Source organism: Curtobacterium sp. 22159, from assembly GCF_052045775.1.
In the GTDB taxonomy this organism is placed as follows: Bacteria; Actinomycetota; Actinomycetes; order Actinomycetales; family Microbacteriaceae; genus Curtobacterium.
The window spans coordinates 1-225,440 of sequence record NZ_JBQEPN010000004.1; the positions used below are offsets into that span (position 1 = coordinate 1).

Annotated in this window: 230 protein-coding genes (1 of these 230 running past the window's edge); 155 read left to right on the plus strand and 75 right to left on the minus strand. The window is 71.3% G+C overall.

Annotation, left to right across the window (positions count from 1 at the left end; all coding sequences use genetic code 11):
* Positions 1 to 65 precede the first annotated feature (65 nt).
* Entirely contained in the window at positions 66 to 902 is an 837-nt protein-coding gene (locus tag ACTJKO_RS05690) for an alpha/beta fold hydrolase (RefSeq protein ID WP_440686584.1), read from the minus strand.
* Positions 903 to 954: 52 nt separating this feature from the next.
* Positions 955 to 1,674, minus strand: a complete 720-nt coding sequence (locus ACTJKO_RS05695) for an alpha/beta fold hydrolase (protein WP_440686586.1) — start codon at positions 1,672 to 1,674, stop codon at positions 955 to 957.
* 144 nt (positions 1,675 to 1,818) lie between these two features.
* Here ACTJKO_RS05695 and ACTJKO_RS05700 point away from each other — a divergent pair, with 144 nt between their 5' ends.
* From ACTJKO_RS05700 to ACTJKO_RS05720, 5 genes are all read left to right on the plus strand, one after another.
* Entirely contained in the window at positions 1,819 to 4,032 is a 2,214-nt protein-coding gene (locus ACTJKO_RS05700; RefSeq protein ID WP_440686588.1) for a helix-turn-helix domain-containing protein, read from the plus strand.
* 41 nt (positions 4,033 to 4,073) lie between these two features.
* On the plus strand, positions 4,074 to 4,784 hold the full coding sequence (locus ACTJKO_RS05705) for a GntR family transcriptional regulator (protein ID WP_440686590.1): 711 nt from the start codon (positions 4,074 to 4,076) through the stop codon (positions 4,782 to 4,784).
* Positions 4,781 to 5,797, plus strand: coding sequence for an ADP-ribosylglycohydrolase family protein (locus tag ACTJKO_RS05710; protein WP_440686592.1), 1,017 nt, complete (start codon positions 4,781 to 4,783; stop codon positions 5,795 to 5,797). The genes ACTJKO_RS05705 and ACTJKO_RS05710 overlap by 4 nt, the downstream gene beginning before the upstream one ends.
* A gap of 86 nt (positions 5,798 to 5,883) precedes the next feature.
* Positions 5,884 to 7,374, plus strand: a complete 1,491-nt coding sequence (locus ACTJKO_RS05715) for a purine-cytosine permease family protein (RefSeq protein WP_440686594.1) — start codon at positions 5,884 to 5,886, stop codon at positions 7,372 to 7,374.
* Positions 7,374 to 8,297, plus strand: coding sequence for a PfkB family carbohydrate kinase (locus ACTJKO_RS05720; protein ID WP_440686596.1), 924 nt, complete (start codon positions 7,374 to 7,376; stop codon positions 8,295 to 8,297). Before ACTJKO_RS05715 ends, ACTJKO_RS05720 begins: the two co-directional genes overlap by 1 nt.
* Before the next feature lie 88 nt (positions 8,298 to 8,385).
* On the opposite strand, the gene ACTJKO_RS05725 is transcribed toward ACTJKO_RS05720, so the two are convergent.
* From ACTJKO_RS05725 to ACTJKO_RS05735, 3 genes are all read right to left on the minus strand, one after another.
* The gene (locus tag ACTJKO_RS05725; RefSeq protein ID WP_440686598.1) at positions 8,386 to 8,982 is read right to left on the minus strand and encodes a GNAT family N-acetyltransferase; all 597 of its coding nucleotides are present in this window, start codon (positions 8,980 to 8,982) and stop codon (positions 8,386 to 8,388) included.
* An 87-nt stretch (positions 8,983 to 9,069) separates the two neighbouring features.
* The gene (locus ACTJKO_RS05730) at positions 9,070 to 9,558 is read right to left on the minus strand and encodes a YbaK/EbsC family protein (protein WP_440686600.1); all 489 of its coding nucleotides are present in this window, start codon (positions 9,556 to 9,558) and stop codon (positions 9,070 to 9,072) included.
* Positions 9,548 to 10,099, minus strand: a complete 552-nt coding sequence (locus tag ACTJKO_RS05735; RefSeq protein WP_440686602.1) for a helix-turn-helix domain-containing protein — start codon at positions 10,097 to 10,099, stop codon at positions 9,548 to 9,550. Before ACTJKO_RS05735 ends, ACTJKO_RS05730 begins: the two co-directional genes overlap by 11 nt.
* Before the next feature lie 125 nt (positions 10,100 to 10,224).
* Between ACTJKO_RS05735 and ACTJKO_RS05740 the strand changes: the two genes are divergently transcribed.
* The 4 genes from ACTJKO_RS05740 to ACTJKO_RS05755 all read left to right on the plus strand — a co-directional run bounded on the left by ACTJKO_RS05740 (position 10,225) and on the right by ACTJKO_RS05755 (position 13,122).
* Entirely contained in the window at positions 10,225 to 10,806 is a 582-nt protein-coding gene (locus ACTJKO_RS05740) for an RNA polymerase sigma factor (protein ID WP_440686604.1), read from the plus strand.
* Positions 10,799 to 11,869, plus strand: a complete 1,071-nt coding sequence (locus ACTJKO_RS05745; RefSeq protein WP_440686606.1) for a CU044_5270 family protein — start codon at positions 10,799 to 10,801, stop codon at positions 11,867 to 11,869. The genes ACTJKO_RS05740 and ACTJKO_RS05745 overlap by 8 nt, the downstream gene beginning before the upstream one ends.
* 60 nt (positions 11,870 to 11,929) lie before the next feature.
* Positions 11,930 to 12,280 carry a hypothetical protein gene (locus ACTJKO_RS05750; RefSeq protein ID WP_440686608.1) on the plus strand — a complete coding sequence of 117 codons (351 nt, stop codon included), beginning with the start codon at positions 11,930 to 11,932 and terminating at the stop codon, positions 12,278 to 12,280.
* Between the two features lie 242 nt (positions 12,281 to 12,522).
* Complete coding sequence (locus ACTJKO_RS05755; RefSeq protein ID WP_440686610.1) at positions 12,523 to 13,122, plus strand: hypothetical protein; 600 nt, start codon at positions 12,523 to 12,525, stop codon at positions 13,120 to 13,122.
* A gap of 56 nt (positions 13,123 to 13,178) precedes the next feature.
* On the opposite strand, the gene ACTJKO_RS05760 is transcribed toward ACTJKO_RS05755, so the two are convergent.
* Both ACTJKO_RS05760 and ACTJKO_RS05765 read right to left on the minus strand, forming a co-directional pair.
* A complete protein-coding gene (locus ACTJKO_RS05760; RefSeq protein WP_440686612.1) occupies positions 13,179 to 13,580 on the minus strand; it encodes a GNAT family N-acetyltransferase in 402 nt (133 codons plus the stop codon).
* 133 nt (positions 13,581 to 13,713) lie between these two features.
* Complete coding sequence (locus ACTJKO_RS05765) at positions 13,714 to 14,025, minus strand: putative quinol monooxygenase (RefSeq protein WP_440686614.1); 312 nt, start codon at positions 14,023 to 14,025, stop codon at positions 13,714 to 13,716.
* Positions 14,026 to 14,067: 42 nt separating this feature from the next.
* Here ACTJKO_RS05765 and ACTJKO_RS05770 point away from each other — a divergent pair, with 42 nt between their 5' ends.
* On the plus strand, positions 14,068 to 14,787 hold the full coding sequence (locus ACTJKO_RS05770) for a TetR/AcrR family transcriptional regulator (protein ID WP_440686616.1): 720 nt from the start codon (positions 14,068 to 14,070) through the stop codon (positions 14,785 to 14,787).
* 64 nt (positions 14,788 to 14,851) lie between these two features.
* On the opposite strand, the gene ACTJKO_RS05775 is transcribed toward ACTJKO_RS05770, so the two are convergent.
* Together ACTJKO_RS05775 and ACTJKO_RS05780 are read right to left on the minus strand one after the other, a co-directional pair.
* Positions 14,852 to 15,028 (minus strand): hypothetical protein, encoded by a 177-nt coding sequence (locus tag ACTJKO_RS05775; protein ID WP_440686618.1) that lies wholly within the window; start codon positions 15,026 to 15,028, stop codon positions 14,852 to 14,854.
* A 230-nt stretch (positions 15,029 to 15,258) separates the two neighbouring features.
* Entirely contained in the window at positions 15,259 to 15,750 is a 492-nt protein-coding gene (locus ACTJKO_RS05780) for a MarR family winged helix-turn-helix transcriptional regulator (protein WP_440686620.1), read from the minus strand.
* A 102-nt stretch (positions 15,751 to 15,852) separates the two neighbouring features.
* On the opposite strand from ACTJKO_RS05780, the gene ACTJKO_RS05785 reads away from it, so the two are divergent.
* Positions 15,853 to 16,755 (plus strand): NADP-dependent oxidoreductase, encoded by a 903-nt coding sequence (locus tag ACTJKO_RS05785; RefSeq protein ID WP_440686622.1) that lies wholly within the window; start codon positions 15,853 to 15,855, stop codon positions 16,753 to 16,755.
* A 49-nt stretch (positions 16,756 to 16,804) separates the two neighbouring features.
* Here the strand turns inward: ACTJKO_RS05785 and ACTJKO_RS05790 are convergent, their stop codons facing one another.
* Positions 16,805 to 17,305 (minus strand): isocitrate lyase/phosphoenolpyruvate mutase family protein, encoded by a 501-nt coding sequence (locus ACTJKO_RS05790; protein WP_440686624.1) that lies wholly within the window; start codon positions 17,303 to 17,305, stop codon positions 16,805 to 16,807.
* Between ACTJKO_RS05790 and ACTJKO_RS05795 the strand changes: the two genes are divergently transcribed.
* Positions 17,250 to 17,804: a hypothetical protein gene (locus ACTJKO_RS05795; protein ID WP_440687099.1), complete on the plus strand. Its 555-nt coding sequence runs from the start codon at positions 17,250 to 17,252 to the stop codon at positions 17,802 to 17,804. The genes ACTJKO_RS05790 and ACTJKO_RS05795 overlap by 56 nt on opposite strands.
* Before the next feature lie 107 nt (positions 17,805 to 17,911).
* Here ACTJKO_RS05795 and ACTJKO_RS05800 read toward each other — a convergent pair whose 3' ends face one another.
* The gene (locus tag ACTJKO_RS05800; protein WP_440686626.1) at positions 17,912 to 18,322 is read right to left on the minus strand and encodes a hypothetical protein; all 411 of its coding nucleotides are present in this window, start codon (positions 18,320 to 18,322) and stop codon (positions 17,912 to 17,914) included.
* Positions 18,323 to 18,559: 237 nt separating this feature from the next.
* Here ACTJKO_RS05800 and ACTJKO_RS05805 point away from each other — a divergent pair, with 237 nt between their 5' ends.
* Positions 18,560 to 20,704 (plus strand): alkaline phosphatase family protein, encoded by a 2,145-nt coding sequence (locus tag ACTJKO_RS05805; protein WP_440686628.1) that lies wholly within the window; start codon positions 18,560 to 18,562, stop codon positions 20,702 to 20,704.
* Positions 20,701 to 21,318, plus strand: coding sequence for a hypothetical protein (locus ACTJKO_RS05810; protein WP_440686630.1), 618 nt, complete (start codon positions 20,701 to 20,703; stop codon positions 21,316 to 21,318). Before ACTJKO_RS05805 ends, ACTJKO_RS05810 begins: the two co-directional genes overlap by 4 nt.
* Before the next feature lie 64 nt (positions 21,319 to 21,382).
* Here ACTJKO_RS05810 and ACTJKO_RS05815 read toward each other — a convergent pair whose 3' ends face one another.
* Together ACTJKO_RS05815 and ACTJKO_RS05820 are read right to left on the minus strand one after the other, a co-directional pair.
* Positions 21,383 to 21,523 carry a hypothetical protein gene (locus ACTJKO_RS05815; RefSeq protein ID WP_440686632.1) on the minus strand — a complete coding sequence of 47 codons (141 nt, stop codon included), beginning with the start codon at positions 21,521 to 21,523 and terminating at the stop codon, positions 21,383 to 21,385.
* Positions 21,520 to 21,969, minus strand: coding sequence for a MarR family winged helix-turn-helix transcriptional regulator (locus ACTJKO_RS05820; RefSeq protein ID WP_440686634.1), 450 nt, complete (start codon positions 21,967 to 21,969; stop codon positions 21,520 to 21,522). Before ACTJKO_RS05820 ends, ACTJKO_RS05815 begins: the two co-directional genes overlap by 4 nt.
* Positions 21,970 to 22,036: 67 nt before the next feature.
* On the opposite strand from ACTJKO_RS05820, the gene ACTJKO_RS05825 reads away from it, so the two are divergent.
* From ACTJKO_RS05825 to ACTJKO_RS05835, 3 genes are all read left to right on the plus strand, one after another.
* On the plus strand, positions 22,037 to 22,405 hold the full coding sequence (locus tag ACTJKO_RS05825; protein WP_440686636.1) for a VOC family protein: 369 nt from the start codon (positions 22,037 to 22,039) through the stop codon (positions 22,403 to 22,405).
* A gap of 107 nt (positions 22,406 to 22,512) precedes the next feature.
* Positions 22,513 to 23,067, plus strand: coding sequence for an AAA family ATPase (locus tag ACTJKO_RS05830; protein ID WP_440686638.1), 555 nt, complete (start codon positions 22,513 to 22,515; stop codon positions 23,065 to 23,067).
* Positions 23,064 to 24,011: a helix-turn-helix domain-containing protein gene (locus tag ACTJKO_RS05835; protein ID WP_440686640.1), complete on the plus strand. Its 948-nt coding sequence runs from the start codon at positions 23,064 to 23,066 to the stop codon at positions 24,009 to 24,011. Before ACTJKO_RS05830 ends, ACTJKO_RS05835 begins: the two co-directional genes overlap by 4 nt.
* Before the next feature lie 79 nt (positions 24,012 to 24,090).
* On the opposite strand, the gene ACTJKO_RS05840 is transcribed toward ACTJKO_RS05835, so the two are convergent.
* Positions 24,091 to 24,795: an alpha/beta hydrolase gene (locus ACTJKO_RS05840; RefSeq protein ID WP_440686642.1), complete on the minus strand. Its 705-nt coding sequence runs from the start codon at positions 24,793 to 24,795 to the stop codon at positions 24,091 to 24,093.
* 2 nt (positions 24,796 to 24,797) lie between these two features.
* Entirely contained in the window at positions 24,798 to 25,439 is a 642-nt protein-coding gene (locus ACTJKO_RS05845) for an NAD(P)H-binding protein (protein WP_440686644.1), read from the minus strand.
* A gap of 86 nt (positions 25,440 to 25,525) precedes the next feature.
* On the opposite strand from ACTJKO_RS05845, the gene ACTJKO_RS05850 reads away from it, so the two are divergent.
* The 4 genes from ACTJKO_RS05850 (at position 25,526) to ACTJKO_RS05865 (ending at position 28,975) form a co-directional block, all read left to right on the plus strand.
* Positions 25,526 to 26,011, plus strand: coding sequence for a DUF4126 family protein (locus ACTJKO_RS05850; RefSeq protein WP_440686646.1), 486 nt, complete (start codon positions 25,526 to 25,528; stop codon positions 26,009 to 26,011).
* Between the two features lie 40 nt (positions 26,012 to 26,051).
* A complete protein-coding gene (locus ACTJKO_RS05855) occupies positions 26,052 to 27,032 on the plus strand; it encodes an NAD-dependent epimerase/dehydratase family protein (RefSeq protein ID WP_440686648.1) in 981 nt (326 codons plus the stop codon).
* Positions 27,033 to 27,066: 34 nt separating this feature from the next.
* Entirely contained in the window at positions 27,067 to 27,732 is a 666-nt protein-coding gene (locus ACTJKO_RS05860) for an SDR family NAD(P)-dependent oxidoreductase (protein WP_440686651.1), read from the plus strand.
* A 124-nt stretch (positions 27,733 to 27,856) separates the two neighbouring features.
* The gene (locus ACTJKO_RS05865) at positions 27,857 to 28,975 is read left to right on the plus strand and encodes a hypothetical protein (protein WP_440686653.1); all 1,119 of its coding nucleotides are present in this window, start codon (positions 27,857 to 27,859) and stop codon (positions 28,973 to 28,975) included.
* A 7-nt stretch (positions 28,976 to 28,982) separates the two neighbouring features.
* Here the strand turns inward: ACTJKO_RS05865 and ACTJKO_RS05870 are convergent, their stop codons facing one another.
* The 10 genes from ACTJKO_RS05870 to ACTJKO_RS05915 form a co-directional block, all read right to left on the minus strand.
* Positions 28,983 to 29,219: a hypothetical protein gene (locus ACTJKO_RS05870; RefSeq protein ID WP_440686655.1), complete on the minus strand. Its 237-nt coding sequence runs from the start codon at positions 29,217 to 29,219 to the stop codon at positions 28,983 to 28,985.
* Positions 29,216 to 29,809, minus strand: a complete 594-nt coding sequence (locus ACTJKO_RS05875) for an ArsR/SmtB family transcription factor (RefSeq protein WP_440686657.1) — start codon at positions 29,807 to 29,809, stop codon at positions 29,216 to 29,218. Before ACTJKO_RS05875 ends, ACTJKO_RS05870 begins: the two co-directional genes overlap by 4 nt.
* A gap of 73 nt (positions 29,810 to 29,882) precedes the next feature.
* Positions 29,883 to 30,674, minus strand: a complete 792-nt coding sequence (locus ACTJKO_RS05880) for an SGNH/GDSL hydrolase family protein (RefSeq protein ID WP_440686659.1) — start codon at positions 30,672 to 30,674, stop codon at positions 29,883 to 29,885.
* 162 nt (positions 30,675 to 30,836) lie between these two features.
* Complete coding sequence (locus ACTJKO_RS05885; protein ID WP_440686661.1) at positions 30,837 to 33,719, minus strand: hypothetical protein; 2,883 nt, start codon at positions 33,717 to 33,719, stop codon at positions 30,837 to 30,839.
* Entirely contained in the window at positions 33,716 to 34,444 is a 729-nt protein-coding gene (locus tag ACTJKO_RS05890) for an ABC transporter ATP-binding protein (RefSeq protein ID WP_440686663.1), read from the minus strand. Before ACTJKO_RS05890 ends, ACTJKO_RS05885 begins: the two co-directional genes overlap by 4 nt.
* On the minus strand, positions 34,441 to 35,010 hold the full coding sequence (locus tag ACTJKO_RS05895; protein ID WP_440686665.1) for a PadR family transcriptional regulator: 570 nt from the start codon (positions 35,008 to 35,010) through the stop codon (positions 34,441 to 34,443). Before ACTJKO_RS05895 ends, ACTJKO_RS05890 begins: the two co-directional genes overlap by 4 nt.
* Positions 35,011 to 35,150: 140 nt before the next feature.
* Positions 35,151 to 36,032: an aldo/keto reductase gene (locus tag ACTJKO_RS05900; protein ID WP_440686667.1), complete on the minus strand. Its 882-nt coding sequence runs from the start codon at positions 36,030 to 36,032 to the stop codon at positions 35,151 to 35,153.
* Between the two features lie 173 nt (positions 36,033 to 36,205).
* On the minus strand, positions 36,206 to 36,790 hold the full coding sequence (locus ACTJKO_RS05905; RefSeq protein ID WP_440686669.1) for a YdeI/OmpD-associated family protein: 585 nt from the start codon (positions 36,788 to 36,790) through the stop codon (positions 36,206 to 36,208).
* A gap of 25 nt (positions 36,791 to 36,815) precedes the next feature.
* Positions 36,816 to 38,375 carry an FAD-binding oxidoreductase gene (locus ACTJKO_RS05910; RefSeq protein ID WP_440686671.1) on the minus strand — a complete coding sequence of 520 codons (1,560 nt, stop codon included), beginning with the start codon at positions 38,373 to 38,375 and terminating at the stop codon, positions 36,816 to 36,818.
* A gap of 75 nt (positions 38,376 to 38,450) precedes the next feature.
* Entirely contained in the window at positions 38,451 to 38,993 is a 543-nt protein-coding gene (locus tag ACTJKO_RS05915) for an acyl-CoA thioesterase (protein ID WP_440686673.1), read from the minus strand.
* Positions 38,994 to 39,123: 130 nt separating this feature from the next.
* Here ACTJKO_RS05915 and ACTJKO_RS05920 point away from each other — a divergent pair, with 130 nt between their 5' ends.
* Entirely contained in the window at positions 39,124 to 40,110 is a 987-nt protein-coding gene (locus ACTJKO_RS05920) for an aldo/keto reductase (RefSeq protein ID WP_440686675.1), read from the plus strand.
* 60 nt (positions 40,111 to 40,170) lie between these two features.
* On the opposite strand, the gene ACTJKO_RS05925 is transcribed toward ACTJKO_RS05920, so the two are convergent.
* The 4 genes from ACTJKO_RS05925 to ACTJKO_RS05940 form a co-directional block, all read right to left on the minus strand.
* A complete protein-coding gene (locus ACTJKO_RS05925; RefSeq protein WP_440686677.1) occupies positions 40,171 to 40,653 on the minus strand; it encodes an FBP domain-containing protein in 483 nt (160 codons plus the stop codon).
* Positions 40,654 to 40,834: 181 nt separating this feature from the next.
* A complete protein-coding gene (locus ACTJKO_RS05930; protein WP_440686679.1) occupies positions 40,835 to 41,614 on the minus strand; it encodes a class I SAM-dependent methyltransferase in 780 nt (259 codons plus the stop codon).
* Positions 41,615 to 41,653: 39 nt separating this feature from the next.
* Positions 41,654 to 42,559, minus strand: coding sequence for a helix-turn-helix transcriptional regulator (locus tag ACTJKO_RS05935; protein WP_440686681.1), 906 nt, complete (start codon positions 42,557 to 42,559; stop codon positions 41,654 to 41,656).
* A 92-nt stretch (positions 42,560 to 42,651) separates the two neighbouring features.
* Positions 42,652 to 43,551 (minus strand): M23 family metallopeptidase, encoded by a 900-nt coding sequence (locus ACTJKO_RS05940; protein WP_440686683.1) that lies wholly within the window; start codon positions 43,549 to 43,551, stop codon positions 42,652 to 42,654.
* A gap of 164 nt (positions 43,552 to 43,715) precedes the next feature.
* Between ACTJKO_RS05940 and ACTJKO_RS05945 the strand changes: the two genes are divergently transcribed.
* Positions 43,716 to 44,210, plus strand: a complete 495-nt coding sequence (locus ACTJKO_RS05945; RefSeq protein ID WP_440686685.1) for a hypothetical protein — start codon at positions 43,716 to 43,718, stop codon at positions 44,208 to 44,210.
* 54 nt (positions 44,211 to 44,264) lie between these two features.
* Here ACTJKO_RS05945 and ACTJKO_RS05950 read toward each other — a convergent pair whose 3' ends face one another.
* Entirely contained in the window at positions 44,265 to 45,956 is a 1,692-nt protein-coding gene (locus ACTJKO_RS05950; RefSeq protein WP_440686687.1) for a cation:proton antiporter, read from the minus strand.
* 27 nt (positions 45,957 to 45,983) lie between these two features.
* Positions 45,984 to 46,349, minus strand: coding sequence for a hypothetical protein (locus ACTJKO_RS05955; protein WP_440686689.1), 366 nt, complete (start codon positions 46,347 to 46,349; stop codon positions 45,984 to 45,986).
* Positions 46,350 to 46,545: 196 nt separating this feature from the next.
* Here ACTJKO_RS05955 and ACTJKO_RS05960 point away from each other — a divergent pair, with 196 nt between their 5' ends.
* From ACTJKO_RS05960 to ACTJKO_RS05970, 3 genes are all read left to right on the plus strand, one after another.
* Positions 46,546 to 48,756, plus strand: coding sequence for an NADP-dependent isocitrate dehydrogenase (locus ACTJKO_RS05960; protein WP_440686691.1), 2,211 nt, complete (start codon positions 46,546 to 46,548; stop codon positions 48,754 to 48,756).
* Positions 48,757 to 49,053: 297 nt separating this feature from the next.
* A complete protein-coding gene (locus ACTJKO_RS05965; RefSeq protein WP_440686693.1) occupies positions 49,054 to 49,830 on the plus strand; it encodes a ThuA domain-containing protein in 777 nt (258 codons plus the stop codon).
* Positions 49,827 to 50,957, plus strand: a complete 1,131-nt coding sequence (locus ACTJKO_RS05970; RefSeq protein WP_440686695.1) for a PP2C family protein-serine/threonine phosphatase — start codon at positions 49,827 to 49,829, stop codon at positions 50,955 to 50,957. The genes ACTJKO_RS05965 and ACTJKO_RS05970 overlap by 4 nt, the downstream gene beginning before the upstream one ends.
* Positions 50,958 to 50,980: 23 nt before the next feature.
* Here ACTJKO_RS05970 and ACTJKO_RS05975 read toward each other — a convergent pair whose 3' ends face one another.
* Positions 50,981 to 51,406 carry a hypothetical protein gene (locus tag ACTJKO_RS05975; protein ID WP_440686697.1) on the minus strand — a complete coding sequence of 142 codons (426 nt, stop codon included), beginning with the start codon at positions 51,404 to 51,406 and terminating at the stop codon, positions 50,981 to 50,983.
* Between the two features lie 93 nt (positions 51,407 to 51,499).
* Between ACTJKO_RS05975 and ACTJKO_RS05980 the strand changes: the two genes are divergently transcribed.
* From ACTJKO_RS05980 to ACTJKO_RS06015, 8 genes are all read left to right on the plus strand, one after another.
* Positions 51,500 to 52,162 carry a ScbR family autoregulator-binding transcription factor gene (locus ACTJKO_RS05980; protein WP_440686699.1) on the plus strand — a complete coding sequence of 221 codons (663 nt, stop codon included), beginning with the start codon at positions 51,500 to 51,502 and terminating at the stop codon, positions 52,160 to 52,162.
* Positions 52,163 to 52,298: 136 nt separating this feature from the next.
* Positions 52,299 to 53,177 carry an aminoglycoside phosphotransferase family protein gene (locus ACTJKO_RS05985; protein ID WP_440686701.1) on the plus strand — a complete coding sequence of 293 codons (879 nt, stop codon included), beginning with the start codon at positions 52,299 to 52,301 and terminating at the stop codon, positions 53,175 to 53,177.
* Positions 53,178 to 53,237: 60 nt separating this feature from the next.
* Positions 53,238 to 53,855: a DUF6197 family protein gene (locus ACTJKO_RS05990; RefSeq protein ID WP_440686703.1), complete on the plus strand. Its 618-nt coding sequence runs from the start codon at positions 53,238 to 53,240 to the stop codon at positions 53,853 to 53,855.
* Positions 53,852 to 54,547, plus strand: a complete 696-nt coding sequence (locus ACTJKO_RS05995) for a DinB family protein (protein WP_440686705.1) — start codon at positions 53,852 to 53,854, stop codon at positions 54,545 to 54,547. Before ACTJKO_RS05990 ends, ACTJKO_RS05995 begins: the two co-directional genes overlap by 4 nt.
* A gap of 206 nt (positions 54,548 to 54,753) precedes the next feature.
* On the plus strand, positions 54,754 to 55,401 hold the full coding sequence (locus ACTJKO_RS06000) for an ABC transporter permease (RefSeq protein WP_079237492.1): 648 nt from the start codon (positions 54,754 to 54,756) through the stop codon (positions 55,399 to 55,401).
* Positions 55,388 to 56,692, plus strand: a complete 1,305-nt coding sequence (locus ACTJKO_RS06005) for an ABC transporter ATP-binding protein (RefSeq protein WP_440686707.1) — start codon at positions 55,388 to 55,390, stop codon at positions 56,690 to 56,692. Before ACTJKO_RS06000 ends, ACTJKO_RS06005 begins: the two co-directional genes overlap by 14 nt.
* A complete protein-coding gene (locus tag ACTJKO_RS06010) occupies positions 56,689 to 57,450 on the plus strand; it encodes an ABC transporter permease (protein ID WP_440686709.1) in 762 nt (253 codons plus the stop codon). Before ACTJKO_RS06005 ends, ACTJKO_RS06010 begins: the two co-directional genes overlap by 4 nt.
* Entirely contained in the window at positions 57,447 to 58,466 is a 1,020-nt protein-coding gene (locus tag ACTJKO_RS06015) for a glycine betaine ABC transporter substrate-binding protein (protein WP_440686711.1), read from the plus strand. Before ACTJKO_RS06010 ends, ACTJKO_RS06015 begins: the two co-directional genes overlap by 4 nt.
* A 78-nt stretch (positions 58,467 to 58,544) precedes the next feature.
* Here the strand turns inward: ACTJKO_RS06015 and ACTJKO_RS06020 are convergent, their stop codons facing one another.
* A complete protein-coding gene (locus ACTJKO_RS06020; protein ID WP_440686713.1) occupies positions 58,545 to 59,174 on the minus strand; it encodes a TetR/AcrR family transcriptional regulator in 630 nt (209 codons plus the stop codon).
* 80 nt (positions 59,175 to 59,254) lie between these two features.
* On the opposite strand from ACTJKO_RS06020, the gene ACTJKO_RS06025 reads away from it, so the two are divergent.
* From ACTJKO_RS06025 to ACTJKO_RS06035, 3 genes are read left to right on the plus strand one after another with little or no spacing between them, the layout of a single operon-like run.
* Complete coding sequence (locus ACTJKO_RS06025; RefSeq protein ID WP_440686715.1) at positions 59,255 to 59,986, plus strand: ABC transporter ATP-binding protein; 732 nt, start codon at positions 59,255 to 59,257, stop codon at positions 59,984 to 59,986.
* Entirely contained in the window at positions 59,983 to 61,260 is a 1,278-nt protein-coding gene (locus ACTJKO_RS06030; protein ID WP_440686717.1) for an ABC transporter permease, read from the plus strand. Before ACTJKO_RS06025 ends, ACTJKO_RS06030 begins: the two co-directional genes overlap by 4 nt.
* Positions 61,261 to 61,285: 25 nt before the next feature.
* Positions 61,286 to 61,813: a GNAT family N-acetyltransferase gene (locus ACTJKO_RS06035; RefSeq protein ID WP_440686719.1), complete on the plus strand. Its 528-nt coding sequence runs from the start codon at positions 61,286 to 61,288 to the stop codon at positions 61,811 to 61,813.
* 10 nt (positions 61,814 to 61,823) lie between these two features.
* Here ACTJKO_RS06035 and ACTJKO_RS06040 read toward each other — a convergent pair whose 3' ends face one another.
* Positions 61,824 to 62,099 carry a hypothetical protein gene (locus ACTJKO_RS06040; protein WP_440686721.1) on the minus strand — a complete coding sequence of 92 codons (276 nt, stop codon included), beginning with the start codon at positions 62,097 to 62,099 and terminating at the stop codon, positions 61,824 to 61,826.
* 114 nt (positions 62,100 to 62,213) lie between these two features.
* Here ACTJKO_RS06040 and ACTJKO_RS06045 point away from each other — a divergent pair, with 114 nt between their 5' ends.
* The 4 genes from ACTJKO_RS06045 (at position 62,214) to ACTJKO_RS06060 (ending at position 65,630) form a co-directional block, all read left to right on the plus strand.
* The gene (locus tag ACTJKO_RS06045; RefSeq protein ID WP_440686723.1) at positions 62,214 to 62,885 is read left to right on the plus strand and encodes a hypothetical protein; all 672 of its coding nucleotides are present in this window, start codon (positions 62,214 to 62,216) and stop codon (positions 62,883 to 62,885) included.
* 118 nt (positions 62,886 to 63,003) lie between these two features.
* On the plus strand, positions 63,004 to 63,696 hold the full coding sequence (locus tag ACTJKO_RS06050; RefSeq protein ID WP_440686725.1) for a hypothetical protein: 693 nt from the start codon (positions 63,004 to 63,006) through the stop codon (positions 63,694 to 63,696).
* 39 nt (positions 63,697 to 63,735) lie between these two features.
* Positions 63,736 to 65,181, plus strand: coding sequence for a phytoene desaturase family protein (locus tag ACTJKO_RS06055; RefSeq protein ID WP_440686727.1), 1,446 nt, complete (start codon positions 63,736 to 63,738; stop codon positions 65,179 to 65,181).
* Positions 65,182 to 65,183: 2 nt separating this feature from the next.
* Positions 65,184 to 65,630, plus strand: coding sequence for an SRPBCC family protein (locus ACTJKO_RS06060; RefSeq protein WP_440686728.1), 447 nt, complete (start codon positions 65,184 to 65,186; stop codon positions 65,628 to 65,630).
* On the opposite strand, the gene ACTJKO_RS06065 is transcribed toward ACTJKO_RS06060, so the two are convergent.
* Positions 65,614 to 66,432 (minus strand): shikimate 5-dehydrogenase, encoded by an 819-nt coding sequence (locus tag ACTJKO_RS06065; protein WP_440686731.1) that lies wholly within the window; start codon positions 66,430 to 66,432, stop codon positions 65,614 to 65,616. The two genes, ACTJKO_RS06060 and ACTJKO_RS06065, sit on opposite strands and share 17 nt — an antisense overlap.
* Positions 66,433 to 66,564: 132 nt before the next feature.
* Between ACTJKO_RS06065 and ACTJKO_RS06070 the strand changes: the two genes are divergently transcribed.
* Both ACTJKO_RS06070 and ACTJKO_RS06075 read left to right on the plus strand, forming a co-directional pair.
* On the plus strand, positions 66,565 to 66,756 hold the full coding sequence (locus ACTJKO_RS06070; RefSeq protein ID WP_440686733.1) for a PspC domain-containing protein: 192 nt from the start codon (positions 66,565 to 66,567) through the stop codon (positions 66,754 to 66,756).
* A 34-nt stretch (positions 66,757 to 66,790) separates the two neighbouring features.
* A complete protein-coding gene (locus ACTJKO_RS06075; RefSeq protein ID WP_440686735.1) occupies positions 66,791 to 68,164 on the plus strand; it encodes an L-serine ammonia-lyase in 1,374 nt (457 codons plus the stop codon).
* A 15-nt stretch (positions 68,165 to 68,179) separates the two neighbouring features.
* On the opposite strand, the gene ACTJKO_RS06080 is transcribed toward ACTJKO_RS06075, so the two are convergent.
* From ACTJKO_RS06080 to ACTJKO_RS06100, 5 genes are read right to left on the minus strand one after another with little or no spacing between them, the layout of a single operon-like run.
* Positions 68,180 to 69,016, minus strand: a complete 837-nt coding sequence (locus ACTJKO_RS06080; RefSeq protein ID WP_440686737.1) for a class II fructose-bisphosphate aldolase — start codon at positions 69,014 to 69,016, stop codon at positions 68,180 to 68,182.
* Complete coding sequence (locus ACTJKO_RS06085; RefSeq protein ID WP_440686739.1) at positions 69,013 to 70,026, minus strand: 1-phosphofructokinase family hexose kinase; 1,014 nt, start codon at positions 70,024 to 70,026, stop codon at positions 69,013 to 69,015. Before ACTJKO_RS06085 ends, ACTJKO_RS06080 begins: the two co-directional genes overlap by 4 nt.
* Entirely contained in the window at positions 70,023 to 71,162 is a 1,140-nt protein-coding gene (locus ACTJKO_RS06090) for an N-acetylglucosamine-6-phosphate deacetylase (RefSeq protein ID WP_440686741.1), read from the minus strand. The genes ACTJKO_RS06085 and ACTJKO_RS06090 overlap by 4 nt, the downstream gene beginning before the upstream one ends.
* A complete protein-coding gene (locus ACTJKO_RS06095; RefSeq protein ID WP_440686743.1) occupies positions 71,159 to 72,064 on the minus strand; it encodes an ROK family protein in 906 nt (301 codons plus the stop codon). The genes ACTJKO_RS06090 and ACTJKO_RS06095 overlap by 4 nt, the downstream gene beginning before the upstream one ends.
* A complete protein-coding gene (locus tag ACTJKO_RS06100) occupies positions 72,064 to 72,942 on the minus strand; it encodes an SIS domain-containing protein (protein WP_440686745.1) in 879 nt (292 codons plus the stop codon). Before ACTJKO_RS06100 ends, ACTJKO_RS06095 begins: the two co-directional genes overlap by 1 nt.
* A gap of 132 nt (positions 72,943 to 73,074) precedes the next feature.
* Between ACTJKO_RS06100 and ACTJKO_RS06105 the strand changes: the two genes are divergently transcribed.
* The 13 genes from ACTJKO_RS06105 to ACTJKO_RS06165 all read left to right on the plus strand — a co-directional run bounded on the left by ACTJKO_RS06105 (position 73,075) and on the right by ACTJKO_RS06165 (position 87,384).
* Entirely contained in the window at positions 73,075 to 73,863 is a 789-nt protein-coding gene (locus tag ACTJKO_RS06105) for a DeoR/GlpR family DNA-binding transcription regulator (RefSeq protein WP_440686747.1), read from the plus strand.
* 157 nt (positions 73,864 to 74,020) lie between these two features.
* On the plus strand, positions 74,021 to 75,235 hold the full coding sequence (locus ACTJKO_RS06110; protein ID WP_440686749.1) for a Gfo/Idh/MocA family protein: 1,215 nt from the start codon (positions 74,021 to 74,023) through the stop codon (positions 75,233 to 75,235).
* A gap of 22 nt (positions 75,236 to 75,257) precedes the next feature.
* A complete protein-coding gene (locus tag ACTJKO_RS06115) occupies positions 75,258 to 76,583 on the plus strand; it encodes an ABC transporter substrate-binding protein (protein WP_440686751.1) in 1,326 nt (441 codons plus the stop codon).
* Between the two features lie 10 nt (positions 76,584 to 76,593).
* On the plus strand, positions 76,594 to 77,583 hold the full coding sequence (locus ACTJKO_RS06120) for a carbohydrate ABC transporter permease (RefSeq protein WP_440686754.1): 990 nt from the start codon (positions 76,594 to 76,596) through the stop codon (positions 77,581 to 77,583).
* On the plus strand, positions 77,580 to 78,443 hold the full coding sequence (locus ACTJKO_RS06125; protein WP_440686756.1) for a carbohydrate ABC transporter permease: 864 nt from the start codon (positions 77,580 to 77,582) through the stop codon (positions 78,441 to 78,443). The genes ACTJKO_RS06120 and ACTJKO_RS06125 overlap by 4 nt, the downstream gene beginning before the upstream one ends.
* A complete protein-coding gene (locus ACTJKO_RS06130; RefSeq protein ID WP_440686758.1) occupies positions 78,440 to 79,249 on the plus strand; it encodes a hypothetical protein in 810 nt (269 codons plus the stop codon). Before ACTJKO_RS06125 ends, ACTJKO_RS06130 begins: the two co-directional genes overlap by 4 nt.
* 10 nt (positions 79,250 to 79,259) lie before the next feature.
* On the plus strand, positions 79,260 to 79,481 hold the full coding sequence (locus ACTJKO_RS06135; protein WP_440686760.1) for a multidrug transporter: 222 nt from the start codon (positions 79,260 to 79,262) through the stop codon (positions 79,479 to 79,481).
* Between the two features lie 47 nt (positions 79,482 to 79,528).
* Positions 79,529 to 81,214, plus strand: a complete 1,686-nt coding sequence (locus ACTJKO_RS06140) for a bifunctional 3'-5' exonuclease/DNA polymerase (RefSeq protein WP_440686762.1) — start codon at positions 79,529 to 79,531, stop codon at positions 81,212 to 81,214.
* A gap of 64 nt (positions 81,215 to 81,278) precedes the next feature.
* Positions 81,279 to 82,085 carry a phosphatase PAP2 family protein gene (locus tag ACTJKO_RS06145; protein WP_440686764.1) on the plus strand — a complete coding sequence of 269 codons (807 nt, stop codon included), beginning with the start codon at positions 81,279 to 81,281 and terminating at the stop codon, positions 82,083 to 82,085.
* A gap of 10 nt (positions 82,086 to 82,095) precedes the next feature.
* Positions 82,096 to 83,661, plus strand: coding sequence for a protein kinase domain-containing protein (locus ACTJKO_RS06150; RefSeq protein ID WP_440686766.1), 1,566 nt, complete (start codon positions 82,096 to 82,098; stop codon positions 83,659 to 83,661).
* A gap of 46 nt (positions 83,662 to 83,707) precedes the next feature.
* Positions 83,708 to 86,851 carry a GH92 family glycosyl hydrolase gene (locus ACTJKO_RS06155; protein ID WP_440686768.1) on the plus strand — a complete coding sequence of 1,048 codons (3,144 nt, stop codon included), beginning with the start codon at positions 83,708 to 83,710 and terminating at the stop codon, positions 86,849 to 86,851.
* A gap of 34 nt (positions 86,852 to 86,885) precedes the next feature.
* Complete coding sequence (locus ACTJKO_RS06160) at positions 86,886 to 87,116, plus strand: hypothetical protein (protein ID WP_440686770.1); 231 nt, start codon at positions 86,886 to 86,888, stop codon at positions 87,114 to 87,116.
* Between the two features lie 64 nt (positions 87,117 to 87,180).
* Positions 87,181 to 87,384, plus strand: coding sequence for a hypothetical protein (locus tag ACTJKO_RS06165; protein ID WP_440686772.1), 204 nt, complete (start codon positions 87,181 to 87,183; stop codon positions 87,382 to 87,384).
* A 19-nt stretch (positions 87,385 to 87,403) separates the two neighbouring features.
* Here ACTJKO_RS06165 and ACTJKO_RS06170 read toward each other — a convergent pair whose 3' ends face one another.
* The 3 genes from ACTJKO_RS06170 to ACTJKO_RS06180 all read right to left on the minus strand — a co-directional run bounded on the left by ACTJKO_RS06170 (position 87,404) and on the right by ACTJKO_RS06180 (position 89,604).
* The gene (locus tag ACTJKO_RS06170; RefSeq protein WP_440686774.1) at positions 87,404 to 87,934 is read right to left on the minus strand and encodes a GNAT family N-acetyltransferase; all 531 of its coding nucleotides are present in this window, start codon (positions 87,932 to 87,934) and stop codon (positions 87,404 to 87,406) included.
* A 22-nt stretch (positions 87,935 to 87,956) separates the two neighbouring features.
* Positions 87,957 to 88,883: an aldo/keto reductase gene (locus ACTJKO_RS06175; protein WP_440686776.1), complete on the minus strand. Its 927-nt coding sequence runs from the start codon at positions 88,881 to 88,883 to the stop codon at positions 87,957 to 87,959.
* 109 nt (positions 88,884 to 88,992) lie between these two features.
* Complete coding sequence (locus ACTJKO_RS06180) at positions 88,993 to 89,604, minus strand: CG0192-related protein (RefSeq protein ID WP_440686778.1); 612 nt, start codon at positions 89,602 to 89,604, stop codon at positions 88,993 to 88,995.
* Positions 89,605 to 89,636: 32 nt separating this feature from the next.
* Here ACTJKO_RS06180 and ACTJKO_RS06185 point away from each other — a divergent pair, with 32 nt between their 5' ends.
* Both ACTJKO_RS06185 and ACTJKO_RS06190 read left to right on the plus strand, forming a co-directional pair.
* Complete coding sequence (locus ACTJKO_RS06185; RefSeq protein WP_440686780.1) at positions 89,637 to 90,449, plus strand: putative RNA methyltransferase; 813 nt, start codon at positions 89,637 to 89,639, stop codon at positions 90,447 to 90,449.
* The gene (locus tag ACTJKO_RS06190) at positions 90,439 to 91,020 is read left to right on the plus strand and encodes a GNAT family N-acetyltransferase (protein WP_440686782.1); all 582 of its coding nucleotides are present in this window, start codon (positions 90,439 to 90,441) and stop codon (positions 91,018 to 91,020) included. The genes ACTJKO_RS06185 and ACTJKO_RS06190 overlap by 11 nt, the downstream gene beginning before the upstream one ends.
* On the opposite strand, the gene ACTJKO_RS06195 is transcribed toward ACTJKO_RS06190, so the two are convergent.
* On the minus strand, positions 91,017 to 91,532 hold the full coding sequence (locus tag ACTJKO_RS06195; RefSeq protein ID WP_440686784.1) for a hypothetical protein: 516 nt from the start codon (positions 91,530 to 91,532) through the stop codon (positions 91,017 to 91,019). The two genes, ACTJKO_RS06190 and ACTJKO_RS06195, sit on opposite strands and share 4 nt — an antisense overlap.
* 55 nt (positions 91,533 to 91,587) lie before the next feature.
* On the minus strand, positions 91,588 to 92,007 hold the full coding sequence (locus ACTJKO_RS06200) for a VOC family protein (protein WP_440686786.1): 420 nt from the start codon (positions 92,005 to 92,007) through the stop codon (positions 91,588 to 91,590).
* Between the two features lie 62 nt (positions 92,008 to 92,069).
* Here ACTJKO_RS06200 and ACTJKO_RS06205 point away from each other — a divergent pair, with 62 nt between their 5' ends.
* The 5 genes from ACTJKO_RS06205 (at position 92,070) to kdpC (ending at position 97,724) form a co-directional block, all read left to right on the plus strand.
* Positions 92,070 to 93,014, plus strand: coding sequence for a helix-turn-helix transcriptional regulator (locus ACTJKO_RS06205; RefSeq protein ID WP_440686788.1), 945 nt, complete (start codon positions 92,070 to 92,072; stop codon positions 93,012 to 93,014).
* Positions 93,015 to 93,242: 228 nt separating this feature from the next.
* A complete protein-coding gene (locus ACTJKO_RS06210) occupies positions 93,243 to 93,332 on the plus strand; it encodes a potassium-transporting ATPase subunit F (protein WP_017887940.1) in 90 nt (29 codons plus the stop codon).
* Positions 93,332 to 95,017, plus strand: a complete 1,686-nt coding sequence (kdpA, locus tag ACTJKO_RS06215) for a potassium-transporting ATPase subunit KdpA (RefSeq protein WP_440686790.1) — start codon at positions 93,332 to 93,334, stop codon at positions 95,015 to 95,017. Before ACTJKO_RS06210 ends, kdpA begins: the two co-directional genes overlap by 1 nt.
* Before the next feature lie 11 nt (positions 95,018 to 95,028).
* On the plus strand, positions 95,029 to 97,122 hold the full coding sequence (kdpB, locus tag ACTJKO_RS06220; RefSeq protein ID WP_440686792.1) for a potassium-transporting ATPase subunit KdpB: 2,094 nt from the start codon (positions 95,029 to 95,031) through the stop codon (positions 97,120 to 97,122).
* A gap of 2 nt (positions 97,123 to 97,124) precedes the next feature.
* Complete coding sequence (gene kdpC / locus ACTJKO_RS06225) at positions 97,125 to 97,724, plus strand: potassium-transporting ATPase subunit KdpC (RefSeq protein WP_440686794.1); 600 nt, start codon at positions 97,125 to 97,127, stop codon at positions 97,722 to 97,724.
* A gap of 8 nt (positions 97,725 to 97,732) precedes the next feature.
* On the opposite strand, the gene ACTJKO_RS06230 is transcribed toward kdpC, so the two are convergent.
* Positions 97,733 to 98,476: an Abi family protein gene (locus tag ACTJKO_RS06230; RefSeq protein ID WP_440686796.1), complete on the minus strand. Its 744-nt coding sequence runs from the start codon at positions 98,474 to 98,476 to the stop codon at positions 97,733 to 97,735.
* Between the two features lie 253 nt (positions 98,477 to 98,729).
* Between ACTJKO_RS06230 and ACTJKO_RS06235 the strand changes: the two genes are divergently transcribed.
* Genes ACTJKO_RS06235 through ACTJKO_RS06250 form a run of 4 tightly spaced genes read left to right on the plus strand, consistent with a single transcriptional unit; the run spans position 98,730 to position 103,793 of the window.
* Positions 98,730 to 101,222, plus strand: coding sequence for an ATP-binding protein (locus ACTJKO_RS06235; RefSeq protein ID WP_440686798.1), 2,493 nt, complete (start codon positions 98,730 to 98,732; stop codon positions 101,220 to 101,222).
* Positions 101,219 to 101,923, plus strand: coding sequence for a response regulator (locus tag ACTJKO_RS06240; RefSeq protein ID WP_440686800.1), 705 nt, complete (start codon positions 101,219 to 101,221; stop codon positions 101,921 to 101,923). The genes ACTJKO_RS06235 and ACTJKO_RS06240 overlap by 4 nt, the downstream gene beginning before the upstream one ends.
* 44 nt (positions 101,924 to 101,967) lie before the next feature.
* On the plus strand, positions 101,968 to 103,056 hold the full coding sequence (locus ACTJKO_RS06245) for a GNAT family N-acetyltransferase (protein WP_440686802.1): 1,089 nt from the start codon (positions 101,968 to 101,970) through the stop codon (positions 103,054 to 103,056).
* Positions 103,053 to 103,793: an alpha/beta hydrolase gene (locus ACTJKO_RS06250; protein WP_440686804.1), complete on the plus strand. Its 741-nt coding sequence runs from the start codon at positions 103,053 to 103,055 to the stop codon at positions 103,791 to 103,793. Before ACTJKO_RS06245 ends, ACTJKO_RS06250 begins: the two co-directional genes overlap by 4 nt.
* Positions 103,794 to 103,825: 32 nt before the next feature.
* On the opposite strand, the gene ACTJKO_RS06255 is transcribed toward ACTJKO_RS06250, so the two are convergent.
* Entirely contained in the window at positions 103,826 to 105,181 is a 1,356-nt protein-coding gene (locus ACTJKO_RS06255) for an APC family permease (RefSeq protein WP_440686806.1), read from the minus strand.
* 201 nt (positions 105,182 to 105,382) lie between these two features.
* Here ACTJKO_RS06255 and ACTJKO_RS06260 point away from each other — a divergent pair, with 201 nt between their 5' ends.
* From ACTJKO_RS06260 to ACTJKO_RS06270, 3 genes are all read left to right on the plus strand, one after another.
* Positions 105,383 to 106,150, plus strand: a complete 768-nt coding sequence (locus tag ACTJKO_RS06260) for an HAD family hydrolase (RefSeq protein WP_440686808.1) — start codon at positions 105,383 to 105,385, stop codon at positions 106,148 to 106,150.
* Between the two features lie 78 nt (positions 106,151 to 106,228).
* Complete coding sequence (locus tag ACTJKO_RS06265; protein WP_440686810.1) at positions 106,229 to 108,739, plus strand: glycoside hydrolase family 65 protein; 2,511 nt, start codon at positions 106,229 to 106,231, stop codon at positions 108,737 to 108,739.
* A gap of 104 nt (positions 108,740 to 108,843) precedes the next feature.
* Entirely contained in the window at positions 108,844 to 109,611 is a 768-nt protein-coding gene (locus ACTJKO_RS06270; protein WP_440686812.1) for an SDR family NAD(P)-dependent oxidoreductase, read from the plus strand.
* Between the two features lie 15 nt (positions 109,612 to 109,626).
* On the opposite strand, the gene ACTJKO_RS06275 is transcribed toward ACTJKO_RS06270, so the two are convergent.
* The gene (locus tag ACTJKO_RS06275) at positions 109,627 to 109,878 is read right to left on the minus strand and encodes a hypothetical protein (protein ID WP_440686814.1); all 252 of its coding nucleotides are present in this window, start codon (positions 109,876 to 109,878) and stop codon (positions 109,627 to 109,629) included.
* Positions 109,875 to 110,390, minus strand: a complete 516-nt coding sequence (locus ACTJKO_RS06280; protein WP_440686816.1) for a DUF1697 domain-containing protein — start codon at positions 110,388 to 110,390, stop codon at positions 109,875 to 109,877. The genes ACTJKO_RS06275 and ACTJKO_RS06280 overlap by 4 nt, the downstream gene beginning before the upstream one ends.
* Positions 110,391 to 110,467: 77 nt before the next feature.
* Between ACTJKO_RS06280 and ACTJKO_RS06285 the strand changes: the two genes are divergently transcribed.
* Positions 110,468 to 110,932 (plus strand): hypothetical protein, encoded by a 465-nt coding sequence (locus ACTJKO_RS06285; protein ID WP_440686818.1) that lies wholly within the window; start codon positions 110,468 to 110,470, stop codon positions 110,930 to 110,932.
* Between the two features lie 38 nt (positions 110,933 to 110,970).
* Here the strand turns inward: ACTJKO_RS06285 and ACTJKO_RS06290 are convergent, their stop codons facing one another.
* Positions 110,971 to 112,443 (minus strand): NCS2 family permease, encoded by a 1,473-nt coding sequence (locus ACTJKO_RS06290; RefSeq protein WP_440686820.1) that lies wholly within the window; start codon positions 112,441 to 112,443, stop codon positions 110,971 to 110,973.
* 146 nt (positions 112,444 to 112,589) lie between these two features.
* Between ACTJKO_RS06290 and folE the strand changes: the two genes are divergently transcribed.
* The 5 genes from folE (at position 112,590) to ACTJKO_RS06315 (ending at position 116,168) form a co-directional block, all read left to right on the plus strand.
* Positions 112,590 to 113,195, plus strand: coding sequence for a GTP cyclohydrolase I (folE, locus tag ACTJKO_RS06295; RefSeq protein WP_440687095.1), 606 nt, complete (start codon positions 112,590 to 112,592; stop codon positions 113,193 to 113,195).
* Entirely contained in the window at positions 113,192 to 114,118 is a 927-nt protein-coding gene (gene folP, locus ACTJKO_RS06300) for a dihydropteroate synthase (protein WP_440686822.1), read from the plus strand. Before folE ends, folP begins: the two co-directional genes overlap by 4 nt.
* Positions 114,115 to 114,861, plus strand: a complete 747-nt coding sequence (locus ACTJKO_RS06305) for a pyrimidine reductase family protein (RefSeq protein ID WP_440686824.1) — start codon at positions 114,115 to 114,117, stop codon at positions 114,859 to 114,861. Before folP ends, ACTJKO_RS06305 begins: the two co-directional genes overlap by 4 nt.
* A gap of 30 nt (positions 114,862 to 114,891) precedes the next feature.
* Positions 114,892 to 115,545: an HAD-IA family hydrolase gene (locus ACTJKO_RS06310; RefSeq protein WP_440686826.1), complete on the plus strand. Its 654-nt coding sequence runs from the start codon at positions 114,892 to 114,894 to the stop codon at positions 115,543 to 115,545.
* An 80-nt stretch (positions 115,546 to 115,625) separates the two neighbouring features.
* Positions 115,626 to 116,168 (plus strand): type 1 glutamine amidotransferase domain-containing protein, encoded by a 543-nt coding sequence (locus ACTJKO_RS06315; protein ID WP_440686827.1) that lies wholly within the window; start codon positions 115,626 to 115,628, stop codon positions 116,166 to 116,168.
* Positions 116,169 to 116,198: 30 nt separating this feature from the next.
* On the opposite strand, the gene ACTJKO_RS06320 is transcribed toward ACTJKO_RS06315, so the two are convergent.
* Positions 116,199 to 116,768 (minus strand): molybdenum cofactor biosysynthesis protein, encoded by a 570-nt coding sequence (locus tag ACTJKO_RS06320; protein ID WP_440686829.1) that lies wholly within the window; start codon positions 116,766 to 116,768, stop codon positions 116,199 to 116,201.
* 88 nt (positions 116,769 to 116,856) lie between these two features.
* Between ACTJKO_RS06320 and ACTJKO_RS06325 the strand changes: the two genes are divergently transcribed.
* The 5 genes from ACTJKO_RS06325 (at position 116,857) to ACTJKO_RS06345 (ending at position 122,464) form a co-directional block, all read left to right on the plus strand.
* A complete protein-coding gene (locus ACTJKO_RS06325) occupies positions 116,857 to 118,413 on the plus strand; it encodes a DNA-3-methyladenine glycosylase 2 family protein (protein WP_440686831.1) in 1,557 nt (518 codons plus the stop codon).
* Positions 118,410 to 118,922, plus strand: coding sequence for a methylated-DNA--[protein]-cysteine S-methyltransferase (locus tag ACTJKO_RS06330; RefSeq protein WP_440686833.1), 513 nt, complete (start codon positions 118,410 to 118,412; stop codon positions 118,920 to 118,922). Before ACTJKO_RS06325 ends, ACTJKO_RS06330 begins: the two co-directional genes overlap by 4 nt.
* A 148-nt stretch (positions 118,923 to 119,070) precedes the next feature.
* Positions 119,071 to 119,889 (plus strand): alpha/beta fold hydrolase, encoded by an 819-nt coding sequence (locus tag ACTJKO_RS06335; RefSeq protein WP_440686835.1) that lies wholly within the window; start codon positions 119,071 to 119,073, stop codon positions 119,887 to 119,889.
* A gap of 50 nt (positions 119,890 to 119,939) precedes the next feature.
* Entirely contained in the window at positions 119,940 to 120,821 is an 882-nt protein-coding gene (locus ACTJKO_RS06340) for a hypothetical protein (protein WP_440686837.1), read from the plus strand.
* A 143-nt stretch (positions 120,822 to 120,964) separates the two neighbouring features.
* Positions 120,965 to 122,464 (plus strand): APC family permease, encoded by a 1,500-nt coding sequence (locus tag ACTJKO_RS06345; RefSeq protein ID WP_440686839.1) that lies wholly within the window; start codon positions 120,965 to 120,967, stop codon positions 122,462 to 122,464.
* 31 nt (positions 122,465 to 122,495) lie between these two features.
* On the opposite strand, the gene ACTJKO_RS06350 is transcribed toward ACTJKO_RS06345, so the two are convergent.
* On the minus strand, positions 122,496 to 123,248 hold the full coding sequence (locus ACTJKO_RS06350) for a LysE/ArgO family amino acid transporter (protein WP_440686841.1): 753 nt from the start codon (positions 123,246 to 123,248) through the stop codon (positions 122,496 to 122,498).
* 69 nt (positions 123,249 to 123,317) lie between these two features.
* On the opposite strand from ACTJKO_RS06350, the gene ACTJKO_RS06355 reads away from it, so the two are divergent.
* The gene (locus tag ACTJKO_RS06355) at positions 123,318 to 124,247 is read left to right on the plus strand and encodes a LysR family transcriptional regulator ArgP (protein WP_440686843.1); all 930 of its coding nucleotides are present in this window, start codon (positions 123,318 to 123,320) and stop codon (positions 124,245 to 124,247) included.
* On the opposite strand, the gene ACTJKO_RS06360 is transcribed toward ACTJKO_RS06355, so the two are convergent.
* On the minus strand, positions 124,229 to 124,774 hold the full coding sequence (locus ACTJKO_RS06360; protein WP_440686845.1) for a TetR/AcrR family transcriptional regulator: 546 nt from the start codon (positions 124,772 to 124,774) through the stop codon (positions 124,229 to 124,231). The genes ACTJKO_RS06355 and ACTJKO_RS06360 overlap by 19 nt on opposite strands.
* Positions 124,775 to 124,898: 124 nt before the next feature.
* Between ACTJKO_RS06360 and ACTJKO_RS06365 the strand changes: the two genes are divergently transcribed.
* Both ACTJKO_RS06365 and ACTJKO_RS06370 read left to right on the plus strand, forming a co-directional pair.
* Complete coding sequence (locus tag ACTJKO_RS06365) at positions 124,899 to 125,933, plus strand: aldo/keto reductase (protein WP_440686847.1); 1,035 nt, start codon at positions 124,899 to 124,901, stop codon at positions 125,931 to 125,933.
* Between the two features lie 162 nt (positions 125,934 to 126,095).
* Positions 126,096 to 126,593, plus strand: a complete 498-nt coding sequence (locus tag ACTJKO_RS06370) for a hypothetical protein (RefSeq protein WP_440686849.1) — start codon at positions 126,096 to 126,098, stop codon at positions 126,591 to 126,593.
* Positions 126,594 to 126,596: 3 nt separating this feature from the next.
* Here the strand turns inward: ACTJKO_RS06370 and ACTJKO_RS06375 are convergent, their stop codons facing one another.
* The 3 genes from ACTJKO_RS06375 to ACTJKO_RS06385 form a co-directional block, all read right to left on the minus strand.
* Positions 126,597 to 127,178 (minus strand): NADPH-dependent FMN reductase, encoded by a 582-nt coding sequence (locus ACTJKO_RS06375; protein WP_440686850.1) that lies wholly within the window; start codon positions 127,176 to 127,178, stop codon positions 126,597 to 126,599.
* Between the two features lie 23 nt (positions 127,179 to 127,201).
* Positions 127,202 to 127,981 carry an Fpg/Nei family DNA glycosylase gene (locus ACTJKO_RS06380; RefSeq protein WP_440686852.1) on the minus strand — a complete coding sequence of 260 codons (780 nt, stop codon included), beginning with the start codon at positions 127,979 to 127,981 and terminating at the stop codon, positions 127,202 to 127,204.
* Between the two features lie 107 nt (positions 127,982 to 128,088).
* Positions 128,089 to 132,828, minus strand: coding sequence for an Lhr family ATP-dependent helicase (locus ACTJKO_RS06385; protein WP_440686854.1), 4,740 nt, complete (start codon positions 132,826 to 132,828; stop codon positions 128,089 to 128,091).
* Positions 132,829 to 132,990: 162 nt separating this feature from the next.
* On the opposite strand from ACTJKO_RS06385, the gene ACTJKO_RS06390 reads away from it, so the two are divergent.
* Positions 132,991 to 133,680: a PadR family transcriptional regulator gene (locus ACTJKO_RS06390; RefSeq protein WP_440686856.1), complete on the plus strand. Its 690-nt coding sequence runs from the start codon at positions 132,991 to 132,993 to the stop codon at positions 133,678 to 133,680.
* Between the two features lie 157 nt (positions 133,681 to 133,837).
* Here ACTJKO_RS06390 and ACTJKO_RS06395 read toward each other — a convergent pair whose 3' ends face one another.
* Positions 133,838 to 134,458, minus strand: coding sequence for an alpha/beta hydrolase (locus ACTJKO_RS06395; protein WP_440686858.1), 621 nt, complete (start codon positions 134,456 to 134,458; stop codon positions 133,838 to 133,840).
* Positions 134,459 to 134,543: 85 nt separating this feature from the next.
* Between ACTJKO_RS06395 and ACTJKO_RS06400 the strand changes: the two genes are divergently transcribed.
* Complete coding sequence (locus ACTJKO_RS06400; RefSeq protein WP_440686860.1) at positions 134,544 to 135,086, plus strand: NUDIX hydrolase family protein; 543 nt, start codon at positions 134,544 to 134,546, stop codon at positions 135,084 to 135,086.
* A 77-nt stretch (positions 135,087 to 135,163) separates the two neighbouring features.
* Here the strand turns inward: ACTJKO_RS06400 and ACTJKO_RS06405 are convergent, their stop codons facing one another.
* Both ACTJKO_RS06405 and ACTJKO_RS06410 read right to left on the minus strand, forming a co-directional pair.
* Positions 135,164 to 135,367 carry a CsbD family protein gene (locus ACTJKO_RS06405; RefSeq protein WP_440686862.1) on the minus strand — a complete coding sequence of 68 codons (204 nt, stop codon included), beginning with the start codon at positions 135,365 to 135,367 and terminating at the stop codon, positions 135,164 to 135,166.
* A gap of 154 nt (positions 135,368 to 135,521) precedes the next feature.
* Positions 135,522 to 137,150: a DEAD/DEAH box helicase gene (locus ACTJKO_RS06410; protein WP_440686864.1), complete on the minus strand. Its 1,629-nt coding sequence runs from the start codon at positions 137,148 to 137,150 to the stop codon at positions 135,522 to 135,524.
* A gap of 244 nt (positions 137,151 to 137,394) precedes the next feature.
* Between ACTJKO_RS06410 and ACTJKO_RS06415 the strand changes: the two genes are divergently transcribed.
* Positions 137,395 to 138,264, plus strand: a complete 870-nt coding sequence (locus tag ACTJKO_RS06415) for an endo alpha-1,4 polygalactosaminidase (protein ID WP_440686866.1) — start codon at positions 137,395 to 137,397, stop codon at positions 138,262 to 138,264.
* A 35-nt stretch (positions 138,265 to 138,299) separates the two neighbouring features.
* Here ACTJKO_RS06415 and ACTJKO_RS06420 read toward each other — a convergent pair whose 3' ends face one another.
* From ACTJKO_RS06420 to ACTJKO_RS06435, 4 genes are all read right to left on the minus strand, one after another.
* Entirely contained in the window at positions 138,300 to 138,659 is a 360-nt protein-coding gene (locus tag ACTJKO_RS06420) for a GntR family transcriptional regulator (protein ID WP_440686868.1), read from the minus strand.
* Positions 138,660 to 138,669: 10 nt separating this feature from the next.
* Positions 138,670 to 139,311, minus strand: coding sequence for a DUF1684 domain-containing protein (locus ACTJKO_RS06425; RefSeq protein WP_440686870.1), 642 nt, complete (start codon positions 139,309 to 139,311; stop codon positions 138,670 to 138,672).
* A 93-nt stretch (positions 139,312 to 139,404) separates the two neighbouring features.
* The gene (locus ACTJKO_RS06430) at positions 139,405 to 139,896 is read right to left on the minus strand and encodes a hypothetical protein (protein WP_440686872.1); all 492 of its coding nucleotides are present in this window, start codon (positions 139,894 to 139,896) and stop codon (positions 139,405 to 139,407) included.
* A 49-nt stretch (positions 139,897 to 139,945) separates the two neighbouring features.
* Entirely contained in the window at positions 139,946 to 140,578 is a 633-nt protein-coding gene (locus ACTJKO_RS06435; RefSeq protein WP_440686874.1) for a GNAT family N-acetyltransferase, read from the minus strand.
* Positions 140,579 to 140,674: 96 nt separating this feature from the next.
* Here ACTJKO_RS06435 and ACTJKO_RS06440 point away from each other — a divergent pair, with 96 nt between their 5' ends.
* Both ACTJKO_RS06440 and ACTJKO_RS06445 read left to right on the plus strand, forming a co-directional pair.
* Positions 140,675 to 141,283: a 2-phosphosulfolactate phosphatase gene (locus tag ACTJKO_RS06440; protein WP_440686876.1), complete on the plus strand. Its 609-nt coding sequence runs from the start codon at positions 140,675 to 140,677 to the stop codon at positions 141,281 to 141,283.
* Positions 141,284 to 141,345: 62 nt separating this feature from the next.
* On the plus strand, positions 141,346 to 141,648 hold the full coding sequence (locus ACTJKO_RS06445) for a DUF427 domain-containing protein (RefSeq protein ID WP_440686878.1): 303 nt from the start codon (positions 141,346 to 141,348) through the stop codon (positions 141,646 to 141,648).
* Here the strand turns inward: ACTJKO_RS06445 and ACTJKO_RS06450 are convergent.
* The 6 genes from ACTJKO_RS06450 to ACTJKO_RS06475 all read right to left on the minus strand — a co-directional run bounded on the left by ACTJKO_RS06450 (position 141,645) and on the right by ACTJKO_RS06475 (position 146,699).
* Positions 141,645 to 142,895, minus strand: a complete 1,251-nt coding sequence (locus ACTJKO_RS06450; protein WP_440686880.1) for an Nramp family divalent metal transporter — start codon at positions 142,893 to 142,895, stop codon at positions 141,645 to 141,647. The two genes, ACTJKO_RS06445 and ACTJKO_RS06450, sit on opposite strands and share 4 nt — an antisense overlap.
* Positions 142,896 to 142,948: 53 nt before the next feature.
* On the minus strand, positions 142,949 to 143,644 hold the full coding sequence (locus ACTJKO_RS06455) for a CGNR zinc finger domain-containing protein (protein ID WP_440686882.1): 696 nt from the start codon (positions 143,642 to 143,644) through the stop codon (positions 142,949 to 142,951).
* 47 nt (positions 143,645 to 143,691) lie between these two features.
* A complete protein-coding gene (locus tag ACTJKO_RS06460; RefSeq protein WP_440686883.1) occupies positions 143,692 to 144,168 on the minus strand; it encodes a SprT-like domain-containing protein in 477 nt (158 codons plus the stop codon).
* Positions 144,165 to 145,004, minus strand: coding sequence for a hypothetical protein (locus ACTJKO_RS06465; protein WP_440686885.1), 840 nt, complete (start codon positions 145,002 to 145,004; stop codon positions 144,165 to 144,167). The genes ACTJKO_RS06460 and ACTJKO_RS06465 overlap by 4 nt, the downstream gene beginning before the upstream one ends.
* Positions 145,005 to 145,059: 55 nt before the next feature.
* Positions 145,060 to 145,755: a hypothetical protein gene (locus ACTJKO_RS06470; RefSeq protein ID WP_440686887.1), complete on the minus strand. Its 696-nt coding sequence runs from the start codon at positions 145,753 to 145,755 to the stop codon at positions 145,060 to 145,062.
* A gap of 101 nt (positions 145,756 to 145,856) precedes the next feature.
* Positions 145,857 to 146,699, minus strand: coding sequence for a spermidine synthase (locus ACTJKO_RS06475; RefSeq protein WP_440686889.1), 843 nt, complete (start codon positions 146,697 to 146,699; stop codon positions 145,857 to 145,859).
* Between the two features lie 132 nt (positions 146,700 to 146,831).
* Between ACTJKO_RS06475 and ACTJKO_RS06480 the strand changes: the two genes are divergently transcribed.
* The 6 genes from ACTJKO_RS06480 to rpoC all read left to right on the plus strand — a co-directional run bounded on the left by ACTJKO_RS06480 (position 146,832) and on the right by rpoC (position 157,872).
* Positions 146,832 to 147,341 carry a hypothetical protein gene (locus ACTJKO_RS06480; protein ID WP_440686891.1) on the plus strand — a complete coding sequence of 170 codons (510 nt, stop codon included), beginning with the start codon at positions 146,832 to 146,834 and terminating at the stop codon, positions 147,339 to 147,341.
* Complete coding sequence (locus ACTJKO_RS06485) at positions 147,338 to 148,531, plus strand: sensor histidine kinase (protein ID WP_440686893.1); 1,194 nt, start codon at positions 147,338 to 147,340, stop codon at positions 148,529 to 148,531. Before ACTJKO_RS06480 ends, ACTJKO_RS06485 begins: the two co-directional genes overlap by 4 nt.
* A complete protein-coding gene (locus ACTJKO_RS06490) occupies positions 148,528 to 149,178 on the plus strand; it encodes a response regulator transcription factor (protein WP_440686895.1) in 651 nt (216 codons plus the stop codon). The genes ACTJKO_RS06485 and ACTJKO_RS06490 overlap by 4 nt, the downstream gene beginning before the upstream one ends.
* Positions 149,179 to 149,519: 341 nt before the next feature.
* On the plus strand, positions 149,520 to 150,059 hold the full coding sequence (locus ACTJKO_RS06495; protein WP_440686897.1) for a hypothetical protein: 540 nt from the start codon (positions 149,520 to 149,522) through the stop codon (positions 150,057 to 150,059).
* Between the two features lie 400 nt (positions 150,060 to 150,459).
* Complete coding sequence (gene rpoB, locus ACTJKO_RS06500) at positions 150,460 to 153,948, plus strand: DNA-directed RNA polymerase subunit beta (RefSeq protein WP_440686899.1); 3,489 nt, start codon at positions 150,460 to 150,462, stop codon at positions 153,946 to 153,948.
* Positions 153,949 to 153,990: 42 nt separating this feature from the next.
* Entirely contained in the window at positions 153,991 to 157,872 is a 3,882-nt protein-coding gene (rpoC, locus tag ACTJKO_RS06505; protein WP_440686901.1) for a DNA-directed RNA polymerase subunit beta', read from the plus strand.
* 135 nt (positions 157,873 to 158,007) lie between these two features.
* Here rpoC and ACTJKO_RS06510 read toward each other — a convergent pair whose 3' ends face one another.
* Positions 158,008 to 158,373, minus strand: coding sequence for a VOC family protein (locus ACTJKO_RS06510; RefSeq protein WP_440686903.1), 366 nt, complete (start codon positions 158,371 to 158,373; stop codon positions 158,008 to 158,010).
* A gap of 81 nt (positions 158,374 to 158,454) precedes the next feature.
* On the opposite strand from ACTJKO_RS06510, the gene ACTJKO_RS06515 reads away from it, so the two are divergent.
* The 45 genes from ACTJKO_RS06515 to map all read left to right on the plus strand — a co-directional run bounded on the left by ACTJKO_RS06515 (position 158,455) and on the right by map (position 203,379).
* Positions 158,455 to 159,477 carry a GNAT family N-acetyltransferase gene (locus tag ACTJKO_RS06515; protein WP_440686905.1) on the plus strand — a complete coding sequence of 341 codons (1,023 nt, stop codon included), beginning with the start codon at positions 158,455 to 158,457 and terminating at the stop codon, positions 159,475 to 159,477.
* Between the two features lie 181 nt (positions 159,478 to 159,658).
* Entirely contained in the window at positions 159,659 to 161,329 is a 1,671-nt protein-coding gene (locus ACTJKO_RS06520) for a GspE/PulE family protein (RefSeq protein ID WP_440686907.1), read from the plus strand.
* A gap of 16 nt (positions 161,330 to 161,345) precedes the next feature.
* Positions 161,346 to 163,019, plus strand: a complete 1,674-nt coding sequence (locus tag ACTJKO_RS06525; RefSeq protein WP_440686909.1) for a type IV pilus twitching motility protein PilT — start codon at positions 161,346 to 161,348, stop codon at positions 163,017 to 163,019.
* Positions 163,019 to 164,242 carry a type II secretion system F family protein gene (locus ACTJKO_RS06530; RefSeq protein WP_440686911.1) on the plus strand — a complete coding sequence of 408 codons (1,224 nt, stop codon included), beginning with the start codon at positions 163,019 to 163,021 and terminating at the stop codon, positions 164,240 to 164,242. Before ACTJKO_RS06525 ends, ACTJKO_RS06530 begins: the two co-directional genes overlap by 1 nt.
* Positions 164,243 to 164,439: 197 nt before the next feature.
* Positions 164,440 to 164,889 carry a type II secretion system protein gene (locus ACTJKO_RS06535; protein WP_440686913.1) on the plus strand — a complete coding sequence of 150 codons (450 nt, stop codon included), beginning with the start codon at positions 164,440 to 164,442 and terminating at the stop codon, positions 164,887 to 164,889.
* Positions 164,890 to 164,977: 88 nt separating this feature from the next.
* Positions 164,978 to 166,354: a prepilin-type N-terminal cleavage/methylation domain-containing protein gene (locus tag ACTJKO_RS06540; protein ID WP_440686915.1), complete on the plus strand. Its 1,377-nt coding sequence runs from the start codon at positions 164,978 to 164,980 to the stop codon at positions 166,352 to 166,354.
* Positions 166,351 to 167,058, plus strand: a complete 708-nt coding sequence (locus tag ACTJKO_RS06545; protein WP_440686917.1) for a PulJ/GspJ family protein — start codon at positions 166,351 to 166,353, stop codon at positions 167,056 to 167,058. Before ACTJKO_RS06540 ends, ACTJKO_RS06545 begins: the two co-directional genes overlap by 4 nt.
* Entirely contained in the window at positions 167,055 to 168,899 is a 1,845-nt protein-coding gene (locus tag ACTJKO_RS06550) for a hypothetical protein (protein ID WP_440686919.1), read from the plus strand. The genes ACTJKO_RS06545 and ACTJKO_RS06550 overlap by 4 nt, the downstream gene beginning before the upstream one ends.
* Positions 168,896 to 169,738, plus strand: a complete 843-nt coding sequence (locus ACTJKO_RS06555; RefSeq protein WP_440686921.1) for a prepilin peptidase — start codon at positions 168,896 to 168,898, stop codon at positions 169,736 to 169,738. Before ACTJKO_RS06550 ends, ACTJKO_RS06555 begins: the two co-directional genes overlap by 4 nt.
* Positions 169,739 to 169,788: 50 nt before the next feature.
* Complete coding sequence (pilM, locus tag ACTJKO_RS06560; protein WP_440686923.1) at positions 169,789 to 170,841, plus strand: type IV pilus assembly protein PilM; 1,053 nt, start codon at positions 169,789 to 169,791, stop codon at positions 170,839 to 170,841.
* Positions 170,838 to 171,590: a hypothetical protein gene (locus ACTJKO_RS06565; RefSeq protein WP_440686925.1), complete on the plus strand. Its 753-nt coding sequence runs from the start codon at positions 170,838 to 170,840 to the stop codon at positions 171,588 to 171,590. The genes pilM and ACTJKO_RS06565 overlap by 4 nt, the downstream gene beginning before the upstream one ends.
* 3 nt (positions 171,591 to 171,593) lie before the next feature.
* Positions 171,594 to 172,337 carry a type 4a pilus biogenesis protein PilO gene (locus ACTJKO_RS06570; RefSeq protein ID WP_440686927.1) on the plus strand — a complete coding sequence of 248 codons (744 nt, stop codon included), beginning with the start codon at positions 171,594 to 171,596 and terminating at the stop codon, positions 172,335 to 172,337.
* Between the two features lie 186 nt (positions 172,338 to 172,523).
* Positions 172,524 to 173,099, plus strand: coding sequence for a CBU_0592 family membrane protein (locus ACTJKO_RS06575; protein WP_440686929.1), 576 nt, complete (start codon positions 172,524 to 172,526; stop codon positions 173,097 to 173,099).
* A gap of 23 nt (positions 173,100 to 173,122) precedes the next feature.
* On the plus strand, positions 173,123 to 173,581 hold the full coding sequence (locus ACTJKO_RS06580; RefSeq protein WP_440686931.1) for a DUF6121 family protein: 459 nt from the start codon (positions 173,123 to 173,125) through the stop codon (positions 173,579 to 173,581).
* A 34-nt stretch (positions 173,582 to 173,615) separates the two neighbouring features.
* On the plus strand, positions 173,616 to 174,743 hold the full coding sequence (locus tag ACTJKO_RS06585; protein ID WP_440686933.1) for a hypothetical protein: 1,128 nt from the start codon (positions 173,616 to 173,618) through the stop codon (positions 174,741 to 174,743).
* 318 nt (positions 174,744 to 175,061) lie between these two features.
* Complete coding sequence (gene rpsL, locus ACTJKO_RS06590) at positions 175,062 to 175,430, plus strand: 30S ribosomal protein S12 (protein WP_017885540.1); 369 nt, start codon at positions 175,062 to 175,064, stop codon at positions 175,428 to 175,430.
* A 4-nt stretch (positions 175,431 to 175,434) separates the two neighbouring features.
* Positions 175,435 to 175,905, plus strand: a complete 471-nt coding sequence (gene rpsG, locus ACTJKO_RS06595) for a 30S ribosomal protein S7 (protein ID WP_058724694.1) — start codon at positions 175,435 to 175,437, stop codon at positions 175,903 to 175,905.
* Between the two features lie 87 nt (positions 175,906 to 175,992).
* On the plus strand, positions 175,993 to 178,107 hold the full coding sequence (gene fusA / locus ACTJKO_RS06600) for an elongation factor G (RefSeq protein WP_440686936.1): 2,115 nt from the start codon (positions 175,993 to 175,995) through the stop codon (positions 178,105 to 178,107).
* A 139-nt stretch (positions 178,108 to 178,246) separates the two neighbouring features.
* On the plus strand, positions 178,247 to 179,434 hold the full coding sequence (tuf, locus tag ACTJKO_RS06605; protein WP_440686938.1) for an elongation factor Tu: 1,188 nt from the start codon (positions 178,247 to 178,249) through the stop codon (positions 179,432 to 179,434).
* 295 nt (positions 179,435 to 179,729) lie between these two features.
* Entirely contained in the window at positions 179,730 to 188,321 is an 8,592-nt protein-coding gene (locus ACTJKO_RS06610) for an isopeptide-forming domain-containing fimbrial protein (protein ID WP_440686940.1), read from the plus strand.
* Positions 188,322 to 188,416: 95 nt separating this feature from the next.
* Positions 188,417 to 189,394 (plus strand): DNA topoisomerase IB, encoded by a 978-nt coding sequence (locus ACTJKO_RS06615; protein ID WP_440686942.1) that lies wholly within the window; start codon positions 188,417 to 188,419, stop codon positions 189,392 to 189,394.
* An 81-nt stretch (positions 189,395 to 189,475) separates the two neighbouring features.
* Positions 189,476 to 190,288, plus strand: coding sequence for a DarT ssDNA thymidine ADP-ribosyltransferase family protein (locus ACTJKO_RS06620; RefSeq protein WP_440686944.1), 813 nt, complete (start codon positions 189,476 to 189,478; stop codon positions 190,286 to 190,288).
* Between the two features lie 638 nt (positions 190,289 to 190,926).
* On the plus strand, positions 190,927 to 191,235 hold the full coding sequence (gene rpsJ, locus ACTJKO_RS06625; protein ID WP_022903286.1) for a 30S ribosomal protein S10: 309 nt from the start codon (positions 190,927 to 190,929) through the stop codon (positions 191,233 to 191,235).
* 12 nt (positions 191,236 to 191,247) lie between these two features.
* Entirely contained in the window at positions 191,248 to 191,901 is a 654-nt protein-coding gene (gene rplC, locus ACTJKO_RS06630) for a 50S ribosomal protein L3 (protein ID WP_440686946.1), read from the plus strand.
* A gap of 2 nt (positions 191,902 to 191,903) precedes the next feature.
* Positions 191,904 to 192,563 carry a 50S ribosomal protein L4 gene (gene rplD / locus ACTJKO_RS06635; protein ID WP_440686948.1) on the plus strand — a complete coding sequence of 220 codons (660 nt, stop codon included), beginning with the start codon at positions 191,904 to 191,906 and terminating at the stop codon, positions 192,561 to 192,563.
* Positions 192,560 to 192,859, plus strand: a complete 300-nt coding sequence (rplW, locus tag ACTJKO_RS06640) for a 50S ribosomal protein L23 (protein ID WP_022903283.1) — start codon at positions 192,560 to 192,562, stop codon at positions 192,857 to 192,859. Before rplD ends, rplW begins: the two co-directional genes overlap by 4 nt.
* A gap of 18 nt (positions 192,860 to 192,877) precedes the next feature.
* A complete protein-coding gene (gene rplB / locus ACTJKO_RS06645; protein ID WP_440686950.1) occupies positions 192,878 to 193,717 on the plus strand; it encodes a 50S ribosomal protein L2 in 840 nt (279 codons plus the stop codon).
* 12 nt (positions 193,718 to 193,729) lie between these two features.
* The gene (gene rpsS / locus ACTJKO_RS06650; RefSeq protein ID WP_017885529.1) at positions 193,730 to 194,011 is read left to right on the plus strand and encodes a 30S ribosomal protein S19; all 282 of its coding nucleotides are present in this window, start codon (positions 193,730 to 193,732) and stop codon (positions 194,009 to 194,011) included.
* Positions 194,012 to 194,036: 25 nt separating this feature from the next.
* Positions 194,037 to 194,429, plus strand: a complete 393-nt coding sequence (gene rplV, locus ACTJKO_RS06655; protein ID WP_022906344.1) for a 50S ribosomal protein L22 — start codon at positions 194,037 to 194,039, stop codon at positions 194,427 to 194,429.
* Positions 194,429 to 195,226 (plus strand): 30S ribosomal protein S3, encoded by a 798-nt coding sequence (gene rpsC / locus ACTJKO_RS06660; protein ID WP_022906345.1) that lies wholly within the window; start codon positions 194,429 to 194,431, stop codon positions 195,224 to 195,226. The genes rplV and rpsC overlap by 1 nt, the downstream gene beginning before the upstream one ends.
* A gap of 2 nt (positions 195,227 to 195,228) precedes the next feature.
* Complete coding sequence (gene rplP / locus ACTJKO_RS06665) at positions 195,229 to 195,648, plus strand: 50S ribosomal protein L16 (protein ID WP_022903279.1); 420 nt, start codon at positions 195,229 to 195,231, stop codon at positions 195,646 to 195,648.
* Entirely contained in the window at positions 195,648 to 195,968 is a 321-nt protein-coding gene (rpmC, locus tag ACTJKO_RS06670) for a 50S ribosomal protein L29 (protein WP_440686954.1), read from the plus strand. The genes rplP and rpmC overlap by 1 nt, the downstream gene beginning before the upstream one ends.
* Positions 195,968 to 196,252 carry a 30S ribosomal protein S17 gene (gene rpsQ / locus ACTJKO_RS06675; protein WP_440686956.1) on the plus strand — a complete coding sequence of 95 codons (285 nt, stop codon included), beginning with the start codon at positions 195,968 to 195,970 and terminating at the stop codon, positions 196,250 to 196,252. The genes rpmC and rpsQ overlap by 1 nt, the downstream gene beginning before the upstream one ends.
* A gap of 31 nt (positions 196,253 to 196,283) precedes the next feature.
* Positions 196,284 to 196,652 (plus strand): 50S ribosomal protein L14, encoded by a 369-nt coding sequence (gene rplN / locus ACTJKO_RS06680; RefSeq protein WP_017885523.1) that lies wholly within the window; start codon positions 196,284 to 196,286, stop codon positions 196,650 to 196,652.
* Positions 196,653 to 196,655: 3 nt separating this feature from the next.
* The gene (gene rplX / locus ACTJKO_RS06685) at positions 196,656 to 197,015 is read left to right on the plus strand and encodes a 50S ribosomal protein L24 (protein ID WP_440686958.1); all 360 of its coding nucleotides are present in this window, start codon (positions 196,656 to 196,658) and stop codon (positions 197,013 to 197,015) included.
* Entirely contained in the window at positions 197,015 to 197,605 is a 591-nt protein-coding gene (gene rplE / locus ACTJKO_RS06690; protein ID WP_440686960.1) for a 50S ribosomal protein L5, read from the plus strand. The genes rplX and rplE overlap by 1 nt, the downstream gene beginning before the upstream one ends.
* 153 nt (positions 197,606 to 197,758) lie before the next feature.
* Complete coding sequence (rpsH, locus tag ACTJKO_RS06695) at positions 197,759 to 198,157, plus strand: 30S ribosomal protein S8 (RefSeq protein WP_058725384.1); 399 nt, start codon at positions 197,759 to 197,761, stop codon at positions 198,155 to 198,157.
* Positions 198,158 to 198,163: 6 nt separating this feature from the next.
* Entirely contained in the window at positions 198,164 to 198,700 is a 537-nt protein-coding gene (gene rplF / locus ACTJKO_RS06700; protein ID WP_440686963.1) for a 50S ribosomal protein L6, read from the plus strand.
* A gap of 2 nt (positions 198,701 to 198,702) precedes the next feature.
* Positions 198,703 to 199,074 (plus strand): 50S ribosomal protein L18, encoded by a 372-nt coding sequence (gene rplR, locus ACTJKO_RS06705; RefSeq protein ID WP_058725386.1) that lies wholly within the window; start codon positions 198,703 to 198,705, stop codon positions 199,072 to 199,074.
* Complete coding sequence (rpsE, locus tag ACTJKO_RS06710) at positions 199,071 to 199,838, plus strand: 30S ribosomal protein S5 (RefSeq protein ID WP_440686965.1); 768 nt, start codon at positions 199,071 to 199,073, stop codon at positions 199,836 to 199,838. Before rplR ends, rpsE begins: the two co-directional genes overlap by 4 nt.
* Positions 199,838 to 200,023, plus strand: coding sequence for a 50S ribosomal protein L30 (rpmD, locus tag ACTJKO_RS06715; RefSeq protein ID WP_083513518.1), 186 nt, complete (start codon positions 199,838 to 199,840; stop codon positions 200,021 to 200,023). Before rpsE ends, rpmD begins: the two co-directional genes overlap by 1 nt.
* Complete coding sequence (rplO, locus tag ACTJKO_RS06720; RefSeq protein ID WP_440686968.1) at positions 200,020 to 200,484, plus strand: 50S ribosomal protein L15; 465 nt, start codon at positions 200,020 to 200,022, stop codon at positions 200,482 to 200,484. Before rpmD ends, rplO begins: the two co-directional genes overlap by 4 nt.
* Positions 200,485 to 200,630: 146 nt before the next feature.
* On the plus strand, positions 200,631 to 201,953 hold the full coding sequence (secY, locus tag ACTJKO_RS06725) for a preprotein translocase subunit SecY (protein ID WP_440686970.1): 1,323 nt from the start codon (positions 200,631 to 200,633) through the stop codon (positions 201,951 to 201,953).
* The gene (locus ACTJKO_RS06730) at positions 201,950 to 202,540 is read left to right on the plus strand and encodes an adenylate kinase (RefSeq protein WP_440686972.1); all 591 of its coding nucleotides are present in this window, start codon (positions 201,950 to 201,952) and stop codon (positions 202,538 to 202,540) included. The genes secY and ACTJKO_RS06730 overlap by 4 nt, the downstream gene beginning before the upstream one ends.
* A 5-nt stretch (positions 202,541 to 202,545) precedes the next feature.
* Entirely contained in the window at positions 202,546 to 203,379 is an 834-nt protein-coding gene (gene map / locus ACTJKO_RS06735; protein WP_440686974.1) for a type I methionyl aminopeptidase, read from the plus strand.
* A 172-nt stretch (positions 203,380 to 203,551) separates the two neighbouring features.
* Here the strand turns inward: map and ACTJKO_RS06740 are convergent, their stop codons facing one another.
* Entirely contained in the window at positions 203,552 to 204,871 is a 1,320-nt protein-coding gene (locus tag ACTJKO_RS06740) for an LCP family protein (protein WP_440686976.1), read from the minus strand.
* A gap of 292 nt (positions 204,872 to 205,163) precedes the next feature.
* Here ACTJKO_RS06740 and infA point away from each other — a divergent pair, with 292 nt between their 5' ends.
* The 8 genes from infA (at position 205,164) to ACTJKO_RS06780 (ending at position 212,812) form a co-directional block, all read left to right on the plus strand.
* A complete protein-coding gene (gene infA / locus ACTJKO_RS06745) occupies positions 205,164 to 205,385 on the plus strand; it encodes a translation initiation factor IF-1 (protein ID WP_017885509.1) in 222 nt (73 codons plus the stop codon).
* A gap of 70 nt (positions 205,386 to 205,455) precedes the next feature.
* Entirely contained in the window at positions 205,456 to 205,572 is a 117-nt protein-coding gene (gene rpmJ / locus ACTJKO_RS06750; RefSeq protein WP_022903266.1) for a 50S ribosomal protein L36, read from the plus strand.
* 162 nt (positions 205,573 to 205,734) lie between these two features.
* Positions 205,735 to 206,109 (plus strand): 30S ribosomal protein S13, encoded by a 375-nt coding sequence (gene rpsM, locus ACTJKO_RS06755; protein WP_058728274.1) that lies wholly within the window; start codon positions 205,735 to 205,737, stop codon positions 206,107 to 206,109.
* 9 nt (positions 206,110 to 206,118) lie between these two features.
* Positions 206,119 to 206,517 (plus strand): 30S ribosomal protein S11, encoded by a 399-nt coding sequence (gene rpsK, locus ACTJKO_RS06760; RefSeq protein ID WP_017885507.1) that lies wholly within the window; start codon positions 206,119 to 206,121, stop codon positions 206,515 to 206,517.
* Positions 206,518 to 206,707: 190 nt separating this feature from the next.
* On the plus strand, positions 206,708 to 207,703 hold the full coding sequence (locus ACTJKO_RS06765; RefSeq protein WP_440686980.1) for a DNA-directed RNA polymerase subunit alpha: 996 nt from the start codon (positions 206,708 to 206,710) through the stop codon (positions 207,701 to 207,703).
* 66 nt (positions 207,704 to 207,769) lie between these two features.
* Entirely contained in the window at positions 207,770 to 208,339 is a 570-nt protein-coding gene (gene rplQ, locus ACTJKO_RS06770; protein WP_440686982.1) for a 50S ribosomal protein L17, read from the plus strand.
* Positions 208,340 to 208,470: 131 nt separating this feature from the next.
* Positions 208,471 to 209,589, plus strand: coding sequence for an FUSC family protein (locus ACTJKO_RS06775; RefSeq protein WP_440686984.1), 1,119 nt, complete (start codon positions 208,471 to 208,473; stop codon positions 209,587 to 209,589).
* 22 nt (positions 209,590 to 209,611) lie between these two features.
* The gene (locus tag ACTJKO_RS06780) at positions 209,612 to 212,812 is read left to right on the plus strand and encodes a BTAD domain-containing putative transcriptional regulator (protein ID WP_440686986.1); all 3,201 of its coding nucleotides are present in this window, start codon (positions 209,612 to 209,614) and stop codon (positions 212,810 to 212,812) included.
* 66 nt (positions 212,813 to 212,878) lie between these two features.
* On the opposite strand, the gene ACTJKO_RS06785 is transcribed toward ACTJKO_RS06780, so the two are convergent.
* Both ACTJKO_RS06785 and ACTJKO_RS06790 read right to left on the minus strand, forming a co-directional pair.
* On the minus strand, positions 212,879 to 213,712 hold the full coding sequence (locus ACTJKO_RS06785) for an ABC transporter permease (protein WP_440686987.1): 834 nt from the start codon (positions 213,710 to 213,712) through the stop codon (positions 212,879 to 212,881).
* On the minus strand, positions 213,709 to 214,704 hold the full coding sequence (locus ACTJKO_RS06790) for an ATP-binding cassette domain-containing protein (RefSeq protein ID WP_440686990.1): 996 nt from the start codon (positions 214,702 to 214,704) through the stop codon (positions 213,709 to 213,711). The genes ACTJKO_RS06785 and ACTJKO_RS06790 overlap by 4 nt, the downstream gene beginning before the upstream one ends.
* 140 nt (positions 214,705 to 214,844) lie before the next feature.
* Here ACTJKO_RS06790 and truA point away from each other — a divergent pair, with 140 nt between their 5' ends.
* The 6 genes from truA to glmM all read left to right on the plus strand — a co-directional run bounded on the left by truA (position 214,845) and on the right by glmM (position 222,298).
* Positions 214,845 to 215,735, plus strand: coding sequence for a tRNA pseudouridine(38-40) synthase TruA (truA, locus tag ACTJKO_RS06795; protein WP_440686992.1), 891 nt, complete (start codon positions 214,845 to 214,847; stop codon positions 215,733 to 215,735).
* On the plus strand, positions 215,732 to 216,478 hold the full coding sequence (locus ACTJKO_RS06800; RefSeq protein ID WP_440686994.1) for an MBL fold metallo-hydrolase: 747 nt from the start codon (positions 215,732 to 215,734) through the stop codon (positions 216,476 to 216,478). The genes truA and ACTJKO_RS06800 overlap by 4 nt, the downstream gene beginning before the upstream one ends.
* Before the next feature lie 129 nt (positions 216,479 to 216,607).
* Positions 216,608 to 219,724 carry an ExeM/NucH family extracellular endonuclease gene (locus tag ACTJKO_RS06805; RefSeq protein ID WP_440686996.1) on the plus strand — a complete coding sequence of 1,039 codons (3,117 nt, stop codon included), beginning with the start codon at positions 216,608 to 216,610 and terminating at the stop codon, positions 219,722 to 219,724.
* Between the two features lie 207 nt (positions 219,725 to 219,931).
* The gene (gene rplM / locus ACTJKO_RS06810; RefSeq protein WP_022904636.1) at positions 219,932 to 220,378 is read left to right on the plus strand and encodes a 50S ribosomal protein L13; all 447 of its coding nucleotides are present in this window, start codon (positions 219,932 to 219,934) and stop codon (positions 220,376 to 220,378) included.
* 38 nt (positions 220,379 to 220,416) lie between these two features.
* Positions 220,417 to 220,902, plus strand: coding sequence for a 30S ribosomal protein S9 (rpsI, locus tag ACTJKO_RS06815; RefSeq protein ID WP_440686998.1), 486 nt, complete (start codon positions 220,417 to 220,419; stop codon positions 220,900 to 220,902).
* Positions 220,903 to 220,924: 22 nt separating this feature from the next.
* Positions 220,925 to 222,298, plus strand: coding sequence for a phosphoglucosamine mutase (gene glmM / locus ACTJKO_RS06820; protein WP_440687000.1), 1,374 nt, complete (start codon positions 220,925 to 220,927; stop codon positions 222,296 to 222,298).
* 118 nt (positions 222,299 to 222,416) lie between these two features.
* Here glmM and coaA read toward each other — a convergent pair whose 3' ends face one another.
* Positions 222,417 to 223,361, minus strand: a complete 945-nt coding sequence (gene coaA / locus ACTJKO_RS06825) for a type I pantothenate kinase (protein WP_440687002.1) — start codon at positions 223,359 to 223,361, stop codon at positions 222,417 to 222,419.
* 83 nt (positions 223,362 to 223,444) lie between these two features.
* Complete coding sequence (locus ACTJKO_RS06830) at positions 223,445 to 223,930, minus strand: glutathione peroxidase (RefSeq protein WP_440687004.1); 486 nt, start codon at positions 223,928 to 223,930, stop codon at positions 223,445 to 223,447.
* 70 nt (positions 223,931 to 224,000) lie between these two features.
* On the opposite strand from ACTJKO_RS06830, the gene glmS reads away from it, so the two are divergent.
* Positions 224,001 to 225,440, plus strand: partial view of a glutamine--fructose-6-phosphate transaminase (isomerizing) gene (gene glmS / locus ACTJKO_RS06835; protein WP_440687006.1) — the 5' portion only. 408 nt of this gene lie beyond the right edge of the window; only the first 1,440 of its 1,848 coding nucleotides appear in the window; the start codon lies at positions 224,001 to 224,003; its stop codon lies off the right edge, out of view.

Below are 225,440 nucleotides of genomic sequence, written 5' to 3' on the forward strand. Positions count from 1 at the left end.
CGAGCAGACCTGCTCACCGACACCGCGCCTCCCGTCCGGAGGGCCGCATCCGCGGCGTCACCCGGTCAGCTGCGGATGAACGCCAGGATGTCCGGGTTGATGACGTCCGCGTGCGTCGTCAGCATGCCGTGCGGGTAGCCCTCGTAGATCTTGAGGGTGGAGTCGCTGATCAGCTCGGCCTGCTTCAGCGCGGCGTCCTGGTACGGGACGACCTGGTCGTCGTCGCCCTGCAGGACGAGGACCGGGACGGTGATGGCCTTGAGGTCCTCGGTCTGGTCGGTCTCCGAGAACGCCTTGATGCCGAGCAGGTGGGCGAGGGCGCTGCCCGTCATCCCCTGCCGCCACCAGTTGTCCACCACCGGCTGCGACGTCTCGACGCCCGGCCGGTTGAAACCGTAGAACGGCCCGGCCGCGACGTCCCGGAAGAACTCCGCGCGGTTCGCGGCGAGGGCCTGACGGAACCCGTCGAACACCGAGATGTCGGTGCCCTCGGGGTTCGCGTCCGTCTTGACCATGAGCGGCGGGACGGCGGAGACCAGGACGGCCTTCGCGACACGACCCTGCGGCTGACCGTGCTTCGCCACGTAGCGGGCGACCTGGCCGCCGCCCGTCGAGTGGCCGATGTGGACCGCGTCGTGCAGGTCGAGGTGCTCGACCACGGCCGACACGTCGCTGGCGTAGTGGTCCATGTCGTGTCCGGTGCCGATCTGCGACGAACGGCCGTGGCCGCGCCGGTCGGTGGCGATGACGCGGAAGCCCTCGTTCAGGAAGTACAGCATCTGCGCGTCCCAGTCGTCCGAGGACAGCGGCCAACCGTGGTGGAACACGATCGGCTGGGCATCGGTGGGGCCCCAGTCCTTGAAGTAGATCTCAGCGCCGTCGTCGGTGGTCACGAATCCCATGGTGGTTCTCCTTCGGTTGTTCTGCGGTTGTGTCGGTTAGTCAGTCGGTCGGTCAGTCGGTGGTGGTCTCGCGGACGGCGGTCTCGATGACGTCGGCGACCTCGGCGGGGTGGGTGTGCATCACCAGGTGCGGAGCGGGCAGCTCCACGACTTGCCGGAGGCCGGCGCGCTCGTAGCCGAACCGCTCGACCTCGGGGTTGATGGTGTGGTCGTCTGCGGAGACGATGCCCCACCCGGGTGTGGTCTTCCACGCCGCCGTCGATGCCGGTTCGCCGAAGGCAGCACCGCTCAGCGGGCGTTGGGACACGGCGAGCACCTCGGCGGTCCTCGGGTCCACCCCGGCGGCGAACACGGGTGGGAACGCGTCGATCGTCACGGACACGTCGGTGCCGTCCTCGGAACCGGCGACCGGGTACGGCGTGTACACCAGGTTCGCGGCGAGGTCGGAGTCCGGGAAGCCACCCTGCAGCTGTCCGAGGCTCTCGCCCTCCTCGAGGACGTAGCCGGACACGAACACCAGCCCGACGACGTTCTCTGCGGCACCGGCGACGGTGATGACCGCGCCGCCGTAGGAGTGACCAGCGAGGACCACGGGACCGTCGACGTGCTCGGCGACGGCGCGTACGGATGCGGCGTCCTCGGCGAGGCTGCGGTTGTAGACCGGCGGCGCGAGCACGGTGTGTCCACGGTCGAGGAGTTCACGGGTGACGGGCGCCCAGCTCGCCGAGTCCGCGAACGCGCCGTGTACGAGGATGATGGTGGGTGTCGCCATGAGCGGTTCCTCTCTCGATGGTGCGGTCCGCTCGCGGTCGACCGGACGATCAGGCACCATGGTGTCGCCCCTCATGAAAGGGCCATCGGGTGCCTCGACGCCAGGAAGAAAGCATGAAGAAACCGCACGCAGGACCGATCGACCGTGGGTGATCCGCTCGGGGTCCGGCTGCGTCGGCACCGTCTGATGGCGGACCTCACCCTGGAGGCCCTCGCCCACGCGTCCGGGATCAGCGACCGGACCATCAGCAACATCGAGCGCGGCATCAGCGCCACGCCCCAGCGGCGGACCCTCACCGCCCTCCTCGACGCGCTCGGCCTCGACCACGCCGAGCAGCAGGAGCTCCTCCGACTGGCACGCGGGCCACGGCTGCTGTCCGGGGACCCTCGTCGTCCCGCGCTGCTGGCGCCGGCGCCCGTGACGGACTTCACCGGACGACCCCAGGTGATGGAGGAGGTCGCAGCATTCCTCCGGACCACGGACGCCGACCCGGCCGCACGAGTCCTCGTCGTCTGCGGACCCGCCGGCGTGGGGAAGACGACCGTCGCCATGGAGGCACTCCGGCGCCACGAGGACGACGAGTGCAAACGTGCGTTCGTGGACCTCGACGGCCTGAACGCGTTGCCGCTCTCGCCGCTCGACGTGCTGCAGGCGCTCATCGCGCAGACATCCGGCCTCCGGGACGTCTCGACGACGGACGAGGCCATCGCGCAGTGGCGACGGATCACCGACGTGCAGCGGGTCGCCGTGGTGCTCGACAACGCGGCGAGCGAGGACCAGATCAGGCCGGTCCTCACTGCGACGAACATCGTCGTCATCGTCACGGCACGCCGGAGCCTCGCCGGCCTCGTCAACGTGCAGCGCGTCGTGCTCGAGTCCCTCAGCCGAGCCGAGAGCACACAGCTCATCGGCCGCATCGTCCCCGCCGCGCAGCGCACCGATGCCGACACCGACTCCCTCGCCGCCGCGTGCGGGGACCTGCCGCTCGCGCTGCGGATCGCGTCGAACCGCGTGGCGGCGCAGCCACGCTCCTCCGTACGGGACTTCCTGGACAAGATGTCCACGCGTCGGGATCCGCTCCGTGCCCTCGTCGCCGGAGACCTCGCCGTCGAGCCGGCACTGACGCTCTCCTACGACCAGATCGACGACGACTCGCAGCAGCTCTTCAGGAGCCTGTCGTTGATCGACGGCGCGACCTTCGATGCCCACCTCGCCGCCGCAGCGTCCGGCGCGGACCCCGACGACGCCGCCGACCGGCTCGACGAACTGACGGACCTCGGCCTCGTCGAGTTCCGGGGCAGCAACCGCTACCACCTGCACGACCTGGTCCGCCTCTTCGCCGCAGCCCTCTGCCGTCGTGACGAGCCGGCGGTCGCCCAGCAACGACGGGCGCTCCGACACTGGGTGCTCGACACCGCGCAGAACGCCGGACTCTGGTTCGAGCCCGGCCGCGACCCCGACCCTTCGGGCCCCGGACGTCACTTCCGCTCTGCAGACCAGGCACAGGCCTGGCTGCGCAGCGAAGGCGCGCAGTGGGCGAGTGCGGTCCAGCAGGCGTACGCCCTCGGCGAGGACGAGCTCGTGATGGACGTTGCCGACGCGCTGCACTGGTTCTCCGACACGTGGCCCGCGTGGGACCTCTGGCGGATCCTCTTCCTCACGTCCGCGGACGCCGCTGCACGGTCCGGCACCGATCGGCAGATCGCGGTGCACCACGGCTACGCGGCGTGGTTGCACCTCACGCAGCGGGAGTTCGACGAAGCGCTCCGCGCGGCCGTCGTCGCGGTGGACGCCGCCGAACGGACGGACGACGTGCGGGAACAAGGCTGGGCGATGTTCTACCGTGCATGGGCGCACGGCCGGCTCCTCGACTTCGACACCGCGCTCCGTGAAGCCGGCCGAGCCATGGAGCTCCTCACCGTCGCCGGAGACCAAGAAGGCGTCACGCAGGCGCTCGCGATGACGGCGAACTTCCTGATGCACTCCGGTGACCTCGACGGCGCAGCTGCCCACTACGAACACATACTCCAGCTCCTCGTCGATCGCGGAGACACGGTCCAGCCGAACGTCATGTTGGTGACAGGCGTCAGCACGCGGACCCTGCTCGCCGACGTGCTCACCAGGTCAGGGGACCCCTCGTACGCCCTGGAGACGATGCCGGGCGTCATCGCAGAAGCGGACGCGGCCCACTACGTCGAAGGCGTTGCCCGGGGGCACCTCGAACTCGCGCGAGCCCTGCGCGCGACCCGGGAACACGACCGTTCCGAACACCACCTCGACGTCGCCGAACGGATCGCCACCGACCACCGGCTCCTCGCCGTCCTGCCCAGGATCGAACGGGTCCGCGCCGAGCAGTAGCACTTGCACTGTACAGGATCTGTACATGTACACTCTCCTTCATGCCCGTCTCATCGAAGCGACGCCTCGTCGCAGACGCCCTGCGCGACGCCATCGCCACCGGCCGCTACCGCGCGGGCGACCGGCTCCCCGGTGAGCACGACCTCGCCGAGCGCTTCGCGGTCAGCCGCGGGACGGTCCGGGCCGCCCTGGCCGACCTCGCCGACGAGGAGTACATCGCGACCCACGGCGGCGTCGGCTCGGTCGTGACGTTCGACGGCGCGACCCTCGACCCGCGCGGCGGGTGGGCTCGGTCGATCGCGGCGTCGGGGACCGAGGTGACCACCCGCATCCTCGGCATCGCCCACCTGGACGACCCGCGCCTCCAGGCCGAGGTCGGGGCGACGGCGGCGACGTTCGTCACGGTGGATCGTCTGCGCACGGTCGTGGGCGGTCGGCCGGTTTCGCTCGAGCGGAGCGTGCTCCCCCGCGTGGGACGCCTCGCGGCCGCGGTCACGGAGGGGCTCGTCGACGACTCCCTCACGGCCACGATCGCCGAGTCCGGCCTCGTCCCGGCGAGCGCGGAGCAGTGGATCGACGTCGTGCCGCTCGGAGCCGACGACGCCGCGCTGCTCGAACGCGCCGAGGGCACGCCGTTCCTCCGCAGCCGACGACTCTCGCACACGGCTGACGGCACCTTCGTGGAGCGGGTCGACAGTCTGCTCGACCCTGACCGCTTCCGCCTCCACATGCGGTTCGGGACGGCACGATGACGATCCACGAGGACGTCACGATGCAGCGCCCCCACGCACTCGCCGCGATGACCGGACTGGCGATCGGTGACGCCCTCGGTATGCCGACCCAGTCGATGTCCCTCGCCGAGATCCGTGCCGACCACGGGCGGATCACCGGCTTCGCCGACGCCGGTCCCCACCAGCGCATCGCCGCGGGGATGTCGGCCGGCACCGTCACCGACGACACCGAGCAGGCCGTGATGGTCGCCGAGCTCCTCATCGAGGGCGGCGGGCGTCTCGACCCGACGCGCTTCGCCGAGGCGCTCATCGCCTGGGAACGCGAGATGGAGGCCAAGGGCTCCCTCGACCTGCTCGGGCCGAGCACGAAGACCGCCGTGCAACGGATCCTCGACGGCGTGCCGGCGTCCGAAGCGGGTTCCACCGGCACGACGAACGGCGCGGCGATGCGGATCGCCCCCGTCGGTGTCGCGGTACCGTCCGACGACCTCGTCCGCCTGGTCGACGCGGTGCAGGACGCCTCCCGGGTCACGCACGACACGGGGCTGGGCATCGCCGGTGCCAGCGCGGTCGCTGCCGCGGTGAGCGCGGGGATCGACGGCGCCACCCGGGCGGAGGCACTCGACGCAGCCGTCGCTGCCGCAGCACTCGGCGCCTCCCGCGGGCACTGGGTCGCCGGAGCCGACATCGCGGCGAAGACCACCTGGGCCCGGGCACACCTCCGCACGGTTCCCGCCGCGGAGCGCATCGACACCGTCTCCCAGCTCATCGGCACGAGCGTCGCCAGTCAGGAGTCGGTCGTCGCCGCACTCGCCCTCGTCGGCCTCGACCTCGACCCCTGGGAGACGCTCTGCACCGCCGCGTCGATCGGCGGTGACACCGACACGATCGCCGCGATGGCCGGCGCGGTGCTCGGGGCCGTCCACGGACCGGATGCCTGGCCGGCCGACGCCGTCACCACGGTGACGACCCGCAACCACCTCGAACTCGGCTCCCTGGTCGACGGGCTCCTCGCCCTCCGTCACCGAGCCTGACCGACGCCGGGCGGCGGTGTCCCCCCACCACCGCCGCCCGGTCCCCCACCCCACCCCCAGCCCTTCCGACGACGTAAGAGGACCCCATGACCGACCCCACGACCACGCTCTCCAGCGGCACGCTGACGAGCGTCGAACAGCGCGGCATCGAACCCGTGCCCCACGACGAGCGGAACGGCAGCCCCGGCGCCCTGTTCTGGGTGTGGTTCGCCGCGAACATCTCGATCCTCGGTCTCCCGCTCGGAGCCACGCTGGTGGCGTTCCAGGGCCTGACCATCTGGCAGGCGCTGCTCGTCGCGGTGATCGGCGCGGCTGGGTCGTTCGCCGTCGTCGGCGTCGTCTCCATCGCCGGTCGTCGCGGCGGCGCCCCCGGTCTGACGCTCAGCCGGGCGGTCTTCGGCGTGCGCGGGAACATCGGCCCGACGGCGGTGTCGCTGCTCTCCCGCCTCGGCTGGGAGACCGTGAACACCACCACGGCGGCGTTCGTCCTGCTCTCGCTCTTCACGATCCTGTTCGGCACGGACGGCGGCGCCAAGGCGAACCCGCTGCTCACGATCGTCGCGATCCTCGTGTTCGTGGCAGCGACGGTGCTCATCTCCGGCCTCGGACACGCGTTCATCGTCGCCGTGCAGAAGTGGGCGACGTGGGTCTTCGGTGCGCTCAACGTGTTCGTCGCGGTCTTCCTCGTGCTCCGCGTCGACTGGCACGTCGTCGGCTCGCAACCGGCCGGTCCCGTCGCCGCGATGGCGATCGGCATCGGCACGATCGCGGCCGGCACCGGGATCGGCTGGGCCACCGCGGGCGCGGACATCGCGCGCTACACCCGGACGTCGGTGAAGGCCGGTGCGCTCGTGAGTGCCAGTGCTGCCGGCGCGGGCATCCCGCTCGTGGTGCTCGTCGGCCTCGGCGCCCTCGTGTCCGCCGGCGACCCGACGCTCGCGCAGGCCGGCGACCCGGTGGCCGCGATCCGCGACCTGCTGCCGGGCTGGATGGCGATCCCCTACCTCATCGCGGCGTTCGGCGGCCTGCTGCTCTCGAACCACCTGTCCGTGTACTCGGCGAGCCTCACGACGTTGACCCTCGGCGTCAAGGTGCCCCGGGTCTGGGCGGTCACGGTGGACGTCGTCGTCACCACACTCGGCGCGATGTACTTCATGCTCGTCGCGGACGGCTTCTACGCCCCGTTCATCACCTTCATCTCGGTGCTCGCCGTGCCGATCACCGCGTGGCTCGGGGTCTTCATCGCGGACATGGTCCGTCGTCGCTGGTACGACCCCGTGGCCCTGCTCGACCTGCGTCCGGGCGGACGGTACTGGTACCGGAGCGGCGTCGCCTGGGGCGCACTCGCCGCATGGCTGGTCGCGATCGTCATCGGCTTCCTCTTCACCTCCGTGCAGGTCGGCGACGCGGACCCTGTGTTCGTCGGGGCGTTCTCGAAGACCTGGATCGGCGCGAACGGCCTCGGCTGGATCGTCACGTTCGTCGTCGGTGCCGGCCTCTACCTCCTCACCGGCGGTGCCCGCGGTCAGGTCGACAGCCCGGAGCCCGTCGCGCCGGCGGTCGAGGTCCGCGCCTGATGCCACGGCTCGTCTCGGTCGGCAACGTGATCGTCGACATCGTGATGCGCATCGACGCGATCCCGGAGCCCGGCGGCGACGTCATCGCCTCCGGCTCCGAGATCACCGCCGGCGGGGGCCTCAACACCATGGTCGCCGCCGTGCGGGACGGGCTCGACGTCGCCTTCGCCGGCCAGTACGGCACCGGCCCGTTCGGTGACGTGGTGCGCGCCGCACTTGCCGCGTCCGGCGTCGAGGTGCTCCAGCCCGGCCTCGACGACGTCGACAGCGGGTACTGCGTCGCGCTCGTCGACGCGACGACCGAGCGGACGTTCGTCACGAGCGTCGGTGCCGAGGGTCGCCTCGGCAGCTCGGACCTCGACCGCATCGCCCTGCGCGACGACGACATCGTGTTCGTGTCCGGCTACGGTCTCGCGCACCCGGTGAACGCTGCCGCGATCGCAGGGTGGCTACCGACGATCCCCCCGTCGGTCCGGGTGCTCTTCGACCCGTCGCCGCTCGTCGCCACGCTCGATCCCGACGTGCTCGCCACCGTCATGGCGCGGACCGACGCCGTCAGCGCCAACGGACGGGAGGCGCGGCTCATGGCTCCGGACGCCGCGGGACTCCCGCAAGCGGTCGCCCGGATCGCCGCGACCGCGCGCGGCACGGCGCTCGTCCGCGACGGCGGATCGGGGTGCTGGGTCGTCGAGCCCGGTGTTGAGCCGACGCTCGTCCCCGGGTTCGCAGTCGACGCCGTCGACTCGAACGGTGCCGGCGACGCGCACGACGGCGTGCTCGCCGCGGCGCTCTCGCGTGGGGACTCGCTGCTCGACGCGGTCCGCCGGGCGAACGCCGCGGCAGCGCTCGCCGTCACCCGGCGCGGCCCGGCCACGGCGCCGACGGCCCACGAGACGGATGCGTTCCTCGCCGAGCATCGCTGATCCCGCCCGCCGTGTTCGGTGCGTCACCACGAGACGGGAGGCGCGGTGCGGGCTCGAACCGCGCCTCCCGTCCGGTGCTCTCCGCGTGCTACTGGTCCACGACGCCGAGGTTCCAGTCTTGGCTCTCGCGAGAGTCCGTGCTCAGTACGGCTGCCCGCAGCGCATCGGTCCGGCGTCCGCGGAGCACGAGCGCGCCGCGGAGACGGCCCTCGAAACGGAAACCCACTCGTTCCGCGACTCGACGCGAGCCGACGTTCTCGGGAGCAGCGGTCCACTGCACTCGGAAGAGCCCGAGTCCACCCGAATCCGCCGAGCGGAACGCGTGGTCGAGGACCGCGGCCACGGCGCCGGTCATGAGACCCTGCCCGCGTCCTCCTGCCGCGAGCCAGTAGCCGACTTCCGCCGTGCCTCGCCCCTTGTCGATGTCGAACAGGTTCAGGATGCCCAGCAGCCGGTCCGGATCGTCGGCTCGGCGGACACCCCACACGAGCTTCCGACCGCTCGCCCAGCGCTCGGGCACGAGTGTCCGGACGTAGCGCTCCGCGTAGGAACGCTCGTACGGAACGGGAACGGTCGTGAACGCGACGATCGCTGGGTCAGCGCAGTGCGTCACGAGGGCGTCGATGTCCCCCTCGTCCGGGACACGCAGGAGGACCTGCCCATCGGTGAGTTCGAACGGCTCCACCGGACGACCATAACCACGACGGACCCGGTGCGGTGAACACCGGCTGTCCTCACCCGAGCAAGCTGCGCGGCAGCTCGACGTCATGGGTCAGTCGACGGCGACGCGGACCTGGGTACCGCCGGTGAGGGTGATGAGCTGCTCGGGGGTGAGGGGCACCACGGTGTGCGGGGTGCCGGCGGCGGTCCACACGGTGTCGTACGCGCACAACGCCACGTCGACGACCGTGCGCACGGGTGCAGGATGCCCCACGGGTGCGACGCCCCCGATGGCCTGACCGGTCACGGTGCGGACGTGCTTGGCGTCCGCCATCACGATGCTGGATGCGTCGATCTGCTCCGCGAGGACGTCGGTGTCCACGCGGTGCCGGCCGCTCGTCATCACCAGCAGGGGCTCACCGTCGGCGAGGAACAGCAGGCTGCTGGCGATCGCTCCGACCTCGCAGCCGAGCGCGGCCGCGGCGTCGACGGCGGTACGGGTGGAGTCCGGCAGTTCCCGCACCGACGCGGTCACGCCCGCTTCGTCGAGGTGCTGCTGCACGATCCGACTGCGCTCGGGCAATTCGTGGTCAGTGGTCATGGTGCGGGCTTCCTTCCTGGATGGCGGTGTGCGGGTAGTGCATGAGCAGGACGACCTCTGCGGGCTCGCCGAGCGCCTGGAAGCGGTGCGGTCGGTCTCCCGGGTAGCGGACGCTCTCGCCCGCGCCGAGTTCGTGCTGCGCATCGGCCGACCCGACGGCGACACGTCCGCTGACGACGGTGACGGTCTCCTCGACCCCGTCGGCATGTGCGTCGGACCGCTGCGCATCCGGTGTCAGCGTCGCTCGGTACACCTCGACGAGTCCCCCACGGGTCGTCCACCGATCGAGCAGGACCGCGCTCACGGAGTCGCCGGTGATCGGCTGCCGCCGAGCGCCGGACTCGTCGGACAGCACGGCACCGAGCGGGGCCCCGAGGGCAGCGGTCAACGCGAAGAGCGTGTCCAGGCGGGCACCACGCCGATCGTTCTCCAGCTCGGAGATCGTGCCCTTGCCGACGCCGCTCCTCCTGGACAGCTCCGACAGCGACACGCCGCACTCGGCGCGGAGTGCGCGGAGCCGCGCACCGGTCGTCGGGTCCATCCAGCACCACCGTTCTGTAAACAGAACGAACGATAGCATTGCGTGGCGAGGCGGAAGCGCCCCGTGCCTCCAGGCCTGGAAGACCGCTCGTGCCGGATCGGCGATCCGAGCGGATCGCAGCGAAGGTGGAACTCTCCGACCAGGATCGGGCAAGACCAACTGTGCCAAGTAGTCATCCCCCACCCGAGCCCGCAGCAGAGCTCGGACAGCTCTTCGACGAGCACGGTCGTCGCATCCTGCTCTACCTCGCCCGCCGCACGGACCTGCAGAGCGCCGAGGACATCCTCGGCGAGACCTTCGTGACCGCACTCGTCCGCTGGGACTCGTTCGACCCCGACCGACAGCAGCCGCTCCCGTGGCTCTTCGGCATCGCGTCGAACCTGCTCCACCGACACTGGCGCTCACAGCGCCGCGCGGAGCGGGCCATGTCCCGCGTCGCGGTCCCCGACCGGCTCGAGGACGATGCCGGTGACCTGCTCGACGCCCGACGCGCCGTGCAGGTGGTGATGCGCGAGCTCGACCGGATGCGCCCGGCGGTGCGGGACACCGTCCTGCTGCACGCCTGGGCGGAACTCACCTACGAACAGATCGCGGAGGCGACCGGCGTTCCCGTCGGCACCGTCCGCTCCCGACTCAACCGTGCCCGCACCGCCCTCCGCGGCGTGCCCGGCACCCTCGACACCCTGAACGGACCCCTCCATGTCTGACGACCTCACCGCGCTCCGCACCCTCCGTCGGCAGCGCGATGCGAGCCTCCCGACCGAGGCGCTCGACGCCGCCCTCGAACGAGCCCGCATGCGGTTCGACGAGGCTGCTGCATCCACCACCGTGACGCCAGGGGGCGCGCGACGGATGCACCGACGACCTCCCGTTCCGGCGCTGCGGCGGTTCCGGCCGATCGTGCTCGCCGGCGCAGCGGCGGTCGTGGCCGGTGGGCTCATCGTCTCGGGGATCGGCGTCACGCACTGGACGGCGCCCGAGTCGGCAGCAGCGGCGACACTGCACGGGGCCGCTCGGGCTGCGACGGCCCACCGGGCACCGGCGGGTGCGTACACCCGAGTCGTCGAGACGGAGGAGTCGATGGTCTACGCCTCGTCGGGCGGCGACCACTACGACGAGGGGTACCTCGCTCCGACGACCACGACCACGTGGATCCCCGCGGACGTGTCCGGGACCTGGGTGCGTGAGACTCGATCAGGGAAGGCGACGACCTTCTACGGGGGCGCTGCAGCGCGCGAGGCGGCAGCAGCGGAGGAGGCATCCCGGGCAGGTGCGGACGGCCCCGTGCGGGAACGCGCCGCCGGTGGCGACTTCGCGGTCGGGGAGCTCGGCGGTGAGCAGCCCGGCCTGCTCGGTCCGGCCGACATCGCCGGCCTGCCTCGCGATCCGGGCGCGCTCGTCCGCCGCATCGAGGCTGCACCGCGACCGGTGGACACAACGAAGGCGGAGCACGTCTACGACACCGTCAGCCAGCTCCTGCGCACCGGTCTGGTGCCCGCCGACCTCCGTGCGACGATGTTCGACGCGTTGGCGACGCTCCCGGGCATCGAGGTCACCGAGGAGCAGACCACCCTCGACGGTCGGACGGGTACCGCGATCGGGATGCCCGCCCGGACCGCGACCGAGCGGCGTGAAATCGTGATCGACCCGGCCGACGGCAGCTACCTCGGGGAACGGACCACCCAGACCCGACGGACGGGCAGCATCCCGGCCGGCACGGTGATCGACTCGGTCGCCATCCGGGTTTCATCGGTCGACCATCAGCCTTGACGCTGGGTCACCTCGTCGGCGCCAGTGCGATGCGGCGGGAGCCGGTCCTCGGCTCGGTGCGTGCAGGAGAACGACGCGAGCACCTGGTTCGGGGTGCGGTGTGTGTTCCGCCACGGCGAGACCACCTACGAGGAGCGCATCGTGATCGTCCTCGCCGCGGACTTCGCGGGCGCGATCGCGAAGGCCGAGGTCGAGGCCGCTGCGTACGCGGACGACGTGGACGCGGCGTACCTCGGGCTCGCCCAGGCCGATGCGCTCTTCGACGACCTCGGAGACGGTGCGGAGGTGTTCTCGCTGATGCGTGACTCGGATCTCACCCCGGACGAGTACCTCGACGCGTTCTTCTCGACGGGAGACGAGCGGGAGGGCGGTGTCGGGCCGTCGCAACACTCATCGGAGCTGTCCCGGTAGCCGATCGCTGAGCTGAAACCTCCGTCGCCGCCATCGCAACGGGATGGGGCTTCGCACACATGGGCCGGTTCTCGGGCGAGTACGTACAGCGATTCGGCGAGTACCCCCGAAACACCCTGCGCCGCTGAGCCACGCCAGCGATGCATTCCGCGGGCACATATCCCTGTGGAACCTTGCCGAAGCGATGAGATTCTGGGGACCTGGGAACGATGGCTGACGGGCGGTCCAGCTACGCTGCGGGAATGGTCGACACGCAACCACTGATCGCTCCGACCGATGAGGGGCGCGGCGCTAGGCACTACCAGCGCCTCCTCATCCTCGCACTCGGAGTGCTCGCCATAGGTGCCGCGGCTCGTGTCGGAATTGCAGTGGTGGCTGACCTCTCACGGCTGTCCGGGATGCTCTACGCCATGCTGCTCCTCGTCTTCGCGCCTCTCGCTTTGTTCGCGGTCGCGCTCTACGGGCGCGCCGGAACGGGATCGCGTCGGCAACTCAGCATCGGACTTGCAGTCATCGCCGCGATGCTGACCTTGGTCGGCTACAACCGGACCTCGGTGTGGTTCATGGCCGTCTCCGTCGCCATCGGAGCAGGTTGCCTCTTGCTCTCCTGGGACATTGCGCAGCCCAACGGTGCTCTCGGTACCGCGCTCCGCGGCGTCGCGTGCACGGTGATCGCGTTTGTGATCGTGTCCTTCGTGATCCTGCTCGTCCCCGCCGCGTTCCTGCACGACGGGTACCTGTACAGCGTCGGCGCGGCCACCCTCCTCATTGGACCGGTCGTGGTTGCATGTGTCTCCGCAAGGGGTGCACGCTCCCGCCGACGGACGATGCGAACGTCCTGACTACCCACGGAACTCACGTATGAGCTCACGCGAGGGAGCGTCCGGCAGGACCACGGCTAGCGAACGTCCTCCGCGTCCATTCCGGGCCCGCTTTCGGGCCGACGCTCGAAGCCGTGCCGTTCGTAGAACGCCGCGCGACCTCGCGCCGCGAAGAGCTGGACGTCGTTGACGCCGCGTCGCCGTGCCTCGTCGACCAGCCGCACGAGGACTTCCCCGCCGATACCTGCACCCCGCGCCTGCTCCGTAACAATCATCTCGGTCACGAAGGCGTGAAGCGCTCCGTCACTGATGACCCTGCCCATCCCGACCAGGCGCCCGGCGTCGTCCCTGACCGTGCAGACTATCCAGCTGCCAGAGAGAGCACGTTCGAATCGGTCTAGGGTCCAGTCCGCCCAACCGGTTTCGTCATAAAGCCCTTTGAACTCCATCGCGGTCGGAGCGGAGAAGGAATAGTCCATCTCGAGACAGTACTGGCGGATCATCTCGATCGGCGATCTACCGAAACTAGTCAGTCGACTCGAACCTCAACGCCTCGGCCAGAGTGCCGGTATGACGCGCCGAGACACGTTCTGGGCGCGTCACACGTACTCCTCAGCTCGACGCGACCGGGTGCAGCACGACGCGCTCGGGGGCTTCGCCGAGCAGGGCGATGATCTGTTCGTGCCGCTGCTCGACCTCGTCGTTTGACTCGGCATAGTGCCGGTCGAAGGACTCCTGATCGCGGTAGAACTCCACCACCCGGAGCACATCACGGTCTTCGTCGTCACGCATCACCACCCAGTCCACCGGGCCGTCCACGTCCTCCTCGTAGTGCACATCGACGAGGACCTTCGCAAGGGCATCCCCCTCGCCGGACCGCGCACGCATCTTCAACAGCACACCAGGCTTCGTGGTTTCGAACATGATTCCTCCTTCGGGAAGCATCGATAAACACCAATTGGAACAATGTTCCATGACCAGTCTGGAACGCTGTTCCACCGTGTGTCAAGATGGCACATGCCCTCCACCACCTCACGTCGGCGCCGACGCTCGGTACCGCTATCCAAGGAACGCCTCATCGCGGCCACGATCGAGATCCTCGATGCGGAGGGCGAGGATGCCCTGACGTTCCGGACGCTCGCTGCCCATCTGTCGACGGGTCCGGGTGCGATCTATCACCACGTCGCGAGCAAGGCAGAGCTGCTCATGTCAGCAGCCTCGCGAGTCATCTCCGTCGCGATCGACGGTTCCTCAGGAGAGCAGAATCCGGTCGCAGCGCTTCGAGCGACGGCTGCGGCAGTGTTCGACGCAATTGATGCGCACCCGTGGATCGGCGCCCAGCTCACCCGAGAACCATGGCAGCTCGCCGTCGTCCAGATGCTCGAGGCCTTCGGCCGGATCTTCCGCGAGCTCGGCGTCGCGAAACTGGCACAGTTCAACACTGCCTCGACCCTCGTGCACTACGTGCTGGGCCTCGCTGGCCAGTACGCCGCGGGCGCGCGGACCCTGGGTTCACGAACCGATAGAGAAGCGTTCCTCCTTGGCGTCACCGAGCAGTGGCGTCAACTCGACGCCTCCACGTACCCGTTCGTGCACAGCGTCGCCGAGGGCTTTGAGCAGCACGACGACCGGAAGCAGTTCCTGGCCGGCGTCGACGTCATCCTCGCAGGAGCGCTGTCTCGATAGCCGATTCGCTACCCCGGCATGCATACCGGCAAGGCGAGCAGGTCATTGCCGGTAGGTGGAACCATCACGCGCCGGTCGCCGCCTGGACTCGCAGGGCGAGGGCTTCGCCTGGTACGGCAGCCTTGCGCTCCAGCCGAGTGCTGGTGACGGTGTAGTGCGCATCGCCGACCTGGATCAGCTCCCCGGTGTGGACGCGGGCGCGTTGATTGGCGACGTCGATGAGGGAGTTTCCTGGCGCCACGCAACGTGTCTGGAATATGAAGCTGGACACACTGTCTGGCAGTCACGCGGGATCGCGCCCGAGGCGTACCGATCGACAGCTACGTCCGGCTCGACACGTTCGAATGACGTGCCCCCACCGCAAGAGGTACCGACCGTCAACGTGGGACCGCACCGACCTCGATCCTCGGGGCCCGCCGCAAGACGTCCGCCGGACCACCGGCTATCGAGACGTCGGGGCGGGCGAAGGGTTCACGGGCGGGCTGCCCGAGCTGGCAGCAGGTCGACGCACTCTCCACGCAGTGGGGTGAGGATCGCCTCCGCCAGGTCCTCGAGCTGGTTCACCTGGTCCGAACCGAGCAGCCCGAAGACACGATCACGCACCTGAGCGACGTAACCGGGCTCGACCTCGTCGATCAGCGCTGCCCCAGACTCGGTCAACCTGGCCAGTGTCCGCCGCGCATCGACCGGGTCCGTGCTGCGCAGCAGGAGCCCGCGACGCTCCAGCCGGCCAACGATGCGGGACAGGTGCGACGGGGTGACACTCGCGGTCGCAGCGAGCCGGCTCATGTGGATCTCGCGATCCTCGCTCGTCGACAGGCACCGCAGGACCCCGAACTCCGCGTGGCTCAAGTCGGCGGCGCCCTCGAGCCAGGTGTCGAGTTCGGCGGGAAGCCACATCATCACGCCCACCAAGAGCGCCCAGGTCCGGTCCTCCTGCGGCGAGAGGCGGTCGACGGTCACGCCCCCAGTCTAAGTTACTTGCTGCGGAAAGGAAACGGCGCTAGCGTTCCTTTCCGCGGCAAGCAATCGCTGTCGACGAGTCCTACAGAGAGAAACACGTACATGCGCGCTGCCCGCTTCCACTCCTACGGACCTGCCGACGTCCTCGTGGTCGAGGACGCCCCCGAACCCCACGCCGGCGAAGGCGCGGTCCGGATCGCGGTTCAGGCTGTGAGCGTCAACCCGATCGATGTCCTCTTGCGCGCCGGCCAGCTCGCTGAATTCCTGCCGCTGGACTTGCCCGCCATCCCGGGTCGTGACGCCGTCGGCGTCGTCGACGAGGTCGGCGCCGGCGTCACCGACACCAATGTCGGCGACGTCGTCTTCGGCCTCGGCGGCGTCAGCGACACCACTGCCGAGTTCGCTGTCCTCACCGCATGGGCCCACGTCCCCGAGCAGTGGACCACCGTCCAGGCCGCCGCAGCAGGCCTCGCCGGCGCCACCGCCGCGGCCGCGGTCCGGGAGCTCGGTGACCTCCGGGGCTCCACCCTGTTGATCGAAGGCGCATCCGGCGCCGTCGGCACCGCTGTTGCCGCGTTCGCGCTGGCCGCCGGGGCGACCGTCATCGGCACCGGTCGTGAAAGCAGCCACGCAGCCCTGCAGGCCATCGGCGTCATCCCGACCACGTATGGGGACGGTCTCGCCACCCGAGTCGCTGCGCTCGCACCGAACGGGGTCGACGCCGCAGTGCACTCTGCCCCTTCGGACTCGTTGCGGGACCTCGTCGCGATCGTCGGCGATGCCTCCCGGGTCGTGACCGTCGTCGACCACCAGGGCGCTGCTCGGTTCGGCACCCTGCAGGCGAATGCCCGCAACGAGTCCGGTCTGCTCCGGCAGGGCGCGAACCTCGGAACCGCCGGCGGATGGTCGCCGAACGTCGACCGCGAGTTCGCCCTCGAGGACATCGCCGACGCGCACACCGCGGCCGAGAGCGGCAGCGGGAAGATCGTGATCACCGTCATCTGACTCCGGGCTGACGCCCGGAAGAGGATCGCTTTCCGGTACTGGTGGGGCGTCAAGAGCACTCCGCGGGAACACTGAGAAGCGCCAGTACCGTACACCCGGTCCGAAAATGAGTCCGGTGACGGCGCCCTGTGCGGGTCAAGGTGCTGCCGTCCGAGCGACCGAGGGCCCAGGCAACGCCCGCACTCTTCGTCGGGATGGCGTGCGCACCAGCGCCCTCCACAAGGCGGGCGCTTGTGACGTCCCCGGCATCGGCGAGGAGGAGCGGTGCGTTCCGGCTCGAGTGGAGCGCGCGGAAGGCGAGGGTCATGGCTGATGGAGTGCTGTTCACCTGGCTGGCTGGCTGGCTCAGCGGAGCTGACGTCGAGTTACTGTCCAGACGACGTGGCAACCGTGTCGATCTGTCTCGACAGGCGACAGGCGACCGGCTACCGCGCAGGTGCCGCCGGTGTCCGCGCCGGAGATGTTCGTCTAGGCTCGGTGGCTCACGAGGGGGCGTGATGCGTTTCGGACGATATGCGATGTTGGCCGGCTTGGTCAGCGCGGCCGCCATCGCGCTTGCTGGGTGCGCCGCGTTCCCTCCCGCTCCGGGCGCAGTGGGATCGGACTGGCCGAGCACCGGGGTACCTTCCGCGGTGAGGTGGCCGTCCGACTGGATCGACGGCTTGTCGGGTGAGTCCGAGGCTGTGGGCGGTCCGATCGTCGGGCTCCGCCTCGAGTACGTGGCAGAGCACTGGGTCTGGCGGATCCGGAGCACCGACCCGGGGAGGACTGACGCCCTCGGGGAGCCCGATGCAGAACCCTCCAGCGGTGTCGAGGCCCTCGTCGATGCCACGGATCTCAGCCTCGTGCGGAGACACGAGGTCACCCTGACCGAGGCTGAGATCGCTGATGTCGGCATCAGCTACTACGACGCGGTCCAGGCCTCCGGCGAGGAGTGGCCGGGCCCACGGCTCGTCGAGCTGGAGCGCGTCGTCGATCACCGTCGACCGACGTGGCGGGTCACGACGTACGACACAGAGGACGGCGACCTCACCCCGCGGACCCTCTGAGCACGCACGGCTTCCGGTCGGTCGGCGAGGACTTCCTGCCGACCGTGGTTCTGCTCGTCAGCGCCCTCATCGTGGCCGCGGTCGAGATCGTCCTCTGACCGGCGGTGCTAGCGGCAAGCCGGCAGGGCTGCGATGTCGGTGCAAGCCTGTTCGCGCCAGCCGGCCTCGCCGCCGTACGAGTCGAAGGCGGGTGTCGACGCCAGTTTCACGGTCGAGCCGTCCACCAGGACGAAGGACAAACCGGGATCTCCCTCGGTCGTCCTGCTGATGAACGCCAGGGTGCCGCGTTGCCCCTCCTCGGCCACCTCGTCGAGGCACCGCATCGCGTCTCTCGGTAGCTCACCGCTCCGGTTGACCTCGACCTGCCCGCAGTCCTCTCCCACGGGCTGCTGGACCCAATCAGGAGCCCCGTCGAGTTCCCGTGCTGACGCGACGAGATCAGCTCGAGAGCCGCTGCACGCCGCAAGGAGCGGGATGACGACGACCGCGATCGCGGCCGCAACCATCTGACGGTTCACGTGACGAGCGTGGCTCAAGCGCTGGCCGAGGGAGGTCACGATCTCGCAACGCATCACGACATGGCGGTGAGCATCCGGAGGATCACCGCGTCGGCACGGTCCCCCCGTCCACGTTCACGTCCGCCCCGACGATGCCCGATGCTGCGTCGGAGACGAGGAACGCGACTGAGCGCATCCTCAACGCCCGTTCACCTGCCGTCCCCCATCCGGGGGCGCGCTCGCCGGTAGACCATTCTCATGAAGCTCTTGGGCACCATGAAGGGTTGGCGACGGACAGTATCGTTCGTCGCAGCGGCGGGCCTCCTGGCCGCCGGGCTGGCCACGGTGGGCACCTCCACCGTCGCGTCCGCCGCCACCGCCAGCAGCGCACACCGTGGCGCCGAGATCACCTCCACGGGGCTGCGCCCGGGGCAGGTCAAGCACGTCTGGCTCATCATCCTCGAGAACAAGTCGTACGACGCGACGTTCACGGGACTCAACCAGAACAGCTACCTCTGGAAGACCCTGCCGAGCCAGGGCGTCCTGCTGAAGAACTACTACGGCACCGGCCACTTCAGCATGGACAACTACATCTCGATGGTGTCCGGGCAGGGCGCCCAGCAGGACACGCAGTCCGACTGCAACGTGGTGGACACCCAGTTCGGCTCGGACCCGAGCATCATCCGCGGCGGCCGGAACGCCATGCAGGTCCGGTCGCTCGCCAACGCGAGCCAGCCGAGCGGGGCGAACGCACCCGACGGCTCGAACGGCTGCACGTACCCGCACCAGACCCCGACCCTCTTCAACCAGCTCGACGCCGCCGGCAAGACGTGGAAGGGCTACGCGCAGGACCTCGGCGACCAGCCGGGGCGCGAGGACGCCCTGTGCGGCGGGCCGGGCACCTCGGCGAACGACCCGGTCACGAACCCGACGTACCTGACCCCGACCGCGGACCACCCGGCACCGGCCGGCGTGACGAGCTTCACCGGTGCGCAGGCGAACGACCAGTACGTGGCGAAGCACTTCCCGTTCCCGTGGTTCGAGGGCATGACGGGCTACAAGGCCGGCGGCAAGACCATCCCGGCGCTGACGAAGCCGGTGCAGGGCGGCAACGACTGCGACGCGAACCACATCGCGAACCTCGACTCGGCGAAGAACGGCCTGTTCAAGGACCTGCAGGACGAGCGCACGACGCCGGCGTTCAGCTGGATCACGCCGAACAACTGCAGCGACGCGCACGACGCGGTCTGCAAGGGCAACAACCTGTCCGGCTCCTTCACCAAGGACGGCCAGGCGGTCTACCAGAACGGCACCCCGGACCCGGAGTCGACGACGCCGAAGAACCACACCGGCGGTCTCTACGCCTCGGACCTCTTCCTCAAGTACTACATCCCGATGATCGAGCGCTCGGCGGCGTTCAAGGACGGCGGGCTCATCGACGTGACGTTCGACGAGGCCAACCCGCCCTTCACCTACTCCGGCAACAGCTTCAACAACGCGAACGCCTACGGTCCGACGCTGTCCGACAAGCCGGACGCGTCCTCGGGGATCGCGGCCGACCGTGCCGGTGAGAACCTCTACGGCAAGAACGTCGCCACCGAGCCGACCGGCCCGAACTCGACGCTCGGCACGGACGCGAAGGGGAACCAGCTCTACCCCGGCCCCGGCGACAACGCCTTCATCGACCGGCCGCCGGCGTGCACCCAGACCTCGCCGACCCTGGTGCCGGCGAACTGCGTCCCCGGCATCGTCCGCGGCGGATCGGGCAACACCCCGGGCCCGCGCACGGATGCGGCGGCGGCCAACACCGCGTCGAGCTACGTCTCCGACCCGTCGATCGTCGCCGACGACACCGGCCGCGGCGTGACCGACACGACCGACAAGACCGGCCCCGGTGGCACGAGCCCGATCCCGGCGGACACGTTCGTCGGCGCGGTCAGCGACACCGGCCCGCAGTACCCGACGACCAGCAGCGGCTCGGTCGTGAACGGATCGTTCCAGCTGCTCGACTCGTCCGGCGACCCCGTCACCCCGACCGGCGCGGTGACGAGCCTCACCCTGAGCGCCGAGGGGGCTCCCGGGTTCCTGAGCACCGGGCAGACCGCCGACCCGCTGTACGACGCCACCGACGCCACCCCCGGCGGCGGCGACACCGGCAGCGTCCTCATCAGCCCGCTCATCAAGCCCGGCACCGTGTCGACTACGTACTACAACCACTACAGCTGGCTCCGCACGATGGAGGACGTCTTCGGCGTGAGCGGCGGGCACGACCGCGAGCCGATCCGCGGCGGCACGGTCTCGGGTGGTGTGGACGGCCGGGGTCACCTCGGGTTCGCAGCCCAGCCGGGTCTCGAGCCGTTCGGTCCGGACGTGTTCAACAACGCGGGCCGCTCGCACCGATGACCCCTCCGCACATCCCGACCAGGCGGCGGCTCGCCCGAGCCGCCGCCTGGTCGGCCGCGGCCGCGGGAGCGGTGGTGCTCGTGACGGCGCTCGCCGGGTGCACCGCCGCCGGGCACGCCTCGGGCGAGCAGCCGACGGGCGCGAACACGTACGGGGGGCTCCCGTCGTACCTCGCGACGATCCCGTCGACGACGGACGAGCTGCTCGACGGCACGGTCGCGCACCCGGCCCTCACCTCGGAGGGCGACACGGTCCGCGTGCACCTCGCCGGGGGGACGACCGTGCTCGCGACCGTCACCGGCCCGGTCGTGCCGGGCGAGGGTCTCCCCCACCAGGGTGAGACGACGACCTGCACGTGGACCGTCGAGCTCCGGAAGGCGACGGGGACCGTGCCGGTCTCGCTCGACGACATGACGACGACGGACCAGCTCGGCAACGTGTACCGCCTGCGTCCGGTCGCCGGGCACGCGGCACCGCCGAGCAGCATCGGGCCGGGTCAGCGGGCCACCTTCGAGCTCCGGACGGTCATGAAGGTGGGCGAGGGCATCCTCCGCTGGGCTCCGGACGGCGAGCACCCGGCGGCCGTGTGGGACTTCGAGGTCGAGAACGACTGACCGTCCGACCGGGCCACGGACCGACCGGAGGCGCGGTGCCGACGTGCACCGCGCCTCCAGTCCGTCAGCTCTGCGCCGTCGGCCGGACGACGACCTCGCCGACGTCGACGCCGGCGGGCTGCGCGATGGCGTAGGCCACCGCGGTGGTGGTCGACGGGCTGCGGGTGGCGGGGCGCTGACCGGCGATGCCGCCGGCGCAGCTCACGCATCGTCGCGCAACGCCCGCACCATGCTGCGGAGTGCTCGGAGCGCGGCCTCCTGCTCCCCCGGTGTCATGCCGCTGAGCATCCGCACCTCGACGCCGCGCACCGCCGCCGAGGCCTCGTCGAGGCGCTCCCGCCCGCGCGCCGTGAGCTGTGCCGGGAGCGCCTTCCCCACCGGCGCCTCGGCCGGTCTGGTCACGGAGCCGTCCCGTTCGAGCGCCTGCAGCAGCACGTTCATGGACTGTCGTGTGACGAAGGCGCCGCGGGCGAGCTCGGAGTTCGACAGCCCGGGCCGCTGCGCGAGGAGTTCGAGGCACGAGTAGTGGGTGATGGTCATGCCGAGGGGTCGCAGCACGGACTCCATGGCCGCGCGCAGGGCACTCGAGGCCTCCTTGAGGAGGTAACCGAGGGACGTGTCCAGGTCGATGCGGTCGTCGTCTTGACGCATGTCAGTAGTCTGACATAGGTTCTCGAGTGTCAGAAAACTGACACAGATTAGACACCGAGGAGTACCCATGCCCGTCACCGGCCCCGACTTCATCTCGCTGCAGACCCGCGACCTCGACGCGTCGCAAGCGTTCTACGAGCACTACCTCGGCCTGGTCCGCGCGCAGTCCGGCCCTCCGCACGCCGTCGTCTTCGAGACCACCCCGATCGCGTTCGCACTGCGGGACGCCGTCCCCGGAACCGACCTCGACGCCACGCCCCAGCCGGGCATCGGGGCGGCGATCTGGCTGCACGCGACCGGGGTCCAGGCGATCCACGACGCACTCGTCGCCGACGGACACACCATCGTCTCGGCACCCGTCGACGGCCCGTTCGGCCGTACCTTCACCTTCGCCGACCCGGACGGGTACCACGTGACGCTGCACGACCGGGCCTGACCGGAGAACGCGGGGCGCGTCACGACGCGCCCCGTCCAGGAGGCGCGGTGCGCGTCCGACACGCACCGCGCCTCCCGTCCGACGCCCGGATGCGCTACGTTCCGGACATGATCGTCTGGATCAACGGCACGCACGGCGTCGGCAAGACGACCACGAGCAGGCTCCTGCAACCGCTCCTGCCGGATGCCCGGCTGCTCGACCCCGAGAAGGTCGGCGAGACCCTGATGGACATCCGGCCGCTGCTCCGACCCACCGACGACTTCCAGCACTGGGACCCGTGGCGCCCCCTCGTCGTCGAGACCGCCCGACGCGTCCTGGACTACGCCGGCGGCATGCTGGTCATGCCGCAGACGGTGCTCGTCGAACGGTACTGGCGCGAGATCGCCGCCGGCCTCGCCGGGCACGGCATCCCCGTCCGCCACTTCGTGCTCCACACCGACCAGACGACCCTGCTGGACCGGATCCGGAACGACACCGACATGGGCCCCTCGGACTTCCGCTTCAGCCGTGTCGAGCCGTACGCCGAAGCCGCACGCACCTGGCTGCACGCCGCGGCCGAGGTCGTCGACACCACCGACACGCGGCCCGAGCAGGTCGCACGGCAGATCGCGGACGCGGTCCTGGCCGACGACGACGCGCTCCGGGCGGTGACGGCACCGTGAGCGAGATCATGCGGCGGGCGCAGTGGTCCGCCCTGACCTACGACCCGACCGAGGCGGCGGACATCGTCACGCGCATCCCCGACGTGCGCCACGCCCGGATCGAGACCGGGCCGTCGGAGTTCTCGCTCGAGGAACGGCGCCGTGGCTCGGACCTGCTGTCCCTCGTGTCGATGGCCAGCACGGGCACCGTCGAGGCGACGGTCGAGGCCGAGTCCGCGATGGTCGTGTTCTGGCTCAAGGCCGGCCGCGCGGCCGTCGACGGCGACGGCGTCCCGACCGGTCGCCCGGTGCTGTTCCGGCACGACCCGCAGGAGGTCCGGTGGGACGGCTTCCAACTCGACCTCGTCCGCATCGACCGGACGACCGTGGAGCAGGTGGCGGCCGAGCGCGGCGCCTGGCGGCCCGGACCGATCGAGTTCGAGCCGCACCACATCCCGGAGGGGCCGGCGCTCGCCGCCTGGTGGCTCATGGTGCGCTCCGTCGCCGCCGCGGTGCTCCAGGGGCCGGAGGAGGTCACGGAGGAACACGAACGCGAGCTCACACGGTTCGCCGCCGGCGGCCTGCTCACGGCGATCCCGCACTGGCCGGTCGGACAGGACCAGCCCCGGACCGCCGCAGCCGCCCGGTTCGCCCGTGCCGAGGGCTTCCTGCTCGAGCACGCCACCGAGCAGATCACCGTCGACGACGTCGCGACCGCAGCAGGGTTGAGTGTGCGCGGCCTGCAGGACGCGTTCCGGCGACACCACGGCATCACCCCGACGACCTACCTCCGGCGCATCCGGCTGTTGCTCGCACGCGAGGGGCTCGAGTCCGGGGACGAACGGAGCGTCGGCGAGGTGGCGCGGGACTCGGGCTTCGCGCACCTCGGACGGTTCGCCGCCAGCTACCGGGACGAGTTCGGCGTGCTGCCGCGCGACACCTGGCAGGCGGCCCGCCGGGGTTGACCCGCCGGGCGGTCGTCAGGCCGCTGCCCGCTCCGGCTCGTGTCGCAGCGCCGGTCGGTGCTCCGCGTCGGCGGCCGTCTCAGTGGTCGAGGAACGCCTCGATCTGCTCGACGACGAGGTCCGGACGGCTGATGAACGGGTGGTGCCCCGTCGGGAGCTCGACCGACCGTGTGGCACGTGCTGCGTGCACCCGCTGGAGGGCCGCCGTGGTGGAGCGGTCGTCGCCGCACACCACGGCGGTCGAGTCGACCCCGACCCACCCCGCGGCGGTGGTCGGCGTCCCGAACGCCCCGGCGTCCTGCGCCGTGACACGGTCCCACGCGGCGCGCTGCGTGGCTTCGTCGGTGTCCTGCAGGAACCGTGCGCCGAAGGACCGCTCGTCGTAGCCGTCGAGGACGATCCGTCCGGAGTCGTCGGGACGCACCGCGACCGGGTCCAGTTCGCCGGACATGATCGACCCCTGCGTCTCGCCGATCTCCGGCAGGTAGCTCGACACGAGCAGCAGGTGCTCGACGGCGGGGTGCCGTCCGGCCTCGGCGATCACCGTGCCGCCGTAGGAGTGCCCGACGACGATGGCCGACGGGAGTGCGTCGAGCGCCCGGCGCAGGGCCGCGGCGTCCTCCCGCAGACCCCCGCCGGTTCCCGTCTCACCGCAGGACGGCAGTGCGAGCGCGTGACTGTCCACGCCCGTGCGCTGGCGGAGCAGGTCCGCGGTGGGCGCCCACCACCACGTCCCGTCGCGCACGAGCGCACCGTGCACGAAGAGGACCGTCGATCCGGGCACGGTCAGGCCCGCAGGAACTCGGCGATCGGCGTGGATCCGGTGTTGAACCGGATCGTCCGCCCGACCGTGCCCTCGTCCTCGATCGCGTCCGCCACGACGTGCGCGACGTCGCCGCGCGGCACCTCGGTCGCGGACCCGTCCCAACCGATCGCCCCCGTGGCGTCGTCGTCCGTCAGGGTGCTCGGCGCGACGACCGTCCACCGCAGGTCGGAGTCGCGGAGCACGGCGTCGGCGATCACCTTCGACTGCGCGTACGCGAAGAAGTCGTCGTCCTGCGGCACGCCGTGGTCGAGGACCGACCCGGACCACGACACCATAACGTAGCGGTCGACGCCGGCCCGCACGGCACCCTGCATCGAGAGGATCGCGGCGTCGCGGTCGATCGCCCAGGTGCGCTCCGCCGAGCTGCCGCCGGCCCCGGCCGACCACACCACGGCGTCGTGCCCACCGAGGAGCTTCGCGAAGCCGGTGAGGGTCTGCTGCTGGATGTCCGCCACGAGCGGCCGACCGCCGTGGGAGCGGACCTCGTCGCCCTGGTCGGGATTGCGGATGACCGACGTGACCGTGTGTCCGCGGTCGGTGAGGATCCGGGTGGCGAGGAGTGCGACCTTGCCGTGGCCGCCGAGGACGATGACGTTGCTCATGCGCCGGACGCTACTCGTGGCGACTGCGGAGCCCCGGCGACCAGGGGTGCGGGAGTAGGTTCCGAACCGACACGACAGGAGAACCCATGAGCAAGCAGAACGAGCAGCACACCCTGGTCCGCACCCTCGTGCTGGGCATCCTCAGCGGCGGCCGGAGCGCCACGCCCCTGGCCGTCCTGGCGCTGAACCACGACCGTTCCTCGCTGAAGGGGTCGTGGCAGCAGTGGAAGGTCTTCAGCACGCCGCTCGGACGCGGACTCCTCGTCGCCTCCGCCGTCGGTGAGCTCATCGGGGACAAGCTGCCGAAGACCCCGAACCGCATCTCGCCCACGGGGCTCGTCGGACGCGTCGGTGCCGGCGCGCTCGCCGGAGCGGCCCTGGGGACCACGGGCAAGCGTGACCTGCGCATCGAGGGTGCGATCCTCGGCGGTCTCGGTGCGCTCGTCGGCAGCTTCGTCGGCTGGGGCGCCCGCAAGCTCGTCGGTTCCACGGGGCTCCCCGACCCGGTCGTCGCGCTCGCCGAGGACGCGGCCACCATCGCGGGGTCGGTCAAGGTCGTCACCGCCGACTGAGCCGCGGGCCGCACAGCCGCACCGGCCTACGGTGACCGGCATGCGCATCGTCGTCGTCGGAGCCACCGGTCACATCGGCACGTTCCTCGTCCCCCGTCTCGTCCGCGCCGGCCACGAGGTCGTGACGGTGACCCGGGGCACGAGCACCCCGTACGCCGACGGCCCCGAGTGGGAGCGGGTCGAACGGGTCATCGCGGACCGCGAGCAGGAGGACCGCGACGGCACGTTCGGCGACCGGATCGCCGGGCTCCGTGCCGACGCCGTGGTCGACCTCGTCTGCTTCACGCTGTCGTCCGCGGAAGCGCTCGTGGCCGCGCTCCGGGGAACCGGGACGCACCTCGTGCACTGCGGGTCGATCTGGCGCGCCGGCGTCTCGCACGTGCTGCCGGTCACCGAGGAGAACGCGACGCCTCCGTTCGGTGAGTACGGGACGCAGAAGGACGCGATCGCCCGGATGCTCAAGCAGGAAACCGCCTCAGGGGGTCTCGCAACGACGTCGCTGCACCCCGGTCACATCAGTGGCCCGGGCTGGGCGCCGATCGGGCCGCTCGGCAACCTCGACCCCGGGGTGTGGGCCGCGCTGTCCGCCGGTGCGGTGGTCGAGGTCCCCGGCCTCGGCGCCGAGACGATGGCCCACGTGCACGCCGACGACGTGGCGCAGGCCTTCCAGCTCGCCGTCGAGCACCGGGACGCGGCGGCGGGCGAGGACTTCTTCATCACCGCGCCGACGGCGCTCACGGCGCGCGGGTACGCCCATCTGGCGGCGTCCTGGTTCGGCCAGGAGGCGCGGCTCGAGTCCGTCACGTGGGACCGGTTCCGCGAGACCACGGCTCCCGAGCACGCGGACGCCAGTTGGCAGCACCTGTCCCGCAGTCAGGCCTTCAGCACCGAGAAGCCACGCCGACTGCTCGGCTACCAGCCCGCCCACACCGCGGAGGCGACGGTGCTCGACGCCGTCCGCTGGCTGGTCGACCACGGCGAGGTCGAGGTCGCGAACCCCCTCGTCGTCACCGGACCCTGAGCCCGGCGACGACCCACGACCGGAAGGACACGTCATGACCACCATCGCCATCGTCGGAGCCGGCAAGGGCCTCGGCCTCGCCGTCGCCGACCGTTTCGGGCGGGAGGGCTTCTCCATCGCCCTGGTCGCCCGCAACCAGGACCGCCTCGACGGTCTCGCCGCGGAACTCCGCGAGCGCGGGTACACCGCGGCCGGCTTCGCCGCGAACGTCCGGGACGGCGACTCGCTCCGCACGGCGCTCGAGCGTGCCACCGAGCAGCTCGGTCCGATCGAGGTGCTCCAGTACAGCCCACTCCCGGCGAAGGAGTACATGCGGCCGGTGCTCGAGACGACGGCGGAGGACCTCGTCGGCCCGATCGAGTTCTCGGTGTACGGCTCGGTGACGGCGGTCCGTCAGGTGCTCCCCGGCATGCGGGCGCTCGGTCGCGGCACGATCCTGTTCGTGAACGGCGGGAGTGCGGTCCGTCCCGGCGTGCGGGTCACCGGGACCTCGGTCGCCTTCGCCGGGGAGAGTGCGTACGCCCAGCTCCTGCACGACGCGGTCCGGGACGAGGACGTCCACGTCGGCCAGCTCATCATCCCCTTCGGCATCGACGACGGGCAGCCGGAGCACTCCGGGGAGTCCATCGCCGAGCGCCTGTGGGCGATCCACACGGAGCGTGACGGCTTCCGCACCTACGCGGAACCCCTCCCGGACTGAGCACGTGGTGCACGGGCGGACGGGAGGCGCGGACCGGCCCCGCCACGTGCCTCCCGATGGGCCGCCGGACACAGTCCCGCCCGCCGGCGCTGCTCGCCGCCCCGTCGGCCCGTAGCCTCGGCGCGTGGATCCCGATGCGTTCGACGGTGTGGCGGCGATCGGGCTGCTCCTCCTGCTCCCCGTCTCGGTGCTGTTCGCTGCGGCTGCGCTCCGTCGGCTCGGCATCCCGAGGTGGGCGTGGGCGCTGTACCTCCTCGGGGTCGCCGGCGTGCTCGTGCTGCTGCACCTCGCGGGGTCGGTGTGGTACACGATCATCGGCGCTCAGCCCGACATCCTTCCCTGGTGGGGGTTCGGGCAGATCGTCGGTCTCGCACTCGGTCGGATCGGCGTCGTCGTCAACGCCGTGGCGGCCGCGGCGTGGATCGTGCTGCGGAAGCCGGCGTCCGCGGAGCCGCTGCCGCGCCGGGAGACGTTCCTCGTCGTGTCGACGTACGGCACCATGGCGGTCGGCTGTGCTCTGCCCGCGGCGTGGTGGGGGCTCGGCCTCGGGGTCGTCCCGCTGTCGGTCGAGGCCCCCGTGGTCGTCGCCGGTGCGGGGTTCCTCGCGACCGCGCTGGTCCTGCGTGGTCGTCGCGCCCGCACGGCGGCGGACGACGGCCGACCCTCGCAGACGGGCACGTGGCCGGTGGATGCCGCCGTGTCCGTGTGGCTCGTCGGCGCGCTCGCGGTCGGTCCCCTGTTCACCGGGAGCGGGCTGCCCGACGGCTCGCTGCTCGAGGAGCACAGGGTCGACGGACGCTCGACGCAGCACCCTGTCCCGTCGCCCGAGGACTGGCCGGGGCCGACGCCGACGACCACGACCTCGCTCGATGCTGCGTCGATCGAGTCGGGCACGCGGACGATGCTGGAGGACACGATCCGGTGGGCCGGCCCGCTCGACGACCTCGGGTCGCCGACGCCGGCACGGGCCGATCCACCCGCCGTCGTCCTGGTCGAGGAGGCCTGCGAGGACGGACGGGGACGCTGGAGCGGATCACTCGTGCTGCCGACGACCCGGCCGCAGGACCTCGCCCCGCGAGTCCTGGCCGGATGGGAGGCCGCGGGCTACGCGGCCGTGGACCGTGCGATGGGGGTCGACCTCGTCATGCCGGTGCGCGGTGACGCCGCGGTGGCGCGGATGCGTCTCGGCGGCGGGGCGGACGGGGTCCACGTCGACGTCGAGTCGTTCTGCGTCGACCGGTGACGTGCCGTCAGCGGAGCCGGGGAGCGACGGCGGCGAGCGCGTCCCAGTGGCGCTCGCGTGCCTCCCGGGCCTGGCGCTCCTCGAACGCGAGACGCACTGTCGTCCGGTCGGCGCACGATGTCGGGCGGTCTGGGAGGCCGGCGCGGGCGGCGCGCGACTCGCTCCACCGGAGCAGTGCCGTGCCGATGCGGTGGGCGGCCCGTTCGACCGGGCCGACCTCGGTGAGGTGGAGTGCGGCGCTCATCGTTCCTCCTGTTCGCCGTCGAAGATCGGGACCGCCGCCAGCCGGATGAAGACGCGGCTGGTGTCGGGGTCGGACGCGTCGTCGAGCACGTGGCGGTCGCGGAAGGCGTCGACGACCTCGTGGATGCCGGTCATGAGCTCGTGGAGTTCCGACGGCGTCAGGCGCATGATCGCGACCGAGAGGTCGGACGCGTCCCGCCACCCGCGCGCCATGGTCTCCTGGTCACGGGCGATGAACTCGCGGATGACCTGCTCGGAGAACTCGTTCGACCCCGATGCCAGCAGCCGCGCGGCGGCGATCCCCGCCGGGGACTGCGGACCGTCGGACCCGCCCGACTGGACGGCGACCGGGACGCGACGCCACCAGCGTTCCCGGCCGTTCCCGCGCCCCTCGACCTCTTCGATGAACCCGTGCTTCTCGAGTTGGCGGAGGTGGTAACTGGTCGAGCCGGTCGACTCACCCACCTTGTCGGCGAGGGTCGTCGCGGTGGCCGGGCCGTGCGCGGCGAGCTCGTTGAAGAGCTGGGAGCGCAGCGGGTGGCTCAGTGCCTTCATCGACGGCAGGTCGAGGACGCGTGCTTCGGATGGCATGCCGCGAGTCTAGAACCGCAAAGAAACCTTTGCAAGTACTTCTTTGCAGACGATTCTCTGCAGTTCTGGGCGATCAGCGAGCGGCCTCGCCGATCGCCTCCGCCATGACCCGGGCGACGACGACGTTCGTGGCGGCGTCACCGTGGATGCCGTCCGACGAGGCGCCGGGGACCCACGCGCCGTCCGTCTGGCGGAAGTCCACGAACGGGTCGACGTACGACCAGCCGTGCTCCGCGGCGTCCCGCGCGAGCGCCCGGCTGAGGACGCGCTGCCCGGTGCGGCGGTCGGCACCCCAGCGGCTGCTCGTCCAGTCCGAGGGCGGCCCCGCGACGACGAGCACGTGCCGGGCGCCGACCTTCCGGACCACGGCATCTACGTTCGTGATCGTCGTGGCGGTCGGGACGGCCTGGTTGACGTCGTTCGTCCCGAGCTCGACGACGAGGACGTCCGCGTCGTCCACCGGGCCGATCTCGTGGAGCACCTGGTCCGACCGGTACCCGCTGTGGGCGTAGCCGCCGACCGCGTGGAACCGCGTGTCCGGCACCAGGTCGTGCAACCACGAGTCCGGCCGCGCCGTGATCGAGTCACCGGCGTAGGCGAAGGTGATCGCCCCCGCGCGGTCGCCCGTGCCGAGCGGGCCGCGCACGACCTCTCGTCCGCGGACACTCGTCGCGCCCTCGGCCCGCGCGCGGGTGTCCGCCCGCTCGACGGGTGCCTGCGCGCCGCCGGTCGCGGCCGGGACGCGCTCGGCGGCGGCGCTGGTCGCGGAGACGACGGCGCTGCCGACGACGAGGGAGCCGCCCGCGACGAGGCAGGCAGCGGTGACGATGCTCGCGACGAGGGCGAGCCGAGGAGTGCGGGACACGAGAACAGTTCTCCCTCGGATCGGTGTTCGATGCCAGTCCCCAGAGCTGGGGAACCCGGCGGTTCGCTGTGGGTCCTCGTGGCTGTTCCCAGCGTGTCCCCGGCGGCGGATCGGTGTGCACGGCACGTCCGGCGGGTCCGCCCCGTCCGGCCCGTGCGGCGCTCAGGGCGTGCGCCGGACCGCCACGCGCCGGCGGCGTCCGGTCGAGAGCCACGTCCCCGCGGTCACCACCAGCGGCAGCCCGATCGCGAGCAGCGCCAGGACCGGCCAGTCGGCGACGAACGGCATGTGCGTCGTGCCGACCGGCCCGGCCGTGAACCGGAGCGTGAGCGCGCGGATCGGCAGCAGGCCGAGCACCGTGCCGATCACCGCTCCCACGGTCGTGAGGATCGCTGCCTGCCACGCGGACACCCGCCGGCGCAGGACCGGTGCGGCACCGACCGCGTCGAGCACCTCGTCGTCCCGACGGCCGTCCGAGCGGGCCAAGCCGATCGCCACGGCGGTGGCGCCGATCGTCACCGCGGCCGCCAGCGCGAGGACGATCGCCGTGACGATGCCCTGCGCGTCGACCGGGCCCTCCTCGTACACGAACGACGGACCGCCCCACCGGTCGCGGTCCGCTCCGCCGAAGCTCTGCCACGCGGACGTCAGTGCGTCCCACTGGTCCGGCGTGAGGGCGGACGACTGCGTGGTCACGAGCATCCCGTCGACTGCGGGCACGCGGTACCGTGCGGCGGTCTCGCGGGTCATGAAGACACCCACCTGGATGCGCGGCGTCTGTACGTCGCGCACGGCGGGGATCGTCGTGGTGGCGTCCGGACGGGTCCGATCGGTGATCGCCGGTCCCTCCCAGGTCTGATCACGGAAGGTGTCCAGGCGCACCTGGCCGTCCCGCTCGTACTCCGGCCAGAGCGACACCGCGCGCCCGGAACGCAGTGCGTCGCGGACGGCCGTCGAGGGCCGGTGCCCGGTGAGGACCGCGTAGTCGTCGACCGTCCCGACCCAGATGTGCGGTGACGAGCTGTCACGGGACGTCAGGTACCGCGAACACGAGGTGGTGTCGTTCACCGTGCAGTCGTGACGGACCCAGTCGTGCGGCAGCGTGACGGTGCTCGGGCGTTCGCCGGGCTGCTCGCCCACGACCGCCAGCACCCGGATCCGGTCCTCGCGCAGCACGCCCGCCACCACCTCGGCGGCGTGCGCGGTCAGGGCCGCGTCGTACCCGGCAGTGCTCCCCTCGTCGCCCGAGACCGACACGTCGGCCGTCGCGACCCCGACGGCGGTCCGGTACTCGTAGTCGCGGACGTACCCGGCGTGCTGCGACGCGCTCCACGTCACGGCGACCGAGGCGACGAACACGACGCTCATCACGCTCGCCAGCACCGGGACCGTCCGCACGGGGTTCCGACGGGCGTCCCGGGCGGCGAGCCGTGCCGACAGGCCGAGCCGCGTGGAGCACCGGGCGACGAGCGCGAGCAGCCACGGCGAGGACATCGCCACGCCGATCTGCATGAGGCAGGGACCGATCGCGACGCCCGCGCCCACGACCCAGGCCAGCTGGTCCTCCTGGACCGGACGGTCGTTCAGCAGGAGCACCCCGACGCCGCACGCCAGCGTCATGAGGGCACCCGACACGACCAGCACCGGTGCCCAGATCCGTCGTCGGCGTTCCGAACGAGGGGTCACGGCAGCCGGTCGGAGTGATCCACGCAGCGCGGCGAGGACGTTCACGCGGGTGGCCGCACGCGCCGCGACGAGGGCGGACACGAGACCGGCCAGCACACCCGCACCGCCGATCGCGAGCAGCAGGAGCACGGGGACGTGGAGTCCGGGCCAGGTGCCGACGTCCCCGTCGTCGACGACGTGGAACGCGAGGACGCCGATGCCGGTACCGAGCGCGACGCCGAGCACGGCGCCCGTCACGCCGAGCACGAGCCCCGAACCCGCGACGATCGTCCGCACGAACCGACGTTCACCGCCGACGCTCGTCACGATCGCGTACGAACGCGTGTCCGCCCTCGTCCCGACGAGGAACGCCGCCCCGGCGAGCAGCGACACCTCGAACATCGCGAACACGCCGAGCAGGGCCATCGCGCCCAGGTACCAGCCCAGCGTGCCGCCCGCCGCACCGCCGTCGATCCGCTCGTCCGGCGGGTCGAGCACGACGGGCCGGGACTCGACGACGACGCCGTGGGCGTTGAGCGCGCGGATCTCCGCCCAGGTCGGCGTGTCCGAGGCCAGGTACACGGTGAGGTCGGCGTTCGCGGTGGGGTCGTCGGTGTCCGCCGGGAGCGTCGTGCCCCACGGCAGGAACACCCCCTGCGCGTCGGGAGCCGTCGCGGCGTCCCGCAGGGTGCCCGTGATCGTGAACCGCTTCGTGACCGGGTCGGTCAGGTCGACGGTGTCACCGATGGCGGCACCGAGCCGCTCGAGCGTGGCCGGGGTCACCATGAGTTCGTCGCGGCTCGTCGGCGCGCGACCGTCGAGCACGTGCCAGTGCCCGTCGAGGACCGGTGACCACACCGCACCCTCGACCGCCTGGATCCCGATCGGCCCCTTCGGTCCCTGCACCACGATCGACGTCGACCCGACCGGGATCGACACCGCGCCGGCGGGGACCCGGTGCAGGACGTCGGTGGCGTCCGGAGCGCCGTCGGCCTTCGCCGCTGCGCTGCCCGGCGCCGTCGTCGTGTACTGCCACTGCACGGGGTCCTGCCGCATGCCCGGTGCGTCCGGGCCGACCACCTGCATCCGCGCGGTCGCGTGTCCGAGGTCGGCGTGGAGGGACTCGGCGGTGGTCGGCTGCGTGGACTGCACCAGCACCGACACGGCGGCGAACCCGGCGGTCGGGATCCCGATCAGGGCGACGATGAGCGCCGCCCGTCCGGCCTTCGCGAACGCCAGGCGCCGTCCGAGCCGGAGCGCGGGCCGCAGCGCGAACGGTGTGCGGACTCGCTCGGTCCGCCCGCGCGCCGACCGGTCCGCACGCGCGGCTCGTCCGCGGCGGCCCGTCCCGGCGTCGGCTCGTGGCCGACGCTCGCTCACGACGCGGTCCGGTCCGTGAGCGCCGTCTCGACGCCGGAGTACACGGTCTCGTCGACCACCCGGCCGTCGCGGAGGAACACGATCCGGTCGGCCCACGCCGCGTGTCGGGCGTCGTGCGTCACGAGGAGGGCACCCGCGCCGGCGTCCACGTGACGGCGGAGCATGCGGAGGACGACCTCGCCCGTCTGGGAGTCGAGGGCACCCGTCGGTTCGTCGGCGAGCACGAGCCGCCGCTCGCCGACGACACCGCGGGCGATGGCGACGCGCTGCTGCTGGCCTCCGGACAGGTCGTCCGGGAAGGCGTCGGCCCGGTGTCCCAGCTCGACGTTCTCGAGTGCGAGTTCCGCCGCGCGCCGGGCGCGGCTGGCCTTCCATCCGTCGAGTTCGAGCGGCAGGGCGACGTTCTCGACCGCGGTGAGCGAGGGGATGAGGTTGAAGTCCTGGAACACGAAGCCGACCAGACGACGACGCAGTGCCGCCAGGTCCTTCGCGGGACGGTCGGACACCCAGTCACCGTCGATGAGGACCTCGCCGCTCGTCGGCGGCAGCAGGGTGCCGGCGCAGGCCAGCAGCGTCGACTTGCCCGACCCGGACGTGCCCATCACCGCGACCATCTCGCCGCGGCGGATCTGCAGGTCGATGCCGGCGAGCGCGGTCACGGCCTTCGCGCCGGAGCCGTACTGCACGCTGACCGCGTCGAGCTCGAGGAGCGGCGTGGCGTTCACCGGGCGCTCCGCAGGACGGTGTCGCTGGTCGTGTCGGGTGCGGGGTGGTCCTGCGGCCGGTACCGCGCCACGCTCGACTCGACGTGGTCGAGCCACCGGACGTCGGCCTCGGCCTGGAAGAGCATCGACTCGAGGACGAGCGACCACGCGAGGTCCTCGGCCGGGTCCGTGGTGCGCTTGAGCCGCGTGAGGTCCTGCAGGTGCCGGACCGCGGCGGCGCGCTGCACCTGGACGAGCCGGGCGACGTCGACCCCCGGCACGGTCACGGCGAGTGCGAACTTGATCGCGAGTTCGTCGCGTCCGCGCTTCGCCGGCACGGGTTCGCTGAACCACCGTGCGACCTCGTCGCGGCCGGCGTCGGTCGCCGTGTAGACGACGTGTCCGTCGTCGTCGGCGTCCCCGCGAGCCACGAGGCCGTCGCGCTCCAGACGGTCGAGGGTCGTGTAGACCTGGCCGATGTTCAGCGGCCAGCTGCCCCCGGTCCGGTGCTCGAACTCCCCCCGGAGTTGGTACCCGTAGCCGGGGCCTCCCACCAGCAGCGCGAGCACGCCCATCCGTACGCTCATCGTCGACTCCCCCTCGTTCCGTCCGCGTTGGACATACTGAGTATGCACATACGCGGTATGGGGCGCAACCACAGACGGCCTGGAGGCGCGGTGCCAGCTCGCACCGCGCCTCCAGGCCGTCGTCCGGTCGCGTCCGGAGCTCAGCTGCCCAGCTTCGACAGCTCCTCGAACTCGTCGTCGGTGAGCTCGATCGTCGCGCCCTGCAGGTTGTCCTCGAGGTGGTCGACGCTCGACGTGCCCGGGATCGGCAGCATCACCGGCGAGCGCTTCAGCAGCCACGCGAGGGCCAGCTGCGCCGGGGTCGCGCCCTTGCGCTCGGCGATCTCGGTGAGCGGCGAGTCGTCCCCGGTCAGCCCGCCGGTCGCGAGCGGGAACCACGGGATGAACCCGATGCCCTGTTCCTCGGACCAGTCGAGGAGTTCCTCGGCGTCGCGCTTCTGCAGGTTGTAGAGGTTCTGCACGGAGACGATCGTCGCGATCTCCTGGGCTGCCTTCACGTCGTCCACGGACACCTCGGACAGACCGATGTGCCGGATCTTGCCCTCGTCCTGCAGCTTCTTCAGCTCGCCGACCTGGTCCTCGAGCGGGACCTTCGGGTCGATGCGGTGCAGCTGGAACAGGTCGATGCGCTCGAGGCCGAGGCGGCGGAGGCTCATCTCGGCCTCCTGGCGGAGGTACTCCGGGCGGCCGACCGGCGGCCACTCGTTCGGCCCGGTGCGGGTCAGGCCGGCCTTGGTGGCGATGACGATGTCGTCGCCGTAGGGGTGCAGCGCCTCGCGGAGCAGGTCCTCGGCGACGTACGGGCCGTAGGAGTCGGCGGTGTCGAAGAAGTCGACGCCCAGCTCGACCGCGCGCTTGAGCACGCGGACCGCCTCGTCGTGGTCCTTCGGCGGACCCCACACGCCGGGGCCGGTGAGCTGCATGGTGCCGTAGCCGAGACGGTGGACCTCGAGGTCCCCGCCGATGCGGAACGTGCCCGAGGCTGCGGCAGGACGGTTGGTGGTGTCGGTTCCGGTGGTCATGTCCCCGGTGTACGCCGGGTCCGTCGTCATCGGCTGGGTCCCTGTCCCCCGCGGGGGCGCGTTCGCGGCCCCGGTGCCCCGGTGCCCTGGGTGCCCGTCGAACCACGGTCCCGACATCGAACCAGGGTGCGCGCCTGGTTCGACGTCGGCAACGTGGTTCGACGCTGCCGGGTCTAGGCGCCGGGCCGCGGGTAGGGCGTCTCCCCCACGGCCAGGCCGCCGACGAGCTTCGCGATGCGGTTCGCACGCGCCGTGTCGCTCGGGGCGGTGACGACGCGGTGGAGCACGGCGTACCGGTTCGTGGCGTCGAGCTCCGCGAACAGTGCGGCGGCAGCGGGCGCGGCGTCGAGCGCGGCCCGCAGGTCCTCGGGCACCGTCGCCGTCGCGGCCCCGGCGTAGGCGCGGTCCCACCGCCCGTCGGCCTTGGCCCGGTCGATCTCCGCGCGACCCCGGGGGCGCATGCGTCCTGCTTCCTCGAGTGTCGCGACCAGCCCGATGTTGCGCTGCGACCAGAGCGACGCCTTCCGTCGCGGGGTGAACCGCTGGCGGAACGTCGAGGCGTCCCGGCCGCGCTTCTGGCCGTCGATCCAGCCGGAGCACAGTGCCTCGTCGAGCGCCTCGTCGTAGGTCAGGCTCGTGGGATCGGTCGTGCCCTTCTTGGCGAGGACCAGCCAGACGCCGTCGGGGTCGTCCTCGTGCGCGTCGAGCCAGTCACGCCAGGCCGCGGCGTCCGGCAGTACGAGGTCCTCGGCGTCCATGCGGTCATCGTAGGACGACCGTCCGTCAGACCCAGTGCGGCTGGGAGAGCACGCCCGTCGGGTCGACCTGCTCGGCGATGCGGTGCAGGCGGGACGTGTTGACGCCGAAGTACGCGGACGGATCCGTGATCGCCGCATCGCAGTAGTTCGCGTACGCCGCGTCACCCCAGGCCGGTCGCATCGCCGTCCGGAACCCCCGGACGTAGGCGTCGAACGGTGCCGGGTCCGCCCCGTCCGCGAACACCGCGGTGTACTGCACCGTCATGAGCGCGGAGCGCCAGGGGAACGCCGTGTCGGTCCGCCCGGTGTCCGACACGGCACCGCCGAGGGCGTCGAGCGCGACACCGCCCTCGAGGTTGCCGGTGACGTCCCCGGCCGCGGCGGCGTGGGAGACGAGGGTGTCGATCTGCGCGTCCGTCAGCTTCGTGGTCCCGATCGACGACGTCGCTGCCTCGGAGACCCGCTGCGGCTTGCCGGCGAGCGTGGACATCGCCTGCCCGTAGGTCAGCTGGCGGGCGGTGTGGGTCAGCGGGGAGGCGCCGGTGGCGCGGACGAACCCGTCGACGGAGGCGTCCGCGCCGGTCTTCGATCCCGTCCAGACGCCGGTGATCGTGACGGTGGGCGCGCTGTGCCGGGAGCCGTTCAGGAGCTTGAGCGTCGACCAGAGCTGCCGATCCGCCGTCGGCGCCCACTCCTGCCACGCCCGGACGACGGCCGCCGCGGCCGACCAGGGGAACGTGATCGTGAAGAGCAGGACGGCGGGGGCGGGCTGGGTGCGGTAGGTCAGGGCGGTCACGACGCCGACGGTCCCCCCGCCACCGCCCCGGCACGCCCAGAACAGGTCCGGCTCGGCGGCGTCGGAGACCTCGTGCACGGTGCCGTCGGGCGTGACGACGGTCGCGCCGGTCAGCTGGTCGCAGGTCAGTCCGAACGACCGGACGAGCACCCCGACACCGCCGCCGAGGGTCAGGCCGCCGATGCCGACCGTCGGGCAGGACCCGGCGCCGATCGCACGTCCAGCCGCCGCGAGCCGCGCGTACACGTCGCCGAGTCGTGCCCCCGGACCGATCGTCACGGTGCCGTCGTCGTGCAGGTCGATCCCGTCGAGGTCCTGCGTGCTGATGACCAGGGACCGCGGGACGTCGGTGCCGCTCGCGCCGCCGGCGGACCACCCCGTGTACGAGTGGCCGCCGGACCGGAGTGCGACGGGTGTGTGCGTGTTCCGGGCGAACGCCAACCCGGCCTGCACGTCGGCGGCACTCGCGGCGCGGAGGATGCCCTGCGGGTCGGCGTCGTCGTACCGGGGGTTCTCGACGAGCCGGGCGCTGTCCCAGCCCGCGGATCCCGAACGGAGGAGCCGACCGGAGACCGCCGCCGCGAGGGCGTCCCACGTGGCGGGACCCCCGGGCGTCGGCGACGACGTCGGCGTGCCGGTCGGTCGAGGGGCCGTCGTGGCGCTCGGCGTCGGCGTCGGACGGCTGCAGGCGGCGAGGAGGCCGGCGACCCCGAGCCCCACCCCTCCGGCGAGCACCACCCGGCGGCTCGTCAGGGCAGGGGTCCGGCGGTCGTCGTCTGGTTCGCTCACCAGACCTGTCTACGCTGCCCGGCAGCCCCGTCCGTCCGCCCGTCGGCTGAGATCACGTGGCCGGTCGGCCAGGGCTCACGCGGCGGTGCTGCTGATCCGGGTGGCCCCGGCCCACTCGTGCACCCACGCCGGCAGCGTGAGGTCCCGCTCCGGCGCACCCGCCGCGGCGAGGAGCTCGTCGGGCGGCACCGTCCCGCCGGACTTGCGGAGGAAGCGGCCCTGCACGACCGCCCGTGCCACGACGACTCCGCGTCGGACGAACGTCTGCTCGAGGTACACGGCCCGCTCGTCGATGCCGAGGACCCGGGTCACGAGCTCGAAGCGCTGCCCGAGCGTCAGCGACCGCTTGTACGTGATCGTCTGCGCCGAGACGACCGGGTACCAGCCGCGCTCGGCGATCGCACCCCAGAACCCCGAGCGGAGCATGAGGTCGAGGCGCCCGAGGTCGAGCATGGACAGGTACTTGCCGTTGTTGACGTGCCGCAATGGGTCGAGGTCGGTCAGCGTCACGCGGAACGGCGTGCGGGTCTCGTCCCAGAGCGAGGGGCGGCGCCCGCGGGTCGTGGGGCGCATCCGGACGCGCAACTGCAGCAGGAACAGCCGGAAGTACAGGTTCACGCCCCCGATCACACCAGGGCGCGTCGGCGTGCGCGAGGACCTTGGAGGAACCGCACGAAAACCGGGCACCACGAGACGGGCACGGTCAGTGCCTCCCTCCAACGGGCGCACGCGGAGTAGACCTGCACCCATGCAGACACGCAAGCTCGCAGACCTCGAGGTCGCATCCATCGGCCTCGGAACCATGGGCATGAGCGCCTTCTACACGGGCGCCGGCTCCGACGACGCCGAGTCGATCCGCACCATCCACCGCGCGATCGACCTCGGTGTCACCCTGTTCGACACGGCCGAGGCGTACGGCCCCTACACGAACGAGGACCTGCTCCGCCGCGCGCTCGAGGGGCGCCGGGACGACGTCGTCATCGCCACGAAGTTCGGCCTGATCACGCACGAGGCCGGCGAGGAACAGCCGGCGACCGAACGACGGATCAGCTCCGCTCCCGAGTCCGTCCGCGAGGCGCTCGAGGGTTCCCTCCGCCGGCTCGGCACCGACCACATCGACCTGTACTACCAGCACCGCGTCGACCCGGACGTCCCGATCGAGGACGTCATCGGGCAGCTCGCCGGATTCGTGCAGGAGGGCAAGATCCGGCACATCGGTCTCTCCGAGGCGAGCGCCGCGACGATCCGCAAGGCGCACGCCGTCCACCCGATCACCGCGCTGCAGAGCGAGTACTCGCTGTGGACCCGCGACCCGGAGGGCGACGTGCTCGACACCCTGCGCGAGCTCGGCATCGGCCTCGTCCCGTACTCGCCGCTCGGCCGCGGGTTCCTCACCGGCGCGATCACGAAGCCGTCGGACCTCGACGCCGACGACTTCCGCCGCGCCAACCCCCGCTTCCAGGAGGAGGCGTTCGCCGAGAACATGCGCATCGTCGACGCCGTCAAGGAGATCGCGACCGAGGTCGGCGGCACCCCGGCGCAGGTCGCGCTCGCATGGCTGCTCGCGCAGGGCGACGACGTCGTCCCGATCCCCGGCACGAAGCGGGTCGCGCGTCTCGAGGAGAACGTCGGCGCCGCCGACCTCACCCTCTCCGAGGAGCAGGTCGCGCGGCTGACGGCCCTGCCCGTCCCGACGGGCGACCGCTACCCCGACATGTCCAGCATCGGTCGCTGACGACGACGGACGGGAGGCGCGNNNNACCGCGCCTCCCGTCCGTCCGGGGTCGCGTCCGGACTAGACCTCCGCGGCGAACGCCGCCGCACGGAGCTGCAGGTCCTCGATCCGCTGCAGTCGCGCCGCTTCGACGTCGTAGCCCTCGTACGCGAGCGGCGGCGTCCTCCGCACGTTGCGCGAGCACTGGAAGTCCTGGCAGACGAGCGTGCCGACGGTGTTCCCGTTCCGCCCCGCCTTGCCGGACCGCTTCGCGCTGTAGAACACGACGTCGTTCGGGAGCTTCACGTCCTGGCACCACGAGCACTGTGCCCGGGACCGCGGTGACGCTTCGGCCTGCCGGAACAGGATGCCGACGAGTTCGCCCTCGAGCGTCGGGACGACGGCGTAGGCGCGCCGGCCGATCTTCGGGTCGCGCCACCCGAGGTAGTCGAGCGCGTCCCAGTCGAGGGTCTCGAAGTCGACCGGGAGGGTGAGGTCGCCGGACTCCTTGCGGGAGGCGTTGACGAAGGACGTGCGGATGGTCTTCTCGCTGACGGGCAGCATGGTGTGTCGCTTTCGGCAGGGCCCGGGGCACGCGGACGCGCGCCGCGCCGGGCGGAGGTCTTCAGGGTTCGATGACGGCGGTCGTGCCGGACGGCACGACCAGGGGCGTCACGCCCTGATGCCGGCGAAAGGGGCGCCGACCACCTCCTGGAAGCTCACCCCTCCAGGCTACGTCCTCGTGTCAAGCCGGGCGTGCCGTCAGGAGCACGAGCGACCCGTCGTAGGTCGGCTGCGTCCGGAGCGCGCCGTGGGCGCGGTCCCACTCGCCCGACTCCAGCGCGGACCGGAGGGCCGCCACGGATCGCCGGGCGGTGACCTCGTCGACGAAGCTCCACGCCGAGTTCGCTCGGCGAGCGCCCGGGTCGAGGAGCCGCTCGGGACGCGCGTAGTACGCCTCGGAGAAGCCGTCGACGCACGTGAAGGGGATCGGCAGTCGGGTGGTCGTCACCGTGTCACCGGGGAGGGCGGCGGCGATTCTCGCGAGCGAGGGGTAGCGCCGGGCCTCCACCGCGATGACCTCGGGTGCGTACTCGGCGAGCCAGGAGTCCCCGATCCGGTCCGGGTCGCACGTCATCACGACGATCGGCCCGCGGGTGACCCGGCGCATCTCGGCGAGCCCACGTTCGAGGTCGTTCCACTGGTGCACCGAGAACGTCGTCATCGCGGCGTCGAACGTGCCGTCCGCGAACGGCAGGTCCTCAGCGGTCGCGTCGATCGCCGGGGTGAGCGAGTCCGGGCGCTGAGCGCGCATGGACGCGGAGGGCTCGACGGCGGTGAGCTCGCGGTCGGTCGGTTCGTAGGACCCGGCTCCGGCGCCGACGTTGAGGACCGTGCGGGCGTCCCCGAGGGCCTTCCCGATGGCCCGGGCGAACGCTGGCTCCGGTCGGCGGTACTTCCGGTACTCCTCGCCGATGCGGGCGTAGTCCGCGTCCCCCGCTGACCCGTCCGTCGTCCTCGTCACGATTCCACCCTACGGACCCCTCCCGTCGAGGTGGGGTCGTCAGTCGACGGACTCGGTCTCGGACTGCCGGACCGCCGCATCGCGCTCGGCCCGTTCCGTCGCGGCCCACGAGCCGAGGAGCGCCAGGGACCGCTCGGACTCGCTGCCCGGCTCCGCCGAGTACGAGAACATCACCAGACCCGGGTCCGCGACGAGTTCGAGCGCCTCGTAGTCCAGGCGGAGCTCGCCGACGACGGGGTGCATGATCCGCTTGCCGCCGGTGCGGTGCACCCGGACGTCGTGCGCCGCCCACCAGGTGCGGAACTCCTCGCTCCGGGTCGAGAGCTCGCCGACGAGCGTGACGAGTCCGGGTTCGCACGGGTTCGAGACCGCGGCGGCCCGGAGGATCGCGACGGCTTCCCGTGCTGTCCGCGCCCAGTCCGGGAAGAACTCCTTGGCCGCGGGGTCGAGGAACGTGAACCGCGCGGTGTTCACCGGTCGCCCGGGCCCCGCGAACATCGGCGAGTACAGGGCGTGGCCGAGCTCGTTCGTCGCGACGACGTCGCCCCGCTCGTTGCGCACCCACGCGGGCGCTCCCGTGATCGAGTCGAGCAGGCGCTGCACGCCGGGCCGGACGCGGGTCGGGACGTTGCGGTGCATGACCTTCACGCCGGCGTTCGCCAGGCGGGCGAGGTCCCAGAGGTGCACGCGCTCGTCCTCGTCGAGCTGCAGGGCACTCGCGAGTCCCTCGAGCACGCTGTCCGACACGCCCTTGAGCGATCCCCGCTCGAGGCGCGTGTAGTAGTCGACGCTCACCCCGGCGAGCATGGCGACCTCGTGGCGGCGGAGCCCCGGCACACGCCGGACGCCCCCACCGAACGACGGCATGCCGACCTGCTCGGGGGTGAGCCGCGCCCGCCGGGAGGACAGGAAGTCGCGGATCTCGTTGCGCACGTCGATACCCATGCGACGAGCGTACGTGCCGCGGCCGGGAGCGCGACAGGCACTACCGGTACCCGGGGCCGCGAACCAGCCGACGCCCGGAGTGCTCAGCCTGCTCAGGACGTCAGGGACCGCCCGATCCGCGCCTCGAGCCATGCCTCGGGGTCGATCGGGGTGACGCCGTCCATCAGGACCTCGAGGTGCAGGTGGGCACCCGTCGAGACACCGGAGTTGCCGACCTTGCCGATGAACTCCCCCGCCTCGACCCGGTCACCGACCCGCAGCGGCGAGGACCCGGGGATCATGTGCCCGTAGAGGGTCGACACCTTCCGCCCGTCGATCAGGTGGTCGATCACCACGGCCGTGCCGTACGAGAAGTACGTGCCGGAGACGCGGACGGTGCCGGCGGCGACCGCGCCGATCGGGGCGCCCATGCCGGGGTTGAAGTCGAGGCCCTGGTGCAGCGACGAGCACGCACCACACGGTGCCGACCGGTACCCGAAGCCCGAGCTCATGCGGACCGGCCCCGGGAAGGGCGACCGGACCTCGCCGCCGTAGGACACCGACGTCCCGGGGGCTCCGGCCGAGCCGCCCCCGACCGTGAAGCCGTCGCGGTCGAGCGCCGAGGCGGAGATCGCCTGGGTGACGGCGTAGTCCTGGGTGCGGACCGCGGGGGCGAGTGTCGCAGTCGCCATCGACGTGCCGATGCTGGCGTGCGCGGGCATCGCCGAGGCGGCGAACATCGCGAGGGCGGCGAGGCCGCTCGTCAGCGTGATGCGACTCGCGCGGCGGGACCGGGAGGCGCGGGGCGCCGCCGGCAGATCGGTCACGGTGGGGCGGCGGACGACGCGCTGGATGCGGGCGTCGACGTGCTCCGTCCGGGCGCGGGCGGCTGCGGCGCGTTCTCGGCGGGCGGGCTTCCGGGCGGCGGCACGCTCGGCCTCGAGCGCGGCGCGACGGGACAGGTGCACCACCGGGGTGTCCGGGTGCTGGTCGTGTTCGCGTGCAGTCGTCATGGCCGCCCACCATTCTGCACGATGCTGTCGCTTTGTACAGGTCATTCCGTGATCTTCTCGTTACCGAACGTGGCGGAACCCACCGGCGCCGTGCCGCCGGGCGCGACCCGGGAGGCCGGCGGATCGGTAGTGTCCGCAGTGACAGAGCGGAAAGGACCCTCCCCATGGCCCGAGCGCCGCGAGAACGGCACGAACCCGTCGACCTGGCGTCGGCGGAGGTGGTGCTCGCCGGGACCCAGGACCTGCTGCCGGTGCTCCGTGCTGCGGCGGTCCGGGCAGGTGTGGACGCGACGCGCATGCGGGTCGTGGGCGTGGACGACCTGCCCGATCCGGGTGAGACCGGCCAGGCGGAGCTCGCCGTGATCGCGATCCGGCGCCCGGGTGAGGACCCGGCGTTCCACCGTGCGCACGAGGCCGCTGAGCTGATCGCGCCGTTGCTCGCACCGAACGCGGTCCGGATCGTGGTCACGGTCTCCGGCCTGACCCGGCTGGCGCCCAAGGTCGAGCGAACCCTGACGTCCGAGGTGCTCCACCAGATCGGTGCCGCATCGGCCCCCTCGGGCTTCGAGCGCCCCTTCCGGAACTTCCGCATGCGGCTCGGTCTGGCGGGTCTGCGTGCCGCGGGCGTCCGGGTCTTCCGGATCCGCATCGGCGAGTGAGGACGTCGCGCCGCCGCTCGGGCTGAGCCCCGCTGCGCCGGACCCCACCGGTGTTCACCGGGCGGGGGCGCCCCGGAGCTCGAGGGCGATCTGCTCGGCGTCGAGGTTCTGCAGCATCGACTCGAGCACCTCGGCGTCGAAGGTCCCGTCGTCGCGGGCGTCGAGGATGGCGGCACGCTGTGCTTCGAGCACCGCGAGGCGTCGGGCCTTCTCGCGGCCCATCCAGGCGCGGAGCTCGGCCGGGTCGGCAGCCTCGAGTTCCTCGCGCGTCGCCGGCGGGGCTTCGCGTTCCCCGGGGACCTGTTCGGCCGCCGTGCGCATGAGTCCGAGCAACCGCTGGCGTTCCTCGGCGTCGCGTTCGGCGGTGTCCGTCGCCGGTGCGGCGATGCGCCGGAGCAGCGGTCCGATCGTGCCGCCCTGGACGACCAGGGACAGCAGGGCGACCGCGAAGGCTACCAGCACGAGCAAGGACCGTTGCGGTGCGGTGTGCGGCAGGGTCTGTGCCGCGGCGACCGTCACCGCGCCGCGCATCCCCGCCCAGACGACGGCGGTTCCCTCCCGCCAGCCGAGCGGCGCCTTCGTGTAGTACGCGATGTCCGCGAGGGTCCGGCGCACCCGGACGGCGAACCGGTCGAGCTCGCGTTCGGACGGGGCGCGGTTGCCTGGGCGGTGTTCCCGGATGACCTCGCTCATGGCCTCACGGTCGTCGGCCTGCATCTGGGCGAAGCGCTCCTGCATCCGCTCGCCGCGTCTCGCGCTCGCGGACAGGGCGAACAGGAGCGGGACCACGTAGGCCGCGCGCACGACGACGGTGAGCACCAGGGCGCCCACCGCGATGAGGAGCGCCGGGGCGATGCCGGTGTGGTCGTCCTGCACGTCGCGGAGGATCGCCGACAGCTGCAGGCCCATCGTCAGGAACACCGCCCCCTCGAGCACGAGTTCGATGGTCTGCCAGTTCTGCGCGTCCGACAGGCGGTGCCCCGGCGGGAGCTTCCGGGGACCGACGATGCCCGTGAAGAGCCCTGCGACCACCGCCGCGACGAGCCCGGAGCCGTGCAGGTGCTCGGTCGGGATCGCGGCGACGAACGGCACGGCGAAGGACAGTGCCGTGTTGACCGCCGGACTCGGTACGCGGGAGCGGACCCACACATTCACCCACCCGACGAACCAGCCGATCACCACGGCGACGGCGACCGCCCGGGCGAAGTCACCGAGCGCGCCCCAGAACGAGAAGGACGCGGCCGCCGCGGCGATGGCCGTCCGGAGGAGCACGAGCGCCGTGGCGTCGTTGAGCAGGGACTCGCCGTCGAGGATCGAGATCGCCCGACGCGACACCGAGGTCTGCTTCACGATCGAGGTCGCCACCGCGTCGGTCGGGCTCACGATGGCGCCGAGCGCGATGCCCCACCAGAAGCCCAGCCCCGGGACCACCCAGGCGAAGAACAGCCCGAGCACGAGGCTCGAGGCGACGACGAGCAGCACCGACAGCCCGCTGATCGCGCCGAACTCCCGCCGGAAGTTCATCGACGGCATCGAGACCGCAGACGAGTACAGCAGCGGTGGGAGGACGCCCGCGAGGATCCACTCCGGTTCGATCTCGGCGTCCGGGATCCAGGGCACGAGGCTCGCGGCGATCCCGACGGCGACCAGCACGAGCGGGGCCGCGACGCCGATGCGCGGGCCGAGGACGGCCGAGCCGGCGATGGCGACGAGGGCGATGACGCCGATGACGAGGAGTTCGGTCACGAGCCCAGCGTGGCACCGAACGCGCCGTCAGTCGCCGTCGACGTCCGGGCTGTGGACGACTGCGGCGTCGACGCCGTGGTGTGGAGGGGCGACGTGCGCGACGAGCGCCACGCTCCCCACCGCCAGCACGAGGGCGAGCGAACCGGCCGTCACGGCGGTCCCGATCCGCCGCAGTCGCGAGCCGGCGCACCGCTCGCGGGGCGCGAACCGGGCCAGTCCGCGGCGCGGCGACGGTCCGACCAGCCAGGGGCCGGACCCGTCCTCGTCGTACGAGAACGGCCCGGAGCCGTCCGGCGCGTAGCGGTACGGACCGCTGCCGTCCACGGCGTAGGCGGAGCGGAGGTCCTCTGCGGACCACCCGAAGTCCTCGGGTGTGCGACGGTTCGTCGACATGTGTTGCCCTCCCTTTCCGGTCGTGGTGCCGGGTACCAGTGCACGCGACGTTCCTATGAGTCGTCGGTGCGCCTCCAGGACGTCACCCGAGTGTCTGCTCGACGACGTGCGGAGCATGTATCTTGATGTCAAGACATCCCGCGGCGCGAGTAGCGTGGGACGGACCGACGGCATGAACAAGGGAGTACCCGCCAGCATGGCCAAGATCATCTACACCCTCACGGACGAGGCGCCGTTCCTCGCGACCCACTCCTTCCTCCCGGTCGTCCAGGCCTTCGCCGGCACCGCAGGTGTCGACGTCGAGACCCGCGACATCTCGCTCTCCGGCCGGATCATCGCCCAGTTCCCGGAGCGGCTCACCGCGGAGCAGCGACTGGACGACGCCCTCGCCGAACTCGGCGAGCTCGCGAAGACCCCCGAGGCGAACATCATCAAGCTGCCGAACATCTCGGCGTCGATCCCGCAGCTCAAGGCCGCGGTGAAGGAACTGCAGGCGCAGGGCTACGACCTGCCGGACTACCCGGACGAGCCCAGGACGGACGAGGAGCGCGACGCCCGCGCCCGCTACGACCGCGTCAAGGGCAGTGCCGTCAACCCGGTGCTGCGCGAGGGCAACTCCGACCGCCGCGCCCCGCTGTCGGTGAAGAACTACGCCCGCAAGCACCCGCACCGCATGGGTGCCTGGTCGTCGGACTCGAAGACGAACGTCGCGACGATGGGCGTCGACGACTTCCGGTCGAACGAGCAGTCCTGGATCGCTCCGGCCGACGACACCCTGACCATCGAGTTCGTCGGCACCGACGGCGAGACGACGGTGCTCAAGCAGTCGATCCCCGTCCTCGCGGGCGAGGTCATCGACGGCACCGTGCTGCACGTCCGTGCGCTCGAGGCCTTCCTCGCGGACCAGATCGCCGCGGCGAAGGAGCAGGGCGTGCTCTTCTCCGTCCACCTCAAGGCCACGATGATGAAGGTCTCCGACCCGATCATCTTCGGGCACGTCATCCGGGCGTTCTTCCCGTCGGTGTTCGAGCGCTTCGGCGCCGACCTCGCCGCGGCGGGCCTCAACCCGAACGACGGCCTCGGCTCCGTCCTCGCCGGGCTCGACGCGGTGCCGAACGGCGCCGAGATCCGTGCCGCGTTCGAGCAGGGCATCGACGCGGGCCCCGAGCTCGCCATGGTCGACTCCGACAAGGGCATCACGAACCTGCACGTCCCGAGCGACGTCATCGTGGACGCATCGATGCCGGCGATGATCCGCACCTCCGGACACATGTGGGGCCCGGACGGCGAGGAGCACGACACCCTCGCGGTCATCCCCGACTCGAGCTACGCCGGCATCTACCAGGCCGTCATCGAGGACTGCCGCGCGAACGGCGCCTTCGATCCGGCGACGATGGGCTCCGTGCCGAACGTCGGGCTCATGGCGCAGAAGGCCGAGGAGTACGGCTCCCACGACAAGACGTTCGAGGTCCCGGCAGCGGGCCGTGTGCGCGTCGTGACGAGTGGTGGTGAGACGGTCATCGAGCACGAGGTCGAGGCCGGCGACATCTGGCGCGCCTGCCAGACCAAGGACGTCGCGATCCGCGACTGGGTGAAGCTCGCCGTCACGCGCGCCCGTGCCACGGGCTCGCCCGCGGTGTTCTGGCTCGACGAGACCCGCGCGCACGACGCGAACCTCATCGGCCTCGTCCGCGCGTACCTCGCCGAGCAGGACACCGACGGCCTGCAGATCGAGATCCTCTCCCCCGAGGACGCGATGCGCTTCTCGCTCGAGCGCATCCGCCGCGGCGAGGACACCATCTCGGTCACGGGCAACGTCCTCCGCGACTACCTGACCGACCTGTTCCCGATCATGGAGCTCGGCACCTCGGCGAAGATGCTCTCCGTCGTCCCGCTGCTCGGCGGCGGTGGACTGTTCGAGACCGGTGCCGGTGGTTCGGCGCCGAAGCACGTCCAGCAGCTCGTCGAGCAGAACTACCTGCGCTGGGACAGCCTCGGCGAGTTCCTCGCGCTGGCGGTCAGCCTCGAGCACCTCGCCGGCGTCACCGGCAACGCCCGGGCGAAGATCCTCGGTGAGACGCTCGACCGTGCCACCGGCACGTTCCTCGACGAGAACAAGTCCCCGGGGCGCAAGATCGGCACGATCGACAACCGCGGCAGCCACTTCTACCTCGCGAAGTACTGGGCCGAGGAGCTCGCCGGGCAGACCGAGGACGCCGAACTCGCAGCGGCGTTCGCGGACGTGGCGAAGCGTCTCGGCGAGCAGGAGGAGACGATCGTCGGCGAGCTGAACGGCGTCCAGGGGCACCCGGCGGACATCGGCGGCTACTACCGTCCCGATGACGCCAAGACGAGCGCGGTGATGCGCCCGTCGAGCACCCTGAACGAGGTGCTCGCCGCGCTGTGACCAGCGCGAGCGGTCTCTGACGGGAGGCGCGGTGCCGGCTGGCACCGCGCCTCCCGTCCGTCGCGTCGCCGGTCAGCCCCGTCGCCGTCACCGTTCAGGTCGCACAACACGCCGCGTCCGACGAGCGCTGACGGCATGTCGTGCGACCTGGACGGACGTGAGCGGCATGTCGTGCGACCTGAGCACCGACCGGGCCGCCGCCCCGCCGCCCCGCCGCCCCGCCGCGCCGCGCTCCCCCGCCCCCGACACACCGGCGGTCGTATCGATTCGACGCCAGCGGCGGGTAGCGTCGTCCGCATGTCGACGCCGACCGAACCCCGTCCCCTGAACATCGTCGTCTGGAACGAGAACGTGCACGAGAGCCGCGGTGACGCCACCGTGGTGGGGCACTACCCCGACGGCATGCACACCGTGATCGCCGCGGCGCTGCGCGACCACCACCCGGACGCCACCGTGGGCACCGCCACGCTGCAGGAACCGGAGCACGGCCTCTCCGCCGAGCGCCTCGCCGCCACCGACGTCCTGTTCTGGTGGGGCCACGCCGCCCACGAGGAGGTCGCCGACGAGGTGGTCGACCGCGTCGTCGCCGCCGTGCACGCCGGCATGGGGCTCGTGGTGCTCCACTCCGGCCACTACTCGAAGCCGTTCAAGCGGCTGATGGGCACGACCTGCTCGCTGAAGTGGCGGAACGACGGCGAGCGCGAACTGGTCTGGACCGTCGCCCCCGAGCATCCTGTCGCCGCCGGCGTGCCGCACCCGATCGTCATCGACCGGCAGGAGATGTACGGCGAGTACTTCGACATCCCGCGCCCCGACGAGGAGGTCTTCCTCTCGACGTTCGCCGGCGGCGAGGTGTTCCGCTCGGGCGTCGCGTACCGACGCGGCCTCGGCCGCGTGTTCTACTTCTCGCCCGGCGACCAGGAGTACCCCGTGTACCACCACCCGGACATCCAGCGCGTGTTGGCGAACGCCGCTTCGTGGGCGGCGCCCGTGTCCGGACGGCGCGAGTTGACGGCGGACCCCCACCCGCGGGACTGGTTCCTCGGCGACGGTGCGGGTAGACAGGACGGGTGACCCAGCTCGACGCCGCAGCGCGCAGGACGGCCGTGGTCGAGGCGCTCGGCGTCCTCGGCAGCGGCCCCGAGGAGCGGTTCGACCGCATCACCCGGATGACACAGGAGGCGTTCGGCGTCCCGCTCACCTTCCTCAACCTCGTGCACGACCAGGTCGTGACCTCCCAGTCGGCGCAGGGGTGGGTGCAGGGCGACAGCATGCCCGCCGAGGAGGTCTTCTGCTCGACGACGGTGCTGTCCGGCGAGCCCCTGGTCGTGCCGGACGCGACCCTCGATCCGCGGTTCGCGCACCTCGCGGCCGTCACGCAGCAGGGCATCCGCTTCTACGCCGGCGCCCCGCTGTCGATGCTCGACGGCACCCGCGTGGGCACGCTCTGCATCATGGACGCGGCGCCGCGAGTGCTGACGGAGGAGGACCTCGACCTGCTCCGCGACCTGGCGCACTGGGCGGAACGGGAGCTCGGGCACACCATCGAGCGCGATCGTGTCCGCCGGGTCGTGGACGGTCTCGTCCCGGAGCCCGTCGACGTCCCCGGGTACTCGCTCGACGTCCTGACGATCCCGCGCGACGACTCCGGCGACGTCGCGGACTGGCGGGTCGCAGCGGACGGCCGACTGCACCTCACCGTCGGCTCGGTGTCGGTCGGTGGACGCGCGGCGGCGCTGCTCGCCGCGGACGTGCGCGCCGCGGTGATCGCGCGGACGGACCTCCCGATGGACGCCGCCGTCGCGGGCCTGGAGGCGCAGCTCGCCGCCGACCTGTCCGCTGCGGACACGGCCGGCTCGCTCTTCCACCTGCGGCTCGACCCGGGGACCGGGCGCGCCGAGTACGGGGACGCCGGGCACGGGCACGCTGCCGTCCTCCGGCACGGCGGGGAGGTCGAGTCCCTTCGCTCACCGGACCTGCCGCTCGGCCTGCAGCCGGGGTCGACACCGCGGACCCCGGGTGCGCTGGACCTCGAGCGTGGTGATCGGGTCCTGCTCGCCACCGACGGCCTGCTCGCCGGGGTCGGCGACCTCGACGCGCTGGTCACGATCGCCCGGACGTCCTCGACGGGTGCCGAGACGGCCGACCGCGTCCGTCCGCTCGTGTCCGGCGGGACGCTCCTCGTGCTCGCCCGCGACTGAACGGACCCGGGGCGCCGGGCGGGTCAGCGCCGCGCGGGGCCCGAGGTCAGCGAGACGACCAGCAGGGTGGCGAGCATCCCGACGCCGGCCAGTTCGATCCCGAGGCCGGCGAGCTGCCAGTACGCGCTGCCGACGACCTGCGGCTGGGTGATGGACTCCGGCCACCACCCGTCGACGAGCGGGAACGATCCCGGGAACGGGTCGAGGCCGAACACGACGAGACCGCCGAGCAGCAGGACCACGCCGACGCCGGCCATCGCACCGCGGGAGCGCCGGAGCATGCGCGCCACGAGTGCCGCCGCGATGCCGGCGAGACCGACGACGGCGACGAGGAACGCCAGCACGACGACGGTCTGCGGGGCGAGCGCCACCCAGTCCAGCACGGCGATGGGCAGCAGCAGCCACCGCCCCGTCCGGGCCCAGCGCCGGGGGTTCCGCCATCCGTCCATGCCCGGAACGGTACGGGAGGTCGCCGGTGAGGAACCCGGTGATCGCCCGTACGCCCGCCGGGAGGGCCGTGCCACCGGTACGCTTGCACGATCATGGCGCAGGACGGTCGGACGCGGCAGCAGCGGGCCGTCGCGACGCGGGCCGCGATCATCGACGCGGCGGCCGTCGAGTTCGACGAGCACGGGTACCTCGGGACGTCGATCGACGCCGTCGCCGACCGGGCGGGACTGACCAAGGGTGCGGTGTACTTCCACTTCACGTCGAAGGCCGACCTCGCGGGCGCGGTGATCGCACGGCAGCACGAGGTCTCCCGGCGCTACGGTGACGCGGCGACCGCGCGGGGGACCACACCGCTCGAGGTCCTCATGTGGACGTCCCAGGGGCTGGCGTCGCAGATGATCCACGAGGTCGTCGTGAGTGCCGGGATCCGCCTCGCCATCGACACGGCGGCGTCCGAGGTCGCCCGTCAGGACCCGTACACCGACTGGATGCAGGCCGTCGCCGAGCTCGTGCGACAGGCCGTCGACGCCGGCGAGGTCGACCCACGGTGGGACCCCGCACTCGTGGCCCGCGTGGTGATCCCCGCCTACACCGGCGTGCAGACCGTCTCCGACGTGCTCGCCGACCGGTCCGACCTGTTCGAGCGTCTCCGAGAGCTGTGGACGGTGTTGCTCGCGGCGATCGTCACCGACCGCATGCGCTCCGAGATCCCCCGACTCGTCGCGCTCATCGCACCGGTCCCCGCGGCAGACTGAGGGAACCCGAGTGACGCGGGTCCCCCCAGGGACACCCACGTCACCGTTCCTATGAGGATACCAAGCAGTCGGATTCCGGCACTGCCCCCGTTCACGGGTCCGCCGGCGGCGACCGTCGCCCCGCTACCCTGACCCGATGGCCACCCCCGCTGCCGAGTTCGACGTCGACGTGCCGCTCGTGCGCGCACTGCTCCGCGACCAGCACCCGGACCTGGCGGACCTGCCGCTCGAGGTCGTCGCGAGCGGCTGGGACAACGTCGTCGTCCGGCTCGGCGACCTGCTCGCGGTGCGACTCCCCCGACGAGCCGCGGCAGCGCAGCTCATCGAGCACGAGCAACGCTGGTTGCCCGCGATCGCGCGACGGGTCGCCCCGATCGTGCCGGTGCCCGACCCGGTGCGGACCGGCCGTCCGTCGCTCGGCTACCCCTGGTCGTGGAGCATCGTGCGCTGGCTGCCCGGCAGCCCGGCCGGGACGCGCGTCGGCGGTGTGGCCGTCGCCGAGGCGCTCGCCGCGTTTGTCGAGCTCCTGCACGTCCCGGCTCCCGATGACGCTCCGGTCAACCCGGTGCGTGCGGTGCCGCTGCCGTCGCGGAGCGACAGCGTCCTCACGCGACTCGCGACGGACGACGTGCCCCGAGCGGGGGAACTCGCGGCCCTCTGGCGGAGGGCAGCCGGACTGCCCGCGTACGCCGGGCCTCCCGTCTGGGTGCACGGTGACCTGCACCCGTTCAACGTGCTCCTCGACGAGTCCCCCGACGGCGGGCTGCGGCTCTCGGCGATCATCGACTTCGGCGACGTGACGGCCGGTGACCCGGCCGTCGACCTGGCGACCGCCTGGCTGGCGCTGGACCGGGAGGCGCGGGGTGCGTTCCGAGCGCGCGTCGCCGCCGACGACGACACCTGGGGGCGCGCGCGTGGCTGGGCCGTCTCGATCGCCTCGGCGCTGTCGCTGTCCGACGACCGCACGTTCCGTGCGGTGGCCCGCAGGGCGATCGGAGAAGTGCTGGACGACTGAGTCCGCGCGGGGCTATCGTGACCGCACCAATCCGTGCACGTGAAGATCGGAGGGGCCGTCATGACCCTCGAGTTCCGCGTCCAGCACGACGTCGACACCGACGCCTCTCCCGTCCCGTCCACCCCCACCTCCGCCCGCTCCGGCGTACGCGGACTCCTCGACCGGCTCGGTGCCCGCCGTTCCGCAGCACGCGCCCGTCGTGTCGAAGCCCGTCTGCAGGAGCTCTCCGACCTGCAACGCCTGCTCTCGGGCGCTCGAGGCGTCATCGAACGGGGGTGGATCCAGCACGCGTGGTTCGCGTACATCGACGAGCACGGTCGGATGCGGAAGGCATCGAGTGCGGCGGCGATGGACGTGCAGGGGCGTCCCTTGGTCGCGGCGTGCCTCGTGGGCTCGGTGGTCTCCGCGGCGGGTGGTCCGCACGCCGTGCACTCTCAGCAGGTCCAACGCGCCCTCGACCTCGTGTGGCACGCGCTCGCGGTGGAGGAGGGACAGCCCGTCCTCTGGTGCCCCGCTCCGGACGTCCGGATGGGCAGGGTGCGGGACCTGACGAGCTGGAACGACGCACCCGCCCGCAATTCGGGTGAGGTCGCCGGGCTCCTGCTCACCGCCGAACGCGTCGCCCTGCACGAGGCGGAGCGCGTCCGCGAGCGAGCGGTGGCACGATCGAGGGCATGAGCAGCGCCGACCCGGTCCCCGAGGTCCACCCCGCCCCCGCCGGCCCCACGATCGCGTCGAGCGGCGGGTCCCTGCTGTCCGACGAGGGATCGTCGCCCGTGCTCGACGCCGCGGCGACGAAGCAGACCCTGCACCGGTACCTGCAGAAGCACCGGGCCGCGCTGCTGGCGAAGCTCGACGGGTTGGCGGAACGCCAGGCCCGGTGGCCGGTGACACCCACCGGCACGAACGTGCTCGGGCTCGTCAAGCACGTGGCGGGCGTGCAGGCGGGGTACTTCGGCGAGGTGTTCGGCCGACCACTGCCCGATGCGCCCGCGTGGCTCGACTCGGACGCCGGCGACGACATGTACGCAACGCTCGACGAGACCCTGGACGACGTCGTCGCGTTCCACCACCGCAGTGCCGCGCACGCGGACGCCACGATCGAGGCGCTCGACCTCGACGCCCGCGGGGTCGTGCCGTGGTGGCCGGAGGGACACCGCGACGTCACCCTCCACCGGATCCTGGTGCACATGGCGTACGAGACGGCCCGGCACGCAGGGCACGCGGACATCGTGCGCGAGATGCTCGACGGACTCGCGGGCGACGGGGACGGCAACCTCGCCGACAAGACCGCCGACGAGTGGGTGGCGTGGCGGGAGATGCTCGTCGAGATCGCGGAGCGCAGCGGTCTCCGCGGGCTCACCGCATAGCCGACTGCTGCTCGGGATCGTTACCGTTCTCCCAGGGTCGGCGTGACGACCCGCGTCTGACCTGGGGTTCCTTCCTGATCGATCCTGCAGGATCCGTGCCCGGCGGCCGCTCTCGGTTGTACAAGGGGCACGGGCGCTGCGTAGGTTCGAAGCCACTTGTGCCCCGATCCGTGGGCACTTCGGCCGACCGGAGGGAGCGCTCACGCGTGTTCCAGTACATCGGTGAGCGGTGGGACCAGATCTGGTTCGCGTCGTGGCAGCACTTCTCACTGGTCGTCCAGTGCACCGTGCTCGCGACGGTCATCGCCGTGGTGCTCGCCACCCTCGTCTACCGCAGTCCCCGCCTCACGTCCGTCGCCAACGGCGTGTCCGCGATCGGTCTGACGCTGCCGTCCTTCGCCGTCATCGGCCTGCTCATCGTGCCGCTCGGCTTCGGGGTGGTGCCCTCCGTCGTGACGGTCGTCTTCTTCGCCACCCTGCCGATCCTCCGCAACGCGGTCGTCGGACTCGCCGAGATCCCGCCGACGGTGGTCGAGTCGGCGCGGGGCATCGGCATGAGCCGCTTCCGCACGCTCCTGCAGGTCGAGCTGCCGATGGCGTGGCCGATCATCCTCAGCGGTGTGCGGGTGTCCGCCCAGATGGTGATGGGCATCGCAGCGATCGCCGCGTACGCGCTCGGCCCGGGCCTCGGCGGCTTCATCTTCTCGGGGCTCTCGCGCCTCGGCGGCGCCAACGCGCTCTTCTCCGTGACCGTCGGGGTCGTCGGCGTGGTCCTGCTCGCCCTCGTCCTCGACCTGCTCCTCCTCGGCCTCGGCCGACTGACCATCTCGAGAGGTATCCGTGTCCAGCACTGAACCCGCCACCACCACCGCGCACGACGGCGACGTCACCGGCCGCAGCATCCTGCTCGACGAGGTCACCAAGCGGTACCCCGGCCAGACGAAGCCGGCCGTCGACGGGATCACGCTCGAGATCCCGGCCGGCAAGATCGTCATGCTCGTCGGCCCGTCCGGCTGCGGCAAGACGACGACGCTGAAGATGATCAACCGCCTCATCGAACCGACCGAGGGCCGCATCGTGGTCGGGGACGACGACGTCACCGGCATCGACGGCGACGAGCTCCGGCGCCGCACGGGCTACGTCATCCAGGCCGGCGGCCTGTTCCCGCACATGACCGTCGCGGCCAACATCGCGATCGTGCCGAAGATGCTCGGCTGGTCGAAGGAGAAGATCGCGGCGCGCGTCGACGAGCTCCTCGACCTCGTCTCGCTCGACCCGGACACCTACCGCGACCGGTTCCCCCGCGAACTCTCCGGCGGGCAGCAGCAGCGCGTCGGCGTGGCCCGGGCGCTCGCCGCCGACCCGCCCGTGCTGCTCATGGACGAGCCGTTCGGCGCCGTCGACCCGATCACCCGGCAGCGCCTCCAGGACGAACTGCTCCGCATCCAGGAGGAGCTGCACAAGACGATCGTCATCGTCACCCACGACTTCGACGAGGCCGTGAAGCTCGGCGACTGGATCGTCATCTTCACCGAGGGTGCGCACATCGTGCAGTACGACACCCCGGAGCGGATCCTCGCGGAACCCGCCAACGAGTTCGTGGAGAACTTCATCGGCTCGGGCGCCGGCCTCAAGCAGCTCACGCTGAACCGCGTCCGCGACGTCGAGGTCGAGTCGGCCGTCACCTGCTCCGTGGGCGAGGAGACGAAGGCCGTCCTGCAGCGGATGAACGAGGCCGGTGGGCACCAGCATGCCGTCGTGGTCGACCAGCGGCAGCGGCCGATCGGCTGGCCGAGCAAGCGCCAGCTCGAACGCCTGACCCGGATCCCGGACGGCGTCGAGCCGGACCTGCCCGTCGTCGGCGAGGCCGCGACCCTCAACGACGCGCTCGACACGATGCTCGTGTCGAGTGCCGGCGCCGCGCTGGTCACCGGACGGCGCGACGCCTTCCGCGGCGTGATCACCGTCGAGACCGTGATGGAGGCGATCACGCGGTCGCGCGCCGCCGCGGGGGGTGACCAGGCCTACACCCCGGTCGGCACGAACACGAACCCGATCGAGACCATGCCGTCGTCGCCCGCCACAGTCGAGGAGCGGACCGCCGAGCGCGAGGCGACCGAGCACACGCCGGGGGACGACCGGTGAGCCAGGCCGTCGCCGGACCCGCGACCGGGGGCCGCACCTCCTGGAAGGGACTCCTCGTCCAGCCGGTCGCGATCCTCGTCGTCCTCGCGGGCTTCGCGGTCTGGCTCGCCACCGCCGACCTCACCGCGACGGAACGCAGCACCCTCAACCCGACGGACATCCTCGCGCTCACCGGGCAGCACCTCGTGCTCACGCTCGAGTCGACCGTGCTCGTGCTCGTCATCGGCATCCCGCTCGGTGTCCTGCTGACCCGCGGCCCGCTCCGCCGTGCGAGCGGGTACGTGCTCGCCGTCGCGAACTTCGGCCAGGCGGCGCCCGCCGTCGGGCTCATCGTGCTGCTCGCGGCGTGGCTCGGGCTGAACTCGTGGTCGGCCGTCGTCGCCCTCGTGCTCTACGCGATCCTGCCGGTGCTGCGGAACACCATGATCGGCGTGCAGAGCGTCGACCCGCGCCTGGTCGAGGCCGGCCGGGGCATGGGCATGAGCGCGTTCAGCGTCCTCGTGCGCGTCGAGCTGCCGCTGGCGGTCCCGGTGATGCTCTCGGGCATCCGGACCGCGCTGGTCCTGCTCGTCGGCACCGCGAGCCTGGCGACGTTCGTCGGCGCCGGAGGACTCGGGCTCCTCATCACGACGGGCGTGAACCTGTTCCTGCCGAAGGTCCTCGTCTCCGGGGCGCTCCTCGTGGCGCTGCTCGCCCTGTCCATCGACTGGATCGGCCGCGTGGTCGAGACGGTCGCCCGACCGAAGGGACTCCGATGACCCGCACGCCCGGTCGCCACCGCACCCGCAACCGCCTCGTCGCCGCGGCCCTCGCCGGGGTGAGCGCCGTCGTCCTCGCGGGCTGCGGACTCCAGCCCGCCACCTCGTTCGTCCCGGCCGCCGGGCCCGGCACGATCCAGCGCATCGACGACCTGCCGGCCGACGCGCACATCACCGTCACGTCGAAGAACTTCACCGAGCAGCTCGTGCTCGGCAAGATCGCGGTGCTCGCCGCCAAGGCCGCCGGGTTCGACGTCACCGACGAGACGAACGTGCCCGGCAGCGTCGCCGTGCGTCAGCTCATGACGAGCCACGACGCCGACATGACGTACGAGTACACCGGGACGGCCTGGCTGACCTACATGGGGCACACCGAGGGGATCCCGGACAAGACCGAGCAGTGGCAGGCCGTGAAGCAGGAGGACGCCCGCAACGGCCTCACCTGGCTCGACCCCGCGCCGATGAACAACACCTACGCCTTCGCCGTCCGTGACGAGGCCGTGGCGAAGCTCGGCAACGTGAAGACGCTGTCGGACATCGCGCGGCTGCCGGTGAGCGAGCGCACGTTCTGCGTCGAGTCCGAGTTCAACTCGCGCGCGGACGGGTTCAAGCCGATGCTCGAGAAGTACGGGCTCCAGCTCGGTGGTTCCGGGAAGGACGGCGTCCCGAACGGCAACGTCAGCATCCTCGACACCGGGACCGTCTACACCGCCACCGACCGTGGCAAGTGCAACTTCGGCGAGGTCTTCACCACCGACGGCCGCATCAAGTCGCTCGGGCTGACGGTGCTCGAGGACGACCGCGGGTTCTTCCCGGCGTACAACGTCGCGCCCGTGCTCGACTCGGCGACGCTCCGGGAGTACCCGCAGCTCGCGCGGGTCTACGACCAGATCTCGCCGAAGCTCACGGACGAGGTCCTGCAGGAGCTCAACCGGCAGGTGGACGTCGAGGGGCGCGAGCCCGCGGACGTCGCCTTCGACTGGATGGTGCACGAGGGCTTCATCTCGAAGCCCTGACCGTCGACGACCTGCGCGACGGCGGACGGGAGGCGCGGTGCGGGCCGGCACCGCGCCTCCCGTCCGCCGCGTCCGCGGTCAGTCGGCGGCGATGCGGACCGCCGTGTCGCGGATCGTCGCGACCACGCGAGCGCGCACCTCGTCCGGGTCGGACCCCTCGTGGCGCGCGGAGCTCCGCAGACCCGTCATGCACATGCCGAGCAGCATCTCCGCCGCCTGCGGTGTGGCAGCCTCCGTTCCCCAGGCGGGGTCGCGCTCGAGGATCGTCCGGACCGCGCCCGTCATCGCCTCGGCCACGGTCGTCATCCGGGTCACCTGTCGGCGCATGAGCTGCGGGAAGCGCACGAGGACCTCCTTGCGGGCGAGGCGTTCCTGCTCGTCCCCGAAGGACGCGCCGAAGACGAGGAACGCGAGGTGCACGACCGCCTGGGCCGCCGGCTCCCCCGCGACCGTCTCGAGGTGCGCGTCGAGCGCCTCGGTGGACAGGTCGAGCTCGGTGTGCCCGAGGACGGCGTCCTCCTTGCTCTCGAAGTAGTTGAAGAACGTCCGTGGCGAGACCTCGGCACGGGCGGCGATCTGCTCGATCGTGGTGTGGTCGATCTCCTGCTCGAGCGCGAGCGTCCGGGCCGCCTCGGCGATGCGGTGGCGGGTCTCGAGGCGCTTGCGGTCGCGGAGACCCATCTCGGCCGGGTGCGCGGTGTCGGGCATGGCCCGACTGTAACCGGAACGTCACATCTTCCACAGCAAACGCAAACTTGCAGTCGTGCAGCGGACAGTACGCTCGGCACATGACCACTCCCGTGCTCGAGGCTCGTGGCCTCGCGAGGACCTACGGCCGCGGAGCGACGCGGTTCGATGCACTCAAGGGGGTGTCGCTGCAGGTGAACCAGGGCGAGAGCCTCGCGATCGTCGGCAAGTCCGGTTCCGGGAAGTCCACCCTCATGCACCTGCTCGCCCTGCTCGACAAGCCGTCCGCGGGGCAGGTCCTGCTCGACGGCACCGACGCCGCGACGCTCAGCGCCCGGCAGGTGAACCGCACGCGGAACAGCACCTTCGGGTTCGTCTTCCAACAGTTCTTCCTCACGCCGAAGACCTCCGTGCTCGAGAACGTCGTGCTGCCGCTCAAGATCGCCGGGGTGTCAGGGGCGGAACGGAAGCGCCGTGGGATGGCCGCCCTCGACGCGCTGGGCCTCGCCGACAAGGCGAAGAACGACGCGAACGACCTGTCCGGCGGCCAGAAGCAGCGCGTCGTCATCGCCCGTGCCCTGGTCGGCGAGCCGAGCGTGATCTTCGCCGACGAACCCACCGGCAACCTCGACACGAACACGGGGCAGGTGGTCGAGGACATGCTCTTCGGACTGCAGCGGGAACGCGGCATCACGCTCGTGGTCGTCACCCACGACGACGAACTCGCCGCCCGGTGCGACCGGAGCGTGAACGTGCGCGACGGACTCATCGTCGACCAGGGCGGGGCCGTCGCGGCAGACCCGACCGCCGTGCACGGAAGGCACACCGCATGAACTTCGTCGACCTCCTCCGCACCGCGGTGGCCAACACGTTCCGGTCGAAGCTGCGCACCACGCTCACCGTCATCGCGATCTTCATCGGGGCGTTCACCATCACCCTGACGTCGGCGATCGGCACGGGCGTCAGCAGCTACATCGACACCCAGGTCGCGTCGATCGGCGACACCGGCTCGCTGACCATCACGAAGACCGTCGAGACCTCCACCGACAGCGGCCCCGCGAAGTACGACCCGGACGAGTCGAGCCAGAGCGTCAACCGCGGACCGGCGACGTTCGCGTACCTCTCGCAGTCGGACGTCGACAAGATCCGGGGCGTCTCCGGCGTCAAGAGCGTCCGGCCTGCGGTCGCCCTGAGCACGAAGTGGGTCGAGTACGCCGACCACGGCAAGTACGTCGTCGACGTGTCGGCCAACGCCGGCGAGCTCGACGCGGACCTCGCGGCGGGCAAGCAGCTCGACGACTCGTCCTCGGCGGGGAACCAGGTGCTCCTGCCGACGAACTACCTGAAGAACCTCGGTCTCGGCACGGCGTCCGAGGCGGTCGGCAAGCGGATCACGCTCGCCGTCGACGACTACCAGGGCAACCAGCACACCCTCACCGCCACCGTCGCGGGCGTGCAGAACGAGTCGTTGTTCGGCGGCGGCGCCGGCGCGAACGCGTCCCTCACCGACGCGATGCAGGCGGCGCAGGAGACCGGCAAGCCCGCGTCGATCGCCACGTCGTACGCGAGCGCCACCGCCACGCTCACGAGCGGCGCGTCCGTCTCGGACGTGAAGCACGCCCTGTCGAAGGACGGCTACACGGGGCAGACCATCCAGGACCAGCTCGGGCAGTTCCAGACCGTGATCAACGGCATCGTCGGCGTCCTCAACGCCTTCGCGGTGATCGCGCTCGTCGCAGCGGGCTTCGGCATCATCAACACCCTGCTCATGAGCGTGCAGGAGCGCACCCGCGAGATCGGCCTGATGAAGGCCATGGGCATGGGCGGCGGCAAGGTCTACACGCTGTTCTCGCTCGAGGCGGTGTTCATCGGCTTCCTCGGCAGCGCGATCGGTGCCGGCGTGGCCATCCTCCTCGGTACCGGCATTTCGAACCTGCTCGCCGGCAGCGTCCTCAAGGACCTCCCCGGCCTGCAGATCATGCAGTTCGCCCCGAGCTCGGTCGTCACGATCATCCTCGTGGTGATGTTCATCGCCTTCCTCGCGGGGACCCTTCCCGCGCGTCGGGCGGCACGACAGAACCCGATCGAGGCGCTCCGGTACGAGTAGGCGCGCACGTGCCTAGTGTCGAGGAGTGACGGCATTCGGACGCGACCTCGGCGACGGCTGCACGCTGACGCTGCGTGACCTGACGACGGTCGCTGCCGTGCACGAACTCGTGCTGGCGAACCTCGACCGGCTCCGTGCTGCGGAACCGTGGGCGTGGGGACCGCAGACCCGCGAGGGCATCGCGCTCCTCACCGAACACCTGCTCGGCCAGTACGCGATGGACCGCTCACTGCCCTGCGTCATCCGGCAGGACGACCGCATCGTGGGAGCCGCCTCGCTCGCCTTCGACCCGTACCTCGGACAGGCATCGCTCGGCTACTGGATCGACGCGGGCCTGGAGGGACGGGGCATCGTCCGCCGCGCCGCCACCGTCCTCGTCGGGGTCGCCCGGGCACGCGGTTCGGCGCGCGTGGAGATCCGGACGGCGGTGGGCAACGAGCGCAGCCGTGGTCTCGCCGAGCGCCTCGGCTTCACGCACGAGGGGACCCTGCGGAGCGCGTTGCCGCTCGGGCCCCACCGGGTCGACGTCGCCGTGTACGGGCTGGTGCTCTGACGCGCCGCGGTCAGGACCCCGGGGTCACACCCGTCCAGACCGCGAACGCGCCCCCCACGACGAACAGGGCGAGCAGCAGGATCCACACCGCCAGGGCGACGAGGTTGAGGAAGACGCCCCAGCCCGCGCGCCCGCGGGCGAGCGGCTCCCGACTCCGCGACGCGATGCCCAGGCAGAGCCCGATGACCGGCGCGACGAACGTCCAGCCGGCGAGCAACGAGCAGATGCCGAGGACGAGACTCGCCGTCCCGAGTCCGGTGCGGGGAGGTTCCGAGGAGATGGCCATGCACCCGACGGTACGGACGCCGGAGCGGCGGGTCGTCCCTCCCGGGCCGGATCCGGGTCCACCTGCCGGGGGATCGTCGGCGGACGGACGGAGGACGCCGGTATCGTCGTCGGCATGGCCCTGTTCGGACGACGCAGCAAGCACGACGTGCGCGACCGGCCCGTCAGCCAGGTCGAACTGAAGCGCGCCGTCGACGAGGGGTTCCTCATCGCGAAGGCCGCCGTGACGGTCGCCGTCGCCAACCGGATCATCACGAACGCGCTCCGTGACCAGGGGTACTTCGACCACGCCGTCATCGCCGAGGCCACCCGCGACGAACTGCACCGGATGGCCGAGGAACAGCGCGGCGACGCCGAGCGCATGCGGGAGATCCGCGCGAAGGCGAGCAAGCAGAAGGGGCGGTCCCGGCACCAGCACGACTACCGGCGCGGCGACGACCTCAAGCTCCGCACGCGTGAGGCCACGTACGAGCAGCTCGCGACGATGCTCGACGCCCGACGGGCCGACCAGGGGTTCGTGGACGGCATCGTGCTCGCCGCCCGGGCACGGGCGTGGGACGACATCGGGACGACCGTGGTCGGTCGCCTCGGGTGGGCGCAGCGCCCGACGGAGGACTACGAGATCGGTCGTGACGAGCGTCTGCAGCAGATGCTCGACGAGGACTTCGCTGTGCTGCTCGCCGAGCACCCGGTGGGGTCGACGGCGTCGGACGCCGACGAGCCGGACGAGGCCGACGGCGGGGACGACGGGACGGACCCGGCGGACCCGGACTCGGCGCGGGCTTGACCGAGCGCGCTGGTACTTGACATACCAGTTCGGTTATCGCTAGTCTGAGGCCGTAACGCCCCAGGACCATTCGGCACTGCCGGACTCCTGGGGCAATCGTCGTCTCAGGGGGTGTGCGTTGATCGATCCGGCCACGCTCCCCACACTCCCCGCGCTGCTGAGCACGCCCCGGTTCGAGCGTTACCGACGCAGGTACGCCGGCCGCGCAGACCTCGCCGCCCGCCTGTACGCGTGGAACACGGAACTCACCACGGCGTTCTGGGGTCCTGTCGCCTGCCTCGAGGTGTTCGTGCGCAATGCCGTCCACGACGCCATGCGCCGCGACCGCCGTGATGACTGGTGGAACGATCCGTCGGTCCGACTGCTCGAGCGCGAGCGCCGTGCCGTCGACGACGCGATCAGGACGCTCGTTCGCCGCGGTGATCACGACCCTGCCCCTGATCGCGTCGTCGCGGCGACGAGCTTCGGCCTCTGGGTCGGCCTGACCGACGCCGGAATCGCCCGCGACCCACTCTGGAGCTACGAGACGACGCTCTGGCAGCCGCGCATCGTCCGGGCGTTCCCTGGTCTGGGCCGCGTCCGACGGAAGCAGCTGCACCGGCGCCTCGACGATGTCCGACGCTTCCGGAACCGGTTGGCGCACCACGAGCCGATCGACGCCGCGCCGCTCGAGCAGATCCGGGACGACGTGATCGCGATCGCAGGCTTCGTCCACCCCGAGGCCGCCGCCCTGATCGCTGGTGCGCACCGGGTCGACGAGGTCCTCGCGCGCAAACGGATCGCCGTCGCGACCGGCGCGTCGGTCATCTGACCGAGTCGGCGTGCAGGCGGGGGTCCCTAGGCTCGGGGCATGGTGGATGCGGTGGTCGTCGGGGCCGGGCCGAACGGACTCGCAGCAGCGGTGACCCTCGCGCGCGCCGGGCTGTCGGTCGAGGTGGTCGAGCGGAACGAGACCATCGGGGGCGGTGCCCGGACCGCCGAGCTCACGCTCCCGGGCTTCCTCCACGACGTCTGCTCCGCCGTCCACCCGATGGCGCTGCAGTCCGAGTTCTTCCGGCGTTTCCGGCTCGAGTCCCGGATCGAACTCCGACTCCCCGAGGTGCAGTACGGTCACCCCCTCGACGGCGGCCGTGCCGGGATCGCGTACCGGGACCTCGCCCGCACCGCCGAGGAACTCGGGGTCGACGGCCGGGCCTTCCGCGACCTCATGCTCCCGCTCGCGGGCAACGCCGACCAGGTGTCCGACTTCGCGACGGACGCGCTCCTGCACATCCCGCGCCACCCGGTGAGCGTGGCGCGCTTCGGGCTCCGTGCGCTCGAGCAGGGGACGCGCGCCTGGAACCTCCGCTTCCGTGACGACGTGGCCCCCGCGATGGTCTCCGGTGTCGCCGCCCACTCGATCCAGCACCTCCCCTCGCTCGCCACGGCTGCGGCCGCCCTCTCGCTCGGCGCCTACGCGCACGGCCGCGGGTGGCCCGTGCCGATCGGCGGGAGCCAGGCGATCGTCGACGCGCTCGCCGCGGACCTCGTCGCGCACGGGGGCAGGATCGAGACCGGCCGTGAGATCCGTTCGCTCGCCGACGTCACCCCGGCGAAGGCCGTGTTCTTCGACACGAGCGTGCCGGGAATGCTGCGCATCGCCGGCAAGCAGATCCCGACGCCACGGCGTGGAGCGCTGCGCCGGTTCCGGTTCGGCAACGCGGCGGCGAAGGTCGACTTCGCACTGTCAGACCCCGTGCCGTGGACGAACGAACTGCTGCGCAAGGCGGGGACCGTGCACATCGGCGGCACCCGGGCGGAGATCGCGGCCGCCGAGGGGAGCGTCGCCCGGGGGCAGCACGCCGAGCGGCCCTACGTCCTGGGCTCGGAACCCACCGTGGTCGACCCGAGCCGCGCGCCGGAGGGCCGGCACGTCTTCTGGGCGTACGCGCACGTACCCGCCGGCTCGGACGTCGACCAGACCGAGGTGGTCACCCGTCAGATCGAGCGGTTCGCGCCGGGGTTCCGCGACACGATCCTCGAGTCGAGCAGCCGGACCGCCGTGGACATGGCCCGGTACAACCCGAACTACGTCGGTGGCGACATCGCCGCCGGAGCCGCCAGCTTCTGGCAGCTCGTGAAGCGGCCCGTGTTGTCGTCGGACCCCTGGCGGATGGGTGGCGGCATGTACCTCTGCTCGGAGTCGTCGGCGCCCGGCCCCGGCGTGCACGGCATGGCCGGGTGGCACGCCGCTCGCAGCGCGCTCCGCCACACGTTCGGGCTGCCCGAGCACGTCGATCTCGCACCGGAGGACTGATCATGGCCAAGAACGTCCGCATCCTGCACTGCCGTCCGGAGGACGTCTTCGACGTGCTCGCCGACGGTTGGCTCTTCACGACCTGGGTGGTCGGCGCCTCACGCATGCGCGGTCAGGACGCCGGCTGGCCCGCGGTGGGGACCCGGCTGCACCACTCGTTCGGCTCGTGGCCGTTCGTCATCAACGACGAGACGACGTCGCTCGCGTGGGAACCGCCGCACCGGATGGTCATCCAGCCGAAGGGGTGGCCCATCGGCGAGGCCCGCGTGGAGCTCACCGTCGAGGAACACCGGCGCGGCTGCAAGGTCACCATCGTCGAGAACCCGGTGGCCGGCCCGGGCGCGTGGGTGCCCGGGTTCCTGCTGCAGCCGGTGCTGTGGGTGCGCAACGTCGAGACACTGCGCCGGCTCGGGTGGGTCGCCGAGGGGCGGGCTACTCCGCGCGGCTGAACTCGCTCGCCCGACGCACCTGGTCGTCGGTCAGCGCGACGCCCGTGTACCGCTCGAACTGGCGTGCCGCCTGCAGGGCTATCACCTCGGCGCCGGTGATGACCTGCTTCCCCGCTGCGCGACCCGCGCGGACCAGCGGGGTCTCGGAGGGGAAGGCGACGACGTCGAACACCGTCGACGCCGCCCGGATCCGGTCCTGGTCGAACGCGAGGGTGTCCTGCTCGTCGCCGCGCATCCCCAGCGGGGTGACGTTGACGACCACGTCCGACTCGGGCGCCTCGTGCTCCTCGGCCACCCACTGGTACCCGTACTGCGATGCGAGGGCGCTCCCGGTGCGCTCGTTGCGGGCGACGACCGTCAGGTGGTCGAACCCCGCGCCCCGGAACGCTGCGGTCACCGCCTTCGCCATGCCGCCGGAACCACGGAGCACGACGGTCGCCGCCGGGTCCACCGCGTGGGTGGCGAGCAGGGACGCGACCGCTTCGTAGTCGGTGTTCGACGCGGTGAGGACGCCGTCGTCGTTCACCACGGTGTTGATGGACTCGATCGCCGCCGCGGAGTCCTCGACGACGTCGACGAGCGGGATGATCGCTTCTTTGAAGGGCATCGAGACCGAACACCCCCGGATGCCGAGCGCGCGGATGCCCGTGACCGCGCCAGCGAGGTCCCCCGTGTTGAACGCCTTGTACACGAAGTCCAGCCCGAGCTCGTCGTAGAGGAAGTTGTGGAACCGTGTGCCGATGTTGCTCGGTCGGGCGGCGAGTGAGATGCAGACCTGCATGTCCTTGTTGAGGATGGGCATGGCCACAGTCTCGCACGGACAGGCCGATGGAGCGGTCCACGGCGAGCTCTGTTCGGGGTAGGGTTCTCCCCACCCCGAACCCGGGTGGTCCCCGGGTGGGCGGGCGTGCCGGGTGCCCGTAGCGTCGACGGCATGAACACACTCATCCGTCCCCGCACCGGTCGTCTCCTCGCCGGGGTCTGTGCCGGTATCGCCGACCGCTTCGGCTGGTCCCGCGCCCTCGTCCGCATCGCCTGGGTGGTCCTGAGCTTCTTCCCCGGACCGCTCTGGGTCGCCTACGTGGTCCTCTGGATCCTCATGCCGACCGAGGGTCGGCGACGCTGACGCCCTTCCCGTCCGGACGGGTTAGTGTGGCGTGGTGCCGGTCTCCGTGTTCGATCTGTTCTCCATCGGGATCGGCCCGTCGAGCTCCCACACCGTCGGGCCGATGCGTGCCGGCGCTGCCTTCGCCGCTCGGCTCGCCGGGGCCCCGGTGGCTGCCGTGTCCGTCGACCTCTACGGGTCGCTCGCGTCGACGGGCCAGGGCCACGGGACGCTCGGTGCCGTGGTCGCGGGGTTGATGGGCTCCGACCCGGAGACCGTCGACCCGGACGCCATGGCCGCGTCGCTGGCCGAGCTGGAGCGTTCCGGCACACTGCGCCTCGCGGGCGGAGCGACGGTCCCGTTCCGGCTCGCCGACATCGTCCTGCACCCGCTCACGATGCTCCCCCGGCACCCGAACGCCATGCGGCTGCGCGCCGTGGACGCCGCCGGTGCCGTCCTCGCCGAGGAGACCTACTACTCGATCGGCGGCGGCTTCATCACGAACGACTCCGAGGGTGCCGTCTCCGAGGCCGCCATCCCCGTCGACGACGCGGTGCCGTACCCGTTCTCCAGCGGTGCCGAACTCCTCGCCGCCTGCTCCGGATCGGGGCTGGCGGTGAGTGGTGTCGCGCTCGCGAACGAGACCGCCACCCGTAGCGCCGAGGACGTCCGCGCCGGACTGCTGCGGATCCACGACGTGATGGAGGCCTGCGTCGAGCGGAGCGTTCAGCGGAGCGGCACCCTGCCCGGCGGGCTCACCGTCCGTCGGCGGGCCGCGAACTGGTACGACCAGCTCACCCGGGACGACCCCGACCACGACCCGCTCTTCGCGATGGAGTGGGTGAACCTCATGGCGATGGCCGTCAACGAGGAGAACGCCACGGGCGGACGCGTCGTCACCGCGCCGACGAACGGGGCCGCGGGGATCATCCCGGCGGTGCTCTACTACGCGCTCACGTACGTCCCGAGCGTCACCGCCGCCGACCGGGACGACGCCGTCGTCCGCTTCCTCCTGACGGCCGGGGCGATCGGCTCGATCTACAAGGAACGCGCCTCGATCTCCGGTGCCGAGGTCGGCTGCCAGGGCGAGGTCGGCTCCGCGGCGTCGATGGCGGCGGCCGGGCTCGCCGAGGTCCTCGGCGGGACGCCCGAGCAGGTGGAGAACGCCGCCGAGATCGCGATGGAGCACAACCTCGGGCTGACCTGCGACCCGATCGGCGGCCTCGTCCAGATCCCGTGCATCGAGCGCAACGCCATCGCGGCGAACAAGGCGATCAACGCCGCCCGCATGGCACTCCGCGGTGACGGCGTCCACCACGTCTCGCTCGACCAGGTCGTGGAGACGATGCGGCAGACGGGCGCCGACATGTCCACGAAGTACAAGGAGACCGCGATGGGCGGTCTGGCGGTGAACGTCCCGCTCTGCTGACCGGTGCCCGGCCCGTCAGCCGTGGAGCAGGGCGAGCAGCCGTGCCGTCTCGGACGCGACGGCCTCGCGCCCGGCGCCGACGTACTTCCGCGGGTCGACGACGTCCGGACGATCGTCGAGCACCTCGCGCAGTGCCCGCGTGAACAGGCCGTTGAGGTGCGTCGAGATGTTGACCTTCGTCATGCCCGCCCGCACCGCCCCGCGGAGTTCCTCGTCGGACAACCCGGACGACCCGTGCAGGACCAGCGGGACCGGCACCGCAGCGTGGAGACGCCCCACGAGCTCACGGTCGACCGACGCCTCTCGGGTCTGCATCGCGTGCGACGTCCCGACCGCCACGGCGAGGGCGTCCACGCCGGTGTCGGCGACGAAGGCGGCCGCGTCGTCCGGGTCGGTGCGCACGCCAGGAGCGTGCACACCGTCCTTCCCGCCGACCTCCCCGAGCTCGGCCTCGATCGCGACGCCGGCATCGTGGCACCGGACGGCGAGACGTCGCGTGGCCTCGACGTTCGCGGCGAAGTCGAGGTGCGAGCCGTCGTACATGATCGAGTCCACCCCGAGGGCGATGCCCGCCGTCACGAGGTCCTGGTCCTCGACGTGGTCGAGGTGGACGAGCACCTCGACGTCGGCGGACCGTGCGATCGCCTGGGTGGCCGTCGTGATCGGCGCGAGGCCGCCGTGGTACCGGACGCAGTTCTCGCTGATCTGGAGGATCACGGGGAGCCCGGCGAGCTCGGCACCGGCGACGATCGCCTCGGCGTGTTCGAGGAGGACGACGTTGAAGGCGCCGACACCCCGGTGCGTCGTCCGTGCTGCGTCGAGGAGTCCGGTGAGGGCGAGGTCGGTGATCATGCGTGGCTCCCGGAGGGGTCGTGGGGGTGCGGGACGGGACGGTGCAGCGGGTCGGTGACGGGACGGAGCAGCGGGTCGGCCAGGAAGCGGTGCACGGCGGCGGAGTCCACCTCGCCGGCGACCGGGCGGAGGACTGCACCGGCCCCGTACGCAGCGGCCGAACGGAGCACCGCTGCGTCCACGAGGTCGGCCGCGCGACCCTGGTGCTCCGCGTTCGGTGCGTGTCGTTCGACGAGGGCGAGGACGAGTCCCGCCGTCGCCGCGTCCCCGGCACCGGTCGGGTTCCCGGTGATGCCCTGCACCGCCGGTACCGAGACGACGCCGTCGGTGGTGTGCGCGGCGATCCCGTCGGCGCCGCGGGACACCACGACGACGGCGGTGCCGTGTTCGAGCAACCGGAGCGCACCGGACCGTTCGTCGGGGGCTCCCGTGGCCTCGAGCAGCTCGGCGGCGTTCGGCTTGCAGATCGTCGCTCCGGCGGCAGCCGCAGCGAGGAGCGCGTCGCCGGAGCAGTCGACCACGCTGACGACGCCGTGCGCCCGCGCCGAGGCGACCCACGTCGCGACGACCCGAGGATCCGCGCCGCGCGGTAGCGATCCGGACACCACGAGGGCATCGACGGGCTCGTCGGAGAGCGCGCGCTCGATCGTAGCGGCGACGGCCGTCCACTCGTCGGCCGAGACGTCCGGTCCGGGCTCTCCGAACATGGTCGGGTGGGCGACGTCGTCGACCACCGTGACGGTGGTGCGGGTCGCGCCGCGCAGCGGGACGTCCGTGTGTGCGAGGCCGAACTCGTCGAGCGCGTCGGCGATCCACCGTCCGGCGTCGCCGCCCAGGGGCAGGAGCGCCCGCGTCGAGGCGCCCGCCGTGTGGAGTACGCGCCCGACGTTCAGGCCCTTCCCGCCCGGTCGTCGAGCGACGTCGAGGACGCGCTGCGTCTCGCCGATGCGTTGCTCCGCCACGCGGTAGGTGACGTCGACGGCCGGGTTCGGGGTGATGACGAGGATCACGAGCGCACCGCCTCGAGGGACAGCGGCGTCCAGGCGCTGCTCGCGTCGTCGATCACCAGCACGTCGGCGGGTGCGCCGATGCTCAGGGGCGCGGGCGCGTCGAGCAGACGCGAGGAACGTGTCGCCGACGCGGCGACGACCTCGCGAAGGGGTGTGCCGGAGGCCAGGAGCCGGCGTGCGGCGTCGGCGACCGTGATCGTGCTGCCGGCGAGCGAGGAGCCGTCGGCCAGCACGGCCACCCCGTCGCGCACCGAGACCGCCGAGCCGGCGATCGTGTGGTCACCGTCCCCACAGCCGGTCGCCGACATCGCGTCGGAGACCAGGACCGTCCGGCCGGGTGCAGCGCGCTGCACGAGGTCGACCGTGACGGAGTCGAGGTGGTGGCCGTCGACGATGCACTCGAGGAGGACCCGTTCGTCGGTCAGCGCGACGCCGACCGGCCCGGGTGCCCGGTGGTGCACGGGCGGCATGCCGTTGAACAGGTGCGTGACGAGCGTGGCACCGGCGTCGATGGCCTGCCGGGTCTCGTCCGCGGAGGCGTCGGTGTGCCCCAGCGCGACCACGACCCCCTCGGCGACCAGGCGGCGCACGGCGTCGAGGGCTCCCGGGAGTTCCGGGGCGAGGGTGACGATCCGGAGCGCGCCGTCGGCGGCCGCGAGGTAGGCGTCGAGCTCGCCGGGGGTGGGGGCGTGCAGGAGGTCCGCCCGGTGTGCGCCACGTCGTGCGGGCGACAGCCACGGGCCCTCGAGGTGCAGGCCGCCGAGCGTCCCGGCGGCGACGAGCGGGCGCAGGCGGGCGAGCGCGGCGGCGGTGTCCTCCACCGGACCGGTCGCGATCGAGGCGACGAGCGTGGTCGTCCCGCGCGTCCGGTGGTGCGCGGCTGCCGCGACGGCCTGGCCGGCGTCGCAGCGGGAGAAGTCGTGCCCGAGGGCACCGTGCGCGTGGAGGTCGACCATCCCGGGGACGATCGTGCCCTCGACCGCGATCGTGCGATCGGTCGTGGGCGGTGTCCCCGTGCCGGTACCCCTGACCGTGCCGACACTTCCCGCCGTGTCGGCGTCGTCGATGACGAGCCACCCGTCGCGCAGGTCGGCGTGGGCGGTCACGATGCGCCGCGCGGTCACGAGGGTCGTCACACCCGGACCCCTGCCTCGAGCGATCGGATCGCCAGCAGCCCGGCACCGATCGCGCCTGCGGCGTCACCGTGTCGGGCCGGGACGAGCGTGGGGACGCGGAGGCCGTCCAGCCGTTCGGCGACGGCTGCGGTGAGCGGGTCGAACAGTGTCGCTCCCGACTCGGCGAGTCCCCCGCCGACGATGATCGTGTGGCATCCGGCGACTGCGGTCGTCCACACGAGGGCGTCCGCGAGCACGGCGACGCAGTCGTCCCAGGCGGCCGTGGCGACGGGATCACCGGCGCGCACCCGCAGCATCGCCTCGTGCGCGGTCGCCGCCCCGGAGCGACGTGCGACTCCCCCGGCCGAGGCGATCTCCTCGACACGGCGTCCCGCGTGGGGGCCGGACGGGATGCGGACCTGGCCGATCTCGCCGGCCCATCCTCCACCGGGGACGACCGAGCCGTCCACGACGAGCGCGCTCGCGAGGCCGGTCCCGACCGGGACGAACGCGACGGACCCCACGGTCAGCCCGGCGCCGGCACCGGTCGTCTCGGCGAGGGCGCCGGCACGGACGTCGTGCCCGAACGCGATGGGGACGTCGATCCCCCGCGCTGTGACGGCCGATGCGACGCGGTCCCGGACGGGGACGTCGCGCCAGCCCAGGTTGACGGCCAGGACGACCCGCCCGGATCGCTCGTCGACCACCCCGGGTGTGACGAGGCCGATCGCGTCGAGGTCGGCGTGGTCCAGCGCTGCTGCAGCGAGGTCTGCGACGACGTCCGCGAGTGCGACCGCACTCGGGTCGTCGCGGGGCGTGGGCACCCGGGTCTCGTCGAGGACGAGTCCGTCGCCGTCGGTGAGCCGGGCCTTGATCCCGGTGCCGCCGACGTCGACCCCGAGCACCGCACGCGCCCCGCGCATCAGGTGAGGATGACCGATCGGGTGAGGGATCGCGGGTTGTCCGGGTCGAGCCCGCGACCCTCGGCCAGGGCGACCGCGAACCGGTGCGCCACGACGAGACCGGCCATCGGGTCGAGGTCGTGATGGACGAACCGCGCGCCGGTCGCGGCGACGTCGTCGGCGAGCCCTTCGGGCGCCTCGCCGAGGGACCAGACGAGCCGACCGGGCTGTGCGATCGCGATCGGACCGTGGCGGTAGTCCATGGCCGGGTACGACTCGGCCCAGAACTGGGCGGCCTCCCGCGTCTTCAGTGCGGCCTCGAAGGTGAGTCCGACGGCGGCGCCGCGGCCCACGAAGGTGACCTGTTCCGCGTCCAGCAGGTCGTCGATGGGCAGTGCGAGCGCGGTCTCCGCCTGTGCGGCGAGCGCGTCCACGTCGTCGCCGATCGAGGCGCGCAGGAGCGCGAGGGAGGTGGTGGCGAACCGGGTCTGCACGACCGAGCGTTCGTCGGCGAACGGCAGCGGGACGACGTCGTCGGCGACCGCGGCGGCGGGGCTGTCCGGGACGGCGGTGATCAGGACGGTGCGCTGCCCCGGCAGTGCGCTGAGCAGGTCGACGATCTCGGTCGTCGTCCCGGAGCGGCTGATCGTGACCACACGGTCGTACTCCCGGGTCAGGGGGTACTCGGAGCCGGCGAAGGCGTCCGTCACGCCGAGACCGGCCTGCTCGCGGGCGACGGCGTAGCTCATCGCGATGAACCAACTCGTCCCGCAGCCGACGACGGCCACACGCTCGCCGGGCTGGGGGAGTGCGTCGACGAACGACGGCAGGAGCGCTGCGGCGGCGCGCCACGTCTCCGGCTGCGAGGCCAGTTCCGCGCTCACGAAGGTGTCGGTCATGGGTGCCTTCCGATCCGGATCGATCCTGGTGATCGATGATCTGGAAGCGTAGCGAGCGATCGTGCTCGACGGAAGAGCAAAACGTCAATTCCGATCACCGACTGCGCACGACGACCGCCTAGGATGGCCGACATGACTCCGCAACAGCGGCTCAACGCCCTGCTCGAACTCGTGAGCGAACGGGGCAACGTGTCGATCGCCGAGATCGGGGAGATGCTCGGGATCTCGCCCGCGACCGCGCGACGCGACCTCGCGACGCTCGCCGACCAGCGGCTCGTCACGCGTACGCACGGCGGAGCAGCTGCCCTCGGTGCCGGGTACGAGCTGCCCTTGCAGTACAAGATCGCCCGGCAGGCCGAGGCCAAGACGGCCATCGCGCGAGCGGCGTCCCGGATGGTGCACCCCGGCGACACGGTCGGTCTGAACGGCGGCACCACGACGACCGAGGTGGCGAGGGAACTCGGCAAGAGCGAGCGGTTCACCCGTGCGGACGGCGAGTACGGCGTGACGATCGTGACGAACGCGCTCAACATCGGGTACGAGCTGTCGGTCCGTTCCAACGTCAAGATCGTCGTGACCGGCGGGGTCGCGCGCCGACAGTCGTACGAACTCGTGGGGCCGTTGGTCCGCGACACCCTGGACGAGTTCGCGCTCGACGTCGTGGTCCTCGGGGTGGACGGCCTGAGCGGCCAGTACGGCGCGACGACGATGCACGAAGGCGAGGCCGAGGTCAGCCGTCACTTCGCCTCGGTGGGCCGCCGGGTGATCGTCGTGGCCGACTCGACCAAGATCGAGCGGGCGACCTTCGCCCGTATCTGTCCGCTCGACCGCATCGACGCGCTCGTCACGGACCAGCCGGTCCCGGCCGCGTTCGCCGCCGACCTCGCCAGTGCTGGCGTGGAGCTCGTCGTCGCCGACTGACCGGGCATCGCGGGGTACTCCACGTCGCCGTCCCTGTGGAGAACGTTTCCATCGTGTAAAACCCGTGGACGGACCTGCATGAGCGTTCGTTGAGCACCTATTGTGCATTCATGATCGATTCGGCATCATGGGCGTCACAATCACGCAAGGGAGCGAGATGAGCATGGGTGACGCGTTCACGACAGGACCCCTCCGGGTCGGCATCGTCGGCATGGGACAGCGCGCGGCGATCGCGCGCCACGTGGCGGAGGCAGCTGACGCCGCACCCGACCTGGAGGCGCGGGTCACCGCGGTCGCGGACGTCACGGAGCAGGGACGCGAACGCGCTCGCACCGAGTACCCCGACGCACTCGTCGTCGCGCAGCACGGTGACCTCGTCGGCGAGGTGGACGCGGCGATCGTCACGACGCCGGACTGGACCCACGCGGCCATCGCGATCGACCTGCTGCGTGCCGGCATCGCCGTCTACCTCGAGAAGCCGCTCGCCATCACGGTCGAGGATGCCGACGCCGTGCTCAACACCGCTGCCGAGACCGGGACGCCGCTCTACGTGGGGCACAACTTCCGCCACGCGGCCGTCGTCCGGCTCATGCGCGAGATCGTCGACCGCGGCGAGATCGGGCAGGTCAAGGCGGTCTGGTGCCGGCACTTCGTGGGCAACGGTGGCGACTACTACTTCAAGGACTGGCACGCGGACCGCGCCAAGGTCAACTCCCTGCTGCTGCAGAAGGCCAGCCACGACCTCGACGTCATCCACGCCCTGGGCGGCGGCGACACCGCGCGGGTGGTCGGGATGGGTTCCCTGTCCGTCTACGGCGACGTCACCGACCGTCGTGACCGAAGCGGCGAACTCATGGGGGACTGGTTCTCCCTCGACAACTGGCCGCCGCTCGCCCAGACCGGTCTCAACCCGGTGGTCGACGTCGAGGACGTCTCGATGGTGATGATGACCCTCGACAACGGCGTGCAGGCGAGCTACGAGCAGTGCCACTTCACGCCGGACTACTGGCGCAACTACACCGTCATCGGCACCGAAGGACGTCTCGAGAACATCGGCGACACCGGTGGGGGCGTGGTCAAGGTCTGGACGCACCGTCGGGGTTGGGACGTCACGGGCGATCGTGAGTACCCGATCGACGGTGTCGCCGACGGCCACGCGGACGCCGACCTCATCACGATGACCGAGTTCCTCCGCCACGTCGCCCTGGGGGAGCCCACGACGCTCTCCCCGATCGCGGCACGCGCCGCCGTCGCCGCCGGAGCCCTCGCGACCCGGTCGCTCCGCAGCGGCTCCGTCCCCATCGACGTCCCGCCGCTCCCCGCCGAGACGATCGCACACTTCACCACCCACACCCCGGCCGTCACCCGCTGACGGACTCGCGAAAGGACACCCGATGCACGCACCCACCTCCGCGAAGGGCCGCGGTCGCCGCCGCGCGCTCCTGGGCGCCGTCGCCGCGATCGGCGCAGCCGTGCTGCTCGCCGGTTGCAGCACGTCCTCCGGCGCCACCGGCTCCGGCGGCGACTACGAGAAGGCCGCCAAGGACACCAAGGCCACCCTGACCTACGCCGTCTGGGACGAGAACCAGGTCAAGGCGATCAAGGCGAACCTCGAAGGGTTCAACAAGGAGTACCCGGACATCACGGTGAACGTCGACGTGACGCCGTTCGCCAACTACTGGACGAAGCTGCAGACACAGGGGTCGAGCGACACCCTGCCCGACGTGTTCTGGATGAACGGGCCGAACTTCCAGCTGTACGCGGCGAACGGCAAGCTCGCTCCGATCACGGGGGCGGTCAAGGCCGGCGCGATCGACCCCGCGAAGTACTCGACGGCGCTCGACCGGCTCTACACCTACGACGGCACCCAGTACGGCGTCCCGAAGGACTTCGACACGATCGGCGTGTGGATGAACAAGGCGCTGTTCCAGAAGGCCGGGGTCGCGATGCCGTCGAAGGACTGGACCTGGGACGACTTCCAGAAGACCGGTGCCGAGCTGTCCGAGAAGCTCAAGGCCGAGGGTGCGTACGGTGCCGCGGGCGGGATGGACGGTCAGACCACCTACTACGACACGATCTTCCAGGCGGGCGGGAAGGTGATCTCCGCCGACGGCAAGAAGTCCGAGTACGACACGAAGGCCTCCGAGGCCGGACTGCAGTTCTGGACCGACCTCATCAAGTCCGGCGCGTCGCCCTCGATCAAGCAGCTGACCGACACCACTGCCGACCAGTGGTTCACGTCCGGCAAGCTCGCCATGTACCAGGGCGGCAGCTGGTTCCGGTCCGCCCTCACCGGCACGTCGCTCGAGAAGGACGTCGTCGTCTACCCGCTGCCGAAGGGCAAGGAGCAGGCCACTGTCATCCACGGCGTCTCGAACGTGGTGTCCGCGAACACGAAGCACAAGGCCGCCGCGCAGGCGCTCCAGGCCTACCTCGCCAGCAAGCAGGCCCAGCAGCAGCAGGGCGACATGGGAGCGGTGATCCCCGCGTACGAGGGGACGCAGGACGCGTTCACGAAGACCATGCCGAGCGCCGACCTGCAGGTCTTCCTCGACGCCGTCGACTACGCCAAGCCCCTGCCCGTCTCGAAGAACACGGCCGCGTGGAACACCCTCGAGACCAACCTCCTGCCCAGCGCGTTCGACGGCTCGACGCCGGTCGACGACGTCGCGAAGCAGCTGGCCCAGAAGATGGACGCCGCCCTCGCCAAGGAACAGTGAGTCGGAACCCGTGACGATCCACACCGAGCGGCACCCCACCGCGAGCACCCCGGCCCGGACGCAGCAGTCGTCCGGGCCCGGGGCCCCGGGGGCCGAGCACCCGGACGGCGCCTCGACGCGGCGGCCCGCCCGCCGGACGGACGGCTTCTGGCCGTGGCTGTTCGTCCTCCCGCTGCTCATCGGCGTCGGGACCTTCTACATCTGGCCCATCATCCAGACGTTCTGGTACTCGTTCACGACCTGGGGCGTGTTCGGCGGCGCGACGTTCAGCGGCATCGCCAACTACGTCCGACTCGTCTCCGACCCGCAGCTGTACCAATCCCTCCTCAACACCGTGATCTACACGGTGATCGTGCTGCTCGGGATCCCGGTGGCGGTCTGGCTCGCGAGCCTGCTCAACACGCCGGGCCTGCGGTTCGCCCAGTTCTACCGCGTGCTGTTCTTCCTGCCCTACGTGGCGATGCCGGCTGCGATCGCGCTCGTCTGGCGCATCATGTTCAACGGCGACTACGGCATCGTGAACTGGTTCCTCGGCCGGTTCGGCATCGACGGCCCCTACTGGATCTCGACGCCCGGGTTCGCCCTGGTCGCCGTGTCCCTCGTCGGGCTGTGGTCCTCGCTCGGGTTCTCGATGATCATCCTCGGCGCCGGACTGAAGGACATCCCGCCGGAGCTGTACGAAGCCGCGGAGCTGGACGGCGCCTCCCGCTGGCGGCAGTTCCGCTCGGTGACCGTGCCGCTCCTCAGCCCGAGCATCTTCTTCGTCCTGATCATCACGACGATCTCGAGCTTCCAGCTGTTCGACCTGCTCTACGCGATCCTCGGCAGCTCCAACCCCGTCATGCCGAAGACGATGTCGCTCGTCTTCTACTTCTACAGCGCCGGGTTCATCGACAACGACAAGGGCTTCGCGGCCGCGATCGCGATGGTGATCTTCGTCCTCATCGGGATCGTCACGCTCGTGCAGTTCCGCGTCCAACGGAAGTGGGTGCAGGCATGACCGCCACGGTCACACCACCATCCCGGGCGGCCCGCCGACCGGGCCGTCGCGGCGGGAGCCACTGGTGGATCCACGTCGTGCTCGGCGTCGGCGGGTTCGTCATGGCGTTCCCGTTCCTGTGGCAGATCATCATGTCGCTGTCCACGAACGCCCAGGTGCAGTCCGTCACGCCGACGTTCTGGCCCGGGGAGCTGCAGTGGCAGAACTACGCCCAGGTGTTCGAACGCCTGCCGTTCCTCAGCCAGCTCGGCACCTCGATCATGGTCACGGTCATCCGGACGATCGCGCAGATCGTGCTCTGCACCCTCGCCGGCTACGCGTTCGCCCGCATGCGGTTCCGGGGGCGCGCCGTCCTGCTCGCGATCGTCCTCTCGATCCTGCTCGTGCCGTCGCAGGTGTACCTCATCTCGCAGTACCAGATCGTGCAGGGGCTCGGTTGGCTGGACACCCTCATGGGCATCGTCGCGCCGGGCTTGTTCAGCGCCTTCGGGACGTTCCTGATGCGGACGGCGTTCCTCAACATGCCGCCCGAGCTCGAGGAGGCGGCCCGCATGGACGGCGCCAACCCGTTCCAGACGTTCTGGCGGATCATGCTGCCGCTCGCGCGCCCGTCGATCAGCGTCCTGGCCATCACCACGGTGCTCTGGTCGTGGAACGAACTGCTCTGGCCGCTCGTCGTGTCGACCCGTGCCGAGGACATGCCGCTGGCAGCCGGCCTCGCGACGCTGTCGAGCGACCGGACGATCGACTACCCGGTGCTCATGGCGGCGAGCCTGATGGCGATGGCCCCCGTGCTGATCATGTTCGTCGTGCTGCAGCGGCGCGTGATCGACGGTCTGGCGTCGTCCGGTCTGAAGTGATCGGTGCGGCTGCCGGACGCGCGGAGGGGGCCGGCGGGCTGTCGGTCCTCACCGGCGCGATCGGGACCGTTCCCGACCCGACCCGGATCGCCGCCGCCCTGGAGTCGAGCGTCGCCGGGCTCCCGCCGGCCGACCGGGACCCTGCGATCGTCGACGTGCTCCGGGCCGCGGTGCCGTCGACGGAGTCCTGGCTCCGGGCACACGGGGCGACCGCGGAGCAGGCATCCGACAGCGTCGCGGACGTGGAGCGCAAACTCGGTCGGTACGGACTCCGCGGGACCGGACTCGACTGGTTCTGCGCCGTCCTCACCGCGCGTGTGGTGGCGGTCGGCCGGCTCCAGTTCGAGCTCGGCGACACCGCGGCGGACGGCAGCCCTGCCTGGGGCGTGCACGCGCCCGAGACCGGCCCGCTCGACCCGGACGCCTGCGACCGCTCGTTCGCCCTGGCCCCGGCGGTGCTCCGCGCACTCGCGCCGGACCACGCGGCCGAGCGGTGGCGGTGTCGCTCGTGGCTCCTCGACCCGGGGCTGCCCGACGCGCTCGGCTCCGACGCCAACACGGTGCGGTTCGCCCGGCGGTTCCGCCTCGACCCGCCCGGCCCGGACGACGCGACCGAGGGCGACGACAGCGTCGCGAAGTTCGTCTTCGGTACCGACCGGGCCGGTGCACGAGCGCCCGGGGCATCCCGGCCGCCCGGTCGACTCGCCGCCGCGGTGCTCGCACGGTGGGGGAGCGGAGGGCACTGGACGGTCCGGACCGGCACCGCGCCGGTCACCACGAGCGACACCGCAGCGCCCCCGGCGTAGCCTCGCAGCCATGACCGAGCCCGACCGCGACCACCTCGACGACGGTGTCGACATGTCCTTCGAAGCACGCCGCCAGGACACCCTCCGCCGCATGTCCGGCTCCTCCGCGCACGATGCCGATCCGCGCGTCGAGGTGTCCCGCTCCGAGGACGGCGACGTCCGGATCGACGTCGCGGACTCCGCCGCGGTCCGCCCCGGCGGCACGGAGGACGATCCGGACGAGCGCGGCTGACGTGGAGGCTGCACGGCGCTGACGGTGGCGCACGGCATGATCGTTCCGTGCACCTCGTCCTCCGCCGCGTCGACGGCGGCGTCCTCGCGACGCCCCTGACCGACGCGGGAACCCCGGACGGCGAGCCGGTCCGACTGGACGAGCCGGGCCTGGCGGCCTTCGTCGCATCGCGGGAAGCCCCCGACGTCCGGTGGGTGTGGGACGACACCGCGCGCTGGTACCCCGCGGTGCTCGCGGCCGGCGGACGCGTCGGTCGCTGCATCGACCTCCGCCTGTGCCGACGCATCCTGCGGACGGCCCTGGCGGCGCGTGGTTCCGCGCTGGCGACCGCTCCCGTCGACGCGTGGGACGCTCCCGTCCAGGAGGCGCGGGTCGCCCGTCCGTCCCAGGCCCGGCTCTTCGACGATGCCCTGTTCGACGTCGTGCCCGCGGACGACGAGTCGGATCCCGTCACGGAGCTCCGCGCGCAGCTCGACGCGGTCGCCGGCTCCCGGTCGCCCGGAGCGCTGCGGCTGCTCCTCACGGCCGAGTCCGCGGGGGCGCTCGTCGCGGCCGAGATGCTCCACGCCGGACTGCCGTGGCGTTCGGACGTGCACGAGCGGCTGCTCGAGGACGCGCTCGGACCGCGTGTCCCGCACGGTGTCCGGCCGCGTCGGCTCGAGGAGATCGCGGCGGTCATCCGGCAGCGGCTCGGCGACCCGGCACTGAACCCCGACTCGCCGGCGGACGTGCTCCGCTCCCTGCGCCGTGCGGGACTGATGGTGACGAGCACCCGCAAGTGGGAGCTGCAGGAGATCGAACACCCCGTCATCGAGCCGTTGCTGGAGTACAAGCGGCTGGCGCGGCTGCTCACCGCGAACGGGTGGACCTGGCTCGACGAATGGGTGCAGGACGGGCGGTTCCACCCGAAGTACCTCGTAGGCGGGGTCGTCACCGGTCGGTGGGCCGCGGACGGCGGTGGAGCCATGCAGCTCCCGAAGCTCGTCCGCCCGGCGGTCGTCGCGGACGACGGGTGGAAGCTCGTCGTGGCCGACGCGGCGCAGCTGGAGCCACGGGTGCTCGCGGCGATGGCGGGCGACCGGGCGATGGCGGCCGCCGGCGACGGGCGTGACCTGTACGACGGCGTGGTCGCCTCCGGCGCCGTCGAGACCCGGCAGCAGGCGAAGGGCGCGATGCTCGGTGCGATGTACGGCGCGACCCAGGGCGAGGGTGGTCGGCTGGTGCCCCGGCTCGCCCGGGCGTTCCCGGACGCCATCCGGCTCGTCGAGCGTGCCGCGCGGGCGGGGGAGCGCGGGGAGCCCGTGACGACCCTGCTCGGTCGGACGTCACCGGTGCCCGACGCCTCGTGGTTCGCGGCGCGGAACCAGGCCTACTCGGTCGAGGGCACGGCGGCCATGCAGCGCGCTGTCGAGTCGCGGGCGCGGAGCTGGGGCCGGTTCACCCGGAACTTCATCGTGCAGGGCACCGCCGCCGAGTGGGCGCTGGCGTGGATGGGGTCCCTGCGCTCGCGGTTGGCCGAGCGGTTCCCCGGGCGCGTGACGGACGGCCCGCACCTGGTGTTCTTCGTGCACGACGAGATCGTCGTGCACGCCCCTGCCGAGCACGCCGAGTGGGTCGCGGACCAGGTCCGTGCCGCTGCCGCCGACGCCGGACGGCTGCTGTTCCGTGACTTCCCCGTGGTGTTCCCGCTGTCGGTGGCGATCGTCGACGACTACGGCTCCGCGAAGGACTGAGCGCTCCGCGCGGCGACGCGTGACGCCGGGCACGTGCACACCCGTCCTCGGGCAGGGTGGGTCGATGCAGACCGATCACCCCGAGGCCCCGGACCGCCGCGTCGGGGACGTCGACCTCACGACCTGGCGGACGCGGGTCGGTCGCGCCTCCGCCGACGGGTGGGCGGAGCTCGGCCACCGCTACGGCGCGCTCCCGCTGCTCGTCGTGACGCTCGTGATCGGCATCGGCGTGGCCGTCACCGCGACCTGGGCAGCGTCGGAGGTGTACGACGCGGTGCGTGAGTCCGACGACGTCGCCGTGCTCGACCGTCCCGTGCTCGACTGGATGCTCACGCTCCGGTCGCCCACCGTCGACACCCTCGTGACGTGGTGGACCGACGTGGCCGGCACGATCGGGATGCCGATCGTCGCGCTCGGGTTCCTCGTCGGGTTCACGATCCAGCGCCGCGCGTGGACGCCCCTCGTGCTGCTCGTGGCGGCGAGCGGCGGGTCGTTGCTCATGACGATCGCGGGCAAGGACCTCATCGGTCGGGCACGTCCGCCGCTCGCCGACGCGGTACCGCCGTACGAGCACTCCCCGTCGTTCCCGTCCGGCCACACGCTCAACGCGACGGTGGTCGTCGGCACGATCGTGTACCTCCTGCTCCTGCGGCAGTCACGACTCGTGACCCGGGTGTGGACGATCGTCGCCGGGACGGTCTTCGTCCTGTCGATCGGGGTCTCGCGGGTGTTCCTCGGGCACCACTGGCTGACCGACGTGCTCGCGGCGTGGGCGCTCGGGCTGGCCTGGCTCGCCCTCATCATCACCGCCCACCGGCTCTACCTGACGGCTTTGCACCGCGGTGCGCGCCCCGTCAGGTCGCACCGGTAGGTTTCCGGGCATGGAGGAACGGGTCTTCGGCGGTCGCTACCGCGTCACGGGCACGCTCGGGCACGGCGGCATGGCGTCCGTCTACCGGGCGGTCGACGAGCAGCTCGGACGCGAGGTCGCGATCAAGGTGTTCCGCATCGGGGCCGTCGACCACGGGGAGCGCGCCCGCGCCGAAGCGGAGATCCAGACCCTCGCCGCGCTCCGCAGTCCCGCCCTCGTCACCCTGTACGACGCCGCGCTCGACGACGTGGACGGTGATTCCTACCTGGTGATGGAGCTCGTCCCGGGCAGCGACCTCGCGACCCGCCTCCGTGAAGGGCCGCTCGACCGGGCGACCGCCGCCCGGGTGGGCGCGCAGGTCGCGGACGGGCTCGCGGCGGCGCACGCGCAGGGTGTGGTGCACCGGGACGTGAAGCCCGCGAACGTCCTGCTCGAGTCGGACGGCGTCCACGTGAAGCTCGCCGACTTCGGCATCGCGCTCCTCCGCGACGCGGCCCGGGTGACCGGCACCGGCACGATCGTGGGGACGGCGGCGTACATCGCTCCGGAGCAGGTGCTGGCACGGCCGATCACCGGCAAGGTCGACGTGTACGCGCTGGGCTTGATGCTCCTCGAGTGCCTGACGGGCCGCCAGCCGTTCCCCGGCACCGCCGTGGAGTCCGCGACGGCGCGGCTCACCCGCAGCCCCGAGATCGACCCGCACCTGCCGACGGCGTGGCGCACCCTGCTGTACGTCATGACGGCGCAGGACCCCGACGACCGTCCGACCGCCGCCGAGGCCGCTGCGCGCCTCCGGGCCCTCGGGCACGACGACGCGCCCGCCACGCAGCTCCTCCCGGGTGGCCCCGGAACCCTCACCCGGGCCGCCGCGGCCGGTGCGGCTGCCGCGTTCGGCGCTGCCGGTGCCGCCGACGCGGACGCCGCGACCCGGGCGATGCCGACGAGCGGTGCCTCCGGAACCGGTGAGGCGACGCAGCCGATGCCGACCCGCGCCTCCGGCCCGGACGACGCGACGCGGGTGCTGGGGACGCAGCGGCCGAGCGCGGGCGACGACGTCGCGACCACGGTGCTTGGTGCCCAGGCTGCCGGAGCCGCTGGGCGGAACGGCGCCGGCGCCGGGCCACGGGGTCCCGTCGCGTCGCCGCCGGCCGAGGCCGCCGAGGATCCGCGGAAGCGCCGACGCGGCCCGGTCATCGCCGCCGTGGTGGTGATCGTCCTCGTGCTCATCGGCATCGGGGTCGCCCTCGCCGCCCTGAACGGGAAGGACGGCAGCACGCCGGCCCCGAGCGGGACGACCTCGCCGTCGACGACGACCGACCAGCAGCCGAGCGAGCCCGCGCAGCAGCCGTCACAGCCCGCCCAGGAGCCGAGCGAGCCCGCGCAGCAACCCTCGCAGCCGGCGCAGGAGCCCAGCGAGCCGACACAGCCGAGCGATCCCGCCGACGATCCGTCCGTCGGACCGCAGCCGTCGAGCCCGGTGACGAACCCGGTGCAGGACCCCCAGGACGCCACCGGTGCCGCTGCCCAGACGCATCCGGGCAAGTCGGGGAAGGCTCCCGGGCACAACAAGCCCTGACACGCCGCAGTTTTCCTCCAGACGCTGGAACAAATAGGGTGACAGCGTGCGAGAGCTGCAACGGAGCGGTGGGCCGTCGACGGCCGTCGCGGCGCGGAACGACGTCGGGTTCGACTCCCTGGAGGGCTACCGCGTCGAACGGGATCCTGGCGACACGACCGTCGAGGCGATCGTCCCCGAGCACGCCGGCCGGACGATCGCCGTCGGGGACGAGCTCTCGTGGGTCTGGTTCCCGGAGCGGACACTGCCGGAGGGGCGGAGCGAACCGACGGAGGACGACCTCCGGCACTTCTGGGACGCCACGGCCTTCGCGCTCGACGTGGTGTTCACGGACGGCTCGCGCCTGAGCAGCGCCGCCGACGACGGTGCGCGCGACCAGTACGGCGACGTCGTGACGCCAGCGGCGCAGGACGCCGCGCGCAAGCAGTGGGTCGACCAGTGGAACCGCCGGGCGGTCGACCTCACGCCGTTCGCGGGGCGGGTCGTGGACCGCCTGGAGGCGCGGCTCGGCTCCGCGCCGGACCCCTCGGACGACGACGGGGAGCGCCCGGCACTCCGCGGCTGGCTCGACTCCGTGCGCATCGGTCCCGCGCGCCCGACCCCGGCGACACCGCTCGACCACGTCCGCACGACCCGCGGCACCCAGGCCTCCGCCCGGTTCTCACGCGGGAACAACGCCCCGCTCGTGGCGCTCCCGCACGGCGGGGTGTTCGGCCTGCCGATGACCGACGCCTCGAGCAACCGGTGGCCGTACGCGTACCAGGAGCACGACCGACCGGACACCGGGGGACGACTCCGTCCGGCGATCCAGGCGTTCGCGACCAGTCACATCCCGTCCCCGTGGATGGGCGACCGCGGGGTGTTCCAGGTCATGCCGTCCCCGCACGTCGACCCGGATCCGGACCGGAGCGCCCGGGCGCTCGGGTTCGACCACGACCACGAGCACGACGGTCCGCACCGGTACCGGGTCGACCTCGACGCCGGCGTCACCGCGGAGATGACCGCGGGGGAGTTCGCACTCGGCTTCCGCTTCACGGGTGTGCGGAGCGTCGTGCTCGACCACCACGGCCGGGTGTCCGGGGCGAGCGTCTCGATCGACGACGGCACCGCGGTGGTCGACGTCGAGCTCGACGACCGGCCCGGCACACCGCCCCACTTCGTGCACGTGCGCATCGCCGGCGCACGGGAGGACCACACGACCTGCGCCGACGGGCTGCTGCGCGGGTGGGTCACGGTCGACGGACCCGCCACGGACGTGCTGCTCGGCATCTCCACCGTCTCGCTCGAGGACGCCCGCGCGAACCTCGCCGCCGCAGGCACGTTCGACGCCGTGCGCGCCCGCGCCGAGCAGGAGTGGACCGAGAAGCTCGCGACGCTGACCTTCGAGGGAGCGACGCCCGACCAGCTGACCTCGCTGTACTCGGGTCTGCACCGGCTGTTCCTCTACCCCAACCGTGCCGGCGAGACCGCGCTCACCGGGAAGCCGCACCACCGCTCCCCGTACGGAGCGGTGCAGTCCGAACCGATCCGCGACGAACCCGGGCCCGAGATCGTCGACGGGCCGTTCACGACCACGAACGGGTTCTGGGACACCTACCGGACGGCCTGGCCACTGCTGGCCCTCCTGACCCCGGACACGGCGGGCGAACTCGCGCAGGGCTTCGTCGAGCACCACCACGACGGCGGCTGGACACCCCGCTGGAGCGCCCCGGGCGCCGAGGACTGCATGACCGGCACCACGAGCGACACGGTCTTCGCCGACCTCGCCGCGAAGGGCGTCACGGGCTTCGACCTGGCGGAGGCGTACCGCAGCGCGCTGCGCAACGCGACCGTCCCCCCGCGGGACGAGCGTGTCGGACGCAAGGGGAGCCTCCCGGGCGCCTTCCGCGGCCACGTCGACACGGCGACCCACGAGGGGATGAGCTGGACCCTCGACGCTGCCGTCAACGACTGGGGCCTCGCCGTGATGGCGGGTCTGCTCGCCTCCCGGGCGACCACCCCGGAGGACCTCGGCCGCTACGAGGCGGAGGCCGAGTGGTTCTCGCGCCGTTCCCTGCAGTACCGGAACGTCTTCGACGCCGAGCGCGGGTTCTTCATCGGACGCGACCCCGACGGCTCCTGGCGTGTCGGCTCCGAGTTCGACCCCCGCGACTGGGGCGACGACTACACCGAGACGAACGCGTGGGGCACCGCGTTCACCGCCCCGCACGACGGCGTCGGCGTGGTCGACCTGCACGGCGGGCCGGCACGCTTCGACGCGGCACTCGACACGTTCTTCGCGACCCCGGAGACCGGCGCGACCGTGCACTCCGGGTCCTACGGCTTCCCCATCCACGAGATGACGGAGGCGCGCGACGTGCGGATGGGCATGCTCGGACTGTCGAACCAGCCCGCCCACCACATCCCGTTCTTCCCGATGTTCACCGGCCACCACGACGACGCACACCGCATCGTCCGGGAGTGCCTCGAGCGGCTGTTCGTCGGCTCCGACCTCGGCCAGGGGTACCCCGGTGACGAGGACAACGGCGAGATGAGCGCCTGGTACGTCTTCGCGACGATCGGCCTGTACCCGCTGGCACCCGCGACGGGCTCCTACGTGCTCGTGCCGCCGTCGGTCCGCCGGACCGTGCTGCAGCAGCCCGGAGGCGCGCCCACCGTCATCGAGGTCGCCGACGGTTCGACGGGTCCGTACATCGCGTCGGTGACGGTGGACGGCTCGCCCTGGGAATCCATCAGCATCCCGCACCCCGTGGTCGTGGCAGCGACGCGCATCGAGTTCACGCTGTCGGACACCCCGCAGGGCTGGGCGGCCGACACCCGTCCCGTGTCCGCGTCCGAGGTGCACGGGTACCGGGACACACCGGTCGACCTGCTGCCCGTCGGCCCGTCACCGCTCAGCGACGACACCGGCCGGACCGTGACGGCGCTCGCCGCGGGGACCACGGTGTCGTTCGAGGTCGCTCCCCGCCCGTCGTCCCTCTACACCGTCACCGTGGAGGCGCCGGGCACGTACTCGTGGGACGTCGAGAACGGGGACACCCGCGTCGCCGTGCAGGACGCCGTGTTCGACTGGCCGGGGCAGACGCGCGTGTTCCGCCTGCAGGGCAGTGGGACGGACTTCTCGTTCACCGCCGTGTCCGACCTGGCGGTGACGCAGCTCGAGCTCATCGCGGCCGACGGACAACGTTGACCCGCCGTTCACCGGACCGGAGCATGCTCGGCGCATGTCGATGAGCACACCCTTCGATCCCGAACAGCCCGGTCGCTCCATCCCGGTGGACGGCTCCGACGAGGACGAACTGCAGATCGAGGAGGACCGCGGCTCCGACGTCGGGGACGACTCGGCCGACCCGAGCGTCTCGCCGGTCCGCCACGACGACGAGGACGAGGCCGGCGGCGGCCCGGTGTTCCGGCGTCCGCAGGTCGGCGATCGGCTGCACCCGGACGACCTCTGACCACATCGCGCGTTCCCCGGCCCCTCTTGGCGGATTGCCATGCAGGGCGGGCATGCTCGTGCGCATGTCGATTGCGAACTCGTTCGACCCGTCGCAGGGCCGCGCGATCCCCGAGGACCAGGTGACCGAGAACGGTCTCGAGCTCGACGCCGAAGCAGCGGCCGAGCTCGGCATCACGTTCGACGTCGTCGGTGGTGCCTCGGCCGACCCGGCCCGGGTGTCCCCGGTCGACGTCGCGGTGCCGAGCGCGCCGGGCACCGCCGACTGACCCGGCGGCCCGGAGCGCGTCAGTCCGTGTCGACGAGTCCGGGCACGCGGTACTTGAAGCCGATGTGGGACCCGCTGAACCCGAGCCGCTCGTAGAACCGGTGTGCGTCCGTCCTCGCGGCGTCCGACGTCAGCTGGACGAGCGGCGTCCCCAGCTCCGGTGCGGCGACGTCGGTGACCCACCGCAGGACGGCGCTCCCGATCCCGCCGGAGCGCACGGCGCTGCTGACGTGGACCGCCTCGACCAGCAGGCGCGCCGACCCCCGGCGGGTCATCCCCGGGATCCGGGTGAGCTGCAGCGTGGCGACGACCGTGCCGCGATCGTCGGTCGCGGCGAGGAGGGCGTTCGCCGGGTCGCCGACGATCGCGTCGAGGGCCGCGGCGTAGCGGAGGCGGTCCTCGGGGACGCCGACGTCACCGCGAGCGGCGCTGATCGGGTCGTCGGACAGCAGCGACACCAGGTCGTCGAGGTCGTCGGCCGACGCGTTCCGGAGCGTCACCGGCCCGGACCGGGTGGGGAGCGTGACGGGCAGGGTGAGATCGCTGAGCACGGTCCCACCCTGCCCGATCGGCTCAGGGGACGGTGTGACCGGCGGCGGTGAAGATCCGGTACCACTCCTCGCGCGAGAGCTCCACGTCGGAACCGGCGGCCGAGTCCCGCACGCGCTGCGGGTTCGTCGTGCCGAGGACGACCTGGAAGTGCGCCGGGTGCCGGGTGATCCACGCCACGGCGATGCCGGTCGGCGTGACACCGTGCGCCGCAGCGACCTCGTCGAGCACGTCGTTCAGCTCCGCGTACTGCTCGCGGTCGCCGAGGAAGACGCCGTCGAAGAAGCCCTTCTGGAACGGCGACCAGGCCTGCAGCGTGACGTCGTGCAGCCGCGCGTGGTTGAGGATGTCGTTGTCGCGGTCGATCGACTGGTCGAGAGCAGCCATGTTCGCCGCGACGCCCTGCGCGATGACGTTCGCGTGCGTGATGCTCAGCTGCACCTGGTTGAAGGCGAGCGGTTGGGTGACGTGCTTCTTCAGCAGCTCGACCTGGCCGGGGGTGTGGTTCGAGACGCCGAAGTGGTGCACCTTGCCGGCGGCGTGCAGCTCGTCGAACGCCTTCGCGACCTCCTCCGGCTCGACCAGGGCGTCGGGGCGGTGCAGGAGCAGCACGTCGATGTAGTCCGTGCGGAGCGCCTCGAGCGACTCGTGCACGGACTCGATGATGTGCTCGTACGAGAAGTCGAAGTACCCCTGACGGATGCCGACCTTCGTCTGCAGCTGGATCGACTCGCGCTCGGACGGCGAGAGCGTGACGGCGGCGCCGAACCGCTCCTCGCACCCGTGCCAGCCGCCGTAGATCGCAGCGTGGTCGAACATCGTCACGCCCGCGTCCCGCGAGGCCGCGTAGAGCGAGCGGATGTCCTCGTCGCTCATGTCGTTGATCCGCATCAGGCCGACGATCACGTCGGAAGCGGTGAGGTCCGTCTGTGGCAACTCCAGTGTCTTCACGACACCGATCCTGCCATCGGCAGGGACCGACAGGCAGGCCCTGCGAGTACCCGTGGGCGGACGCCGGGCGCGGTGCCGGCCCGCACCGCGCCCGACGTCCGTCGCCTGGTCACGGACAGAGGACGGCGAGGACGCCGGAACCGTCCTGCCAGCGAGCCGACAGGGTCTCGCCCTCCGGTGCCGGGACACCGACGACGCGCAGCACGGCGAGCGATCCGTGGTCCGTCGTGATCGTCGTCACGGCACCGTCGGTGTCCGGGGCCACGGCGGCGACCGTGGGGGAGTCCGGCGCCGAGCCGCTGCCGACGGCGGTGCCCTCCTTGTCCCAGGTGCCCGGACCCGTGGCACGGACGAGGTCGGCCTCGTGTCCGCCGGTCGCGATCGCGCGACGGAGCACGTCGGCGTACACCGGGTCGCCCACGGCGTCGTAGACCCAGCGCTGGCCGAGCACGGAATGGTGCATCTCGGTCACCAGGAACGTCTCGGCACCGGGCAACGGAGCGCCGCGGTAGGTCAGCGGCGCCTGGAGCACCCGCCCGTCGGGCGTCCGCACGAGGAGGGTCTCGACGCCGACCTCGCCGGCGGGGTCGTCGAAGCGGAACTTCCCGGCGATGCTGAGGCCGTCGCCGGTGGTGACGCCGCTCCACGGCTGTGTCGGCAGCCACGCCGCGAGCGCTTCGAGCTTGGACGGGTGGAGCTCTGCACGGTGGATGACGGCCATGACCCGACCGTACCGACGCCTACGCTGGTCGGGTGCGCGACGACCTCCTCCCCGTGCTCGCCTGCCCCGTCTGTGCCGAGCCGCTCGGTCGTGTCCCCGGCGGGCAGGTCGGCTGCGCGGACGGGCACCGGTTCGACGAGGCGAAGCAGGGCCACCTGACGCTGCTGCCCGCGAAGCGGCGGGCGCTGACGGCGGACACGCCGGAGATGGTGGACGCCCGACTCCGGTTCCTCGGCCGGGGGCACTACGCACCGGTCGAGCGCGCCCTCGCCGCGGTGGTCGCGTCGGCCGGGGCACCGGGGATCGTCCTCGACGTGGGCTCCGGTCCGGGGACCTACCTCGTGCGCGTGCTGCAGGCGGCTCCGGAGCGGCGCGGGGTCGCGCTCGACCTGTCGGCGGTCGCGATCCGACGGGCGGCGCGCGCCCACGAGCGCGCCGGAGCCGTCGTCGGGGACGTGACCGAGCGCCTCCCGGTCGTCGACGGCGCAGCCGCCGTCCTGCTGGACGTGTTCGCGCCCCGCAACCAGACGGAGTACGCCCGCGTCCTGCACCCGGACGGCGTCCTCGCCGTGGTGACCCCGCGGGCCGGCCACCTGGCGGAACTCGCCGAGGCGACCATCGCGGTCGACCCGGAGAAGGAGCGGCGCCTGCACGCTTCCCTGACGCCCGCGTTCGTGCCGCGGTCGTCGGAGGACCTCACGTGGACGATGGACCTCTCGGCCGAGGACGTCCACGACGTCGTGCACATGGGTCCGAGCCACCACCACGTCGACCCCGACCGGGTGTTCTCGCCGGCGGTGGTCACGGCCGCGGTGACCGTGAGCACCTGGAGCCGTGCGCGATGACGACCGACAGTGCTCCCGCGGACGGCCTGTCGAACGGCTCGCCGCGCAACCCGTCCTGACCACCGAGCGGCTCCGGCTCGTGCAGCTCGGCCCCGAGCACCTCGACGCGTCGATGGCCGCCCTCGCCGACGCCGACGCGATGCGGCTCACCGGCACGCGCGGGACGTTCACCCGCGAGCAGGTGCTGGCGCACCTCGAGCGACTGCCGGGTGCGGACGACCGGGCGGACTTCGCGATCACCCTCCTCGACGGGACGTACCTCGGCGAGGTCGTCCTCAACGAGCTCGAGGAGGACGACCTGGCGATGAACTACCGCGTCGCCCTCGCCGGACCGTCCCTGCGAGGTCGCGGGTACGGCACGGAAGCAGGCCGAGCCGTCGTCGCGTGGGCCTTCGACGAGGTCGGGCTGCACCGGATCTCGCTCGAGGTGTACGCGTTCAACCCGGCGGCGCAGCGGTCCTACGAGAAGATCGGCTTCGTGGTCGAGGGACGTGCCCGCGACGCCCTGCTGTGGGACGGTGTGTGGGTCGACGCGGTGCGGATGGCGATGCTCGCGACCGACCCGCGCTAGCCGTCGTCGCGTGCTGCGCGCCGCCGAGCGGTGTGGGCGCGGCCTCGGTGTCGATCGAGAGCCGCGCCGGTGCGCAGGAGCAGCAGCCCCAGGCCGACGACGCCCGCGGCGATGGGCGTGACGAACAGCTCGAGGTCCAGGCCCGGCGACCGCCACCAGTCGATCGACCACGCCGCGACGGCGGCGAAGCCGAGCAGGATCACCGCGGTCCACCAGCCACGTCCGGGCAGGCGGAGGACGCCGAGTACCGCGAGGACGAGCAGCGCCCAGCTCGCGATGGGTGCGAAGGACCGCGGATCGTCGGTCCCGCACGTCGAGACGGCGCACTGCCACTCGATCTCGTCGGCGACGCCCGCGTACCAGTGCACGAGCGAGCACGCGGCGATGACGGCCGCGAGCGCCACCGGCGGTCCGACCCAGCGCCAGGTTCGGGCGAACCGCGAGCGTCGACGACGCTGCGCGGCCCACCCGTCCCCGAGCTCGTATCCGGGCATCGGGCGGTACTCGGGCATGCGTCGAACGGTACCGCCTCCCGAATTCCTCGGGGAACCGGTCCGAAAAGGACGATCAGGCGGCAGGAGCGGCGACGTCCAGCGCCCAGACCACGCCGAAGCGGTCCCGGAGCTGCCCCGCGAGCGGTGCCCAGGCGGACGGGGCGAGGGGCTGCCGGACCTCGGCGCCCTCGGACAGTGCCGCCCAGGCGCGCTCGATCTCGGCCGCGTCGTCGCCGTGCACGAAGACGTAGAAGGCGTTCGTGCCCTGGTCCCAGGTCTGGTGCGGCCACACGTCGAACGCCATGATCCGGAAGCCGGCGTCCGTCGTGACCTGGCCGAAGACGATGCGGTCGGCCCAGTCCGGCTCCTCGGTGGCGCCCATCGCGCCGTAGGTCACGGCGACGACCTCGCCGCCGAAGACGGCTGCGTAGAAGTCCAGGGCCTCCCGGGCCTGTCCGTCGAAGTTGAGGTGGGTTGTCGTTTCGATGCTCATGGGACGAGCATCCCGTCCGTTGCGGTCAGATCGTGACCGCTTCTCCGACGATACTGATCGACATGGCCGGACCGTCCGCGCGCATGCTCGCGCTGCTCTCGCTGCTGCAGGTGCACCGCGACTGGCCGGGGGACGAGCTGGCGGGTCGGCTGGAGGTCAGCCCGCGCACGCTCCGGCGCGACGTCGACCGGCTGCGCGGGCTCGGGTACCGTGTCGAATCGCTCCGCGGCCCCGCCGGCGGGTACCGGCTCGCGGCCGGCTCCGACCTGCCCCCGTTGCTGTTCGACGACGACCAGGCGGTCGCGATCGCCCTCGCCCTCGCAGTGGCCCCGGCATCGGGAGCGGACATCGCCGAATCCGCCGCACGTGCGCTCGCGACCGTCCGGCAGGTCATGCCGGCACGACTCCGCTCCCGCATCGACAGCGTGCACGCAGTGACCAGCACGGGGTCGGTGCGGACCGATCCGGACGTCCTGGTCGCAGTGGCCGAGGCCGTGCACCTCCGCGAACTCCTCCGGTTCGGCTACGGGGACGACGACACACCCCACCGGGTCGAACCCCACGCCGTCGTCTCGAGGAACGGCCGCTGGTACCTCCTCGACTGGGACCTCGACCGGGCGGACTGGCGCACCCACCGGATCGACCGGATCACCCCGCGGATGCGGACCCGTGTCCCCTTCACCCCACGACCGATCCCGGGCGACGACGCGGCCGCCTTCGTCGCCGCGCGGTTCAAGGGCTCCGACAGCGCCGACGTCTGGCCCTGCGTCGGCACCGCGGTGCTCGAGGTGGGCGCCGGCGTCGTCGCGCCGTACCTGCCGGAGGACGCCGTGCTCGAACCGCTCGGAGCCGACCGGTGCCGGCTCACCCGGGGATCCTGGTCGTGGGCGGCACTCGCGGCAGCGTTCGCTGGGTCGACGGTCGACTTCACCGTCGAGGGCCCGGACGAACTCCGGGCCGCGACCGCCGCCCTGGCCGAGCGACTCCGGGGCGCGAGCGCGCGTTAGCGGTGCGCATGCGTCCGTGCGGAGCGCGTTAGGGAACCGTCAGGACCGGACTGGAGGCGCGTCACCGGACCGACCATCGGTTCGGCACCACCCGTGGTGCCGTCCGCGCCGCCCGGTGCGGGTCCCGCAGATCCTTCTGGAGTCCCTCGTGTTCGACGTCTTCGTCGTCGCCGGTGTCCTCGCCGTGTTCGGCGTGGTGGCACTGATCGCCAAGGGGGTGGAACGGCTGTGATCGGCATCACCATCGCGGCCGCCGTCCTCGGCATCGCCGCTGTCGTGTACCTCGTCTGGGCCCTCGTGCGCCCGGAGCGGTTCTGATGAGCACGGCGGACGTCTGGGCCGGCATCGTCCAGGTCGCCACGCTCGTCCTGCTCCTCGTCGTCGCCTACCGGCCGCTCGGCGACTGGATGGCGCGGGTGTTCACCCCCGTGCGACACACCCGCGTCGAGCGTCTGGTCTACCGCGTGGTCGGGGTCGATCCGGACGCCGAGCAGTCGTGGCCGGCGTACCTCCGGGGCGTGCTGCTGTTCAGCGTCGTCGGGCTGCTGCTCGTCTACCTGCTGCAACGCATCCAGGTGGTGCTGCCCGGTGACCTCGGGCTGCCGAACGTCGGCCCGGCGCTCGCGTTCAACACGGCGGCGTCCTTCGTGGCGAACACGAACTGGCAGTCGTACTCACCCGAGGCGACCGTCGGCTACACGGTGCAGATGGCCGGCCTCGCGGTGCAGAACTTCCTCTCCGCCGCCGTCGGCCTCGCCGTCGCGGTCGCGCTCGTCCGCGGGTTCGCCCGTCGCCGCACCGGCACCCTCGGGAACGTCTGGGTGGACGTCGTGCGCGGCACGGCCCGCCTGCTGCTCCCCGGCGCGTTCGTCTTCGCGATCGTCCTGGTCGCGGGCGGGGTCATCCAGTCCTGGGGCGCCGGCACGGACGTGACCACCCTCGTCGGTGGCACCCAGCACATCCCGGACGGCTTCGTCGCCTCGCAGGAAGCGATCAAGGAGCTCGGGACGAACGGCGGCGGCTACTTCAACGCGAACTCCGCGCACCCGTTCGAGAACCCGCAGGCGTGGACCAACCTCGTCGAGGTCTTCCTCATGCTCGTGATCCCGTTCTCGCTGCCGCGCACGTTCGGCCGCCTCGTGGACGACGACCGCCAGGGCATCGCGATCCTCGCCGTGATGGCCGCGATCTTCCTCGTGTCCCTCTCGGTGATGTCGATCGCCGAGCTCGGCGCAGGCGGGTCCGCCACCCAGGCCGCCGGCGCCGCGATGGAGGGCAAGGAGGTCCGGTTCGGGATCCTCGGCACCACGCTGTTCGGGACGACGTCGACCGCGACCTCCACCGGCGCGGTGAACGGCATGTTCGACAGCTTCACGCCGATCGGTGGCCTGATGGCCCTGCTCAACATGATGCTGGGCGAGATCAGCCCCGGCGGTGTCGGCTCCGGCCTGTACGGCATGCTCGTCCTCGCCGTCATCACCGTCTTCATCGGCGGTCTGCTGGTCGGGCGCACCCCCGAGTACCTCGGCAAGAAGATCCGGTCCCGTGAGATGACCTTCGCGGCGCTGTACATCCTCGTGACACCGACCCTGGTGCTCCTCGGCACCGGGCTGTCCCTCGTCATCCCGGGCGTCCGGGAGCAGGTGGTCGGCACGAGCCTCTTCAACCCGGGCAACCACGGGCTGTCCGAACTGCTCTACGCGTTCACCTCGGGTGCGAACAACAACGGCTCCGCGTTCGGCGGCCTCACCGCGAACACGACGTGGATGAACTCCGCGCTCGGCGTCGTCATGCTCCTCGGCCGGTTCGTCCCGATGGTCTTCGTCCTGGCGCTCGCCGGCTCCCTGGCAGCGCAGGACAAGGTGCCGGAGACCGCCGGCACGCTGCCCACCCACCGGCCGTTGTTCATCGGCCTCCTCGGTGGCGTCGCGGTGATCGTCACCGCACTCACCTACTTCCCGGTGCTCGCACTGGGCCCGCTCGCAGAAGGTCTCGCACGATGAAAGCCGACACCATGACCACCGCGACCTCCGAGCAGGAGGCGACCAGCGCCTCCCGGCCGGCCACCTCGTCCGCGTTCGGTCCCCGCCAGCTGGCGGCGGGCCTCCCGGGCGCCCTGCGCAAGCTCGACCCCCGACTCATGTGGCGGAACCCCGTCATGTTCATCGTCGAGGTCGGCGCCGCGCTCACCACCGTCTCGCTGTTCGTCGAGCCGTCCGCGTTCACCGTCGCGATCGCCGTCTGGCTGTGGCTGACCGTCGTGTTCGCGAACCTGGCCGAGGCCGTGGCCGAGGGCCGCGGCAAGGCACAGGCCGACACGCTCCGGAAGACCCGCTCGACCACGAGTGCCCGCCGGGTGATCCGCTACGACTCCGCCGACCCGTCCGCGAGCCACAGCGACACCGAGGACATCGCGTCGGTCGACCTCACGAAGGGCGACGTCGTCGTGGTCGTCGCCGGCGAGGTGATCCCCGGCGACGGTGACGTCATCGACGGCATCGCCTCGGTCGACGAGTCCGCCGTGACGGGTGAGTCCGCCCCCGTGATCCGCGAGTCCGGTGGGGACCGCAGCGCCGTCACCGGGGGGACCCGCGTGCTGTCCGACCGGATCGTGGTGCGCATCACCTCGACGCCCGGCGAGACCTTCATCGACCGGATGATCCGGCTCGTCGAGGGTGCGGCGCGGCAGAAGACGCCGAACGAGATCGCGCTGAACATCCTGCTCGCGTCGCTGTCGATCGTGTTCGTGATCGTCTGCCTGACCATGCAGCCCATCGCGGGGCTCGTCGGCGCGACCGTGAGCATCCCGGTGCTCATCGCCCTGCTCGTCTGCCTCATCCCGACCACGATCGGTGCGCTGCTCTCCGCGATCGGCATCGCCGGCATGGACCGACTCGTGCAGCACAACGTCCTCGCGATGTCGGGCCGCGCGGTCGAGGCCGCCGGTGACATCACGACGCTGCTGCTCGACAAGACCGGGACGATCACGTACGGCAACCGACGCGCGTCCCGCGTCGTGCCGGTGCCCGGGGTGACCGAGGCCGAGCTGATGGAGGCGGCGGCGCTGTCGTCGGCTGCGGACAGCACGCCGGAGGGGCGCTCGATCGTCGAACTCGCCGCGCAGACGGGCATCGGGGCCGGTCTGCCGGCCGGTGCCGTCGAGGTGCCGTTCACCGCGCAGACCCGGATGTCCGGCCTCGACCTGACGGACGGCTCCGAGGTCCGGAAGGGCGCCGCGGCGGCGGTCCTCGCGTGGGCCGACTCCGCCGACGCCGGGGTCGTGTCCGCGATCGACGGCTCGGTCGCGGAGATCTCCGACCAGGGCGGCACACCGCTCGTCGTCGCCCGTCGCGACCCGTCCGGCACGGTGGTGCTGCTCGGTGTCGTGCACCTCAAGGACGTCGTGAAGGACGGGATGTCGGCGCGGTTCGCCCAGCTGCGCGAGATGGGCATCCGCACCGTGATGATCACGGGCGACAACCCGCGCACCGCAGCAGCGATCGCGGCGGAGGCCGGGGTGGACGACTTCCTCGCCGAGGCCACCCCGGAGGACAAGCTCGCCCTCATCCGCAAGGAGCAGGAGGGCGGCAACCTCGTCGCGATGACCGGTGACGGCACGAACGACGCTCCCGCCCTCGCGCAGGCGGACGTCGGCGTCGCGATGAACACCGGCACGACGGCCGCGAAGGAGGCGGGGAACATGGTCGACCTCGACTCCGACCCGACCAAGCTCATCGACGTCGTCCGGATCGGCAAGCAGCTGCTCATCACCCGCGGCGCCCTCACGACGTTCTCGATCGCGAACGACGTCGCGAAGTACTTCGCGATCATCCCCGCGATGTTCCAGGCAGCCTTCCCCGGCCTCGCGGCACTCAACATCATGGGGCTGCACAGCCCGTCCTCCGCGATCCTGTCCGCCGTCGTCTTCAACGCGCTCGTCATCGTCGCGCTCATCCCGCTGTCCCTGCGTGGCGTCACCTACCGCGCAGCGTCGGCGTCGTCGATCCTCGGCCGCAACCTGCTCGTGTACGGGCTCGGCGGCGTGATCGTCCCCTTCATCGGCATCAAGCTGATCGACCTCGTGGTCGGTCTCATCCCGGGGTTCTAGCCATGGCATCTGCACGTTCCACCCTCCGTTCCACCGGTGTGGCGATCCGCCTCACCCTCCTCAGCACCGTCGTGCTCGGCGTCGCCTACCCGCTCGCGGTCTGGGGCGTCGGCCAAGCGGCGTTCCACGACCAGGCGAACGGCTCGATGGTCACGTCGTCGGACGGGAAGGTCGTCGGGTCGTCGCTCGTCGGGCAGTCGTTCTCCGGATCGGCCCGCTGGTTCCAGTCGCGGCCGAGCGCCGCGGGCGAGAAGGGCTACGACGCGAACGCCTCGTCCGGCTCGAACCTCGGGCCGAACAACCCCGACCTGCGCGGAGCCATCGAGCAGCGACGGAAGGACGTCGCGAAGGCCGACGGGGTCGCCGTCTCGGAGGTCCCCGCGGACGCGGTCACGGCCTCGGGCTCCGGCCTCGACCCGGACATCAGCCCCGAGTACGCCCTGCAGCAGGTGTCCCGGGTCGCCGAAGCCCGAGGGATGTCGGAGTCGGCCGTGCGGAAGCTCGTCGAGCAGCACACCGAGTCGCGGCAGCTCGGGTTCCTCGGCGAGCCCGTCGTGAACGTGCTCGAGCTGAACCTGGCACTGGCGAGGGCCGCCGCGTGACCGGGCCGTCACGCCGCCGCCCAGGCCGGTCGCCCGCCGAGCCCGACGACCAGGTCGTCGTGGTCGTCGAGCAGCTGGCGGAACGCGGCGGCGTGACGGTCGCACGGCCCGACGGTCTCCGCCAGGTGCGCCAACAGCTCAAGGGAATGGGCAGGGGACCGCTTCGGCAGGCCGGCGAGGCGCTCGACGAGGTCGGGCGGCGAGCGGAAGGTGGGTGGTGGGACCCGCATCCGTCGTCCCCAGAGCCGCGTGTGGTGGGCGCAGCAGTTGCGGACGTGGGTCAGGTGCTGCAGGCAGGGACGGAACGTCGACGGGGGCACCCGGAAGGACGACGCCACCGCGTCGTGGAGGCGGGGCTCGACACCGCTCGTCAGTCGCGCCAGCTCTCCGAGGCTCAGTTCCTCCGTGAGCATGCCGAACGGAACGCGCTCGAACCGTCGCTCGGCCCAGGTGGCGCGTGCCGCCGGGTCCTGCGCCCGGCTCAGGGCCGCGCCAGCGCGGTCGAGGAACCCGGCGTGGTCGAAGCCCGCGCGGAAGGCCGACGGCGCGAGGTACCAGCGGGGTCCGAACCGTTCGTTCCCCGCTCGTTCGAGCCGACCCCGGAGGGCCAGCTCGATCTGCTCGGTGAGCGCGAGCAGCGACGAACGCACGGCGCTGTCGAAGGCGTGGACGCGGTGCACGGAGGGTCCGGACGCATCGAGACCCCGCTCGCGCAGCGCCTGGCGGAACTGCTCGGCGCGGTGACGGGACATGGCGGCGGTGGTCGGCACAGGTCGGCTCCGAGATCGGTGGGACGAGGGATCTCGGGCGAGCCGGCAGCAACTACAGCGTGGGGAACGAACGTCAGCGATGAAGAACGCCGCCCCGCGTCCGAAGCGGACGCGGGGCGGGACAGTCCCACCCGATTTGAGGAAGCCGATCGGCTCGAGCCTTGGTGGGAACGGTTGCGTCGAGAATATCAGTCGACCGGATGCCGCGCAACCACGAACGCGGGAGGATGAGCACGTGAAGCGAGGCAAGCTGCGGGTGCTGCTCGGGGCGGCCCCCGGTGTCGGCAAGACGTTCACGATGCTCGAGGAGGGCCACCGCCTGCGTGCCGAGGGGCGGGACGTCGTCGTCGCCGTCGTCGAGACCCACGACCGTGCCGCCACCGCCGCGCTCGTCGACGGCCTCGAGGTCGTCCCGCGTCGCACGCAGACGCACCGCGGTGTCGAACTCGACGACATGGACCTCGACGCCGTGCTGGCCCGGCGTCCCGAGGTCGCCCTCGTCGACGAGCTCGCGCACACGAACGCCCCGGGCGGACCGCACGAGAAGCGCTGGCAGGACGTCGAGGCGCTCCGGAACGCCGGGATCGACGTCATCTCGACGGTGAACGTGCAGCACATGCAGTCCCTCGGCGACGTCGTCCGCGAGATCACCGGCACGGTCCAGCGCGAGACCGTCCCGGACGCCGTGGTCCGCGCCGCCGACCAGATCGAAGTGGTGGACCTCGCCCCGGCCGCGCTGCGCGAACGGCTCTCGGACGGGCTCGTCTACCCCGCGACCCGGATCGACGCCGCCCTGTCGAACTACTTCCGCCTCGGCAACTTGACCGCCCTGCGTGAGATCGCGCTGCTCTGGCTCGCGGACGAGGTCGACGACGCACTCAAGGCGTACCGGGCGGAGCACGGCATCGACCACCGGTGGGAGACACGGGAGCGCGTGCTCGTCGCGCTCACCGGGGGACCGGAGGGGGAGACCCTGCTCCGCCGGGGCGCCCGGATCGCTGCCCGGAGCGCCGGGGGTGAACTCGCCGCGGTGCACGTCACGACGAACGACGGCCTCCGGGAGCGCCATCCGGGAGCCCTCGGCAAGCAGCGCAGCCTGCTCGAGCAGCTCGGCGGGACGTACCACCAGGTGGTCGGTGACGACGTGCCGACGACGCTGGTGCGGTTCGCGAAGTCGATCGACGCGACGCAGATCGTCATCGGCGTGAGCCGCCGCAGCCGGATCGTCGCTGCGTTGACCGGTCCGGGCATCGGCAACACGGTGATCCGCGAGTCGGGCGACATCGACGTGCACGTGGTCACGCACGAACGAGCCGGCGGCGGGTTCGCCCTGCCGAGGCTCGGCGGGAGCCTGTCCCGCGGCCGGGTCCTCACCGCGTTCCTGCTATCCCTGGTGGCGGGCCCGCTGCTGACCTGGTTGCTCTCGTTCAGCCCCGCCCCGGACGCGATCACGGTGGACGTGCTCGCGTACCAACTGCTCGTGCTCGTCGTGGCGCTCGTCGGCGGGATGTGGCCGGCGGTGTTCGCGGCGGTGCTGTCCGGGCTGAGCCTCGACTTCTTCTTCGTGCAACCCCTGTACCGCGTGACCGTGCAGCAGCCCTGGCACCTGGTGGCCCTCGTCATGTACGTCATCAGTGCGGTGCTGGTGAGCTTCGTCGTCGACCGCTCGGCGCGGCGGTCCCGGGCGGCCCGCCGAGCCGCGGCCGAGTCCGGACTCCTCGTCGGCATCGCCGGGAGCGTGCTCCGCGGTGACGACGCACTGCAGGCGCTCCTCGACCGGACCCGCGAGGCGTTCGGGTTCCAAGGCGTGCGGATCCGCCAGGGCGACGAGGTGCCGGCCGCGTCGGGCACGTTCGGTGACGCGCCGGACGCCGCCACGCGCCTCGCGTCCGGCGCCGTCCTGGAGTTCGCGGGCGCCCCGGACGACCCCACCCAGCGTCGACTCCTGCGTGTCGTAGAGCAGCAGCTCGACGCCGCCGTCGAACACCGTGAGCTGACCCGCACCGCGGTCGACGCCGAGCGGATCGCAGCCGCGGACCGTGTGCGCAGCGCCCTCCTCGCGGCCGTCGGCCACGACGTGCGCCGACCCATCGCCGCCGCGTCCGCGGCCGTGCAGACACTCCGGGCCGCCGACATCGAGCTGTCGACGGCGGACCGGGAGGCGCTGCTCGCCACCGCCGACGAGAGCCTGCGTCAGCTGGCGGTGCTGTTGGCGGACCTGCTGGACGTGAGCCGCGTGCAGGCGGGGGTGCTCGCCGTGACCCCGGTTCCGATCGCCCTCGAGACGGTGGTCGCCCCCGCGCTCGACGAGCTCGAACTCGGCCCGGACGACGTGGACCTCGACCTGCCGGCCGAACTGCCCCCGGTGCTCGCCGACGCCGTGCTGCTGCAGCGCGTGGTCGTGAACCTGCTCGCGAACGCCGTCCGCTACGCGCCCGACGGCACGCGGGTGCGCGTCGCGGCGAGCGCGTTCGGCGGCGGTGTCGAACTCCGGGTCGCGGACCACGGCCCCGGCATCCCGGAGGACCGTCGGGGCGAGGTGTTCCAGCCGTTCCAGCGACTCGGGGACACGGACAACGAGACGGGGCTCGGGCTCGGTCTGGCGCTCGCACGGGGGTTCACCGAGGGCATGGGCGGCACGATCGAGGTCGACGACACCCCCGGCGGGGGCCTCACCGTGGTCGTGCGGCTGCCGATCGCCGGGCACGTGGGAGTGGAGGTCCTGTGAGCACCAAGGTCCTGATCGCCGACGACGACGCGCAGCTCGTGCGGGCGCTCTCCGTGACGCTCGCCGCGCGCGGGTACGAGGTCGTGACCGCCCGGGACGGCCGGGCCGCGATCGACGCCCTGATCACCGAGCGCCCCGACCTCGTGCTGCTCGACCTCGGCATGCCGCGCCTCGACGGCATCGGGGTGCTGGAGGGCATCCGTGCCTGGTCGCAGGTGCCCGTGCTCGTGCTCTCGGGACGGACGGACTCCTCGGACAAGGTCGACGCGCTCGACGCCGGTGCCGACGACTACGTCACGAAGCCGTTCCAGATGGACGAGCTGCTCGCCCGGCTCCGCGCCCTCGGACGTCGGCAGGTGGCCGCGGCGTCGGCTGCGGGCGCGACGCCCTCGGTGGCGATCGGCGACCTCGTGGTGGACCTCGTCGCGAAGCAGGTCACGCCGCCGTCCGGCCCCGCGATCCGGCTGACCCCGACCGAGTGGCGTCTGCTCGAGGTCCTCGTGACGAACCCGGGCCGGTTGATGACGCGGGAGATGCTCCTCACCGAGGTGTGGGGACCGTCCCACGGCAGCGACTCCGGCTACCTCCGGCTCTACATGGCGCAGTTGCGGCGGAAGCTCGAGCCCGACCCGGGGCACCCCCGCTACCTCGTGACGGAGTCGGGCATGGGCTACCGGTTCGCGCCCGGGGCGGATGGGTGACGGCCCGGGAGGTCGCGTGGAGTCGCGCGCTGTAGCGTTCGGACGTGACGATCGAGCTGCGCCGCGTGACCGCGGACGACTGGCAGACCTGGCGGCCGGTCCGACTCGCCGCGCTCGCGGACGCTCCGGAGGCCTTCGGGCCCCGGATAGCCGACTGGCAGGACGCCCCGGAGCACCGCTGGCGGACACGTCTGTCGGTGCCGGACGCCCTCGACCTCGTCGCGTTCGACGGTGGCCGCGCGGTCGGGATGGCGAGCGGGCTGCCGGACGAGGACGACCCCGCCCGCGCCGAGGTCGTCTCCATGTGGGTGTCCCCGCAGGTCCGCCGTCAGGGCATCGCGCGCCGGCTGCTCGACGAGATCGCGCGATGGGCGGCGGAGCGCGGTGCACGGCAGCTCGACCTGTCGGTGATGCCGGACAACCGCGGAGCGCGGGCCACCTACGAGCGGGCCGGGTTCAGCGCCACGGACGAGGTCGGTGACGTGCTCCCGGACGGCCGGCACGAGCTCGTGATGCGCCGCGAGCTCGCTGCCGAGCGGACCCTCCTCGCCTACGAACGGGGCGCGGACCGCTACGCCGAGCGCACGGACGACCACCGTTCCGGCCTCGTCGACGATCTCCTCGCGCTCGTCGCGCCCGGCGCCCACGTCCTCGAACTCGGCTCGGGTCCGGGGCGGGACGCCGAAGCCCTCGAAGCCGCGGGCCTGCGGGTCGACCGGACCGACGGCGCTCAGTCGTTCGTCGACCGGCTCCGCGCGGACGGCCGCGACGCCCGGCGGCTGGACCTCCGCGATCCCGACTGGGGCGGCCCGTTCGACGCGGTTCTCGCGAACGCGGTGCTCCTGCACGTCCCGCGGGAGACCGTCCCTGCCGTGCTCCGGCGGGCGCTCGCCGCCGTCCGACCCGGGGGTGTGCTCGCCGCGACCGTGAAGCGCGGCACCGGGGCCGGGTGGAGCAGCCGGAAGCTCGACGACGAACGGTACGTCACCTACTGGACCGAGGGCCCGCTCGCCGCCGTCGTCGAGCGGGCGGGTTGGGGTGACGTCACGGTCCGCGACACGACCCGACCCGGCGCCGAGGAGCAGTGGCTGACGGTGACGGCCCGTCGCCCCCGCCCCGCGGAGCGGACGTGAACCGCGCACTGCGCTGGACCGCGTGGGTGGTCGCCGTGGTCGTGTTGGTGGCGGTCGTCTTCCTGGTCTGGGCGAACACCGTGATGCAGGGCACCCGCAGCGCGGCACTCGCGGTGTGGCGTGACGACCGGGTGGCGGTCCGCGATGCCGGGGACTCCGTCGTGATGACGCCGACGGGCACGGCGGACGGCAAGGGGATCGTCTTCATCCCCGGGGCGAAGGTCGACCCGTACGCGTACATGGCGACGTTCCGGCAGGTGGTCGCGTCCGGCACGACCGTGGTGATCACGAAACCGACGCTGCACCTGGCGTTCTTCGACACGCGCCCGTTGTCGACGTTCGAGTCCCACGCGCCGGACGTCAGCACCTGGGCGGTCGGCGGTCACTCGCTGGGTGGGGTCCGAGCGTGTCAGCTCGCGCAGGACGCCGACGGTCTGCTGCTGCTCGGCAGCTACTGCGCGAACGACGTCAGCCGGTCGTACATCAGCGTGCTCAGTGTGTCCGGCTCCCGCGACGGGCTGTCGACACCCGCGAAGGTGGACGCGGCGCGGCACCTGCTGCCGTCGACCGCCACGATGACCGTGGTCCGCGGCGCGAACCACGCCGACTTCGGCGCCTACGGCGCGCAGCCCGGCGACCGGACGGCGACGATCTCCCGTGCCGCTGCACGCGACCGGATCAGCGACGCGGTCGAGTCGTGGGTGTCGGACCTCCCGCCCGCGCCCGGTCTCCGCTGACCGCGGGGTCCGGGAGGCGCGGGTCGGCCGGCTCAGTGGATCACGCCCGCCTCGTGGTCGCGTCCGGAACGGCGACCCGTGAACCGGGCGACGAAGTACAGCACCGCGCCGACGGCGAGGAGCGCGACGGCGTACAGCCACACCTGCCCGCTCTGCTGGCTGAGGAGCAGCAGGCAGGACGCGACACCGAGGACCGGGACCCACGTCCACACCCGGAAGTGGTCGTGCTCGACGCGGTCCCGCCGCAGCACGAGGACGGCGACGTTCGTGCTGATGAACACGAAGAGCAGCAGGAGGACGACGGTCTCGGCGAGGGTCCCGACGTCACCGACGAGCGTGAGGAGCATCGCGACGAGGGTGGTCGCGAGGATCGCCGTCCACGGGGTCTTCCGGTTCGGCAGGACCTTGCTCAGGACCGCGGGCAGGAGGCGCTGCTCGGCCATGCCGTACGTGACGCGGCTCGCCATGATCATGGTCAGCAGTGCGCCGTTCGCGACCGCGACGAGGGCGATCAGGCTGAACACCCAGTCCGGCACCGGCACGCCGCTGGCGGAGACGACCGCGAGCAAGGGACCGCTCGACTCGGACAGCTCGGACGCCGGCAGGGCGATCGAGCTCGCGAGCGCGACCAGGACGTAGACGACGCCCGCGGTCGCGAGGGCGCCGAACAGGGCCTTCGGGTAGACACGGCGCGGTTCGCGGACCTCCTCCGCGATGTTCGCCGAGGTCTCGAACCCGACGAACGAGTAGTAGGCGACGATGGCGGCGCTGAGGGTGGCGAGCGCCGGGTTCGCGTCGGCGGGGAACGCGCCGATGCGGGTGACGTCCCCGCCACCGGCGCCGAGCATCACGGCGACGACGACGATCACGATGACGAGGCCGGACACCTCGATGACGGTCATGACGACGTTGCTCTTCAGGGAGTCGGAGATGCCCCGGGCGTTGAGGCACGCGATGAGCGCGAGGAAGACGATCGCGGTCGGCACGGGCGGCAGGTCGAAGAACGTGCCCAGGTAGTCGCCCGCGAACGCCAGGGAGAGCCCGGCCGCGCTCGTGACCCCGGCGGCCAGCATGCAGAAGCCGACGAGGAACGACACGATCGGCACCTTGTAGGCGCGCTCGGCGAACACGGCGGCGCCACCGGCCTTCGGGTACTTCGTCACGAGTTCCGCGTAGGACCCGGCCGTCAGCAGTGCCAGGAGCAGTGCGAGGACGAGCGGTGCCCACAGTGCACCGCCGACGTCCTTCGAGAGCGTGCCCATGAGGGCGTAGATGCCGGCGCCGAGCACGTCGCCGAGGATGAAGAGGTAGAGCAGGGGACCGGTGATCGCCTGGCGGAGCTTGGATCCGCTGCCGTGCTGCGGCGGTGCCGCGGTGTCGCTGGTCATGGTGGTGCCTTCCGTCCCGGTCAGCTTGTCGGAGCGAGTCTCGACGGACGTACAGGAGCCCTGCCGGTGCGGTCCCTCCCTGCACAGCGAACGACTGCGTGAACTCTTTCCACGGAGCCCGGCGCGTCTGCACGTCGCGCCTGGAGCGGTCCTAGACTCGGCGGGACACACCGTCCACGACCTGTCCCCGGAGGGCTGCAGATGACGACGCCGGACCGGCGCACACCCGCGCGACTCGCCGACCAGCGAGCCCTGCTGTTCGACCTCGACGGCGTCCTCACCCCGACCGCCGACGTCCACATGCGCGCCTGGAGCCGCCTGTTCACGCCGTACCTCGCCGAGCACGGCGTGGCCCCGTACACCGAGCAGGACTACTTCGCCTCCATCGACGGCAAGCCCCGCTACGACGGCGTCCGGTCCCTGCTCGCATCACGCGGCATCCACCTGCCCGAAGGCACGCCCGACGACCCGGCCGACGCCGACACCGTGTGCGGCCTGGGCAACCGGAAGAACGCCGAGTTCACGGCGGAGCTGGCCGAGCACGGCGTGCAGCCCTACCCCGGCTCGTTCGCCTTCCTCGTCGCGGCGATCGACGCCGGGTTGTCCGTCGCGGTCGTGTCGAGCTCCGCGAACGCCACGCAGGTGCTGCGCACGGCCGGCATCCTCGAGCGATTCCCTGTGGTCGTGGACGGACTCGTCGCGCGGGAAGACGGCCTGGCAGGCAAGCCGGCACCGGACACCTACCTCGACGCCGCCGGTCGACTCGGCCTGACCGCCGCCGAGTGCGTCGTGGTCGAGGACGCCACCAGCGGGGTCGAAGCCGGCCGCAACGGTGCGTTCGGACTCGTCATCGGCGTCGACCGCGGTGCCGGGGCGGACGCCCTCCGGGCGCACGGTGCCGACCTCGTGGTGTCCGACCTCGCCGAACTCGTCGACGAGCTGCCGGCCCCCGCCACGACCACGACGTAGGCCTCGCGGCCGAGGCGACCCGCGCCTCCAGGCCCCCCGTCCCCTCCCCACGAACGCCTTCCCTCCCTCCGGAGCACCATGAACCGCATCACCTCCGACCCGCTCGACCGCGTCCGGTACCCGATCGACGAGTGGGCGCTCGTCGAGACCGAGTACTCGCCAGACGAGCAGGGCGTCGCCGAGACGAACTTCGCCGTCGGCAACGGGTACCTCGGTCTGCGCGGCAACCTCGACGAAGGTCGCGGCGGCGTGCAGAACGGCACGTACATCAACGGCTTCCACGAGACCTGGCCGATCCGTCACGCGGAAGACGCCTTCGGCTTCGCGAAGACCGGGCAGACCATCATCAACGCGCCCGACGCCAAGGTGATCCGGCTCTACGTCGACGACGAACCGCTCGTCATGGCCGAGGCGGACATCCTCCGGCACACCCGGCGACTCGAGTTCCGTGGCGGGTACCTGTTCCGCGAGACCGAGTGGTCGACGCCGTCGGGGAAGCGCGTGCTCATCCGGTCGCGCCGGCTCGTGTCGTTCACCGACCGCCACCTCGCGGTCATCGACTACGAGGTCACGGTCCTCGACGCGGACGCCTCGATCCTCCTGTCGAGCCAGATCCTGAACCGCCAGGACGTGCAGGACGAGTACCACGCGGGGATGCGGGCCGCGGCGAGTGCGTTCGACCCCCGCAAGGCCGAGGCGTTCACGGAGCGGGTGCTCGAACCCAAGCTCAAGCGCAGCACCGGTGGCCGTTCGCTGCTCGGGTACCAGGCGGCGAGCTCGGGCATGACGATCTGTGTCGGGGTGGAGCACCACCTGGAGACCGAGAACTCCTGGGACGAGTCCTCGTCGATCGAGGACGACCTCGCGAAGCACGTCTACCGCGTGCAGGCGCGGGCCGGACAGCCCACCCGGTTGACGAAGCACATCGTCTACCACACCTCCCGCGGCGTGCCGGCGCGTGAGCTCGCCGATCGCTGCGACCGCACCCTCGACCGGTCCCGTGCCCAGTCGGTGGACGAGGCCTTCGCGCGCCAGGCGGAGTGGATGGACGACTTCTGGGCACGGAGCGACATCGAGATCGCGGGGGAGCCGGCGATCCAGCAGGCTGTCCGCTGGAACCTCTTCATGCTCGCGCAGGCAACGGCCCGGACGGACGGCCACGGCATCGCCGCGAAGGGCGTCACGGGCTCCGGGTACGGCGGACACTACTTCTGGGACATGGAGATCTACGTCCTGCCGTTCCTGTCGTACACGGCGCCGATCGTCGCCCGGAACGCCCTGCGGTTCCGCTACAACATGCTCGACGCCGCGCGCTCCCGTGCTCGTGAGCTGAACCAGCGTGGTGCGCTCTTCCCGTGGCGGACCATCAACGGCGAGGAGTCCAGCGCCTACTACGCGGCCGGCACGGCGCAGTACCACATCGACGCGGACATCGCCCACGCGCTCATGCAGTACGTCCGCGCCTCCGACGACCGCGAGTTCCTCAAGCGCGGCGCGATCGACATCCTCGTCGAGACCGCCCGCCTGTGGGAGGACCTCGGGTTCTGGCGGTCCAACGGCGACAAGAAGTTCCACATCGACGGTGTGACCGGCCCCGACGAGTACACGACGGTCGTGGACGACAACCTGTACACGAACGTCATGGCCCGGGCGAACCTCTGGTTCGCGGTGAACGCCTGCAGGGAGCTCGCAGTCGACGACCCGGAGGAGTACGCCCGCATGGTGCGGCGGACCGGGCTGCAGCCGCAGGAGATCGTCGACTGGGAGCACGCCGCCGAGTCGATGGAGATCCCGTTCGACCCGCACCGTGGCATCCACCCGCAGGACGCCCAGTTCCTCGACAAGGAGCTGTGGGACCTCGAGAACACGCCGGAGAACAAGCGGCCGTTGCTGCTGCACTACCACCCGCTGGTCATCTACCGGTTCCAGGTGCTCAAGCAGGCCGACGTCGTGCTCGCCCTGTTCCTGCAGGGCCACGAGTTCACGGCTGCCGAGAAGCGCCGCGACTTCGACTACTACGACGCGCTCACCACGGGTGACTCGACGCTGTCCGCGGTCGTGCAGTCGATCATGGCGGCCGAGGTCGGGTACCACGACCTCGCGCTGGAGTACTTCCAGACCGCGCTCTACGTCGACCTCGCGGACCTGCACGGGAACACCTCGGACGGCGTCCACATCGCGTCGACCGGTGGTGTCTGGGGCGGGCTCGTCAACGGCTTCGGCGGCATGCGGGACCACGGCGGCCGGATGACCTTCAACCCGCGGCTCCCGCGGCACTGGGAGCGATTGACCTACCGCATCACCGTGCGTGGCTCGCGCATCCGTGTCGACCTCGAGCAGGACGCGATGACGTTCACGGTCGAGACGGGCGCCGGCTTCACGGCGTGGGTGCACAACCAGCAGTGGGACGTCACGGCGGGTGCGCCGACGGTCGTGCCGCTGCCGCACCAGGGGCCGCGGATGGCCGGGAGCACCCCGACCACGAGCGACATCCAGGGCACCCTCCGTGCCGACGGGTCGGTCATCACCGCATCGATCCCGACGATCTCCCTCGACCGTGAGCTCGAGTCCGAGGACACCACCGCCTGACGCGCCTCCGAACGCGCCCAGCCGCCAGCGGGCACCGTTGCGTCGGTGCCCGCTGGGCCGATGGCGTCTCCCCGGGCACGGCACGTGCGACGAGAGGAGACATCATGGGCAACCGGTTCGAGGGCAAGGTGGCGATCGTCACGGGTGCGGGATCCGGCATCGGTGAGGCCACGGCGAGGGCGTTCATCGACGAGGGCGCGTCGGTGGTCCTCACCGACAGTGTCGACGAGAAGGTCCGGGCGGTGGGTGACTCCCTCCCGACCGAGCGGGTGGTGGTGCTGCAGGCGGACGTGGCGAGCCCGGACGACTGGGAGACCGTCGTGTCCGCGGCCGTCGACCGCTTCGACCGAGTGGACGTGCTCGTGAACAACGCCGGGACCTTCAGCTCGGGCGACATCACCGAGATCAGTCCCGACGAGTGGCGCCGGGTGATCGAGACGGACCTCTCCGGAGTGTTCTACGGCACGCGAGCGGCGCTCCCCTTCCTCCGCGAGACGAAGGGCTCCATCGTCAACACGTCGTCCGTGTCGGGCGAGGACGCCGACTGGCGGATGAGCCCGTACAACGCGGCGAAGGGCGGCGTGACGAACTTCACCAAGGCCGCAGCGCTCGACAACGGCCAGTTCGGCGTGCGGGTGAACGCGGTCGCACCGGGCCTCATCTGGACCGACCTCACGCAGTCGCAGGCGGAGGACGAGTCCCTGCAGGCGAAGTTCGCCGAGCGGGTCGCCCTCGGACGCGGGGGTCGTTCGGAGGAGGTCGCGGCGGCGGTGCTCTTCCTGGCCAGCGACGCGGCGTCGTTCATCACCGGTGCGATCCTGCCCGTCGACGGGGGCACCACGGCCAGCAACGGCCAGCCCCCGCAGGCCTGACCCCGTCCGACGGGGTCAGCCCGCGACGAGTTCCACCTTGAAGCGCTCGCCGTCCTCGAGGAAGGCGGCGTGGTGCTCGGGGCCCCCGGCGTACGGGTGGCGATCCTCGTAGAGGCGGCGCCATCCGTTCCCGGGCGCAGCGTCCCAGATCCGGGCCACATCGCCCGGTCCGCCGGCGTGGAACGCGAGGTGGCTCAAGCGGGAGCGTTCGGCGGCGTCGAGGTCGGCCGTCCGCAGTTCGACGTGGTGCAGACCACCGCGGCTCACAGGAGCTTCCGGAGGGTGTTGGCGTTGCGCGTCGTCGTCGTGCGCTTGAACCGTGCGGCGGCGGCGCGCTTGGCGAACGCGGTCTCCGTGCTCGACCCCTTCGGGCACGACCAGTAGACGACACCGTCACCCCGGGCGACCCGCTCGACCGACTCGTCGATGGTGAGGTCCGCGAGCAGGTCGTCGAGCGCTCCGTCGTCGGAGCCGAACACGACGTAGTCGTGGCGGTCCGCGGCGGAGTCGAAGGGGAAGCCGTCGAGGACGGCGGACAGGGTGTCGTGCGGGACGAGCACGATCCAGGCGTCGTACCCGAAGCGGTCCCGCAGCGCCTGCTCGATGTCCTGCTGCAGGGCCGGGGCAGCACCGTCCGACGAGAACACGACGTTGCCGGATGCGAGCACGGTCCGGACGTCCTGGTACCCGCGTTCCCGGAACAGGGCGGCGAGGTCCGCGCTCCTGATGGTGATCCCGTTCACGTTCACGCCGCGCAGCAGCGCCACCCACCTGGCCATGCTGGAACCGTACCGCCGACCACGGGCCCGGGATGCTCCTCGGAGCGGTCGCAGACCACTTCCGGTAGACGGGAGCCATGACGAACGACGCAGTCGACGACGCGCAGGGCCCGGACGACCAGCACCAGGTGCCCGAGGGCGTCACGGATGCCACGGTCGAGGCGCTCGGATCACTGTCGGCCGCGATCGAGGTGATCGAGCACGCCCGTGGGCTCCTCTACGGTTTCCACCGCCTGACGGGGACCGCTGACCTGAACCTCGGCGAGGCCGTCGAGCAGCTGCGGAAGGCGGGGCACGTCGAGCTCGCCGACCGGATCGACTCCGAGCTCGTCGGCCGGAACGTGATCGCCGGGCGGTGGACGTTCCAGATCGTCGAGGACTACGACGACGGCTACTACGCGCTGGCGAAGGAGCTCGAGCGGACCGCGCGCGACGAGCTGGTGCAGGGGCGTCGGCACCTGTTCGAGGCGGGGATGAAGGAGGACCGGCGCACGCCGGGCCGCCGCCACCACGAGGCGACGCCGGCCGACCTGCCGGACTGACGCCGCGCCTCCTGGCCGGAGACCGGCGCGCGCCGCCGCTACCCGACGCCGAGCAGCGCCTCCAGCGGGCCGCGCGCGAAGTACAGCAGGAAGCCCGCGGCGACGACGTACAGCAGCCACGACACCTGACGCCCGCGCCCGGACAGCAGCTTGATGAGCACCCAGCTGATGAAGCCGGCGCCGATGCCGTTCGCGATCGAGTAGGTCAGCGGCATGATGACGATGGTGAGGAACGCCGGCAGGGCGGACCCGAAGTCGGTCCAGTCGATGTCCTTCACCTGGGCGACCATGAGCGCACCGACGACGACGAGCCCGGCGGCGGCGACCTCGAGCGGGACGACCTGGGTGAGCGGCGTCAGGAACATCGACGCCAGGAACAGCAGACCGGTCACGACCGAGGCCATGCCGGTGCGGGCGCCCTCGCCGATGCCCGAGGCCGAGTCGATGAACACCGTGTTCGACGACACCGACGCGCCACCACCGGCGATCGCTCCGGCGCCCTCGACGACGAGCGCGGACTTGAGGCGCGGGAAGGTCCCGTCGGCGTTGGCGACCCCGGCGGCCTTCGCGAGGCCGGTCATGGTGCCCATGGCGTCGAAGAAGTTCGTGAACACGAGCGTGAAGACGAGCATCGACGCGGCGATCGGCCCGATCCGGGTGAACGCGCCGAAGACGTCCGCGTGGCCGACGAGCGACAGGTCGGGCACGGCGAAGAAGGCGCTCGGCAGGCCCGGTGCGTTGAGGTTCCAGCCGGTCGGGGAGTCGACCGAGGTCGGCACCTTGAAGATCGCCTGCAGGATGATCGCGATGATCGTCGTGGCCACGATGCCGATGAGCAGCGCGCCCTTCACCCGGCGTGCCATGAGCGTGCCGATGATCACGAGGCCGATCAGGAAGACGATCGTGGGCAGCGCGGACACGGAGCCGTCCTCGCCGAGCTGCAGCGGCGGCGACGCGTTCTTCGTGGTGCGCACGAACCCGGAGTCCACGAGCCCGATGAACGCGATGAACAGACCGATGCCCACCGTGATCGCGGCTTTGAGCTGCGGTGGCACGGCGGTGAAGATCATCGTCCGGATGCCGGTGAGCGCCAGGATGACGATCACGACACCGTTGATGACGACGAGCCCCATCGCCTCCGCCCACGTCACCTGGTGCACGACGCTCACGGCGAGGAACGAGTTGATCCCGAGGCCGGCGGCGATGCCGAACGGCAGGTTCGCGATGAGGCCCATCGCGATCGTCATGACACCGGCGACGAGCCCGGTCGCCGCGGCGACCTGCGCGTTCTGCAGCCAGCCGCCGAGCACGTCGTGCGGCGCCTGGTCCTTGCTGAACCCGCCGAGGATGAGCGGGTTGAGGATGACGATGTACGCCATCGTCACGAAGGAGACGAGGCCACCACGGATCTCGCGGGGGATGGTGGACCCGCGGTGCGTGATCGAGAAGAAGCGGTCGAGGCCGGTCGCGAAGCGGTTCCGGGGCGTGGTGTCGGTCTGCGGGGCGCTCACCGGCCAAGTTTAAAGGACGCTGGGACCGCGGCGTGGCACGGGGGACGGCCTGGAGGCGCGGCGCGGCTGCCGGGGTACGTGGCACCCGACAGCGCGCTCGCGTTCTGCGGCCATCGCTGGTGTTGGATGGACGGGTGACGTCACGCATGGACCGTGCCCGCGTCGAGGCCGCGGTGCGCGAGCTCCTGCTCGGCATCGGTGAGGACCCGGACCGCCCCGAACTCGCACGCACCCCGCGCCGGGTGGCCGACGCCTACGCGGAGTTCTTCGCCGGTGTCGGGACGGACGCGGTCGCGATCGCCCGCGACGGCACGGTGCACGCCGAGGACGGCGAGCGCGGGGAGCTCGTCGTCGTCCGGGACGTCCGGTTCCGCTCCGTGTGCGAGCACCACCTGCTGCCGTTCCTCGGTGTCGCGCACCTCGCGTACGCGCCGGGGGACCGGCTGATCGGCCTCGGCACGCTGTCCCGGGTGGTCGACGCCGTCGCCTCGCGTCCGCAGCTGCAGGAGCGCCTCGGGGAGCAGGTCGCGGCGACGATCGCGGAGGGGCTGGGCGCCGCCGGCGTCCTCGTGGTGCTCGACGCCCAGCACCAGTGCGTGACCACGCGCGGCGAACGGCAGACCGGTTCGACGACCGTGACCGTGGCCGCCACCGGGACCCTCGCCGACCCCGCCGGCCGGGCCGAGGCGATCGCGCTGATCGGCACCGGCACCCACACCGGAGCGTCGGCCGACCCCGAGGCGGACGCGTGAGCGCCGACCGGGGCGAGCCGCGCCTCCCGTCCCCCGGGTGGGTCGTGCCGGACCTGCGCGACCCGGTCCGGACGATCGGCCGCCGCACGTTCGATTTCGACCACCGCATCGCGGTGATGGCGATCGTCAACCGCACCCCGGACTCGTTCCACGACCGTGGTGCGACCTTCGCGCTCGACCTCGCCGTCGAGGCGGCCGTCCGGGCTGCCGACGAGGGCGCCGACTGGGTGGACATCGGCGGCGTGAAGTTCGCGCCGGGGCCGGAACTGCCGGCGGCGGACGAGGCCGACCGCGTCGTCCCCGTCATCCGGCAGCTGGCGCAGGAGTCCGACGTGACGATCAGCGTCGACACCTTCCGGCCCGAGGTCGCGGCGGCGGCGATCGAAGCCGGAGCGAGCGTCGTGAACGACACCACGGGGCTGTCGGACCCGCGCATGGCCGGGGTGGTCGCCGACTCCGAGGCCACCATCGTGATCACGCACTCGCTCGCCGAGCCCCGCCGGGAGCTGCCCGCGCCGCCGCGGTACGCGGACGTGGCGTCCGAGGTGGTCGACTTCCTGCGCGAACGGGTCGACCGGGCGCTCGCCGCCGGGATCCCGGAGTCCCGCATCGTCGTCGATCCCGGGCACGACCTCAACAAGACCACGGTGCACACCCTCGAACTGACGCGTCGGCTCCCGGAGGTCGTGGCGCTCGGGTACCCGGTGCTGGCGGCCGTGTCGAACAAGGACTTCGTGGGGGAGTCCCTCGGCCGCCCCCGCGGTGAGCGGCTGCCCGGTTCGCTCGCGGTCGCCACCGTCAGCGCGATGCTCGGCGCGCGGATCGTCCGGATGCACGACGTCGGCCCGAGCGTGGACGCGATGCGGATGGTGGAGGCGACGCTCGGCTGGCGCGCTCCGGTCGAGGCGAGGCACAACACGTGAACCTCCTGCCCCCGCTCGTCGCGGACCTGTCCGACGACGACCTGCTCGCGCTGTACACCGACGGCGTCCGGTCGCCGTGGTTGCGCGTGAACTTCGTGACGACCCTCGACGGTTCCGCCTCCGCCGCGGGGACGACGGGTTCGCTCGGGGGCGCGGACGACCTGCGGGTGTTCGACCTGCTCCGCCGGGTCGCGGACGTGGTGCTGGTCGCCGCGGGCACCGTGCGCGACGAGGGCTACGGGCCGATGGTGCTCCACGACGCGGACGTGGCCTGGCGCCGCACCCGCGGGATGCCGGACCACCCGGTGTTCGCGATCGTCTCGGGTTCCCTGTCGCTCGATCCGGCGTCGCCGGTGTTCACCCGTGCCCCGATCCGACCGGTCGTGCTGACGTCGGCGACGGGTGCGGCGTCGTCCCGGGCCGAGGCGCTGTCCGCGGTCGCCGACGTCGTGCCGTGCAGCACGACCGATCCGAAGGCCGCGGACGTCCGTGCGGTGCTCGACGCACTCGTCGCGCGCGGGCTCGGGGCGGTGCACTGCGAGGGTGGCCCGACCCTCCTCGGCGCCCTGGTGGCGGCGGACCTCGTCGACGAGCTGACCCTGACCATCGACCCCACGCTCGAGGGCGGATCGGGTCCGCGGATCGCGCGCGGGTCCTCGCCGGATCTGCGGCGGATGCGCCCGGTCCACGTGCTCCGTGGCGCGGGCGACGTGCTCCTGACCCGCTCCGTGCGGGCGCGCTGATCCCGGGCGGACTGGGCTAGGGTCGGGCCCGTGATCGACATCGTGGCGTCCGGGGTCCTCTTCGACATGGACGGGACGCTCGTCGACTCGACCGCGGTGGTCGAGGCCACCTGGAGCCGGTTCGGCGCACGGCACGGCATCGACCCCGCCGAGATCCTCGCGTTCTCGCACGGACGCCAGGCGATCGACACCGTCCAGCGCTTCCTGCCCGACCTGCCCCTCGACGAGCAGCAGCGCATCGCCGCCGCCCTCGTCGCCGAGGAGAGCGCGAGCTCCGAGGGCATCGTCGAGATCGCCGGCGCCGCGGCGTTCGTCGAGCGGCTCCTCGACGCAGGCGTCCCCGTCGCACTCGTCACGAGCGCGCCGCGGGACCTCGCGGTCGGTCGGATGGCGGCGGCCGGGGTGTCCCTGCCCGCGGCGTTCGTGCCGTCCGAGGACGCCCCGCGCGGCAAGCCCCACCCCGACGGGTACCTCCGCGGCGCAGCGCTGCTCGGGGTCCCGGTCGAGGAGTGCGTGGCGTTCGAGGACGCGCCGGCCGGGCTCGAGGCCGCGGTCTCCTCCGGGGCCACCACGGTCGTCGTCGGCGGGCTGGACCACCCGGTGACGGCCGGACTGCAGCGGGTCGTCGGCTTCGACGGGGTCGAGGTCGCGCGCGAGGGTTCCGCGTTCCGCATCCGGGGCTGAACGGTCTGCGAACGCACCCAGGCCGTCGCGACGAGCCTGGGACCCGCGGCCGGAAGGACCGGGCCGCGGAAGGAGCGACCATGGCATCCCTCGACGGCAAGAACGTCCTCGTCATCGCGACCAACTACGGCGTGGAGCAGGACGAGATCGTCGTCCCCGTCGACCAGCTCCGCGAACGCGGTGCGTCCGTGACGGTGGCGGCGCAGGAGACCGGTTCGATCCAGACCCTCGTCGGTGACAAGGACCCGGGCAAGAGCGTCGACGTCGACACCACCATCGACGGTGTCTCGCTCGACGGCTTCGACGCGCTCGTCGTCCCCGGCGGCACGATCAACGCGGACACCCTCCGCACCGACCAGCAGGCGGTGGCGCTCGTCAAGGCGTTCGTGGAGTCGGGCAAGCCCGTCGCCGCGATCTGCCACGGCCCGTGGACCCTCGTCGAGGCGGGGGTGCTGACGGACCGGACCATCACGTCCTACCCGTCCCTGCAGACCGACGTGCGCAACGCCGGTGCCGGGTGGGTCGACCGCGAGGTCCAGGTCGACGGCGGCCTGATCACCTCGCGCAACCCGGGCGACCTGCCCGCGTTCGTCGACGCCCTCGACCACGCGCTCAGCGCCTGACCCGACCCGAGAGCTCCCGTCGTGCGCTGATCAGGGCACGGGCACGGGGCGGGCCGTGCGCAGCACCGCGGGACCGAGGGCGAGCACACCGTCGGACTCCGGGTCGCACCGCACCCCGCCCCGTCCGCGCATCGCGCGGAACGCTCCCGGTGCCACCTGGTGGTCCATCCACGCGCAGGGGTTCGCGGGCCGGTACCCGCGGAACCGGACGGTGTCGGACCCGGCGGTCGTGTTCGTCAACGAGAACGGCTCGCCCCGGAGCGCCTCGACGTCGACGCCGCGGAGGTACACGTTGCGTCGTGTGGCCGCCGGGTCCACGACCACGCCGAGCTCGGCCCCGACGGCCTCGAGCCCCTCCAGCCCGATGACCGTCACCGACGCGTGCACGTGCGCGCGTGCGGCGAAGTAGCGGTCGCCGACGATCCCGAGCCCGGCGCGGAGCTCGACGGTCCCGCGCAGCTCCGGTCCGTCCGCCGGCAGCGCTCCGTCCGCCGGGCGCCCCTCGTAGCGGTGCCGTGGGGACACCAGCAGCACCGCGATCTCGACGTCGGTACGGAAGGGCAGGTCGCCGAGGTCGACCACGTCGTGGACGGAGGTCACGCGACCACGCTAGCCGCGCCTCCCGAGCCGTCACTGCGGTGTCCGATTCCCGCCAGTCGATGTCGGGGCCGCGTGTCAGGCTGGTGCCATGTCCACCCCACCCGACGCGCTGCACGCCGAGCGGTACCGCGTCGTCGCCTCACGCGACGCCCGCTTCGACGGCCAGTTCGTCACCGCCGTGCACTCCACGGGCATCTACTGCCGGCCATCGTGTCCCGCGCGCACGCCGCGCGAGTCGGGCGTGACCTTCTACCGCACGAGCGCCGCCGCCCACCTCGCGGGCTTCCGGGCGTGCAAGCGGTGCCTGCCCGAGGCGACGCCCGGCAGTCCGGAGTGGGACCTCCGTGAGGACGTCGCCGGTCGCGCCATGCGCCTCGTCCTCGACGGGGTGGTGGAACGCGACGGTGTCCCCGGGCTCGCGGCGCGCCTCGGGTACTCCGAGCGGCAGCTCAACCGCATCGTGACCGCGGAGCTCGGTGCCGGTCCGAAGGCGCTCAGCCGCGCACACCGTGCGCAGACGGCGCGCACCCTGCTGACGTCGTCCGACCTGCCGATCGCGGACGTCGCGTTCGCCGCCGGGTTCGCGAGCGTCCGCCAGTTCAACGACACCGTGCGCGAGGTCTTCGCGGTCACCCCGACCGAGCTCCGCGACCGGCGCGCGCCGCGGCCCACCACGGACGGCGCGCTGCACGTACACCTCCCGGCACGGGCGCCCTTCGACGCGCAGGGACTGCTGGAGTGGCACGCGCTGCACGCCCTGCCGGGCACCGAACACGTCGGGTTCGACGACACGGGTCGGGTCGCCTCGTACGGACGGTTGCTGGACCTGCCGGGAGGCGCGGCCCGCTTCACCGCGACGGCCGCGGTCCCGGACGCGGCCGGTCGGGGGACCGGGATCGACCTGCAGGTCCGCGTCACCGACCTGTCCGACCTGCCGACCCTCGTCGCGCGCGTGCGGTCGTCGTTCGACCTCGACGCCGACCCGGTGGCCGTCGACGCCGTCCTGGGTGCCGTCCCGGAGCTCGCCGACGCCGTCGCCCGGGTCCCCGGGATCCGGCTGCCCGGCGCCGTCGACCCGCACGAGGTCGTCTTCCGCACCCTCATCGGCCAGCAGGTGTCCGTGGCAGCGGCCCGCACGGCGCAGACCCGGTTGGTCGCCGCGCTCGGTTCGCCCGTGGACCCGGCGATCGCACCCGACGGTCGGCTGTTCCCCGCCGCCGAGGTCATCGCGGCCCGGGGGCGGGAGGTCCTGCGCGGACCCGCCGCGCGGATCGACACCATCCTGCGCGTGGCCGAAGCGCTCGCCGACGGATCGCTCGTCGTCGACGGCGGCCAGTCGCTCGACGAGCTCCGCGCCGGGCTGCTGGCCGTGAAGGGCATCGGACCGTGGACCGCTGACTACGTCGCGCTCCGGGTGCGCCACCACCCTGACGTGTTCCTCCACAGCGACCTCGCCGTGCGCAACGGTGCACAGGAACTCGGGCTGCCCGGTGCGGCGCGCGAGCTCTCCCTATGGTCGGAACGGGTGGCGCCGTGGCGGAGCTACCTGACGATGCACTGCTGGCGTCCGGTCGTCGACCGGGCCGTCGCGGCAGGTGTGCGGACGCGCCGTGCACACGATGACCCCCGGAAGGACGAACGATGACCGACGCAACCATCCAGACCCTGGACACCCCCGACGGGCCCTTCACCGTGCTCGAGGACGCCGAAGGCCGCGTCCTCGCCTCGGGGTGGACGGACGCCGTCGACCGGATCCTCGGACGGCTGGCCGACCGACACCGGCCCGAGCGTGTCACGGACGGCAGGGTCGCCGCGGCGGACGCCGTCGACGCGTTCTACGCGGGAGAGGTCGAGCACGCCATGCAGGTGCCCGTCCGGCAGTTCGGCACCGAGCTCTTCGCCGAGGGGTGGCGGCAACTCCGGCTCGTCCCCGCCGGCACGGTGCTCACCTACACCGAGTTCGCCGCCGCGATGGGCCGCCCCGACGCCGTCCGCGCCGCCGCCAGCGTCTGCGCCCGGAACGCCCCGGCGCTGTTCGTGCCGTGCCACCGCGTGCTGCGGACCGACGGCACGCTCGGGGGGTTCGCGTGGGGGCTCGACGTGAAGCGGGCGCTGCTCGAGCGCGAGTCGGTGGGCGTCACGGCCCTCGTCTGACCCTGGGCGAACCGGTGTTCTCCCCCTGGTTGCGGGTGTCGACGTGGAGCGCTCCTGCTGCCATGCTCGACACACGACCCCGCCCGGCCCGCTCCCGAAGGACCCGACGCAGCCCGCGACGCAGTGGTCGACCAGCCACGAGGACCCCATGGACCAGCACGTCGACCGCACGGTCGTCTCCGCCGACGGAACGGTGATCGCCGTGTCCGACGCGGGCTCAGGGCCGGCCCTGGTCGTCGTCGGCGGTGCGTTCGACCACCACGGCACCCCGTTCCTGACCGGGCTCGCCAGGGCGCTGCGGGACCGCTACCGGGTCGTCACGTACGACCGGCGTGGGCGCGGCGCGAGCGGCGACACGCTCCCGTGGTCGATCCAGCGCGAGGTCGAGGACCTCGCCGCGGTCGTCGCCAGCATCGAGGGCCCGGTCACGGCGTTGGGGCTGTGCGTCGGGGCCGGCGTCGTCCTCCGGGGCCTCGCGGGCGGAGTGCCGCTCGCGGCCGCCGTGCTGTGGGAGCCGCCCTACCGCGCCTCGGTCGACCCGCACGCCGACGACGTCCTGTTCGCGGACGTCCTCGACGAGCACATCGCGGCCGGTCGACGCGCGCAGGCCGTCCGCGCGTTCCTCGCGCAGGTGCTCGGCGTCCCGATGGGGCAGATCACGGCGTTGCGGTTGAAGGGCGCGCTCTGGCGTTCCCTCCTCACCGACGCGCAGGTCCTCAGCCGGGACGTCCGTGTGCTGAACGGCCTCGCGATCCCCGAACGGGTCGCGGCAGCCGTCGGCGTCCCGGTGCTCGTCGCGGCCGGCGGCGACGGGCTCGAGTGGATGCGGCAGGCAGCCCGGGCCGTCGTCGAGGCCGTTCCCGGGTCCGTGTACCGCGAGGTGCCGGGGCAGGGCCACGTCCCCGATCCCGCCGTCGTCGGCCAGCTGCTCGACCGGTTCCGCGACCGGGTCGCCGCACGGCGCTGATCGACGCTCGTCTCCGCCGGGGCGCCGTGACGCCGACGGACTGCGAGAGGATGGTCCGCGTGACAGCACCACGCCTCGGACTCCTGCTCGACGTCGACGGCCCCATCGCCAGCCCCGTCTCCCGCACCATCGCGATCCCGAGCATCGTGGAGGACCTCGTGGCGCTCGCCGCCGAGGGCATCCCCGTCGTGTTCAACACCGGGCGCAGCGACGCGTTCATCCGCCAGGAGGTCGTCGCGCCGCTGCTCGCCGGGGGACTCGCCGCGGGTGGCCGGGTGCACGCGGTCTGCGAGAAGGGTGCCGTGTGGTGCTCGATCGGCCCGCAGTACGAGGGCGGCATGGGCGAGCTCACCGTGGCGGAGGACCTCGCCCTGCCTCGCGACTACGCCGACGAGATGCGCGAGCTCGTCCGCAGCGAGTACGCCGACCTGGTCTTCTACGACGAGACGAAGCGCGCGATGGTCTCGATCGAGCAGCGGGTCGAGGTGCCGAACGCCACGTACCTCGCTCGTCAGCCGGAGTTCGACGCGAAGGCGATGGCCGCACTCGAACGCCGCGGACTCGGTGTCCGGCGGCTCGACGACGTCCGCCCGGACGCAGACGGTGCGGTGCAGTGGCGGGTCGACCCGACGATCATCTCCACCGACGTCGAGTCCGACCGCAGCGGCAAGGACATGGGGGCGGAGCGTTCGCTCGAGCTCCTCGCGCAGGACGGCGAGCTGCCGGTGGCGTGGCGCACGATGGGCGACTCGCGGAGCGACTACGCCATGGCGGACTGGCTGCACGCGCACGGTCACGACGTCGCCCACGTTGACGTCCGCCCCGCCGACGGGGTCCCCGAGACGCCGTACCCGGTGCTCACCGCACCGGACGGCGTGATCCACGACGAGGCGGGCGCGCGGTTCCTCGCCGACTGGCGCCGCGGGGCCTGACCGGCACCGCGCCTGAGGCGTGGTGGGGGCCGGAGCTGCGCCGCGCCTCCCGTCCGGTCCGCGGTATACCGGCATTTGCGTGACGGACTGGTACACCAGTAACCTCGCGGGGTCCGCCGCCAGCCGATGACGGGAACCACCCCATGGCACCACAGCTCCGCATCAAGTCCATCGAGGCCTCCCTCGCCGACTCCGAGGAGAAGGGGCGGTCGCTCAAGCGCTCGCTGCGCACGTTCGACATCGCCGCCATGGGGATCGCGGTGGCCGTCGGCGCGGGCATCTTCTCGGTCGGGGCGAACGCCGCCGCGAACTTCGCCGGACCCGGCGTCGTCATCTCGTTCCTGCTCGCCGCCGTCACCTGCGGTCTGGCGATCATGTGCTACGCCGAGTTCGCGTCGACGATCCCCGTCGCCGGCTCCGCCTACACGTTCACCTACGCGACCATGGGTGAGCTGCTCGCGTGGGTCGTCGGGTGGGACCTCGTCCTCGAGACGCTGACCGCGAGCGCCGTCATCGCGAAGTACTGGGGGATCTACCTCAGCACCGCGCTCGGCGTGTTCGGCATCGACGTGCCCGACACCATCGACGTCGCCGGCATCGGGTTCACGTGGGGCCCGGTCCTCATCGTCGGGGTGTTCACCGTCCTGCTGGTGTTCGGGACGCGCCTGTCCTCGCGGGTGTCCGCGGTCATCACGATCATCAAGGTCGCGATCGTCGTGTTCGTCATCGTCGTCGGCGCGTTCTTCGTGAAGGCATCGAACTTCTCGCCCTTCATCCCCCCGGCGGAGCCGTCGAAGGGATCCGAGGGCAGCGTGTGGACGCAGTCCCTCGTCTCCTGGTTCACCGGTTCCGAACCCGCCCAGTACGGGGTGTTCGGTCTGCTCGCCGCCGCCTCGCTCGTGTTCTTCGCCTTCATCGGCTTCGACGTCGTGGCGACGAGCGCCGAGGAGACCGAGAACCCGCAGAAGACCCTGCCGCGCGGGATCTTCATCGGTCTCGGCATCGTGACGCTGCTGTACGTCGGCGTCAGCGTCGTCATCACCGGGATGGTCTCCTACCAGCGTCTCGCCGACGTGGACAGCCCGTCGCTGACCTCGGCCTTCCAGCTCGTCGGTCTGCCGTGGGCCGCCGGGATCATCGCCGTCGGGTCGCTCATCGGCCTCACCACCGTCGTCATGGTGCTGCTGCTCGGACTGTCGCGCATCGTGTTCTCGATGAGCCGTGACGGCCTGCTGCCCCGCTGGTTCTCGAAGACGAACCCGAAGACGCAGACCCCCGTCCGGGTCCAGGTCGTCGCCGGTGTCGTGGTCGCGTTCCTCGCCGGCTTCACCCCGGTCGAGAAGCTCGAGGGCATGATCAACATCGGGACGCTCTCGGCGTTCGTGCTCGTCTCGGTCGGGATCGTCGTGCTCCGTCGCACCCGGCCGGACGCACCCCGCGCCTTCCGGGTGCCGTGGTCGCCCGTGGTCCCGATCCTGTCGGCGGTGCTGTGCTTCTGGCTGATGCTCAACCTCGAGGTCGAGACCTGGCTCCGGTTCGTCATCTGGCTCGTCATCGGCTTCGCGATCTACTTCGGGTACAGCCGACGCAACAGCCGTGTGGGGAAGGGTCTGCGGGAGGGCGAGGGCACCGCGATCCGCTGACCCTCGGGCGCTGACGCGGCGCTTGCTCCCGTCAGACGCCGAGGGCGAGTGCGGCCCCGAAGCCGAGCATCACGAGGGCGACGAGACCGTCGAAGACCCGCCACGTGAGTGGCCGCGCGAACAACGGTCGGAGCAGTCGTCCGCCGAAGCCGAGCGCGCCGAACCACACGCAGCTCGCGAGGACCGCCCCCGCCGTCCACCACCACCGGTCCTGCACACCCTGCTGGTTCGCGACGGAGCCCAGGAACACGAGCGTGTCGAGGTACACGTGCGGGTTCGCCCACGTGAAGACGAGCATGGTCACGACCGCCGTCCGCAGCGTGGCCGCGTGGCCGGTCCGTGCGCGTGCGGGGCCGGGAGGCGCGGTGCGGGTCCGCCCCGCAGCTCCGGCGCCGTGGGCGGTCGCGCTCGGTACCCCCGGCCCACCCGACGCACTCGGCCCGCCCGGTGTCTGGGCTCCGTCGTCGTCGAGCCGGAGTGCGTCGCCGGACGGACGGAACACCCGCCGCGCCGCCAACACCCCGTACGTCAGGAGGAACGCGGCCCCGACGAACCGGATCACCACGAACGCGACCGGGAACCGCTCGACCACCGCTCCGACCCCGAGCACACCCGCGAGGATGAGCACCGCATCCGACCCCGCACACACCACCACGGCAGCCGCGACCACCCGGGCGCTCGAGGTCACCGCGAGCCGCAGCAGGTACGCGTTCTGCACACCGATCGCCACGATCAGCGCGAGTCCGGTGCCGAGTCCGGCGAGCAGGGGGAGGAGAGCGGTCACACGACGACGGTACGGCCGCCCATGTCTGCAGTACAGCTCAGGTTCCTGTTGCTGCGTAAGATGCGCTTCATGCCACGACTGCAGCGCGAACACCTCGAGACCCTCCTCGCCGCGATCGACCACGGCACCCTCGACGCTGCCGCCCGTGCGCTGTCGATCACGCCATCGGCCGTGTCGCAGCGGATCAAGTCGATGGAACAGCAGGTCGGTCGCGTGCTCCTGCAACGCACGACTCCGGTGCGGCCCACAGCCGACGGCGAGGTCGTCCTCCGGCACGCCCGCCAGGCGCAGCTCCTCGACGAGGAGACGGCGCGCGCGCTCGGCGGCGGCGACTCCGTGGTGCCGTCGATCCCGCTCGCCGTGAACGCCGATTCGCTGAGCACGTGGTTCCTCGATGCGCTCGCCGTCGTCCGCGCGGAGACCGAGGTGGTGTTCGACCTCCACCGCGAGGACCAGGACCGTACCGCCGAGCTCCTCCGCGCCGGGACGGTCATGGCAGCGGTCACCGCCGAGGCGGACCCGGTGCAGGGGTGCTCGTCCGTCCCGCTCGGCATCGACCGGTACCGGGCGGTGGCGTCACCGGCGTTCGTGGACCGGTACCTGTCCGGGGTCGACACCGAGCGGCGGATGCTCGGACGTCTCGACCGGGTGCCGCTCGTGGACTACGACCGCGACGACGACCTGCAGCAGGGCTACCTCCGGCGGGTGCTCGGGCACGCTCCCTCGGGTCCGCGGCACTTCGTCCCGACCTCCGCCGACTTCGCCCGGGCGGTGTCGCTCGGCTTCGGGTGGGGGATGTTGCCCGAGGCGCAGTGCCTCGGGGCACTCGAGCGGGGTGAACTCGTCGAGCTCACCCCTGGGCGCCGGGCCGACGTGGCGCTGTGGTGGCAGCGGTGGAACCTGGCCTCACCGTTGCTCGAACGGGTGACCGAAGCGGTCCGCGCGACGGCGGCCGCGCGCCTGCACCAGACCCCGGGCGCTCAGGCCGTGGCGCGGTAGCGGAGTCCGTCGACCAGCAGCCCCACCAGCACCTGACTCTGCTCCGCGGACGGTGCGCCGTGGCAGAGGTTCGCCACGGCGTGCAGGAGCTGTGGCGCGTCCACGTCGGGCCGGATCGTGCCCGCGGCCGCCGCTGCGTCGAGCAATCCGGACAGTGCTCCGCCGAGGCGGCCCAGGAAGTACGCCGGCAGCGCCTCGAACGCGGGGTCTCCGGAGTGCAGCGCGGCAGCGAGCCCGCGCTTCGTCGCGACGAACTCGGTGAACCGCTGCAGCCAGCGTGCGAGCGCCTCGTCAGGTGCATGGGCAGCGGCGAGTTCTGCGGCTGCGGCCTCGGTGGCGTCGACGGCGCGCTGGAAGACGGCGACCACGAGGTCGGAACGCTGCGGGAAGTGCCGGTAGAGCGTGCCCACACCGACGCCGGCCCGGTCGGCGATGGCCTTGGCGGGGACGTCGACGCCGTCGGTCGCGAACAGCGCCTTCGCGGCGTCGGTCAGGGCGTCGGCGTTGCGTCGTGCATCGGCGCGCACGGATCCTCCTCGGGGAGCCTCTTGCATAAACGGAAAGCCGTTCCGTATAGTTCCGGAAGAGCGTTCCACTTCGAGCCAGGATACGGCACGGACCGAGGGGACGCCATCGACAGGAGGAACCGACATGCAGTACCGCACCCTCGGCAGGACCGGCATCCAGGTCAGCCCGTTCGCTCTCGGCGCCATGATGCTCGGCACCGACGGCCGCATCGGCAACGGCGACGAGCAGGACTCCATCCGCATCGTGCACCGAGCACTCGACGCCGGCATCAACTTCATCGACACCGCCGACCGGTACTCGCAGGGCGGGTCGGAGGAACTCGTCGGCAAGGCGATCGCGGGTCGACGCGACGACGTCGTCATCGCCACGAAGTTCAACGGCCCGATGGGGGACGATCCGAACCGCCGCGGCAACTCTCGGCGTTGGATCATGCAGGCGGTCGAGGGGTCGCTGCGCCGCCTCGGGACCGACCACATCGACCTGTACCAGGCCCACCGCCCTGACGACACCGTCGACCTCGAGGAGACGCTCTCCGCCCTGACCGACCTCGTCCGGAGCGGCAAGGTCCGCGCGATCGGCAGCTCGGACTTCCCCGCCTCGATGCAGGTGGAAGCGCAGTGGACCTCCGAGCGTCGTGGTCTCGAACGCTTCCGGACCGAGCAGCCCACCTACTCGATCCTGAACCGGGGCATCGAGCGAGAGGTCCTGCCGGTCGTGCAGCGGTACGGCATGGGCGCGCTCGTCTGGAGTCCGCTCGCCGGCGGCATGCTGACCGGTCGGTTCCGCAAGGGCCAGGAGACCGACCTGGCGCGGGCGACCATGTTCCGGCACAACCAGGACGAACGGCGGATCGACGCCGTGGAGCAGGTGGTCGCCCTCGCGGAGGAGACCGGCATCCGGATGACCCACCTGGCGATGGCGTTCGCGATCGCCCACCCCGGCGTGACGAGCGCGCTCATCGGCCCGCGGTCCATGGAACAGCTCGACGACCTGCTCGCCGGGGTCGACGTGGCGCTGACGGACGAGGTGCTGGACCGCATCGACGGCATCGTCCCGCCGGGCACCGACGTCGGACGGCTCGACCAGCAGTACAACCCGCCGGCCGTCCTCGACGCCGGGCTCCGCCGTCGTCCGTTGTCCGGTCGCGCCGCAGCCTGACCCGCGCCCCCGGCCCCGCCTCCACCGGGCGGAGGCCGGGGCGCGACCTGCCGACACGCCTGCCGGGCAGCCGCGCCTCCTGGCGACCAGCCTGCCCGGCCAACCCGCGCCTCCTGGACGTCCTGGGTCCACCCCCACCGGAGGCCGCCTACCGTCCGGTCCATGTCCAAGCGAGCCACGACCGCCTCGGCCCTCCTCGGCGCCGCCACCATCGCCTTCCTGCTCACCGCCTGCGACCCGGGCGGCGCGCAGAACCCGAACCCCGTCGGCAAGGTGCCCGGGTCGGAGGAGAAGTCGCAGTCCGCGCAGTGCGACATCGCCTCGAGCGCCACGGTCGACGCGATCGACAAGGCCGTGGGGAAGCACGACACGACCGAGTTCGCGAACATCCAGAAGGGCGACGGCGGCTGGTACCTCGGCGCCACGATCGTCCCGGCGGACAGCAACGACCCGAACGACGACGACATCACGGTCTGGGCGACCACGAAGGACCCGAAGTCGGATGACTTCGACGGCCCGCTCTACGCCGTGAACCAGGCCGCGAAGAACTCGGTCTCGGACCAGTCCGCCTCGGCGTCCCCGGCACCGAGCTCCTTCAGCGCCGACTCCAAGCTCGCGAAGCAGGTCGAGAGCTGCGTGGCCGACGCCTCCGACCGCTGACCGTCACACCTCCCACCCGGACCGGTAGGTCCGTCCGGCGAGCAGTCCGGCGAGTTCGGCGTGCACCGACATCGAACGGGCCAGCCGTTCCGCCCGGTCCGGGACGAGCTCGCCGGGCGAGGTCCAGTCCCGCTCCGTGACGTACGCGCTGTGCGGGTTGATGACGCACTTGAAGTCGAGCATCAACGACTGTGCGAGCGACCCGGTCGCCATCGCGCTGTGGGGCAGGCCTGCGGAGCACACGAAGGTGACGAGCTTGTCGAACCAGGCAGCCTCCCTGCCCTGCTGCCCAGTCGCGCCCGTGGCCTCGACGAGTGACTTGACCGTCGCCGGCGGCGACCAGTTGTAGATCGGCATCGCGAGGACCACCCCATCGGCGGACGCGATCAGCTCGTGGAGCTCCGCGAACACCGGGTGCTCGAACACACGGTCGTTGTCGAACGCCGGGAGCCGGCTCGTGGCCAGGTCGACGACGACCGCATCGTGCCCGCCGCCGCACAGCAGGTCGACCGACATCCGCGCGAGCGTACGGCTCCTGCTCGTCGGGTCGAGACTGCAGGAGATCACGGGGAGGCGCAACGACACTCGGCCACGCTACCCACCAGCCGTCAGGTCTGGCAGCGCGGGCACCAGTACGTGTCCCGCAGCGTCAGCTCGGACTCGCCCAGCTCGCCGGAGCGGATCGGCGTGCCGCACCGGAGGCACGGCTTCCCCGCCCGGCCGTAGACCCAGAAGCGCCGCCCGGGACGGTCGACACCCGTGGTGACGCGGGCACTGCGGTCGCGGTTGGCGATGATGAGCCGGCTCGCGAGCGCGATCATCCGAGCCGGGTCGTGCACCTCGCCCACCGGCCGGGTCGGGAGGACCCCGCGGAGGAAGCAGAGCTCGTTCCGGTAGACGTTCCCGAGGCCGGCGAGCACGCGCTGGTCGAGGAGCGCCAGGCCGACCGGCCGTTCCGGGTCGCGCACCAGGTTCGCCAGGGCGAGTTCGGCGTCCCAGTCGGGCCCGAGCAGGTCCGGGCCCAGGTACCCCACGATCTCGTCTTCCTGGTCGCGGGGGACGACCTCGAGGACCCCGAGGGCGAACCCGACGGTCGACACGTCGGCCGCGTCGAGGATCGCCCGAGCCTGGTGCGCGGGCCGACGCCACCGCTCGCCCGGGGCGTAGACGTCCCACCGACCCTCCATCTTGAGGTGCGAGTGCACGGTGAGGTCGCCGATCCGGTGCAGCAGGTGCTTCCCACGCGGGACGACCTCGTCGACGGTGCGGCCGACGAGGTCCAGGGTGGCGAACGCCGGGACGCGGAAGTCGCTCCGGGTGAGCGTCTTGCCCGCGAGTGCTTCGTGCAGCCGTCGCGCAGCCCGGAACACGGTGTCGCCCTCAGGCACGGGTCACCCCCGTCTCGTCGTCGTGGTGCGGACGGGAGGCGCGGATCGCCCCGGTCGGACTCGCTCGCCCCGGCAGGACGGCCGGGCCGGCCGCTTCGGCGACGCGGTCACACACGGAGCCGGAGTCCCTGCGGTGTCGCGGTGAACCCGGCTTCCCGGAGGGCCCTGCCGAGCGGCGTCTCGAGCACGAAGTCGCCGTCGACGCGCTCGACCGCGAGCTTCCCGAGCCCGCCGCGGACGGTCGCTGCGATGGAACGCGCGGCCGCCTGGAGGTCGGCTGGGTCGTCCGTGAACGTTAGGACCGACTTGCCCCCGCGCTCGACGTACACCGCGAGGGTGCCGTCGACGATCGTGACGAGCGCGCCGGCTTTCCGTCCCGGACGGTGCCCCCGGCCCTTCGTGGTGCCGGCCGCGGACCCGTCGTCGTCCGGTGTCCCATCGCCGGAGGTGTCGGTCGGCCAGGGCAGCGATGCGCCGTACGCGTTGGCGGGGTCGGTCGCGGCGAGGGTCAGTGCCTCGCGCTTCCGGTCCGGGTCGTCGCGCTCGGTGTCGTCGAGGTCACGTGCGTACGTCCGGAGCCGGTCGACGGTCGGACCGGTCGCGAACTGCGCGGCCCCGAGTCCCTCGACGAAGTACCCCCGTCGAGCGCGCCCGGACTCCTCGAACCGAGACAGCACCCGGTACACCCCGGCGAAGCCGCCGCGCACGCCCTCGACCTGCACCGCCCCGCGCGTGACGACCCCGTACCGTTCCAGCAGCTGTTCCGCCGTCGCGGCCGCGCGCACGGTGGAGTCGGACTCCGCGAGCGGGAGCAACGACCACCGTCCGCCGACGGAGGGCGGACCGGACTGCGTCGGCATCGTCGGCCGTCGACGACCCCGGTACGCCCGCGCACGCGGGGCGGTCGAGCTCTTGGCCTTCCCACCGAGCATCGCTCGGAGCGGCGCGAACGTGTCGTTCGTGATCTGTCCGGCCCAGACGAGGTCCCACAGCGCGGTCGACAGCGCCTGGTCGTCCGTGCTGCCGACGGCCTGGCCGAGCTGCCGGAAGAAGTACGCGCCACCGCCGGCGAGGGCCCCGAGGACGTCCCGCTGGAGTTCGGTGGTCTCGTCGCCGGCCGGCTCCGCGAGGGTCGTCCGCGCGGTGTCGGCGAGGTGCAGCCGGACCCACCCGTCGTTCCCGGGCAGCGTGCCACCACCGGACCAGAGCACTTCGCCCGTCGCGGTCAGTTCGTCGAGCATGCTCGGCGCGTAGTCGGTGACACGTGCCGGCAGGACCAGGGTCTCCCAGGCGCTCGCGGGCAGCGCGACGCCGGCGAGCTGGTCGATCACCTGCAGCACGCCGTCCACACCGCGCAGTCCGCCGCGCGTGCCCGGCGTGTGCACGTGCTGCCAGGCGGGGAGGAACCGGGCGAGGGTGTCCGGCGACACTGGCTCGACCTCGTGCCGGAGCGCCGCGAGCGACTTCGTGCGGATGCGGCGGAGCACCTCGCTGTCGCACCACTCCGCGCCCTGACGATCGGGACGGAACTCGCCCTCGACCATGCGGCGGTCCGCCACCAGCCGCCGGAGGGTGTCCTGCACGACGGCGATCCCGAGGCCGAGGCGGCCGGCCGCGTCCTGCGCCGAGAACGGCCCGTGCGACCGGGCGTACCGGCCGACGAGGTCCCCGAGGGGATCCGCCACGGGCTCCACGAACGCCGTCGGGACGCCGATCGGCAGCGGGACACCGAGGGCGTCGCGCAGCCGGGAGGCGTCCTCGATCACGGCCCACCTGGTGGTACCGGCGTGCGAGAAGGACAGCACCCGGCGGTCGCGTTCGAGGGCCTCGAGCGTCGTCCGGACGGTCGCTCGCGCCGCGGCCTGGTCGTCGTCGGCGGCCAGCCAGCTGCGCTCGACCACCTCGTCCAGGTCGAGCGCGCCCACGAGCCGCAGCACGTCGACGATGCCCTCGGCGTCCCGCGCGCGGCGGTCGGGTGAGAGCCGCTGGAGGTCGCGCTCGACCGACGCGATGACCGCGGGGTCGAGGAGTTCCCGGAGCTCAGCTCGACCGAGCAGCTCGCCGAGGAGCGTCGAGTCGAGCGACAGCGCTGCCGCTCGACGTTCGGCGAGCGGGGAGTCCCCCTCGTACATGAAGGCCGCGACGTACCCGAACAGCAGCGACCGGGCGAACGGTGACGGCTGTTCCGTCTCGGTCTCGACGATCCGGATGCGTCGTCCGGCCAGGTCGTCGGCGATGCCGAGCAGCGCCGGGACGTCGTACACGTCCTGCAGGACTTCCCGCACGGTCTCGAGCACGATCGGGAACGACGGGTACTTCTGGGCGACCTCGAGCAGCTGGGACGCGCGCTGTCGTTGCTGCCAGAGCGGCGATCGCTGCCCGGGGTTGCGGCGGGGCAGCAGGAGCGCTCGCGCTGCGCATTCCCGGAAGCGGGCGGCGAACAGCGCGGACGCTCCGACCTCGTCGGTCACGAGGGCATCGAGGTCGTCGCGCTCGAACACGAACAGGTCGGCGCCGGGCGGTTCGGCATCGGTCTCGGGGATGCGCACGACGATCCCGTCGTCGGCGGCCATCGCGTCGCCGTCGATCCCGTGCCGCTCCCGCAGCCGGGCTCCGACCGCCAGGGCCCACGGCGCGTGCACCTGCACGCCGTACGGCGAGTGCAGGATCAGCCGCCAGTCCCCGAGCTCGTCGCGGAACCGTTCGACGACCAGCGTCGTGTCGTTCGGCACGTACCCGGTCGCCTGTCGCTGGTCGCGCAGGAAGGTGAGGAGGTTCGTCACGGCGCGTTCGTCGAGGCCACCGGCTGCGACGCGAGCGCGGGCGTCTTCGTCGGAGGCGCCCTCGACCTCACGCACGAACGCGCCGGTGGCGCGGCCGAGCTCGGCGGGGCGACCGATGCCGTCGCCCTTCCAGAACGGCACCCGCCCGGGCTGCCCGAACGCCGGGCTGACGATCACCCGGTCGTGCGTGATCTCCTCGATGCGCCAGCTCGTCGCACCGAGGGCGAAGACGTCGCCGACGCGGGACTCGTAGACCATCTCCTCGTCGAGCTCCCCGACGCGCGACGCCTTCTCACCCACCATGAAGACGCCGAACATCCCGCGGTCGGGGATGGTGCCGCCGCTCGTCACCGCGAGTCGCTGGGCGCCGGGACGACCGGTCAGGGTGCCGTGCACCCGGTCCCACACGAGCCGCGGACGCAGCTCGGCGAACTCGTCGCTCGGGTAGCGACCCGTCACGAGGTCGAGCGTGGCCTCGAACGCGGAGCGCGGCAGGCTGCTGAACGGGGCGCTCCGCCGGACGAGTTCGAACCAGTGCTCGACGTCGACGGTGTCGATCGCACCCGCGGCGACGGTGTGCTGCGCGAGGACGTCGAGCGGGTTCGCCGGGACGGAGATCGACTCGATCTGGCCGGAGACCATGCGCTCGACGGTGACGGCGCTGTTGACGAGGTCGGCGCGGTGCTTCGGGAACAGGACGCCCCGGGAGATCTCGCCCACCTGGTGCCCGGCACGCCCCACGCGCTGCAGCCCGCTCGCGACCGACGGCGGCGCTTCGACCTGGACGACGAGGTCCACCTCGCCCATGTCGATGCCGAGCTCGAGCGAACTCGTCGCGACGACGCAGCGGAGGCGGCCGGACTTCAGGTCGTCCTCGATGACGGCGCGCTGGTCCTTCGACACCGAGCCGTGGTGGGCACGGGCGAGGACGGGGACGGACCCTTCCGACCCGCCACCACCGGTCTGCCCCGACCCGCCCATGAGCTGCGCCGGCGGTCGCTTCGGCACCACGACCGGTGCGTGCGCGGAGGCGCGCCCGGGGGACTGACCGATCGGACGGGCAGCGGGGAGTCCGTCGTCGGCGGGGACCACCCCGGCGGGCACCAGCGCACCGTCACCGACGGAGCCGGCAGCCGCGAGCACGCGTTCCTCGTGGATCTCGTTGAGTCGCGCGGTCAGTCGTTCGGCCAGCCGCCGCGAGTTGGCGAACACGATCGTCGAGCGGTGCTCCTCGATGAGGTCGACCACGCGTTCCTCGACGTGGGGCCAGATCGAGCCGTTCGTCGGTGACTCCGTCGCGTCGGCGCCCACCGGGGGAGCGCCCAGTTCCGCCATGTCGTCGACCGGGACGACGACGCGCAGGTCGAACGTCTTCTGCGCCGGCGGAGCGATGATCGACACCGGTGCGCGGCCGCCGAGGAACCGTGCCACCTCTTCCGGCGGGCGCACGGTGGCGGAGAGGCCGATGCGCTGGACGGGAGTGTCGAGCAGGTCGTCGAGCCGTTCGAGCGACACGGCCAGGTGGGCCCCGCGCTTCGTCGATGCGACCGCGTGCACCTCGTCCACGATGACGGTGTCGACGTTCACCAGGGTCTCGCGCGCCTGTGACGTCAGCATGAGGTAGAGCGACTCAGGTGTCGTGATGAGGATGTCCGGCGGCTGCCGCAGCAGCTTCTGCCGGTCGGAGGAAGGGGTGTCGCCGCTCCGGACCCCGACCGTGATGTCCGGTGGTTCGAGCCCGAGGCGCCTGGCGGTCTGGGTGATGCCGACGAGCGGGCTGCGGAGGTTCCGTTCGACGTCCACGCCGAGCGCCTTGAGGGGTGAGACGTAGAGCACCCGGGTGCGCTGCTTCGCGGGCGGGCGGTCGGTCGCGCTGATCAGCCGGTCGATCGACCAGAGGAACGACGCGAGGGTCTTGCCGGAGCCCGTCGGCGCGATCACGAGTGCGTGCTGGCCGGTCGAGACGGCGTCCCACGCGCCGGCCTGCGCCGCCGTCGGAGCGTCGAAGGCGCCACGGAACCACTCCGCGGTGGCGGGGGAGAAGCGCTCGAGGACGTCCGTCATGGTCCGTCCCATCCTGCCCGGGACCACCGACAGCGAGCCGAGCGTGCGGTACCCCTTGACACACCGATAGTTACCGATCTATCGTAAACACATCGCGATACGACGAAGACTGTTGGGTCAGACCGTTCGCGAGCAGACGCAACACGCAAGGAAGGAGTCGACATGCGCACCATGCACGACGACGACAGCAACACGTTCGGCCGCGATCACCGCGGCCCCGGTCCGCGCGGACCCCGCTTCGGCGGCGCGCGGCAGCACCACGGCGCCGGCTTCCCCGGTCGCGACCGCGGTGACCACGACCACGGCGGCCGGGGCTTCGGTCCTGGCTTCGGAGGCCCCGGCTTCGGTGGCCGCGGTGGGTTCGGCCCGGGGATGGGCGTCGGACCAGGCTTCGGCGGACCCGGCTTCGGTCGGGAGCGCCGGCGCCGCGGCGACGTCCGACTCGCGATCCTCGGTCTGTTGGCCGAGGGTCCGCAGAACGGGTACGCCGTGATCAAGACGATCGCCGAGCGGACCGGCGGCGCCTGGAAGCCGAGCCCCGGTTCGGTCTACCCGACGCTCCAGCAGCTCGTCGACGAGGACCTCGTGGTCTCGACGGGCGACGGACGCAAGACGCTCTTCGAGCTCACCGACGCCGGCAAGGCCGAGGCCGAGGCCAAGGCCGACGAGATCGCCGCGGCGTTCGACGCGCCGGGGCTGCCCGACGCGCAGCGCGAGTTCGTGGAGACGCTCCGCAAGACCATGGGCGTCCTCCACATGTACCGCACGAGCGCGACGGAGGAGCAGGCGAAGGCGGCCACCGCCAAGATCGACCAGCTCCGCAAGGACCTCCTCCAGATCCTCGCCGACTGACGGTCCACCGGCGGACGGGAGGCNGCACCGCGCCTCCCGTCCGTCCCTGCTCGCCCGAGTCTCGCGCCCGCCGACACTCCTCGCGTCTCCGAGCCCGAGGAGTGTCGATCAGCGCGAGACTCGCCCCCGCGGCCGCACCGGGCGCGCGCGGCCGCGCTCAGGAGGCCGCGATGAACGCGGCCACGTCCGCCAGCTCCGCCGCGGAAACCGCGTGCGGCAGCCCCGCGTACTCCCGATCCGTGACGTCGGTGTTCGCGGCCGCCCACGCCTGCGTCCGCGCGGTGGCCTCCGCCGGGATCACCGGGTCGAGGTCGCCGTGCCCGAGGAACACCCGGGGGCGGACGGCTGCGACCTGGTCGTCTCGGCCATCACGCACGCCCGGGACGACGAACCCAGACAGTGACACGGCGAACGCGAACGCCGACGGCCGTGCACGCAGGAGCTGCAAGGCCATCGAGCCGCCCTGCGAGAACCCGAGCAACCCCACCGTCGAGTGGTCGGCGGACACCGAGTCGATCCACGCGAGCACCTCCGCCGTGGTGCGGTCGACGTCCTCGATCGCGGGCGAGCCCGGCGTGCCGAGCGGGTACCAGCTGAACCCCTGCCCCCAGGGCATCGGCGCCCGCAACGACGCGATCGTCCACTCGGGTGGGAGTGCCGGCGCGAGCCCGAGCAGGTCACGCTCGTCCGACCCCACCCCGTGCATGGCGACGAGCAGCGGCGTGCCCACCCGTTCCGAGGGGCTGCGGGTCCACTGCACGGCGTCGCGATCGATCATGGCCACGACAGTAGTTGACGCATCAACCAATCCCAACCCCCGCGCCTTCCGTCGAACTCGCCGGAGCGACTGGTAGACACGGTGCATGGCCTCGCTGCGCACTCCCGACCCCGACTCCGGCTGGCTGTCCGACGAGGAACTCGCGAACGTCCGTCGTCGACTGCCCATCTGCTACGTCGAGGCGATCCCGGTCCGCACCGACGGCCTGGGCGTCGTCACCGAGGTGGGCGTGCTGCTCCGCGTCGCCCCGAGCGGCTCCATCGCCCGCACCCTGGTCTCGGGCCGGGTGATGTTCGGCGAGTCGATCCGCACGGCGCTGTTCCGCCACCTCGAGAAGGACCTCGGGCCGATGGCGTTCCCGCAGCTGCCCTCGAGCCCGACTCCCTTCACGGTGGCCGAGTACTTCCCGCTGCCCGGCGCCTCGGTCTACACCGACGAGCGACAGCACGCGATCTCGCTGGCGTACGTCGTCCCGGTCACCGGCACCTGCGAGCCCCGGCAGGACGCCCTCGAACTCACCTGGATGAGCCCGATGGAAGCGGCGTCGGACGCCGTCGCCGAGGAGATGGAGGGCGGCCGGGGAGCACTCCTCCGCGCGGGGCTCGCGTCCGTCGGCGCGCTGATGTAGCGCTCGCACCGCGTGCACGACGAAGCCCCCGGGTCCGAATCGGACCCGGGGGCTTCGCAGCTCGGTACTGGACCGGCTTACTTGTCGTCGTTCCTGAGGCTGTCGGCGACGCCGGTCGCGGCGTCCTTGACGTTCGTGCCCGCCTGCTTGGCGTCGGCCTTGACCTGGTCGGTCTTGCCCTCGGCCTTGAGGTGGTCGTTGCCGGTCACGTTGCCGACGCCTTCCTTGGCCTTGCCGGCCGCCTTCTCAGCGGCGTTCTTGATGTCGTCGATGCCAGCCATAGGCACTCCTTCCAACAGCGGACGGTTCCCCGTCAGCCGCTCGCGCGGCCTCCGGTGACACAGAACGTACGCCGGGGACGGGCCGGGCCTCGGAGGTCACGTGGAGGTTGTCCCCCGCCACCGTCCGAGCCGGACCGAGTGCGCGGCGCGACGGTCAGTGCGCGGAGCCCGCCGGACGGGAGGCGCGGCGCGACCCACGACGACGGCTGCCGCCCGACTCGTTGCCGGTTCCCCGGCCCGCTGCGTACCCGCCGTCGGACGACCAGACCGTCGCCGATCCGCCGCGCACGACGTCGCTGGACGCGCGACGGTTGCCGCCGGAACGGCGCTGGCCGCCGCCCGCGCCCGCACCGGCGCCCTGCGCGCCGCCGCGGCGCTGCTCGCCGCCGGCCTGCTCGGAGCGGCCACCGCGGCGTCCACCGGCGGACCCGGTCGACCCGTTCGACCCGGCGGCGGAAGCTGCCTGCGGGGCCTGCGCCGCGCCTCCCGAACGACCGCCGCGACCACGACGACGGCCGCCGCCCGTGCTCTCGGAGCCGTTCGTGCGCTGCTTGGGCTGGCGCTGCTGCTGTGCCGGCTGCTCGGGCGCCAGGTGGCGGACCGGAGCGACCTCGCCGACGAGGGTGGTGACCGCGGGTGAGGCCGCGGTGACCTGCTGCGGGGTGACCTTGATCGCGGCGGCGCGCATCATCTGCGCCACGTCACGACGCTCGGCGGGGAGCGTCACCGTGACGACGTCACCGGACGAACCGGCGCGGGCGGTGCGGCCCGAGCGGTGCAGGTACGCCTTGTGCTCGATCGGCGGGTCGACGTGGACGACGAGCTCGACGTGGTCGACGTGCACACCACGGGCGGCGACGTCGGTCGCGACCAGGACGAGCGCCTCGCCGGACGAGAACTTCGCGAGGTTCCGCTCACGGGCGCCCTGCGAGAGGTTGCCCTGCAGGTCGACGGCCGGGATGCCCTGGCTGGTCAGCTGCTTCGCCAGGCGCTTCGCGTGGTGCTTCGTGCGCATGAACAGGATGCGGCGACCGGTGCCCGAGGCCAGCGTGCGGACGAGGTCCTTCTTCGCGTCGGCGTCGGCGACCTCGAACAGGTGGTGGGTCATCGCCTCGACCGGGCTGGTCTCGTCGTCGACGGAGTGCATCACCGGGTCGTGCAGGAACTTCTTGACGAGCTTGTCCACGCCGTTGTCGAGCGTGGCGGAGAACAGCAGCCGCTGTCCCTGCTCGGGCGTCGCCTGCATGATCTTCGTCACGCCGGGCAGGAAGCCCATGTCGGCCATGTGGTCGGCCTCGTCGAGGACGGTGACCTCGATGCCGTCGAGGCGCACGTGGCCCTGCTGCATGAGGTCCGCGAGGCGACCCGGGCAGGCGACGACCACGTCGACACCGCCGCGCAGTGCGTCCACCTGACGGCCCTGCGAGACGCCGCCGAAGATCGTCGTGGTGTTGAGGCCCATCGCCTTCGCCAGGGGCGCCAGCGTCGCGTCGATCTGGGTCGCGAGCTCGCGGGTCGGGGCGAGCACGAGCGCCCGGGGGCGACCGGCGCGGCGCGGACGGGGGTTCGCGGCCAGGCGGGCGGCGAGCGGGATCGCGAAGGCGATGGTCTTGCCGGAGCCGGTGCGGCCACGGCCGAGCACGTCCTTGCCCTTGAGCGAGTCGGGGAGCGTGTCGGCCTGGATCGGGAACGCGGTCTCCTTGCCCTGACGGGCGAGGACGTCGACCATCGGCGCGGGGACGCCGAGGTCGGAGAAACGGGTGTCGGGAGTGTTGTCGGTCATCGTGACCTTTCGAGCCGGCGCGAGCCGGCCGTGGGCGCGCTCTGAGGCAGCGCGCGGGCGGGATGCGCGCCAACGGGTGTGGCTGGCGCAGTCGCCGCAGCAGAGAAGCCTGGCACCTGTGAACGGTGCTCGATCATCGACCGCGATCGTGGTGACACGTGGTCGGGAGTTCGGGGGCGTCCGTACGACGCACGAGGCGATCGGCGCCTCGAGTACGTCCATCATAGCGTGCGAGGATTCCGGCGTGCGAGTACGGACCGGGATGCTGACCGTCGCGATGACCGTGGTGGCGGTGGTCGCGCTCGCCGGGTGCGCGGCGACACCGGGCGACGGTGGCGGCACGGGTCCCGGCGACACGACGGCCCGGACGTCGGGGTCGGGGTTCACGAACCTGCCGACCTCCGGGATCCCGGACTACCAGCTCGGCGGGTCCTACACGCCCCCGTCCGGCGTGACGATCGTGGAGCGGGACAGCACCGACCGGCCGGCGGCGGGCACGTACTCCATCTGCTACGTCAACGGGTTCCAGACGCAGCCCGGGGACGCGCGGATGTGGCTCCGGGACCACCCGTCCGCGGTCCTGCGCAGCGCCGACGGGAAACCCGTGTCCGACCCGGGGTGGCCGGACGAGATGCTCCTCGACACGACCACCGCGGCGAAGCGCTCCGAGATCGTCGACGTCCTGACGACGTCCATCGCCCGGTGTGCCGACCGGGGGTTCGACGCCGTGGAGTTCGACAACCTCGACTCGTGGACCCGCTCCCACGGCGCACTGACCCGGGCGGGCAACCTCGCGCTCGCGGCGGCGTTCGTCCGCGCCGGCCACGACCACGGCCTGGCCGTCGGGCAGAAGAACACGCCGCAGCTCGGTGCCTCCGGGAGGAAGACGACCGGGTTCGACTTCGTCGTGTCCGAGGAGTGTGTGAAGTACCAGGAGTGCTTCGCCTACACGAAGGCCTACGGGGAACACGTCATCGACATCGAGTACTCGGACAACATCGGACGCTCGTGGTCGTCGGTGTGCTCGGACGACGACCGTCCGGCGATGACGATCCTGCGCGACCGGGACCTCGTGACGCCGTCGAGCGACGACTACGTCTACGAGCACTGCTGACGCCGGGTCTCGGACGGCGCGACGGCGCGACGGCGTCAGGCGGGCCACTCCGCACGGAGGGCGGCGGCGGCCTGGTCGGCGGACAGACCGGCCTCACGCGCCGCGAGCACCAGGGCCCGTGCCGCTCCGGTGACCGCCGGCGGCACCTCCGCCGGCCGGATCACCCGGGTGCCGGCACCGCGCGCGGTCTGGACGAGCCCCGCCTCCTCGAGGAGCTGGTACGCCCGCGCGACCGTGCCCGCCGCCAGCCCGAGCTCGTCCGCGAGCCCACGGACACTCGGCAGCCGCTCACCGTCGACCAGGTACCCGGCCGTGATCTGGGCGGCGATCTGCGACCGCACCTGCTCGAACGGCGGGACACGCCCTCCGGCGTCGATCGCGACGAGACCCGACATGCGCTCCACCCTAGAAGTCGTACTGCTCGCCGACGGGGATCGGGACCGCGACGGTGTTGCCGGGCGGTGCGAGCGGGCACGCCCATGCGGGGTCGTACGCGCACGACGGGTTGTAGGCGAAGTTGAAGTCGAGCACGATCTCGCCGTCGTCGCCGCCCAGGTCCGCGCCCTTGATCGTGTCGACGAGGTACCGCCCACCGCCGTACGTCCCGCGTGCCTTGCCCGCGCTGGCGTCCTTGACGGGGATGAACACCCCGCCCGCGTAGCCGCCGTGCGACCACACGTCGAGCGTTCCGACCCCGTCGAGCGTCACCACGCCGAGCCGGTCGAAGTGCACGATGCCGTCGGTCCCGGTCTCGACGTCCATCGCGAGCGGTGCCGCGGGTTCGACACGTGCGCGGAACCGCCACGAGGGGTCGTAGTCCGGGACGGGCAGCGACTCGAAGTCCCGGGCGTCCTCGTCGAGGAGCGGGCTCGCGGGGTGCTCGCCGAACATGGCGTCGCGGGTCTCGCGCCACATCGCGTGGGCGGTCTCCGGGTCGCTCGTCGCCCGGACCCGGCGGTAGAGGTCGAACGTCATCCGCCGCCAGTCCACGGTGGCGAGCGTGCTGTGCACGCGATCGACGGTCACCGGCTCCTGCGTCTGGCTCACACCGCGAGCGTACGCCCGGCTCGTCGGCGAGCGCCAGCGGCGTGGCGCGCAGTGGCATGGCGGTCGTGCCGGGAGGGACGGCGACGGTCCGCCTCAGACCGCGGCTCGTGCGGGGCGCCGCCAGCCGGGCGCGAGGGCGCGCATCCGGAACCCACGCCACTGCCAGATCACCCACATCCCCGGCCAGAGCAGGGCACCGAGCACCCGGGGGCGCATCCGGTAGCTCAGGCGGTCCACGAGCAGGGTCCGACCGTCCGGGGTCGGCCGAACGGCCATCCGGTGCTGCATGGTCATCCGGGCGAAGAGGCCGCTCGTGCCACCGCCGACGTCGCGCTGGACGGGGACGCCGTCGACCTCGTACAGCTCGAGGTGCACGTGGGTGTCCCCGCTCGGGAGCACCCCGAACGCCCGGGCCGTGATCGGGTGTGGCCGCCCGGGTGTCCAGCGGACCGGGAACCCCTGCGGGTCACGCGACCGGTAGACGAGGAACGGCTTCGTGACGGCGACCATCACCGCCGGGGACAGCAGGGCGTCGCGCACGGCGTCCACCGGCGCGTCGAGGGTGATCCGGAGGCCGACGTGCACGCCCCGGACGCTACTCGTCGGGGTGCGAGCCCGGCGCGGATCCCGTGGGTCAGGCGTGGCGGGCGGAACGGCGGCGGGAGCCCTCGGCGCGGTCGTGCCGACGCAGCCGTTCGGCGAGGGACAGCCGGACGGTCGGCCACTCCGAGGCGATGATCGAGAACACCACGGTGTCGCGGAGGGTGCCGTCGCGGCCGATCGCGTGGTTCCGGAGCACGCCGTCCTGCTTGGCACCGAGCGCCGCGATCGCCGCACGCGACTGCGTGTTGTGCCAGTGCGTCCGGAACTCGACCGCGATGCACTGCCAGACGTCGAACGCGTGCGAGAGCATGAGGAGCTTCGCCTCGGTGTTGATGCCCGACCGCTGCGCCGACCGGGCCAGGAACGTCGCACCGATCTCCACGCGGCGGTTCGCCGTGTCGAGGTTGAGGAAGGTCGTCGACCCGACCACCCGGCCGGTCGGGCGGTCACGCACGGCGAAGGGCACCATGCGGCCGGCCTCGTGCTCGGCGAGACGACGGTCGATCTCGTCGGCGACCTGCGCCGGGGCGGGGATCGACGTGTACCAGGTCCGCCAGAGATCGCCGTCCGCGACCGCCGCCCGGAGGTCGTCGGCGTGCTCCGCACCGAGGGGTTCGAGCGTCACGCGGTCGCCGGTCAGGGTGGGTGCGGGGGCGATCTCCATGACACCCGATCCTACGGTCGCCGACCAGGACGGACCCCGGGCGCCGACGTCACCTGTGGAGAAGATCAGGTGGTTCCCGGCGGCTATCGTGACCGGGTGGCAGCACACACGCAGCAGCGGTACCAGGTCCGGTTCGGATGGGGTGCGGCCGGGGCAGCGCGCATCGCCCCCGGCACGCACCTGCTCGTCTGGATCGACGTCCTCCCGGACGCCGGCGCCCGTGACGCCGGAGCGCGGCAACGGGCGCTGCGGTCCCTCGCCGCCCGGCTGCCGGAGGGACCGGAGGTTGTGCTCGGCCACCTCGGCAACGCGGCGGCGGTCGCGGAACGCGTGTCGCGCCTCCAGGCCGGACGCGGCGACCGCTGTGTCGTCGCGATCGTCGCAGCCGGGCACCACCACGCACCGGGTGACGACGCTGCGGAGGACGCGGGCGAGACGGCCGACGTGCCGGAGGCACCGGACTTCGCGGTCGAGGACCTCCTCGCTGCCGGGGCCGTGGTCGACGCGCTCGCCGAGGTCGGCATCGACCACACGTCCCCCGAGGCGGCCGCCGCCTGCGCCGCGTACACCGGGCTGCGGCGGGCGGTGAAGCACCTGGTCAGCGCCTCGGAAGCCGCTGCCGCGCTCGCGCCGGCCGAGGTCCACGCGGCGCTCGCCGTGGACGGAGCGCTGACGACCCTGCGGGAATCGAGTCCGCGCGCGTAGCGTTCGCTCCGACATCGGGTACCGCGCAGCGCGCGGTGCCACACCGAGCGAAGGAGCGTGCCGTGAAGGCAGTCGTCGGAGACACCGTGATCGCCGAGGCCCCGCAGGAGGACCTCATCCAGATCGAGGGCAACTGGTACTTCCCGCCGTCGAGCGTGAAGACCGAGCTGTTCACCGAGAGCGACACCCAGTACCACTGCCCGTGGAAGGGCGACACGCAGTACTACACCGTCCACGTCGACGGGCAGGCACTGCAGGACAACGCGTGGTCGTACCCGACCCCGATCCCCTCGTCCTTCGACCGCGTGGGGAAGGACTACTCCGGCTACGTGGCGTTCTGGAAGGGCGTCCGCGTCGTCGACTAGCCGGCCAGCGTGAGCGCGACGAGCGCCACGTTCAGCGCCACGATCACCAGCGCGATGACCCCCGCGACCACGCGGGTGGTCATCGCGTTGACGTCTGCGCCCATCACGCTCCGACGTGAGGTGTAGACCACCAGCGGCACGATCGCGAAGGCGATCCCGAAGCTCAGCACGACCTGGCTGACGACGAGGAGCATCGTCGCGTCCGCGTGCACGGCGAGCAGGACGATCGCCGGGACGAGCGTCACCAACCGTCGCACCACGAGCGGGACGCGCACGTGCAGCAGTCCCTTCATGATCTCGGCACCGGCCATGCACCCCACCGAGGTGGAGGCCAGCCCGGACGCGAGCAGGCCCACCGCGAACAGCACCCCCACCACTGGGCCGACGTGCTCGGCGATGGCGCGCTGCGCCCCGGGGATGGAGTCGGTCCCGCCGACCCCGGGCAGCGTCGCGGCCGCGAGCACGAGCATGCACACGTTCACGCCGCCGGCCACGACGAGCGCCAGGGCGACGTCCCACCGGGTGGCCACGAGCACCCGCCGACGCTCCGGGCCGGCGCGGACGTCGCCGTGCCGGTCACGGGCGAGTGCCGAGTGGAGGTACACCGCGTGCGGCATCACCGTCGCCCCGAGCATCGAGGCCGCGAGCATCACGGACTCGGAGCCCTCGAACCGCGGGACGAGCCCCGACACGAGTTCGCCGGGGGAGACCTGCGCGAACAGCAGTCCGGCGCAGAAGCCGATCGTGAGGACCGCCAGCATCGCGGTGACGACGGCTTCGAAGGTGCGCGTGCCGCGGCGGCTGTGCAGCGCGAGGACCACCATCGACACGATGCCCGTGACGACGCCGCCGACGACCAGCGGCAGCCCGAACAGCAGATGGAGGGCGAGCGCGCCGCCGATCACCTCGGCGATGTCGGTCGCCGCCGCGACGATCTCGGCCTGGGCCCAGAACAGCAGCCGTGGTGTGCGGCGCATCCGCAGCCCGAGGTGCTCGGGCAGGGACTTGCCGGTGACGACACCGAGCTTCGCGGAGAGGTACTGCACGAGGACCGCGCTCGCGTTCGCGGCGACGAGGACCCAGAGCAGCAGGTAGCCGTACTTCGCCCCGGCCGTGAGGTTCGCCGCGACGTTGCCGGGGTCGACGTACGCGATGGCCGCGACGAACGCCGGACCGAGCAGGGTGAGGCCCGCGGCGCGGCGGCGCGGCGGGTCCGTCTCGGTGCGTCGCGTCACGGTGTCGGTCATCACACCAGTGTGCCAGAGGATTCGGTGTGCCGAATCCTTGCTTTCGGAATGGTTCAGACCGCGGCGCGTCGCGCGCGGTGCGCCCGCACCTTCGCGCGGTTCCCGCAGCGCTGCATCGAGCACCACCGCCGGGTGCCGCCCCGCGACGAGTCGTAGAACACCAGCCCGCAGTCCTCGGCGGAGCACCGGCTCAGCCGGGTGGGCTGGCCGTCCGCGGCGACGTCGTCGAAGCCGACCTCGGTGAACAGTGCGACGGCGTCACGGGCGACGCTCGAGAGCGCCTGGGCGAGCCGGACACGGTTCGCTCCCGCCCGGCGGCGGCCACCCGGGAGGCTCGGCGGCACGTCCGGCAGGGCAGCGAACAGGTTGACGGTGTCGATGTCGTCGGGCGCGGGGCGCGTGCGGCCGGTCCCGGCGCGCAGGCCCGCCGCCACCGCCGTCCGGTCCGCCGCGGTCGAGGCCGGACCGGGAGCCGCGGCGACCGCGAGCCGGGCGATCGCCGCGCGGAGGGCGCGGGCGTCCTGGAGCTCGCGCGCGGTCGCTCCGACGTCGATCGGCTCGGTGTGGTCGCTCAGCCACTCGTCGAGGTCCGCCGGGGTCGCGAGCAGCTCACCGAGCTGCGCGCGCGGGCGTCGACCGTCGGGGTCGTCGGCGAACCCACCGGTGTGCGCGAAGTCGAGGGCGATCCGTCCGGCGTCGAAGAACCACGTGGAACCGGTGTCCGTGCGGATGTGCTGCCCCGTGTGCATCCGCCCAGGCTAACGGGTCACCGGCGCGCCTCCGAGCGCGCGGGCCGTCATGCGCTAGCGCGAGGCGCGGCAGCGGGGCGACGGTCCCACGTGATGACGTTCCGGGCGTCGAACCGCCTGGAGCACACCGCACACGCGAGCGGCCGGGTCGGCGTGCGGTACCGGAAGTGCTCGTGGCCCGCCGGGCAGGTGCCGATCCACGGTGCGAGTTCGCTCGCGACGGGGCCGTCGTACAACCGCGAGCCGGTGTACCCGATGCCCGCTGCCGTGCGGCGCCAGGCCGGACCGTGCCCCGCTCGGGGTCCGGCGAGTGCGTGTGCGATCTCGTGCAGGAGCACCTGGTCGACGTCGTCGTCCGAGATGCGCACGGCCAGGTGCCGACTCACGGTGATGCGCCGACGTGCGAAGTCGCACTGCCCCGCCCGGGTCTTGGCGTGGTCGAAGCCGAACGACCACGCGGGATCGGCCAGGTGGGCGGCCATGAGGTGCTCGGCCCGCGCGCGGACCGCCTCGAGCGAGGTCACTGCTCGTCGTCGCCCGGTTCGTCCCGTCCGGCCTGGCCCTTCCGGGCAGCACGCGTGGCGATGCGACCCCAGAGGTCGTCGGCCTCGGTGCGGGCGGCGTCCGGTGCACCGAGCACGCGCCGGCGTCGCGGGGGCGTCTGCGTCGCCGGCTCCGGGGCACGCTCCACCGGCTCGTCCTCCGTGGCGCGTCGGGCGGCGATCTCCCGCGCAGTGCGGGGCTTCTCCTCTGCCTTCGGCTGCGCGACCGAGGCGCGGAGGGCGGCCTCGACGGCGGTGCTGAGCGCCTCGGTGCGTTCCGACGGTGCTCCGGCCTTCCGGAACGCCTGGTAGGCACGGGACAGCGCCGACCGTGCCTCGTCGAACCGGGAGAGCTCGAACAGCGACCAGCCCTCCAGCTCGGCGGCAGCGCCCTCGAGCTCCGGCCACTCCTCGGTCCGGGCGGTGTCGCGGGCGAGACCGGCCTCGGTGGCGGCGCGCTCGTACCGGCCGAGGTCGTGCAGGACGTGGGCGCGGCGGATGCGCGCCGCGACCTTGTCCGAACGCTCACCCGTGAACATCGTCAGCCGGAAGACCTCCTCTGCGATCACGAGCGACTCGTCCAACCGCCCGAGCAGGCGGAGGAGTTCGGCGCGTTCCGCGAGGGCGTCGGTGCTGCGGCTCTGCCCGAGGTCGCGGAGGCGCTGCTGCACGGCCTCGGCGTCGACCGCGGGACGCAGACTGATGGGCGCGAACGTGCTGCCGGGGCTCACACCGGCGGTCACGGGCGCCGCATGACGGGGCTCCCGGCCACGGTCGGTGCGGTCGGGCTGCTGGCGGTCGTCGGGCGGGAGGGACATCGGTTCGAGGGTAACCGCGTCGACCCGGGAGCGAGCGGTGCCACGCGCACGGGGGTCAGTGCGTCCCGCTCGCGGCTCCCGCGACGGCGACACCGGTGTAGGTGACGAAGGTGGCGATCGTGGCGACCACGGCGAGGACGATCGCGAAGACGCCCCACCCGCGGCCGCGCTTCGTCGCGATCGCGATGATGCCCTGCACGATCGCCCACAGCCCGAGGATCGCGGCGATGCCGACCACGAGGGCGCCGGTACCGACCTTCGACATCGCCGCCGGGTCCTCCATCAGCTGCCGTTGCAGTTCCTGCTGGTCCGGGGTGGCGGTGCTGCCGCCCTGCACCAGGCCGTCGAGCGCACCGCTGCCCGCGAGCGCCGAGCCGATGAGGTAGCCACCGACGACACCGACCACGAGCGAGAGGACACCGAGGACGAACGCGATCACCCCGAGGGTCTTCTTCCGCGCCGGCGGTTCCTGGTAGCCCTGCCACGTCGGAGCACCGGCACCGGCGGGCGCCGCTGCCGCCGCGTACGGGTGCCGCGTCGGTCGCTGCTCCCCCCAGGACGGTGCGCCGTGCTCGCCCCACGACGGTGCCGCGTGCTCGCCGTACTGCGGCGTCGAGGTCGGCGCCGGGTCCACCCGCTCCCCGTAACGGGGCTCGTCCGCAGCGGGGGCCTGCTGCTGCGGCGCCTCGCCCCACTCCGGCACCCGGCCGTCGCCGGTCCGGTCCTCGTTGCTCCGGTCGTCGTTCGTCATCAGGGGATCCCCTCGTTCGATCGCGCAGCGGTCCTGCAGCGCCCATCCTGGCAGGCGGTCCGGCTGCGCGCACGGGACGGGCGGACGCCGCCGGTGCGGGATCAGCCGCCGAAGACGCTCCGGTTCGGCTCCGGTGACGCCACCGCCGTCTGGTCCGTGACGATCGGTGCGCCAGCGATGAACGCCCGGAGCTCGGCCCCGTGCACGACCTTCGCCGGCATCGGGTCCGACGAGTACCGCCGGGGCATGTCCGCCACGGGCAGGTCCGTCGGGGAGCCCAGCAGCACGATGTTCCCGAACCGCCGACCCTTGAGCATCCCGGTGTCCGCGACCGCCGCCACCGACGGCAGCACGGCCTGCAGGGTCGCCGCCTGGCCGCGCGCGAACGCCAGCCCGGCCCCGTCCGCGACGTTCACCGCGACGATGCCGGTCGGCGACAGGAAGGACGCCACCGACCGGTAGAACTCGATGCTCGTCACGTGCGCCGGGATCTGTGATCCGCCGAACACGTCGACGACGGCGAGGTCGACCGTCCCGCGGAGTCCGGCGGGCAACTTCTCGAGCACGGCACGGGCGTCCCCGTACCGCACCCGGATCGAGGCGCCGCGGGGGAACGGCAGTGCGTCCCGGACGTGGTCGACGAGGTCTCGTTCCAGCTCGATCACCTGTTGCCGTGACCCGGGCCGCGTCACGGCGACGTAGCGGGGGAGCGTCAGGGCCCCGGCGCCGAGGTGCAGCGCCGTCACGGGCCCGGGCGGCAGCAGATCGATGGCGTGGCCGATGCGACGGATGTACTCGAACGCCAGGTGCGTCGGGTCGTCGAGGTCGACGTGCGACTGCGGCGTGCCGTCCACCACGAGCGTGTACGACCCCGGCCGGTGCCGGTCCGGCTCCACGACCGCGTAGCCCGCACCGATCCGGAACCCGTCGAACGCATCTGCCATGGCCCCCATGGAACACCACGTGCGATCACCACCCGTGCCACCACCCGTGGTTGGTGTGCGCGCGGACGCCGTCGAACGAGGCTGGTCCCACCGGTCGGGAAGGCCCCGCCGGCCTCCTCGAAAGGCACGCACATGTCGGTCCAGCTCGTCGCGAACATCCTCATCGGCATCGCGCTCGTCGTGTTCCTCGGCTACCGCCAGGCGACCTGGCAGTACCTCGACCCGACCCGCATCTGGCGGACCCCGGTCATCATGGCGATCGTCGGCGTGGTCGTCCTCGCACAGACGGCCGCCACCATCACCACCACCGACGTCGTGTTCCTCGGCATCGAGGCGCTCATCACGATCGCCGTCGGCCTGACCATGGGGCGCATCACCCGCTTCCGGACCGTCGGCACCCCGGACAGCAAGGGCCGGACGCTCCAGTCCCGCACCGGACTGCTCGGCGCCGTGCTCTGGATCGTCCTCCTCGCCGTCCGTGTCGGACTCGACGTCCTCGGCGGCCACCTCGGCGCCCACCTGCTCACCTCGACGGGCACGATCCTGCTCGTCCTGGCGCTGAACCGTGCCGCCCGCGCCGTCGTCCTCGACCAGCGCATCCCCCGCGGCGACCGGCGGACCCGCGGCATGATGGTCCGGTGACCCTGCTGACCGGCCAGGACCCGACCGACCTCACCGGAGGTCGGTCGCGTTCGGGTGCCGCGTGGGGCCTCAACGCCCTGGGCATCGCGATCGTCGGGTTCTGGTTCGTGAAGAACGGCCTCGCGCTGCACCACCCGGCGTGGGTGTGGGTGCTCGGGGCGGTGGCGCTCGCCGCGTGGGCGGCCCGCGAGTTCGGCCGGACGACGCGCGTGCTCGTCGTCGCCGGTGTCGTGATGGTCGCCGCCGGCGCCCTGACGGTGGTCCCGACGGTCTCGCTCATGATCGTGCCCGTCATCGTCGGGATCGTCCTGATCGGCGCGAACCTGCGGGCGCCGGTGTGGGCCTCGTCGGTCGCCGCCCTCGGTGCCGTCGTGGTGATCGCCGCGTCCGCGTGGATCGACGGCGTCTCGGTGCAGTTCGTCCTCGGCACCGCCGGGGGACTGGTCATGGGCGTCCTCATCGGCTTCAGCCGTCGCCAGTTCCGGGTCGCCGCGGTGCGGGCGCGTGAGGCCGAGGAGGAGCAGCAGCGAGCCCGGCTCCTCGCCGACCGGTCCCGTGCGGCCCGCGACATCCACGACGTCCTCGCGCACTCACTCGGCGGCCTCGTGCTGCAGCTCGACGCCGTCGAGGCCCTGCTGGAGGCGGGGCGCGTCGACGAGGCACGGAAGCGCGCGGGCGACGCCCGCACCCTCGCGGCCGACGGACTCGCCGAGGCACGGCGAGCCGTGCACGCCCTACGGGACGACCCGGAGACCGACGTGCGCAGCGCGCCGGAGGTGGTCCGTCCCTCCCGTCCGTCCACCGAGCCGTCGACCGGCCTGGCGGCCCTCGTCGAAGCGCACCGCTCGTTCGGCGGCGAGATCGTGACGCAGGGGGACACCGCGCTCACCGCACTCGACGCGTCCCACCGGGACGCCGTGGTCCAGGTGGTCCGGGAGGCGCTGAGCAACGCCCGCAGGCACGCCCCGGCCGCGGGCGTGACCCTGTCCGTCATCCGGGACGGCGACGCCGTGGACGTCGTCGTCGCGAACCCGTTGTCGGGCGGCGGGCACGGCCTGCTCGGGATGCGCGAGCGCTTCGACGAACTCGGCAGCGGTGCGACGGTCGAGGCGGAGCGGTCCGACGACGAGTTCGTCGTGGCGATGCACCTGCCGGTCGATCCGGCCCACGCGGCGGAGGAGTCGTCGTGACGATCCGCGTGCTCGTCGTCGACGACCAGGCGATCGTCCGGGACGGGCTGGTCACGGTGCTCTCGCTCGTGCCGGACCTCGAGGTGGTCGGTGAGGCGTCCGACGGCGCCGAGGCGGTCGACGCGGTCGCCCGTGAAGCTCCCGACGTCGTCCTGATGGACCTCCGGATGCCCGGCGTGGACGGCCCCACCGCGACCGCGCAGATCACGGCGGCCCACCCCCGCGTCGCCGTCCTCGTGCTCACGACCTACGCGGACGACGAGTCGATCGTCACCGCCCTGCGCGCCGGGGCCCGGGGCTACCTCACGAAGGACGCCGGCCGCGGCGAGATCGCCACGGCCATCCGTGCCGTCGCCTCCGGCCAGTCCACGTTCGACGCGACCGTCGGGGCGCGGCTCGTGGCACAGCTCGCCGCCGGGCGGCCCGACGCGGCACCCGCTCCCGCCGTCGGACTGCGGGACCGGTTCCCCGACCTCACGCCGCGCGAGGCTGACGTGCTGGAGCGCATCGCCGAGGGTCGGTCGAACCCCGAGATCGCCGCCGAGCTCTTCCTGACGGTGCCGACCGTGAAGTCGTACGTGAACCAGGTGTTCACGAAGCTGGGCGTCCGTTCCCGCGCGGAGGCCGTCGCACTCGTCCTGCGCTGAACCCGGCGGGCGCTCCCGGTGGGCGCACCGGCCCGATGAATGCGTACACATGGACGACCAGCGGACGTCAAGGGTCGTCGCCTACCGTTCACCGGGTCGTCACCTCGGTGCGTCGAGTCGCGCAGTGCCCCACACCCGCGCTTCCGCACCCTGCTCGTGACCGCGGCGTGTCCGCCCGGCGACCCCGCCACCGGAGCGTGTGCGCGTCGTCGGCGTGCCCGAGTCACCCTGCTCGCCCGCGTCGCCCGTGACCGATCCTCCACGGTCATTGAACACATTGCGTGCGCTATGTAAAATATGAGTGCAGCAGACCGGACCACGAATCCGCAGGAGCCGACCACATGACCGACACGATGAGCCTCCCGACCACCCTGATCACGGCGACCCGACCCGCACCGACGACCCGCGCCTCCCGGCCGTCGAACGGCGCGGTGCCGCTGCACGCGGACGGCGAGCACGCACCGGGCTGGATGCGCGTCGTCGGCGCCGTGCTCCTGGTCGGTGGGCTCGGACTCACCGCAGCCGTGCTCGGCTGGCCGGGGAACGGACCGGAGGCGGCGTTGCTCGTGCCCGGTCTCGTCGGCGTCGCGGTCGGCGTCCTGCTCCTCGTCGCCCGGACCGGGTTCACCGTGACGGACACGCACGTCGTCCTGCACTTCCGTCCGCTCCCTCCGCGGCGCATCGCCCGTCGGTGCATCGCAGCCGTCCGTCTCGTCGAGGCGGACGCGTCGACCTACGGCGGGATCGGCCTCCGGGTCGGGCACGGCGTGCGCGCGCTGATCCTCACGCCCGGGCTGGGGATCGAGTTCACCGACGACCGCGGGCGTGTGACCTTCGTCCGGACCCGGCAGCCCGAGGAAGCGTTCCGCGCCCTGCGCTGACGCCGGGGTGCGGCGCCCCGAGCGCCGTCCGACGCGCCGTGGAAGCGGGGTCACCGGCGGGAACACCAGGTCGGTCCACGGGCTTATACACGTCACTGCCGAATTCGGTCAAGCCAGGACTGGACATCCGCGACGAGCCCGACCTATGATGGCAGTTCGCGCTCCCTGGCATCCGTGTCGTCATATTGCGGTCGACGCAACGTTCATCATGAACGAGCCCTGGTGAGGCCGGTCCCGTATATGTCGGCGGGGCCCGTCCACCCAGATCATCGCACACGTGCTCAGCTCACCGGCCGTCACGTGATCGCGTGTCCTCGAGGGGTGCGCCGAGCGATCAATCCACTCACCTACGTGCTGCTCGTCAGTACCGGCCCGACGGGGCCTACCGGAGGTCACACCCTTGGCTGCTGCGCCCAACGCATCCACCAACCCCAAGAACGGTCGCAACCACTCGCGACTCTCGTTCGCCAAGATCACGGACACCCTCACGGTTCCGGATCTGCTCGCCCTCCAGACGGAGAGCTTCGACTGGCTCGTCGGCAACGACGTCTGGAAGGCCCGCCTCGCCGAAGGACAGGAGCAGGGTCGCACCGACCTCGCGCTGCACTCCGGGCTCGAGGAGATCTTCGAGGAGATCTCCCCGATCGAGGACCTCGGCGAGACCATGCAGCTCGGCTTCACGTCGCCGGAGCTCGAGGACCCGAAGTACTCGATCGACGAGTGCAAGGAGCGTGGCAAGACCTACGCCGCCCCGCTCTACGTCAACGCCGAGTTCATGAACCACATGACCGGTGAGATCAAGACGCAGACCGTCTTCATGGGCGACTTCCCGCTCATGACCGAGCGCGGCACCTTCATCATCAACGGCACCGAGCGCGTCGTCGTCTCGCAGCTCGTCCGCTCGCCGGGCGTCTACTTCGAGCGCCAGCAGGAGAAGACGTCCGACAAGGACATCTACTCCGCCCGCGTCATCCCCTCGCGTGGTGCCTGGCTCGAGTTCGAGATCGACAAGCGCGACCAGGTGGGCGTGCGCATCGACCGCAAGCGCAAGCAGTCCGTCACGGTCTTCCTCAAGGCCCTCGGCCTGACCAGCGAGGAGATCCTCGACGAGTTCAAGGGCTTCGCCTCGATCGAGTCGACCCTCGAGAAGGACGCCATCCTCACCAAGGAAGAGGCGCTCAAGGACATCTACCGCAAGCTCCGTCCGGGCGAGCAGGTCGCTGCCGAGGCCGCGCGTGCGCTCCTCGACAACTTCTACTTCAACCCGAAGCGCTACGACCTGGCGAAGGTGGGCCGGTACAAGCTCAACCGCAAGCTCGGCATCGACGCGCCGCTGACCGACTCGGTGCTGACCGTCCAGGACATCGTCGCGACGATCAAGTACCTGGTGTCGCTGCACGCCGAGAAGACCACCATCGACGGCGTCCGCGACGGCGAGCCCGTCCAGCTCCGCCTCGACGTGGACGACATCGACCACTTCGGCAACCGTCGCATCCGCGCCGTCGGCGAGCTCATCCAGAACCAGGTCCGCACGGGTCTGTCCCGCATGGAGCGCGTCGTCCGCGAGCGCATGACCACGCAGGACATCGAGGCCATCACGCCGCAGACGCTCATCAACGTGCGTCCGGTCGTCGCCGCGATCAAGGAGTTCTTCGGGACCTCCCAGCTGTCGCAGTTCATGGACCAGAACAACCCGCTCGCGGGTCTGACGCACAAGCGTCGCCTGTCGGCCCTCGGCCCGGGTGGTCTGTCCCGTGAGCGTGCCGGCGTCGAGGTCCGCGACGTCCACCCGTCGCACTACGGCCGCATGTGCCCGATCGAGACCCCGGAAGGCCCGAACATCGGTCTGATCGGCTCGCTCGCGTCCTTCGGTCGGATCAACTCCTTCGGCTTCATCGAGACCCCGTACCGTCGCGTCGTCAACGGTCAGGTCACGACGAACATCGACTACCTCACCGCGTCGGAAGAGGACGACTTCGTCGTCGCGCAGGCGAACGCCCCGCTGACCGACGACTTCCACTTCGCGGACGACAAGGTCCTCGTCCGGAAGAAGGGCGGCGAGGTCGAGCTCGTCGGCAAGGACGAGGTCGACTACATGGACGTCTCCCCGCGCCAGATGGTGTCGGTCGCGACGTCGCTCATCCCGTTCCTCGAGCACGACGACGCGAACCGCGCCCTCATGGGTGCGAACATGCAGCGCCAGGCCGTCCCGCTCCTCCGCTCCGAGTCGCCGCTCGTCGGCACCGGCATGGAGGGCTACACGGCCATCGACGCCGGCGACGTCGTCACCGCCGACAAGGCCGGTGTGGTCTCCGAGGTCTCGGCCGACGCCGTGACCCTGCAGCTCGACGAGGGCGGCACGCAGACCTACTACCTGCGCAAGTTCGACCGCTCGAACCAGGGCACGAGCTACAACCACCGCGTGATCGTCAACGCCGGTGAGCGTGTGGAGCAGGGCGAGGTCATCGCCGACGGCCCCGCGACGGAGAACGGCGAGCTCGCGCTCGGCAAGAACCTCCTCGTCGCGTTCATGCCGTGGGAGGGCTACAACTACGAGGACGCGATGATCCTGTCGCAGAACCTCGTGAAGGACGACACGCTCTCCTCGATCCACATCGAGGAGTACGAGGTCGACGCCCGCGACACCAAGCTCGGCAAGGAGGAGATCACCCGCGACCTCCCGAACGTCAGCCCGGACCTCCTGGCCGACCTCGACGAGCGCGGCATCATCCGCATCGGCGCCGAGGTCCGCCCCGGCGACATCCTGGTCGGCAAGGTCACGCCGAAGGGCGAGACCGAGCTCTCCGCCGAGGAGCGCCTGCTCCGCGCGATCTTCAACGAGAAGTCGCGCGAGGTGCGCGACACCTCGCTCAAGGTGCCGCACGGTGAAGAGGGCACGATCATCGGCGTCAAGGTGTTCGACGCGCAGGACGGCGACGACGAGCTCGGCTCGGGCGTCAACCAGCGCGTGGTCGTCTACATCGCCCAGAAGCGCAAGATCACCGCGGGCGACAAGCTCGCCGGTCGTCACGGCAACAAGGGCGTCATCTCGACGATCCTGCCGGTCGAGGACATGCCGTTCCTCGCCGACGGCACTCCGGTCGACATCGTGCTGAACCCGCTCGGCGTCCCCGGCCGCATGAACTTCGGCCAGGTCCTCGAGATCCACCTCGGGTGGCTCGCGAAGCAGGGCTGGAACGTCGAGGGCATCCAGGAGTGGGCGTCCGCCCTCCCCGAGGCCGCCCGCCACGCGGAGCCGGGCACGAAGGTCGCCACCCCGGTGTTCGACGGTGCGTACGAGCGCGAGATCGAGGGGCTCCTCGACTCCACGCTGCCGAACCGCGACGGTGAGCGCCTGATCGGTTCGTCCGGCAAGGCGCAGCTCTTCGACGGCCGCTCGGGTGAGCCGTTCCCGGAGCCCGTCTCGGTCGGCTACATGTACATCCTCAAGCTGCACCACCTGGTTGACGACAAGATCCACGCCCGTTCGACCGGTCCGTACTCGATGATCACGCAGCAGCCGCTGGGTGGTAAGGCGCAGTTCGGTGGACAGCGCTTCGGTGAGATGGAGGTGTGGGCGCTCGAGGCGTACGGCGCCGCCTACGCCCTCCAGGAGCTCCTGACGATCAAGTCCGACGACATCCTCGGCCGTGTGAAGGTCTACGAGGCGATCGTCAAGGGCGAGAACATCCAGGAGCCGGGCATCCCGGAGTCGTTCAAGGTCCTCATGAAGGAGATGCAGTCGCTCTGCCTGAACGTCGAGGTCCTCTCGGCCGACGGCCAGGCGGTCAGCCTCCGCGACACGGACGACGAGGTCTTCCGTGCCGCCGAAGAGCTCGGCATCAACATCTCCTCGCGGTTCGAGTCGTCGTCCGTCGACGACATCTGATCCCGCCCGTACTCGTAACGAATCCAGCTAGAGAGAAGAACATTGCTCGAAGCAACTTCATTTGACGCACTGCGGATCGGTCTCGCAACGGCCGAGGACATCCGCCAGTGGTCGTACGGCGAGGTCAAGAAGCCGGAGACCATCAACTACCGCACCCTCAAGCCCGAGAAGGACGGTCTGTTCGGCGAGCAGATCTTCGGTCCGTCCCGCGACTGGGAGTGCGCCTGCGGCAAGTACAAGCGTGTCCGGTTCAAGGGCATCGTCTGCGAGCGCTGCGGCGTCGAGGTCACCAAGTCCTCGGTCCGCCGTGAGCGCATGGGCCACATCGAGCTCGCCGCGCCCGTCACGCACATCTGGTACTTCAAGGGCGTCCCGTCGCGCCTCGGTTACCTCCTCGACATGGCGCCGAAGGACCTCGAGAAGGTCATCTACTTCGCGGCGTACATGATCATCGACATCGATGAAGAGGGCCGTCACGCCGACATGCCCGGTCTCGAGAACGAGATGCGCCTCGAGATCAAGAACCTCGAGGGGCAGCGCGACTCGATCATCGCCGACCGCCTCAAGAAGCTCGAGGACGACCTCGCAGCGCTCGAGGAAGAGGGCGCCAAGGCCGACGTCAAGCGCCGCACCAAGGACACCGCCGAGAAGGAGATGTCCCAGGTCCGCAAGTCGTTCGACGAGGACATCACCCGCCTCGAGCGCGTGTGGGAGGACTTCCGCAACCTCAAGGTGGGCGACCTCAAGCCCGAGGACGCCGTCTTCCACGAGCTCCAGGACCGCTTCGGGATCTACTTCGACGCCTACATGGGCGCCGAGGCGATCAAGCTGCGTCTCGAGGCGTTCGACCTGACCGCCGAGGCCGAGGCGCTGCGCCTGCAGATCGCCGAGGGCAAGGGCCAGAAGAAGATCCGCGCGATCAAGCGTCTCCGCGTCGTCAGCTCCTTCCTCGCCACCGGCAACTCGCCGGCCGCGATGGTGCTCGACGTCGTGCCGGTCATCCCGCCGGAGCTCCGCCCGATGGTGCAGCTCGACGGTGGTCGCTTCGCCACGAGTGACCTCAACGACCTCTACCGTCGTGTGATCAACCGCAACAACCGTCTCCGCCGCCTGCTCGACCTCGGTGCCCCCGAGATCATCGTGAACAACGAGAAGCGCATGCTGCAGGAAGCGGTCGACGCGCTGTTCGACAACGGCCGTCGTGGTCGTCCGGTCACGGGTACCGGCAACCGCGCCCTGAAGTCCCTGAGCGACATGCTCAAGGGCAAGCAGGGTCGTTTCCGCCAGAACCTGCTCGGCAAGCGCGTCGACTACTCGGGCCGTTCGGTCATCATCGTCGGCCCGCAGCTGAAGCTGCACCAGTGCGGTCTGCCCAAGCAGATGGCGCTGGAGCTCTTCAAGCCGTTCGTGATCAAGCGCCTCATCGACCTGTCGCACGCGCAGAACATCAAGTCGGCCAAGCGCATGGTCGAGCGTTCGCGTCCGCAGGTGTGGGACGTGCTCGAGGAGATCATCCGCGAGCGCCCCGTGCTGCTGAACCGTGCGCCGACGCTGCACCGTCTCGGCATCCAGGCGTTCGAGCCGCAGCTCGTCGAGGGCAAGGCCATCCAGCTCCACCCGCTCGTGTGTGCTGCGTTCAACGCGGACTTCGACGGTGACCAGATGGCCGTGCACCTGCCGCTGTCGGTCGAGGCCCAGGCCGAGGCCCGCATCCTGATGCTCGCGTCGAACAACATCCTCAAGCCGTCCGACGGCCGTCCGGTGACCCTGCCCGCACAGGACATGATCATCGGTCTGCACCACCTCACGACCGTCCGCGAGGGCGCCGTGGGTGAGGGTCGTGCGTTCTCCTCCGTCGCCGAGGCCATCCTCGCGAAGGACCAGAACACGCTGCACCTCAACGCGCTCGTGAAGATCCGCATGTCCGACGTGTACTTCGCCGAGGGCGAGGCGCCGGAGGGCTACGTGCAGGGCGAGCCGGTGCTGGTCGAGACCACCCTCGGTCGCGCGCTCTTCAACGAGACCCTCCCGGCGGACTACCCGTTCGTCCAGAAGGTCGCCGACAAGGGCACGCTCTCCGCGATCGTCAACGACCTCGCCGAGCGCTACTCCAAGACCGAGACGGCCGCTGCGCTGGACCGGATCAAGGACGCGGGCTTCTACTGGGGCACGCGCTCCGGTGTGACCGTGGCGCTCTCCGACGTCGTGACGCCTCCTCGCAAGAAGGAGATCATCGCGGGCTACGAGGCGCAGGCCGCCAAGGTGCAGGGCGAGTTCGACAAGGGTCTGATCACCGACGCGGAGCGCCGCGCCGACCTGATCAAGATCTGGACCGAGGCCACGAACGAGATCGCGCAGGAGATGCGCGACAACTTCCCGGTCGACAACACCATCAACCGCATGGTCTCGTCGGGTGCTCGTGGTAACTGGCTGCAGGTGCGCAACATCGCCGGTATGCGTGGTCTGGTGAACAACCCGAAGGGTGAGATCATCGCCCGCCCGATCATCAACTCCTACCGCGAGGGCCTGACCGTGGCGGAGTACTTCATCGCCACGCACGGCGCCCGGAAGGGTCTGGCGGACACGGCCCTCCGTACCGCCGACTCGGGCTACCTGACCCGTCGTCTCGTCGACGTGTCGCAGGACGTCATCATCCGTGAGGACGACTGCGGCACGAGCCGGGGCCTCGAGCTCCCGATCGCCACGGTCGGTGCGGACGGCAAGCTCGTCCGCGACCCGCGCGTCGAGAACACCGTGTACTCCCGCACCCTGGCTACCCCGGCCGTGGACGCGCAGGGCACGGTCGTCGCCGAGGCCGGCGAGGACGTCGGTGACGTCCTCATCGACAAGCTGATCGCGGCCGCCGTCGAGAGCATCAAGGTGCGCTCGGTCCTGACCTGCGAGTCGAGCGTCGGTGTCTGCGCGAAGTGCTACGGCCGGTCGCTCGCCACGGGCAACCTCGTCGACATCGGCGAGGCGGTCGGCATCATCGCCGCCCAGTCCATCGGTGAGCCCGGTACCCAGCTGACGATGCGTACCTTCCACACGGGTGGTTCGGCGTCCGCGGACGACATCACCCAGGGTCTGCCGCGTGTCACCGAGCTGTTCGAGGCGCGCACCCCGAAGGGCGCGTCCCCGATCGCCGAGGCCCCCGGCCGCGTCACGATCGAGGACACCGACAAGGGTCGTCGCATCATCCTCACGCCGGACAACGGCGACGAGCCGTTCATCTACCCGGTGCTCAAGCGTGCGACCCTCCTCATCGAGGACGGCCAGCACGTCGAGCTCGGCGAGCAGTTCATCGCCGGCACGGTCGACCCGAAGGAGGTCCTCCGGGTCAAGGGTGTGCGCGAGGTCCAGAAGCACCTCGTCAACGGTGTGCAGGACGTGTACGGCTCGCAGGGCGTGCCGATCCACGACAAGCACATCGAGGTCATCGTGCGCCAGATGCTCCGCAAGGTCACCGTCGTCGACCACGGCGACACCGACCTGCTCCCGGGCGAGCTCGTGGACCGTTCGCGGTACAACGAGCTCAACCGTGCGGCGCTGCAGGAGGGTCGCAAGACCGCTTCCGCTCGCCAGGAGGTCATGGGCATCACCAAGGCGTCCCTCGCGACCGAGTCGTGGCTGTCCGCCGCGTCCTTCCAGGAGACCACCCGCGTCCTCACGCAGGCGGCCATGGAGGGCAAGCAGGACCACCTCGTCGGCCTCAAGGAGAACGTCATCATCGGTAAGCTCATCCCCGCCGGGACGGGCCTCAGCCGGTACCGCGACGTGGACGTGAACGCGACCGAGGAAGCGAAGGCGGAGCGGTACCCGAACCGCATCTTCGCGGACGACTCGTCGTTCTCGGACGCCGACCTGAGCTTCGTCGACTTCGACAGCTTCTCGTCGGACGACTTCACGCCGGGCACCTACAACTGAGCCTGAGCTGACGCACGAAGGGCCCCGCATCCGTCAGGATGCGGGGCCCTTCGCCGTTGCGGCGCGCGTTCGCGACGGCGAGCCGGACTGGAGGCGCGGTGCCGGCCGGCCGTGTGGGCCCAGTCGGTCAGGTGGTCACGCGGTGCGGCCCTTCTCGTCCACCAGGGAGAACAGGCTGAGCACGTTGCCGTCGGGGTCGCGGACGTCGAACCAGTCGATCGCCCCGTCGACGCATTCGACGGGGCCGATGTCGATGCCGAGTGCGCCGATGCGCGCGTGCTGCGCGGCGACGTCGTCGACGCCGAACCGGAGCGTCACCGGGTTGTCCTCGGCGTGCTCGTCCTCGTAGAGCTGGATCCAGATGCCGCCGACCTCGTACTCGGCGATGCCGTCCTCCGGCTCGAGGTCGGGTTCGGCGCGTTCGAACACGGCGCCGTACCAGAGGCAGGACGCCTCGATGTCGGTGACGGGCAGCCCCACGGTCACACTCGTGATGTCCATGACTCATCATGTCCCGGCGCAGCCCGACACGTCGAGCACTTTCCGGTGGGCGACGGCCGCGGGGACTGGCAGGCTGGTCGGATGGCGACGCTGCGCGAACGGATCACTGCCCCCGCCCACCTCGAACCGCCGACGTCCGTGGGCGGCCTGACGTTCCGGTCGGGCACGCTCGAGGACATCGAGGCAGTGCACGCCGTGGCGGTGGCGGCCGCCGCGGTGGACGATCCGCACGCTCGTCCGTCCACATCGGACTTCGAACGAACGTTGTCCACGGAAGGGCTCGACGTCGCTCGGGACACCATCGTCGGCGTCGATGCTGAGGGGCATGTGCAGGCCTACGGCATCGTCATCGACGTCCCGTCCCGGGTCACCGCCGCGCGGGCGGTGCTGGACGGGGCCGTGCACCCGGCGCTGCGCGGACGCGGCATCGGTCGCCGCGTGCTCGCGTGGCAGGTCGGTCGGGCACGACAGCGTCTGGCCACGCTCGACCTCGACCTGCCCGCGACGATCGAGGTCGGGGCACCGCGGGGTTCCGGTGCGCTCGCGCTCGCGGCGCACTCCGGGTTCGAGCCGGTGCGGAACTGGGTCGACATGGAGGTGGTCCTCGACGGCCGGACCGACGTCGTGGCGCCGGCGCTGCCCGACGGACACGTCGTGCGAGCGACGAGCGTCGACGACATCGAGGCGTTGCGCGTCGCCAAGAACGACGCCTTCCGTGACCACTGGGGGTCGCAGCCGATGGTCGCGTCCGACTGGCGTGGGTTCCTCACCGCGCCGACGAGCCGCCCGGACCTCGGCCGCGTCGTGCTCGACGCCGACGGCGAGATCGTCGCGTTCGCGATCGTCGAGGTCGACCCGGACGCCTTCGCCGCCCGCGGCCGGTCGTACGGCTACGTGCACTGGGTCGGCGTGGTGCGAGCCGCGCGCGGGCGGGGACTCGCGCCGATCGTCCTCGACGCCGCGCTGCGGGCGATCCGGGCCGCGGGGCTGTCCGCTGCGGTGCTGCACGTCGACGCGGAGAACCCGAGCGGCGCCGGGCGCATCTACGAGCGCCTCGGCTTCGTCGCCGGTCCCGTGCACGTCACCGCTTCGACGTCCCTCTGACGAGGGTCCGGACGGTCGCCGGTACCCGCGGGTACCCCTGCACTGGGGCCACGGAACACCCCGTCGCCCCCTCGTTGTGGGACTGCGGTGGCCGATCCGCGCGGACGTAGCGTGGTCGGGCGTCGAACCCCTGCGGCGCCCCACACGTTCCGCGCGCGACCCGAAGGAGGCTCCGCAGCACATGGCCACGCTGTCCGAGATCCTCATCCTCAACGGAGCACTGCCGATCGAGCACCTCGACTCGATGACCGGCGACGAGGAGATCGACGACCGGTCGATCCGGTCCCTCGTCGACCAGGGCGTCGTGAGCGAGGCGCAGTACATCACCGCACGCGCCGCGTCGAACAACTCGAAGACCGTGCCGCTGACGGACTACCCCGTCGACGGCACCGCCGTGTCGATGCTGCCCGCGGCGCTCTGCCGGCGCCACGGGGTGCTCGGCGTCGGGTTCGAGGGCGACGTGCTCGTCCTCGCGATGGTGAACCCGACGAACGTGCTGGCGATCGACGACGCCCGCACCGCCTCCGGCCGCCCCGTGAAGCCGCTGCAGGTCGAGGAGCGGGACCTCGCCGCGGCGCTCGACCGGTACCTGCGTGCCGACGACGAGCTCAACGACCTGACCTCCTCGCTCGAGGAGGAAGCCGCCGCACAGGCACAGCAGCAGGCCGACCTGACCGACGGCTCGCTCGACGACGTGCCGATCGTCCGGTTCGTGAACCTCCTGGTGTCCCAGGCGATCCAGGACCACGCGTCCGACATCCACATCGAGCCGGGCGAGCACGAGGTCCGCGTGCGCTACCGCATCGACGGCGTGCTGCACGAGATGGCACCGGCGCCGAAGAACATCCAGAACGGCGTGATCAGCCGTCTGAAGATCATGAGCGACATCGACATCGCCGAGCGTCGCAAGCCGCAGGACGGCCGCATGTCCGTGCGTCACGGCGGGCGGCAGATCGACCTCCGCGTCGCGACCCTCCCCACCGTGTGGGGCGAGAAGGTCGTCATGCGGATCCTCGACAACACGAACACGTCGATGTCGCTCAAGGACCTCAACCTCCTCGAGCAGAACTTCGAGGCGTACCAGCGCTCCTACTCGAAGCCCTACGGGATGATCCTCGTCACCGGCCCGACCGGGTCCGGCAAGTCGACGACGCTGTACACGACGCTCAACGCGGTCGCCCGTCCGGAGATCAACGTCATCACCGTCGAGGACCCGGTCGAGTACCGGATGGCCGGCATCAACCAGGTGCAGGTCAACCCGAAGGCCGGGCTCACGTTCGCCTCCGCGCTGCGCTCGATCCTCCGGTCCGACCCGGACGTCGTGCTCCTCGGCGAGATCCGTGACCACGAGACCGCGCAGATCGCGATCGAAGCCTCCCTCACCGGGCACCTCGTGCTCTCCACGCTGCACACCAACGACGCGCCATCGGCCGTGACCCGCCTGACCGAGATGGACATCGAACCGTTCCTCGTCGGGTCCGCGCTCGACTCGGTCGTCGCTCAGCGCCTCGCCCGTCGGCTCTGCGACCGCTGCAAGGCACCCGCGCAGTACTCGCCCGCGCAGCTCGCCGCACTCGGCTTCATCCCGTCCGAGGACGCCGTCGTCCCCGAGTTCTTCGGCCCGGTCGGGTGCGCGGTCTGCTCGAACACCGGGTACCGCGGCCGCATCGCCCTGCACGAGGTGATGACCGTCACCGAGGAGATCGAGCGTCTCGCCGTCTCGCGGGCGTCGAGCGCCGAGATCGGCCGTGTCGCCCAGCAGCAGGGCATGCTCACCCTCCGCCAGGACGGCTGGGAGAAGGTCCGGCTCGGCATGACGAGCATCGACGAGATCCTGCGCGTGGTCGCGTAGCCGTGGGAGTGGAACGATGACCGATTCCGTCTACGACATCTCCGTGCCCGGTGACGAGCCCGTCGCCGGGTGGCACCCGGGACGCCCCGGCAACGAGGTGGGTGGCCGCCGCGCCGCACGGCTCGCGGCCGCTGCTGCTCAGCACCCCACGTCGCCGCCCGCGGAGGCACGGAGCGCATCCGCCTCGGCCGGTCCCGTCCACGACCTGTCGGCCGACGTCGCGTGGCCGACACCGGTCGGCAGCGGTGCGTCCGTCACCGCTCCCGCGGCGACCGGGGCGGGCTGGCCGGCGCCGTCCGGCGAGCCCGTCGCCGTGCCGGTCGCGCAACCGCAGGCCGCCCCCGCGACACCGCCCGCCGCCGTCCCGCCGTCGACCGCGTCCTACGGGTACGCCGACGCCGTCACCCAGCGCGTGCCGGTCGTGCCCGCGGAGCCGACCACGATCCTCCAGTCCGTCCCCGGCACCACCCACACGGCGACCACCCGCACGCCGGCGCCCGTGGGCCACGACGAGATCAACTTCACCCGGCACGCACGCGAGGTCGCCGACCCGGACCTCGTCACCGCGCTCGCGCAGGTCGTCTACCAGGGCGCGTCCGACCTCCACCTCACGGCCGACGCCGCGCCCACCGTGCGGGTCGACGGGTCGCTCCGGCCCGCGGTTCCCGGCGGTCCCTGGGCCCGCAACAAGGTCATCGCCGCGCTCAAGACCCTGCTCACCGTCGAACAGGCCGGACAGTTCGACCACGAGCAGGAACTCGACTTCGCCTACTCGCTGTCGCCCGAGTACCGCTTCCGCGTGAACTACTACCAGCAGCGCGGCAACTGGGGTGCGGCCTTCCGCATCATCCCCACGAAGATCAAGACGCTCAAGCAGCTCGGCATCCCCGCGCACGTGGGGGAGTTCGCCAAGCTGCCCCGCGGGCTCGTGCTCGTCACCGGCCCGACCGGCTCCGGCAAGTCGACCACGCTCGCCGCGCTCATCGACCTCGTCAACGAGACCCGCGCCGACCACATCGTGACCGTCGAGGACCCGATCGAGTTCATGCACGACCACAAGAAGGCGATCATCAACCAGCGCGAGGTCGGCGCGGACACGCACTCGTTCGCGGCCGCCCTCAAGCACGTGCTCCGGCAGGACCCCGACGTCATCCTCATCGGTGAGCTCCGCGACCTCGAGACGATCTCCGTCGCCCTGACCGCCGCCGAGACCGGCCACCTCGTGTTCGCCACGCTGCACACCCAGAGCGCCCCGGGCACCATCGACCGCGTCATCGACGTCTTCCCGCCCCACCAGCAGGGACAGATCCGGACGCAGCTGGCGTCGACGCTCGAGGGTGTCGTCTGTCAGACGCTCGTGCCGAAGGCGAACGGTTCGGGGCGCGTCGTGTCCACCGAGATCATGAAGACCACGCCCGCGATCGGCAACCTCATCCGTGAGGGCAAGACCTACCAGATCACCTCCGCGATGCAGGCCGGGCGCGACCTGGGCATGCACACCATGGACCAGGACCTCGCCGAACTCGTCAACGTCGGCACCATCACCCGTCGCGCGGCGATGGAGAAGGTGCACGACCTCGAGGGGTTCGACCGGCTCGTGCAGCGCGTCGAGTCGCCGTCGGACTCGTCGGCGGATGCGATCGCCGCGTCCGAGATCGACTTCGGTGACAAGTACTCGGGAGGGCACTGATGTCGCTCGCGTTCGACTACCGGGGGCGTGACGGGGCGGGGAAGCTCGTCAAGGGACGGCTCGATGCGGCATCCGAAGGCGCTGTCGTCCAGCGGTTGCGGGGGATGGGCGTCTCACCGATCGCAATCACCGAGGCGAAGCCCGGCACCGGGCTGCAGACCGAGATCAAGATCCCCGGGTTCGAGAAGGGGGTCGGGCTCAAGGACCTGGCGATCATGTCGCGGCAGGCGTCGACGATGCTCTCGTCCGGCCTGTCGCTGCTCCGCGCGCTCACGATCCTGGCCGATCAGACCGAGAGCAAGAAGCTCAAGGAGATCCTCGGCAAGGTCCGCGACGAGGTCGAACGCGGCGTCTCCTTCTCCGACGCGGTCGCGAAGTACCCCGTCGACTTCCCGCCGATCATGATCAACATGATCCGCGCGGGAGAGACGGGCGGCTTCCTCGACAAGGCGATGGACTCGATCGCGACGAACTTCGAGAAGGAGCACAAGCTCCGGTCGACCATCAAGTCGGCGATGACGTACCCGGTCGTGGTGCTCGTGATGTCGCTCCTCGCCGTCGTGATCATGCTCGTGTTCATCGTGCCGATCTTCCAGAGCATGTTCGAGTCCCTCGGAGGCCAGCTTCCGCTGCCCACGATGATGCTCGTGTGGATGTCGCACGCGATGGTCTACATCGGGCCCGTCCTCGCCGCGGCGATCATCGTCGGATGGTTCTGGTGGCGGACGAACAAGAACTCCGACCGGGTCAGAGGGGCGATCGATCCCGTCAAGCTGCGGCTGCCCGTCTTCGGGCAGCTCAACCGGAAGATCGTGATGGCACGGTTCGCGCGGAACCTGTCGAACATGATCGGCGCCGGCGTTCCCATCCTCGAAGCGCTGCAGATCGCCGGGCAGGTGTCGAACAACATCGTCGTCGAGAACGCATTGCAGCGCGTCTCGGAATCCGTTCGGAAAGGCGAATCCATCGCGGCCGGCTTGGAACGCGAAACAGTCTTCCCGACGATGGTCTCGCAGATGATCGCAGTCGGCGAGGACGCCGGTTCGATGGAATTGATGCTGGAACGCATCGCAGTGTTCTACGACAATGAAGTGGAAGCTTCCACCGAGGCATTGACGTCATTGATCGAGCCGCTGCTGATCGGTTTCCTCGGGGTCGTGGTGGGCGGCATGATCGTGGCGCTCTACCTGCCGATCTTCCAGATCTCCTCGCTGGTCAAGTAGTCCCTCGACGCCCGGCGGCCACCCCTGCTCGGGGGTGGCTGTACCGATTTCCACCCCCGGTACTGGGGGCATTTCGCACCCCGGATCACCCCCGTTCTCGGGATTATGCCCGGAATGTGCCCTGAATACGCTTGGCAGCGGCGGCAGAGCAAGCCCCGAACACCCACCGATTACATTCCTGGAAGAATGGAACCACCATGTACTTCGCGCTCATGGGCAAGCTGAACGCTCGCCGCAAGGGTCTCGTCGAGGAAAAGGAGAAGGGCTTCACGCTCATCGAACTCCTCGTCGTCGTGATCATCATCGGCATCCTCGCCGCCATCGCCATCCCGGTGTACCTCGGTATCACGAACAACGCCAAGGACAGCTCGGCGAAGTCGGACATCACGAACTGGAAGACGGCCGTGATCGCCATTCAGTCCAACAGCGGGTCGCTTCCGGCATCGCAGACGATCACCCGGAACAGCTCCGGTGTGGCGACGACGATCCCCGCGACGCTCAAGTCGAACGGTGCGTCGATCAGCGACAACACCAGCTCGCTGACGTACACGCTCACGGGTACCTCGTTCTGCATCCAGGCGACGAGCACCGCGAACAACACGTTCCACCTCACCGACACCGAGGGTGTGTCCTCGGGAGCCTGCTGACCTGACCCGATCCGGGACGACGGGCCGTGACCGAGTCACGGCCCGTCGTCGCACCTCCTCCGTCCGCCGCGCTCCAGAGAGGCTGAGCATGCTGCTGCGCATCGTCGACCGCCTCCGCGCGGCTCGCGAGTCCGACGAGGGCTTCTCGATCATCGAGGTGATGGTCGCGATGACCGTCTTCGCCATGATCGCCGCCGGCGTCGCAGCGGGCATCGTGTCGACGATGTACCTCACGCAGGACAACCGTTCCCGTGAGGCGGCGCTGAACCTCGCGAACCAGACGCTCGACGCCGCGCGCAGCACCAAGGACGTCTTCACGCTGGACGACGACACCTCGTCCCAGCGGGTGGGCAACCAGGACTACACGATCAAGCAGACCACGAACTGGATCAACTCCGACGGCTCGGACAACTCCTGCGGTGCGGGCACCGGCGTGCTCGCCTACAAGCGGGTGTCCGTCACGGTCTCGTGGACGAACGGCACCTCACCGCAGCAGAAGAACGTCGTGCTCGACACCCTCGTCTCGCCGTCGTCTGCGGTCTCGAGCGCCAACGCGTCGACCATCGTGGTCGGGGTCCGGACGGCCACCGGCAGCCCGAACTCCGGTGTGGCCGTCACGATCACGCCTGTCTCGGGCGGCGCCACCAGCCTGTCGAACCCACCCGCGGCCACGGACGCGAACGGGTGCAGCTACGCGGTCGGTGTGACCCCGGGAACCTACACGGTGTCGATCGCGAAGGCGGGCAACATCGACAAGACCGGAGCGGCCACGCCCAGCGCGACCGTGACGACGAACGCCGGCGGTGTCGGCAACGCGAGCTTCCTCTACGACCAGGCGGTCACGGTCACCGCGGGTGGGCCGCTGAACCTGCAGGACGGGTTCTCGGCGAAGCTCCCGACGTCCCTCCCGCTGACGTACGTCCACGACGACACGGTCAAGACGGTCACCACGACGTCGACGACCCTCTTCCCGTACGCGTGGAAGGTGATCGCCGGCGCCTACACGGCGACGTGCACGGACGTCGACCCGACGGCCTGGCCGACCGCGAACAACCTCACGACCGCGCCGAGCATCTTCACCGCGACCGACGGATCGACCCCGGGCTACAACCCGACGACCGCGACAACGGCGACCGCCCGAGCGCCGATGGGCGTCTTCGACGTGAAGATGGGCGGTGCCGACACGGTGCTCGTCGCCACCGTGAAGAACACCTCGGCGGTGACCAACGGCGATCCGGGCTGCAACCCCTCGACGACCTACTCCTTCACCGGCATGTCACCGACGACCGCCACGACCATCGCCCTGCCGTTCGGCACCTGGACGCTCCGCGGCTCCACCTCCCTCGGCGGCCTCCTGAGCTCCAACTCACAGACGGTGGCGGCGAACCCGAACGTGTCGAACGTCAACGTCTCCAAGAGCGGCAACGTCGTGACGCTCGACCCCAGAACGGTGCCGACCTCGTGACCACGGCAGTCGGCAGGCTCGCCCGGAGCGCGCGCACCGACGAGCGGGGCATCACCCTGGTCGAGTTGATCGTCGCGATGAGCCTGTCCCTCATCGTGCTCACGATCGCCGGGTCGTTCCTCGTCGCGTCGCAGAAGGCGTCCGTGACCGCCAGTTCGGTGAGTCAGAACACCCGCGCGGTCTCGGTGGCGATGAACGAGATGGGACGCATGCTGCGAGCGGCGACGGACAACCCGGTGCCCACCGGCGACGACTCGCAGTTCGCCTTCCAGTACGCGAGCGCCACCTCGATCCGGTTCTTCGCCTACGTCAACCTCGATTCGACGCTGTCGCAGCCGGTCGAGGTGCAGCTGACGCTGGACCCGAACACGAAGCGGATCACGGAGACGAAGTGGAACGGGACGGCGGTGCCGGGCAACACGTCCTACTACTCGTTCCCGCTCGGCTCCGGCGCGACGCTCACGACGGCGCCGAGCTCGACCCGCACCCTCGTGTCCTCCGCTGTGAACACCTCCGCCTTCACCTTCAAGGACGGCGCCGGCAACGTGCTCGGATCGCCGACCGCGCCCGTCGCTGCGAGCGACCTCGCCAACATCCGCGCGGTGGGAGTCACCGTGACGGTCGGATCGAGCACGACCGACCAGAACGCGGTGACGTTGACGAACACCGCCAGCATGCCCAACATCGTGATGGGAGCCTCGTGATCCGTCTGCTGCGCGCGGTCCGCTCGCACGACGACGAACGGGGCATCGCCCTCGTCGCCGTCGTCGGCATCGGCACCGTGGTCATGCTGCTCGTCGCCACCATGGTGGCCATCGCGACGTCCGGTGCCCGGGTGACGACGACCGACCGCTCCTGGAACCGCGCGATCGCGGCGGCCTACGCCGGTGTGGCGGACTACCAGTCCCGACTGAACGCGGACAACACCTACGGCAACTACGGGCAGGCCAACGCGCCCTTCAGCGCGTCGACGGGGAGCACCTTCACGAAGGGCACCGGCGGCAATGCTGCCTTCAACTACCAGGCTGGCCAGCCCTGGGTGTCGGTCCCGACCGGCGACGGCACGGCGTCGGACTCGTCCTACCGGTACGCCGTCGACAACAGCAAGCTCTCCTCGCAGGGCGTGATCCGCCTGCAGTCGACGGGGCGGTCGGGAGCGACCACCCGGACCGTGGTGGCGAACGTCCGCCCCGACGGGTTCTCGAACTACCTGTACTTCACGAACTACGAGTCGGGCGACCCCACGGTGACGAACGAGAAGGCCTCCTCGTCCAGCTCGGCACCGTGCACCTCGGCGTACCGTCCGGTCGCGACCTCGACGAGCTGCGACCAGATCCAGTTCGGTTCCGGGGACGTCCTCGAGGGGCCGGTGCGGTCGAACGACCAGCTCAAGGTGTGCGGCGCGCAGTTCAAGAGCACGGTGCAGAGCGTCTACGGTGTCTCGAGCGACGGCTGCACGACCGGTCGCTACGCATCGAACCCGACGACGGCGTCCACCCTGACCCCGCCGGCCACCATCGGGGACCTCCGCGACTACACCCGGTCGGACCTGCCCTCGACGACCAACACCGTCGAGGGCACGGGGTGCTTGTACACCGGGCCGACGAAGATCACGTTCAACGGCGACGGCACCATGACGGTGCGTTCACCGATGACCATCTACACGCAGGTCACGGGTGCGACGCCCACCTCCGGCGCCCAGATCACCGGGTACAACCCGAGCCAGTCGGACGCGGACGCGAAGTGCGGCGCGCCGGCCTCGCTCCGGAGCACGGCCGGCGCTCGAGTGCCGATCCCGAAGAACAACCTCATCTTCGTCCAGAACGAGCCGAGCGCACGGGCCGGGACGGCGCAGGATCCCAACTACTGGGCCGGCAACGCGACGCTCAAGACCGTCGCGACGGCATGCGACGCGACGACGAGAGCGAGCTCGGCCACGACGCTGAAGTCGAACGGCGTGGGCTTCCCGTACGTCGGGTCGTCGTCGAGCAACTCCGAGACCGATCCGACCGCGGGCAGCGGCGTCGGGGTGACCACCCCCTACGGCTGTGACCGTGGAGACGCGTTCGTGCAGGGCACGGTGGACAAGGCGGTGACCATCGCGGCGGAGAACTACCTGTACGTGACGGGCGACATCACCTACCCCTCGACCCGCTCGCCGTCGACCGTGCTCGGCCTGATCGGGCAGCGAGCGGTCTGGGTGTGGAACCCGATCAACTCCAGCAACAGCGCCATCCTCGGGACGAACCGCGAGATCGACGCGGCCATCCTGTCGAACACCGGGACCTTCGTCGTCCAGAACTGGACGCGTGGGCCGTCGAGCGGGCGCGGCACCCTCATCGTCAAGGGGTCGATCGCGCAGAACTTCCGCGGTGCGGTCGGCCTGTCGAGCGGGCAGGGGTACACGAAGGCGTACACGTTCGACTCCAGCCTCGCGACCTACACGCCCCCGAAGTTCCCGCAACCGACCGTCACGACGTACCGCGTCGCGACCCAGGTGGAGTCCAAGACCGCGTACGACGCGAACGGAGCGCCGCTCGCATGACCTCAGCCATGCTGCCCCTCACCGGCTTCGTCGCGCTGTTCGGCATGGTGCTCGGCCTGGCGATCGGCTCGTTCCTCAACGTCGTCGTGTACCGGGTGCCCGCCGGCATGTCCGTGGTGGCACCGCCGTCGGCGTGTCCTCGGTGTGGACGGTCCATCCGCGGACGCGACAACGTGCCGGTGCTCTCCTGGATCCTCCTGCGCGGACGTTGCCGTGACTGCTCGGGGCCGATACCAGCGCGGTACCCGCTCGTCGAGACGGCGACGGCCGTGCTCTTCGTCGTCGTCGCCGTCCGGTTCCTCCCGGCGGCGGGGGCGACCGGGACGGCCCTCGCCGGACACGTCGTCCTGCTCGCCGCGCTCCTCTACCTCATGGCGGTGAGCGTCGCGCTGACCCTCATCGACGTCGACACGCACACGCTGCCGAACCGGATCGTGCTCCCCATGTACCCGGTCCTGGCCGTCCTCCTCACCGTCTCGAGCGCGTTGACGGGGGACTGGACGGCACTCCTGCGCGCGTTCGGAGGGCTCGCCGTGCTCGGCGGGGTGTACCTGCTCCTGGCGCTCGCCGTGCCGCGCGGGATGGGCTTCGGGGACGTCAAGCTCGCGGGCGCGCTCGGTCTGGTGCTCGCGTACCTCGGATGGGGACCCCTCGCTGTGGGTGCTTTCGGTGCGTTCGTCCTCGGAGGTACCTTCGGCATCGTCCTCCTCGCGGTCCGTCGGGCCGGTCGCTCGACCGGGATCCCGTTCGGCCCGTGGATGCTCCTGGGCGCGTGGGTGGGCGCGTTCTCCGGCGGATCGATCTGGGACGCCTACCTCCGAATGCTCGGCCTCGCGTGATGACCGTGCTCCCCGACGACCGACCCTGCCCACCCGGAAGGAACACGCACATGGCGAAGAACATCGTCGGCATCGACATCGGCGCCGAGGCGATCCGAGCGGTCGAGGTCGCTGATGCCGACAAACCACAGCCGACGATCGTGCGCGTCGCCGAGGTCCCGGTTCCGGAGGGTGCGACCAAGCACGGCGAGGTGCTCGAGGCGAACACCGTCGCCGGAGCCCTCCGCCAGCTCTGGTCCATCGGTCGGTTCCGGTCGAGGGACGTCGTGCTCGGGATGGGGAACCAGCGCGTGCTGTCGCGCGACCTGACGGTGCCGAAGGCTCCGCTGTCCCAGATCCGGGAGTCCCTCCCCTTCCAGGTGCAGGACATGCTGCCCGTCCCGGTCGGCGACGCGATCCTCGACTTCTACCCGATCGCTGAGGACATGGGTGAATCCGGCCCCGTCGTGCACGGCCTGCTCGTCGCGGCCATCAAGGACGCGGTGCTCGCCAACGTCCGGGCTGCAGAACTCGCGGGTCTGAACCCGGTCGGGGTGGACCTGATCCCGTTCGCGCTCACGCGGGTCCTCGCACCCCGCGTCGTCGGCGCCGGCACCGTGGCGATCGTCGACTGCGGTGGGAACACGACCTCGGTGGTCATCGCGCACGACGGTGTCCCCAAGTTCGTCCGCATCATCCCGACCGGCGGCGACGACGTCACGAAGACCATCGCGGCCCGACTCGAGATCCCCTTCGCGGAGGCGGAAGCGGTGAAGCGGCACTTCGGCCTCGTCGGGGTGACGCAGACCCCGGACGACGCCCGTGCCGTCGCCGTCACCCGCGAGACCGTCGGCGAGCTCATGACGAGCATCCGGAACACGGTCAGCTACTACGCGAACACCCGCCCGGACGACCCCGTGCGAGGGGTCGTGGTCGTCGGGGGCGGGGCAGCGCTCCCGGGCTTCCGCGAGGGCCTGGGCGACGTGTCCGGACTCCCCGTCGCCGTCGGTGACCCGTTCGTCTCCGCTCGGACAGGACGCGGGATCACCCCCGAGCTCCTGCGTGAACGATCGGCGTCGATCTCCGTCGCCTGGAGCCTGGCCGTCGGAGGGCGAGCAGCATGACCGAGACGATCGAACGCCGTCCGCTGCGCGGCAGCCGGGACTCCGCGACGGGCACTGGGCCCGCGCAGGAGCGCCACCGCCCAGGTCGGAACAACCGCATGCTCGTGGTGGGCGGACCGCCGCGCGTCGACCTGTTGCCCACCGAGGTCCACACGAACCGCAGGCAGCGTGCCACCGTCCGCCGCGCGTGGGCGGGGGTCGTCGTCGTCGCCATCGGTGTCGGCATCGTCGCGGGCTGGGCCGTCATGGAGCGGATGTCCGCCGAACAGGACCTCCTGGCTGCGCAGGGCGAGACGGCCACCCTGGCCCAGCAGCAGGGACAGTACCGCGAGGTCCGTACGACCGAAGCCGGGAGCAGCCTGCTCGAGGCGGCTCAGCAGGTGGGCGGTTCGACCGAGATCGACTGGTCGACGACGTTGCAGTCCGTCCGATCGAAGCTCCCCGCAGGAGTGCAGATCACCGGCGTCACGGTGGACTCCGCCAGCGCGACGGAGTCGTACGCACAGTCGGACGACCCGTTGCAGGGACAGCGGATCGCGACCCTCACGTTCGACGCGACGAGCACCGCCCTGCCGTCGATCCCGGACTGGCTCACGGCTGTGGGCGGTGTCGAGGGCTTCGTCGACGCGAACGCGAACTCCGTGTCGCGTTCCGACGACGGTTCCGGGTACGCCGTGAACATGACCATCCACCTCGACGAGAAGGCGTTCGACGGCAAGTACGCCGCCGCGGACGCGAAGAAGGGTTGATCCGTGTCCCGGAACCGACTCGGCCTCCTGCTCGCCGTCCTCTCCATGGCGGTCGTCGCCGTGGGGGGCTTCTTCCTCGCCGTCCAACCGCAACTGAGCCAGACCGCCGCGGCCCGCTCCCAGACCGAGACGGTCGACCGGACGAACGACGCGAGCCGGACCGAACTCGCCCGCCTGCAGGCCCAGGCGGCGGATCTCCCGAAGATGCGCCGCGAGTTGTCGACCCTGTCGGCGTCCGTACCGGACGAGGCGCGGATCTCGGAGTTCATCCGAGAACTGAACGCCGTCGCCGCGGCCTCCGGGACGCAGGTCACGTCGTTCACCGCGAGCGACGCGGTGGCGTACTCACCGGCGGTCTCGACCGGCGCGACCGGTGCGCAAGCGACGTCGACCCCGACGTCGGCTGCGACCGCCGAACCCTCGGCCAGCGCGACGGCAGCCGTCCCGCAGGCGCCCGCTGCGCCGAGCGTCGTGACGAACGCAGCGATCAACGGTCAGGACTTCTCGGTGATCCCCGTCACGGTGTCGGTCGACGGGAGCTTCGACCAGGCGCTGGCGTTCGTGAAGGGCGTGCAGGGCGGGCAGCGACTCTTCCTGATCGACTCGATCACCTCCTCGCAGAAGAGTGGCGACGACGGCGCCGCGAGCACCAGCTCGACGTGGACGTTCGGCGGCTCGATCTACGTCCTGGACCGTGCTGGCGACGCCTCCACGGCCGGTCCGGCTGCGACGCCGGCCGCTGGCTGAGACCCCGGTTCCGACACCCCACCAACTGGGGCCCACCCCGCCACGCCGAGCGCACTTCCCCGACACCCGTCGCTGTGCCTACGATGCTCCTGACGCCGCGCTCGCGGTCGCTCATCCCCCTCTCGAACGGCCGCTCCTGATGGCCGTTCCTCGTCGTGCCCGGAGTCGCGCGTGTTGGCTGGAATCGTGGAGTTCCTCGGTTGGTTCGGAGCAGTAACCGTCCTTGCTGGTTACCTGCTCTTCTCGTTGGGCAAGATCCCGAACGGCCCCGTGTACCAACTGTTCAACCTCGTCGGCGGGCTCGCCGTCGCGGTCAACGTCGCGGCCCACCACGCCGTCCCGTCGACGATCGTGAACGGCATCTGGGCGATCGTCGCGGTGGTCGTGCTCGTCCGGATGGGGAGGGCCCGCCGGGCGGCGAAGCGCGGTGCACCGGCTCCGGCGCAGCCGGCGCCGCACGCCGAGCCGCCGACGACCACCGCGGTCCTGCCGGTCATCGGTCCCGCACTGCGTGACCACGAGCAGGAGGCGACGCAGCACGCGCCGGCCGAGCCGCGCCTCCAGTCCGTCGTCCCGACGCCGACCCCGGCCACGCCGACCGCTGCTGCGCCAGCCCACGAGTCGACCGGTACCGCCCCGTCCGTCGCCGCACCGATGACGGAGTCCGTCCCGGTGATCACCGCGACGATCGCCCTCGCGCTCGTCGCCGCTGCCGAGGGGCACACGACCCAGCCGCAGCGCGCGGAGGTCACCGCGCGCTGATCGCCCGGCGCTACGATCAGCCCATGTCCCGGTGGTTGATCGCGACGATGACGTCCGTCCTCTTCATCGCGCTCGTGATCGCCGTCACGGGGTTCGAGTCGCTCCTCGCCGACGTCGAGGTGATCTCGCAGCCGGACGCCACCCCCTACCTCGGTCCGGCGATGGTGCTCGCGGGTGCCACCGTGGTGTTCCTCGCGACGGGCGTCGGTGCCCGCGAGGGCAACCCGGCGGTCACCGGCCTGGTCGCCGCGGCGACCGCGTACCTCGTGATGCTCGGGGTCGGAGCCGTCGGTTACGCGCTCATCCGTGGTGACGTCACCGAGCTCCTGGTGTTCCCGGCGGGCTACGCACTCGGGCCGTTCGTGGTGGCCTCGGTGGTCGTCGCGCTGCTCTGCGTGATCGGTGGGATCGCGGTGGCGCGGCACCAGTCGAGGTCGGCGGAGCTGCCCTCGGGCTCCGGGGATGACGGCGCCCCACGGTAGGATCCCCGGAGGGCCAGAGCACGACGGGGGACCGATGACCGACCAGCACCAGCCCGACGGGTGGGGCTCCGTCCCGACCGTCGACTCGATCAGCGGCACGCGCGCCACGTCCGGTCCGGTGCCGCCCGGCCGACCGCCTCGGAAGCTCGGCCGTCGCGCGCTCGTCGGCATCGTCGCGGGCGGTGCCGCGGTCGTCCTGCTCCTCGTGGCCGGGGTCGTGGGCTACTCCGTCGGCACGACGTCGCACTCGGCGGACCGTCCGGTGCGGGCCTTCCTCGACGACCTCACGGCGGGCAGGGCGTCCGCTGCGCTCGCGGCGGCCGGCATCGACCACGACGACGCCGACCTGCTGCTCACCGACGCGGCCTACGCGAAGGCGCGGGACCGCGTGACCGGGTACCGGATCGCGGCGACGAGGGACGACGGCGACACCGCGACGGTGACCGCCTACCTGCGCCAGGGCGGGCGGGACGTCTCGTCGACCTTCACGCTCGACAAGACCGGCACGGACTGGGGGCTCTTCCCGGTGTGGAAGCTCGAGGCGCCCCGACTGGGTGCGGTCGACGTCGCCCTGCGCGGCCCGTCGGGCACGAAGGTCTCGGTCGGCGGGCAGGCGACGACGACGTCGAAGGACGGCACGGTGACGCTGACGGCGCTGCCCGGCACCTACGACGTCGTCGCGGACGGCGGCAAGTGGTACGCGGCCGACGCCACGAAGGCGACGGTCGCGGGGTTCGGCGGCACGGCCTCCAGCCCCGTGTCGATGACGACGAAGCTGACCCCGGCGGGGGAGCAGGCGGCGAAGGCCGCGGTGGACGGCTGGGTCGACGGCTGCGTCGCGTCGACGGACGCGGCTCCGAAGGGCTGCAGCTTCTACGCCTACGGCGAGGACTCCGCGTACACGTACACGAACCAGAAGTGGACGCTCGACGCCAGGCCGACGGTCACGGTCGGCGACTGGGTGTCGAACGGCTGGCTGGTCACGACGACGACCGCCGGCCGGGCGACGTTCACGGCGGACATCGCCGGGCCCGGCGGCGTGGGCACGGCATCCGCCGGCCCGATGAACGTCAACGCGAGCGGGTACATCATCGGCTTCACCGACTCCGGCGCGACCTTCCGGTCGGCGATCGGCAACGGCTCGAGCGACACCGGCTCCTGAGACCGGGTCCGAATCCGACGGTCTCGGGAGGCGCGGCTCGGCCCCGTCCGTCGGGTGCCGCCGTCCTGCGGGCGGGTGTTCGCCCAGGGCGGTCGCCACGTGCCTCCAGGGCGACGCGCCCGGATTGATTTCGCTGTGTGACGCGGGTAGTCTCTTCCGGGTGTGCGCCCTCGGGCGCGCCCGAAAAACCGGTCCGACCGATGGTCGACCGGGATCCGTCCCCCACTCATCGCCGCCGTCAGGCGGTGCTCAGCGTGGGACGAGGAAGCCGGCGGTCCGCGCCGGCCGGAGAGCACGAGCGAAGAACCAGGAGAACAGTTGCCTACTATTCAGCAGCTGGTTCGCAAGGGTCGTACGCCGAAGGTCACCAAGACCAAGGCGCCCGCCCTGAAGGCGAACCCCCAGCAGCGTGGTGTGTGCACCCGCGTCTACACCACCACCCCGAAGAAGCCGAACTCGGCACTGCGCAAGGTCGCTCGTGTCAAGCTCTCGAACGGCACCGAGGTCACGGCCTACATCCCCGGTGAGGGCCACAACCTCCAGGAGCACTCGATGGTGCTCGTGCGTGGCGGTCGTGTGAAGGACCTCCCCGGTGTCCGCTACAAGATCATCCGCGGTGCGCTCGACACGCAGGCCGTGAAGAACCGTAAGCAGGCGCGCAGCCGCTACGGCGCGAAGAAGGGTTGAGTCAATGCCTCGTAAGGGTCCCGCTCCCAAGCGTCCCGTCGTCGCAGACCCGGTCTACGGCGCGCCGATCGTCTCGCAGCTCGTGAACAAGATCCTGCTGGACGGCAAGAAGGGCCTCGCCGAGCGCATCGTCTACGGTGCACTCGAAGGCGTCGCCGCCAAGAACCAGCAGGACGCCGTCGCGACGCTCAAGAAGGCGCTCGACAACGTCCGTCCCACGCTCGAGGTCCGCAGCCGCCGCGTCGGTGGCTCGACGTACCAGGTCCCGGTCGAGGTCAAGCCGCACCGCGCGAACACCCTCGCGCTCCGCTGGCTGACCTCGTACGCCAAGGCCCGTCGCGAGAAGACGATGACCGAGCGTCTCATGAACGAGATCCTCGACGCGTCGAACGGTCTCGGTGCCGCGGTCAAGCGCCGTGAGGACACGCACAAGATGGCCGAGTCGAACAAGGCCTTCGCCCACTACCGCTGGTAGTCCCGGTACCGATCGGGCGTCGGCGGTCATGAACCCCGGCGCCCGATCGGACGCCAACCTCTCCTACAACTCTTCCGGAGGAACCCTGTGGCACAGGACGTGCTCACCGACCTGAACAAGGTCCGCAACATCGGCATCATGGCGCACATCGATGCCGGCAAGACCACGACGACCGAGCGCATCCTGTTCTACACGGGCATCACGCACAAGATCGGTGAGGTCCACGACGGCGCCGCGACCATGGACTGGATGGCGCAGGAGCAGGAGCGCGGCATCACGATCACGTCGGCCGCGACGACCTGCTTCTGGGACAACAACCAGATCAACATCATCGACACCCCCGGTCACGTGGACTTCACGGTCGAGGTGGAGCGTTCGCTCCGCGTCCTCGACGGTGCGGTCGCCGTCTTCGACGGCAAGGAGGGCGTCGAGCCCCAGTCCGAGACCGTGTGGCGTCAGGCGGACAAGTACAACGTCCCGCGCATCTGCTTCGTCAACAAGATGGACAAGCTCGGCGCGGACTTCTACTTCACCGTCGACACGATCGTCAACCGCCTCGGTGCGGAGCCCCTCGTGCTCCAGCTCCCGATCGGTGCCGAGAACGACTTCGTCGGTGTCGTCGACCTCATCGAGATGCACGCCAAGGTGTGGCCGGGCGATGCCAAGGGTGATGTCACCATGGGCGCCCAGTACGAGGTCCAGGAGATCCCCGCGGACCTCCAGGCCCGTGCCGAGGAGTACCGCGCGAAGCTGGTCGAGCGCGTCGCCGAGTCCGACGACGCCCTCCTCGAGAAGTTCTTCGACGGCCAGGAGCTCACGAACGACGAGATCCGCGCCGGCATCCGCAAGCTGACCATCGCGTCCGAGGTCTACCCGGTCCTTTGCGGCTCGGCGTTCAAGAACCGCGGTGTCCAGCCGATGCTCGACGCCGTCATCTCGTACCTCCCGTCCCCGCTCGACGTGCCGCCGATGATCGGCCACGACGTCAAGGACGAAGAGAAGGAGATCATCCGCAAGCCGGATGCCTCCGAGCCGTTCTCCGCGCTCGCGTTCAAGGTCGCGGTGCACCCGTTCTTCGGTCGCCTCACCTACGTCCGCGTCTACTCGGGCTCGATCGAGTCGGGTGCCCAGGTCATCAACTCGACCAAGGGCAAGAAGGAGCGCATCGGGAAGATCTTCCAGATGCACTCCAACAAGGAGAACCCGGTCGACAACGTGACCGCGGGCCACATCTACGCGGTGATCGGCCTCAAGGACACCACCACCGGTGACACGCTCTGCGACCCGAACGACCAGGTCGTCCTCGAGTCGATGACGTTCCCGGAGCCGGTGATCGAGGTCGCCATCGAGCCGAACACGAAGGCCGACCAGGAGAAGCTCTCCACGGCCATCCAGAAGCTCGCCGAAGAGGACCCGACGTTCCGCGTCGAGCTCAACGCCGAGACCGGTCAGACGACGATCAAGGGCATGGGCGAGCTCCACCTCGACATCCTCGTCGACCGCATGAAGCGTGAGTTCAAGGTCGAGGCCAGCGTCGGCAAGCCGCAGGTCGCCTACCGCGAGACGCTGACCAAGCCGGTCGAGCGCTACGACTACACCCACAAGAAGCAGACCGGTGGTTCCGGTCAGTTCGCGAAGGTGCAGATCGCGCTCGAGCCGATGGAGGTCACGGCCGAGAAGGTCTACGAGTTCGAGAACGCCGTCACCGGTGGCCGCGTCCCGCGCGAGTACATCCCGTCGGTCGACGCCGGTATCCAGGACGCCATGCAGGTCGGTATCCTCGCGGGGTACCCGACCGTCGGCGTGAAGGCCATCCTCAAGGACGGTCAGTCGCACGACGTCGACTCGTCCGAGATGGCGTTCAAGATCGCCGGTTCGATGGCGTACAAGGAAGCCGCCCGAAAGGCCGGCCCCGTCATCCTCGAGCCGATCATGGCCGTCGAGGTCCGTACTCCGGAGGAGTACATGGGCGACGTCATCGGTGACCTGAACTCCCGTCGTGGCCAGATCGCTTCGATGGAGGACGCTTCGGGCGTCAAGGTGGTCCGCGCGAGCGTGCCGCTGTCCGAGATGTTCGGCTACGTCGGTGACCTTCGTTCGAAGACCTCCGGTCGTGCCGTCTACTCGATGACCTTCGAGACCTACGCACAGGTCCCGAAGAAGGTCGAAGAGGAGATCATCGAGAAGGGCAAGGGGAACTGACGCTCCCGAGCGTGTTCTCCACAGGCGGGGGCGCCCGGCGACGGGCCCCTCGCCACCAAGTAAAGTAAAGACACACACCCTGCACGCCAACGGTTCACGAACCGGGGGCTTGCTCTCCGAGTCCTGAGGAGGACCCACAGTGGCCAAGGCCAAGTTCGAGCGGACCAAGCCGCACGTCAACATCGGAACCATCGGTCACGTCGACCACGGCAAGACCACGCTCACGGCGGCGATCACCAAGGTTCTGCACGACCAGTACCCGGACCTCAACGAGGCCCGTGACTTCGCGCAGATCGACAGTGCTCCGGAAGAGCGCGACCGCGGTATCACGATCAACATCTCCCACGTCGAGTACCAGACCGACAAGCGCCACTACGCGCACGTCGACGCTCCGGGCCACGCCGACTACGTGAAGAACATGATCACGGGTGCGGCCCAGATGGACGGCGCGATCCTCGTGGTCGCCGCCACCGACGGTCCGATGCCCCAGACGCGCGAGCACGTCCTGCTCGCCCGCCAGGTCGGCGTCCCCTACATCGTCGTCGCGCTGAACAAGTCCGACATGGTGGACGACGAGGAGATCCTGGAGCTCGTCGAGCTCGAGGTCCGTGAGCTCCTCGGCTCGCAGGAGTTCGACGAGGACGCCCCCGTCGTGCAGGTCTCGGCGCTCAAGGCGCTCGAGGGCGACGAGAAGTGGGTCAAGTCCGTCCAGGACCTGATGGCCGCCGTCGACGAGAACGTCCCGGACCCGGTGCGCGCCACCGACCAGCCGTTCCTCATGCCGATCGAGGACGTCTTCACGATCACCGGTCGTGGAACGGTCGTCACCGGTCGTGTCGAGCGTGGCACGCTCGACCTCAACTCCGAGGTCGAGATCGTCGGCATCCGTCCGACGCAGAAGACCACGGTCACGGGCATCGAGATGTTCCGCAAGCTCCTCGACAAGGCTGAGGCGGGCGACAACACCGGTCTCCTCATCCGTGGCCTCAAGCGCGAGGACGTCGAGCGCGGCCAGGTCGTCGTGAAGCCGGGTTCGGTCACGCCGCACACGAACTTCACCGCCAACGCGTACATCCTGACCAAGGACGAGGGCGGGCGTCACAACCCGTTCTACGCGAACTACCGCCCGCAGTTCTACTTCCGCACCACGGACGTCACCGGCGTCATCACGCTGCCCGAGGGCACCGAGATGGTCATGCCCGGCGACACCGTCGCGATGACGGTCGAGCTCATCCAGCCGATCGCCATGGAAGAGGGCCTCCGCTTCGCCATCCGTGAGGGTGGTCGTACGGTCGGTGCCGGTACGGTCGAGAAGATCATCAAGTAACTCCGGTTACCTGCGACAGAGCGGGGTCGGGCCTTCGGGCCCGGCCCCGCTTTTGCGTATCCCGGGCGGCGCCGGGAAGACCGTGCTGGTGTCCCCACTTGCAGGGACCGCCTGTACCCCGCACTGGGTGCAGCGGGGGCGATCGGGATCTCGATACCGTGGGGTTGCGAGGTTGAACCCACCTCGCGTGGTGACCCGAACACCAACGCACGACGCACCGCGGGACCCTGCCCGGACGGTGCTGCTCCGCTGTGCTGTGCTCGGCGTCCCAGACGACGACCCGAGAGCACACCCGATGCGATCTGCCCTGTTCCCCGCCCGTCCGCGCGCGCTCGCGATGGCGGTGGTGGTGAGTCTCCTCGCCGCACTGCTGTCGGTCTTCTCGATCGTCACACCGGCGGGGGCAGCGAACTCGCTCGTGTCGGTGTCGGTCAAGGCGGACGACTCGGTGCTGAACGGGGCCCCGGCGAACGTCACGATCACGGCGCGGAACACGACGGCTGCGGGGAGCGGCACGCCGCTGTACAACCTCGGGTACTCGTACCGTCTGCCCGTCGGTGTCTCGTACGTGGCGAACTCCGCCGGAACGCAGGCGGGAGAGCCCACCATCACGACGCTGACCGCGGCGCAGGGCGGTGGCACGCTCCTGGTCTGGTCGAACGTGTCCGACCTCGTCGCCGGTGACCAGAAGTCGCTCTCGTTCCGGGTCCAGTCGGTCGACGCGTCGTTCCCGGTCGGGACGAACTTCGCGGGCACGGCCCAGGTCGCAGCGAGCGCCGACGCCCGGACGATCCCGACCTTCGGCGCGACGGGGACGCCGACCGCGGGGACGGGCATCAACGCGGCGTCAGCGGTCTCGAACGCCACGACGGTCTCGGCGCTGAGCATCACGAAGGGCGAGGAGAGCCCGGAGAACGAACTCGTCCGCGGCGTCCACGACCACCCGACGGTCTACACGCTCACCGTGAAGAACACCGCGCAGGCGCCGACGACGGGCGTGGTCGTGACCGACTACCTGCCGGCCGGCCTCGAGTTCCTGCAGTGCGGCGCGATCGACAACACGACGTCGGGCGCCGAGTACGCCGGTGCCGCCGCCCTCACGTCGACGACCGCCGCGAACGCGACCGGCACGTGGGACGCCTCGGCGTGCCGGACGCCGCAGACGGTCGACACCGTCAACACCGTCGCGAACCAGGGCTCGTCGGTGTTCACGAAGGTCGTCTGGAACCTCGGCGACCTCGCGAAGGGTCAGTCCGTCACGATCAAGTACCTCGCCGCCGTGCCGCTGCGCGAGAACACGATGTCGTTCGCCGGGCAGCCGGGTCAGCCGTCCACGAGCTCCACCCCGCCGGCGGCGGCGTCGCTCGGGCAGGCCGCCGACCTCGACAACAACAACGGTCCGTCGACCCGGCAGAACACCGCGGACACGACCTCGAACGGTCGCGGGCAGACGAACCTCGTCGATGCGCAGGGCACCTACACCGGCGCCGTGGGTGGCGGAGCGTCGTCCGCGCAGAAGGCATCCGCGTCGCTGACGGTCGAGGCGATGGACCTCGCGGTGGCGAAGAGCGTGACGCCCACGACGTTCGCGGCGAACAAGCTGGCGACGTACTCGCTGCTGATCCGCACGAGCGAGTACGAGTCGTCGGCCGGCATCACCCTGACCGACACGATCCCGGACGGTCTGTGCCCGGCGTTCCCCGCGGGCACCCCGACCACCGGGACCCTGCCCGCGGACTGCGACCCGGCGAACAACGCCGCGCTCGACCAGCAGATGACCGGCGCGACGGTCGACTCCGTCGCGTACTCCGCGGCGAACGGCACGTTCACGCTGACCCTCCACATTGCCGACCAGTCGACGGACGCCTCGCCGCGCGTCACCTACAAGGCGCTCATGCGGCAGAACTACTCCGTCGCGGGCAACGCCGGGCCGACGGCGGCCGGTGACGACTTCACGAACAAGGTCGGCATTGCCGGTACCTCGACCGGCGTCCACGGCGACACCGGCACGCAGCGGGTCGTCGACGACTCGAAGGCCACGATCACCTCGAGCGCCCCGTCGATTTCGAAGTCCGTCCTCCCGCGCAGCACCACCTCGACCGTGACGGGTTCGTCCGACTGCGCCGCCGCGACCGGGACCTACGCGTCCACGACGCCGAGCGACCCGTTCACGGTGGGCGACGTCGTGTGCTTCCGGCTGCAGGTCGCGTTCCCGTCGGGCGTGCAGAGCCGCAACGCCACGGTGACCGACATGCTCCCCGTCGGCACGACCGCCTCCGCGGCGCAGTGGGTGGAGGGCACCGACTGGACGTACGGTTCGGAGAGCACCGTCCCGGCCGCGCAGGTGAAGCTGACCGGCTCGAGCGCGTCGATGGCGTCGTTCGCGATCGGCTCGTCGGCCACGGGCGGGACGTACGTGGACGGTGACACGGCAGGCGCGACGGTCGTGCTGTACGTGGCTGCCCACGTCACGAAGGCCGGTTCGAGCGCCACGGTGCCGGACATCACCGCCAACCTCATGAAGTTCTCCCAGCAGAACACCGCCGGTTCGGTCACCAGCCTCCGCTCATCGGCGAACTACAAGGTCGCCGGTGCGGCGTCCGCGACCCTGGCGAAGAGCATCGTGCAGACCGGGAAGGACGCCTCCAGCCTTACGGCGAACGTGAACCCGGCGAACACGACCGAGGGGCAGGTGCTGCAGTACAAGGTCAGCATCACGAACCCGACGGGCACCGGGGGCTCGTACCCGATCGGCAACGTCTCCGTCTGGGACGCGCTGCCCGCCGGCATCACCTGCACGGCGGTGGACGCCTCGGCCAGCGGCGGCACCTGCACCGACACCCCGCCGACCGGCGCCTCCTCCACGTTCTCGAAGCGGTCCTTCCTGGTGTGGAACGGAGTGGGCCCGATCGCCTCCGGTGCCACCACCGACCTGCTGTACACGCTCCAGGTGCCGAACCAGGCGTTCGCGGGCACCGTCTACAAGAACTCCGCGTCCGTCGTGCGGTTCGACACGACCGCCGACACCGGGGCCGCCCAGACCTGGGTGCCGGCGCCGGTCGCCGGGACGAGCACGCACGCCACCGGGGCCACCGGATCACAGCTCGCCGCGACCACCGCGGACGCGCAGCGCAGCGTCACGATCACCCCCGTCGCGGTCGCGAAGACCGGGCAGACCGACGGCGGTGCGACCAACCGGTCCGGCCTGAACGCCGTGCCCGGACAGCCGTTGAAGTACACGTACTCCGTCACGGTGAAGGCCGGCACGAGCGTCGGGTCCGCGTCGCTGGTCGATCCGCTCGCGTCCGTCACGGGCCTCCGCACGACGAACGCCACGACCTGGACGCTCGACGTCACCGGAGCGACCGGCCTGGCCACCAGGAGCACCACCGACGGCGACGCCACCGTGTCGTACGGCGGGCAGGACTACACCTTCACCGGTGGAGCCACCACGAACACGAACGGTGCGGGAGCGCTCGTCTTCCCCGCCGTGTACGACAACACCACCGGCTCGGACGTCACCTTCACCGTGACGGTGACCGGCGTGGCCGTCTCGGCGGGCACCGGGAGCTACCCGAAGTCGGACGGGACGACGTTCTCGTCCGCGACGGTCACGAACACCGCGACGTTCCGCAGCACCGACCCGGTCACCGGCGTCACGGTCGCGCCGACCAAGACCGTGTCCGTCGACGTGCAGGCACCGAACCTCGCGATCACGAAGTCGGACGACCGGAACGGCGCCGCCGTCTCCGGCCAGGACGTCGTCACGTGGACGCTCACCGCGACGAACAGGTCGACCACCGCGGACGCGCGGAGCGTCGTCGTCGCGGACTGCTTCCCGACCAGCCTGCGGTTCACCGGCTCCTCCCGCACGGAGGACACAGCGTCGTTGACGCAGGCGCAGCGTGACGCGCTGGGCGCCTGCAGCTCCGACCGCACGTTGCACGCGTGGGTCGTCGGCACGCTCGCCCCGAAGGCGTCGACGACCATCACCGTGACCGGTACCCTCGCCGACGACGCGCCCGCAGGCACGGACTACGCGAACACCGCGAAGGTGGTGGGCTCCAGCCTCGACACCGACTACACGACCTCCGGCGCGAGCTACGTCCAGACCGCGTCCGCCGATGACTCCATCACGGTGGCCTCCCCGTCCGTCTCGAAGCAGCTCACCGCTCCGACGTGGTCGAACGCGGACGGCTCGGCCGGCCCGACCGCCACGACCGACCCGAGCAGCACCGCTGCGCTCGCCGTCCGCCCGGGCGACGCGGCGAGCTACCGCGTCACCGCGACGATCCCCGCGAACGTCGCGGTGTTCGACGCCCGCCTGACGGACACCCTGCCCGCCGGCCTGACCGTGGACGGGGAGCTCGTCGCGACGACCTCCGACGCGACGGTCACCGCGAGCGGCACGGTGGACTCGTCGACGGGGTCGATCCGCGTCGACGTGAGCGACATCACCACCGGCCGATCGCAGCCCGTGCTCGTCACGGTGACGATCCCCGTCCGGCTGTCCACGAGCGCGACCGCAGGCACCGCGCTGACGAACACGGCGACCTTCGCCTGGGACCGGACCGCGAAGGGCACCGCGCCCACTGACGGTTCCGCGACCTCGAACCCGGCGAACGCCACGGTGGTCGCTCCCTCGCTCACGATCGACAAGACCGCCACGGTGGCGGGAACGACCAGCGACCACCTGGCCGTCGAGCCCGGACAGTCCGTGCGCTACACCGTGACCGTCAGGAACGCGGCGGGTGCATCCCCCGCGTACGGCACGACGGTGACCGACTGCGTGCCCGCCGGCATCGTCGTCGACAGCGGGTCGATCAGCGGCGGGGGCACCCTCGGCGACGCGACCGACACGTGTGGCGGTGGCGTGGTCACGTGGCCGACGACCACCGTCGGGGGAGCGGGCGGCACCGTCGCGTACACCTACGACGCGACGCTCGCGGACGACGTCTCGCTGAGCGGCGCTCCGCTGACCAACACGGTCTCCACCGGCGCCTACCGCAGCCTCGCCACGAACGGTGCGACCTACGCTGCGGTCGAGAACACCGCGACCGTGACGCCGGCGTTCCCCGACGTCGCCGTCTCGAAGTCCAACGACACCGTCGGCGGTCTCTCGTACGTCGGTGTCCCCTCGGACTTCTCGGTGACCTTCACCAACCACGGCAGCGCGGCGACGAAGGTCTCCGCCGCGGACGTCCTGCCGGCGAACTGGCAGTACGTCGCCGGCAGTGCCACGCTCGTCCGGGACGGCGGCGCCGCGACCACGGTGACCGACCCGGCAACGGACGGACGCACCCTCACCTGGGCGGACCTCGGCGCCCTCGGGGCGAACGCCACCATGACGCTGCACTACCGCGCCCTGCCGACCGCCGACGCGACCAGCACCCCCGGTGCCGGGAGCGCCGTCGCGCACACGAACCACGTCACCGCCACCGTCACGGACGCCTCCGGCGGGACCGCGTACGACGGTGGTGACGGCAGCTTCGTCTCCTACCCCGACGGCGGCTCCGACGCGACCGCCACGGCGCGGATCGGGGCCACGGACCTCGCGCTGACCAAGACCGCGACCTCGGCGAAGGTCGTCGCGGGCGCCACCACCCCGGACGCGTGGACGATCGCCGTCGCGAACCGCGGTGACGACGCCGCGCACGGGACGACCGTCGTGGACACGACGGCGGGGCTCCCCGCCGGCGCCACGCTGGCCTTCACCGGCACCGGCTGGGACTGCACGCAGAGCGGAGCCACCTGGACCTGCGTGAACGGCGCCACGGTCGCGAAGGGCTCCTCCTTCCCCGACGTCGACGTCGCCCTCACGCTGCCGGCAGGCGCCCCGCTGACCGCGATCCGCAACACCGCGACCATCCACCAGGGCACGGGCCAGACCTTCGACCCGAACACCGCGGACGACAGCGACGCCGCGAGCGTCACGCCGGTCGCGATCGCCGACCTGGCCATCACGAAGACCGGACCCTCGACCGCCGCCCGCGCCGGTGGGACGATCTCGTGGGACCTCTCGGTCCAGAACCGCCGGGACACCACCGTGCAGAGCGTCTCGGACGCCCGCGGCACGGTGACCGTCACGGACACCCTGCCCGACACCGTCACGCTCGTGCGCGCCACCTCGGACGACCCGGCGTGGACCTGCGACACCGACGGCAACACGGTCAGCTGCACCCGTGACGGGCTCGCGAACGGCACCACCGCCGGCGCGATCACGGTCACGGCGACGGTCCACCCGGACGTTACGGACGCGCAGTCCGTCGTGAACACCGCCGCCGTCTCGGTCGACACGTCGGCGACGACCGACCCCACCGCGTCGAACGACTCGTCGACGGCCACCACCGGTGTGGACGACACCACGACCCTGACGATCGCGAAGGCGTTCGGCTCCGAGGCGCGGAGCACCCTCGTCGCGGGCGACCCCGCGGACTGGACGATGACGGTGACGAACACCGGCACCGCGGACGCCCGCTCCGTCCGGGTGACCGACGCACTCGAGTCGGGGACGCGCCTCCAGGGCGACCAGACGGACGGCCCCTGGTCGTGCACCACCCCCGACGACGACGCCACCGACGTGACCTGCGTCCTCGACGGCACGCTCGCCGCCGGGAAGAGCAGCACGTTCACGATCACGGTGACCACACCGTCGTCCTCCACCGGTGTCCTCGCGAACACCGCCGTGGTGACCGCCGACAACGCCGCCACCGCCCAGGCCGAGGCCCGCAGCGACGCCACCCAGACCGCCGGCCTGTCGGTGACGAAGACCGCCGACGTCCGGTCCGTCGACGCCGGACGTGACGTCACGTACACGATCACGGTCGCGAACCCGTCCGGACCGTCCGACGTGCCCGCCGGCGACGCCACGTCGCCGAGCGTGCAGGTGCAGGACACCCTCCCCGCGGGCGTCGAGTTCCGCGCGCTCTCCCCGGAGACCGCGCAGCACTGGACGCTCGAGTCCGACACCGACGGGGTGCTCACCCTGTCGACCCGGGACGGGATCGCCGCCGGGGCCACCGACCCGAACACGATCGTCCTGACCGTGCACGTCCCGGCGTCGTTCCGCGGCTCCGAGATCGTGAACACCGCCACCGCCGCGCCGATCACGGCGACCGGACCCACGGCCCACGACGACGCGACCGTCGAGGTCACCACGCACGCCGACCTGCGGATCACGAAGCAGCGCACGAGCGCCCCGAGCGCCGACGCCGGTACGAGCGTCACCTACGACGTGACCGTGACGAACGACGGACCGTCGGACGCCCGCGCGGCGACCTGGACGGACACGCCGCCGGCCGGCATGTCGGTGACGAAGGTGACGACGGACGACGACACCTGGGAGCAGGGCGACGGCCCCGCGACCTGGTCGACCGCGACGCTGGCGTCCGGCGCGAGCACCGTGTTCCACGTGACGGCCGCGATCGCCTCCGGTACCCCCGCGGGCACCCTGACGAACACGGCCACGGTGAGCTCGGCGACGCCCGACACCGACCCGACGAACGACACCGCCGGTGACGACGTCGCCGTCACGACGCACGCCGCACTCACCCTGACGAAGACGCCGGTCACGTCGGTCGGGTCCACCACCGTGTCCGACCGCGTCACGGCCGGCGCCGAGCAGGTGTGGCTCGTGCAGGTGCACGACGATGGCCCGTCCGACGAACAGCCCACCACGGTCGTCACCGACGAGCTGCCCGACGGTCTGACGTTCGTCAGCGCGTCGAGCAACGGCTCGGTGTGGAGCTGCGACGGCGCGACGGACACGACGAAGGTCACGTGCTCCCTGCCGACGACGATCGTCGCCGGGACGGACGCGCCGGGCCTCTGGATCACGACGAAGGTCGCGTCCGGCCACGCCGCCGGGTCGATCGCGAACCGCGCCGTCGTCACCGGCCAGGGCACGAACCCGCCGGTCGGGACGAACGACCAGTCCGTCACCAGCCCCCTCGACGTCGACACCGTCGCGAACGTGGCGATCACGATCGGCCACCAGGGCACCGCCGTCATCGGCAAGGACCTGCCGGAGACGGTGCAGGTGCGGAACGCCGGGACGTCCGACGCCGCAGCCGTCACCGCGACGTACACCGTGCCGAAGGGCATGACGTACGTCTCCACCGAGGCCGACCCGGCATGGACGGTCACCGGGGTCACGAAGAACGCCGACGGGACCACCACGGTGACCCTCGCGCTCGCCGGGACGCTCACCGCGGGCTCGCTCGCACCGACGATCACCGTGCACCAGACGCCGACCGCCGCCGCCTACCCGGGTGTCCGGCCGACCGCGTCCGTCGCGACGACCACGACCGAGACGACGCTCGCCGACAACGTCGACGCCGACGAGCTCGCCGTCGACCCCGCGTCGAGCCTCTCGATCACGAAGACGCACACCGGCCCGCTCGTCCGCGGCGCGACGGTGGGGTACACGGTCACCGTGCACAACGCCGGTCTCACCGAGGACCCGGGTCCGGTCGTCGTCACCGACCGGCTCCCGGCAGGCCTCACGCTGGTGAGCGTCGACGACCGCGGTGCCGCGACCTGCGCGACCCGGGGGTCGGTCACCTGCACCCTCTCCGGACCGCTCGCGGTCGACCGGTCCGTCGTGTTCCAGATCACGGCGAAGGTCGCCTCCGACGCACCGGACCGCATCACCAACGTCGCGACGGTCACGTCGCCGACGGCGCAGGTGGCGCCCGTGTCCGGTTCGGCCAGCCCGACCGACCCGATGCGCGCGAGCGACCCGGCACCCGTGCGCGCCGCTCCGGCGGCCGCGTCGGAGCTCGCCTTCACGGGGGCGGCCGGACTCGGCATCGGCGCGCTCGTCGCGGTCCTCGCGCTGACCGTCGGCGGTGTCCTGCTGGTGACGCGACGACGTCGCCGAGCGTGACCACCTGACGGACGGGAGGCGCGGTGCGGGCTCGCACCGCGCCTCCCGTCCGTCGCCTGGCCGCGTCACAGGCACGGGCGTGTTCCATCGAGACCGTGACACGTCTCCGCCGCTCCGCGACCAACGGTCGCGGCTACCACCGCGTCCGCAGCGGGCGAGGGTTCTCGTACCGTGACCCGGACGGTGCGACCGTCACCGACCCCGAGGTGCGGCAGCGGCTCGAGGACCTCGTCATCCCGCCCGCGTGGGACGACGTCTGGATCTCGCCGTACGACAACGGGCACATCCTCGCCACGGGCATCGACGGAGCCGGTCGCCGGCAGTACATGTACCACCCCGGCTGGCGGGAGCGGATGGACCGCATCAAGTACGACCGCGCCCTCGCCCTCGCCGAGTCCCTGCCGGTCGCGCGCCGGATGGTGACGCAGGACCTCCGTCGGCCCGAGCCGGACCGGCAGCGTGCGCTCGCGGCGGCGTTCCGGATGCTCGACCAGGGGTCCCTCCGGGTCGGGTCCGAGCGGTACGCCACCGAGCACGGCAGCCGCGGGCTCTCGACGCTCCTGTGCGCCCACGCCCACGTCTCCGGAGACGACATCGAGCTCGACTTCCCCGGCAAGAGCGGTCAGGAGTGGTCCTCGTCGATCCACGACCCCGACCTCGCGAGCGTCATCGCCGGCATGAAGCGACGTGGACCCAACGCCCGGCTGCTGTCGTTCCGGGAGCGCCGCGGTGCCGAGTGGGAACCGCTGTCCGCCGAGGACATCAACCAGTACGTCAAGGAGCGCGCCGGCGACGAGTTCACCGCGAAGGACTTCCGGACGCTGCACGGCACCGTCGCCGCCGCCGTCGACCTCGCGAAGACCGGACCGCAGACGTCCCAGGCGAAGCGGAAGAAGGCGGTGTCGCACGCCGTGAAGGTCGCCAGCGAGGAGCTCGGGAACACCCCGACCGTGTGCCGACAGAGCTACATCGACCCCCGGCTGCTCGACGCCTACGACCACGGCGAGACCATCGACCCGGCACGGATCCACGCGGCAGAGTCCGAGGTCCGTGCCCTGCTCTACCGACAGTGACGGGCAGGTGGCCGGGATGACGTACCGTTGGACCTCGTGCCCGACCACCCCCACACGGGCACGGAAGGACCCCCACCAGTCGTGACTGACGAGTGCATCCACGGATTCCCCACCGAGCTCTGCGACATCTGCGCCCCACGCCAGCGCGTCGTCGCCGAGACCCCCACCACCCCCACCCCGCGCCGCACCCGGATCACCACCTCGCTCCGGAGCGTCCCCGGTCAGGCCGCCACCCCTGCGTCCTCGCTGCGCTCGCCGGTGCCCGACCTGCCCGAGGCGCGGGACTTCGCGTCGCTCCGGGCACACCACGTCACCCACGTGGACAACCTCGACGACATCGTGGGCGCGGGTGCGATCCTCGCGTCCGACGCCGTCACGCCCGTGGTCGACGTCGCCTCCGCCGCGGTCCGGGCCGCCCGGGCCGAGGCCACCGCGCCCGACGGCTCGTCGGTCGCGGCCCACGTGCCGTTCACCCTCTCGCCGGACGCCACGCGCTGGGACGAACTGCGCTCCGGCGCGGTGGGCGAGCGCTGGTCGGACGCCGCCCGCCGGACCCGGGCGACGGAGTACGTCGTGCTCGTCGTCCCGGTGTCGGCATTCGGCGCGTCGGTGATCGTCGCCGACCAGGACGCCGAGGCCGAGGACGCCCGCTTCGCCGTCGGCCCCGAGGCCGCGACGAACCTCATCCGCCGCACGGACTTCACCGACCCGGAGATGCACGGCCTCGAGCTGCTCGCCGGGCCGAGCGTGCCGTTCTCCTCCGTCGCCGTGATCGGTGTGCCGAACGACCGCGTCCGGCAGACCGTCAAGGCGGTGCTGCGCGACCACGGCGGCCACGCACCGCGGGTCGCGGTCTTCCCGCCCTGGTTCGTGCCCCCGATCGCCGCGGAGTAGCCGCCCGGCTGGCCCGGCGCAGTGCGCGCTGGGCTGGGCGCAGCGCCGAGCGTGCGATGTCCGTCACGCTCGGCGCCCCCGAGTGGCCTGATCTGCCCACTCGCCGGACGGGCGACGGCGTGTCCTGCGCGCTCACGGGGGTGCGACCGGACCACCTGTGCCGGGCGAGGGGCGTGTCGGGGCCGGGCCGCGCCTCCAGGCCCGCGATCCCCGTCGTTCCGCGGGAGTGCGCCGATCCCGACACGCCCACGAATCGCGACACGCCCGGGTTGCACGGATGCCGTGCCTATGCGAGACTTGTCCGGTTCCGAATTCCGCGCGCGTCCGCGTGCGCAGGATCACTGCTCTGGCAGTGCACAACCCCCTTGTTCAGCAGGGCTGGGTTGGGCCGCAGGCAGCAGAACACGATCGAATCCCCACTGAGCGCGACGGGCACTGCTGTGCCCGGCGAGCACGGGGAAGCGACATGCCCACGCTGGACGGCCCCGGTCGCCCTGCGCGGTTGACAGGAGAACAGCGGTCATCCCCAGTGGATGCGGCCGGTTGGTTCAGGAAAACAGCCAAGCCCTGCAGGAATGCACGGTGCGGCGGCGTCAGGCGGCCCGAGGGTGCGCGGCGCAGAGAGGACAAAGAGACACATGGCGGGACAGAAGATCCGCATCCGGCTCAAGTCGTACGACCACGAGGTCATCGACACGTCGGCCCGGAAGATCGTCGACACGGTGACCCGTGCCGGTGCGACCGTGGTCGGCCCGGTGCCGCTCCCCACCGAGAAGAACGTGGTCACCGTGATCCGTTCTCCCCACAAGTACAAGGACTCGCGCGAGCACTTCGAGAAGCGCACGCACAAGCGGGTCATCGACATCGTCGACCCGACGCCGAAGGCCGTCGACTCGCTCATGCGACTCGACCTCCCGGCCGACGTCAACATCGAGATCAAGCTGTAAGGGGGCTGACCAATGGCGAACTCAACCAAGACCGTCAAGGGCCTCCTCGGCAAGAAGCTCGGGATGACCCAGGTGTGGGACGAGAACAACAAGTTCATCCCCGTCACCGTGATCGAGGTCGGCCCGAACGTGGTCACCCAGATCCGCAACGTCGAGCGCGACGGCTACGAGGCGATCCAGATCGCCGCCGGCGCCATCGACCCGCGCAAGGTCAACAAGCCGGCCGCCGGCCACTTCGAGGCTGCTGGTGTGACCCCGCGTCGCACCCTCACCGAGATCCGCACCGACGACGCCGCTGAGTACACGCTCGGCCAGGAGCTCACCGTCGACACGTTCGAGGCGGGCCAGAAGGTCGACGTCGTCGGCACGTCGAAGGGCAAGGGCTTCGCCGGTGTCATGAAGCGCCACGGCTTCGCCGGTGTGTCCGCTTCGCACGGTGCGCACCGCAACCACCGCAAGCCCGGTTCGATCGGTGCTTCGTCGACCCCGTCGCGTGTCTTCAAGGGCATGCGCATGGCCGGTCGCATGGGTGGCGAGCGCGTGACCGTCCTCAACCTCACGGTGCACGCCGTCGACGCCGAGAAGGGTCTGCTGCTCGTCAAGGGCGCCGTCCCCGGTGCTCGCGGTCGCTCCGTCTTCGTCCGCACCGCCGTGAAGGGTAAGTGATCATGGCCACCACGACCGCAACCACGATCGACGTCCTCGACGCATCGGGTACCAAGTCCGGCACCGTCGAGCTCCCCGCAGCGATCTTCGACGTCGAGACCAACGTCCCGCTGATCCACCAGGTCGTCACCGCGCAGCTCGCAGCCGCGCGTCAGGGCACCCACAAGACCAAGAACCGCGGCGAGGTCCGCGGTGCCGGTCGCAAGCCGTTCAAGCAGAAGGGCACCGGCCGCTCCCGTCAGGGTTCGGTCCGCGCTCCCGAGCACACCGGCGGTGGCGTCGTCCACGGACCGACCCCGCGCGACTACTCGCAGCGCACCCCGAAGAAGATGATCGCCGCGGCTCTGCTCGGCTCGCTCTCGGACCGCGCCCGCGGTGGCCGCATCGCCGCAGTCGAGGGCTTCGTCGCCGCTGAGGTGCCGTCGACCAAGACCGCGCGCACGCTCCTCGAGAGGGTCGCGCCCGTCAAGAACGTGCTCGTCGTGCTCGAGCAGGACGACGAGCTCACGCTCAAGTCGATCCGCAACCTGCCGAACGTCCACGCGCTCTCGCACGGCCAGCTCAACGCCTACGACGTCCTCCGTGCGGACGCCGTCGTGTTCAGCAAGAGCGCCCTCGACGCCTTCATCGCGTCGAAGACCGCGAAGGAGATCTCCGCATGAGCGGCTTCAACAAGGACCCGCGCGACATCATCATCTCGCCGGTCGTCTCGGAGAAGAGCTACGGCCTGATCGACCAGGGCAAGTACACGTTCATCGTGGACCCCCGTTCGAACAAGACCGAGATCAAGCTCGCCATCGAGAAGATCTTCGACGTCAAGGTCGCGAGCATCAACACGCTGAACCGTCCGGGCAAGACCCGTCGTACGCGTTTCGGCATGGGCAAGCGCAAGGACACCAAGCGCGCCATCGTGACGCTCAAGTCCGGTTCGATCGACATCTTCACGGCTGTCGGCTGAGGACCAGAGGGATAAATCATGGCTATTCGTAACTACAAGCCGACGACCCCTGGTCGTCGCGGCTCGTCGGTCGCCGACTTCGCTGAGATCACCCGTTCGACGCCGGAGAAGTCGCTGCTTCGTCCGCTGCCGAAGACCGGTGGGCGCAACAGCTCGGGCCGCATCACGACCCGTCACATCGGTGGTGGCCACAAGCGCCAGTACCGCGTGATCGACTTCCGTCGTCACGACAAGGACGGCGTCGACGCCAAGGTCGCGCACATCGAGTACGACCCGAACCGCACGGCGCGCATCGCGCTCCTGCACTACGTGGACGGCACGAAGCGCTACATCATCGCGCCGAACAAGCTCAAGCAGGGCGACGTCATCGAGCAGGGCCCCGGCGCGGACATCAAGCCGGGCAACAACCTGCCGCTCCGCAACATCCCCGTCGGTACCGTCGTGCACGCGATCGAGCTCCGCCCCGGTGGCGGCGCAAAGCTCGCGCGCTCGGCCGGCGCCTCGGTGCGTCTCGTCGCCAAGGACGGCCCCTACGCGCAGCTCCGTCTGCCGTCGGGCGAGGTCCGCAACGTCGACGCCCGCTGCCGCGCCACGATCGGCGAGGTCGGCAACGCCGAGCAGTCGAACATCAACTGGGGCAAGGCCGGCCGCATGCGCTGGAAGGGCGTCCGCCCGACCGTGCGTGGTGTCGCGATGAACCCGATCGACCACCCGCACGGTGGTGGTGAGGGCAAGACCTCCGGTGGTCGTCACCCGGTCAGCCCGTGGGGTCAGGCCGAGGGTCGCACGCGCAAGCCGAACAAGCCGAGCGACAAGCTCATCGTCCGTCGCCGTAACGCCGGCAAGAAGCGCAAGTAGGAGTTTTCGAAGATGCCACGCAGTCTGAAGAAGGGCCCCTTCGTCGACGAGCACCTGCTCCGCAAGGTCGTCACGCAGAACGAGGCCAACACCAAGAACGTGATCCGCACCTGGTCGCGCCGCTCGATGATCGTCCCGAACATGCTCGGGCACACGATCGCCGTGCACGACGGCCGCAAGCACATCCCGGTGTTCGTCACCGAGTCGATGGTCGGTCACAAGCTCGGCGAGTTCGCGCCGACCCGCACCTTCCGTGGTCACGTGAAGGACGACAAGAAGGGCCGTCGCCGCTAACGCGGGGACGCAGAGGAGGAACGAAATGGTGGAGTCGATCGCACGCGTGCGACACATCCGCGTCACGCCTCAGAAGGCCCGTCGCGTCATCGAGCTGATCCGCGGCAAGCAGGCCCACGAGGCCCTCGCCATCCTGAAGTTCGCCCCGCAGGGCGCTTCGGAGCCCGTGTACAAGCTGGTCGCCTCGGCGATCGCGAACGCCCGGGTGAAGGCGGACTCGACGAACAGCTTCCTCGACGAGCGCGACCTCTACGTGAGCCGCGTCTTCGTCGACGAAGGCACGACCCTGAAGCGGTTCCAGCCGCGCGCCCAGGGCCGCGCCTTCCGCATCAACAAGCGCACCAGCCACATCACGGTCGTCCTCGCGACGCCGGATGAGGTCGAGGCTGCCGCGACGAGCAAGAAGGCGAGCAAGTAATGGGCCAGAAGGTCAACCCGTACGGCTTCCGTCTCGGGATCACGACGGACCACGTCTCGCACTGGTTCACCGACAGCACGAAGCCGGGTCAGCGCTACGCCGACTACGTGGCCGAGGACATCAAGGTGCGCGAGTACCTGAAGAAGACCCTCGACCGCGCCGGCGTCGCCCGCATCGAGCTCGAGCGCACCCGTGACCGTGTCCGCGTGGACATCCACACCGCGCGTCCGGGCATCGTCATCGGTCGCCGTGGCGCCGAGGCGGAGCGCGTCCGTGGCGAGCTCGAGAAGCTCACCAAGAAGCAGATCCAGCTCAACATCCTCGAGGTCAAGAACCCCGAGACCGAGGCCCAGCTCGTCGCGCAGGGCATCGCCGAGCAGCTCTCCGCTCGTGTCGCGTTCCGTCGCGCCATGCGCAAGGGCCTGCAGGGTGCGCAGCGCGCCGGCGCCAAGGGTGTCCGCATCCAGGTGTCGGGTCGTCTCGGCGGCGCCGAGATGTCGCGCTCGGAGTTCTACCGCGAGGGCCGTGTGCCCCTGCACACGCTCCGCGCCAACATCGACTACGGCTTCTACGAGGCCCGGACCACGTTCGGCCGCATCGGCGTGAAGGTCTGGATCTACAAGGGCGACATCACGAACAAGGAGCTCGCTCGCGAGCAGGCGAACCAGCGTTCGTCCCGTCCGGAGCGTCGTGGCGGCCCGCGTGGCGAGCGCGGCGACCGTCGTGGCGGCGACCGTGGCGGCCGTCAGCAGCAGGCCCCGCAGGACGCGCCGGCCGGCGCAGGAGTTGAGGCGTAACCATGCTTATCCCCCGTCGAGTCAAGCACCGCAAGCAGCACCACCCGAAGCGTTCGGGCCAGGCGACCGGTGGCACCAAGGTGTCGTTCGGTGACTTCGGCATCCAGGCGCTGACGCCCGCCTACGTGACCAACCGTCAGATCGAGTCCGCTCGTATCGCCATGACGCGTCACATCAAGCGTGGCGGCAAGGTGTGGATCAACATCTACCCGGACCGTCCGCTCACGAAGAAGCCGGCCGAGACCCGCATGGGTTCCGGTAAGGGTTCCCCCGAGTGGTGGGTCGCCAACGTCAAGCCGGGCCGTGTGCTCTTCGAGCTCTCCGGCGTCAACGAGGACATCGCCCGTGAGGCGCTGACCCGTGCAATCCACAAGCTGCCCCTCAAGGCACGCATCATCAAGCGCGAGGAGGGCGACGCGTAATGGCGATCGGTTCCAAGGAGCTCCGTCCGACGGAGCTCGACACGTTCGAGAACGAGCGTCTCGCTGACGAGCTGAAGAAGGCCAAGGAGGAACTCTTCAACCTCCGCTTCCAGTCGGCCACCGGCCAGCTGGAGAGCCACGGTCGTCTCCGTGCCGTCAAGCGTGACATCGCACGCATCTACACCGTCCTCCGCGAGCGCGAGCTCGGCATCCGTGCCACCCCCGCGCCCGTCGAGACCGCCCCCAAGGCCAAGAAGTCGACGAAGAAGGCTGAGAAGCCGGCCGAGTCGACCGAGGCCGAGACCGCCGAGGAGAAGTAATGGCGAACGAAGAGCAGACCTCCGCCGCCTCCGCCCGCGGCTACCGCAAGACGCGTCGCGGCTACGTGACGAGCGACAAGATGGACAAGACCATCGTGGTCGAGGTCGAGGACCGCGTGAAGCACGCGCTCTACGGCAAGATCATCCGTCGCACCTCCAAGGTGAAGGCCCACGACGAGCTCGGCACCGCTGGTGTCGGCGACCTCGTCGTGATCAGCGAGACCCGTCCCCTCAGCGCCTCGAAGCGCTGGCGCCTGGTCGAGATCCTCGAGAAGGCCAAGTAGGCCGCGGCCTGCTTCGGAATAGGAGACAGCAGTGATCCAGCAGGAATCCCGCCTCAAGGTCGCCGACAACACGGGTGCCAAGGAGATCCTCACCATCCGTGTCCTCGGTGGCTCGGGTCGTCGCTACGCCGGCCTCGGTGACGTCATCGTCGCCACGGTGAAGGACGCCATCCCCGGCGGCAACGTGAAGAAGGGTGACGTCGTCAAGGCCGTCATCGTTCGCACCAAGAAGGAGACCCGTCGTCAGGACGGCTCCTACATCAAGTTCGACGAGAACGCGGCAGTGATCCTCAAGGCCGACGGCGACCCGCGCGGTACGCGCATCTTCGGTCCGGTCGGTCGTGAGCTCCGTGACAAGAAGTTCATGAAGATCATCTCGCTCGCGCCGGAGGTGCTGTAAGCCATGGCGAACATCAAGAAGGGTGACCTCGTCGAGGTCATCACGGGTGCCACGCAGGAGCGTGGCGGCGACCGCGGCAAGCAGGGCAAGGTCATCGAGGTGCTCCGTGACCAGGAGCGCGTCGTCGTCGAGGGCGTGAACTTCGTCACGAAGCACGTCCGCGTCGGCCAGACCCAGCGTGGTTCGAAGACCGGTGGGCTCGAGCAGCACGAGGCTCCGATCCATGTGTCGAACGTCGCCATCGTCGACCCGAAGACCAAGAAGCCGACCCGCGTCGGCTTCCGCAACGAAGAGGTGGAGAAGGACGGCGTCAAGAAGACCGTCCGCGTCCGCTACGCCAAGAAGTCTGGTGAGAAGCTCTGATGACTGACACGACTGCCGCGCCGGCTGGCAAGATCCAGCCGCGCCTCAAGCAGAAGTACAACGACGAGATCAAGTCGGCCCTCACCGAGCAGTTCGGCTACACGAACGTCCACCAGGTCCCCGGCCTGGTCAAGGTCGTCGTGAACACCGGTGTCGGCGAGGCCGCTCGCGACTCGAAGATCATCGAGGGGGCCATTAAGGACCTCACGGCGATCACCGGTCAGAAGCCGCAGGTCACGAAGGCCCGTAAGTCCATCGCGCAGTTCAAGCTGCGTGAGGGTCAGGCCATCGGCGCGCACGTCACCCTCCGTGGCGACCGCGCGTGGGAGTTCCTCGACCGCCTGACGTCGCTCGCCCTGCCCCGCATCCGCGACTTCCGCGGCCTCAGCGACAAGCAGTTCGACGGCAACGGCAACTACACGTTCGGTCTCACGGAGCAGTCCGTGTTCCACGAGATCGACCAGGACCGCATCGACCGCGTGCGTGGCTTCGACATCACCGTCGTGACCACCGCGAAGACGGACGACGAGGGCCGCGCGCTGCTCCGCCAGCTCGGGTTCCCGTTCCGTTCTGCCGAGCAGACGGTCTAAGATACTCCGGGCGGTGCGGGCCGGAGGATTCACGTCCTCCGGCCCGCACGCACGAACACACCGATCCAGGGGAACCGCCCCGGGATCACCCGATCGCTCAGGTCGGCATTCGTGGAACGGGTGTCGAAACCAGGCGAAGAATGGACGACCATCATGACGATGACCGATCCGGTCGCAGACATGCTGACCAGATTGCGGAACGCGAACTCGGCGCACCACGACGCCGTCTCGCTCCCCAGCTCCAAGCTGAAGAAGAACATCGCCGAGATCCTCAAGCGCGAGGGTTACATCAGCGAGTGGAAGATCGAGGACGCCCGCGTCGGCCAGACCCTCACGATCGACCTGAAGTACGGCCCCGAGCGCGAGCGCTCGATCGCCGGCATCAAGCGCGTCTCGAAGCCGGGCCTCCGGGTCTACGCGAAGTCGACGGAGATCCCCCAGGTCCTCGGTGGCCTCGGCGTGGCGATCCTCTCGACCTCCTCGGGACTGCTCACCGACCGTGAAGCCGAGCAGAAGGGCGTGGGTGGGGAAGTCCTCGCCTACGTGTGGTGACCGACAATGTCTCGTATCGGACGTCTTCCCATCGACATCCCCGCCGGCGTGACCGTCTCCATCGACGGTCAGACCGTGGCGGTCAAGGGCCCGAAGGGCGAGCTCTCGCTCGTCGTCGCTGAGCCCATCCAGGCCAAGGTCGAGGAGAACCAGGTCCTCGTCACCCGCCCGGACGACGAGCGCGAGTCCCGTGCCCTGCACGGCCTCACCCGCACCCTCATCGCGAACAACATCGTCGGCGTGACCCAGGGCTACTCCAAGGGCCTCGAGGTCGTCGGCACCGGTTACCGCGTGCAGGCCAAGGGCAGCAACGTCGAGTTCGCCCTCGGCTACTCCCACCCCATCACGGTCGAGCCGCCGGCGGGCATCAGCTTCGCCGTCGAGGGCAACAACAAGCTCACCGTGTCGGGCATCGACAAGCAGGCCGTCGGCGAGGTGGCTGCCAACATCCGCAAGCTGCGCAAGCCCGAGCCCTACAAGGGCAAGGGTGTCCGCTACGCAGGCGAGGTCGTGCGCCGCAAGGCCGGAAAGTCAGGTAAGTGATCATGGCTCTCGGTATCCGAGGAAAGAGCAAGTCGGCCGCCAAGGCGCGCCGTCACAACCGTCTCCGCAAGAAGATCACCGGCACCGAGGCGCGTCCGCGTCTCGCTGTCACCCGGTCGTCGCGTCACGTGTTCGTCCAGGTCATCGACGACGCGAAGGGCCACACGCTGGCCAGCGCGTCGACGATGGAGGCCGACCTCCGTTCGTTCGACGGCGACAAGACGGCCAAGGCCCGTCGCGTCGGCGAGCTCCTCGCCGAGCGCGCGAAGGCCGCCGGCGTCGAGGCCGTGGTCTTCGACCGCGGTGGTAGCAAGTACGCCGGTCGCGTCGCCGCGATCGCCGACGGTGCCCGTGAAGGAGGGCTGAACCTGTGAGCGACATCGCGAACACGAACGAAGACGCCAACGTCGAGGCCACCACGGCTCCGGCCGAGGGCGCGAAGACCGGCACCCAGGCGGAGGCCCCGGCCGTCGCCGAGCGTCCGGTCGAGACCGCCGCGGGCTCCGCGTCGAACAACCGCGACTCGAACGACAACCGTGGCCGCCGTGGTGGCGGGCGCGACCGTCAGCAGGGCCGCGACCGCAACAACCGCGGTGGCGACAGCCAGTTCCTCGAGCGCGTCGTGACCATCAACCGCGTCTCCAAGGTCGTCAAGGGTGGTCGTCGCTTCAGCTTCACCGCGCTCGTGGTCGTCGGTGACGGCAACGGCCTGGTGGGCGTCGGCTACGGCAAGGCCCGTGAGGTCCCGACCGCCATCTCGAAGGGTGTCGAGGAGGCGAAGAAGAACTTCTTCCGCGTCCCGCGCGTCGGCAACACGATCCCGCACCCGGTGCAGGGTGAGGCCGCTGCCGGTGTCGTGCTCCTCCGTCCGGCCGCTGCCGGTACCGGTGTCATCGCCGGTGGTCCGGTCCGCGCCGTCCTCGAGTGCGCCGGCATCCACGACGTCCTGAGCAAGTCGCTCGGTTCGTCCAACACCATCAACATCGTGCACGCGACCGTCGAGGCGCTGCAGCAGCTCGAGGAGCCCCGCGCCGTCGCAAGCCGTCGCGGCCTCGACGTGGACCGGGTCGTCCCGGCCCGTCTGCTCCAGGCCGAGGCAGCCGCTCTGCGCGCCGCGTCCGAGAAGGCAGGTGCGTGATGGCGACGCTGAAGATCACGCAGACGAAGTCCGTTATCAGCGAGAAGCAGTACCAGCGCGACACCCTCCGCAGCCTGGGTCTCAAGCGCATCGGCCAGACGGTCGAGCGTGAGGACAACTCCCAGAACCGCGGGTACGTCGCGACGGTCGCGCACCTCGTGAAGGTCGAGGAGGTCGACGCATGAGCGACGAGAAGAACGAGCGCGTGCAGGTGCTGAAGCTGCACCACCTCCGCCCCGCCGAGGGTGCCAAGAAGGCGCGCACCCGCGTCGGTCGTGGTGAGGGCTCGAAGGGCAAGACCGCCGGCCGTGGTACCAAGGGCACGAAGGCCCGGTACCAGGTCAAGGTCGGCTTCGAGGGTGGGCAGATGCCGCTGCACATGCGCACCCCGAAGCTCCGCGGGTTCAAGAACCCGTTCCGTGTCGAGTACCAGGTCGTGAACCTGGACAAGATCGCGGAGCTCTACCCCGACGGTGGCGACGTCACCGTCGCGGACCTGGTCGCCAAGGGCGCCGTCCGCAAGAACGAGAAGGTCAAGGTTCTCGGTCAGGGTGACATCAACGTGAAGGTCACGGTCTCGGTCGACAAGGTCTCGGCGTCCGCCGCCGAGAAGATCGCGGCTGCTGGCGGCACCGTCTCCCAGTAACCCCGTCGGCGGCCCGTGCGTTTGCGCACGGGCCGCCGTTACGGTTTCCTTGACAGTGGCCGGCATCCGTCGGTCAGGTCGGTCCTGCCGACCGCACCGGTGACGGTCCCCGTTCGGGCCGCCGGTCCCAGAAGTTCGGAGTCCTCGTGTTCAGAGCGGTCGCGCGCATCATGCGCACCCCAGATCTTCGCAAGAAGATCGGCTTCACCCTCGCGATCATCGCGCTGTTCCGCCTGGGGTCGTACATCCCCGCGCCGTTCGTCGACTACGCCTCCGTGCAGAGCTGCCTCGCCAGTGCGTCGTCGCAGCAGGGCCTCTACGACCTGATCAACCTGTTCTCCGGTGGCGCGCTGCTGAAGCTCTCGGTCTTCGCGCTCGGCATCATGCCGTACATCACGTCGTCGATCATCGTGCAGCTCCTGCGCGTGGTCATCCCGCACTTCGACGCCCTCTACAAGGAGGGGCAGTCCGGTCAGGCGAAGCTGACGCAGTACACGCGCTACCTCACGATCGCGCTCGGCGTGCTGCAGTCCACCACGCTGATCACGGTCGCTCGCTCGGGCGCCCTGTTCGGCACCAACGCCTCCTCCTCCTGCTCGTCGATCATCTCGAACGACAGCTGGTACGCGATCATGCTCATGGTCGTCACGCTGACCGCCGGCACGGGCCTCATCATGTGGATGGGCGAGCTCGTCACCGAGCGCGGCATCGGCAACGGCATGTCGCTCCTCATCTTCACGTCGATCGCGGCGCAGTTCCCGTCGGCGCTCTGGGCGATCGAGCAGTCGCAGTCCTTCGAGCTCTTCCTCTTCGTGATCCTCGTCGGACTGGTCATCATGATGGCCGTCGTGTTCGTCGAGCAGTCGCAGCGGCGCATCCCCGTCCAGTACGCCAAGCGCATGGTCGGTCGTCGCACCTACGGGGGCAACAACACATACATCCCGATCAAGGTGAACATGGCCGGCGTCGTGCCCGTCATCTTCGCCTCGTCGCTGCTGTACCTGCCGGCCCTCGTCGCGCAGTTCAACCAGCCCTCGAACGGCACCGAGCCCGCCGCGTGGGTGACCTGGATCCAGAGCAACCTGACCTCGGGTGACAACTGGTTCTACATGGTCCTGTACTTCCTGCTCATCGTCGGGTTCACGTACTTCTACGTCGCGATCACCTTCAACCCCGAAGAGGTCGCCGACAACATGAAGAAGTACGGCGGCTTCATCCCGGGCATCCGGGCCGGCCGTCCGACGGCCGAGTACCTCGACTACGTCCTGACCCGGGTGACGTTGCCCGGCTCGCTCTACCTCGGTCTCATCGCGCTCATCCCGCTGGCAGCACTGGCGCTGTTCGGCGCGAACCAGAACTTCCCGTTCGGTGGCGCGAGCATCCTCATCATCGTGGGTGTCGGTCTCGAGACCGTGAAGCAGATCGACTCGCAGCTGCAGCAACGTCACTACGAAGGGCTTCTCCGTTGAGCGCACGTCTCATCATCGTCGGACCCCCCGGAGCCGGGAAGGGCACCCAGGCCGGCCGCATCGCCGAGGCCTTCGGGATCCCCGCCGTCTCGACGGGAGACATCTTCCGCAAGAACGTCGCGGAGGGCACGCCCCTCGGTGTGCAGGCGAAGGCGATCATGGACGCGGGCGACTACGTCCCGGACTCCCTCACGAACGAGCTCGTGAAGTCCCGCCTGGAAGAGTCCGACGCCGAGAACGGCTTCCTCCTCGACGGCTACCCCCGCACCGTCGGGCAGGTCGAGTACCTCGACGCGCTGCTCGCGGAGCAGGGCACGGGGATCGACGCCGTCATCCAGCTCGTCGCCGACCAAGACGAGCTCGTGGGTCGTCTCCTGAAGCGCGCCGAGGAGCAGGGCCGCAGTGACGACAACGAGGAGACGATCCGTCGTCGCCAGCAGGTGTACGTCGAGCAGACCGCGCCGATCGTGCAGGCGTACGGCGAGCGTGGACTCGTCGTCGACGTGGACGGGCTCGGGGGCATCGACGAGGTCGGTGACCGCATCCAGGCCGCGCTGTCCTCGCGTGGGCTGACCGCAGCCGTCTGAGTCGCGTGGTCCGTCTCCGCAAGCCGTCGATCTACAAGACGCCCGACGAGCTGCGCGCCATGGTGCGCCCCGGGCTGCTGACGGAGGCCGCGCTGGTCGCGGTCCGTGGCGCCGTCCGACCCGGCGTCACGACCGCCGAGCTCGACACGATCGCCGAGACGGTCATCCGGGACGGCGGCGGGATCCCGAACTTCCAGCTGGTGCCCGGGTACCGCCACACCCTCTGCGTATCCGTGAACGACGAGATCGTGCACGGCATCCCGGGTGACCGGGTCCTGCAGGCCGGCGACATCGTGTCGATCGACGCGGGCGCCGAGGTCGATGGCTGGAACGGCGACAGCGCCTTCACCATGGTCGTCCCGGGCGGCGACGCCGGCGTCACGGCGGCACGGCAGACGCTGTGCGACACGACCGAGCGCGCGCTCTGGCACGGTGTCGCGGCGCTCGCGCATGCGAAGAACCTGCACGAGGTGGGTGCGGTCATCGAGGACGCGATCGACGAGACGGGCGCCTGGGGCATCGTCGAGGACTACACCGGGCACGGCATCGGACGCTCGATGCACGAGGATCCGCCGGTCTTCAACTACCGCGTCCGCGGCGCCGGTCCTGCCGTCAAGCCGGGGCTGGTCGTCGCCATCGAGCCGATGGTCACCGCCGGCACGATCGACAGCTCGACCGACGCCGACGAGTGGACCGTCCGCACGCTGGACGGTTCCGACGCGGCGCACTGGGAGCACAGTGTGGCCGTCCACGCCGACGGCATCTGGGTGCTGACGGCCTCCGACGGCGGCGCGTCCGGCCTGGCCCCGCTGGGTGTGACGCCGGTCCCGATCCCGTAGGTCGCGCCTCCCGTCCGGCCCGTCTCGACGGCGGTGGCCGCGTCCGCCACGGTGGTCCAGGAGGCGCGGGTCGCGTCCGCCTCAGCGGCCGGAGGCGCGGGCCGGCTCGGCCCGCGTCATCCGCTCGGCCTGACGGTCCAGAGGGCTCCGGCCTCCCGGCCAGGGAGGGACCTCAGTCGTTGCCGACGGAGCAGGTCTGCTCGGAGGCGCTCTGCCCGGTGATGGACGACGGCAGCGGCGTCGAGGACGGGGACGCCTGGGTGGTCGCCGCTCCACTGGTGCTCCCCGTCCCGGTCGAGCTGCCGCTCGAACCGGCGGCGGTCCCGCTCCCGGTCGAGCTGCCGGTGCCGGTCGAGATGCCGGCGGACGCACCCGCGGACGGTGCGCTGCTGGCGGTCCCGCTCGAGCCGGAGGCCTCCTTGGACGCACGCCCGGTGGACGAGTCGCTCAGCGAGGTCTTCTGGTCGTTCTGCAGTGCGACGTTGAGGGTGTGCGCCGCGTCCTGGTCGACGATGACCCGTGCGCTGTCGGCGGGGTCGTCGGCGACGGGGTACTGCACGAACAGCATGTTCGCCGTGCTCATCCCGCGCAGCGTCCCGGCGAGGCCGACGAGCGTCCGCGCCTGCGCGAGCCCGTCGGACAGCGTCATGTTCGACAGGGCTGCACCGGCGAGCTTGTAGAGCGTGATCGGGTTCGACAGCGTGCCGTCGGCCGTGACCTTCCGCAGCAGCGCGGACAGGAACACCTGCTGCGAGCTGATGCGGGCGAGGTCGCTGCCGTCGCCGACGCCGTGCCGGGTGCGGAGGAACGCGAGCGCGTCGGAGCCCTCGAGGTTGTGCGACCCCGCGGTGAGGTGCAGCCCGGTGTAGTCGTCGTTGATCGGCTGGGCCACGCAGACGTCGACACCACCGAGCGCGTTCGACATCTCGATCACGCCGTCGAAGGTGATGAGGCCGGCGTACGGGATGCTCAGGCCGGTCAGGTTCTCGACCGTGTCGACGACGCACGACACGCCCCCGTTGCCGAGCGCGGTGTTGAACTGTGCGGAGGCGGCGGCCGGGTAGGTGGTGCCCGTCTCGGGGTTGCTGCACGCGGGGATCGGCACCATGAGGTCGCGCGGGAAGCTGACGGCGGTGAGCTGCTGGTGGTCCTGCGAGATGTGGATGAGCATCGTGACGTCGTTGCGGGCGCCCTGCACGTCCTCGTCGGAGTCGAACTGCCCCACGCGGGTGTCGCTGCCGATGAGGAGGATGTTCGCGCCGCCCTTGATGGCCGTGATGTCCGCGGTCTGGGCGGTGCTCTGGTCGTCCGTGCTCAGCTTGACCGTCTTCGGCGCCGTGGCGAGCTGCGCGCCGGCGATGGCGGCGACGCTCGTGCCGCTGACGAGGAGCACGGCGAGGGCGGACGCGACGATCGACGCCAGGGTCGTCCACCCGCGGCGGCGGGGGAGCCGGCCGTGGCGGGCGAGCGGGCGTCGGGTGGCGTCGGGCACGTGGTCTCCGTTCGGTGGTCCGGCGCGGGTCGGTCGGCGCGGACGGTGGCTGCGCAGGTCACGCTAGGGACCGGGGACTGGTGACGACCCGGAACGCGCCGTCAAACCACTGTGGAACCCTCAGACTGGTCTGAGAAGCCCCAGACGAGGGGACTTCGCCGCCCCCACTTGGCAATCCTGGGTTTACCACATAAGATCGATCTTTGGTGTGTCATGCCCTCTGGGCGTGGCGCCCGACCCGCAGACCGGCTCGGGGATCACACCGGTAATCCAACCAAGCGACAGTGAGGCTATGGCCAAGAAAGACGGCGTCATCGAGATCGAGGGCTCGGTGCTCGAAGCTCTGCCCAACGCGATGTTCCGCGTTGAGCTGACCAACGGACACAAGGTCCTCGCGCACATCTCCGGGAAGATGCGCCAGCACTACATCCGCATCCTCCCCGAGGACCGCGTGATCGTGGAGCTGAGCCCGTACGACCTGACCCGCGGCCGGATCGTCTACCGCTACAAGTGATCCGCGAGCTGGAAAGGAACGGCTCGGCAACCCTGCCGAGCACGAAGCCAGCGAGCACGAGGAAACAACAATGAAGGTCAACCCCAGCGTCAAGCCCATCTGCGAGCACTGCCGTGTCATCCGCCGCAAGGGCCGCGTCATGGTGATCTGCAAGAGCAACCCGCGTCACAAGCAGCGCCAGGGCTAGTCCCGGCTGCCTGACGCGGATCGCCTCCGGGCGGCCTGCGCAGGATCCACAACTCAACATCGAACGCAGTACCAAGAACCGCGCGAGCGGGGACACCTCGGGTCGGAGGCCCGAGCACCGGTACTGCTCCACACCTCCATCGACAACAGGAGCAGCCAGCACATGGCACGTCTAGCAGGCGTCGACATCCCGCGCGAGAAGCGCGTGGAGATCGCACTCACGTACATCTACGGCGTCGGCCGTACCCGCGCGGTCCAGGCACTCGCCGAGACCGGTATCTCCGGTGACATCCGCGTCAAGGACCTGACCGACGACCAGCTCGTCGCCCTCCGTGACTTCATCGAGGGCAACTTCAAGGTGGAGGGTGACCTCCGCCGCGAGGTCGCCGCCGACATCCGCCGCAAGGTCGAGATCGGTAGCTACGAGGGTCTCCGCCACCGTCGTGGTCTCCCGGTGCGCGGTCAGCGCACCAAGACCAACGCGCGTACCCGCAAGGGACCGAAGCGCACCGTGGCAGGCAAGAAGAAGGCCCGATAGGAGATCACCATGGCTACCCCCAAGACTGCCGCGCGCAAGCCGCGCCGCAAGGAGAAGAAGAACGTCGCCGTGGGCCAGGCCCACATCAAGAGCACGTTCAACAACACGATCGTCAGCATCACCGACCCGTCCGGCGCCGTCCTCAGCTGGGCGTCCTCGGGTGCCGTCGGCTTCAAGGGTTCGCGCAAGTCGACGCCGTTCGCGGCGCAGCTCGCCGCCGAGTCCGCTGCGCGTCAGGCGCAGGAGCACGGTGTCAAGAAGGTCGACGTCTTCGTGAAGGGTCCGGGCTCGGGCCGCGAGACCGCGATCCGCTCGCTCCAGGCCGCTGGGCTCGAGGTGGGCTCGATCAACGACGTCACGCCGCAGGCGCACAACGGGTGCCGCCCGCCGAAGCGTCGTCGCGTCTGACGCGAGGAGCAACCGGCCGCGCCCTGCTCGTCCCCTGACGGGGTCGGGCAGGGCCCGCGGCCATTCCTGGTCGTTCGATCGCGCACGTCGGTGCGCGTGATCACAACTCAACAGACCCGTCGGGGCCCGGTCGGCCCCGTCGTACCGCCGAGTGTCATATAGCGGACACTCCGCCGAAAGGAATCCCACAGTGCTCATTGCACAGCGCCCCACCCTGACCGAGGAATCGATCTCCGAGTACCGCTCGCGCTTCGTCATCGAGCCGCTCGAGCCGGGCTTCGGTTACACCCTCGGCAACTCGCTGCGCCGCACGCTCCTCTCCTCGATCCCCGGCGCGGCTGTCACCAGCATCCGCATCGACGGCGTCCTCCACGAGTTCAGCACCGTCCCCGGTGTGAAGGAAGACGTCACCGAGATCATCCTCAACATCAAGAGCCTGGTCGTCTCCAGCGAGCACGACGAGCCGATCACCGCGTACCTGCGCAAGCAGGGTGCCGGTCAGGTCACCGCGGCGGACATCTCCGCCCCGGCCGGCGTCGAGATCCACAACCCGGAACTCGTCATCGCGACCCTGAACGACACCGCGCGCTTCGAGCTCGAGCTGACGATCGAGCGTGGCCGCGGCTACGTCTCCGCGACGCAGAACCGTTCGGAGTTCAGCGAGGCCGGTCAGATCCCGATCGACTCGATCTACTCGCCGGTCCTCAAGGTCACCTACCGCGTCGAGGCGACGCGTGCCGGTGAGCGCACGGACTTCGACCGCCTGGTCGTCGACGTCGAGTCGAAGCCGGCCATCACGCCGCGCGACGCCATCGCATCGGCCGGCCGCACGCTCGTCGAGCTGTTCGGGCTCGCCCGCGAGCTCAACACGGCGGCCGAGGGCATCGAGATCGGCCCCGCGCCGGTCGACGCCGTGCTCTCGAACGAGCTGCAGACCCCGATCGAGGACCTCGACCTGTCGGTCCGCAGCTACAACTGCCTCAAGCGGGAGGGCATCAACACGGTGTCCGAGCTCGTCGCCCTGTCGGAGACGCAGCTCATGAACATCCGCAACTTCGGTCAGAAGTCGGTGGACGAGGTCAAGGACAAGCTCACCGAGCTCGGCCTGTCCCTCAAGGACACCGTCCCCGGATTCGACGGCGCCCACTTCTACAGCGGGTACGACGAGGACGAGTCCAACAACTGACCTCGCGCTCACGCGCACGTGCGCCGCTGACGCAGCGCGCAACACTTTCACCACTGGAGAACTGACATGCCGAAGCCCACCAAGGGCCCCCGCCTCGGTGGCGGTCCCGCCCACGAGCGCCTGCTCCTGAGCAACCTCGCCAACGCCCTCTTCACGCACGGTCGCATCACGACCACCGAGACGAAGGCCAAGCGCCTCCGCCCGGTCGCCGAGCGTCTCATCACGTTCGCGAAGCGTGGCGACCTGCACGCGCGTCGTCGCGTGATCAGCATCCTGCGCGACAAGTCCGTCGTGCACACGCTGTTCACCGAGATCGCGCCGCAGGTCGAGGACCGTCAGGGCGGCTACACCCGCATCACGAAGCTCGGCTTCCGCAAGGGTGACAACGCACCCCTCGCATCGATCGAGCTCGTCCTCGAGCCGGTGTCGGGCAAGCCCGCCCCGGTGAAGCGCGACGCTGCTCCGGCCGCCGCCGCTGCTCCGGTCGAGGAGCCGGCCGCCGAGGAGACCACCGAGGAGACCCCGGTCGAGGAGACCGAGACGACCGAGGAGTCGACGCCCGTCGCCGAGGAGACCGAGACCGAGGCTGCTGCCGAGGTCGAGGCCGACGCCGCCGAGAAGTCGGACGACAAGTAGGCCCAGCGCCACCACGAGGAAGCCCCCGCAGCCCAGGTTGCGGGGGCTTCCTCGTTCCCGGGGGCCAAGGAACGGAACGGGCTCCCAGCGGCGGGCCGTAGCGTGATCGGCCGACACGACGAGAGGAATCGATGCGGTTCGAGCACATCGCGGGGATGGGTACCAGGATCTGGCGGTGGAGCCGGACCTCCGGGACGCAGCCGCGCCTGCTGCACGCCGCGAAGGCCGCCGTGGCCGCGGTGATCGCCTGGTTCATCGCCCGGCACGTTCCCGGGGTCCCCGCCGAGTACCCGTACTACGCCCCGCTCGGCGCCGTCGTCGCGATGCAGGCCACGGTCTTCGCGGGCATCCGGAGCGGCGTGCAGACCCTCGTCGGCATCGCGCTCGGCATCGTGATCGCCGGCTTCACGATGTGGGTGGGCGATCCGGGGTTCCTCGCGGTCGCGCTCGCGGTGGGCATCGGGGTGCTCGTGGGCGGTTTCCGCGTGCTCGGCGAGGGCAGCTCGTGGGTGTCGACCGCAGCGCTGTTCGTCCTGCTCGTCGGCGGTGCCCACGCCGAGGGGTACTCGCTCGCGTACCTGGTGCAGATGGCGATCGGGGTGGTCGTCGGCCTGCTCGTGAACTTCCTCGTGTTCCCGCCGCTGCACTTCTGGGACGCCGAGCACCGCATCGACGCGGTGAACGGGGTGCTGGCGGACCACCTGGACGGACTGGCGGCCGTGCTCGAGGAGGGCGACCGCGACGAGAAGGCGTGGGACCGTCAGCAGGACCGCCTGGACCGGGCGATCGCCGACGTCCGTTCGCGTGTGTCGATCGCACACGAGAGCCGACGGCTGAACCCCCGCGGTGCGCTGCGCGGCTCCCGGGCCCGGTTGCAGCGGGACGGGGCACGGTTCCGCGCCCTGGAACGGGTCGCCTGGTACACGACCGACCTGACGGAGCTCGTGGCACGGTCGGGCCCGGTGGCGGACGGCCTCGGCCGCCCCGATCCGGCGTTCGCGGCGCCGCTGGCGAAGGCGCTCCGGCAGCTGGCGTGCATGATCCGCGGCGAGTGCGCGGAGGACGCGGGTGACGAGGCGATCGCCGAGGTCGAGCGCGCCCTGGACGCCTCACGCCAGGACCCGTCGCACGTCGCCGTCACCTCGGCGGCCCTCGTCGCGTTGCGCGGGATCGTGGAGTCGGAGCGCCGGGCCACCGCGGACGTCGACACCCGCACGGGGCCGTCCGCGTTCGGGCACCCCCGCGGCTGACCACGGTCCGTAGACTCGCACCGTGTCCGAGCAACCCCGCGTCGCCGTCCTCGGCCCGGTGACGGTCGCCGGGGCCAGTGGCGAACCGACCGCGGTCCCGGGCGCGCTCGCACGGTCGCTCCTGACTGCCCTGGTGCTCGCCCGTGGCAACGCGGTGACGACCGAGACCCTCATCGACGACCTGTGGCCGGAGGACCAGCCCCGTGGTGCCCGTGCCGCGCTGCAGACCCTCGTCTCGCGGCTCCGGCGCAGCGTGGCCGAGGGGATCGTGTCGTCGACGAGCACGGGCTACGCGCTCGGGGTCGACCCAGACGACGTCGACCTGCTCCGGGCCGAGCGTGCGTCCTCGAGCCGGGACCTCGCCGAGGTGCGCGGCGCGCTGGACCTGTGGCGGGGCGAACCGGGAGCCGATGTGGACGGCGACCTCGGCGGCGCCCTCGCGGACCGCGCCGTCGCGGCCCGTCGGGCACTCCGTCGAACGCTCGGGGCCCTCCTCCTCGATGACGGCGAGCCCGGCGAAGCGGCGGCCGTCTGGCGCGCCGAGGCGGACGCGAACCCGTTCGACGAACTCGCGGTGTCCGGCTGCATGCGCGCGCTCGACGCCGCAGGCCGGACGAGCGAGGCCCTCGCGGTGTTCGCGGAGCACCGGGACCGTCTGGCCGACGAGCTCGGCGCGGACCCCTCCGCGGACCTGGTCCGGCTGAACGCGGAGCTGCTGCGCCGGTCCGCGCGCACCACGGGCAGCGTCCGACGGATCGGCCTGCGTGCGGCGCCGAACACGCTGGTCGGACGGGAGGCGGACCTCGCCGCCGTCTCGGACCTCCTGTCCCGCAACCGGCTGGTCACCATCCTCGGTGCGGGTGGGCTGGGCAAGACCCGGCTCGCGCAGGCGGTCGCCGCCGAGCTGCCCGCGACGACCGCCGTCGTGGTGGCCGAACTCGCGCCCCTCGGTGCTGCCGAGGACATCGTGCCGGCGCTCGGCGCACTGCTCGGGATCGCCGAGGTGCGTTCGGCGCGGGCGCTGCGGGACGTCGTCGTGGCCGACCTGCTCGGCAGGGTGGTCCGCGCGCTCGGTGACGGTCCGACGGTCCTCGTGCTCGACAACTGCGAGCACCTCATCGCCCCGGTGGCCGCGTTCGCCGCCGACCTGCTCGCCGCCGACCCCGAGCTGCGGATCCTCACGACGTCCCGGGCACCCCTCGCGATCGCCGGTGAGGTCGTGGCGCCGCTGGCGCCCCTGCCCGTCGAGGCCGACGGCGCCGCCGTCCGGTTGTTCACGGAGCGTGCCCGTGCCGCGCGCCCCGGAGCCGTCCTGCCCGTCGACGCCGTGCGCCGGATCTGCTCGCGCCTCGACGGGTCACCGCTCGCGATCGAACTCGCGGCCGCGCGGATCCGGGGCATGAGCACCGACGAGATCGAACGACGACTCGACGACCGGTTCGCGCTGCTGCGCGGCGGAGACCGCAGCGCCCCCGAACGCCACCGGACCCTGCTCGCGGTCATCGAGTGGAGCTGGCGGCTGCTCGACGCGGGAGCGCAGGACCTCCTGCCCCGGCTCGCGCTGTTCCCGGACGGACTCGCAGTGGACGCGGTCGAGGCGGTCGCCGCACCCGACCGGCGCGACGACGCGCTCGACGACCTCGCCGAACTCGTCGAGCAGTCCCTCGTGCAGCTGGTCGAGCACGAGGGAGAGCCGGTCCGCTACCGCCTGCTCGAGACCGTCCGCGAGTTCGGGGCCGCACGGCTCGACGAGCGCGGCGAAACCGAGGCCGTGCGCACCGCGATGACCGGCTGGGCGCGGACGTTCTGCGCACACCGGAACCTCTTCACCATCAGCGGCGCGGAACAGCTCGACCGGTTCCACGAGGTGCGCCGCGAGGCGGACAACCTCGTCACGCTGCTGCGCTGGAGCGTCCGCGCCGACGACGCCTCGGCCACCGCCCAGGTGTTCGCCGCCCTCGGCGCCTACTGGACCCTCCGCGGCGCCCACGGCGAGGTCGTCGGGATCGCCGTGGACGTGGTGACCGTCCTCCGCGCGATGCGGCCGGCGGACGAGGACCTCGCCGCCGTGCACGTCGGTCTCGTCGTCGCGGGTGCGTCCGCGGCGTTCGACGACCGGCGGACGGCGGCACGCGCGATCTCCACGCTCCGGCGGCTCCGACGGCAGCGTCTGACCGGGTTCCCGGTCCTCGACGCCCAGGCGGCGCTCCTGCTCACGCTCGGACGACCCGCCGAGTCGATGGCGCTCATCGCCCGGCTCCGCGACGACGAACACGACGGGGTGTCCTGCGTGGCGAACATGCTGAGCGCCCCGCTCGCCGAGAACGACGGGGAGTTCGACGCGGCCCTGCGGTACGCCACGCGGGCGCAGGCACTCGCCGAACGCACGTCCGACGCCTGGACGACGGGCACCGTCGCCGTCACCATGACGCAACTCCTCGCGCAGACCGGCAGGTACACGGACGCGCTCGAGAACGCCGACCGCGCGCGGGAGCAGCTCGAACGCTTCGGCGCCGACGACGACCTGTACGAGATCGGGTGGACCGTGGGGCTGTGCTCGGCAGCGACCGGGGCGGTCGACCGTGCCCGGGCGATCGCGGCGGACCTGCAGCACCGACCGGTCGAGGGGCGCGGCGGCTTCGACGGGGACCGCTCGCAGATCGGTGTCCTCGCGGTGGCGATCGGGGCGGAGTGCCTGCGGTGGGCGGGCGACACGGCCGGGGCCGCCGCCCAGTACGCCGCGGCGTGGGAGTGGGTCCTGCCGCACCGGAAGCAGACCCCGCACTGGACGATGATGGCGGGCGCGGCACGGATCGCGGCCGTCGACGAGGACGCGAGCCGCAGTGACGGGCCCGCGCCGCGCCTCCAGGCCACGGAACGGGAGGTCGCTCGCCGCATCCGGGTCGGCGCGCTCGTGATGCTGCGCGTCCACCCGTGGTGGCTCGACCTCCCGGTCATGGGCACCACGCTCATCGGCCTCGCGATCGCTGCCGCTCGGAGCGACCGGCCGGAGCACGCCGCGCGCTGCTGGGGGTTCGCGACCCGCTTGGGCTCGCGGCAGGACTTCGCGGTGCTCGCGCACGCACGGGTCCGCCCGGTCCTCGCCGCGGCGGTGGGGGAGGACGCCCTCGCGGACGCCGAGACGGCCTCGGCCGGATGGGACCGGGCCGAGGCCGTCTCGCAGGCACGCCTCCTGCTCGAGGAGCTCCGCTTCAGCGCGTGACGCGTGACGCGCGATGCGTGGCGCCGGGCACGTGACGCCGCGCGCCTGACGCCGGGCACGCGCGGCTCACGCCTTGCGCATGTACGCCCGCACGGTGAGGGGTGCGAACACCGCGACGATCACGGCGGCACCGACGAGCGAGAACACCAGGTCGCTGCCGACGACCCCGTGGTTCACGAGGTCCCGGACGGCCGTGATGAGGTGCGAGATCGGGTTGACCTCGGAGAACCAGCGCAGCCAGTCCGGGAGCGTGTCCGCCGGGACGAACGCGTTCGACAGGAACGTCAGCGGGAACAGCACCATGTTCGAGATGCCGGAGACGCTCGACGCCGTCCGGGCGATGACCCCGAAGTAGGCGAAGATCCAGCTGATCGCCCACGCGACCACGATGACGAGCAGGCCGGCGAGGACGACCGACCACACGCCGTGGGCGGGACGGAGACCCATGATGATGCCGACGACGAAGGTGATCGTCGTCGCGATCGCGTAGCGCACGGTGTCCGCGAGGAGCGCTCCGGCGAGCGGCGCGATGCGGGCGATGGGGAGCGACTTGAAGCGGTCGAAGACCCCCTTGTCCATGTCCTCCCGCAGCTGCACGCCCGTCACGATCGACGACGTGATGTTCGTCTGCACGAGGATGCCGGGGATGATGATCGGCAGGTACTTCGAGACGTCGCCCGCGATGGCGCCGCCGAAGATGTACGTGAACATGACCGTGAAGATGATCGGCATGAGCGTCACGTCGAACAGCTGCTCGGGCGTGCGCCGGACCTTGATCAGGCCGCGGTACGCCATCGTGAGGGACTGCCGGACGGTCGCGCCGAGTCCGGTGCCACCGACACCGGGGCGCGGCGTGACCCGGGGCCCGGCCGTGCCCGTGGTGGGGGTGATGGTGGTCATGCCTTGCTCCCTTCGAGCTCGCGTTCGGCGTCGTCGGTCGCACCGGTGTCGACCGGCTTGCCCGTGATCGTCAGGAAGACCTCGTCGAGCGTCGGCTTCTGCACGCTCAACTCGGCGAGGGAGATGCCCGCCTCGCGGAACGACACGAGGAGGTCGGTCACGCGGTCCGGGTCGGTCATCGGCGCGGTGAGCCTCGAGCCCTCGGGGCTCGCCACCGCCTCGACGCCGAGGGTGTTCCGGACGATGGCGCGGGCGGCGTCGAGCCGGATGCCCTCGGTGAGCCGCAGCTGGAGCGACGCCGTGCCGATCGAGGACTTCAGCTCGTCCCCGGTGCCCTCGGCGACGACCCTGCCGTGGTCGATCACGGCGATGCGGTCGGCCAGCTGGTCGGCCTCGTCGAGGTACTGCGTCGTCAGCAGCACGGTGGAGCCCGTCGCGACGAGGTCACGGATGGTGTCCCACATCTGCGCCCGGGTCCGGGGGTCGAGGCCGGTGGTCGGCTCGTCCAGGAAGATGAGCGGCGGCTGCGCGATGAGGCTCGCAGCGAGGTCGAGGCGACGACGCATGCCGCCGGAGAAGTTCTTCAGCGGTCGGGACGCGGCCTCGGTCAGGCCGAAGCGCTCGAGCAGCTCCGCCGCCTTGCGCTTCGACTCGGCACGACCGAGCCCCAGCAACCGCGAGAAGATGACGAGGTTCTCCGTCGCGCTGAGCGTCTCGTCGACGCTGGCGTACTGGCCGGTGACGCCGATGAGGGAGCGGACGAGCTGCGCTTCGCGCCGGACGTCGTGGCCGAAGACGCGGGCCTCGCCGGCATCGGGCTTCAGCAGCGTCGCGAGCATGGAGATGGTGGTGGTCTTGCCGGCGCCGTTCGGGCCGAGCACGCCGTAGACCGTGCCGGCCTCCACACGGAGGTCGACACCGTCCACTGCGCGGTTGGTCCCGAAGGTCTTCACGAGGCCGGTGGCCTCGACCGCGAGCGGGGTGGTGGTCATCGAGGTTCCTTTCGTCGATGTCGAGGACGATCGTGCCCGGGGCCGCTCACGCGGCACTGACGTGGCGCTGACGTGCGCTGACACGCGCTGCTCGCCGGCCGGGACGGGAGGCGCGCAGCGGCCCCGGTACGCTCGCCTGCGTGGACGTGACGGACGAGTCGGGCGCGGTGCGCCTGCGCCTGGACATCGCGTACGACGGCGCCGCGTTCTCCGGGTGGGCCCGGCAGCCCGGGCTCCGGACCGTGCAGGGGGCGCTCGAGACGGCGCTCGCCACGGTCTTCACGCGATGGGGTGCGCCGCCGCTGCTCACCGTCGCCGGGCGCACCGACGCCGGGGTGCACGCGACCGGACAGGTCGCGCACGTCGACCTCACGACGTCGCAGTGGGAGGCGCTCGCCGCCAAGCGGTCACCGCTCGACGGCCTGGTGCGGCGGCTCAACGGGATCGCCGCCCCGGACGGGGACGTCGTCGTCACCCGGGCCTCCGTCGCGCCCGAGGGGTTCGACGCCCGGTTCTCCCCGCTCTGGCGGCGCTACTCGTACCGGATCGCGGACGCCGACGCCCCCCGGGACCCGCGACGACGAGGGCACACCGTGTGGCACCCGGCGCGTCTCGACCCGGAAGCGATGGAGCGCGGGGCGCTGCGACTGCTGGGGCTGCACGACTTCGCGACGTTCTGCAAGCCGCGCGAGGGCGCGACCACCATCAGGACGCTGCAGGAGTTCCGCTGGGACCGCGAGCCGGACGGCGTGCTGGTGGCGCGCCTCCAGGCCGACGCCTTCTGCCACTCCATGGTCCGGGCCATGGTCGGGGCGACCATCGCGGTGGGGGAGGGCCGGTTCGGCGCCGAACGCCTCGAGGAACTCCGGGTCGCCCGTGCACGGACGAGCGAGTTCAAGGTCGCCCCGGCCAAGGGGCTGACCCTCACAGAGGTCGGCTACCCGGCCGACGAGGACCTGGCCGAACGGGCGTCGCAGACCCGCGCGCGTCGGAGCGAGGACGAGCCCGGCGCCGGTACCGTCGGGGGATGAGTTCCCGCGAGCCCCGGTCCGTCGTCTCCGTCGCACCCGGGGTGGTCTTCGTCGAGGGGCCCGTGTCGAACTGGGTCGTCCTCGCCGAGGAGGACGGCGTCGCCCTCGTCGACGCCGGCTACCCGGCGGACACCGACCTCGTGCTCGACACCGTCCGGTACGCCGGACACGACGTCGACGACCTGCGACGCGTGTACGTCACCCACGGGCACGTCGACCACGTCGGCGGCCTGCCCGGGATCCTCGCCCGGTTCCCGCGCGTGGAGGTGCTCGCGCACGCCGACGAGCTGCCGAACGTCCGCGGGCCCGAGCGGCAGCAGGTGACGCCGGCCGAGATCGGCGGACGCCTCGCGAGCCCACGGGTGCTCCGCTGGCTGACCCGTGCCGTCCGCTCCGAGGCGTTGCGGCCGACGACGGTGCCGACCGCGCGCGCGTTCACGGCGCGGGACTTCGAGGGTCGGGCGATCACGCCGTTCCCCGCCGTGGGGCACACCGCCGGGTCGACGGCGTACCTCCTGCCCGCGGCGGACGCCATCGTGACCGGCGACGCCGTGGTCTCCCGGCACGACACCCAACCCGCGTCGTGGGCCCCGCGCCCCCGGATGATCACGCCGTTCTTCACCGCCGACCAGGAGCGGGCGCTCGAGTCCGCCCGAGCGCTGCCCATCCCGGAGATCCTGCTGCCGGGTCACGGGCCGGCCGTCCACCGCGTCGGGGCCGAGTGGGTGCCGGTCGGCGCGTGACCGACGGTCCGCACCGCGCGGCCCACGAGGGCCGGTGGGAGTGATCATTCACCTGAACGCAACCTGAGGGACTCCGCAGGTCTGTACGGTTCGAGGGTTCACCACGACCCCTCGACACCGAAGGTCCCCATGCACAGAACCGTCGGGCGCACCCTGCTGTGCGCCACGGCTGCCGCGACGTTGCTCGTGGCTCCGCTCGTCTCCGTGTCCGCCGCCAGCGCGAACCCCGCCGGTACCGGCCTCGTCATCGAGGAGGCCTACGTCAAGGGCGGCAGCGCGAACCAGCCGTTCGCGAACAAGTTCGTCGAGATCGGCAACCCGACCGACGCCGCCGTCGACCTCTCCGGATGGTCACTGCAGTACCGCTCCGCGACCGGCACCGGTGCCGCGACCGTCGGCACGCTCTCCGGCTCCGTCCCCGCGCACGGCACCTACCTCGCGCAGCTGTCGAGCAACGGCACCAACGCCACGGAGAACCTGCCGACCCCGGACGTGACGCTCGGCCTCAACCCCGGCGGCTCCGGCGGCGTGCTCGTCCTCTCCGACTCGACCGCACCGCTGACGCTGCCGGTCGGCTCCGTCACCGACAGCACCGACGGCGTCGTCGACCTGTTCGGCTACGGCACGGCCACGACGTTCGAGGGTGCACGGTTCGCCACGACCACGGCGAACAGCGTCCCCGACGCGTTCGTCCGCCAGGGCACCAGCGACACCGACACGAACGCCGTCGACTTCTCGCTGACGACCGACCCGACGCCGACGAACGCCGCGGGCGAGACGGCGACGCCGATCCCGACGACCCCCACCGACCCGGGTGACGGCGGGACGACCGACCCGGCCGAGACCGTCACGATCGCGCAGCTCCAGGGCACGACGAACACCTCGCCCTACGTGGGGAAGACCGTCACCACGTCCGGCGTGGTCACCGCGGTGTACGCCACCGGCGGGTTCAACGGGTACACGATCCAGACGCCCGGAACCGGCGGGACGATCGATCTCGGATCGCACACCGCCTCCGACGCCGTGTTCGTGTACTCGTCCGCCACGGCCGGGCTCGTCCGGACGGGCGACCACGTCCAGCTGACCGGCGCGGTCTCGGAGTTCAACGGCCTGACCGAACTCACCGTGACGAACGCGTCGGCGCTGACGAAGCTCACCGACACCGTCGCCGCACCGCAGCCGGCAGCGGTCGCGTTCCCGACGACCGACGCGCAGCGCGAGTCCCTCGAGAGCATGCTCATCGCTCCGCAGGGCGCGTACACCGTCGCCGACAACTACACGACGAACCAGTACGGCGAGGTCGTCCTGGCGAGCGGGTCGAAGCGGCTGATCCAGCCGACCGAGGTCGGTCGTCCGGGGAGCGCCGAGGCGGTCGCCGCCGCGGCCGACAACGCTGCGCGCGCGGTGACGCTCGACGACGGCGCCAGCACGAACTTCCTGACGCAGGCGAACAAGAGCATCCCGGTGTCCTGGCTCACCCAGGGGCCGGTCACCGTCGGTGCGGCGGCGAGCTTCAGCCACCCGGTCGTGCTCGACTACCGCAACGACACGTGGAAGTTCCAGCCCACCGCGCCGATCACCGGCGCGACCCCGGCGGCGGACCTGCCCGTGTCGTTCTCGAACGTCCGGCAGCCCGCGCCGCAGGACGTCGGCGGCGACGTCAAGCTCGCCGGGTTCAACGTGCTCAACTACTTCCCGACGACGGGTGACCAGCTCACCGGGTGCACGTACTACACCGACCGCGCCGGCGACCCCGTCACGGTCAACTCCGGCTGCGACGCCCGCGGTGCCGCCCAGCAGGAGGACTTCCTGCGCCAGCAGGTGAAGATCGTGAAGGCCATCAACGGCCTCGGTGCCGACGTCGTCTCCCTCGAGGAGATCGAGAACTCGGCCCGCTTCGGTCAGCAGCGCGACGCAGCGGTCGCGACGCTCGTGGACGCGCTCAACGCCGCCACCGGCACGGACACCTGGGCCTACGTGAAGTCGCCCGCGAAGGTGCCGACGAGCGAGGACGTCATCCGCCTCGCGCTCATCTACAAGAAGGACCGCGTGCAGCCGGTCGGCGAGTCGACGATCCTCGACGACGCCGCGTTCGCCAACGCCCGCCAGCCCGTCGCCGACGCCTTCCGCCCGGTCGGCGGCACGGCCGACGACGACTTCCTCGTCATCGCGAACCACTTCAAGTCGAAGGGCTCGGGCGACGGCGAGAACGCCGACCAGGGTGACGGCCAGGGTGCGTCGAACAAGTCGCGCGTCGCACAGGCGAAGGCACTCGTGACCTTCTCGTCGGCGATGCAGACCCAGTACGGCACCGACAAGGTGTTCATGCTCGGTGACTTCAACGCCTACAGCAAGGAAGACCCGGTGGTCGTCCTCGACGACGCGGGCTACACCGACCTCGGACCCGCGCTCGACTCCACGGAGTACTCGTACGTCTTCTCGGGCCTCAGCGGCTCGCTCGACCACGTGTTCGCTTCGAAGGCGGCACTCCGGCAGGTCACCGGCGTGGACATCTGGAACATCAACTCGGTGGAGTCGGTCGGTCTGGAGTACAGCCGCTACAACTACAACGCCTCGATCCTCTACACGGACGACGTGTACCGGGCGAGCGACCACGACCCGATCCTCGTCGGCTTCGACCTCGGCGGCGCGACCACCCCGGGTGACGGCGGGACCCCGGGCGACGGTGGCACGCCTGGTGACGGTGGGACCCCCGGCGACGGTGGCACGCCTGGTGACGGTGGCACGCCCGGTGGGGGCACCACGACCCCGCCCGGCAGCGGATCCACGCCGGCCCCGGAGCCGGGTGCCGGTGGCGCGACCCCCGTCGCCCCGTCGGAGTCGTCGTTGACCGAGGCGAACCGCGGCTCGGTCGCCGCCCCGTCGTCGGCCCGTCCGGGCGAGACGATCACCGTCACCGTCGGCAGCCGGTACGCCGGCAAGCGGGTCCAGGTGTGGATGTTCTTGACGCCGGTCCTGCTCGGCACGGAGACGGTCGCCGCTGACGGCACGGTGTCCATCACGATCCCGTCCGACGCACCGGCGGGAACGCACCGCATCGTGGTCACCGCTGCCGACGGCACGATCCTGGGGTGGACGACCATCACGATCGACCCCGTCACGGGCGCGCTGGCGTTCACCGGTGCCGACCTGACGGGCGGCATCGCGGTCGCGCTGCTCCTCCTGGCGTCCGGCGCGGGAGTGCTCGTCGTCCGCCGTCGCCGTGGAGCGCGCTCCGCGGTCTGATCGACACGGCGTCACCTCCCGTCCGGCACGTCGTGCGTTCGACAAGGCGGGCCGCATCGGGTAGGCTCTCACCTTGGTCTGCGCGCCCTGTGCGCCGGACAGTCAGATGAGCCCTCCACCGGGCAGTTCCCACCGGCATCGCCAGCGGGAACACCCACCGGAGCGGGATTCACGGACTCCTCACCTCGACACGAAAGCAGCACTCCTGTGACTCGCACGTTCTCCCCGAAGCCGGCAGACGTCCAGCACGACTGGATCGTCATCGACGCGACCGACGTCGTCCTCGGCCGTCTCGCCACGCACGCCGCAGCGCTCCTGCGCGGCAAGCACAAGGCCACCTTCGCCCAGCACATGGACATGGGTGACTACGTCATCATCATCAACGCGGACAAGGTCGCCCTCACCGGCTCCAAGCTCGCGAAGAAGGTCTACTACCGTCACTCGGGCTACCCGGGCGGCCTCACGGCGACCTCCTACCCGGAGATGCTCGAGAAGCACCCGACCCGCGCCGTCGAGAAGGCGATCCGCGGCATGCTGCCGAAGAACACCCTCGGTCGTGAGCAGCTCAAGAAGCTGAAGGTCTACGCCGGCGCGGAGCACCCGCACGCCGCGCAGCAGCCCAAGGCGTACACCTTCGACCAGGTCGCGCAGTAACGACGGCCACGACGACTTCCAAGGACTAGAGAAAACTCATGGCTCAGATCGCTGACTCCCTCGACCAGACCCCGGAGAGCTTCACCACGGAGAGCGCCCCGGCGGCTTCCGAGGCCGCTCCCCGCCAGATCCTCAACGTCTCCGGCGGTGCCGTCGGGCGCCGCAAGGAGGCCATCGCCCGCGTCCGCCTCGTGCCGGGCGGCGGCGAGTTCAAGGTGAACGGCCGTTCGCTGGAGGACTACTTCCCGAACAAGCTGCACCAGCAGCTCATCAACGACCCGTTCAAGGTGCTCGAGCTCCTCGGCGCCTACGACGTCACCGCCCGCATCACGGGTGGCGGCCCCTCGGGTCAGGCCGGTGCGCTCCGCCTCGCCATCGCGCGTGCGCTGAACGAGATCGACCGCGAGAACAACCGTCCGACCCTCAAGAAGGCCGGCTTCCTCACCCGCGACGCCCGCGTCATCGAGCGCAAGAAGGCCGGTCTCAAGAAGGCCCGCAAGGCCTCGCAGTTCTCGAAGCGCTAGTCGCTCGACGAACCCGATCGCAATGCCGCGTCTGTTCGGTACCGACGGCGTTCGTGGTCTCGCCAACGGCGAGCTGACGGCCGCGCTGGCTCTGGGTCTCGCCCAGGCCAGCGCGGCCGTGCTCACGCACGGACACCATGCGGACGCCCGTCGGGCGTCCGGCCGGCCGCGCCCCCGCGCGGTCCTGGCGCGCGACCCGCGCGTCTCCGGCGAGTTCCTGGGCTCCGCGGTCGCGGCCGGGCTCGCCTCCGCAGGCGTCGACGTCCTCGACGCCGGGGTCATCCCCACCCCCGCTGCGGCGTTCCTCGTCGCGGACATCGACGCCGACTTCGGCGTCATGATCTCCGCGTCGCACAACCCCGCGCCCGACAACGGGATCAAGTTCTTCGCCACGGGCGGCCGGAAGCTCCCGGACGAGGTCGAGGACCGCATCGAAGCGGCCATGCATGACCACTCCGCGCCCACGCCCACCGGCGGCGAGGTCGGCCGGATCACCCGGTTCGCCGACGCCGAGGACCGCTACGTCGTCCACCTGCTCGCGACGCTCCCGAACCGGCTCGCGGGGCTCCACGTCGTGCTCGACTGCGCGAACGGTGCCGCCGCCGGCGTCTCGCCGGAGGTCTTCGTCAACGCCGGAGCCCGCGTGACGCTCATCGGCGCGGAGCCCGACGGCATGAACATCAACGACGGTGTCGGTTCCACGCACATCGACAACCTCGCCCGTGCGGTGCTCGAGCACGGCGCGGACGTCGGCATCGCGCACGACGGAGACGCGGACCGCTGCCTCGCGGTCGACGCCGCCGGCAACGCGATCGACGGCGACCAGATCATGGCGATCCTCGCGCTGTCCCTGAAGGAACGCGGCCAGCTGGCCTCCGACACGCTGGTCGCCACCGTGATGTCCAACCTCGGGCTCACCCGCGCGATGGCCGATGCCGGCATCACGGTCCTGCAGACCGCCGTCGGTGACCGCTACGTGCTCGAGAAGATGGTCGAGGGCGGGTTCTCGCTCGGTGGCGAGCAGTCCGGCCACGTCATCTTCAACGACTACGCCACGACGGGCGACGGCATCCTCACCGGGCTGCACCTCGTCGCCGAGATGGCCCGCACGGGGAAGTCCCTGCAGGAGCTCGCGGCGTGCATGACCGTGTTCCCGCAGGTGCTCGTCAACGTGCGCGGTGTCGACCGGCACGGGCTCGACGACGAGGGCGTGCAGGACGCGATCGCTGCCGCCACCGCCGCGCTCGGGGACTCCGGCCGGGTGCTCCTGCGTCCGTCGGGCACCGAGCCGGTCGTCCGCGTGATGGTCGAGGCGGCTTCGCAGGAGGACGCGCAGCGCATCGCCGACGAGCTCGCCGCCGTGGTGCAGGAGCGGCTGGCGCTCGACGCGGCGTAGCGCGCGGCGCCGCGGCCCCTGCGCTCCGAACCACGAAAGCGACATCGAACCAGGCCCCGCGGTCGGTTCGATGTCGCTTTCGTGGTTCGTCGCAGGCGCCCGCCCCGCGCCCCCGCGCTCAGATCTTGCGGAGCAACACCGAGTTCACCTTGTGGTTCGCGCCCTTCTTGAGCACGAGGGTCGCCCGGGAGCGCGTCGGCAACACGTTCTCGATGAGGTTCGGCTCGTTGATCGCGCGCCACACCTCGGTCGCGGTGCGGATCGCGTCCTCCCGGGACAGCGACGCGAACCGGTGGAAGAACGAGTCCGGGCTGGCGAACGCCTCCTCCTGCAGGGCCAGGAACCGGTCGACGTACCAGGACTCGATGTCCTTCGTCTTCGCGTCCACGTAGATGGTGAAGTCGAACAGGTCGGAGAGTGCGAGCCGCCCGTGCACCGGCGGGGCGAGCACGTTCAGGCCCTCGACGATGAGGATGTCCGGCTGCCGGACGACGATCTCGGCGTCGGGCACGATGTCGTAGACGAGGTGCGAGTAGAACGGCGCGCGCACCTCCGCTGCGCCGCTCTTCACCTGGCTGACGAAGCGCAGCAGGGACCGGCGGTCGTAGGACTCCGGGAAGCCCTTGCGGTCCATGATCCCGCGCCGCTCCAGCTCGGCGTTCGGGTACAGGAACCCGTCCGTCGTCACGAGCTCGACGCGCGGGGTGTCCGGCCACCGCTTCGTCAGCTCGCGCAGCAGTCGCGCGACGGTGCTCTTGCCGACGGCCACGGAGCCCGCGACGCCGATCACGAACGGCGTCCGACCGGCCCGCTCACCGAGGAAGCGACTCGTCTCCGCGTGCAGGTCCCGCGCACCGGCCGCGTACAGGGTCAGCAGCCGGGAGAGCGGCAGGTAGACCTCCTGCACCTCCTGCATGTCGAGGCGGTCCCCGAGCCCGCGCAGCTGCACGATCTCGGTCTCGGTGAGGGAGAGGTGCTCCTTCGGGGCGAGTTGCGACCACTCGTCGCGCGGGATCTCCACGAACGGGGTCGGGTGCGCGACGGTGGTCTCCGAGATCGGCATGGGGTCGAGCGTACCCAGGTGGGGCCGGGAGGCGCGGTGCGGGTGAGCGGGTCCGCCCACGCGCACCGCGCCTCCCGTCACCGTCAGGCGGGGAGCGCCGCCTCGATGGCGGCGACGACCTCGGGGGCGTCCGGCTTCGTGGTGGGACGGAAGCGGGTGACCCTGCCGTCGGGGGCGACCAGGAACTTCTCGAAGTTCCACGTGACCCGGCCGGCCTTGCCGGACGCGTCCGGGGTCTCCTTGAGGGCCTGGTAGAGCGGGTGCGCACCCTTGCCGTTGACCTTGACCTTCTCCGACATCGGGAAGGTGACGCCCCACGTGGTGGAGCAGTACTCCTCGATCGCCTCCGACGAGCCGAGCTCCTGCAGGAACTGGTTGCTCGGGAAGCCCAGGACGGTGAAGCCGCGCGGGCCGTACTCCTTCTGGAGCGCCTCGAGCTGCTCGTACTGCGGCGCGAGACCACAGCGTGACGCCACGTTCACCACGAGCACGGCCTTGTCCGCGAAGGCGCCGAACGTGGTGTGCTCGCCGTGCAGCGTCGTGATCGCGATGTCGTCGAACCGTCCCATGTGCCAAACGTTATCCCCAGCCCTGCTGCTTCGCAGGGTCGGTGTCCAGGCAGACCGTAGGATCGGTCCCATGTGTGGAATCGTCGGCTACGTCGGCAGCAACAGCAGCCAGGACGTGCTCCTCGGTGGTCTCCGTCGGCTCGAGTACCGCGGCTACGACTCGGCGGGCATCGCCGTCGTGGACGGGGCGCACGAGCTCGCGTCGGCGAAGAAGGCGGGCAAGCTCCAGGCCCTCGTCGACGAGCTCGAGACGCACCCGATCGCCGACGGCGGGACGGGCATCGGCCACACCCGCTGGGCGACGCACGGCGGCCCGACCGACGGCAACGCGCACCCGCACCTGGCCGACGGCGGCAAGCTCGCCCTCATCCACAACGGCATCATCGAGAACTTCTCCGAGCTGAAGCAGGAGCTCCTCGACGAGGGCGTCGAGTTCCTCAGCGAGACCGACTCCGAGGTCGCCGCGCACCTCGTCGCGAGGGCGTTCCGGCAGACCGGTGACCTGACGGCCGCCATGCAGCAGGTCGTCCAGCGACTCGAGGGCGCCTTCACCCTCCTCGTGGTGCACGCCGACCAGCCCGGTGTGGTCGTCGGTGCCCGCCGCAACTCCCCGCTCGTGGTGGGGCTCGGCGACGGCGAGAACTTCATGGGCTCGGACGTCGCCGCGTTCGTCGCGTACACGCAGCGTGCCCTGGCCATCGGGCAGGACGAGATCGCCACGATCCGCCCCGACGGCGTCGACGTCATCCACTTCGACGGCACCCCGGCCTCGCCGAGCGAGTTCGAGGTGAACTGGGACGCCTCCGCCGCCGACAAGGGCGGTTGGACGTCGTTCATGGCGAAGGAGATCAGCGAGGAGCCCGAGGCCGTCGCGAAGACGATCCTCGGCCGCGTGCACGACGGCGCCGTCACGCTGACCGACCTCGACCCGATCGCCGAGCGGCTGCAGCAGGTCGACCGGGTCATCGTGATCGCCTGCGGCACCGCGGCCTACGCGGGGATCCTCGGCAAGTACGCCATCGAGCAGTGGGCCCGCGTCCCGGTCGAGGTCGAGCTCGCCCACGAGTTCCGCTACCGCGACCCGGTGCTGAACGACCGCACGCTCGTGGTGTCGATCAGTCAGTCGGGCGAGACGATGGACACGCTCATGGCCGTGAAGTACGCGCGTGAGCAGGGCGCCCAGGTCCTGTCGATCTGCAACACCCAGGGCGCGACGATCCCGCGCGAGTCCGACGCGGTGATCTACACGCACGCCGGGCCCGAGGTCGCCGTCGCGTCGACGAAGGCGTTCATCGCGCAGGGCGTCGCGCTGTACCTGCTCGGGCTGCACCTCGCCACGCTGCGGGGCACGCTCACCGCCGAGCAGATCGCTGAGCAGGTCGCCGAGCTGGAAGGGCTCGCGCCGAAGCTGCAGCAGACCATCGAGGACGCGTCCGGCATCGCGGACCTCGCCCGGTGGATGGCCGACACCCGGAGCGTGCTCTTCCTGGGGCGTCACGTCGGGTACCCG

Coding starts and splice junctions, on each gene's coding strand:
- ACTJKO_RS06055 (WP_440686727.1), top strand. CDS start 63,736: ATGGTGGATGCGGTGGTCGTCGGGGCCGGGCCGAACGGACTCGCAGCA.
- ACTJKO_RS05715 (WP_440686594.1), top strand. CDS start 5,884: ATGACCGACCCCACGACCACGCTCTCCAGCGGCACGCTGACGAGCGTC.
- rplP (WP_022903279.1), top strand. CDS start 195,229: ATGCTTATCCCCCGTCGAGTCAAGCACCGCAAGCAGCACCACCCGAAG.
- rpsK (WP_017885507.1), top strand. CDS start 206,119: ATGGCTACCCCCAAGACTGCCGCGCGCAAGCCGCGCCGCAAGGAGAAG.
- rpsJ (WP_022903286.1), top strand. CDS start 190,927: ATGGCGGGACAGAAGATCCGCATCCGGCTCAAGTCGTACGACCACGAG.
- rplC (WP_440686946.1), top strand. CDS start 191,248: ATGGCGAACTCAACCAAGACCGTCAAGGGCCTCCTCGGCAAGAAGCTC.
- ACTJKO_RS06015 (WP_440686711.1), top strand. CDS start 57,447: ATGACCCGCACGCCCGGTCGCCACCGCACCCGCAACCGCCTCGTCGCC.
- ACTJKO_RS05830 (WP_440686638.1), top strand. CDS start 22,513: ATGATCGTCTGGATCAACGGCACGCACGGCGTCGGCAAGACGACCACG.
- ACTJKO_RS06585 (WP_440686933.1), top strand. CDS start 173,616: ATGACCGACCAGCACCAGCCCGACGGGTGGGGCTCCGTCCCGACCGTC.
- coaA (WP_440687002.1), bottom strand. CDS start 223,361: ATGCCGATCTCGGAGACCACCGTCGCGCACCCGACCCCGTTCGTGGAG.
- ACTJKO_RS06555 (WP_440686921.1), top strand. CDS start 168,896: ATGACCTCAGCCATGCTGCCCCTCACCGGCTTCGTCGCGCTGTTCGGC.
- ACTJKO_RS06025 (WP_440686715.1), top strand. CDS start 59,255: ATGACCACTCCCGTGCTCGAGGCTCGTGGCCTCGCGAGGACCTACGGC.
- ACTJKO_RS05895 (WP_440686665.1), bottom strand. CDS start 35,010: ATGAGCGTACGGATGGGCGTGCTCGCGCTGCTGGTGGGAGGCCCCGGC.
- ACTJKO_RS06105 (WP_440686747.1), top strand. CDS start 73,075: ATGACTCCGCAACAGCGGCTCAACGCCCTGCTCGAACTCGTGAGCGAA.
- ACTJKO_RS06150 (WP_440686766.1), top strand. CDS start 82,096: ATGGAGGAACGGGTCTTCGGCGGTCGCTACCGCGTCACGGGCACGCTC.
- ACTJKO_RS06365 (WP_440686847.1), top strand. CDS start 124,899: ATGCAGTACCGCACCCTCGGCAGGACCGGCATCCAGGTCAGCCCGTTC.
- ACTJKO_RS06205 (WP_440686788.1), top strand. CDS start 92,070: ATGGCCGGACCGTCCGCGCGCATGCTCGCGCTGCTCTCGCTGCTGCAG.
- ACTJKO_RS06790 (WP_440686990.1), bottom strand. CDS start 214,704: ATGACCACCACCCCGCTCGCGGTCGAGGCCACCGGCCTCGTGAAGACC.
- ACTJKO_RS05730 (WP_440686600.1), bottom strand. CDS start 9,558: ATGACCACTGACCACGAATTGCCCGAGCGCAGTCGGATCGTGCAGCAG.
- kdpA (WP_440686790.1), top strand. CDS start 93,332: ATGAGCACGGCGGACGTCTGGGCCGGCATCGTCCAGGTCGCCACGCTC.
- ACTJKO_RS05960 (WP_440686691.1), top strand. CDS start 46,546: ATGGCCAAGATCATCTACACCCTCACGGACGAGGCGCCGTTCCTCGCG.
- ACTJKO_RS05875 (WP_440686657.1), bottom strand. CDS start 29,809: ATGCCATCCGAAGCACGCGTCCTCGACCTGCCGTCGATGAAGGCACTG.
- ACTJKO_RS06080 (WP_440686737.1), bottom strand. CDS start 69,016: ATGATCACCGACCTCGCCCTCACCGGACTCCTCGACGCAGCACGGACG.
- ACTJKO_RS06455 (WP_440686882.1), bottom strand. CDS start 143,644: ATGCACACGGGGCAGCACATCCGCACGGACACCGGTTCCACGTGGTTC.
- ACTJKO_RS05720 (WP_440686596.1), top strand. CDS start 7,374: ATGCCACGGCTCGTCTCGGTCGGCAACGTGATCGTCGACATCGTGATG.
- ACTJKO_RS05905 (WP_440686669.1), bottom strand. CDS start 36,790: ATGGACGCCGAGGACCTCGTACTGCCGGACGCCGCGGCCTGGCGTGAC.
- ACTJKO_RS05925 (WP_440686677.1), bottom strand. CDS start 40,653: ATGCTGCCCGTCAGCGAGAAGACCATCCGCACGTCCTTCGTCAACGCC.
- ACTJKO_RS06045 (WP_440686723.1), top strand. CDS start 62,214: ATGGCCCTGTTCGGACGACGCAGCAAGCACGACGTGCGCGACCGGCCC.
- infA (WP_017885509.1), top strand. CDS start 205,164: ATGGCCAAGAAAGACGGCGTCATCGAGATCGAGGGCTCGGTGCTCGAA.
- ACTJKO_RS06260 (WP_440686808.1), top strand. CDS start 105,383: ATGACGACGCCGGACCGGCGCACACCCGCGCGACTCGCCGACCAGCGA.
- ACTJKO_RS06390 (WP_440686856.1), top strand. CDS start 132,991: ATGCGCACCATGCACGACGACGACAGCAACACGTTCGGCCGCGATCAC.
- ACTJKO_RS05790 (WP_440686624.1), bottom strand. CDS start 17,305: ATGGCGGCCGCGCTGACCAAGCCGGCCAACATCGCATATCGTCCGAAA.
- ACTJKO_RS06285 (WP_440686818.1), top strand. CDS start 110,468: ATGACGAACGACGCAGTCGACGACGCGCAGGGCCCGGACGACCAGCAC.
- rpsS (WP_017885529.1), top strand. CDS start 193,730: ATGCCACGCAGTCTGAAGAAGGGCCCCTTCGTCGACGAGCACCTGCTC.
- ACTJKO_RS06330 (WP_440686833.1), top strand. CDS start 118,410: ATGACCGACGCAACCATCCAGACCCTGGACACCCCCGACGGGCCCTTC.
- ACTJKO_RS06775 (WP_440686984.1), top strand. CDS start 208,471: ATGCGGTTCGAGCACATCGCGGGGATGGGTACCAGGATCTGGCGGTGG.
- ACTJKO_RS06480 (WP_440686891.1), top strand. CDS start 146,832: ATGTCGGTCCAGCTCGTCGCGAACATCCTCATCGGCATCGCGCTCGTC.
- ACTJKO_RS06830 (WP_440687004.1), bottom strand. CDS start 223,930: ATGGGACGGTTCGACGACATCGCGATCACGACGCTGCACGGCGAGCAC.
- ACTJKO_RS05735 (WP_440686602.1), bottom strand. CDS start 10,099: ATGGACCCGACGACCGGTGCGCGGCTCCGCGCACTCCGCGCCGAGTGC.
- ACTJKO_RS06280 (WP_440686816.1), bottom strand. CDS start 110,390: ATGGCCAGGTGGGTGGCGCTGCTGCGCGGCGTGAACGTGAACGGGATC.
- ACTJKO_RS06470 (WP_440686887.1), bottom strand. CDS start 145,755: ATGACGAACGACGACCGGAGCAACGAGGACCGGACCGGCGACGGCCGG.
- ACTJKO_RS05850 (WP_440686646.1), top strand. CDS start 25,526: ATGAGCAAGCAGAACGAGCAGCACACCCTGGTCCGCACCCTCGTGCTG.
- ACTJKO_RS06530 (WP_440686911.1), top strand. CDS start 163,019: ATGTCGCTCGCGTTCGACTACCGGGGGCGTGACGGGGCGGGGAAGCTC.
- rpsH (WP_058725384.1), top strand. CDS start 197,759: ATGACGATGACCGATCCGGTCGCAGACATGCTGACCAGATTGCGGAAC.
- pilM (WP_440686923.1), top strand. CDS start 169,789: ATGGCGAAGAACATCGTCGGCATCGACATCGGCGCCGAGGCGATCCGA.
- rpsG (WP_058724694.1), top strand. CDS start 175,435: ATGCCTCGTAAGGGTCCCGCTCCCAAGCGTCCCGTCGTCGCAGACCCG.
- ACTJKO_RS05920 (WP_440686675.1), top strand. CDS start 39,124: ATGCAGACACGCAAGCTCGCAGACCTCGAGGTCGCATCCATCGGCCTC.
- ACTJKO_RS06475 (WP_440686889.1), bottom strand. CDS start 146,699: ATGGCAGATGCGTTCGACGGGTTCCGGATCGGTGCGGGCTACGCGGTC.
- ACTJKO_RS06255 (WP_440686806.1), bottom strand. CDS start 105,181: ATGACCAGCGACACCGCGGCACCGCCGCAGCACGGCAGCGGATCCAAG.
- ACTJKO_RS06115 (WP_440686751.1), top strand. CDS start 75,258: ATGCACGCACCCACCTCCGCGAAGGGCCGCGGTCGCCGCCGCGCGCTC.
- ACTJKO_RS06040 (WP_440686721.1), bottom strand. CDS start 62,099: ATGGCCATCTCCTCGGAACCTCCCCGCACCGGACTCGGGACGGCGAGT.
- ACTJKO_RS06525 (WP_440686909.1), top strand. CDS start 161,346: ATGACCGATTCCGTCTACGACATCTCCGTGCCCGGTGACGAGCCCGTC.
- ACTJKO_RS05785 (WP_440686622.1), top strand. CDS start 15,853: ATGCGCGCTGCCCGCTTCCACTCCTACGGACCTGCCGACGTCCTCGTG.
- ACTJKO_RS05965 (WP_440686693.1), top strand. CDS start 49,054: ATGTCGACGCCGACCGAACCCCGTCCCCTGAACATCGTCGTCTGGAAC.
- ACTJKO_RS05690 (WP_440686584.1), bottom strand. CDS start 902: ATGGGATTCGTGACCACCGACGACGGCGCTGAGATCTACTTCAAGGAC.
- ACTJKO_RS05990 (WP_440686703.1), top strand. CDS start 53,238: ATGACCCTCGAGTTCCGCGTCCAGCACGACGTCGACACCGACGCCTCT.
- ACTJKO_RS05935 (WP_440686681.1), bottom strand. CDS start 42,559: ATGGGTATCGACGTGCGCAACGAGATCCGCGACTTCCTGTCCTCCCGG.
- ACTJKO_RS06340 (WP_440686837.1), top strand. CDS start 119,940: ATGGTCCGCGTGACAGCACCACGCCTCGGACTCCTGCTCGACGTCGAC.
- kdpC (WP_440686794.1), top strand. CDS start 97,125: ATGGCATCTGCACGTTCCACCCTCCGTTCCACCGGTGTGGCGATCCGC.
- ACTJKO_RS06355 (WP_440686843.1), top strand. CDS start 123,318: ATGCCACGACTGCAGCGCGAACACCTCGAGACCCTCCTCGCCGCGATC.
- rplF (WP_440686963.1), top strand. CDS start 198,164: ATGTCTCGTATCGGACGTCTTCCCATCGACATCCCCGCCGGCGTGACC.
- ACTJKO_RS06420 (WP_440686868.1), bottom strand. CDS start 138,659: ATGTCGGGTCTCGTCGCGATCGACGCCGGAGGGCGTGTCCCGCCGTTC.
- ACTJKO_RS06060 (WP_440686728.1), top strand. CDS start 65,184: ATGGCCAAGAACGTCCGCATCCTGCACTGCCGTCCGGAGGACGTCTTC.
- ACTJKO_RS05975 (WP_440686697.1), bottom strand. CDS start 51,406: ATGGACGGATGGCGGAACCCCCGGCGCTGGGCCCGGACGGGGCGGTGG.
- rpsC (WP_022906345.1), top strand. CDS start 194,429: ATGGGCCAGAAGGTCAACCCGTACGGCTTCCGTCTCGGGATCACGACG.
- ACTJKO_RS06465 (WP_440686885.1), bottom strand. CDS start 145,004: ATGTCCCTCCCGCCCGACGACCGCCAGCAGCCCGACCGCACCGACCGT.
- ACTJKO_RS06145 (WP_440686764.1), top strand. CDS start 81,279: ATGCAGACCGATCACCCCGAGGCCCCGGACCGCCGCGTCGGGGACGTC.
- rplW (WP_022903283.1), top strand. CDS start 192,560: ATGAGCGGCTTCAACAAGGACCCGCGCGACATCATCATCTCGCCGGTC.
- rpsM (WP_058728274.1), top strand. CDS start 205,735: ATGGCACGTCTAGCAGGCGTCGACATCCCGCGCGAGAAGCGCGTGGAG.
- ACTJKO_RS06395 (WP_440686858.1), bottom strand. CDS start 134,458: ATGATCGATCGCGACGCCGTGCAGTGGACCCGCAGCCCCTCGGAACGG.
- ACTJKO_RS06135 (WP_440686760.1), top strand. CDS start 79,260: ATGACCGAGCCCGACCGCGACCACCTCGACGACGGTGTCGACATGTCC.
- ACTJKO_RS05985 (WP_440686701.1), top strand. CDS start 52,299: ATGGCCACCCCCGCTGCCGAGTTCGACGTCGACGTGCCGCTCGTGCGC.
- rplD (WP_440686948.1), top strand. CDS start 191,904: ATGGCCACCACGACCGCAACCACGATCGACGTCCTCGACGCATCGGGT.
- rpmJ (WP_022903266.1), top strand. CDS start 205,456: ATGAAGGTCAACCCCAGCGTCAAGCCCATCTGCGAGCACTGCCGTGTC.
- ACTJKO_RS06540 (WP_440686915.1), top strand. CDS start 164,978: ATGCTGCTGCGCATCGTCGACCGCCTCCGCGCGGCTCGCGAGTCCGAC.
- ACTJKO_RS06400 (WP_440686860.1), top strand. CDS start 134,544: ATGGCCTCGCTGCGCACTCCCGACCCCGACTCCGGCTGGCTGTCCGAC.
- ACTJKO_RS06535 (WP_440686913.1), top strand. CDS start 164,440: ATGTACTTCGCGCTCATGGGCAAGCTGAACGCTCGCCGCAAGGGTCTC.
- ACTJKO_RS06495 (WP_440686897.1), top strand. CDS start 149,520: ATGACCGACACGATGAGCCTCCCGACCACCCTGATCACGGCGACCCGA.
- ACTJKO_RS05900 (WP_440686667.1), bottom strand. CDS start 36,032: ATGACCACCGGAACCGACACCACCAACCGTCCTGCCGCAGCCTCGGGC.
- ACTJKO_RS06610 (WP_440686940.1), top strand. CDS start 179,730: ATGCGATCTGCCCTGTTCCCCGCCCGTCCGCGCGCGCTCGCGATGGCG.
- ACTJKO_RS05765 (WP_440686614.1), bottom strand. CDS start 14,025: ATGTTCGAAACCACGAAGCCTGGTGTGCTGTTGAAGATGCGTGCGCGG.
- ACTJKO_RS06800 (WP_440686994.1), top strand. CDS start 215,732: ATGAGTTCCCGCGAGCCCCGGTCCGTCGTCTCCGTCGCACCCGGGGTG.
- ACTJKO_RS05860 (WP_440686651.1), top strand. CDS start 27,067: ATGACCACCATCGCCATCGTCGGAGCCGGCAAGGGCCTCGGCCTCGCC.
- rpsI (WP_440686998.1), top strand. CDS start 220,417: ATGGCTCAGATCGCTGACTCCCTCGACCAGACCCCGGAGAGCTTCACC.
- ACTJKO_RS05745 (WP_440686606.1), top strand. CDS start 10,799: ATGTCTGACGACCTCACCGCGCTCCGCACCCTCCGTCGGCAGCGCGAT.
- ACTJKO_RS06335 (WP_440686835.1), top strand. CDS start 119,071: ATGGACCAGCACGTCGACCGCACGGTCGTCTCCGCCGACGGAACGGTG.
- ACTJKO_RS05805 (WP_440686628.1), top strand. CDS start 18,560: ATGAAGCTCTTGGGCACCATGAAGGGTTGGCGACGGACAGTATCGTTC.
- ACTJKO_RS05855 (WP_440686648.1), top strand. CDS start 26,052: ATGCGCATCGTCGTCGTCGGAGCCACCGGTCACATCGGCACGTTCCTC.
- ACTJKO_RS05770 (WP_440686616.1), top strand. CDS start 14,068: ATGTTCCATGACCAGTCTGGAACGCTGTTCCACCGTGTGTCAAGATGG.
- ACTJKO_RS06410 (WP_440686864.1), bottom strand. CDS start 137,150: ATGACCGACAACACTCCCGACACCCGTTTCTCCGACCTCGGCGTCCCC.
- ACTJKO_RS05825 (WP_440686636.1), top strand. CDS start 22,037: ATGCCCGTCACCGGCCCCGACTTCATCTCGCTGCAGACCCGCGACCTC.
- rpsQ (WP_440686956.1), top strand. CDS start 195,968: ATGGCGAACGAAGAGCAGACCTCCGCCGCCTCCGCCCGCGGCTACCGC.
- rplR (WP_058725386.1), top strand. CDS start 198,703: ATGGCTCTCGGTATCCGAGGAAAGAGCAAGTCGGCCGCCAAGGCGCGC.
- ACTJKO_RS05820 (WP_440686634.1), bottom strand. CDS start 21,969: ATGCGTCAAGACGACGACCGCATCGACCTGGACACGTCCCTCGGTTAC.
- folE (WP_440687095.1), top strand. CDS start 112,590: ATGGACCGTGCCCGCGTCGAGGCCGCGGTGCGCGAGCTCCTGCTCGGC.
- rplV (WP_022906344.1), top strand. CDS start 194,037: ATGGTGGAGTCGATCGCACGCGTGCGACACATCCGCGTCACGCCTCAG.
- rplE (WP_440686960.1), top strand. CDS start 197,015: ATGACTGACACGACTGCCGCGCCGGCTGGCAAGATCCAGCCGCGCCTC.
- glmM (WP_440687000.1), top strand. CDS start 220,925: ATGCCGCGTCTGTTCGGTACCGACGGCGTTCGTGGTCTCGCCAACGGC.
- ACTJKO_RS06325 (WP_440686831.1), top strand. CDS start 116,857: ATGTCCACCCCACCCGACGCGCTGCACGCCGAGCGGTACCGCGTCGTC.
- ACTJKO_RS06020 (WP_440686713.1), bottom strand. CDS start 59,174: ATGCCCGACACCGCGCACCCGGCCGAGATGGGTCTCCGCGACCGCAAG.
- ACTJKO_RS06315 (WP_440686827.1), top strand. CDS start 115,626: ATGGCATCCCTCGACGGCAAGAACGTCCTCGTCATCGCGACCAACTAC.
- rplQ (WP_440686982.1), top strand. CDS start 207,770: ATGCCGAAGCCCACCAAGGGCCCCCGCCTCGGTGGCGGTCCCGCCCAC.
- ACTJKO_RS05845 (WP_440686644.1), bottom strand. CDS start 25,439: ATGAGCAACGTCATCGTCCTCGGCGGCCACGGCAAGGTCGCACTCCTC.
- rpmD (WP_083513518.1), top strand. CDS start 199,838: ATGGCGACGCTGAAGATCACGCAGACGAAGTCCGTTATCAGCGAGAAG.
- ACTJKO_RS05695 (WP_440686586.1), bottom strand. CDS start 1,674: ATGGCGACACCCACCATCATCCTCGTACACGGCGCGTTCGCGGACTCG.
- ACTJKO_RS05755 (WP_440686610.1), top strand. CDS start 12,523: ATGGTCGACACGCAACCACTGATCGCTCCGACCGATGAGGGGCGCGGC.
- kdpB (WP_440686792.1), top strand. CDS start 95,029: ATGACCACCGCGACCTCCGAGCAGGAGGCGACCAGCGCCTCCCGGCCG.
- ACTJKO_RS06385 (WP_440686854.1), bottom strand. CDS start 132,828: ATGACGGACGTCCTCGAGCGCTTCTCCCCCGCCACCGCGGAGTGGTTC.
- ACTJKO_RS06450 (WP_440686880.1), bottom strand. CDS start 142,895: ATGACCGACACCGTGACGCGACGCACCGAGACGGACCCGCCGCGCCGC.
- ACTJKO_RS06805 (WP_440686996.1), top strand. CDS start 216,608: ATGCACAGAACCGTCGGGCGCACCCTGCTGTGCGCCACGGCTGCCGCG.
- ACTJKO_RS05810 (WP_440686630.1), top strand. CDS start 20,701: ATGACCCCTCCGCACATCCCGACCAGGCGGCGGCTCGCCCGAGCCGCC.
- ACTJKO_RS06110 (WP_440686749.1), top strand. CDS start 74,021: ATGAGCATGGGTGACGCGTTCACGACAGGACCCCTCCGGGTCGGCATC.
- ACTJKO_RS06125 (WP_440686756.1), top strand. CDS start 77,580: ATGACCGCCACGGTCACACCACCATCCCGGGCGGCCCGCCGACCGGGC.
- ACTJKO_RS06230 (WP_440686796.1), bottom strand. CDS start 98,476: ATGTCCCGTCACCGCGCCGAGCAGTTCCGCCAGGCGCTGCGCGAGCGG.
- rplB (WP_440686950.1), top strand. CDS start 192,878: ATGGCTATTCGTAACTACAAGCCGACGACCCCTGGTCGTCGCGGCTCG.
- ACTJKO_RS06095 (WP_440686743.1), bottom strand. CDS start 72,064: ATGCGCGGGGCGCGTGCGGTGCTCGGGGTCGACGTCGGCGGCACCGGG.
- ACTJKO_RS05870 (WP_440686655.1), bottom strand. CDS start 29,219: ATGAGCGCCGCACTCCACCTCACCGAGGTCGGCCCGGTCGAACGGGCC.
- ACTJKO_RS06785 (WP_440686987.1), bottom strand. CDS start 213,712: ATGACCACCATCACCCCCACCACGGGCACGGCCGGGCCCCGGGTCACG.
- ACTJKO_RS06165 (WP_440686772.1), top strand. CDS start 87,181: ATGTCGATTGCGAACTCGTTCGACCCGTCGCAGGGCCGCGCGATCCCC.
- rplX (WP_440686958.1), top strand. CDS start 196,656: ATGGCGAACATCAAGAAGGGTGACCTCGTCGAGGTCATCACGGGTGCC.
- ACTJKO_RS06070 (WP_440686733.1), top strand. CDS start 66,565: ATGAACACACTCATCCGTCCCCGCACCGGTCGTCTCCTCGCCGGGGTC.
- ACTJKO_RS05955 (WP_440686689.1), bottom strand. CDS start 46,349: ATGTCGACGAACCGTCGCACACCCGAGGACTTCGGGTGGTCCGCAGAG.
- ACTJKO_RS06270 (WP_440686812.1), top strand. CDS start 108,844: ATGGGCAACCGGTTCGAGGGCAAGGTGGCGATCGTCACGGGTGCGGGA.
- ACTJKO_RS06065 (WP_440686731.1), bottom strand. CDS start 66,432: ATGCCCATCCTCAACAAGGACATGCAGGTCTGCATCTCACTCGCCGCC.
- rplO (WP_440686968.1), top strand. CDS start 200,020: ATGAGCGACGAGAAGAACGAGCGCGTGCAGGTGCTGAAGCTGCACCAC.
- ACTJKO_RS05940 (WP_440686683.1), bottom strand. CDS start 43,551: ATGACGACTGCACGCGAACACGACCAGCACCCGGACACCCCGGTGGTG.
- ACTJKO_RS06580 (WP_440686931.1), top strand. CDS start 173,123: ATGTCCCGGTGGTTGATCGCGACGATGACGTCCGTCCTCTTCATCGCG.
- ACTJKO_RS05995 (WP_440686705.1), top strand. CDS start 53,852: ATGAGCAGCGCCGACCCGGTCCCCGAGGTCCACCCCGCCCCCGCCGGC.
- ACTJKO_RS06160 (WP_440686770.1), top strand. CDS start 86,886: ATGTCGATGAGCACACCCTTCGATCCCGAACAGCCCGGTCGCTCCATC.
- ACTJKO_RS06405 (WP_440686862.1), bottom strand. CDS start 135,367: ATGGCTGGCATCGACGACATCAAGAACGCCGCTGAGAAGGCGGCCGGC.
- ACTJKO_RS06565 (WP_440686925.1), top strand. CDS start 170,838: ATGACCGAGACGATCGAACGCCGTCCGCTGCGCGGCAGCCGGGACTCC.
- ACTJKO_RS06195 (WP_440686784.1), bottom strand. CDS start 91,532: ATGCCCGAGTACCGCCCGATGCCCGGATACGAGCTCGGGGACGGGTGG.
- ACTJKO_RS06180 (WP_440686778.1), bottom strand. CDS start 89,604: ATGGCCGTCATCCACCGTGCAGAGCTCCACCCGTCCAAGCTCGAAGCG.
- ACTJKO_RS06200 (WP_440686786.1), bottom strand. CDS start 92,007: ATGAGCATCGAAACGACAACCCACCTCAACTTCGACGGACAGGCCCGG.
- ACTJKO_RS06510 (WP_440686903.1), bottom strand. CDS start 158,373: ATGGACATCACGAGTGTGACCGTGGGGCTGCCCGTCACCGACATCGAG.
- ACTJKO_RS06370 (WP_440686849.1), top strand. CDS start 126,096: ATGTCCAAGCGAGCCACGACCGCCTCGGCCCTCCTCGGCGCCGCCACC.
- ACTJKO_RS05710 (WP_440686592.1), top strand. CDS start 4,781: ATGACGATCCACGAGGACGTCACGATGCAGCGCCCCCACGCACTCGCC.
- rpmC (WP_440686954.1), top strand. CDS start 195,648: ATGGCGATCGGTTCCAAGGAGCTCCGTCCGACGGAGCTCGACACGTTC.
- ACTJKO_RS06520 (WP_440686907.1), top strand. CDS start 159,659: ATGGCCACGCTGTCCGAGATCCTCATCCTCAACGGAGCACTGCCGATC.
- ACTJKO_RS06265 (WP_440686810.1), top strand. CDS start 106,229: ATGAACCGCATCACCTCCGACCCGCTCGACCGCGTCCGGTACCCGATC.
- ACTJKO_RS06030 (WP_440686717.1), top strand. CDS start 59,983: ATGAACTTCGTCGACCTCCTCCGCACCGCGGTGGCCAACACGTTCCGG.
- ACTJKO_RS05760 (WP_440686612.1), bottom strand. CDS start 13,580: ATGGACTATTCCTTCTCCGCTCCGACCGCGATGGAGTTCAAAGGGCTT.
- ACTJKO_RS06345 (WP_440686839.1), top strand. CDS start 120,965: ATGGCACCACAGCTCCGCATCAAGTCCATCGAGGCCTCCCTCGCCGAC.
- ACTJKO_RS06100 (WP_440686745.1), bottom strand. CDS start 72,942: ATGACCGACACCTTCGTGAGCGCGGAACTGGCCTCGCAGCCGGAGACG.
- ACTJKO_RS06515 (WP_440686905.1), top strand. CDS start 158,455: ATGGCGACGCTGCGCGAACGGATCACTGCCCCCGCCCACCTCGAACCG.
- ACTJKO_RS06435 (WP_440686874.1), bottom strand. CDS start 140,578: ATGGAGATCGCCCCCGCACCCACCCTGACCGGCGACCGCGTGACGCTC.
- ACTJKO_RS05705 (WP_440686590.1), top strand. CDS start 4,074: ATGCCCGTCTCATCGAAGCGACGCCTCGTCGCAGACGCCCTGCGCGAC.
- ACTJKO_RS05980 (WP_440686699.1), top strand. CDS start 51,500: ATGGCGCAGGACGGTCGGACGCGGCAGCAGCGGGCCGTCGCGACGCGG.
- ACTJKO_RS05945 (WP_440686685.1), top strand. CDS start 43,716: ATGGCCCGAGCGCCGCGAGAACGGCACGAACCCGTCGACCTGGCGTCG.